Source organism: Allomuricauda sp. NFXS6 (assembly GCF_040148835.1).
Taxonomy (GTDB): domain Bacteria; phylum Bacteroidota; class Bacteroidia; order Flavobacteriales; family Flavobacteriaceae; genus Flagellimonas.
The window spans coordinates 173,015-340,521 of the sequence record NZ_JAGEMG010000004.1 but is presented as its reverse complement, the minus strand read 5'-3'; the positions used below and the strand labels follow the sequence as shown (position 1 = coordinate 340,521).

The 167,507-nt window shown below is 41.0% G+C and carries 143 protein-coding genes and 3 tRNA genes (1 of these 146 cut by a window edge); 96 read left to right on the top strand and 50 right to left on the bottom strand.

Annotated features, from left to right (window positions below):
* Window positions 1–306: 306 nt before the first annotated feature.
* The gene (locus J4E06_RS08670; RefSeq protein WP_349523629.1) at window positions 307–1,062 is read right to left on the bottom strand and encodes a sulfite exporter TauE/SafE family protein; all 756 of its coding nucleotides are present in this window, start codon (window positions 1,060–1,062) and stop codon (window positions 307–309) included.
* A 68-nt stretch (window positions 1,063–1,130) separates the two neighbouring features.
* On the opposite strand from J4E06_RS08670, the gene J4E06_RS08665 reads away from it, so the two are divergent.
* A complete protein-coding gene (locus tag J4E06_RS08665) occupies window positions 1,131–2,933 on the top strand; it encodes a sodium:solute symporter family protein (protein ID WP_349523628.1) in 1,803 nt (600 codons plus the stop codon).
* Window positions 2,934–2,939: 6 nt separating this feature from the next.
* Here the strand turns inward: J4E06_RS08665 and J4E06_RS08660 are convergent, their stop codons facing one another.
* Complete coding sequence (locus J4E06_RS08660; RefSeq protein WP_349523627.1) at window positions 2,940–3,530, bottom strand: riboflavin synthase; 591 nt, start codon at window positions 3,528–3,530, stop codon at window positions 2,940–2,942.
* A gap of 58 nt (window positions 3,531–3,588) precedes the next feature.
* Between J4E06_RS08660 and pdxA the strand changes: the two genes are divergently transcribed.
* The 7 genes from pdxA to J4E06_RS08625 all read left to right on the top strand — a co-directional run bounded on the left by pdxA (window position 3,589) and on the right by J4E06_RS08625 (window position 9,782).
* On the top strand, window positions 3,589–4,641 hold the full coding sequence (pdxA, locus tag J4E06_RS08655; RefSeq protein ID WP_349523626.1) for a 4-hydroxythreonine-4-phosphate dehydrogenase PdxA: 1,053 nt from the start codon (window positions 3,589–3,591) through the stop codon (window positions 4,639–4,641).
* A gap of 110 nt (window positions 4,642–4,751) precedes the next feature.
* A complete protein-coding gene (locus tag J4E06_RS08650; RefSeq protein ID WP_349523625.1) occupies window positions 4,752–5,285 on the top strand; it encodes a YceD family protein in 534 nt (177 codons plus the stop codon).
* An 8-nt stretch (window positions 5,286–5,293) separates the two neighbouring features.
* The gene (gene rpmF, locus J4E06_RS08645; RefSeq protein ID WP_100816683.1) at window positions 5,294–5,494 is read left to right on the top strand and encodes a 50S ribosomal protein L32; all 201 of its coding nucleotides are present in this window, start codon (window positions 5,294–5,296) and stop codon (window positions 5,492–5,494) included.
* 174 nt (window positions 5,495–5,668) lie between these two features.
* Window positions 5,669–6,664 carry a beta-ketoacyl-ACP synthase III gene (locus tag J4E06_RS08640; RefSeq protein WP_349523624.1) on the top strand — a complete coding sequence of 332 codons (996 nt, stop codon included), beginning with the start codon at window positions 5,669–5,671 and terminating at the stop codon, window positions 6,662–6,664.
* 26 nt (window positions 6,665–6,690) lie between these two features.
* The gene (gene accB / locus J4E06_RS08635) at window positions 6,691–7,188 is read left to right on the top strand and encodes an acetyl-CoA carboxylase biotin carboxyl carrier protein (protein WP_349523623.1); all 498 of its coding nucleotides are present in this window, start codon (window positions 6,691–6,693) and stop codon (window positions 7,186–7,188) included.
* Window positions 7,189–7,272: 84 nt separating this feature from the next.
* Entirely contained in the window at window positions 7,273–8,631 is a 1,359-nt protein-coding gene (accC, locus tag J4E06_RS08630) for an acetyl-CoA carboxylase biotin carboxylase subunit (RefSeq protein ID WP_349523622.1), read from the top strand.
* A 32-nt stretch (window positions 8,632–8,663) separates the two neighbouring features.
* On the top strand, window positions 8,664–9,782 hold the full coding sequence (locus J4E06_RS08625; RefSeq protein ID WP_349523621.1) for an NAD(P)/FAD-dependent oxidoreductase: 1,119 nt from the start codon (window positions 8,664–8,666) through the stop codon (window positions 9,780–9,782).
* Window positions 9,783–9,994: 212 nt separating this feature from the next.
* On the opposite strand, the gene J4E06_RS08620 is transcribed toward J4E06_RS08625, so the two are convergent.
* From J4E06_RS08620 to J4E06_RS08580, 9 genes are all read right to left on the bottom strand, one after another.
* Entirely contained in the window at window positions 9,995–10,657 is a 663-nt protein-coding gene (locus J4E06_RS08620) for an ABC transporter ATP-binding protein (protein WP_349523620.1), read from the bottom strand.
* 10 nt (window positions 10,658–10,667) lie between these two features.
* On the bottom strand, window positions 10,668–13,070 hold the full coding sequence (locus J4E06_RS08615; protein WP_349523619.1) for an ABC transporter permease: 2,403 nt from the start codon (window positions 13,068–13,070) through the stop codon (window positions 10,668–10,670).
* Between the two features lie 23 nt (window positions 13,071–13,093).
* Window positions 13,094–15,532: an FtsX-like permease family protein gene (locus J4E06_RS08610; RefSeq protein WP_349523618.1), complete on the bottom strand. Its 2,439-nt coding sequence runs from the start codon at window positions 15,530–15,532 to the stop codon at window positions 13,094–13,096.
* A gap of 22 nt (window positions 15,533–15,554) precedes the next feature.
* A complete protein-coding gene (locus J4E06_RS08605) occupies window positions 15,555–17,990 on the bottom strand; it encodes an ABC transporter permease (RefSeq protein WP_349523617.1) in 2,436 nt (811 codons plus the stop codon).
* A 21-nt stretch (window positions 17,991–18,011) separates the two neighbouring features.
* Entirely contained in the window at window positions 18,012–20,411 is a 2,400-nt protein-coding gene (locus J4E06_RS08600) for an ABC transporter permease (RefSeq protein ID WP_349523616.1), read from the bottom strand.
* A gap of 44 nt (window positions 20,412–20,455) precedes the next feature.
* Window positions 20,456–22,873 carry an ABC transporter permease gene (locus tag J4E06_RS08595; RefSeq protein WP_349523615.1) on the bottom strand — a complete coding sequence of 806 codons (2,418 nt, stop codon included), beginning with the start codon at window positions 22,871–22,873 and terminating at the stop codon, window positions 20,456–20,458.
* A gap of 35 nt (window positions 22,874–22,908) precedes the next feature.
* A complete protein-coding gene (locus J4E06_RS08590; RefSeq protein ID WP_288933964.1) occupies window positions 22,909–23,604 on the bottom strand; it encodes an ABC transporter ATP-binding protein in 696 nt (231 codons plus the stop codon).
* A 69-nt stretch (window positions 23,605–23,673) separates the two neighbouring features.
* A complete protein-coding gene (locus J4E06_RS08585) occupies window positions 23,674–24,924 on the bottom strand; it encodes an efflux RND transporter periplasmic adaptor subunit (protein WP_349523614.1) in 1,251 nt (416 codons plus the stop codon).
* 8 nt (window positions 24,925–24,932) lie between these two features.
* Window positions 24,933–26,267 carry a TolC family protein gene (locus J4E06_RS08580; RefSeq protein WP_349523613.1) on the bottom strand — a complete coding sequence of 445 codons (1,335 nt, stop codon included), beginning with the start codon at window positions 26,265–26,267 and terminating at the stop codon, window positions 24,933–24,935.
* 204 nt (window positions 26,268–26,471) lie between these two features.
* Between J4E06_RS08580 and J4E06_RS08575 the strand changes: the two genes are divergently transcribed.
* Genes J4E06_RS08575 through J4E06_RS08565 form a run of 3 tightly spaced genes read left to right on the top strand, consistent with a single transcriptional unit; the run spans window position 26,472 to window position 29,639 of the window.
* Window positions 26,472–27,836, top strand: a complete 1,365-nt coding sequence (locus J4E06_RS08575) for a sigma-54-dependent transcriptional regulator (RefSeq protein ID WP_349523612.1) — start codon at window positions 26,472–26,474, stop codon at window positions 27,834–27,836.
* Entirely contained in the window at window positions 27,836–29,188 is a 1,353-nt protein-coding gene (locus tag J4E06_RS08570; RefSeq protein ID WP_349523611.1) for a sensor histidine kinase, read from the top strand. Before J4E06_RS08575 ends, J4E06_RS08570 begins: the two co-directional genes overlap by 1 nt.
* Before the next feature lie 7 nt (window positions 29,189–29,195).
* Window positions 29,196–29,639, top strand: a complete 444-nt coding sequence (locus tag J4E06_RS08565; RefSeq protein ID WP_349523610.1) for a 3-oxoacyl-ACP synthase — start codon at window positions 29,196–29,198, stop codon at window positions 29,637–29,639.
* On the opposite strand, the gene J4E06_RS08560 is transcribed toward J4E06_RS08565, so the two are convergent.
* From J4E06_RS08560 to J4E06_RS08530, 7 genes are all read right to left on the bottom strand, one after another.
* The gene (locus tag J4E06_RS08560) at window positions 29,636–30,256 is read right to left on the bottom strand and encodes an MCP four helix bundle domain-containing protein (protein WP_349523609.1); all 621 of its coding nucleotides are present in this window, start codon (window positions 30,254–30,256) and stop codon (window positions 29,636–29,638) included. The genes J4E06_RS08565 and J4E06_RS08560 overlap by 4 nt on opposite strands.
* Before the next feature lie 143 nt (window positions 30,257–30,399).
* A complete protein-coding gene (locus J4E06_RS08555) occupies window positions 30,400–30,759 on the bottom strand; it encodes a hypothetical protein (RefSeq protein ID WP_349523608.1) in 360 nt (119 codons plus the stop codon).
* 33 nt (window positions 30,760–30,792) lie between these two features.
* Window positions 30,793–31,209 (bottom strand): GreA/GreB family elongation factor, encoded by a 417-nt coding sequence (locus J4E06_RS08550; RefSeq protein WP_349523607.1) that lies wholly within the window; start codon window positions 31,207–31,209, stop codon window positions 30,793–30,795.
* Window positions 31,210–31,415: 206 nt separating this feature from the next.
* Window positions 31,416–32,744, bottom strand: coding sequence for a sigma-54-dependent transcriptional regulator (locus tag J4E06_RS08545; RefSeq protein ID WP_349523642.1), 1,329 nt, complete (start codon window positions 32,742–32,744; stop codon window positions 31,416–31,418).
* Window positions 32,745–32,746: 2 nt separating this feature from the next.
* A complete protein-coding gene (locus tag J4E06_RS08540) occupies window positions 32,747–33,838 on the bottom strand; it encodes a sensor histidine kinase (RefSeq protein WP_349523606.1) in 1,092 nt (363 codons plus the stop codon).
* A 157-nt stretch (window positions 33,839–33,995) separates the two neighbouring features.
* Entirely contained in the window at window positions 33,996–35,204 is a 1,209-nt protein-coding gene (locus J4E06_RS08535) for an esterase (RefSeq protein ID WP_349523605.1), read from the bottom strand.
* 245 nt (window positions 35,205–35,449) lie between these two features.
* Window positions 35,450–36,541 carry a Fic family protein gene (locus J4E06_RS08530; RefSeq protein ID WP_349523604.1) on the bottom strand — a complete coding sequence of 364 codons (1,092 nt, stop codon included), beginning with the start codon at window positions 36,539–36,541 and terminating at the stop codon, window positions 35,450–35,452.
* 819 nt (window positions 36,542–37,360) lie between these two features.
* Here J4E06_RS08530 and J4E06_RS08525 point away from each other — a divergent pair.
* The 4 genes from J4E06_RS08525 (at window position 37,361) to J4E06_RS08510 (ending at window position 39,785) form a co-directional block, all read left to right on the top strand.
* Complete coding sequence (locus tag J4E06_RS08525) at window positions 37,361–38,056, top strand: toll/interleukin-1 receptor domain-containing protein (RefSeq protein WP_349523603.1); 696 nt, start codon at window positions 37,361–37,363, stop codon at window positions 38,054–38,056.
* Between the two features lie 67 nt (window positions 38,057–38,123).
* Window positions 38,124–38,363, top strand: coding sequence for a hypothetical protein (locus tag J4E06_RS08520; RefSeq protein ID WP_349523602.1), 240 nt, complete (start codon window positions 38,124–38,126; stop codon window positions 38,361–38,363).
* Window positions 38,364–38,487: 124 nt separating this feature from the next.
* A complete protein-coding gene (locus J4E06_RS08515; protein ID WP_349523601.1) occupies window positions 38,488–39,270 on the top strand; it encodes a hypothetical protein in 783 nt (260 codons plus the stop codon).
* A gap of 77 nt (window positions 39,271–39,347) precedes the next feature.
* Window positions 39,348–39,785 carry an acyl-CoA thioesterase gene (locus tag J4E06_RS08510; protein ID WP_349523600.1) on the top strand — a complete coding sequence of 146 codons (438 nt, stop codon included), beginning with the start codon at window positions 39,348–39,350 and terminating at the stop codon, window positions 39,783–39,785.
* A 175-nt stretch (window positions 39,786–39,960) separates the two neighbouring features.
* Here the strand turns inward: J4E06_RS08510 and J4E06_RS08505 are convergent.
* Together J4E06_RS08505 and mce are read right to left on the bottom strand one after the other, a co-directional pair.
* A tRNA-Ile gene (locus J4E06_RS08505) sits at window positions 39,961–40,034 on the bottom strand.
* A gap of 59 nt (window positions 40,035–40,093) precedes the next feature.
* Window positions 40,094–40,501, bottom strand: a complete 408-nt coding sequence (gene mce, locus J4E06_RS08500) for a methylmalonyl-CoA epimerase (RefSeq protein WP_349523599.1) — start codon at window positions 40,499–40,501, stop codon at window positions 40,094–40,096.
* A 102-nt stretch (window positions 40,502–40,603) separates the two neighbouring features.
* On the opposite strand from mce, the gene rbfA reads away from it, so the two are divergent.
* Window positions 40,604–40,999 carry a 30S ribosome-binding factor RbfA gene (gene rbfA, locus J4E06_RS08495; RefSeq protein WP_349523598.1) on the top strand — a complete coding sequence of 132 codons (396 nt, stop codon included), beginning with the start codon at window positions 40,604–40,606 and terminating at the stop codon, window positions 40,997–40,999.
* Window positions 41,000–41,001: 2 nt separating this feature from the next.
* Window positions 41,002–42,207, top strand: coding sequence for an ABC transporter permease (locus tag J4E06_RS08490; protein WP_349523597.1), 1,206 nt, complete (start codon window positions 41,002–41,004; stop codon window positions 42,205–42,207).
* Here the strand turns inward: J4E06_RS08490 and dusB are convergent.
* On the bottom strand, window positions 42,204–43,196 hold the full coding sequence (gene dusB / locus J4E06_RS08485; protein ID WP_349523596.1) for a tRNA dihydrouridine synthase DusB: 993 nt from the start codon (window positions 43,194–43,196) through the stop codon (window positions 42,204–42,206). The genes J4E06_RS08490 and dusB overlap by 4 nt on opposite strands.
* A gap of 52 nt (window positions 43,197–43,248) precedes the next feature.
* Complete coding sequence (locus tag J4E06_RS08480; RefSeq protein WP_349523595.1) at window positions 43,249–45,669, bottom strand: outer membrane beta-barrel protein; 2,421 nt, start codon at window positions 45,667–45,669, stop codon at window positions 43,249–43,251.
* 151 nt (window positions 45,670–45,820) lie between these two features.
* Between J4E06_RS08480 and lepA the strand changes: the two genes are divergently transcribed.
* Window positions 45,821–47,617, top strand: coding sequence for a translation elongation factor 4 (gene lepA, locus J4E06_RS08475; RefSeq protein ID WP_349523594.1), 1,797 nt, complete (start codon window positions 45,821–45,823; stop codon window positions 47,615–47,617).
* A 2-nt stretch (window positions 47,618–47,619) separates the two neighbouring features.
* Here lepA and J4E06_RS08470 read toward each other — a convergent pair whose 3' ends face one another.
* Window positions 47,620–47,883, bottom strand: a complete 264-nt coding sequence (locus J4E06_RS08470) for a hypothetical protein (RefSeq protein WP_349523593.1) — start codon at window positions 47,881–47,883, stop codon at window positions 47,620–47,622.
* 128 nt (window positions 47,884–48,011) lie between these two features.
* Window positions 48,012–49,859 carry a cation:proton antiporter gene (locus J4E06_RS08465; RefSeq protein ID WP_349523592.1) on the bottom strand — a complete coding sequence of 616 codons (1,848 nt, stop codon included), beginning with the start codon at window positions 49,857–49,859 and terminating at the stop codon, window positions 48,012–48,014.
* Between the two features lie 210 nt (window positions 49,860–50,069).
* Here J4E06_RS08465 and J4E06_RS08460 point away from each other — a divergent pair, with 210 nt between their 5' ends.
* The 8 genes from J4E06_RS08460 to J4E06_RS08425 all read left to right on the top strand — a co-directional run bounded on the left by J4E06_RS08460 (window position 50,070) and on the right by J4E06_RS08425 (window position 59,971).
* Window positions 50,070–50,936 (top strand): MBL fold metallo-hydrolase, encoded by an 867-nt coding sequence (locus J4E06_RS08460; protein WP_349523591.1) that lies wholly within the window; start codon window positions 50,070–50,072, stop codon window positions 50,934–50,936.
* A 25-nt stretch (window positions 50,937–50,961) separates the two neighbouring features.
* The gene (locus J4E06_RS08455) at window positions 50,962–52,611 is read left to right on the top strand and encodes a S8 family peptidase (RefSeq protein WP_349523590.1); all 1,650 of its coding nucleotides are present in this window, start codon (window positions 50,962–50,964) and stop codon (window positions 52,609–52,611) included.
* Window positions 52,612–52,614: 3 nt separating this feature from the next.
* On the top strand, window positions 52,615–54,468 hold the full coding sequence (locus tag J4E06_RS08450) for a M1 family metallopeptidase (RefSeq protein ID WP_349523589.1): 1,854 nt from the start codon (window positions 52,615–52,617) through the stop codon (window positions 54,466–54,468).
* A gap of 143 nt (window positions 54,469–54,611) precedes the next feature.
* Window positions 54,612–55,418, top strand: coding sequence for a ribonuclease P protein component (gene rnpA, locus J4E06_RS08445; RefSeq protein WP_349523588.1), 807 nt, complete (start codon window positions 54,612–54,614; stop codon window positions 55,416–55,418).
* Complete coding sequence (locus J4E06_RS08440) at window positions 55,402–57,027, top strand: S41 family peptidase (RefSeq protein WP_349523587.1); 1,626 nt, start codon at window positions 55,402–55,404, stop codon at window positions 57,025–57,027. Before rnpA ends, J4E06_RS08440 begins: the two co-directional genes overlap by 17 nt.
* Window positions 57,028–57,205: 178 nt before the next feature.
* Window positions 57,206–58,096 (top strand): hypothetical protein, encoded by an 891-nt coding sequence (locus tag J4E06_RS08435; protein WP_349523586.1) that lies wholly within the window; start codon window positions 57,206–57,208, stop codon window positions 58,094–58,096.
* Window positions 58,097–58,137: 41 nt separating this feature from the next.
* Window positions 58,138–59,385 carry a DNA (cytosine-5-)-methyltransferase gene (gene dcm / locus J4E06_RS08430; protein WP_349523585.1) on the top strand — a complete coding sequence of 416 codons (1,248 nt, stop codon included), beginning with the start codon at window positions 58,138–58,140 and terminating at the stop codon, window positions 59,383–59,385.
* Window positions 59,363–59,971, top strand: coding sequence for a hypothetical protein (locus J4E06_RS08425; protein WP_349523584.1), 609 nt, complete (start codon window positions 59,363–59,365; stop codon window positions 59,969–59,971). Before dcm ends, J4E06_RS08425 begins: the two co-directional genes overlap by 23 nt.
* 50 nt (window positions 59,972–60,021) lie before the next feature.
* Here the strand turns inward: J4E06_RS08425 and J4E06_RS08420 are convergent, their stop codons facing one another.
* The 3 genes from J4E06_RS08420 to J4E06_RS08410 are packed head-to-tail and all read right to left on the bottom strand — an operon-like array spanning window position 60,022 to window position 61,816.
* Window positions 60,022–60,462: a GNAT family N-acetyltransferase gene (locus J4E06_RS08420; protein ID WP_349523583.1), complete on the bottom strand. Its 441-nt coding sequence runs from the start codon at window positions 60,460–60,462 to the stop codon at window positions 60,022–60,024.
* Window positions 60,462–61,379, bottom strand: coding sequence for a cation diffusion facilitator family transporter (locus tag J4E06_RS08415; RefSeq protein WP_349523582.1), 918 nt, complete (start codon window positions 61,377–61,379; stop codon window positions 60,462–60,464). The genes J4E06_RS08420 and J4E06_RS08415 overlap by 1 nt, the downstream gene beginning before the upstream one ends.
* A 5-nt stretch (window positions 61,380–61,384) precedes the next feature.
* On the bottom strand, window positions 61,385–61,816 hold the full coding sequence (locus J4E06_RS08410; RefSeq protein ID WP_349523581.1) for an RpiB/LacA/LacB family sugar-phosphate isomerase: 432 nt from the start codon (window positions 61,814–61,816) through the stop codon (window positions 61,385–61,387).
* Window positions 61,817–62,409: 593 nt separating this feature from the next.
* On the opposite strand from J4E06_RS08410, the gene rnr reads away from it, so the two are divergent.
* The 3 genes from rnr to J4E06_RS08395 are packed head-to-tail and all read left to right on the top strand — an operon-like array spanning window position 62,410 to window position 65,991.
* Window positions 62,410–64,593 (top strand): ribonuclease R, encoded by a 2,184-nt coding sequence (gene rnr, locus J4E06_RS08405; RefSeq protein ID WP_349523580.1) that lies wholly within the window; start codon window positions 62,410–62,412, stop codon window positions 64,591–64,593.
* A 52-nt stretch (window positions 64,594–64,645) separates the two neighbouring features.
* Window positions 64,646–65,326: a head GIN domain-containing protein gene (locus J4E06_RS08400; RefSeq protein ID WP_349523579.1), complete on the top strand. Its 681-nt coding sequence runs from the start codon at window positions 64,646–64,648 to the stop codon at window positions 65,324–65,326.
* A 2-nt stretch (window positions 65,327–65,328) separates the two neighbouring features.
* A complete protein-coding gene (locus J4E06_RS08395; RefSeq protein ID WP_349523578.1) occupies window positions 65,329–65,991 on the top strand; it encodes a LysE family translocator in 663 nt (220 codons plus the stop codon).
* Window positions 65,992–66,024: 33 nt separating this feature from the next.
* Here J4E06_RS08395 and J4E06_RS08390 read toward each other — a convergent pair.
* From J4E06_RS08390 to J4E06_RS08360, 7 genes are all read right to left on the bottom strand, one after another.
* A tRNA-Cys gene (locus J4E06_RS08390) sits at window positions 66,025–66,095 on the bottom strand.
* A 76-nt stretch (window positions 66,096–66,171) separates the two neighbouring features.
* Window positions 66,172–66,243 (bottom strand) — tRNA-Cys (locus J4E06_RS08385).
* A 64-nt stretch (window positions 66,244–66,307) separates the two neighbouring features.
* Complete coding sequence (folB, locus tag J4E06_RS08380) at window positions 66,308–66,664, bottom strand: dihydroneopterin aldolase (protein ID WP_349523577.1); 357 nt, start codon at window positions 66,662–66,664, stop codon at window positions 66,308–66,310.
* A 45-nt stretch (window positions 66,665–66,709) separates the two neighbouring features.
* Complete coding sequence (locus J4E06_RS08375) at window positions 66,710–67,669, bottom strand: PorP/SprF family type IX secretion system membrane protein (protein WP_349523576.1); 960 nt, start codon at window positions 67,667–67,669, stop codon at window positions 66,710–66,712.
* 20 nt (window positions 67,670–67,689) lie between these two features.
* Entirely contained in the window at window positions 67,690–81,960 is a 14,271-nt protein-coding gene (locus J4E06_RS08370) for a T9SS type B sorting domain-containing protein (RefSeq protein ID WP_349523575.1), read from the bottom strand.
* A 10-nt stretch (window positions 81,961–81,970) separates the two neighbouring features.
* The gene (locus J4E06_RS08365) at window positions 81,971–84,046 is read right to left on the bottom strand and encodes a PorP/SprF family type IX secretion system membrane protein (RefSeq protein ID WP_349523574.1); all 2,076 of its coding nucleotides are present in this window, start codon (window positions 84,044–84,046) and stop codon (window positions 81,971–81,973) included.
* A gap of 6 nt (window positions 84,047–84,052) precedes the next feature.
* The gene (locus tag J4E06_RS08360) at window positions 84,053–86,311 is read right to left on the bottom strand and encodes a T9SS type B sorting domain-containing protein (protein ID WP_349523573.1); all 2,259 of its coding nucleotides are present in this window, start codon (window positions 86,309–86,311) and stop codon (window positions 84,053–84,055) included.
* Window positions 86,312–86,577: 266 nt separating this feature from the next.
* On the opposite strand from J4E06_RS08360, the gene J4E06_RS08355 reads away from it, so the two are divergent.
* The 4 genes from J4E06_RS08355 (at window position 86,578) to J4E06_RS08340 (ending at window position 89,475) form a co-directional block, all read left to right on the top strand.
* The gene (locus J4E06_RS08355; protein ID WP_349523572.1) at window positions 86,578–88,263 is read left to right on the top strand and encodes a glutamine--tRNA ligase/YqeY domain fusion protein; all 1,686 of its coding nucleotides are present in this window, start codon (window positions 86,578–86,580) and stop codon (window positions 88,261–88,263) included.
* 316 nt (window positions 88,264–88,579) lie between these two features.
* On the top strand, window positions 88,580–88,909 hold the full coding sequence (locus J4E06_RS08350; RefSeq protein WP_349523571.1) for a YtxH domain-containing protein: 330 nt from the start codon (window positions 88,580–88,582) through the stop codon (window positions 88,907–88,909).
* Between the two features lie 3 nt (window positions 88,910–88,912).
* Window positions 88,913–89,263: a hypothetical protein gene (locus J4E06_RS08345; protein ID WP_349523570.1), complete on the top strand. Its 351-nt coding sequence runs from the start codon at window positions 88,913–88,915 to the stop codon at window positions 89,261–89,263.
* A 5-nt stretch (window positions 89,264–89,268) separates the two neighbouring features.
* Entirely contained in the window at window positions 89,269–89,475 is a 207-nt protein-coding gene (locus J4E06_RS08340) for a DUF6327 family protein (protein WP_349523569.1), read from the top strand.
* A gap of 64 nt (window positions 89,476–89,539) precedes the next feature.
* Here the strand turns inward: J4E06_RS08340 and J4E06_RS08335 are convergent, their stop codons facing one another.
* Entirely contained in the window at window positions 89,540–90,475 is a 936-nt protein-coding gene (locus J4E06_RS08335; protein ID WP_349523568.1) for an SPFH domain-containing protein, read from the bottom strand.
* A 92-nt stretch (window positions 90,476–90,567) separates the two neighbouring features.
* Entirely contained in the window at window positions 90,568–92,064 is a 1,497-nt protein-coding gene (gene gltX / locus J4E06_RS08330) for a glutamate--tRNA ligase (protein WP_349523567.1), read from the bottom strand.
* 165 nt (window positions 92,065–92,229) lie between these two features.
* Here gltX and J4E06_RS08325 point away from each other — a divergent pair, with 165 nt between their 5' ends.
* The 6 genes from J4E06_RS08325 (at window position 92,230) to J4E06_RS08300 (ending at window position 100,134) form a co-directional block, all read left to right on the top strand.
* Window positions 92,230–95,667 carry a coiled-coil domain-containing protein gene (locus J4E06_RS08325; protein ID WP_349523566.1) on the top strand — a complete coding sequence of 1,146 codons (3,438 nt, stop codon included), beginning with the start codon at window positions 92,230–92,232 and terminating at the stop codon, window positions 95,665–95,667.
* Window positions 95,648–96,067, top strand: a complete 420-nt coding sequence (ybeY, locus tag J4E06_RS08320) for an rRNA maturation RNase YbeY (RefSeq protein ID WP_349523565.1) — start codon at window positions 95,648–95,650, stop codon at window positions 96,065–96,067. Before J4E06_RS08325 ends, ybeY begins: the two co-directional genes overlap by 20 nt.
* Before the next feature lie 2 nt (window positions 96,068–96,069).
* A complete protein-coding gene (gene mnmG, locus J4E06_RS08315; RefSeq protein ID WP_349523564.1) occupies window positions 96,070–97,938 on the top strand; it encodes a tRNA uridine-5-carboxymethylaminomethyl(34) synthesis enzyme MnmG in 1,869 nt (622 codons plus the stop codon).
* Window positions 97,939–98,032: 94 nt separating this feature from the next.
* A complete protein-coding gene (locus tag J4E06_RS08310; protein ID WP_349523563.1) occupies window positions 98,033–98,578 on the top strand; it encodes a hypothetical protein in 546 nt (181 codons plus the stop codon).
* A gap of 55 nt (window positions 98,579–98,633) precedes the next feature.
* On the top strand, window positions 98,634–99,386 hold the full coding sequence (locus J4E06_RS08305) for a class I SAM-dependent methyltransferase (RefSeq protein ID WP_349523562.1): 753 nt from the start codon (window positions 98,634–98,636) through the stop codon (window positions 99,384–99,386).
* 241 nt (window positions 99,387–99,627) lie between these two features.
* The gene (locus J4E06_RS08300) at window positions 99,628–100,134 is read left to right on the top strand and encodes an OmpH/Skp family outer membrane protein (protein WP_349523561.1); all 507 of its coding nucleotides are present in this window, start codon (window positions 99,628–99,630) and stop codon (window positions 100,132–100,134) included.
* Between the two features lie 54 nt (window positions 100,135–100,188).
* Here the strand turns inward: J4E06_RS08300 and J4E06_RS08295 are convergent, their stop codons facing one another.
* The 5 genes from J4E06_RS08295 to J4E06_RS08275 are packed head-to-tail and all read right to left on the bottom strand — an operon-like array spanning window position 100,189 to window position 102,997.
* Window positions 100,189–100,764, bottom strand: coding sequence for a DUF7010 family protein (locus J4E06_RS08295; protein ID WP_349523560.1), 576 nt, complete (start codon window positions 100,762–100,764; stop codon window positions 100,189–100,191).
* A 19-nt stretch (window positions 100,765–100,783) separates the two neighbouring features.
* Window positions 100,784–100,960, bottom strand: a complete 177-nt coding sequence (locus J4E06_RS08290) for a hypothetical protein (RefSeq protein WP_349523559.1) — start codon at window positions 100,958–100,960, stop codon at window positions 100,784–100,786.
* Window positions 100,961–100,974: 14 nt separating this feature from the next.
* Window positions 100,975–101,424 (bottom strand): hypothetical protein, encoded by a 450-nt coding sequence (locus tag J4E06_RS08285; protein WP_349523558.1) that lies wholly within the window; start codon window positions 101,422–101,424, stop codon window positions 100,975–100,977.
* A gap of 13 nt (window positions 101,425–101,437) precedes the next feature.
* Window positions 101,438–101,833 carry a DoxX family protein gene (locus tag J4E06_RS08280; RefSeq protein ID WP_349523557.1) on the bottom strand — a complete coding sequence of 132 codons (396 nt, stop codon included), beginning with the start codon at window positions 101,831–101,833 and terminating at the stop codon, window positions 101,438–101,440.
* Window positions 101,834–101,845: 12 nt separating this feature from the next.
* Window positions 101,846–102,997: a DNA polymerase III subunit gene (locus J4E06_RS08275; RefSeq protein ID WP_349523641.1), complete on the bottom strand. Its 1,152-nt coding sequence runs from the start codon at window positions 102,995–102,997 to the stop codon at window positions 101,846–101,848.
* 181 nt (window positions 102,998–103,178) lie between these two features.
* Here J4E06_RS08275 and J4E06_RS08270 point away from each other — a divergent pair, with 181 nt between their 5' ends.
* The 3 genes from J4E06_RS08270 (at window position 103,179) to J4E06_RS08260 (ending at window position 107,107) form a co-directional block, all read left to right on the top strand.
* Window positions 103,179–104,369, top strand: a complete 1,191-nt coding sequence (locus tag J4E06_RS08270; RefSeq protein WP_349523556.1) for a phosphoglycerate kinase — start codon at window positions 103,179–103,181, stop codon at window positions 104,367–104,369.
* A 119-nt stretch (window positions 104,370–104,488) separates the two neighbouring features.
* The gene (locus tag J4E06_RS08265; RefSeq protein WP_349523555.1) at window positions 104,489–106,093 is read left to right on the top strand and encodes a LysM peptidoglycan-binding domain-containing protein; all 1,605 of its coding nucleotides are present in this window, start codon (window positions 104,489–104,491) and stop codon (window positions 106,091–106,093) included.
* Window positions 106,094–106,105: 12 nt separating this feature from the next.
* A complete protein-coding gene (locus tag J4E06_RS08260; RefSeq protein WP_349523554.1) occupies window positions 106,106–107,107 on the top strand; it encodes a DUF4837 family protein in 1,002 nt (333 codons plus the stop codon).
* A gap of 75 nt (window positions 107,108–107,182) precedes the next feature.
* Here the strand turns inward: J4E06_RS08260 and J4E06_RS08255 are convergent, their stop codons facing one another.
* The 3 genes from J4E06_RS08255 to tatA form a co-directional block, all read right to left on the bottom strand.
* Complete coding sequence (locus J4E06_RS08255; protein WP_349523553.1) at window positions 107,183–107,353, bottom strand: DUF6747 family protein; 171 nt, start codon at window positions 107,351–107,353, stop codon at window positions 107,183–107,185.
* Between the two features lie 254 nt (window positions 107,354–107,607).
* On the bottom strand, window positions 107,608–109,659 hold the full coding sequence (locus J4E06_RS08250; protein WP_349523552.1) for an OmpA family protein: 2,052 nt from the start codon (window positions 109,657–109,659) through the stop codon (window positions 107,608–107,610).
* A 220-nt stretch (window positions 109,660–109,879) separates the two neighbouring features.
* Window positions 109,880–110,077, bottom strand: coding sequence for a twin-arginine translocase TatA/TatE family subunit (gene tatA / locus J4E06_RS08245; RefSeq protein WP_349523551.1), 198 nt, complete (start codon window positions 110,075–110,077; stop codon window positions 109,880–109,882).
* A gap of 166 nt (window positions 110,078–110,243) precedes the next feature.
* On the opposite strand from tatA, the gene J4E06_RS08240 reads away from it, so the two are divergent.
* The 29 genes from J4E06_RS08240 to purD all read left to right on the top strand — a co-directional run bounded on the left by J4E06_RS08240 (window position 110,244) and on the right by purD (window position 140,710).
* A complete protein-coding gene (locus J4E06_RS08240) occupies window positions 110,244–111,113 on the top strand; it encodes a M23 family metallopeptidase (protein ID WP_349523550.1) in 870 nt (289 codons plus the stop codon).
* Window positions 111,114–112,613, top strand: a complete 1,500-nt coding sequence (locus tag J4E06_RS08235) for a GH3 auxin-responsive promoter family protein (protein ID WP_349523549.1) — start codon at window positions 111,114–111,116, stop codon at window positions 112,611–112,613. It abuts the gene before it with no gap.
* A gap of 49 nt (window positions 112,614–112,662) precedes the next feature.
* Window positions 112,663–114,351, top strand: a complete 1,689-nt coding sequence (locus J4E06_RS08230; RefSeq protein WP_349523640.1) for a DUF6909 family protein — start codon at window positions 112,663–112,665, stop codon at window positions 114,349–114,351.
* Window positions 114,352–114,353: 2 nt separating this feature from the next.
* Window positions 114,354–115,403 carry a hypothetical protein gene (locus J4E06_RS08225; RefSeq protein ID WP_349523548.1) on the top strand — a complete coding sequence of 350 codons (1,050 nt, stop codon included), beginning with the start codon at window positions 114,354–114,356 and terminating at the stop codon, window positions 115,401–115,403.
* Between the two features lie 41 nt (window positions 115,404–115,444).
* Window positions 115,445–116,221: a dTDP-4-dehydrorhamnose reductase gene (rfbD, locus tag J4E06_RS08220; RefSeq protein ID WP_349523547.1), complete on the top strand. Its 777-nt coding sequence runs from the start codon at window positions 115,445–115,447 to the stop codon at window positions 116,219–116,221.
* A gap of 35 nt (window positions 116,222–116,256) precedes the next feature.
* The gene (gene rfbB / locus J4E06_RS08215) at window positions 116,257–117,318 is read left to right on the top strand and encodes a dTDP-glucose 4,6-dehydratase (RefSeq protein WP_349523546.1); all 1,062 of its coding nucleotides are present in this window, start codon (window positions 116,257–116,259) and stop codon (window positions 117,316–117,318) included.
* Window positions 117,319–117,323: 5 nt separating this feature from the next.
* On the top strand, window positions 117,324–118,193 hold the full coding sequence (gene rfbA, locus J4E06_RS08210) for a glucose-1-phosphate thymidylyltransferase RfbA (RefSeq protein WP_349523545.1): 870 nt from the start codon (window positions 117,324–117,326) through the stop codon (window positions 118,191–118,193).
* Window positions 118,193–118,738, top strand: coding sequence for a dTDP-4-dehydrorhamnose 3,5-epimerase (gene rfbC / locus J4E06_RS08205; protein ID WP_349523639.1), 546 nt, complete (start codon window positions 118,193–118,195; stop codon window positions 118,736–118,738). The genes rfbA and rfbC overlap by 1 nt, the downstream gene beginning before the upstream one ends.
* 12 nt (window positions 118,739–118,750) lie before the next feature.
* Complete coding sequence (gene cysQ, locus J4E06_RS08200; RefSeq protein WP_349523544.1) at window positions 118,751–119,560, top strand: 3'(2'),5'-bisphosphate nucleotidase CysQ; 810 nt, start codon at window positions 118,751–118,753, stop codon at window positions 119,558–119,560.
* The gene (locus J4E06_RS08195) at window positions 119,561–119,995 is read left to right on the top strand and encodes a DUF2061 domain-containing protein (protein ID WP_349523543.1); all 435 of its coding nucleotides are present in this window, start codon (window positions 119,561–119,563) and stop codon (window positions 119,993–119,995) included.
* Window positions 119,977–120,567: an adenylyl-sulfate kinase gene (gene cysC, locus J4E06_RS08190; RefSeq protein ID WP_349523542.1), complete on the top strand. Its 591-nt coding sequence runs from the start codon at window positions 119,977–119,979 to the stop codon at window positions 120,565–120,567. The genes J4E06_RS08195 and cysC overlap by 19 nt, the downstream gene beginning before the upstream one ends.
* Window positions 120,567–121,472 carry a sulfate adenylyltransferase subunit CysD gene (gene cysD, locus J4E06_RS08185; protein WP_349523541.1) on the top strand — a complete coding sequence of 302 codons (906 nt, stop codon included), beginning with the start codon at window positions 120,567–120,569 and terminating at the stop codon, window positions 121,470–121,472. Before cysC ends, cysD begins: the two co-directional genes overlap by 1 nt.
* Before the next feature lie 7 nt (window positions 121,473–121,479).
* Entirely contained in the window at window positions 121,480–122,733 is a 1,254-nt protein-coding gene (cysN, locus tag J4E06_RS08180) for a sulfate adenylyltransferase subunit CysN (RefSeq protein ID WP_349523638.1), read from the top strand.
* A gap of 197 nt (window positions 122,734–122,930) precedes the next feature.
* Window positions 122,931–124,208, top strand: coding sequence for a flippase (locus J4E06_RS08175; protein ID WP_349523637.1), 1,278 nt, complete (start codon window positions 122,931–122,933; stop codon window positions 124,206–124,208).
* Window positions 124,205–125,158, top strand: a complete 954-nt coding sequence (locus J4E06_RS08170) for a sulfotransferase family protein (protein WP_349523540.1) — start codon at window positions 124,205–124,207, stop codon at window positions 125,156–125,158. Before J4E06_RS08175 ends, J4E06_RS08170 begins: the two co-directional genes overlap by 4 nt.
* Window positions 125,159–125,198: 40 nt before the next feature.
* The gene (locus tag J4E06_RS08165) at window positions 125,199–126,065 is read left to right on the top strand and encodes a sulfotransferase domain-containing protein (RefSeq protein WP_349523539.1); all 867 of its coding nucleotides are present in this window, start codon (window positions 125,199–125,201) and stop codon (window positions 126,063–126,065) included.
* Window positions 126,065–126,802, top strand: coding sequence for a polysaccharide deacetylase family protein (locus tag J4E06_RS08160; protein ID WP_349523636.1), 738 nt, complete (start codon window positions 126,065–126,067; stop codon window positions 126,800–126,802). Before J4E06_RS08165 ends, J4E06_RS08160 begins: the two co-directional genes overlap by 1 nt.
* The gene (locus J4E06_RS08155) at window positions 126,786–128,033 is read left to right on the top strand and encodes an O-antigen ligase family protein (protein WP_349523538.1); all 1,248 of its coding nucleotides are present in this window, start codon (window positions 126,786–126,788) and stop codon (window positions 128,031–128,033) included. The genes J4E06_RS08160 and J4E06_RS08155 overlap by 17 nt, the downstream gene beginning before the upstream one ends.
* A complete protein-coding gene (locus tag J4E06_RS08150) occupies window positions 128,030–129,061 on the top strand; it encodes a D-glucuronyl C5-epimerase family protein (RefSeq protein ID WP_349523537.1) in 1,032 nt (343 codons plus the stop codon). Before J4E06_RS08155 ends, J4E06_RS08150 begins: the two co-directional genes overlap by 4 nt.
* Entirely contained in the window at window positions 129,058–130,029 is a 972-nt protein-coding gene (locus J4E06_RS08145) for a lipid II:glycine glycyltransferase FemX (protein WP_349523536.1), read from the top strand. Before J4E06_RS08150 ends, J4E06_RS08145 begins: the two co-directional genes overlap by 4 nt.
* Window positions 130,026–130,868: a sulfotransferase domain-containing protein gene (locus J4E06_RS08140; protein ID WP_349523535.1), complete on the top strand. Its 843-nt coding sequence runs from the start codon at window positions 130,026–130,028 to the stop codon at window positions 130,866–130,868. The genes J4E06_RS08145 and J4E06_RS08140 overlap by 4 nt, the downstream gene beginning before the upstream one ends.
* A 29-nt stretch (window positions 130,869–130,897) precedes the next feature.
* Window positions 130,898–131,956 carry a glycosyltransferase family 4 protein gene (locus J4E06_RS08135; RefSeq protein ID WP_349523534.1) on the top strand — a complete coding sequence of 353 codons (1,059 nt, stop codon included), beginning with the start codon at window positions 130,898–130,900 and terminating at the stop codon, window positions 131,954–131,956.
* A complete protein-coding gene (locus tag J4E06_RS08130) occupies window positions 131,946–133,250 on the top strand; it encodes an O-antigen ligase family protein (protein WP_349523533.1) in 1,305 nt (434 codons plus the stop codon). The genes J4E06_RS08135 and J4E06_RS08130 overlap by 11 nt, the downstream gene beginning before the upstream one ends.
* A complete protein-coding gene (gene asnB, locus J4E06_RS08125) occupies window positions 133,250–135,097 on the top strand; it encodes an asparagine synthase (glutamine-hydrolyzing) (RefSeq protein ID WP_349523532.1) in 1,848 nt (615 codons plus the stop codon). Before J4E06_RS08130 ends, asnB begins: the two co-directional genes overlap by 1 nt.
* A gap of 165 nt (window positions 135,098–135,262) precedes the next feature.
* Entirely contained in the window at window positions 135,263–136,093 is an 831-nt protein-coding gene (locus J4E06_RS08120; protein WP_349523531.1) for a polysaccharide deacetylase family protein, read from the top strand.
* A 75-nt stretch (window positions 136,094–136,168) separates the two neighbouring features.
* On the top strand, window positions 136,169–136,867 hold the full coding sequence (locus J4E06_RS08115) for a WecB/TagA/CpsF family glycosyltransferase (RefSeq protein ID WP_349523530.1): 699 nt from the start codon (window positions 136,169–136,171) through the stop codon (window positions 136,865–136,867).
* 14 nt (window positions 136,868–136,881) lie between these two features.
* On the top strand, window positions 136,882–138,033 hold the full coding sequence (locus J4E06_RS08110; RefSeq protein WP_349523529.1) for a glycosyltransferase family 4 protein: 1,152 nt from the start codon (window positions 136,882–136,884) through the stop codon (window positions 138,031–138,033).
* The gene (locus tag J4E06_RS08105; protein WP_349523528.1) at window positions 138,030–139,001 is read left to right on the top strand and encodes a UDP-glucuronic acid decarboxylase family protein; all 972 of its coding nucleotides are present in this window, start codon (window positions 138,030–138,032) and stop codon (window positions 138,999–139,001) included. The genes J4E06_RS08110 and J4E06_RS08105 overlap by 4 nt, the downstream gene beginning before the upstream one ends.
* Window positions 139,002–139,438: 437 nt before the next feature.
* On the top strand, window positions 139,439–140,710 hold the full coding sequence (gene purD / locus J4E06_RS08100) for a phosphoribosylamine--glycine ligase (protein WP_349523527.1): 1,272 nt from the start codon (window positions 139,439–139,441) through the stop codon (window positions 140,708–140,710).
* On the opposite strand, the gene J4E06_RS08095 is transcribed toward purD, so the two are convergent.
* Complete coding sequence (locus J4E06_RS08095) at window positions 140,705–140,926, bottom strand: DUF6341 family protein (protein WP_293166338.1); 222 nt, start codon at window positions 140,924–140,926, stop codon at window positions 140,705–140,707. The genes purD and J4E06_RS08095 overlap by 6 nt on opposite strands.
* A 39-nt stretch (window positions 140,927–140,965) precedes the next feature.
* On the opposite strand from J4E06_RS08095, the gene J4E06_RS08090 reads away from it, so the two are divergent.
* The 4 genes from J4E06_RS08090 to J4E06_RS08075 all read left to right on the top strand — a co-directional run bounded on the left by J4E06_RS08090 (window position 140,966) and on the right by J4E06_RS08075 (window position 144,625).
* A complete protein-coding gene (locus tag J4E06_RS08090; RefSeq protein WP_349523526.1) occupies window positions 140,966–141,895 on the top strand; it encodes a DUF6427 family protein in 930 nt (309 codons plus the stop codon).
* A gap of 40 nt (window positions 141,896–141,935) precedes the next feature.
* Window positions 141,936–142,541: a DUF4254 domain-containing protein gene (locus J4E06_RS08085; protein WP_349523525.1), complete on the top strand. Its 606-nt coding sequence runs from the start codon at window positions 141,936–141,938 to the stop codon at window positions 142,539–142,541.
* Complete coding sequence (locus J4E06_RS08080; protein ID WP_349523524.1) at window positions 142,525–143,586, top strand: glycosyltransferase family 9 protein; 1,062 nt, start codon at window positions 142,525–142,527, stop codon at window positions 143,584–143,586. Before J4E06_RS08085 ends, J4E06_RS08080 begins: the two co-directional genes overlap by 17 nt.
* A 103-nt stretch (window positions 143,587–143,689) precedes the next feature.
* Window positions 143,690–144,625, top strand: a complete 936-nt coding sequence (locus tag J4E06_RS08075) for a hypothetical protein (protein WP_349523523.1) — start codon at window positions 143,690–143,692, stop codon at window positions 144,623–144,625.
* On the opposite strand, the gene arsS is transcribed toward J4E06_RS08075, so the two are convergent.
* The 3 genes from arsS to J4E06_RS08060 form a co-directional block, all read right to left on the bottom strand.
* On the bottom strand, window positions 144,622–145,710 hold the full coding sequence (gene arsS, locus J4E06_RS08070; RefSeq protein ID WP_349523522.1) for an arsenosugar biosynthesis radical SAM (seleno)protein ArsS: 1,089 nt from the start codon (window positions 145,708–145,710) through the stop codon (window positions 144,622–144,624). The two genes, J4E06_RS08075 and arsS, sit on opposite strands and share 4 nt — an antisense overlap.
* A 12-nt stretch (window positions 145,711–145,722) precedes the next feature.
* The gene (locus J4E06_RS08065) at window positions 145,723–146,058 is read right to left on the bottom strand and encodes an arsenosugar biosynthesis-associated peroxidase-like protein (RefSeq protein WP_349523521.1); all 336 of its coding nucleotides are present in this window, start codon (window positions 146,056–146,058) and stop codon (window positions 145,723–145,725) included.
* A gap of 319 nt (window positions 146,059–146,377) precedes the next feature.
* Complete coding sequence (locus tag J4E06_RS08060; protein WP_349523520.1) at window positions 146,378–146,935, bottom strand: fasciclin domain-containing protein; 558 nt, start codon at window positions 146,933–146,935, stop codon at window positions 146,378–146,380.
* Between the two features lie 159 nt (window positions 146,936–147,094).
* Between J4E06_RS08060 and J4E06_RS08055 the strand changes: the two genes are divergently transcribed.
* A complete protein-coding gene (locus J4E06_RS08055) occupies window positions 147,095–147,868 on the top strand; it encodes a patatin-like phospholipase family protein (RefSeq protein WP_349523519.1) in 774 nt (257 codons plus the stop codon).
* Between the two features lie 26 nt (window positions 147,869–147,894).
* On the opposite strand, the gene J4E06_RS08050 is transcribed toward J4E06_RS08055, so the two are convergent.
* Entirely contained in the window at window positions 147,895–148,941 is a 1,047-nt protein-coding gene (locus J4E06_RS08050) for a 2Fe-2S iron-sulfur cluster-binding protein (protein WP_349523518.1), read from the bottom strand.
* Between the two features lie 120 nt (window positions 148,942–149,061).
* Between J4E06_RS08050 and J4E06_RS08045 the strand changes: the two genes are divergently transcribed.
* From J4E06_RS08045 to J4E06_RS07950, 20 genes are all read left to right on the top strand, one after another.
* A complete protein-coding gene (locus J4E06_RS08045; RefSeq protein WP_349523517.1) occupies window positions 149,062–150,531 on the top strand; it encodes a DUF5687 family protein in 1,470 nt (489 codons plus the stop codon).
* A gap of 21 nt (window positions 150,532–150,552) precedes the next feature.
* Window positions 150,553–151,248 (top strand): ABC transporter ATP-binding protein, encoded by a 696-nt coding sequence (locus tag J4E06_RS08040; RefSeq protein ID WP_349523516.1) that lies wholly within the window; start codon window positions 150,553–150,555, stop codon window positions 151,246–151,248.
* A 100-nt stretch (window positions 151,249–151,348) separates the two neighbouring features.
* Entirely contained in the window at window positions 151,349–153,880 is a 2,532-nt protein-coding gene (gene porW, locus J4E06_RS08035; RefSeq protein ID WP_349523515.1) for a type IX secretion system periplasmic lipoprotein PorW/SprE, read from the top strand.
* A gap of 20 nt (window positions 153,881–153,900) precedes the next feature.
* Window positions 153,901–154,326, top strand: coding sequence for a bactofilin family protein (locus J4E06_RS08030; RefSeq protein WP_349523514.1), 426 nt, complete (start codon window positions 153,901–153,903; stop codon window positions 154,324–154,326).
* Window positions 154,304–154,534 carry an AtpZ/AtpI family protein gene (locus J4E06_RS08025; protein ID WP_349523513.1) on the top strand — a complete coding sequence of 77 codons (231 nt, stop codon included), beginning with the start codon at window positions 154,304–154,306 and terminating at the stop codon, window positions 154,532–154,534. The genes J4E06_RS08030 and J4E06_RS08025 overlap by 23 nt, the downstream gene beginning before the upstream one ends.
* On the top strand, window positions 154,531–154,920 hold the full coding sequence (locus J4E06_RS08020; RefSeq protein ID WP_349523512.1) for a DUF6168 family protein: 390 nt from the start codon (window positions 154,531–154,533) through the stop codon (window positions 154,918–154,920). The genes J4E06_RS08025 and J4E06_RS08020 overlap by 4 nt, the downstream gene beginning before the upstream one ends.
* A gap of 118 nt (window positions 154,921–155,038) precedes the next feature.
* Entirely contained in the window at window positions 155,039–156,178 is a 1,140-nt protein-coding gene (gene atpB, locus J4E06_RS08015) for a F0F1 ATP synthase subunit A (RefSeq protein WP_349523511.1), read from the top strand.
* 31 nt (window positions 156,179–156,209) lie between these two features.
* Window positions 156,210–156,401, top strand: coding sequence for an ATP synthase F0 subunit C (gene atpE / locus J4E06_RS08010; RefSeq protein WP_053970734.1), 192 nt, complete (start codon window positions 156,210–156,212; stop codon window positions 156,399–156,401).
* A 93-nt stretch (window positions 156,402–156,494) separates the two neighbouring features.
* Complete coding sequence (locus J4E06_RS08005) at window positions 156,495–156,995, top strand: F0F1 ATP synthase subunit B (protein WP_349523510.1); 501 nt, start codon at window positions 156,495–156,497, stop codon at window positions 156,993–156,995.
* Window positions 156,996–157,001: 6 nt separating this feature from the next.
* Complete coding sequence (gene atpH / locus J4E06_RS08000) at window positions 157,002–157,541, top strand: ATP synthase F1 subunit delta (protein WP_349523509.1); 540 nt, start codon at window positions 157,002–157,004, stop codon at window positions 157,539–157,541.
* Window positions 157,542–157,543: 2 nt separating this feature from the next.
* On the top strand, window positions 157,544–159,124 hold the full coding sequence (gene atpA, locus J4E06_RS07995; RefSeq protein ID WP_349523508.1) for a F0F1 ATP synthase subunit alpha: 1,581 nt from the start codon (window positions 157,544–157,546) through the stop codon (window positions 159,122–159,124).
* 19 nt (window positions 159,125–159,143) lie between these two features.
* A complete protein-coding gene (locus tag J4E06_RS07990; protein WP_349523507.1) occupies window positions 159,144–159,482 on the top strand; it encodes a four helix bundle protein in 339 nt (112 codons plus the stop codon).
* Window positions 159,483–159,512: 30 nt separating this feature from the next.
* Window positions 159,513–160,373, top strand: a complete 861-nt coding sequence (gene atpG / locus J4E06_RS07985) for an ATP synthase F1 subunit gamma (protein WP_349523506.1) — start codon at window positions 159,513–159,515, stop codon at window positions 160,371–160,373.
* A 139-nt stretch (window positions 160,374–160,512) separates the two neighbouring features.
* Window positions 160,513–161,976, top strand: a complete 1,464-nt coding sequence (locus J4E06_RS07980) for a lipopolysaccharide biosynthesis protein (RefSeq protein ID WP_349523505.1) — start codon at window positions 160,513–160,515, stop codon at window positions 161,974–161,976.
* Window positions 161,966–162,400, top strand: coding sequence for a dUTP diphosphatase (gene dut, locus J4E06_RS07975; protein ID WP_349523504.1), 435 nt, complete (start codon window positions 161,966–161,968; stop codon window positions 162,398–162,400). The genes J4E06_RS07980 and dut overlap by 11 nt, the downstream gene beginning before the upstream one ends.
* An 87-nt stretch (window positions 162,401–162,487) precedes the next feature.
* Window positions 162,488–163,504 (top strand): sugar phosphate nucleotidyltransferase, encoded by a 1,017-nt coding sequence (locus J4E06_RS07970; RefSeq protein WP_349523503.1) that lies wholly within the window; start codon window positions 162,488–162,490, stop codon window positions 163,502–163,504.
* 45 nt (window positions 163,505–163,549) lie between these two features.
* Window positions 163,550–164,467 (top strand): tetratricopeptide repeat protein, encoded by a 918-nt coding sequence (locus tag J4E06_RS07965; protein WP_349523502.1) that lies wholly within the window; start codon window positions 163,550–163,552, stop codon window positions 164,465–164,467.
* On the top strand, window positions 164,467–165,246 hold the full coding sequence (gene lolB1, locus J4E06_RS07960) for a lipoprotein insertase outer membrane protein LolB1 (protein WP_502877343.1): 780 nt from the start codon (window positions 164,467–164,469) through the stop codon (window positions 165,244–165,246). Before J4E06_RS07965 ends, lolB1 begins: the two co-directional genes overlap by 1 nt.
* Window position 165,247: 1 nt before the next feature.
* Window positions 165,248–166,474 (top strand): murein hydrolase activator EnvC family protein, encoded by a 1,227-nt coding sequence (locus J4E06_RS07955; protein ID WP_349523500.1) that lies wholly within the window; start codon window positions 165,248–165,250, stop codon window positions 166,472–166,474.
* Between the two features lie 4 nt (window positions 166,475–166,478).
* Entirely contained in the window at window positions 166,479–167,315 is an 837-nt protein-coding gene (locus J4E06_RS07950) for an aldo/keto reductase (protein ID WP_349523499.1), read from the top strand.
* Window positions 167,316–167,369: 54 nt separating this feature from the next.
* Here the strand turns inward: J4E06_RS07950 and J4E06_RS07945 are convergent, their stop codons facing one another.
* Window positions 167,370–167,507, bottom strand: partial view of a type II toxin-antitoxin system RelE/ParE family toxin gene (locus J4E06_RS07945; protein ID WP_349523498.1) — the 3' portion only. The gene runs 165 nt beyond the window's last position; only the last 138 of its 303 coding nucleotides appear in the window; its start codon lies beyond the right edge, outside the window; it ends in the stop codon at window positions 167,370–167,372.

The following is a 167,507-nucleotide window of genomic DNA, read 5'->3' as shown; positions in this document are numbered from 1 at the left end:
TCCACCTGGGATACTACTGCCAATTTAAAGCCTAAGTTGTAATCCTTTTGGGTCCGCTTAACTGTTTTGTTTGTTGATGATTCCATAAATAAGTCGAATTGTTGTCAACTTATTTCAGGACGGGTCAGTCTATAAAGCAAAGCCGCATCAAGTTGATGCGGCTTTTTTATTTTAAAAGAATTGAAATGTGTCATTCTGAATTTATTCCAGAATCTCATTATATTAATGTGTAAGTCACTATGAGAACCTGAATCAAGTTCAGGTTGACAAAAACTGATGTTTCATCCTTACTCGCTTTTAGGGAACTTACCTAAACAAAATCGCCACGGCACCAATCGCCGTCACAATCAAAATAAAGCGTTTGTAGTTTTTTTCGTTGATTTTCTTCACCAAGAAAACTCCCAAAACCAAACCAACAAAAATAGCTGGGAGTAATCGTAGATTAATCAACAGACTTTCCACCGTAATGGTCTTCCAGACAAAAACATGAAAAGGCATTTTAAACAAATTGGTGATAAAAAACAACCAAGCCGCCGTACCCACAAATTCATTTTTGGGCAATCGCATTGCCAAAAAGAAAATATTGGTAAAAGCGCCGGCCAAATTTCCGATCATGGTGCAAACACCAGCGAATATTCCCATGGAACCTGAAAACAACCAATGGGTGGGCACCTTCTTCGACTTTCGGCGGTCCCAAAAAACCAACATGCCCAAACTTATAAATATCACCACCACCATGGCCCATTTAAATTCCTGTTCGGGTAGGTCTTTTCCAATCAAAACACCCAGTAGAATTCCCAAAATCATCCATGGAAGAAATTTTATAATATACTTCCATTGGGTGTGTCGGTTATAATAAATCACGGCAAAAGTATCGCCCACGATCAACAAGGGAATAAAAAGTCCCGTGGAAGCCTTGGAACCAAAAGCCAATGCCATTAAAGTCACATTAAAAATGGACATTCCCTTGAGGCCCGCCTTGGAAACCCCCATTAAAAAAACAGCGGTGGCGGCCATGGTCCATGCGGCTACGGAAATATCTGAGAATGTGGAAAGAAACATGAAGACTTTTTACAGGTTCACAAAAGTAACTCAAAAAACCTATCTTTAGCTCCAGCCAAACTAAACAAATGAAACTAGAACTTTTAGATTACATCATCATTTTTGGATTTTTTGCCATAGTCCTTTTTATCGGAATCTATGTATCCAAAAAATCAGGGAAGAACACAGCAGAATACTTTTTATCTGGCCGTAGTATGCCTTGGTGGCTTTTAGGCTTTTCCATGGTAGCCACTACGTTCTCCACGGATACCCCCAATTTGGTAACGGATTTTGTTCGTACGGATGGGGTTTCTGGAAACTGGGGTTGGTGGGCCTTTTTGCTCACAGGTTTGCTTACGGTATTTGTCTACGCGAAACTTTGGAGGAAATCCAACGTCTCCACTGATATGGAGTTTTATGACCTAAGATATGGCGGAAAGCCTGCACATTTCCTAAGAGGGTTCCGGTCTTTATATTTGGGAGTTGTCTTTAATGTAATGGCCATGTCGGCCGTAACTTTGGCCGCCATCAAAATTGGACAGGTAATGCTGGGTCTGGAACCTGTTGAAACGGTGCTGCTGGGAGGTACAATTACCGTAATATTCAGTGCCGTTGGTGGTTTTAGAGGGGTGGTTTATACCGATTTTCTGCTGTTTTTTGTTGCCATGGGCGGTGCTATCGGAGCGGCTGTCTACTTGGTAAATATGCCCGAGGTTGGTGGTTTGGACAATATTTTGACCAATGCACAAGTGCAGGAAAAAATGTCCATTCTTCCCGATTTTTCAGATACCGAAGCCTTAATTGGTCTGTTGATCATACCCTTGGCAGTGCAATGGTGGAGTGCATGGTATCCCGGTGGTGAACCAGGCGGCGGAGGTTATATTGCCCAACGAATGTTGGCCGCCAAAAATGAAAATCATGCTATTGGAGCAACGTTTTTCTTCAACATATTACATTATGCGCTAAGACCTTGGCCGTGGATTTTGGTGGCATTGGCCTCTATCGTCGTATTCCCAGATTTGGACAGTATTCGTCAAGCCTTCCCAAATGTGCCCGAAAACATCCTTAAAAATGATTTGGCCTATTCCGCCATGCTCACCAAATTGCCCACAGGCTTATTGGGATTGGTAATGGCTTCTTTGGGAGCGGCCTACATGTCAACCATATCAACTCACCTTAACTGGGGTTCCTCTTATATTGTAAATGATTTTTACAAACAACAGATTAACAAGGATGCTTCAGAAAAAGAGTTGGTGAACGTGGGAAGAATTTCCACCGTTGTTCTGATGATCTTGAGCAGTTTATTTGCTTTGGAACTCAACAATGCAACGCAATTGTTTGACATCATTATCATGTTCGGTGCTGGAACTGGTCTTATCTTTTTGTTGCGATGGTTCTGGTGGCGTATCAATGCATGGAGCGAAATTGTGGCGATGTTCTCATCGGGTATCATTTCCATTTTGTTCTGGCAGTATGAAGACGCGCTCTTTTTGTCAGAAGCGGCACCATTTCCAGGCTGGAGCAAATTTCCACTGGTCGTGCTTATAACCACGATACTTTGGTTAGCAACGACCTTTTTAACCAAACCTGAAGAAAACAAGGTATTGTACCGATTCTACAAAATCACAAAACCGGGAGGTCCTGGCTGGAAAAAGATTCATGAAGAAGCCAAAGCCGAAGGGGTTTCTTTGGATGATGGTAATGAAAAATGGACAGTTCCATCTGGTGTTTTGGCCATGATAGTTGGCTGTATTTTGGTGTATGGCTGTCTTTTTGCCACAGGAAACTGGATTTATGGCAATTATCCATTGGCCATGGGGCTCACAGGTTTGGTGTTGGTAGCAACATTTTTCTTAATAAGAATATGGCGCGGAATGCGGAGTGTGCTTTGATGGGTATTAACCCCTCAACTCCAATAACCTGGAAACATACTTCCCGACCACATCAAACTCCAAGTTTACGGTAGTTCCCACTTTGTAGGTATGGAAACCGGTATGTTCGTGAGTGTAGGGAATAATCGCTACGCTGAAACTATTTTTTTGTGAGTCAACCACGGTCAAGCTCACTCCATCCACCGTAATGGAGCCTTTTTCGATAGTAACATTATTGAGTTTGGGGTCATATTCAAAACTGTAGATCCAGCTGCCTTCCTTTTCCTCAACCAGTTTGCAAATCGCTGTTTGGTCCACGTGCCCTTGCACAATGTGCCCATCCAAACGGGCTCCCAGAACCATGGCGCGCTCCAAGTTCACCACATCGCCCAATGTCAAATCTCCTAAATTGGTTTTCTCAAGAGTTTCTTCAATGGCAGTTACTGTATAGTTGTCACCATCAATGGAAACCACTGTAAGGCAAACCCCATTGTGCGAAACACTTTGGTCAATTTTGAGTTCCGAAGCAATATTTGAAGCAACGGTAATGTGCAGATTTCCGCCTTCTTTTTCCAGCTTTTCAACTTTCCCCAAAGTCTCTATGATCCCTGTGAACATGTGTCTTATTAATTGACTAGTTTTGTAATGCAAAAGTAGCCATAACGGCATTCATTTTATGAAGGAAAATCAAAAAATAAAGTTAGGGATCTCCATAGGGGACATTAACGGTATTGGGTGCGAAGTCGCTCTAAAAACATTTGAAGATGCAAGAATGTTGGACTTTTGCACCCCGGTCATCTTTGCATCCAACAAAACCATATCGCAACAAATCAAAGATTTGGGAATGGACCTCAAATTCAACGGTGTTAGGGATGCAGGGCAAGCCTTGGAGGGCAAGGTCAATATTGTGAATGTATGGAAAGAAGTGCCGAAAATTGAATACGGTCAATCCACGAAAGAAGGAGGTGATTTTGCTATTCGTTCGTTGAGAGCTGCCGTTACTGCCCTAAAAGAAGGTAAAATTGATGTGTTGGTCACAGCGCCCATCAACAAAAACAATATACAGTCCGAAGATTTCAAGTTTCCAGGACACACGGATTTTCTTGCGCAAGAGTTAGGGGGCGAAAGCCTTATGTTTATGGTAACCAATTCCTTGCGTGTTGGCTTGCTCACCGACCATATTGCGGTAAAAGATGTGGCCAAGGCCATTACCCCTAAATTGATTCGTGACAAGGTGGCCACAATGGAAAAATCCCTTAAAATGGATTTTGGTATCCGCCGCCCCAAGATTGCGCTTTTGGGAATTAACCCACATAGTGGGGACAGTGGCACCATTGGCGAAGAGGACGATAAAATATTGAAACCGACCATAGCGGAAATGTTCAATAAAGGAACTTTGGTTTATGGGCCCTATTCGGCGGACAGCTTTTTCGGCTCCGATAACCATAAAAATTTCGATGCCGTTTTGGCCGCCTATCACGATCAAGGCTTAATCCCTTTCAAAACCCTTTCCTTTGGAAAAGGTGTCAATTATACCGCAGGTCTGGACAAGGTAAGAACATCCCCGGACCATGGAACCGCTTATGAAATAGCAGGAAAGGGCAAGGCAGACGAGGGTTCTTTTAAAGAGGCCGTATTTACTGCAATTCAAGTATTTAAGAATAGAATAGAATATCGGGAACTGACCAAAAACCCCTTGCAAAAGCAGAAAATTAAGCGAGAAAGGTAAAAAGTTTACATCATTTTGGATATTTGTTGTAGCTAGAATTGCAGTTTTGTAAATTAGTAGTATCTTTGCACCCGCCTTTAAAGGCTGGTACACAAACCTTAAGTGTAGAAATGATGAAGCTGAAAGAGTTTTTTATCCCTTTTTCAGGTCTGAAGTTGGGAAAACATAAATTTGTGTACGAAATTGATGATGCGTTCTTTGAATCTTTTGACTACCAAGAATTTAACGGAGCTTCCGTTCGAATTGATGCTGTTTTGGAAAAAATGAGCACCATGATGGAACTTCAGATTGAAGCGAAGGGTACGGTAAATGTTGATTGTGATCTAACGGGCGAACCTTACGATCAGCCTATCGATTCCGATTTAAAGCTTGTCGTCAAGTTTGGCGAGGAGTTCAATGATGAAGATGATGAAATCTTGATCATTCCACACGGAGAGCACCAATTCAATATAGCACAGTACATTTATGAAATGTTGGTGCTGGCCGTTCCACAAAAAAGGGTTCATCCCGGTGTTGAGGACGGAACCTTGCAATCAGAAATCTTGGACAAACTCGAAGAGTTACAGCCAAAAGAGAACACCAAATCAATAGAAGAAACAGATCCCAGATGGGACGATTTAAAAAAGTTACTAACGGATAAATAGGTTTTATAATGGCACATCCTAAAAGAAAAATATCAAAAACCAGAAGGGACAAAAGAAGAACCCATTACAAAGCAGTTGCGCCAACAATTGCCAAGGACTCTACAACAGGTGAAATGCACTTGTTCCACAGAGCCCACTGGCATGAGGGCAAATTGTACTACAGAGGTCAGGTTTTGATTGACAAAACAGAAGAGGAAACTGCGGCCTAACCGCAAATCCCTTATAATAAAGCAACTCCCGTTCAATTTTTAACGGGAGTTTTTTATGGGCCCACGTTAACACCCAAAAACGGTTAATTTTCCCTGTAAAGTCATATAAAATGACTAATTTTCACCGCTTTTGGGTCAAATTTCAATCTTTTTGACAATAAAGAGAGGCTAAAAATGAAGAAAACAACAGCAGCAATAACAGCTGTAGGAGGATACGTTCCGGATTTTGTGCTTTCCAACAAAGTGTTGGAAACCATGGTGGATACCAACGATGAATGGATCACCACCCGAACAGGAATCAAGGAGCGAAGAATCTTAAAAGAAGAGAACGCGGGAACATCTTATATGGCTATCAAAGCTGCGGAAGACTTGCTTCAAAAAAGAGGCATTGACGCTTCCGAAATAGATTTTGTACTCGTTGCCACTGCAACCCCGGATATGCCCGTTGCCTCCACAGCAGCTTATGTAGCTTCGGAAATTGGTGCGGTAAACGCTTTTGCTTACGACTTACAGGCAGCCTGTTCCAGTTTTTTGTACGGGATGTCCACCGCGGCCAGTTATATAGAATCCGGCAGGTACAAAAAGGTATTGGTCATCGGTGCAGACAAAATGTCTTCCATCATAGACTATACCGATAGAACTACTTGTATTATTTTTGGAGATGGTGCAGGCGCGGTTCTTTTTGAGCCCAATGAAGAAGGTCTAGGTCTACAGGACGAGTACCTTCGTTCGGATGGTATTGGCCGTCAGTTCTTGAAGATTGATGCAGGAGGTTCCATTTTGCCCGCATCTGAGGAAACCGTTAAAAACAAACAACACTACGTTTACCAAGATGGGAAATCGGTCTTTAAATTCGCCGTTTCAAACATGGCCGATGTTTCGGCCTTGATCATGGAGCGGAACAACTTGAACAAAGACGACGTGCATTGGTTGGCACCCCATCAGGCCAATAAGCGTATTATCGACGCCACTGCAAACCGCATGGGGTTAGAAGCAGATAAGGTGATGATCAACATCGACCGTTACGGTAATACCACATCAGCAACACTTCCCCTATTGTTGTACGATTACGAAAAACAATTGAAAAAAGGGGATAATATTATATTCGCCGCCTTTGGTGGTGGTTTTACATGGGGATCCATTTATTTAAAATGGGCCTATAATTCTTAATCACACAACTAACTAAATTATATTCCATGGACATTAAGGAAATTCAAAGTTTAATCAAGTTCGTAGCCAAATCGGGGGCTAGCGAGGTGAAGTTGGAAATGGAGGACATTAAGATCACCATTCGAACGGGAAGTAACGATTCCAACACACCGGAAACCACCATTGTTCAACAAATACCGGTAGCTCAAGCTCCATCTTCTGCACCGGCTGCTCCAGCGCCTGCTGCACCGGAAGCTTCGGCCCCTGCATCATCCGATACGAAAAAAACGGACGATAATTCAAAATATATTACTATCAAATCCCCGATCATAGGAACATTCTACAGGAAACCATCTCCCGACAAACCACCTTTTGTGGAGGTTGGAAGTACCATTAACCAAGGTGATGTCCTTTGTGTGATCGAAGCAATGAAACTTTTCAACGATATTGAATCAGAAGTTTCAGGTAAAATTGTTAAGATATTGGTTGATGATTCCTCTCCAGTAGAGTTTGACCAACCTTTGTTCTTAGTAGACCCATCGTAGTGAATTTTAAATGATATTTTTTGGGCAACATTTATGGCCCAAAACCATTTAAGATTTAGAATTCCGAATTTAAGATTGTGTTCTATGTTTAAAAAAATATTGATTGCAAATAGGGGTGAAATTGCCTTGCGGATTATTAGGACCTGCAAGGAAATGGGCATAAAAACGGTTGCCGTTTACTCCAAGGCCGATGAGGAAAGTCTTCATGTCCGCTTTGCCGACGAAGCCGTTTGTATTGGACCTCCCCCAAGTAGTGAATCTTATTTAAAGATTCCAAATATTATAGCCGCGGCAGAAATTACCAATGCCGATGCCATTCACCCAGGATACGGTTTCCTTTCAGAAAATTCCAAATTTTCAAAAATCTGTGCCGAGCACGATATAAAATTTATCGGCGCCTCTGGCGAGCAGATCGACAAAATGGGAGACAAGGCAACCGCCAAGGAAACCATGAAGAAAGCCGGTGTACCCACCGTGCCTGGCTCCGAAGGCCTGTTAAAGGATGTTGACCATGCCAAAAAGGAAGCCAAAAAAATGGGGTATCCCGTTATGATCAAAGCTACCGCTGGTGGTGGCGGTAAAGGAATGCGAGCCATTTGGTCCGAAGATCAAATGGAGAAAAACTTCAACAGTGCCGTTACGGAAGCTACTGCAGCCTTTGGCAACGGAGGCATGTATATGGAAAAGTTGATCGAGGAACCTCGGCATATCGAAATCCAAGTTGTGGGAGATCAATATGGCAAAGCCTGTCACTTGTCCGAAAGAGACTGTTCCATACAACGTAGACACCAAAAGCTTACCGAGGAAACCCCTTCTCCTTTTATGACGGACAAGCTCCGTGAAGATATGGGGAAAGCGGCTGTAAAAGCGGCAGAATATATTAAATACGAAGGTGCGGGAACCATTGAATTTTTGGTGGACAAACACCGAAATTTCTACTTTATGGAAATGAACACCCGTATCCAAGTGGAACACCCTATCACAGAGCAAGTAGTAGACTACGATTTGATCCGAGAACAAATTTTGGTGGCTGGTGGAGTGCCCATTTCAGGAAAAAACTATTATCCAAAGTTGCATTCCATTGAATGCCGAATCAACGCAGAAGACCCCTATAACGACTTTAGACCGTCGCCCGGGAAGATTACCACCTTGCATACACCGGGTGGACATGGAGTGCGATTGGACACGCACGTGTATAGCGGGTACATGATTCCACCGAATTATGATTCCATGATCGCCAAGTTGATAACCACAGCACAAACCAGGGAAGAGGCCATCAACAAAATGAGGCGAGCTTTGGACGAGTTTGTGATAGAGGGTGTAAAAACAACTATTCCATTCCACCGTCAATTGATGGATCATCCAGATTATTTGGCCGGCAATTATACTACCAAATTCATGGAGGATTTTAAAATGGACCCAAAATACAAAGACGAACATTAAACAAAGCCCCGATTTATCGGGGTTTTTCTTTTATGAAATTAAGTTATTGGGAACATAAGAGCTGGTTTTCCAAGGTCGATTTTACCATTGTTGGCAGTGGTATCGTTGGCATTAACTGTGCTATCAGTCTAAAGAAAAAGTACCCCCACAGCAACATTCTGATTCTGGAAAAAGGCAGTTTACCACAAGGCGCAAGCACCAAAAATGCGGGCTTCGCATGTTTTGGGAGCGTTTCGGAAATATTATCCGACCTAGAGCATCATTCAAAAGAAGAAGTAGGCCGATTGGTTCAAAAACGTTGGGACGGCATTCAACGATTGCGGAGTCTGTTGGGCGATGAAGCCATAGGTTTTCAATTGCACGGCAGTCACGAACTTTTTCCTTTGGAAAAACCTGAATTTTATGAAAAGTGTTTGGCATCCATTCCATACCTAAACGGTTTGATGGCGCCCGTTTTTGGTCAAAACCCATTTGTGACGAATCAAAACCTCTTCAATTTTGAAGGTATTCAAGAAAAATACATCACGCACCAGCTGGAAGGGCAATTGGACACGGGCAAAATGATGCGTTCCTTGATTCAGAAATGTATGTCGATGGACATTCCTATTTTGAACGGTGTACTGGTCAAGGATGTTTTTGAATCGAATAATCAAGCGACCATCGTAACTGATGACTTCGAGTTTTTATCCAAAAAAGTGTTCGTGGCCACTAATGGTTTTGCTTCAAAGTTGATAAAATCTGAGACCGTTAAACCCGCTAGGGCCCAAATTTTGGTTACAGAGCCCGTCAAAAATTTACATGTCAAAGGGACGTTCCATTTTGATGAAGGGTATTATTATTTCCGAAACATTGATAACAGAATCTTGTTTGGAGGTGGCAGAAATCTTGATTTTGATTCCGAGGAAACTACGGAATTTGGAGAAACACAAATTATCCAAAATAAGCTTGAAGCATTGCTCCATAATATGATTTTACCGAATCATCCCGTTAAAATTGAACGAAGATGGAGCGGCATTATGGGTGTGGGCAAACAAAAATCGCCTATTGTAAAACAGGTTTCCGATTCCATATTTTGCGGTGTTCGGTTAGGAGGCATGGGCGTTGCTCTGGGCAGCCTAGTTGGCAAAGAATTGGCCGAATTGGCTGATTGATTTTCAAGTGCAAGCTCAGGGATCAAGTTCAAGAACAAAGAGAAAAGAATCAAGAACCAAGACACAAGACTTCCTGCATCCGGCTTCGGACTTCTGACAAGTTCAAGAAAAAAAGATCCAAGACCGCTTTGCTGTTAGATACAAGAATGAAGACCAATAACTGAATCATCCAGCAACCTGAAACTGATTTTCCCGACTTCGGATATCGTGCATCAAACCATTCTACCATCCAATAAATTGATAGTCCTGGAACCATATTCAGCATTTTTCTCGGAGTGCGTCACCTGAATTATGGTTACCCCTTCATCATTCAATTTTTTAAACAGTTCCATGATTTCCTCTCCCTGCTTGGAGTTTAGGTTTCCTGTGGGTTCATCCGCCAATATCAGTTTAGGATTTGAAATCAATGCTCTAGCCACCCCGACCAATTGTTGCTGCCCCCCACTTAACTGGGCTGGAAAAAGGTCCTTTTTTCCTACAATATTAAAGCGGTCCAGCATATCGGCTACCATCGCCTTTCGTTCCGAACCTTTAATCTTTTTATAGATTAGCGGCATTTCCAGGTTTTCCTTTACCGTAAGCTCATCCAACAAGTGATAGGATTGAAATACAAAGCCAATGTATTGTTTGTACAGATTAGATCGGTGCTTTTCCTTTAGTGAATGAACGGATTCATCCAAAAAATTATATTCCCCTTCATCAAAAGTATCGAGCATCCCGATAACGTTGAGCAAAGTGGATTTTCCCGAGCCCGATGGACCCATTACAGAGATAAACTCTCCTTCTTCTACTTCCAGGTTAATGTCCTTTAGCAAAAAAATGCGTTGGCCGCCCGAGTTGACCCATTTGAATATGTTGTTGAGTTGTAATAGCATTTGATAAATTTTATTCGGTTCTTAAACTTTTAACTGGATTGGCTGTCGCCGCGTGGAACGATTGAAAACTACAAGTAATAATTGCAATGATTAACGTTACGAATCCTCCACTCAAAAACATCCAAACGGATAACTCAATACGATATGCAAACGTTTCTAACCACAAATCACCAAAGTAGTATACAAGAGGTGTCGCTATAAAGAATGCCAACGTTATCAAACCAATGAATTTTTTAGTAAAAAAAGAGAAAACCTCTAAGGTATTGGCCCCTAACACTTTTCGAATTCCAATTTCCCTTTTCTTTCGGGAGGCAATAAAGGACATCAATCCCAAAAGTCCCAAACACCCAATGCTTACCGCAAGAATAGAAAGAATGGTAAAACCCTTAAAAATAAGTTGTTCGAGAATATATTCCTTTTCAATAGAGTCATTCAAAAAACTAAAACTATAGGTTGAACCAGTAAATGTATTCTGCCATATGTCCTTTATCTTATCAATAGTCTCTGCATTATTGCCCCCAATTTTTATAAACGCCTGATTTTGAAAAAATGTCCAGTTCGCGATAATACAAGGTGTTATTTTCCTTTGAAAAGAATTGTTATGATAATCCTTAACGACCCCAATAATGGTTGCTGGCCCCTCATTAATCTGAATTTTCTTACCAATTGCTTCTTGGGGGCTCCAACCAAAGGGTCTCAATAAGGTCTCGTTAACAATAAATTCATCGAAAGCTTCCTTATTTGTGGTGAAGCTTTTACCTGCCAAAAGTTCCATTTCATAGAAATCAACATAGTGTTTATCTCCAATTTTCATTTCGGCTTCCAAAGCTTCTTCAGGAGGTTGTTCGGGCAGACGGAACCTTGTTCCCAATTGAAGACCGTTCACAGCCATGGGAGGCCCGGAAGCAATAGTGACGTTGGAAATATCATTGTTCTCCAGTAGTGACTGTCTATAAACCTCTAATTTTTCAAAATCGGGAGCTGGAGTGACCACAACGGCATCCGACGAAAATCCCATAGGTTCACTCTTAAAATAATCCATTTGCAATGAAACAATGATAGCCGCTATTACGAAAAGTTGAACCACTACGAATTGAAAAGTAACTAAAGACTTGCGTATATTTACTCCATTCTTTCCTGAAAATTGAACTTTGTTCCTAAGCGCCTTGACGGGTTTAAATGCGGAGAGGATTAAGGCCGGATAAAATGCGGCCAAAAAAATGGTTGAAAGGCCTATTATGAGTATTAGACCGATATGATTCAAGCCCAATTCCAGTTGAAGGTCGATTACCGACAAATTTTCATTGAGTTGTGATAATAAAATGTTCAGAAGCACAATGGAAAGAGCTAGCGACCCAAGGATTATCAAGCTATTTTCAAAGATGAACTGGATTATAAGATCTAACCGTTTACTACCAAGAACTTTGCGTATGCCCACTTCTTTGGAGCGTGAAGTTGATTGGGCGGTCAGCAAGTTGATGAAATTTACAATGGCTATTACCAAAATGAACAATGCAACAACAGAAAGGGTATAAAGTATGTTTGATGGCATAATATATCCACCAGGACTACTTCCGTAAAGGGTTTCGTTATGTATGTCGGTAAGAGGTTGGAAAAAATAAGAAATACGCTTATAATCCTCAGGCTTGAGGTACTTTTTCTTCCATGTCACAATCTTGGATTCGAGTGATTTTAAAAAAGTGGTGTTGGGCAAGACCACAAATGTTGTTCCTTGATGATTTGCTGACCAGTTTTGTACTAGACCCGGATTTTTTGTTTTGAAGAACTCATACGGAATTAGTAAATCGAAACGTTGGCTGGAGTTCCCTGGGACATTATTGATTATTCCAGTAATAGTGAGAGGCTCATCATCTTGGTCTACTATTGTCTTACCCAAAATGGACTTAAAATCTCCATCGGTATTTCCAAAGTATTTTTTTGCAATATTTTCAGTAAGCACGACAGAATTAATATCATCCAAGGCCTTATCAGGATTTCCTGATATCCATTCCAAATCGAATATTTTTGGATAAAATTGATCTACAAAAAGAACCTTTGGTTCTTCAAACCTTTTTAAATCCGACCCCTCTGCTATACTAAATTCCTGACTTACCGGACCCTGTGTTTGGGTTACCATTTCAATTTCAGGAAAATCGTTCCTAAGTGCTTCCGCCAAAGGGTAGGGGGTAATGCTCCAATATAAGGTCTGATCAGGCACCCTGTTATGCTGTACCACTCTATATATATTCTCCGATTTCGCGTGATAATCGTCAAAAGTTGATTCATACCAGACAAAAATCAGGATGACCATGCAAGCACTTATTCCAATGGACAGTCCAATAACATTGATAAAAGAACTGAGCGTATTCTTGATCAGGCTTCTCCAAGCGATTTTAAGATAGTTCCTGAACATTTTCTTTGGTTTTGATGATTTATTTATTCTATCCTAAGGCTTTCCACAGGGTTGATATTGGCTGTTTTGTAAGTTCTCGCCCCTATTACGGCCAAAGCAACCAGCACCATTCCCGTTCCACTGGCTATAAACACCCACCAACTGAGCGACGTCTTATAGGCAAAATCCTGGATCCATTCTTGGATCAGGTACCACGAAATGGGCACGGCTATGGCAAAGGCTATTCCTACCAAAATCAAAAACTCCTTGCAGAGCAATAAGTTCAATTGTGCTACATTGGCACCCAAAACTTTACGAACTCCTATCTCTTTTACTCTGCGTTCAGTGGTATAAACAACTAGTCCCATAAGCCCCATGCAACTAATTAAAATTGCCAAGCCTGTGGCCCACTTTAAAAGTTGCACCGTGCTTTTTTCACTTCTATAAAACCCTTGTACTATTTCGTCCATAAACTCGACCTGCACTTCTTCATCTGGGTAAACAGAGGCCCATGCCTGTTCTACCTCATCAATGGTTTTCGTCCATTGTTCGGAATTTTTGCCAAGGTCAAAATGAATTATGCCGAAACCACTTCCATAATGTCCCCTTACCACTAATGGTTTAATCTCGGACCGTAAAGATCTTTGATTAAAATCCCGCATTAGACCCACTATTGGTATTTTAAGCGTGTCCAGCTTAACAAAGGCGCCCACAACTTCCTCTGGGTTTTGGAAACCAATGGCTTTGGCAAAGGTTTCATTAACAACATATTCGTCAATACTATCATTCAATCTTTCTCTACCGGCCAATAAAGGAATGCCGTACGTTTTGAGATAGTTAGTATCTCCAATCAGCATTTGGGTTTCCTGATGCATTTCAGCCCCATCATCAAAATAAGTAAGCATGGTTGAGGACATGTTGTTGGATGCGGGTGGACTACCGCCCCAACTTACTTGTTCCAGTCCTTTGATGTTTTTAATTTGAGTGAACAGTCTTTCCTTTTTCACTTCCGCCCTGTTGTCCCAAGGCAAGGATACATAAGCTGCCGTTTCGGTCTTCATTCCCATATCCTTGTTCATTACAAAATGTAACTGCTTGGCAACCAATAGTGTTGCAATCACAAAAATCTGTGCCACCACAAATTGGAAAACCGTCAACGTTTTTCGAAGACGAACCCCTTTGTCTCCTTTAGTAAATTGACCTTTCAAAACGGATACAGGTCTGAATTTAGACAGCACAAAGGCAGGGTAGAATCCAGAAAATAAACTTACAATAGTTATTAAAATAAGTATTCCGATAATACCTTCCATACTGTATAAAACAGATAGGTCAATCTCACTAGGTAAAAAATCCGCAAATTGACGCAAAAGGAACGGCGCCATCAAAAGGGATAAAATAATGGCAAGGGTTGTTAAAATAAATGTCTCTCCCAAAAATTGCCGTACGACTTGCTTTTTGGAACTTCCCAAGGTTTTGCGAATCCCTATTTCCTTGGCTCGGGTAAGGGCTTGGGCCGAATTTAGATTTATAAAATTAGCACAGCCGAGCAACAATAGAAAAAGTGCGACAAAGCCGAGACTTTTTAAAACCTTAATACTGGCGACATAGTCGGAGTTGTTAAAGGGGTAATCCCCGTGTTCGCCGCCAAAATGAATATTCGAAAGTGCCTGCAATTGAAACAGCCGTTCATCATTAACTGCCCATGGTGCAGGGTTTTTATGTTCTTTGGCCAGAGCATCCAGTCGTGATTGGATTCCAGCAATACTGGACTTATCTTTTACCCTTAAAAATAATTGGTCGCCTGAACTTGTCCCGTTCCATGAGTCATCCGTGGCAATATCTTTTTTATCAAACATTTTTGCCGATTCCATGGACATAAACTCGGAAAACTTAAGGTCGGTGTTCTTCTTAAAGTCTGCAACAACACCGGTTACCTTTACGTTGATAGAGTCATTATATATCAACGTCCTGCCGACGACATCCGCTGTGTTCCTATTTGGGAAGTATCTTTCGGCCTTTTTCTGGGAAAGTACTACCTGTGCTGGTTGCGATAAGGCCGTTTGCCTATCTCCCGCCAACCATTTATAATCAAATAATTGAAAATATGTATCATCTGCTAAAATGGCATCTTCGCCATTTTTAAAAATCAAATCTTGGTTTTTGTTCTCTACTTTGGAAAAATGTGCGTTCATAAAAGGTACTGTGAGTTCCACACCGGGAACACCTTCTTTAAAGGTCTTCATTAAAGGAACAGACACGCCCCTATTGGAAAATTCATTTTCACCGGATTTAAAAAGGGTGGTTACCCTATAAATCTTGTCTTTGTCCTTATGAAAAGTGTCAAAGGAAAAATCAAAATAAACTATGGCACCAATAACCAAGGCTGAACATAGGCCAATGGAAAGTCCTATAACATTTATCAAAGAAAAGAGTTTATTCTTGAGTATGCTTCTCCAAGCTATTTTTAAGTTGTTCAAAAACATGGTTCTTGGTTTTTTGTTGGTTCTATTCTGTTCTAAGACTCTTTACTGGATTTACAATAGCCGCTTTAATACTTTGATAACTCACGGTCAACAGGGCAACTCCCACCGCCAATAATGCCGAGAGGGCAAAAATCCACCAAGGAATGTCTATTCGGTATGAAAAATCTTGCAACCACCGATCCATGGCATACCAACCCAACGGTAAGGCAATAAGCACGGCTAGCCCCACAAGTTTTAAGAAATCAACGGATAGTCGGTAAACAATCTGTCCGACACCTGCTCCCAAAACCTTTCTTACGCCAATTTCCTTTACGCGTTTTTGTGCATTGAATGTGGCAAGTCCTAAAAGTCCGAGGCATGCAATGATTATGGAAAGTATGGTAAAAATCATAAAGATTCTCCCCAAACGTTGCTCTGCTTCATAACTTGTGTTGAAAGAGTCGTCCATAAAATAACTATCGAAGGGTTGGGTAGGCGCCATTTCCCTCCAAATATTTTCAATTTCCGAAACGGTTCTCGACACATCGCCTCCATTGAGTTTTATGGCCAGATTGCTGGCATATTCTGCTCCATGGAACAGGGCCAATGCACCGACCTCATCCCTAAGGGTCTCGTAGTGAAAGTTTTTTACAACACCTATTACGGTAGAATAGCTTTCCTCTTGATCCAAATGCCCTACAAATCGGGTTCCAATAACGCTTTCAGGGGTTTTTCCCAGAATAGCAACGGCCTTTTCATTAAGAATCACCGCTGATGAATCCGTCGCAAACCTGTCCAAGTCAAATGCTCTTCCTGAAATTAATGTAAGGTCTATGGTAGACAAATAATCTTCATCCACTGCCCATTGTTGCATATTGATGGATTTTTCTTGACTACGGTCTTCGGCCAACAAATAAGTTCCGTTGCTACGTGCGGATGGAGTGGGCAAATAACTGCTTAAAGTAGCTTTGCTGACTTGGCTAATTCGCAACACAGCATCTTTAAATGCCTGTTTTTTTCCTTCAAGGGAATTTACTCCGCCGATTACAAGCACTTGGTTTTTGCCATACCCAAGGTCCTTTCCCTGAATGTATCTAAGTTGTTGAAATACGGTCAACGTGCCCATGATCAAGAACACTGATATACTGAATTGAAATATTACCAATGCATTCCTAACCCTTCCCCCACCAATAGCATTGTCTCCTTGACCCTTCAATACTTTTGCCGCGACAAAACGTGACATAAAAAAGGCAGGATAGCTTCCGGAGAACAACCCAAGAATCAATGTTGCCAAAAGCAAAACCAACCAAAATAAAGGGTTTGAAAAAGGGATTGACAAATCTTTTCCTGAAAGATCATTATAAAATGGCATGGCAATAGATGCTATGATCACCGCAAATATCAATGACCCCATAGCTATAAATCCGGATTCCGTCAAAAACTGTCCAATCAATCCACTACGCTGAGAACCAAGTGTTTTCCGAATCCCGACTTCCTTTGATCGTTTGAGGGAGTGGGCCGTGGATAGGTTCATAAAGTTTACACTGGCCAACACCAAAAGAATCATGGCTATCGCCCCAAGAATGTATACGTTTTTAATATCACTCACAGCACTGAATTCAGGACTTCTTCCAGAGTGTAAGTGAATATCCGTTAATGGAATGGTGGAATAGTTCACATAATTGCCCGAATCCAAAAATTGTTGTTCGGTAATACCAGGGAAGAATCTTTGTGCGTACGGAATAAGGTATTTTCCGACCATGCCCTGCATTTCGTCCTGTATGTCCGAACCAGAAGCTCCGGGCACTAATTTTATAAATGTGTAATAATTATGGTTTCCCCACTCGGCGAGTTGAGCATCTTCGTATCCAGACATGGCCAAGAAAATGGGCTTATCTCTAAATATTGAGTTTTTAGGAAGGTCCTCTATTACACCTGAAACAGTATACACATCTTGGTCGTTGATGACGAGCGTTTGCCCTATGGCTTGATCTACTGGAAAATGTTTTTCGGCTGCAGTTCTAGTCATCACCAAAGTATTGGGTTCTACCAATGCGGTGCGCTCATTCCCATAAAGCAATTTAATGCCGAACATTTTGAAAAATGTGGAGTCGGCGTATGACACTTGGGGTTCCCTAACATTGTCTGTCACATCTTGTGGTCTGATTAAAACACTTCCTATGCCCCTAAATCTTGTGGCCATTTTAACCTCTGGAATATCGGTTACCATGGCTTGGGCCATGGGTGCGGACACCTGTGAAGACCTTTCTGCCGCTCCACCAAACTTCATGTCCGTGTTGATTCGGTAGATTCGTTCTGCATCGGTGAACATTTTATCGTGGCTCAGGTCATCATAAATATAAAGACCGAGCAAAAGCCCACCAGCCATTCCAATGGCTAATCCAAATATGTTGAGGAAGGTGAAGAATGGCTGCTTTTTAAGGCTTCTCCATGCTATTTTGATGTTATTCTTAAACATGATTTTCGTTTTTTGATTGATTTATTCCGTTCTCAAACTACGGGCAGGGTTGGATTTTGCCGCCTTAATGGCCTGAAAGCTTACCGTTAAAATGGTAACCGCTAAAGCACCGATCATGGCCAGAGCAAAAATCCACCATTTCAAAATCACACGATATGGATACTCTTGTAACCAACCGTTCATTACATAATAGGCTATAGGGACTGCTATAAAACAGGAGATAATTACCAGTTTTAAAAAATCCCTAGACAACATGTTCCATACATTGAACACCGAGGCGCCCAGTACTTTCCGTACCCCAATTTCCTTGGTTCGTTGCTCCGCCACAAAGGAGGTCAAACCAAATAATCCCAAACAACTGATCAAAATGGCAAGGGCGGTGAAAATTCCGGAAAGACGGCCTATACGTTCTTCGGCGGCAAATTTTTCACCATACTCTTCATCCACAAAATCGTATTGAAATGGGATATTGGGAAAATGCTCTTTAAAAACTCGTTCGATTACCGCTATATTTTGGCTGGCACTTTGGCTAGGGTTCAACCGCATATTATAAAAAGAACCATTTCCATTTTTGTCAAACACATACATCCCTTGTTTTACGGGTTCGTATGGAGATTGGGCGATCATATCCTGGACCACTCCAATAATCTTCATTGGATCGAGAGGGTTTTCTGTGTCAGGATCAGTGATTAATTTGCCTATAGGATCTTGAAGGCCCATGTATTTCACTGCAGTTTCATTAAGTAGAACAGCAGTAGAGTCAGAAGCAAACTCTCGTGAAAAATCCCTTCCTGCTATAATTTTTAAATTAAGGCTCTTGGCATATTCTGGAGATACTTCGGTCCAAGCCAAATCTTCTTGAAAGCCCTCTGGTTTACCCTTCCATTCAAATCCACTCCGGTTGGACCAAATATTTGTGGTTGGAGCACTTGAAGTTGACATTTCGGTAACGGCTCCGGAATTGATGAATTCTTCCCGCATCAATTCAAACTTTCCGGTAAAATCCTCACTCATTGTCGGCACTTGTACCAAACCTTCCTTGTCATAACCAATAGGCCTGTTTTTTGCGTGGTTGATTTGCTGCATCACGATTACAGTGCCTATAATGAAAGCCACGGATACCGTAAACTGAACCACTACCAAGATTTTTCTGGGCAAACCAGAATGTTTACCCGTTTTAAAGGTGCCTTTTAGCACATCAACTGGTTTGAACGAAGACAAATAAAGTGCAGGATAACTGCCTGCCAATAATGCGGTAAACAGAATGAAGACCAAAGACGACGCCCAAAAACCAATGGAGGTCCATGGAAACACCAACTCTTTCCTGGCCAGGTCGTTAAACCCGTTAAGAGAAAGCACTACAATGGCAACAGCAATAACAAATGCAAAAAGCACTACCAAAAACGACTCACCCAAGAATTGATTGATCAATTGACTACGTTGTGACCCAATCGATTTTCTGATGCCCACTTCCTTGGCCCTCTTCTCGGACCTTGCAGTACTAAGGTTCATAAAGTTTATACAAGCCAAAAGCAATACGAAAGCGCCGATGATACCAAATAACCAAACGTACTTAATTCTACCACCGGCTTGTTTTCCATTTTCGAATCGTGAACGCAAATGCCAGTCCTTCATAGGAAGCAAAAACAATTGAGGGTTGAATTCCCTAGAGTTTTCGTTGAGGTCTTTTTTTATATTTTTTATCTTATCTGTGACCGCTTCCATGGAAGTATTGTCCGCAATCTGGACAAACATCTGATAAGAGTTGTTGCCCCAGTGGTCTACAGAATTTTTGATCCATTCATTAACGGAAACGTACTTGTCCCATGGCATCAAAAAATGGGTGTCATTGAAGGAAGTGTTGAACGGAATATCCTCAAAGACTGCCGTTACCATCATATCATACTGACTATTGACTTCTAAAATCTTACCAATGGGATCCTCGGTACCAAAAATTGCATCAGCTGTGGATTCGGAAAGCATGATGGAATTGATTTCCCGAATTCCATCCTTTTCTCCTTTTAAAATATTAAGGTCAAACATTTCAGGAGCCTCTCTTTGTATAAAGTTTCCCTCCCGTGAAATGCTGGTTTCCTTGTATTTAAGATACTGTGGAGTGGTCCAGGATGACATCACTACATGCTTAAAATTATCCATATAGCCTTCCCTAATAGCCATTTCTAAAGGTCGTGGAATGGCAGGCCCAGTTCCTGTTTCTCCATTATTTGTCTGGGATTGATATACCTGCGCTATTTGATCTTTGTTCGAAAAATAACTGTTATGGGAAAGCTCATCCTTGATCCATAACCCTATAATTAAGGCCACAGCCATTCCAAGTGCAAGACCGCCCACATTAATAATGGTATAACCCTTGTTCTTAGTAAGGTTTCTCCAGGCTATTTTTAGATAATTCTTAAACATGATTGATGGTTTTTGATACTGAAACAAGTCCAGCACGGGTTGTTTTATTCTGTTCGTAATCCTTTTGTGGGCTGCAAAAATGCCGCTCCTATCGATTGATAACTAATTGTAAGTATTGCTATGCCAAGCGCTATAAGTGCCGCGGTTGCAAATATTTCCCAACCAATGGTTATGTGATAGGCAAACCCCTCCAACCATCGGTTCATAAAGTACCACCCAATTGGAATTGCAATGCAGATGGAAATAACGATCAGCTTTAAAAAATCGAGCGTGAGCAACTGGTAAATGTTCTTGAACGGAGCCCCCAAAACACGTCGGATGCTTATTTCCTTTCTACGTTGCTCCACCATAAAAGCAGAGAGAGCAAATAATCCCAAGCAAGCCACAAGTAGGGCAAATAGGGCGAAACTGTTGAATATTTTGCCCATTCGATGGACGTCATCGTGCATTTGTGCAAATTCTTGTTCTAAAAAGGTGTAGTTGAGTGCTTGGTTCGGTATATTTCTGTTCCACACTTTTTCTATGGACGATAAAGCTTCTGTTGGATTCCCTTTTTCCAGTTTTACGGAAACTGCACCAATGTCTTTTCCTATTACCAAGGAAAGTGCTGAGATATCCTCTTTCAAAGATTTAAAATGGAAGTTTTCAATTACTCCAATTACCTCAAAGGTTTGACCGCCATTGTCAATTTTTTTGCCAATTGGGTCTTTTAAACCTAAATCAGAGGCCATTTTAGTATTGATGACAATGGAGTTAATGGAATCGAATGCAAACTTCTTGGAGAAATCCCTCCCTTTTGTCAGTTGAATGCCCAAAGTTTTAATATAGTCGTAATCCACTCTCCAAATTTGAGCTGGAATGCCTCTACCGCCATCATCTTGCCCTTCGACCATAAAGGTGTTGCCATTTCTACTTCCCCCATCAACAGGTAAATAATTGGTAGACGTAACGCCTTTTACTTGAGACAATGATGCTAGTTGCTCCTTAAAAGACCCTATTTTGTTCCCAAGAATATTGGTTCCTTCTAGAACCACAACCCGCTCTTTATCATATCCCAACTCCTTACTGATTATAAAGTCCATTTGACGGTAAATAATCAGTGTTCCAATAATCAAGATTACCGAAGTGGTAAACTGAAAAACCACTAAACCACTCCTTAATCTTCCACTTTTACTTCCAACACTCAGCGTGCCTTTTAAAACGTTCACTGGTCTAAATGCGGATAAATAGAATGCTGGGTACAAACCGGCCAAAACCCCAATCAATAGAGCGGCTATCAATAAGGCTGGAAGAAACCACCAATCGGACCATGGCAATTCCATGTTTTTGGAAGCAATCTCATTAAAAGTTGGAAGCAAGACCCATGCAAGTAAAACTCCCAAAACAAAGGAAATGATACTGAAGATCACAGACTCCGTAAGAAACTGGTTCACGAGATTATTCCTAAAAGCACCAATAGTTTTTCTAAGCCCCACCTCTTTTGCCCTATTGGCCGATTTGGCCGTGGAAAGGTTGATAAAATTGATCATGGCCAAGAGCAATACAAAGGCGGCGATTGCAGCAAACAACCAAACAAATTTGATGTCGCCATGCCTTAATCCATCCTGCATTTTCAGATCAGATTTCAAATAAATATCCGTTACGGGTTGGAGCTTGTATTCCGCAGTTCTAAGCACATCGATAAAGTCGGCTGAACGACCCCTTTTTATTTGGGCCGGAATGATATATTTTTCAACAATCAAAGACATTTTATGTTCCAATGCCTTAATATCCGTATTTGGGTTTACCAGCACATAGGTGAAGTAATTCTGGTTGGTCCAATTCTGATTGGTGTCCTCAATGGGCAACAAAAAGTCGAAATCGAGATGCGAATTCTCCGGTACATCTTCCATAATTCCCGTAATCGTGTATGGTTTGGAGGTATCATTGTCCAAGAATAGGGTCTGCTGCAAGGCATCTCCGTTCGGAAAATACTTGTCCGCCTTTGAACGAGACATTACGATACTACTGGGACGTGAAAGTGCCGTTTGGGGATTGCCCTCTTGTAGCTGGATTTCCAAAATATCAAAAGCCTCTTGGTCGGCAAGGATAAAGTTTTCCTCAAAGGTGTTTTCCTTTTGTCCGTTGACCCGCATTCCTCTTTTGCCCGCACCAAAAATTTCGATAGTATTTACCTTTCCTGCTTTGGTAATTTCCGGAAAATCGGATTGGAGCGCATCAGCAAAGGGCAATTGAAAATGCGTGCTCTTCATCACCTCTCCTTGAACCTCTCCCTGAAATACCACTCTATAGATCTGGTCCTTTTTTGCATAGTGCTCGTCGTAGCTGACTTCATTTCGGATAAAAAGAGCAATTAAAAGGCAGGCGGCGATGCCCACAGCAAAGCCCCCAATTTTGATAATAGTGAAGAGCTTGTCCTTTTTAATGGTTCTCCAGGCAATATTTAGGTGGTTCTTGAACATATTGATTTGATTGTTTTTGATTGATGAATAAACTCCTACACCATACTTTTCATGGGCTTGTTTTGACTTTCGGTTACAATTTGACCGTCGAATAGGTTGATGACCCTATGTGCGTAATGCGAATCGCGATCAGAGTGCGTTACCATAACAATGGTAGTTCCCTCTTGGTTTAGCTCTGTCAACAGGTTCATTACCTCGATACCGTTTTTGGAATCCAAGTTACCAGTTGGCTCATCCGCCAAGATCAGTTTTGGATTGGTGACCACGGCCCGCGCTATGGCTACCCTTTGCTGCTGACCTCCGGAAAGCTGTTGCGGAAAGTGTTTTTCCCTATGTGCAATCTTCATGCGCTCCAATACTTTCATAACTTTTTCCTTTCTTTCGGCCTTGTTCATTTTTAGGTAGATCAAGGGAAGTTCCACATTTTCAAAAACGGTAAGCTCATCAATTAGGTTAAAGCTCTGAAAAACAAAGCCCAGGTTACCTTTCCTTAACTGGGTTCGCTGGCTTTCTTTTAATCCACCTACTTCGTGCCCTGCAAAATTGTAGCTGCCCTCAGTAGGATTGTCCAGCATGCCGATGATATTAAGCAAAGTGGATTTTCCGCACCCGGAAGGCCCCATGATGGCCACAAATTCGCCTTCTTCTACTTTTAAATTTACCCCGTTCAACGCCAAGGTCTCTACCTCTTCTGTTCGGAAACTTTTTTTAAGGTCTGTTATCTGTATCATTTTTTTGATGGTTGTTTTATGTTTTATTTAAAGACTACACTTTTTTGATTGATGTTACATTTCTACGAATTATTTCAGCACAATCCGTTCTGCATCACCGAAACTATCGTAGTTGCTGGTAATGACCTGTTCTCCTGGTTGAAGTCCTTCGAGGACCTCGTAATATCTAGAATTTTGTTTTCCCAATCGCACATTACGCTTAATGGCTTCGTTGCCATCGGGGCTTACTACAAATACCCACTGGCCACCCGTACTCTGGAAAAATCCTCCTTTGGGCAACAACAAAGCATCGTTGGACGCTCCCAATTGCAGGCGTATGTTGTAACTCTGACCCGCTCGGATGGTTTCCGGTCTTTCATCCAAAAAAACCAAGTCCACGCGGAACCTGCCGTTCCTTACCTCGGGATATACTTTGCGCAAGCGCAATTTGAATTCGTTGCCATTACGCTCCAAAGTGGCGGAAAGATCTCTTTTTACACGATCAATGTAATGCTCGTCGATATCAGCTTCAATTTTAAAGTCCGTAAGTACGTTTATTTGCCCTATTCGTTGCCCCTGTGAAATATTCTGTCCGATTTCAGCATCCAAAAACCCTAATTGTCCATCAGCAGGGGCCCGCACATTTAAATGATCCAAGCGTTCGTAAACCATGGACAGGGTCTTCTGCATCCGTTCTAAATCGGTATCCAATCCTTTTAGGGAAGTTTCCCTTAATTCATCATCCTGCTCGGTCTGAAGTTTAACAATTTCCAACTGCTTCTCGGCCAGTTGATAGTCCTCTTTGGCCTTTAAAAACGTTTCCTTCGAAACCAATTCTTCTTCGTACAATTCCTGATTCTGCTCATAGGCCCGTTTTAACCGTTGTACATCATATTGTGCCGTGGCCAAGGATTTTCTGCCTTCAACCTGTCTGGAATCAAAAGTTAGTTTGGTAGATCGTAGGTCGTTCTGCTTTAGCGCCAGGTTACTTTCGCTTGCCAAAATCTGCTCGTACAGGGCCATGTTTTCCAATTTCAAGATGATGTCCCCTTTTTCAACCATGGAACCTTCTTCTATCAATTTTTCGGAAACACGTCCTCCTTCATAAGCATCCATATAAATGGTAGCAATTGGTGCAACATTACCGTTAATGGTTATGTAGTCATCAAACTTGCCATCGGTTACCGCAGAAATGGACAAACGCTCCTTTTCTGTTCTAAAAGTGGACATGGAACTGGCAAAAATCAATTTATAGCCAACAAACAAGAGCAATATGCCCAAAGCGATATAGCCGTAATGCTTGAGTTTAAGTCCTTTCTTTTTTTCTAATTGTATATCCATGGTATTCTTTAGTTGATATTAAAAATTGGTAGCCCGTTATAAAAGTCAATGGTGCTTTGGTTGACTTTTAACCTTAGACCTACTTGTAGGTTTTGGTTCTGCGCAACACCGTAAAGGTTCTTTGCCTGAAAAAGTTCCAAGGCATTGATCAGTCCTTTCTCGTATCTTTTTTGAGCTATGTTGAAGGCGATTTGCTGTGACTCCACTTGTTTTTGGCTCTGTTCGTATTCTGCAATTAGGGCCCGATTATCTTGCACCAATTGTTGCAATAACTGAAAAAGTTCCTGCTCTTGAATTTCCAAGTTGTTCTTCGCTTGCATGTATGCTATTTTCTGTTGCTTTACCCTAGAGTGGTTTGCCCAACCATTGGTGATCGGAATGTTTAATTGGGCTCCAAAAAATTTGGAAGAGTTATCGTTGAACTGTGTTTTAAAAGGTATAACATTTCCGTTTTCATCCACATTGGTCTCAAAATAGCTGGTTCCGTAACCCGCAAATAAAGACAAGGAAGGAAACAAGCCTCCCCTAGTGGCGTTCAATTGTTTTTTGGCCGCGGTAACCCTAAACTCTTGCGATTTAACCAAAGGCACAAAACCCCTCGCGGTTTGGTACAGGGAATCCAAGGTAACATCTTCATTTATCAAGGCTTGCTCCAAGGTTTCCTGAATCTCAATGTCTGACACACTGGTCAAATTCATTTCTTGCAAAAGAATCAGTTTGGCATTGGCCAGTTGATTTCTATTTTGAGTCAACAACAACTTATCTCCTAAAAGGTTGGATTCTGCTTCGTACAAATCCGCTCCAGCCATAAGTCCCAATTCTACCTGTTTTTCAACCAAATCGTAGTTGCCTTGGGAAAGCTCCAACTGTTCCAAGGTATTGGCTACTAACCCTTCATAAAATTTGATGTCATAAAAAGCGCTCATTACCCTAAAGGCCAGTAAAAACTTTTGCTGTAAAATATCTTCTTGAGTTGCCTTGTAAATAAACTTGGATGCTCTGATGGTGTTCAATTTTTGAAATCCACGAAACAAGTCCAGATTGGCATTAAGGGAATAATTGTTACTGAAGAACTCCGTATTCACAAAATCGTTGGTCTGTGGATCTGCAGATCTACCGTATCTAATACTGTAATCGGTGGATCCATTTACGGATGGCAATAAGTCTCTGACCGATTGCCTATAAGATTCCTTGCTAGATTCATTGTTATACCTAGTACTCTTCACCTGAAGGTTGTGCTCAATGGCGTAATCCACACATTCATCCAATGTCCAAACCTCTTGCGACATTCCAATGAACGAAGCAAATAATAGTAAAGTTGTAATATGTTTTTTCAGACTCATAATTTTATCCTGTGCCAAATCAATGTCCATTCTTATGCCAAAATAAAATTATACTGATTATCAGATGGTTATGCGAAAAAAAATATAACGACTGGTGGCTGGGTGTAAAAATTTTGTACAAAAAATGTCCAAATATTTTACAGTCTAACAAAACATATCGAAGCAATTACTAGTTTTAGCTATCCAATTGAATCTAAAAGCCCTATGGTTGATGCCAATATTTTAGTGGTTGACGATAATAAAAGCGTATTGAGCGCTTTGGAAATTCTATTGCAGTTTGAGTACAAAAGCGTACAAACTATTTTTAATCCCAACCAGATTTCCTCTTTTCCCAAACTAGAAGATATTGATATCGTACTCTTGGACATGAACTTTTCTGCTGGAGTAAACACAGGTAACGAGGGATTGTATTGGCTCAATGAAATCAAAAAAAGGTCGCCGAATACTTCCGTGATTATGATGACGGCCTATGGTGCTGTAGACCTTGCCGTTAGGGCACTTAAACAAGGAGCCTCCGATTTTGTGCTGAAACCTTGGAACAACGAACGTTTGATGACCACTGTGAAATCGGCCTACGAGCTGCGAAAATCCAAACAGGAAATACACAACCTCAAGAAAAAAGAGAACAACCTAAAGCAGGTCATCAACGAGGGTCGAAACTATATCATTGGTCAATCCAAAGCATTGACCTCGGTACTGAATCTCGTGGCCAAAGTGGCCAAAACCGATGTTAATGTGCTCATCACAGGTGAAAATGGTACTGGAAAAGAGTTGATTGCACGGGAGCTCCATCGGCTGTCAACACGAAAAGAAGAGGTTTTTATTCCAGTGGATATGGGATCCATAGCCGAAAATTTGTTTGAAAGTGAGCTTTTTGGTCATACAAAAGGATCCTTTACCGATGCCAAAGAAGATAGGGCAGGTAAGTTTGAAGCTGCACACCAAGGCAGCCTGTTTCTGGATGAAATCGGAAACCTGTCGCTTCAGATGCAGGCCAAACTATTGTCTTCCATCCAAAACAAATCCGTTGTGAGGGTCGGTTCCAATAAATCCATCGACGTAGATATTCGACTGATCTGCGCCACAAACTGTAATTTGGAGCAAATGGTAGCGGATGGTTTGTTCCGGGAAGATTTGCTATACCGTATCAACACCATACATATTGAAGTACCGCCATTGCGGGAACGCGATGAGGATATTTTGGTGCTTGCCGATTTTTTCCTGAAAAAGTTCGCCCACAAATATGACAAGAGCGGGTTACGAATCAATCAATTGGCGCAAGAAAAGCTTATGGAGTACCCTTGGCCAGGTAATATTCGGGAATTGCAGCACACTATGGAGCGGGCTGTAATCCTGTCTGATGGCACTGTTTTAAAGCCATCAGATTTTCTATTGCATGCCAAGCCCATGCAGTCCCTTGATAATGAGCCCATAACCCTGAACGAAATGGAGCAGCAGATGATTTACAGGGCCTTGGAACAAAATGAGGGAAACTATTCTGCCGCTGCGGAACAATTGGGCATTTCTCGGCAAACGCTGTACAACAAGTTGAAGAAAAAGAATCACTGATGGCCAGTAGAAACTTTTACATTCAGTTAATTTTTAGGGTAATTTTCCTTACCCTTACCGCCATTGCCATGGCCTTTTCTTTATCATACAAATGGTATTTTGCCATGGGGCTTTGCGTGCTAATTTTAATAGGCCAAGTATTTACGTTGATTACTTTTATAAATCGTACCAATCGAAAAATTGCCTATTTCTTCGATGCCATCAAAAATGAGGATTTCACCCTACGTTTTCCCGAAGGAGTAACAATTGATTCTTTTAAAGAGCTTAACAAAAGCTTAAACCGAGTTAATGGGCTTATACAGGAGGTACATTTGCAGCTTCAGTTCAGGGAACAGTATTACCAAGAAATTTTAAAACAGGCCAGTATAGGGATTATGACCTTTAACGATAAAGGACACATTCTTTTTGCCAACCCAACCTTGGAGCATTTATTGGATTACACACCTTTGAACCATATTAAGCAGCTAAAGCAAGTGGACGAAAAGCTGTACCAAATTTTCAAGGATTTTCAGCCCTTTCAACGAAAACTGTTCCAACTGTCCAACGAAAGAGAGCAAACCCAGTTGGCTTTAAAATGTACTCCTTTAAGATTGGATGGACAATCGTTACTATTGGTCGTAGTTCAAGATATTCATAAGGAACTGGATGAAAAAGAAACAGAGTCTTGGGTGCGCCTTATCCGGGTACTTACCCACGAAATCATGAATACCATTACCCCGATTGCCTCCATATCGGATTCCATCATTAAATATTACCGTAAAGGAGACAAGATTGTACCACTGGAAGAGTTGGAGGAAAGCCAGATAAAAAATACCTTGAAAGGGTTGGAGGTCATAAAAGATCAGGGGGGTGACCTTATGGATTTTGTACAGTCGTACCGAAGCCTATTGCACGTACCGGACCCGAACAAAACCCTTGTGAAGGGCAAAGATCTTTTGGAAAAGATCAATGTGTTGATGTCCGCAAGGCTTATTGAGGGCGAAAGCGAATTTAAGACAATATGTGAACCAAAGGATTTAGAGCTTTATATTGATGAAAAGCAAATTTCCCAAATATTGATCAACCTAGCTAAAAATGGCCTGCAATCCGTGGAGTCCACCAAGGGTGGAAGCGTGCAAATAGTTGCGGGAATCGATGAAAACGGTTCTAAATATATTGATATTAAGGACAACGGCCCAGGAATTCCGCCAGAGCTGATGGACGAAATATTTGTGCCCTTTTTCACTACAAAAAGTGAGGGTACGGGTATTGGCCTCAGTCTTTCCAAACGAGTAATGCAGCTGCATGGCGGAGGCATACAAGTGCGTTCGGTGCCGCATTCAGAAACTGTTTTCCGACTTACATTTGCGTAATCAAATTATGAAAAAAGCACTTTTGGAATTTTGCTGGAAGCATGTAAACGAAAGAACCGACCGTCTCAAAAAACATAGCGATGAACTCCAAGAATCTTTGGGTTCCGAAACCAAAAGTTCGGCAGGCGACAAGCACGAAACAGGTAGGGCGATGGTGCAATTGGAACAGGAAAAACTAGGCCAACAAGTACAGGAACTGGATGCCACCCGAAGCATCCTGAATAAAATCAATATTGATTCCCCATCAAACAAAATACGGTTAGGCTCTTTGGTAAAAACGAGTATGGCCGATTATTTTATAGCCATCTCCGCAGGAGCTTTCAAACATAATAATCGTGAGGTCTACTGTATTTCGGCCAATGCTCCGATTGCCCGTTTACTGTTGGGAAAAGAAAAGGGAGCATGTTTTATTTTTAATGGAAAGGAACACTCCATCTTGGGAGTAGATTAGGAACCGTCTTCTACAAGTTCCATATTTGATTTGTCCCGGTGGAAAACGATGACAATGAAAAGAATCCCTATAATAATCAAGAATACAATTTCAATGGTTGATAAGAGCTGATTCATCCCCAAGGACCTCTTGGAACGCTGGGTCAACAGTCTTCCTTCGGAAAGCTGTACCTCAGCGAGTTCGTCCAAATTTCCACTGATGCTGCCTAAAACGGAAACAATCTTTTCTTTGGATGCTCCATCGTTCGTATAGCTGGCTTCCAACGTTTTAAGTTCAGCATAATTTTCCTTTAAACTTGTCAGAAATAGGGATTCCTCTCGAGTCAAATCGGTCTTTTCAAAATCCGCTAGAATGTTATTTATCTCGGGGTATTGTGGAATTGCTTTGTGATTCCGTGTATTGCTGGACAAGTATAATTCTTTTTTATGAAACAGGTTGTTCAGCGTGTATATATATTCCTGGACCACCAAGCGATCTTCAAAAACCGAGTCTACCCCATGCTCTACTGTAGAAAAGTTTCGGTTGTTCAACCGATTGGATGCGAGAACCAATAAAAATGCTGCGGCAAGCACAAAACCTGTGTGAATACGTTGTTTTATTGTTCTTCGTTTTGGCATCCTTTTAGGGTTTACACGAATTAATTTGTAAGCGAATAATATTAAAAAAATTTCATGGAAACAAATCCGCCCAGCTATTAGCTAACCATTCTATTAGAGCAAATCTAATGCTTTAAGCTGAGCGGAAAATCACCATCAATCAACTACAGTACACTTAACTCGCCAGACTCAAGTGCATCTTTCAAATCTGCCTTAACAACAGGGTGGCTGTTAAAAAATCTTTTACCGTCGGTCTTCTTGATTTTTACTACCACGGTACCGTCTCTTTTCTCTTTGATGTCCGTTACCACTACTTTATTTCCAACCACTGTTTTGTAATTGGCAATTCCCCCTTTTTTAATGATGAAGTTGGCTCTTGGAAAATTGATGTGCTTGAACTTTGGTGTATCGGGCTTACCGATTTCCATTACATCACCAACTTTTACTTCTTGGGGATTTACATTTTGTGCGTTGACATTTGTGGCAGCTACCACGAACAAAATTGCTAAAACTATATTTCTCATAACTATTTAATATTTAAGGTTTACAATTAATTTTTATAAATCAAAACTGGATGATACTTGGTGAGACTGTTCAACACCGATGATCCTAAAGGATTTTATATCCGATGGAAAACCCAGTTGAATTTTATCGCTCACTGCGAGCCCGACCAAATTGGCTCCAAGAGTACTCACCACAGAAATCATATTCTCTTTAAGATCCCTACGGGTAGATGGAACCAATTGGAGCGTTTGACGTGCTCCGTGCATAAATTCCACCGTTACCTTGGAGTTTAACCGAACTACATCGTCCGGTATGTCCGTTTCATCCTGCACCAAAGCCTTATCAATTCTATCGCCCAATTGTTCCAAGGCATCTTTGTGCGCATAATCCTCATAATACCTATGAAAGTTCAATATGCGTTTCAGCGTTAGATAATCCTTTTTTTCGATGATAAGGCTTCCGTATTTCATTTCCAGTTCTTATCAAAATCGAGACACTAAAACAGCATCCCAGCATTTTTACCATATAAAGGCAAAGCCTGTGCCAACAGTAAAGGTTTACGTTTAGTAGAATACTTAAATATCTGTTTTTCAGTTTATTAATTAGATTATTAACTTGTAAAAAGAAGAGTGGGATTGGGTAATTTTTACCCATATGGGGTTAAATACCCCAGTGGTTATTTCAGTTTTTCCCGAAGTGTTTTACGGTTGATGCCTAAAATTTCAGCCGCTTTGGTTTTGTTTCCTTGGGTGGAGATGAGCACTTCTTGAATGTATTCCTTTTCTTTTTCCAGAAGTGTTTTAAATCCTTTTGTGGGAAAATCGATTTTATATTTTAATTCCTCAGGAAGGTGTTCCAGCTTAATGGTACCATCACACATAATTACCGCGCGCTGCACCACATTTTCCAGCTCCCGGATATTGCCGGGCCAAGAATATCGTTCCAGAATATCAAGGGCATCATCAGTAATACGAACAAAGCGGTCTTTGTACTCAACACCATACTTCTGCATAAACTTTTCAACCAATAAAGGGATGTCGGAGGAGCGTTCCCTGAGTGGTGGCACATCAATAGCAACTACAGAAAGGCGGTAAAAAAGATCTTCCCTAAAAGTTTTCTTTTGAATCAGTTCTTCCAAATCACTGTTGGTAGCGGCAATAACCCGCACCTCCAATTTTTCAGCCTTTTGCGACCCTATCTTGGTCACTTCTTTCTCCTGAAGCACTCGCAGTAGCCTATTTTGAACGGGCAATGGGGCGTTTCCTATTTCATCCAAAAAAATGGTTCCCTTATCTGCTGCCTGAAAAAATCCGTTGCGATTTTCGTTGGCGCCCGTAAACGCACCTTTTGTGTAGCCGAAAAGCTCTGCTTCCAACAGATTCTCGGGGATGGCCCCACAGTTCACTGCGATAAAGGGCGCTCGAGAAAACTTGCCCGAATAATGGATAGACCTTGCTACCAGTTCTTTTCCCGTTCCACTTTCGCCGCGGACCAAAACCGTGGCGCGATTGTCCTTTACCCGAGCTATTATCTCCGTAACCTTTTGGAATGCTTCGGAGTTTCCGATCATATCGGCATATCCATTATTGGCCACTGATTTTATCGGTGGCGCGTTAAAAACATCTTTCGCTTCCTTACTGGCCAAAGCTTTTTTAACGGCCAAATCCAGCTCTATTTTGGTAAAAGGTTTGGTCAAATAGTCTGTTGCCCCGTGTTTGATTACGTTGGACGCATCTTCCACCGATGGAAAGCCCGTAACTACCAACTTGGGCATATTGGGGTAGTGCTCGGCCACATATTTTACCAGTTCCAGCCCATCTATTTCCGGCATATTGATATCCGTTACCAACAAATCTATCTCCGTATCCTTTAAAATGTATAGCGCCTCTTTGACCGATACAGCTTTGTAAGTATGGTAATCCATCGACTTCAAATGCCGTTGCAGCAGCTCAAGAATGTCGATATCGTCATCGACCAGCAATATGTTTTCCTTTTTCAACAAAATGCTTACTTTTTTGGGAATTTCAATGTAAAGATAGTGCCTGATGGGGTATTTGGCCTAACCGCAATGCTTCCTTGATGGCTCTGAACTATCCCGTGTACCACACTAAGTCCCAATCCCGATCCCTCACCAATGGGTTTGGTCGTAAAAAACGGGTCAAAAATATGCGCTATGGATTCTTCGGGAATGCCAGGGCCTTGGTCGGCAATTTTTAGGATCATATTTTCCTTTTCAATCGCCAGTGAGACTGAAATCGTACTTTTTGGCGGTGCAAAATAGATGGCGTTTACAATCAGGTTGAAGACCACTTGGGTCAGCTGGATTTTATCAATACGAAGTTCGATGGTGTCTTCGGAATGTTCAAAGTCACAAGACACATCATTCTGGCGCAAGGTAGTCCGCAGCATATTGATGGCCTCCTCTATCACCTCAACTACATTGATCACTTCCCGTGTTTCGGGCATTTCGCAGGCAAAGAACATCAGTTTTTTGACCACTTCCCTTGAAAAAATGGTATTGGTGATGATTTTGTCCAAGTCCTTGAGAGCTTGTGGGTCATTACTAAGGTGTTCTTTTAAGAGCTCGGTAAACCCCAGGATGTTGGCAAGAGGTGTGTTGAGCTCGTGGGCGATACCCGCTGTGATTTCTCCCAAGATTCGGAGCCTATCGGATTGCTCCACCTGCCTGCGGATGTGCTCTTCCTTTTCTTTTATTTCCTTGCGCTCCAACAAGTTGCCCACCTTTAGGCACACATTGTCCAACAATTGCTGTTCTTCCTCTAAAAAATCCTTGAGTTGGTATTTGGGGGACGGATACCCAACTTTTATCTCACCTTTTGGTTTGTTGAACACGGTAATGACCGATTCCAAAAACACGTAGTCTTCCCCTTTCTCTTCGGTCTTTATAAAATAATCAGAGTTAGATAAGAGCACGTAAGTATCCTCATTAAACTGCCAAGCGCGCTCTAAACATTGCACAATGCCGAGCAATGCAGTTTCCATATCGTCGTAATCACAATTGACAATCAGTGAAGTCACCTCGTACAGACAGGTAAGTTCCTTGATGCGCTCCTTGAGCTTTTGTTCGGCGGTGAGCATTTTTTCTTCTTTTTAGCAAATTAGTGAATTCTTGGAACAAGTTTGTTATACGAAGCCATCTACAAAAAACCCTTCGAAATCCAAGACTTGAAAGGGTTTAAAAAGTAAAAAGATCTATATTTTGATTTAGTGGGAATACAAGATACCTTTTACCTTATTATTTAAACAACATCGGTGCGAATTCCGATAGATAGATTCTCCAGTTGGACCATGTATGTCCGCCTGTACTTTCGCGATAGGTATAGTCAAAATCGTGCTTATCCAGCTCATTTCGCATATCAACCACACTTTGGTATAAGAAATCGTCCTTGCCGCAAGCAATCCAATAAAGCTCAGGATCGGCAGCTTTTAAGGCTTCTATTTGTTCACCTCTTTTAGAATGGTCAACGTCTATTCCAAAACGACTGAGATCGGCAAAGCCCATGCTCATCACACCTATATAATCGAACAGCTCGGGGTTTTCAAAAGAGGTGTTCATGGTCTGTAAGCCGCCCATGCTCAAGCCGGTCAAAGCACGATTCTCTTTGTTGGCTTTCACTCGAAAGTGTGATTCAATGTAGGGAATCACGTCGTTGACCAAACTCTTTTCGAACAACATATTTGCCATCCCGCCTGCGGGTTGTGTTGAAGGTTCCAGTTTGGGGCTTACCGTTAAAGCGGCGGCTTGACCTGGATTACCGTTGGTCATCACCACCATCATGGGTTTGGCCTTTCCTGAATTGATCAGATTGTCCAAGATATGGTTTGCAACCCCCAAGGTTGGCCAAGCCTCTTCGTCTCCGCCCCCTCCGTGCAATAGGTACAAAACAGGATAGTTTTCATTGCTATCGGCATAGCCCGGTGGGGTGTATACATACATTCTACGGGTTAGGTCCAAGGTCGGGGACTCATACCAAATTTTGTGAACGGTCCCTTTTGGTCCTGTTTTAGCCCAATAGAGTTCGGAAGCTTCGCCAGGAATGTACAGCACACTTTCTATTCTAAATGCTCCGTCGCGAGCAACCAATAAATTGGCGGTGTCCAAGGTGTTGACACCGTCTACAACAAAACTGTACCCGTAAAGTTCTGGTTCCAATGGGCCAACCGTGGTGGACCAAACACTGTTTTCATCTTTGGTCAGTGCTACGGTCTTTCGGCTCATCCCCATTCCCTCACCTACCATGGGCATCCAATTGCCCGACAAGACCACATTCTCCGCCTTTGGTGCTTTGATTCTAAAAGTTACCATGTTGTCATCGGCAACTTCGGGAGACACCAGCCGCTCCATAGAACCCACCTCTTGACCGATGGCCGCCAAGGGCAAGGTCAAGGCCACAAGCATCAATTGAATGCGGAACCTACTTAGTTTATTTACTATTGTTTTCATGCTGATTCTGTTTAGTTGTTTTTTATATATTTATGTCAGTGGGTTGATTTTAAAAAGCGTTGAAACCTTACTTGGTTTACGATTGTCTTTGAAAAAATCAAATTATCCCTTTGGATGATAGCACTAAGATATGATATTTTTCTTTATTGTTACATTTTGTAACAATAAACATTTGGGATTAAAAATGAAGCAATTTCTGAAGCGTGCTGGAATTGTTTTGAAAAGGATTTTGACTGGTCATAAGCTTACTGGTTTACAATTTTTAACAGCCTTCGAAAAGCATATGTGGTAGGTTTTCTCCCTGCCCCTTTCTGAGCAATTGCAATAATTCCGTTATCCACCAAAGTGCTCAATAACCTGGCAACACTCGACCTTGGGATGTTTGAATTTTTTTCAAAATTTCGGGATGAAAAAATTGGTTGTATAAATAAGGAATCCAAACATTGTATTGCAAATTGTGAATGTGTACTATCAACTATTTCACGCTTTACAGTTTCATATAAATTGATGATTTCCCTTGTCTTTTTTATGTTTTTTTCTGCTTGGACAACAATTGCATTTAAAAAAAACCGAATCCAATTGGTCCATTGACCGCTATCGGTTATTTCTTTTAGGGCGTCATAATAATCGGAACGGTGGCTTTCCAAATAGTCACTTAAATAGAACACAGGCTCTTGAATTATCTCTTTGTGGTACAAGAACAATGGTATCAAAATCCTTCCCATCCTTCCATTTCCGTCCAGAAACGGGTGTATAATTTCAAATTGGGCATGAACAATTGCCAATTGGACCAGGACGTCCTTATCCTCAATGTGAATGTATTTTTCCCAATTATCCAAAGCCTCCAGCATCACAGGAACGGAAGGAGGCACAAAACGGGCATTTTCAATTGTTGAGCCGGGCGATCCGATAAAGTTCTGTATTCTACGAAAATTTCCTGGGTCTTTACTGTCTCCACGCACTCCCCACATTAGGACAGCGTGCATTTTCTTAATGGTATTAAGTGTCAATGGACGTTCCTTCATACTATCGCGCCCTTGTTTCAAAGCAATTCGATAATTGAGAACCTCAAAAATATCTCCTTTAATATAATCATCCGCGCGCTCATCTGCCTCATACTCCAAAACTTCTTCCAAAGTGGCCTGTGTCCCTTCAATTTTTGATGACAACACGGCCTCTTGCGTACGAAATGGAGACAGAAGTACATCAGGATTTATAACAGATTGCAGCAAACCATCATAGTGGGCAATATATCGATTGGCTTTACCCATCAAATCGATGAGTTGGTCCCAGTCAATGTTTTTTAAGGGTAGTGCTTTTGGTTGATATGGATTCATTTTTGTGTCTTATGAATGGGCTATAAATCATTTTGTGTCTCAAATATATAAAAATATGAGCCACAAACTTTTTTGTATATAACTTATGGGACACAAAATCTGTAGCCATTGGTTGATGCTATTGATGTCGTTGTTTCTAAGACAGACTATGGAAACATACCAAAAAGAATCATAATCAGGAATGAAAGCTGGTTAAGGGAAAGGTGTCTCGCCTTGGATTCCATTTTTTTGGACAGCGTTCTTTGCTTATGAATCCAAATGGCCAAAATATTGCCCAATTTTTCCATATTCCAAGATAGGGATAAAATGACTTATTTGGAATCTTGATGTAACTATCTCAACTTTTTATTGAACTTCAAAGTTTTGGTTGACAATATTAGGTAAATCTTGATTAACGGTTAACTAATAATTATTCGTTTCAACCAAACCTAAAACAAATATTAATAGAAAATTCCTACATTTATAGAGGTTTCCCCATTAAAATTTATTGATGATTAGTAAAATTATTTAAATAAAAAAGAAAGATAATGGGTATCAAACCAGGTCCTAAAAGGATTGCCAAGTCAACTGGAAAACCAGATAGACGTCAACGAGATAACAAAAACACACCGCGAAACACGCCATCTCTTAAGCCACACAAACATACGAAAGGAGATTAATCTTTTCATTTTAACAATTCCATTGGAAGATGATCAGATACTTCGATTTTATTCCAAACTGTGGGTGTACTGATGTATTACACATCTCTGTAAACAAAAGTTGCATTTAATTTTCAACAACCAAACACATTAAGAATGACGAACATAAAATCAAATAAATATGGCAAGATGTACAGCACCAGTAAGAGGGCATAGAACAGCAAGCGCAAGAGCTGCTTGTCCTGCGTGCGGAAGTCGCTATGGAGGATATAGTTCATACTCGTCTTACACTTCACCTTACTCTTCATATAATAGTAGTTATGGAAGTGGAGGAAGCTCAAGAAGTAGAAAACCAAGATGGTCCAATCCTTCATCGGCCGTCTATTATACCACAGCGGAAATTCGGACTTTGACACCAGTTCGAGAGAATATTGAAAAACGTGCGACTATTCCTGACCTTCGTGATGTTTTTTTGTGCCACGCTTGGGATGATCGAAAAGAAGCTGCAAAGGAATTACATGATTTAATTGAGGATAATGGAGTATCAGTTTGGTTTAGTGAAAAGGATGTTTTATTAGGCTCATCATTACTTCGAGAGATTGACAAAGGATTAGCGAACTCAAGAGTTGGAATAGTTTTGGTAACGCCCTCTTTTATTGGGCGAGTTAGAAATGAAGGGATTGCTGAAAAAGAACTTTCTGCTCTTTTGGCACGTGATTTACTTGTTCCGGTTGTGCACAACACAACATTTGAAAAACTACGTGAAGTAAGCCCTTTACTCGGATCAAGGAGCGGGCTTGATACGAATGAAGAATCAATGCACAAAGTTGTATTGAAATTAGCAGAGTTAGTTGAGGTTGAGGAAGAATCTATTTAATCAAACTTATATTAGTTATGGTGCATTACCGCAAAAGAATAAAACGTAATTGAAATAAAAGATTAGCATGAGTTTTTCATTTAGGAATGATGAGTTTGACCAGCTTTTTAAAAAGGTTCAAAATGAAGTAAAATCCTTTATCGAAGAAAAAGGAATAGAGTTAAAGGGAGAGTTACTGCCAGAAAACCTTGTAATGTGGCAAATGAACAATGCAGGCACATATTTAGTACACCCTTCCGATAGTTGTCCAGAAGACTTAAAAGATTCCGTCATGGAAATAATTATAAAACACAATCCGACAATCTAGTTGTCCAAATAAGCGATAAAGACAAAATAATTTCGCTTTTGAATGCTTTAGAAAAGAGATAAGATGTAGTTGGAAGTTTACTATAAAATCCTAATAAAACAACTTAATTAATCTGCTCAATATTATGAATTTCAAATTTTCTTGTTTTTTGTTTGTTTGTGCCATTTCATTTCTAAATGCGCAGAAAAACCCTATCAATACTGATAAAAAAGAGAGGGTCATTACGATGGATCAAAGTCTATATTTCCAAGATCAAGATGAGTCAAAGCCTTTTCTGGGCAAAGTAACAAAGGTTGATAACACAAAGCAGCAATTATTGCTCTATGGTTTTGCCCCAGAAAATAATGCCCCATATGATTCATCTTTCACCAAAGAATTTAATAAAATGGGAGCCGACTTTTATCTTATTAAGCTAAACAGAACCAAAAACAACGTGTTTATAATCAGCGATTGGAAATCACCGTCCAAATTTTTCAGTTCCATTTCATTGACAACAATTCCATTTAAAATAAGGCCTGGAAATGATGAGCTTGAAAGAATTACAACTTCGGGATTAAAAAATCTTGTTTTAAATTTTGATTTTTTCAGTTATAACAGGCAGTATTATTATCATAGCGGGAAAAATTTAAGATTACGTATTGCTCTCGGTACATTCATCTCTCCAGCTGTAGAAGAAATTGATAACCTACAAGATGATCCGGGGCTAGAAGCGACAACCAGTAAAGAGCTTTTTATCTCTGGAGGTATTGCCATCAATATAGGGATTAACGATATTGGTTTTTCATTTATCCCATTTGGTTGGGATCAAGCCACAACAAGTAATGGTCGAAACTGGGATTATAATGGTAGAAGGTGGTGGGGATTTGGTATAGGGCTATCACCAAAATTTTTAAATCCTAAAGATTGAGTTTTGATTTCTCATAGTGCCTTGGTTGCTAGTTTTTCATTAACTATTAATATGCAAAAGTTCAAAAAAACGATTATATGAAAGATAATAATTCCAAAGCATATGTGGCTCTTGAACTTCCAGTTCAGTGGGGAGATATGGACGCAGCGAAGCACGTGAACAATACAATTTATTTACGGTGGATAGAATCAGCCCGTATCGAGATGTTTCAAAAAATGAAAAAAGGTCGTTTTGAGTTCGAGGAAATAGTGCCAATTCTAGCTTGGCAAGATTGTAAGTATGTCTTTCCTGTCACCTTCCCAGATAATATTATCATTAACTTGGATATTATCGAAGTATTAGATGATAGGGTGCTTTGTGAAGGAAAAATCTACAGTAAAAAGCATGAGCGAATTGTGGCCATATCGAAATCTTTGCTAATGGCCTACAATATAAAAGAATTGAAAAAACACCCATTCCCTCAAGCTTGGAGAAAATCTTTCACAGATTTTTATGGTGAATCGATTGTAAAATAATTTAAATGCCTCCTTTAAGCTAAAAAACAATCCGTTTTTATAGTTATCAAGTACTTAACAAATAATAACTGTTTAAGAGGAATAAATTGAATGTTTTTGAAATGTTGTACCTATGTTGTACCCACATAAAAAAGAAAAACCTCCCAATTGCTTGAAAGGTTTATCTTTGTTGAGGTGGTCCCACCTGGGCTCGAACCAGGGACCCCCTGATTATGAGTCAGGTGCTCTAACCAGCTGAGCTATAGGACCCGCATTTTGCGGATGCAATATTAGTGTTTATTTTTCTTCAGCGCAAGGTTTTAACGGCTCTACTCTTCTTTTATTTCTTGGCAAAGCTCTACCAATACACCATTGGTGCCCTTTGGATGCAAAAATGCCACCAGTTTGTTGTCCGCTCCTTTTTTGGGTGTTTCGTTCAAAACTACAAAGCCTTCGCCTTTCAATCGTTCAATTTCCGAAACAATGTCCTCTACCGCAAAAGCGATATGATGGATGCCCTCGCCCTTTTTTTCGAGAAATTTGGCAATAGGGCTATCGGACTTGGTCGCCTCCAGCAATTCAATTTTATTGGGGCCCGATTTAAAGAAAGAGGTCTTTACCCCTTCCGAGGCCACTTCCTCAACTTTATAGTGCAGCACGCCCAACAGCTTTTCAAACAAAGCATTGGACGCCTCCAAATCTTTTACCGCAATACCGATGTGTTCAATTTTATCCATAGTAGCTATAATAAGCATTAAAATATTCGCCTTTTCCCAAAATTAAGGACTGTAAATGTTTAATAACGTGAGGTTAGTCATTAATTCGCTTATTTTTGCAGTATGGAGGAAACACAAAGACAGAAAAAAATAGCAGGAATCATTCAACAAGACCTGGCCGATATCTTACAACGTGCCGCTACCGATGGTGGCCTAAAGGGAACTTTGATCTCTGTGTCCAAGGTTTCCGTGACCGTAGATTTATCCTTGGCCAAGGTGTATGTGAGCATTTTTCCGAACAAAGGCGCCAAAGAACTTTTGGAAGGCATCAAAGAGAACCAAGTGGCCATCCGCTACGAATTGGCCCAACGTACCAAACACCAACTAAGGCGAGTGCCGGAGCTTAATTTTTATCTGGATGATTCCTTGGAATACATCGAAGGGATTGAAAAATCATTGAAAGGAGAAGAAAACCCTATCGAGAATAGGGATCTGCTCGACAAACGTAAGAAATCCTGATTTTGAACTTTCCGCTTTATATCGCAAAACGTTACTTACGGTCCAAAAGCAGCCAAAACGCGGTAAATATCATCAATTTCATTACTTTTTTGGTGATTGTGATAGGTTCCGCAGCCCTGTTTATCGTACTTTCCGCTTTTGCCGGTCTAAAGACGTTCAGCCTTTCTTTTTCCAATACGTTTGACCCCGATTTGAAGGCTTCGCCCACTATTGGGAAGCATTTTACCTTCTCTCCGGATGAAGAATCTGAGCTTGGTCAAATTGAAGGGCTGGCCAACTATTCCAAGGAACTGGAAGAAAGGGCCTACCTTACCTATAAAGAAAAAAGCACCATTGCCTACATTAAAGGGGTGGACGAAAACTACCGTGCCGTTACAGGGGTGGACAGTACCTTGATTTTCGGAAACTGGGGCTCCGATGTCTACAACGGAGTCATTGGAATTGGTATCTATAACCTGCTCGGCGTGCCGATGAACAACAGGACCGCGATGGAGGTATTGGTGCCCAAGCCTGGCGAGGGTTCATTTTCGCAGCAAGGCTTTAATTCCAAACCTTATGATGACCTTGCTTTGGTGGTAAGCGGTGTTTACGCTGTTGAGGAAAGTTTGGATAAAAAATACGTCTTTGCCCGACTTCCTTTGGTGCAAGAATTGTTGCAGAAAGATAGTACCGAAGTCTCCGGCATCAATTTTAAATTGACCGAAAACGCCTCTCCGGATGTGGTTCGGAACTCCATTTCGGAGGTTTTGGGCGACAAAGCCTCAATTTTGACGCGTAGGGAACAAAATACTTCACTCTACCGTATGTTGAACACCGAAAATTTGGCGACCTATCTGATTTTTACCCTCGTGTTGATCATCGCCTTATTTAATGTTGTCGGTGCGATTATTATGATGATTTTGGACAAACAAAAGAATTCCAAAACGCTGTTCAGCCTTGGAACAACCATTAAAGAACTGCGTCGCATCTATTTTATTCAAGGCTTATTGGTCACCTCTTTTGGTGGATTGATCGGCGTGTTGATAGGTTCTTTATTAATTGGTTCCCAATTGGCGTTTGGGTGGTTAAAAATTACACCATCATTGGCCTACCCCGTGGAGTTTAATGTGATAAACTTGCTTATCGTAATAGGGACCATTGTTGTTTTGGGCTTTATTTCTTCAAAAATCGCGAGCAGCCGAATCAACGAAAAATTGATTTCTGCTTAAGCGAACTGGAAATCGCCGAATTTCTCCTGTACCTCATCAAAAGCGGCAAAAACATCCGCAGCATCATCGCTCGTCACCATTTTCATTCGGTATTCCTTAAAGTGTGGAATGCCTTTAAAATAGTTGGTGTAATGCCTTCGGGTTTCAAAAACACCCAATTTTTCACCTTTCCAATCAATGGCCATTTGCAAATGCCTACGGGCGGCCTCCACTCGTTCTTGCATTGTTGGTGGCGCCAAATGTTCCCCTGTTTTAAAGTAGTGTTTCACCTCTTTAAAAAACCAAGGGTAACCAATACTTGCCCTACCGATCATGGCTCCATCCAATCCGTATTCGTCACGCATTTTTACGGCAGCTTCGGGCGTGTCCACATCACCGTTTCCGAACACAGGAATATGCATCCGCTGGTTGTTCTTCACCTCTGCAATGGGTTTCCAATCGGCCTCGCCTTTGTACATCTGCACACGGGTACGTCCGTGAATAGAAATGGCTTCAATCCCAACATCCTGTAATCGCTCGGCCACCTCAACTATCTTAATGGAATTGTTGTCCCAGCCCAAACGCGTTTTAACGGTAACGGGCAATTTGGTGCGTTTAACGATTTCTTCGGTAAGCTTTACCATCAAAGGAATATCTCGCAAAATACCTGCTCCAGCGTTTTTACAGACCACCTTTTTTACGGGACAGCCAAAATTGATATCGATGATGTCCGGGTTGGATTTTTCAACGATGTCCACTGCCTGAAGCATAGAGTCCAATTCGGCACCAAAAATCTGGATACCTACGGGACGCTCTTTTTCGTAAATGTCCAGTTTGATGACACTTTTGGCGGCATCCCTGATCAATCCTTCGGAAGAAATAAACTCGGTATACACCACATCGGCGCCCTCCTCCTTGCACAATTTACGGAAAGGAGGGTCGCTCACATCTTCCATTGGAGCTAAAAGAAGCGGAAAATCAGGGAGTTCTATGTTTCCAATTTTTGGCAAATCCTAAAGTTTTTTGGACTGCAAAAGTACAAAATAGACAATAACCTAAAAGCTAGTTTTCCGATTCAAGTCTATCCCGCTCATTTTTATCGATTCCGCGCTGGTTGTCCTCCAATCGGAAATTTCCAAAATTATAGGTAAACCCAAAGCGGATGAACTGTGTTTCGGGACGTCTGCGATAAAAGTTGTCTTGATTGAGGTACTGCGAACGGTAGGTAGGTACATATTTTTCCAAAATATCTTCTGCCGCTAGCGAAAGGGTTATTTTATTATCGAACAAGGTTTTTCGCAAGCCAATCGTCAAATTAAACTGCTCATCCGATACGTAAGAACCAAAAAGAAACTGCGAAATGTACGTTGCGGCCACCTCTCCTGTAAACGTTCCATCACTTGATAGCGTTAAATAATTGCCCACATAGGCATACACCCCATTTACCTCGTTGGTAAAAGGTACATTGCCGCTTTGTTCTGCCAAAAAAGTCTCTTCTTCGTGGAAAATAGAGGTGTAGGCATACATATACCAAGGAGACAAAATAGTTTTGCTCAGTGTAAAGTCCAACCCATAGGATGTACTCTCCAGCACATTTTGTTTTAGCTCCACCAAGGTTTGATTTTGGTTATCCTGAAACACCAAATAGGCAATGTTGGGCCCATTGTCACGATAGTACACATCGAAGAAATATTCGCTGTTGAGTGTGTAATTAAAGTTAAAATTATTGCTAAAGCTAGGTCTCAAACTTGGGTTTCCCTCTTCGTAATCATTTTCGTTGTAGAAAAAGCGAAAGGGATTCAAGTCGTTGTACTTGGGGCGATTGATATTTCTACCATAATCAAAGGAAAAGCTATGCTTGTCCGATGGTGAATAGAGCACGTACAACGAGGGGAAAGGTTCAAAAAAGTCCTGGGTATTGACCTGATCCAACGTCAAAGAACGCCCTTCGGCCTTGGTCAACTCTCCTCGCACACCGAGCTTCATCGACCACTTGTCCCAGTTCTTCACAAAACTCATATAGGCTGCATACACATCTTCATCGTAGGTGTACAAATCCGACTGCGAAGCATCCACTGTGTTGCTAGACCCAATAAAATTGAAAAAACGCTGATTGTTTTCTGACGTTACAGAGGAAATTTTCGCTCCCGTTTCAAAAGAGGCGTTGCCAATCGGGGTGGAGTAATCCAGCTGCCCGGTAAAAATTTTAATTTCTTGGTCAGTGTCCGAATCAAAGCCAAAATCCCTCAAAAATTCGCCATTTGCATCAAAATAATTGGACCCAAGGCGCTGAAATGTTTCTCCGTTATAATGGGTATAGTGCCCATTTGCTCTTAACTGTGCCCCTTCCTTTTTAAATTTGTGGACGTAAGTAAGATCAAAGGCCAAATTAGTGTTGTCCATCTCGGCATCATTGCGGGTGGTAAAAGTGGAATCCAATTGTGCCTGGGCGTTCCTCATTTCATTGTCCAGAAGGGTTTCTTGCTCTTGATCTAAGTTGAAAAGTAAGTTGGAGGTAAGGTTCAAGCTGTTTCGATCATCAAAATCATAGTCTAAAATAAAGCTTGCATTTTGGGATTGTGATCTATCCGTTTGATTGTAATCCGTATCCCAAACGGAAAAAACTTCGTTCGCATCATCGATAAAATTGATGCCTTTCTTGGTTTTGGTCAATTCCTTTTTTGGGTTGATGGTGTAATTGGCAAATACGTTGAGCTTATCTGTTTTGTAGTAATGACTGGTACCAATACTGTATTTGGGAAAAACGGCTTGGGTGAATGTTCCGTTAACACTGCCCTTGTATCCCGGAATAATGTTTTTACTGGTAACAATATTCAAAATGGGGCCTCCTTCGGCATCGTACCTTGCGGGAGGATTGGCTATCACTTCCACCGATTTAATATTGGTGCCTGAAAGTCCTTGCAACAAATCCTGGACTTCTTGACCGGACAATTGTACCTTTCTATCATTGAGGTAAACCGTTGCATTTTGGCCACGAATCAATAAATCATCCTGGTTGACGATGACCCCTGGGGTATTTTTAAGGATATCCCACGAAGTTCCCTGGGAAACCACGGTGTTTTCTACTGTAAAGACCAGTCTGTCCGGAAGTCGTTGAAGTTTAGGTCGCTGCGCGGTAACCACCACCTCGTCCAATTCGTTGTTTTCCATTGGAATGATCAATGCGCCAAGGGATACATCTTTTTTAATGTCCAATGCCCTTGGTTCCGAACCTCTGCCCACATAGCTCGCCTGGAGCAAATACAGGTCTGCTACCACTTCGGATAGCTCAAAATAACCTTCCTCATTTGCGGAACTTCCTTGAACAAAGGTGGAATCGGCAGCCTGAAGCAGTAAGATATTCGCATATGGAATTACTTGATTCTGTTCGTCCACCACCTTTCCGGTAATCGTAAAGGTTTGGCCGTACATGCCGCCTATTGTAAAAAACACCAATAAAACAATAGTGGTGAGGTTCTTCATTTGAGGTTTGGGTTGAACATCAAATCTAATAAATTATTTTTGAGCGTTATGGGCCTTAATTTTCTTATTGGGAAAAAAACATTTATAGGCATTTAAAACATTTATATTTGCAGTTGATTATATCCCTATTTTAGGGTATGTTATTGTTGATATGGAGAAGATCAGGAATTTTTGCATTATTGCACATATAGACCACGGTAAAAGTACCTTGGCAGACCGTTTGTTGGATTTTACTGGCTCGGTGACCGAACGTGAAAAACAGGACCAGTTGTTGGACAACATGGACTTGGAGCGTGAACGGGGCATTACCATTAAGAGTCATGCCATCCAAATGGACTATGTTCACAATGGCGAAAAATATGTGCTCAACTTGATTGATACTCCTGGACACGTTGATTTTTCATATGAGGTTTCTCGATCTATAGCGGCCTGTGAGGGGGCTCTTTTAGTCGTTGATGCTGCACAGAGTATTCAGGCTCAGACCATTTCCAACCTATATCTGGCCCTGGAGAACGACTTGGAAATAATTCCCGTACTCAACAAGGTTGATTTGCCCAGTGCCAACCCTGAAGAGGTTACTGATGACATTGTGGACCTGTTGGGCTGCAAACCCGAAGAAGTAATACAGGCAAGTGCTAAAACAGGTGTCGGAATCGAGAACATTCTTACCGCGATCATTGAGCGTGTGCCTGCCCCAAAAGGCAAAACCGATGAGTCGCTCCAGGCCCTTGTGTTTGATTCTGTTTATAATCCTTTTAGGGGTGTAGAGACTTATTTCAGAGTGATGAACGGAGAAATCACCAAAGGACAAAAGATAAAGTTTGTGGCCACGGGAAAATCTTACTATGCCGATGAAATTGGCACCTTAAAATTGACCCAACACCCGAAAAACAAAATTTCCACGGGCGATGTAGGTTATTTGATAACAGGAATTAAAGATGCCCGTGAAGTAAAGGTCGGGGACACCATTACCGATTCGGCAAACCCCACCAAAAACCCCATCGGAGGTTTTGAAGATGTGAAACCGATGGTTTTTGCCGGGATTTATCCCGTGGATACTGAAGATTTTGAAGATTTGCGTTCGTCCATGGAAAAGTTGCAGTTGAATGATGCTTCTTTAGTGTTTACCCCTGAAAGTAGTGCCGCGTTGGGCTTTGGTTTTCGATGTGGTTTCTTGGGAATGCTCCATATGGAGATTATTCAGGAGCGTTTGGAGCGTGAGTTCGATATGACAGTTATCACTACGGTGCCTAACGTGAGCTACCACGCCTATACAACCAAAGGTGATCCAGAACCCATCATTGTAAACAACCCAACGGATTTACCGGACCCATCCACCATTGACAGGGTCGAGGAACCATACATTAAAGCTACCATTATCACAAAAGCTGATTTTGTTGGTAACGTAATGTCACTTTGTATAGAAAAGAGAGGTCAAATTGTTAACCAGACATATCTGACGACAGAACGTGTAGAGCTGGTTTTTGATATGCCTTTGGCAGAAATTGTCTTTGATTTCTATGATCGATTAAAAACGGTGTCCAAGGGTTATGCTTCTTTTGATTATTCTCCAATTGGGATGCGCACCTCCAAATTGGTGCGTGTTGATATTTTGTTGAACGCCCAACCCGTTGATGCACTTTCGGCCTTGGTACACTTTGACAATGCTTACCACATTGGAAAAAAGATGTGTGAAAAACTAAAAGAACTTATCCCTAGACAGCAGTTTGATATTCCTATCCAGGCCGCAATAGGTTCCAAGATTATTTCCAGGGAAACCATAAAGGCCTTAAGAAAGGATGTTACCGCCAAATGTTACGGCGGTGATATTTCTCGTAAGCGTAAGTTGCTGGAAAAGCAGAAAAAGGGTAAAAAGCGAATGCGCCAAGTGGGAAATGTGGAAATCCCACAACAAGCCTTTATGGCCGTGCTTAAATTGAATGATTAATTTTAAAATTCTAGCTCACTATCATACTCACATGCTAGTTCCACCACTTGTTTGGGTGTGAATCCTTCTAGTTCTCCCTTAGTTATTGTTTCCACTGGGTCACCATTTTCGGAAACGTCATATGTTCCGTTCCCATTATCACAAATTTCAAATTTATTGCCAAGGTCAGAGGTGCAAGAATCACACTTTTTAGATAGTTCATCATCTTTTGAGCAGGCGGCCATTAAAGTGGCTGCAACTATTGCTGAAAATACAAGCTTTTTCATCTTTTTAAAGATTTATATGGTTAATAATGCACCAAAATACTTGTACTAAATCGTTTATTCACCCCTCAATTGATGGATGCCCCCTATCAATTGATGTATCGGGCATATGCCTTAACTTAAGGTTTTGGCTATTCTTCTTCTTGGGTGTTTTTCTCGACTTCAAGGATTTTTCCTAGGTAAACCAACTTATAGCCTTCTCCTTTTGGTGTAAAGTCCTTGCTGTTGGCCGGAATAATCTCAATACTGCCACTGGGGTCTTTGGTGAACAACGGAACCACATCACGTTGCTCATAGGTGATGTCGATGAGTTTGTCGTAATGCTCTTTGTCCTCCAAGTCAATTTCGTGGATGGTCGGATGTTTACGAACGGTATCCATCAACTGAATAAAATCATCGGTATGGGAAAATAGGCCTTCCTTTGGGTTGTTCTCGGGGTCATTTACCTCATCCGTATTAACCAACCTAAATGCTCCGTTTTCCCCAAACTGTCTTTGAAATTTGTTGATTGCAAATTTGTTAATATCCGAGTTTCCGGTAAGGGCCATTAAATATCCCATGTCGTTAAGCTCGATATTGTCTGTCAAGGTATCGGAAAAAATATTGGCCGAAATGGCCTCAAGTCCTAATTTTTTGGCTTTTTCAACATTGTTCTGATTGTTGTCGATCAAAACAACATGCCTGTTGTTCTTTCTCAGATAGTTGCCAATAAGCCTAGATAATTTAGAAGCTCCAATAATCAAAATACCCTCAGACTTCATCAAAAATACGCCTACAAGTTTGGCAAACAAACGTGCCGTGGTGGCGTTTAGCAATACCGTGCCCAGCACAATCATGAAAACCAGAGGGGTAATGTATTCTGCCCCTGGTTCCCCTCGCAACATCAATTTTGATCCAAAAAGCGAAGCAATACCTGCCGCTACAATACCACGGGGGCCCACCCAACCAATAAAAAGTTTTTCATTGAGTTTTAAGTTGGACCCCTGAGAACTCAGAAAGACACCGACCGGACGGATTACAAAAACAATCACGGCAAAAAGCACCAACGTTCTCCAGTTGTAGATTAACTCCATATCGCTAATATTGATGTTGGCCGCCAAGAGGATAAAGAGTATGGAAATCAAAAGTACGCTTAGGGACTCCTTAAAATAAAGCAGCTCTTTGATGTTCGGCAACTTCATATTGCCCAACACCATTCCCATGACCACAACGGCCAAAAGTCCCGATTCGTGGGCAAAAAGATCGGACTCTACATAAACCAAAAGCACCGTGCTCAAGGAAACTACGTTCAACAAATAGTGTGGTATAAAGTCTCTTTTAATGGCAAAGGCCAATGCATGTGCGAACGTAAAACCAAAAGTGGTGCCGAACAGAATAATTTTGCCGAATTCAACCAACGCCGTTTGGGTAAAGGCCTGCCCTTCGCCTACACTGATAAACTCAAACACCAATACGGCGACCAAAGCACCTATCGGGTCGATAAGAATTCCTTCCCATTTCAAAACCGCGGACACATCTTTTTTAAGGGGAATGTTTCTCAAAATGGGTGTAATCACCGTAGGTCCCGTAACAATGATCAAACCAGAGAACAAAAAGGAAATTTGCCACGAAAGCCCAAAAATATAGTGTGCGGCCACACCCGCACCAAAGAAGGTGACAATGGTACCAATGGTAATCAATTTGGTGATTACAGGGCCTACATTGGATATTTCGGCCCTTTTTAGCGTAAGTCCGCCCTCAAAAAGAATAACACTAATGGCCAAGGACACAAAATAATAAAGTCCCTCCCCAGGAAACAGTCCTTTTTCTCCGTTCCAAATAGGCTCTATAAGTTTTGATCCGTCTTCTGTATATAATGTTGCTATGGGGCCTACCAACAATCCTATCAATATCAAAGGCAAAATTGCGGGCAATTTAAACCGCCAAGCCACCCATTGAGCAATAATGCCTAGAATTATAATTCCAGCGAGTTCGACCATGGTCCAAGTTTTGTGGAAATTTACTGTTTTTCTTTTAGATAATCGATCTTCGTCTTGCTTACCAAACAAATTGAAGCCGCCTTATTGGTCGAAACATTGCGATATTAAACGATACTCAACCAGTTTTTGTTAAAATACGGCCAATATGTCCTTAATTTTTCGGCAATTGGACTGTGCTTTTATTATTTTGCACCCCATTTTATTTTCTAAATGACAATTTATCCCATAGAGACCGGTAATTTTAAGTTGGATGGAGGCGCCATGTTCGGTGTAGTCCCTAAATCTATTTGGAACAGGACCAATCCTGCAGATGGCAATAATATGATTGACCTTGCCGCCCGTTGTCTTCTGATTGAAGATGGTGACAGGCTTGTTTTGATCGATAACGGATTGGGCAATAAACAATCCGATAAATTCTTTAGTTATTATTATCTCTGGGGCGACCATTCTTTGGACAAATCCTTAAAAAATATAGGGTTTCATCGTGATGATATTACCGATGTGTTTTTGACCCATCTGCATTTTGATCATTGTGGGGGCAGCATACAATGGAACAAGGACCGAACAGGATATGAGCCTGCATTTAAAAATGCCCGCTTTTGGACCAATAAAGACCATTGGGAATGGGCCACTCAACCCAATGCCCGGGAAAAAGCCTCGTTTTTAAAGGAAAACCTTTTGCCCATGCAAGAAAGCGGTCAGTTGCATTTTGTGGACAGAAAAGAAAGTTCATTTGTTGAAAATTCCGAACTCGGTTTTGGCATCCACTTTGTGGATGGGCACACGGATAAGCAAATGCTTCCGCACCTAAGGTATAAAGGAAAAACCTTGGTTTTTGTGGCGGACCTTATTCCCACCGTGGGCCACATACCCTTGCCATATGTAATGGGGTATGATACCCGTCCTTTGCTGACCTTACAAGAAAAACAATCATTTTTAAATAAAGCCGTGGAAAACGATTGGCTGCTCTTGTTCGAGCACGATGCCCACAATCAAATCTGCTCCCTTAAGCAGACCGAAAAAGGGGCTCGTTTGAATCAGCTGTTTACCTACGACGAACTATTTAAAGTACAATAAGCTCATTCTTTTACAAACACATGCTATGAATCGCACATATATTAAACTACAACTTCTATCCATTGCCGCCACCCTCTTTTTGTTGGGTTGTGGCTCCACCGCATTAGTTTCAACCCCTGTAGGGAACATTGATGCCGTTCCCTTAAAAATCTCTGAGCTTACCGATGCCGAGAAAAAACATTGGGGCCACCTCGACCTTATTGCCGATACCATTCCAGGTATGAGCGTGGACAAGGCCTACAACGAAATCATAAAAAACAAAAAAGGGAAAACCGTTGTGGTGGCCGTTTTGGATTCAGGTATGGATTTGGATCACGAAGACCTAAAAGGTGTGCTTTGGACAAACACCGATGAAGTCCCCAACAACGGCAAAGATGATGATGGAAATGGTTATGTGGACGATGTTCATGGGTATAACTTTTTGGGCGATTCTTACAACGAGCAATTGGAATACGTTCGAATGCTACGTTTGAACATTGGCGATGCATCCGAAAGAGCTGAGGCGAGGCTTTTATTGGACAAGGAATATCCCGAAGCGGTTCAGAACAAACAACAGTACGAACAAATTTTTCAGGTGGTGAAAGGTGCTGACGAACTTGTAAGAAGCGAACTTGGGAAAGAAACCTACACGAAGAAAGATTTGCTTTCCATAGAGCCAAAAACTGCGCAAATGGAGCAAAGTGTTGCCGTGCTGACCCAAATGTTCACCTATGGTGACAGTATTCCCAAAGTGTTGGAAGAGCTAGAAGAAGGAATCAAGTACTTTACGGAACAAGCCAATTATAACCTCAACAAAGACTTTAACGGAAGAACTCCCGTGGGTGATGATCCCTACGACATTACCGATGTCCCGTATGGAAACGGAAACCCAAAAAACATGGTGGAAACGGAAAGCCACGGCACCCACGTAGCGGGTATTATCGCTGCCAAACGAAACAACGGAATTGGTGTCGACGGAGTAGCCCAGAATGTGGAGATTATGAGTATTAGGGCCGTTCCCAATGGTGATGAATACGATAAAGATATCGCTCTAGGCATTCGCTATGCTGTCGACAATGGTGCGTCCATCATCAACTGTAGCTTTGGAAAATCTTTCTCTCCAAAAGCAGAATGGGTTTACGATGCCATAAAATATGCAGCTTCCAAAGATGTGCTTATCGTTCATGCTGCAGGTAACGACGGTGAAGACCTGGAAATCCCTGAAAACAGGAACTATCCAAACGATGATATGGAAAGCGATCAAGAGTTTGTGGACAATCTGATTACCGTAGGTGCCCTTTCCAGTAGCTACGGATCGGAAATGGTAGCCTCTTTCTCGAACTATGGCAGCCAACGTGTAGATGTATTTGCCCCTGGAGCGGAGATTTACTCTACCATGCCCAACAGCGAATATGAGTTTCAAGGGGGAACATCAATGGCCGCCCCGGCAGTTGCCGGTGTTGCCGCACTGATTCGTTCTTTTCATCCAGATTTATCCGCATCCCAGGTAAAAAATATCATCATGCAGTCCGGTCTTAGAACAAAAAGGTCTGTGATCATGGCGGGCGATGAAACTAAGTCCGCGACTTTTGATAAGATTTCCAAGTCGGGGAAAATGGTAAATGCCTATAATGCCTTAATTTTAGCAAGCAACATCTCAAACGGAAAAATGACCTTAGAAAGTAATTCAAAATAATATATGAAACGTTTACAATCCCTTCTTTTATCAGCCTTTTTTGGAGCTACCCTTTTCTTAAATGCACAAACATCCGATGACTGGCAACAGCATGTGGATTATACCATGGATGTGAAAATGGATGTGAAAACCTTCCAGTACACGGGTACCCAAAAATTGGTCTATACCAACAATTCTCCTGATGAATTGAGCCGTGTTTTTTATCATTTGTACTACAATGCTTTTCAGCCTGGCAGTGAAATGGATATTAGGCTCCAGAACATCAAAGACCCTGACAAAAGGATGATGGAAGACGGAAAAAGTAGGATTGCCTCTCTTTCTGATGATGAAATGGGATATTTGCATGCCAAATCCCTAACCCAAGATGGCCAGCCCGTTACTTTTACTGAAGAAGGAACTATCCTTGTGGTAGATTTGGCGAAACCTATTCCATCCGGAGGAAAAACTACTTTGGAAATGTCCTTTGAAGGGCAGGTACCTCTGCAAATAAGACGTTCCGGTAGAAATAGTAGGGAAGGTGTGGCCCTTTCCATGAGCCAATGGTATCCAAAACTTTCGGAATATGATTTTGAAGGATGGCATCCCAACCCATATATTGCTCGTGAATTCCATGGGGTATGGGGCGATTTTGATGTAAAAATAACATTGGATAAAGATTACACCGTCGGGGGCTCTGGTTATCTTCAAAACCCGCAAGAAATTGGACACGGGTACGAAACACCCGGAACCAAAGTAAAAACAAAGGGAAAAACGTTGACATGGCACTTTAAAGCGCCGCAAGTACACGATTTTATGTGGGCGGCCGATCCGGAATATATCCACGACACTTATGAAATGGAGGACGGACCAACGCTTCATTTCCTTTATAAAGACAACCCGGAATTCAATGAAAACTGGAAAAAACTTCAGCCCAAAACAGCGGAAGCAATGACCTTTTTCAGTAAAAATGTGGGTAAATATCCTTACGAACAATATTCCGTGATACAAGGTGGTGACGGTGGAATGGAGTATGCGATGAGCACCTTGATCACTGGCGAACGAGAATTTGGCAGTTTAGTCGGTGTAATGGTGCACGAAATGGCCCACTCATGGTTTCAGCATGTATTGGCTAACAATGAGTCCAAACACGAATGGATGGACGAGGGCTTCACTTCCTTTATCAGTAGTCTGTGCATGAACCAGATTATGGAACAGAACAAGCAAAACCCTTTTGAAGGATCTTACAGGGGCTACTATGCCCTGGTAAACTCAGGTCTGGAGATGCCACAATCCACTCATGCTGATAGATACACCACAAACTTTGCATATGGTGTTGCAGCCTACAGTAAAGGGTCTATATTCCTTTCGCAACTTGGATATGTAATCGGACAGGATAAATTAATGGAAACCATTCAAAAATATTTCGAAGACTTTAAATTCAAGCACCCCGTACCGAACGATATCAAAAGAACAGCAGAAAAAGTATCGGGAATGGAGCTTAATTGGTACCTAACGGATTGGACGCAGACCACCAACACTATCGATTATGGTATAAAAAGTGTTGAGGCCGATGGCGAAAACACCAAAGTAACTATGGAGCGCATTGGTGAAATGCCCATGCCCTTGGATATTTTGGTCGTGGGCAAAGACGGAACCCAAGAAACGTACTATGTGCCATTGCGCATGATGTTTGGAGAAAAAGACAACCCATACCCCAACCTAGAACGCACTGTTTTAGAAGATTGGCCTTGGGCTTTCCCAACATACGAGTTTACATTGGATATGCCTTTGGAAAACGTTCAAGCCATTATGATAGACCCATCGCAATTGATGGCCGATGTTGATGGAGAAAACAACGTTTATCAGGCAAAGGAATAAGGCTCTCGATATGACAAAACATTTGAAGGGCGGCCGATAGTGCCGCCCTTTTTATTAAGAAAATGCCTTTTGTTGTCCCCTTGAGGGGACCTCAGGGGTGTTCGTTGACCAATTATTCTTAATATATTTAGCTTTTTTGACAATTGAAAAACAAGATTATTCCATACAATCCAAGGTTAAAAGAGTTCGCTAGGCAACTACGTAAAAACAGTACGCTTTCTGAAGTCCTTCTATGGGAAAAAATAAAACAGCGTGCTTTAGGGGTTCAATTTCATCGACAAGTGCCTTTGCTTGAGTATATTGTTGACTTTTATTGTCATGAATTGCAGCTCGCTATTGAAATTGATGGTGTATCCCATGAGTTTAAATATGATAAGGATGCAGAAAGAGACCGTCAATTAGAAAAAGTGGGCGTACATATAATCAGGTTACAAGATATTGAGGTTAAAAAAAATATGTTCAGTGTTTTGATGACCTTAAAAGAAGTCATAAATGAAATGCAAAGTAAAAAGCCTGGTTTTGAAATAGAAAATACGCCCCTAAGGTCCCCTCAAGGGGACAATTTTGATATTTCTTTTCCCAAAAAAGAAAAGCTTACCAACAAAAAACTGTTCGAAGCGCTTTTTACCGAAGGAAAAAACCTGCGGGAGTTTCCCATCAAACTCATATACCTTCCTACACATTTTGATGATGGGGTTCCTGTAAAAGTAGCCGTGGTCGCACCCAAGAAAAAATTTAAAACTGCCGTTGAGCGTAACCGCATCAAGCGTCTTTTGAGAGAGTCGTATCGGCTGAACAAACCCCTCATTTTTAACAACATTGAGGGAAATTATGCGTTCATATTTTTATACCTTGGCAAGAAGGCCCCAAGTTTTGATGAGGTTGACACGGCCATGAAAAAACTCTTAGAGGCCTTTGTAAAAATAGAATTCCATGAAAAGATTGATTAAAAAACAGGTTTTGATTCCCGTTTTGGCAATTGCCATTTTGGTCGGGGCCAGTAGTTTTAAAAGCGACTTTTTTGAGATTGCCAAGCAAATAGAAATCTTCACCACCTTATTTAAGGAACTCAACATGAACTACGTGGATGAAACCAATCCAGCAGAGCTGATGGATTCCGCCATAAAAAATATGTTGGGAGAGCTTGACCCCTATACCCAGTTCTTGAACGAACAAGATGTTGAATCATACAAAATCAACAATTCGGGAGAATATTCGGGCATTGGAGCCCTAGTGCGCTCTTACAAAAACAAATTAGTCGTCGTAGAGCCCTATCAAGGATATGCCGCGGACAAAGCAGGCCTAAAGGCGGGAGATGAGATTATCAAGATCGGAGAAACATTGGTTGCCGATTTTGACGATAATGCCGGCGAGCTCCTAAAAGGAGCCAACAACTCTTCGGTCGAAGTTTCTTTTCTGAGGCAAGGCGAAACCAAAACAGCCACTATAACCCGAGAAGGCGTAGAAGTGGATGCAGTTCCTTTTTATGACATGATCGATGATAAAACAGGATATATTGTGTTGTCCCGATTTAATCAAAAAGCATCCAAGCAGACCCAATCGGCCATGCAAGACCTCAAAGGTCAAGGTGCCGAAAGGTTAGTGTTGGATTTGAGGGGGAACCCAGGGGGGCTACTCTCCGAAGCCATCAATGTAACCAACCTCTTTGTGCCCAAGGGGGAGTTGATCGTAACCACAAAATCCAAGGTCAAAAAATTCAATCAAGAATACAGAACCAAAAACAAAGCAGAAGACGAAGAGATTCCGCTTGTGGTTCTGATCAATGGAAAAAGTGCCTCAGCGAGCGAGATAGTCTCGGGCGGTTTGCAAGATTTGGACCGTGCTGTAATTATCGGCGCAAGAAGTTTTGGGAAAGGCCTAGTACAACGTCCGCTCAAACTCACATACGGAACTCAATTAAAAGTAACTATTTCCAGATATTATACCCCATCGGGAAGGTGTATCCAATCGTTGGATTACTGGAACCGTGATGAAGAGGGAAATGCCGTTCGGAACACTAAATTTAATGAGTTTACCACCCGAAATGGCAGAAAAGTATGGGATGGTGGTGGTGTGATGCCCGATGTGACCATTGAATCCTTAAAGACCAATTCACTTATCGGGGCGCTCGAGGACAACAATATTGTTTTTGACTTTGCCACGGAGTATTTCTACGACCACAATTTTGATTCGGTAGAGAACTTTAGTTTTTCCGATGGTGATTATAATGCGTTTAAATCCTACGCGGAAGAACAAAACTTTTCTTACCAGACCAAAACAGAAAAGTTGCTAGAGGAATCCATTAACAGTGATGATACCTTATTGGGCTCAGAGGTGCAAGAAAAGTATAAAGACCTTCTTTTTGCCGTAAATAGAGGTAAAATTGACGCTTTGGACACCTTCAAAAAAGAAATACAAAAAAATCTGGAAGACGAAATAATTACACGATACTTTTACCGCGAAGGTCTTTACAAATACTATTTAAATCACGATGATGCCATTCTAGCCGCTAAAGAATTATTGGCCGATAGTAACAAATATACCAGTATTTTGAATTAAGAAAAGACACTGAACAACTCATATGGGGTTTTCGTCAACTCAGATACGGTAACCGTCAAGTTTCACAGAAAAGTTATGCAGCAAGGTGCTAACTTGACTGAAAAACTTGCAAATGACCTACACAATTCTAACGCTCACTTTGCTAGCTGCTGTTCTTCTATTTTGGCTTAACAACCTTATGAAGAATTGTTTTTCCAGAACTTTTTGTGTTCTTAAAAACCGAAACAATGGCTCCATTACATCCAAAGAGGCTTCCATAATCTCCGTGGAAACCATTAAAAAAGGCAAAAAGCCCTTGCTGGAACTTTTATTGCTGTTCGAGAACTTTTCTGGTCATCACATTCATAGAAAAATTAGAGTTTGGGACACCAAACCCCATTTAAATCGCTTTCAAACCGATAAGACCATCCAAATTGGGCTCAATATTGCCCGAAAACCAAAAGACCCTATCTTTCTTTCTCAAAAACCTTGTAGATTCTCCTTTGTTTTTGTCATTATCTGTAGTTTAAAAATGGTGCTTTACATTATTGGCAGTTATATCTTAGTTGGAGAGGCCTTGGAAAAAATATTTGCATCCCCGCAACAGTATGAGCTCATTTTTAAAGCCTCTAAAACCTGGCAAATTGGATTGATCTTAATTGGCATGAGTGCTTTTATATATTCAATCTTACGTAAAATTGGCATTTTGGTAAATGGTAAGACATTGGCCCATAATTGGAACTTGCTTTTTTACGGTCTAGGCACCACCGCAGATGTATCGGACTTTAAAAATACGGGGGCGGTGATCAAGCATGACCCTGTTTTTGATTTTTCCTATTTATTTAGGTCACACACTGGTGAAAAAATCGAGGGAAATGATAAAAAAATAACCGACAACACGCAGTTACCTCAAGAAATAGAACAATTGGATGTGATGTATTTACCAAGTGATCCATCCATATCGCGCATTACGGAAAACTTGGAGAATCAAGAATTTTCAAGTTTTTTAAATACCTTGTTTATGATTGTGGTTTTCATTTTTTCTGCCGTTTTTGTGTTTTCTTTTTATCAAACTGTATTTGGAGCTTAAATTTAATGCAACAAAAAAACTAATAAATCCTATTTTTGGGCATGCAACAACTCAAAGTGTGTGAACTTTTTGCCGGTGTGGGCGGTTTTCGTCTGGGATTGGAAAACACAGGACACTATAAAGTAGTTTGGAGCAATCAGTGGGAGCCCTCTACAAAAATGCAGCATGCCTCCCTAGTTTACGAAGCGCGGTTCGGAATCGAAAACCATTCCAATGTCAATATTGAGACTGTGGAAACCAAAAATATCCCGGACCACGACATACTCGTAGGTGGGTTTCCTTGTCAGGATTATTCCGTGGCCACTTCCTTGAAAAACTCCAAAGGGCTTATCGGTAAAAAAGGAGTGCTTTGGTGGTCCATCCATCGAATTTTGACCGAGAAAAAGAACAAGCCGAAATATCTTTTTTTAGAAAATGTGGACCGTCTTTTAAAGTCTCCTTCGACACAACGGGGAAGGGATTTTGCAATAATGTTACGTAGTTTGTCGGATTTGGGCTATGCGGTGGAATGGCGGGTAATCAATGCGGCCGAGTACGGAATGCCTCAGCGCCGAAGGCGCGTTTTTTTTCTGGCATATTTAAGCGATACGGACATTTACCTAAAGCTCCAAAAAACGGAACCAATGGACTGGATGTTGAATAAAAGCACTTTCAATGATGGCTTTCCCGTTGCTCAAACAACACAGAGCTTGATTTCTTTTGATTTGGAAAAGGATTTGTTATCCATTTCCAACAACTTCAACAAGGAAAAAGGACTTTCTCCTTTTTTAAACACAGGTATTTGTGTGGATGGAAAAGTTTCTACGCTAAAAACCTCGCCTTCCTATGGAGGCAAAAGAACCTTGCTCTCCGATATTCTTGAAAAAGGGCCTATTCCTTCTGAATATTATATTAATGCATCGGATTTGCCCAAATGGGAATATTTAAAGGGCTCCAAAAAAGAAATACGCAAGACCAAAGCTGGTTTTGAGTACAATTATAGCGAGGGAAGCATGGTTTTTCCCGATGCTCTTGATCAACCTTCCAGAACAATAATAACCGGCGAGGGCGGAAAATCCCCATCCCGGTTTAAGCACGTGGTCCAAACCTCCAAGGGACTGCGAAGACTTTTACCTGTTGAATTGGAACGGTTGAACATGTTTCCGGACTATCACACCAAATTGGAGGGCATTTCTGATGCCAAGCGTGCCTTTTTTATGGGCAATGCACTTGTGGTGGGCATTGTGGAGAAACTGGGTGCTTCGCTGTTCCGGAAAATATCCGAATTTGAAAAGCAAGTTCAAAGCTGACCTATCCAAAGAAAAACAATTAACCCCTTTGCTGGATTCCTATTACCAAAAACACTTAAAGCAATATTGCTTTGAGCGGATTTCTAATCTTAAAAAACAACTACAGGGCATAGATCTTATCCTAAAGGATAACATTTCGGGAAAGCGATTTTTTGTGGATGAAAAAGCACAGCTGGACTACGTAAATGAAAACTTGCCCACATTTGCTTTTGAGCTTATGTATCTGAAAAATACTGTTCAAAAACAGGGGTGGCTGTTCGATGTTTCCAAAAAAACACAGTTTTATGCCTTAATCACTAGTATTTATTCGGATGAAGATGATGTTTTTACCTCTTGCAACATCACATTTGTGAATCGGGAAAAATTGATTCAACATTTAGATGGTGTAGGATTATCGCAAAAGGGACTTGAGCAAATCATTTCTAAAAAGCAGAACAAACATGGCAAACTGACTTTAGAACCACTGAACCCGAAAAGCGAAGGATATCTCTTCTTTTCCACGAAAAACAAAGCAGAAAAGCCTGTAAACCTTATTCTAAAACTTGATTTTTTGATTAAGATTGGAGTGGCGAAAAAACTAGTTTAATCCTGTCATTCCTGCTCTTCGCCTTTGCTCAGCATCCCTGTAGCATAACCTTACGCTTTCAACATCCTCCTGTGCGGAATACCATCTTCCAAATATTCTTCGCCAATAGCATTAAAACCTAGTTCCGTATAAAATTTTAATAAATAGGATTGCGCGGAAATTTCTATCGGTTTATCTGGAAACCTTTGGTTTATGGCAGCCAATGAGGCTTGCATAATCTGCTTGCCCAAACCGTATTTACGTTGGCTTTGACTTACTACTACCCTGCCAATGCTTACATTATCAAAATAATCGCCTGGTTCAAAAACCCTAGTATAAGCTACCACTTCACCATCTTTAATGCCCATAATATGAAGTGCTTTTTGGTCTTTGTTGTCCACATCTTGGTACACACAGTCCTGCTCCACCACAAAAACCTCGCTGCGAAGGCGTAAAATTTGGTAGAGTTCTTCGGTAGTTAGCTCGTTAAATGTTTTTACGGATACTTCCATTAATCTTGCACTATTACACTTTTTGAATCGCATTTATCAAACTCCGGCTGAATGTTCACATGGTTAATGCCATGCTTGTGGTAGACGTGTTCCTCTATTTCGTCCAGAATTTTATCGAACTCGGAAAGGCGAATATCATTTTTAAAATCGATGTGGGCTTCCATGTGTACTTCTTCTTCATTGAGTTGCCAAATATGCACGTGGTGGACGTTCTTAACTTGGTCTATGGTACAAATGGATTCCACAATCTCTTGAATCACTACCGATTTTGGTGTAAAAAGCATCAACACTTTGGTGGATTCCTTCAATAGGTCGTACCCCATATAGATAAGGTAAATGCTTATGATCATTGTGAGTATGGCATCGACCCAGTAAACCTGAAAATATTTCATTAAAATACCCCCGATCAATACCGCTACGGACGCCATCATATCGGTTAGCAAATGCAAATAGGCAGATTTCATGTTCATGTTATGGTCAGCGTCCTTTTTTAACAATAACACACTAAAACCATTACCTACAATAGCTATCAATGCGAGCCAAATGACGAGGTTGGATTCTATTTCCTGCGGATTCATCAACCTTTCAACAGCTTCTTTCATCAAAATTATGGCCACTACCATTAGGGTAGCCGCATTAATGAATGCAGCCAATATTTCAGCCCTTTTATAACCAAACGTTTTTAAGCTGGACGCTTTTCGCTGTCCCAATCGGCTTGCACCATAACTGATGACCAAGGAGAGTACATCGCTAAAATTATGGAGTGCATCGGACAATAAGGCCAAACTTCCCGAAAGCAAGCCCCCAATAATCTGCGCCAAGGTAATTCCGATGTTAAGAATTATGGATATGAGCAGATTTCTCCCTCTTAAATCAGGATGTGCGTGCGAATGTCCATGATTGTGGTGGTGACCCATTGGGCTTATCTACAAGGTATTTTTTCAATTCTTCGCTCGTGCCTGCCGCCTTGAAACTCGGTATTGAGAAAAGTTTCTACCATATCCAATGCCTGTGGTAATGAAATGAAACGGGCGGGCAAACTCAATATATTGGCATCGTTGTGCTCCCTGGCCAGTTGAGTGATTTCTTTGTTCCAACACAGGGCCCCTCTAACACTTTGGTGTTTATTTATCGTCATAGTGGCACCATTGCCGCTACCACAAATAACGATGCCCAGGTCTACATTTCCTTCGGATACATCATTCGCCACCGGATGCGTAAAGTCAGGATAATCTACACTATCGGCCCCGTCCGTGCCGTAATTGATAACTTCTATTCCTTTGGATTTTAACAGACCTATAATAGCAAGTTTATAATCTGTTCCTGCATGGTCGTTTCCTATGGCAATTTTCATGACTTTGTATTAAAATAGGTATAAAACAAAGGTACAATATCTTTTAAAGTTATACTGTTTATAAAAACGAGCCAATTTTTGCATTTAATTAAAATACAACCTATTAACTATATCTCCGTTTTGTTAACTATTTATATAAAACTATTGGTAACGAAATTTTGTAATTCAATAAAATCGATCATTAGAAATAATAATTTAATGTTGGGGTAATATTCCATTAAAAATTAATCAACCTATGTACACTATTTTTTGTGGGTAATTAACATTAAAAACACATTAACTTTTCAATAAATTGATGTTGACAACGGTTATTAATAATCGTGGATAAAAATGATAACTTCCTGATTTTTAAATTTCTTATGTTCTGACAGTTTGTTCACAAATTCTTTTTTGTGTTCAAAGCAACTTTTTCTTCAAAATCTTATTCCACATTTCAACAATACATCATCATCATCATTTTAATTAAATTTAAAAAAGAAGAAAAAATATAATATTGATAATTGTTGATAAAGTTGACTTTGTTTGTGATTCCTCTTTCATTCCTTGTTGGTCAAGGATTATAATTCGTATTTTTCAAAAAAATAAGGACGTTAATGTCAAAGAAAAAAAAGAGAGCTGGTAGTCAGCGAAAGAATGAAATTACGAAGGGCATTTTCACCGTACTTGAAAAAGAACCATCTAAAGCATTCAATTACAAGCAAATAGCTTCAAAATTAGATATTACTGATACGCAAGATAGAAACCTATTGATTAAAAGATTAGGCCAATTAAAGGCCAGTGAACGTATTATTGAGCCCGAAAGGGGGAAGTATCAAAAGAAACCATCGCTACATACTTATTTTACGGGAAGAGTAGATCTTACCACCAGTGGTAACGCTTATATTGTGGTGGATGAGCTGGAGGATGACATCTTTGTTCAGAACAACAATTTGAACAGGGCCTTCCACGGGGATACGGTTGAAGTGTTTCTAAAACCTAGACGGAAGAGCAAAAAGATGGAAGGTGAAGTTTCCAAAGTGCTTGAACGAAAAAAACCTTCGTACGTGGGAATTGTGGACAAGCAGGAACGCTTTGCTTTTGTTCGACCCACGGATTCCAGAATGTACACCGATATTTTTGTTCCCTTGGAAAAGCTTAAAAAAGCAAACGATGGGGACAAGGTTTTGGTAAGTCTTGGAGATTGGCCAGCTGATACCGATTCGCCCTATGGTGAAGTGATTGAAGTTTTGGGAAAACCTGGTGAGCACAATACAGAAATTCATGCCATTTTAGCGGAATATGGTCTCCCAAATGAGTTTCCCTATGAAGTAGAGGAGTTCGCCAAAACATTGGATACCAGTATAAAAGAATCCGAAATCGCGAAGCGAAGGGATATGCGCGATGTACTTACCTTTACTATAGATCCCAAGGATGCCAAGGATTTTGATGATGCACTTTCCTTTCAAAAATTGGAGAATGGAAATTACGAAATAGGCATCCATATTGCGGATGTATCCCATTATGTGCAACCCGATACCATTTTGGAAGATGAAGCTTATAATCGTGCCACTTCGGTTTATTTGGTAGATCGTGTGGTTCCTATGTTGCCCGAAGTACTTTCCAATAAAGCGTGTTCGCTAAGGCCGAATGAAGAAAAATATACGTTTTCAGCCGTTTTTGAAATGGATGACAACGCCAAGTTGGTAAAACAATGGTTTGGTAGAACCGCCATTAATTCCAATGAGCGATTTGCTTATGAAGAAGCGCAGCATATCATTGAGACGGAACAAAACCAGATTCCGAAAGAAATATCCATCAGGGAAAAGGCCTATGCCGTTTCCGACGAAGTTGTCGAAGCCGTGCTTACTTTTGATAGATTGGCCAAAATTATGCGCCAAGCCCGGATGGATGCAGGTGCGATTTCTTTTGATAAAATTGAAGTTAAATTCCATTTGTCCGAAGATAACGAACCGGTAGGAGTCTATTTTAAAGAAGCCAAGGATGCCAACAAATTGATAGAAGAGTTTATGCTCTTGGCCAATAGAAAGGTGGCGGAGTTTATCGGTAAGCAGAAGAAAACATTTATATACCGAATACACGACAAGCCCGATGAGGACAAATTGATGGCTCTGAACGGGGTTATTTCCAGATTTGGTCACAGTATCAATTTAAAGGACCCTAAGACCATCAACAAGTCCCTAAATCAGTTATTGGAGGATGTAAAAGGTAAAAAAGAACAGAATCTTGTAGATACCTTGGCCATACGAAGTATGAGCAAGGCCATTTATACCACGGAAAATATTGGGCACTATGGTCTGGGGTTTGAATATTACACCCATTTTACCTCGCCAATTCGACGTTATCCTGATGTAATGGTGCACCGATTGCTACAGCACTATCTGGATAAAGAGAAAACACCAAAAGCCACTTTGTACGAAGAAAAATGCAAACATTCTTCCGATATGGAACTATTGGCAGCCAATGCAGAACGGGATTCTATCAAATACATGCAGATCAAATTTATGGAAGATCACAAGGATCAAGAATTCTTGGGTGTAATTTCTGGGGTTACCGAATGGGGCATTTATGTGGAGATTGTGGAGAACAAATGTGAAGGTATGGTTCGTATTCGCGATATAAAAGATGATTACTATGTGTTTGATGAACGCCAATATGCCATTATAGGGGAACGTACCAAACGAATGTACCAACTGGGAGACGAGGTTTATGTGATGGTGAAGAGCACCGATTTGATCAAAAGGCATTTGGACTTTTCGTTGATCGGTAAAAAGAAGTGATACTATTTTGGAATAAAATTTGTTATCCTATTGAGAACCAAATTTTTATAACATGAGACCAATTACGATTGTTATATTGTTCCTATCGCTTCAATATATTGAAGCACAGGACGCTACCATTACCCAAAATCTACAAAACTTTACCGAAGTAAAGGGGTTCGATGGTATTTCCATCAATTTAATACGTTCCAACGAAAACAAAGCAATCATTACCGGTGCCAATACCAATAATGTTGCCATTGTAAATAATGATGGTATATTGAAGATTCGAATGGAAATCGTTAAAATATTCAGTGGATATAGAACCTATGTAGATCTTTATCATACTGAAGAACTGGTGGTGATCGATGTTAATGAAGATGCAAGAATATCATCCGATGATACTTATGTGCAGGAAATTTTGGAACTTAAGGCACAAGAAGGAGGTGAATTGGAGATAAATTGCGAAGTAGATCAATTATTGATCAAAGCCGTTTCTGGCGGTGAAATCTTTGCAGGGGGATTTTCCAACACCCAAGACGTGATTATCAACACGGGCGGGACATATAACGGAAGAACATTTAAAACTAAATTTACTACCATAAGCGTAAATGCGGGAGGAAATGCAGAAATCCATGCAACGGACTATGTTAAGGCCAATGTTAAGGCCGGTGGCGAAGTACTGGTATATGGTGATCCAAAAAAAATGGATGAGCATACCCTTTTCGGCGGAAAAATAAAAAGAGTGCACTAATAATGATTGACGACATCCAAGCTGCAATACCGTTGGGGTTTTTGTTGAGCTTTATGATTGGTCCTGTTTTCTTTGTTTTATTGGAAACAAGTGCCACCAAAGGCTTCAGGGCTGGGGTAAGTTTGGATATTGGCGTTATTTTTGCCGATATTGTTTTTTTGTTGATAGCCTATTTTAGTAGTTTTCAGTTATTAGAAAACTTGAGCAACGAACCTGGTCTTTTTGTGTTCGGAGGTATGATTCTGTTGGTTTACGGAATTTTTTTGTTCGTGAAAAAAGCAAAGAAAAAATCAAATGTTAAGGTCTCGAAGGGTACTTATTTAAGTTTGATTGTCAAAGGTTTTTTGTTGAACTTCATCAATATTGGTGTACTTGCTTTTTGGTTGGGTTTGATCATTGTGGTGGGACCCAGTTTGGAAAATAACCCCAATCGGATGATGGTATTCTTCAGTACCGTGTTGATTGTTTACTTTGCTACGGATCTTATAAAGATAATTTTGGCCAAACAATTGAAACGCTATTTGACACAAGAGCGCATTGTGCTCATCAAAAAAGGGTTGGGAATTGTTCTTATAATCTGTGGAGTGGTATTGATTACCAAAGGTTTTTTGCCCAAGGATAAGTTTGATATTCAAGAAAAAATAGAGAAACTTGAAGACCTGTAACAAAAAAACCCAGCACTAAGTACTGGGTTTTTGAGGCATCGAGCGGATTCGAACCGCTGTACAAGCTTTTGCAGAGCTCTGCCTAGCCACTCGGCCACGATGCCAATTGGATCGCAAAGCTAAAAATATTTTGTGAATATTCAGTTTTTATGATAATCTAAATATCTAGCAAAATTATAGAGGCATCGGGTGGACTCGAACCACCATAAAAATCCTTGCGGGACTTTGTCTAACCAATTCGACCACAATGCCGTTTGTAATGGTATTTTCAAAATTATTAAAAGATTAACAGTTTCAACGGTTAAGATATTGTCATTCAACGAGTAATTGCGAGTTTTACCGAAACGCTTTCCACATCGCCACCAATAGGCGGATTTATTTTGGAAACTTCGACTTCAACCTGGGTTACTTCTATGATTTCCTCGAATATACGATCAATGATTCTTTTGGCTACATGTTCCAATAAATTGGAACGTACCGTCATTTCTTCTTTTATAATGTTATTGAGATGGACATAGTCCACGGTTTCGCTCAGTTGGTCGGAGGCGGCAGGTTGAGAAAGGTCAGCGGTAATTTCCAGGTCCACCCTGTAATCGCTGCCAATGAGCATTTCCTCCTTTAAACACCCGTGGTTGGAATGTATCCTAATATTTTTTAACCTGATTTTTCCCAAAGCTCTTAGTTACGAAAGGGCAAAAATAGGGTAAAACGCATTAAATCAATACATACATCTACAGTTACTTATTCCTTGGAAAAGATCCATTCCCACGGTTAGTACGTGGGTACCGGTACTATACCCTAATATTTCGTTGGTGATAACTTGATAGGAATAGCCAAAATAGAAGTTGCTCTTTTTAAAACCGGCTATCGGAGCAATGTAAAGCGGTTTTCCCAATTGATCGTTCAAGAAACGGTAGGTAACACCTAAATAGTAGTAATCTTCAAAGTCACGAATACGGAATTTTGTGTTCAAATCAGTAACCGAACGTCCATCGCTTTCAAACCATTGAAAGAACACCGAAGGTTCAATTTCCAATTTACTGTTCTTGCTCTTGGAAAAGCTGTAGCCTGTGTAAGCGTAGTAATTTCTAAGTTTATTGGGTTCAATACGGATAATATCAGTATTAAAATTAGATAGGTCCTTGTTAAGTATGTTGCCAGCATTCAAGCTAAAAAAGAACTTATCGTACCGGTAAAGGACTCCCAAATCAAAGTTATGATTGGTTGTGGCCTTATCATCTGCCGGCAATTGACCGTTGTTCTCTTCAAACTGTTCTACATCTATTCGAAATTGGTTAAAGTTGTAAGAGATACCGAAAGACATGAAAATATCATCATACCTGTCCAATGTTAAATGGTGGGCAAATGATACTCTGGCTCCCCGTTGTCTGGTAAAACCATTACTATCATTGTACAATAGCATTCCTACTCCAGACCTGTTTCCAATCCGCGCATCCGCGGCCAAGGTTTGGGTATCCGGTGCATCTTCGATGCCCACCCATTGGGTAAGACCGTTTAGGCGCACCTTGATATGATCACCAATACCAGCATAAGTCGGGGACATTAAAAAGGGGTTGTCCGCAATATACTGGGATAGTTGGGGTACGGTCAACTCTTGTCCCCTGGCACAAAGTGCCAAGGAAACAAATAGGATAGTTGAATATACTTTTTTTAACATGGGGTCAAGTAGGTTAAGCGTTAATTTCGGTATAATGTAAAGTGTCCCACAAACTCTCTGTCGTCTTGTTCACCTTTAAGCTGAACAACGTACCAATAGTCTCCGGTAGGCAATGGTTTTCCATCGTAATTACCGTCCCATCCTTGCACGTTCCGGGCCATCTCTTCCACTACTCTACCATAACGATCATAAACCTTAATTAGTACGTCAGGGAACCCTTCAATGTTGTCAGGTATCCATATATCGTTGAGACCATCGCCATCTGGTGTAAAGAAATTAGGGAACTCAACATCTATGAACTCCATAAATATTTCAGCTGTGGCCTCACATCCGTTTTGATCTACCACGGTAACGGTATACGTATCGGTTCTATTGATGTAGAAAGTGTTGTCACTTCCGTTATCCACGTCATTGAAGTAGAAGGTATAATCTTCCACGCCTCCTTCAGCTATAGCTGTAATCTGGTTGATATTATTGTTCTCCAATGTTAAAACCAGAGGTTCATAAGCTTCAATGGTAAAGTCATAAGTAGTCATACATCCATTGGCGTGTGCAATGGTGATGTAGTGGTCACCTGGCGCCATGTTCCTATAATCGGCCGTCAATTGCATGTCTGCTGGATCGGTTGAATCCAGAGCATACATTAAATCACCGATAATAGATTCGTCTTCGAAAACAATATCCAAATAGTTATCGGGCATATTTCCGGTACACTCGTAAACAGGTGTTACCGTTGCCGCAAGGTTAACTCCCGGCTCTATTTCCACGATTACGTTGGTTTCACAACCTTGGGCATCCCGCACAAATACGACGTGGGTACCTGCGGTTAGGTCTTGGAACGAGAACTGACCTTGAACAAAGTTTGCATCTGCACTGGAGTTTAAGCTTGTTTCGTAAGGTGCCGTTCCTCCAGAGATTTGCACTTCGAACGAACCATCACCGCTTTCAAAACATACCTCGTCCATAATGTTGATGGCTTCGGCGACAACAGGTTCTGGTTGGTTGATCTCAAATTGGAAGGTGATGAAACATCCATTCACATCTTGAGCGATCACATCATAGATGCCGGGTTCTAGATCAGTAAATGTGTTCGTCGTATCAAACTGATCTAGATTGGGTGAAATTGCGTAAAGGATTTCACCTGTACCACCCGACACTTCAACAGTAATAGTACCGTCGTTCATTCCTGAACAAGTAATATCTGTAAATTCTTCTCTTTCCACTACCAATGGTTCTGGATCAACTATGGTAACTACAGGAGAGACCTCAACACAGTCTTCACTGGTTACTCGTACATAGTAATTACCAGCCAATAGACCACTGAATGTTCCATTGGTTTGCGGACCATCAACTAGGTTGGTCAAGGCCGCATCGCTGAACAATTCATAGTTGTAGTTGCCAAGACCACCTGTTGCTTGTGCAATTATGGTTGCAGATGCTTCGCCCATACAGTTTATTATGGCCGCTGAATCATCTATTTCCAACATCAATTCTGGCACTTCATCTACGGTAACTTGGTTGGATATCAAAGCATCACAACCATTGGCATCTCGCACGTAATACTGGTATGCTCCTGGTCCTACATTAAAGGTATGAGTATCTCCATCGCTCATTGCAGTAAAGTTGATCCCATCGGTACTATAGAAATATGGTGCTGTACCACCCGCTGCGCTCAACATAATTTCTGCATCGTTGTTACACGTCATGGCACTTACTTGAACAAGACTTGCCATTACCTCTGTTGGTTCTGTAATGGTTATCCTTGGGGTTTCCATACCACAGTTCCAACCATCGGAAACCGTGATGCTATAAATCCCCGCACCAAGTCCATTGAAGGTATTGTTGCTCTGCTCACCTGTGGTGAACACGATGTTGTTACCTGATGGGTCGTAGTAGTTTAACTGGTAGACATAAGAACCACTTCCTCCAGCAACATTATCTGCCCAAACGGAAGCGCTTTCGGCTCCGTAGCATAATAGGTCAATTGGAGCAGCATCAATATCTGCAGTAATTGGGTCTGGTTCTATTAATGTCAATGCTCTATCAGCAAAACAACCACCGTTGTCGGTTACCCTTACGGTATAATCACCAGCAGATAGTCCTGTGAACACATAGCTAGATACATTGTTCATCGTGTAAACTTCCGATGTGGTCGTATTGGTCAATACAATATCGTAAGGGGCATAACCTCCTGTTGGATTGATCAATATCTCACCTTGATCATTGGTACAGGTTACATTAGCCACTTCTTGTGGGGTATAATCCAAAGCTGAACTAGGAGAAACAATGGTTACTGTGCCAGATACAGCTGGACAGAACGGTGCACTGGTTCCCACAATTTCCACATAGTAGTTTCCACCGATCAAAGCGGATGAAGGATCTGGAATTTCGAATGGATTGGCACTTGTGTTGCCGCTTCCTGTTACTCCAGTGGTTGTTCCGTTTGCGTTGAACACTTCGTAATCATAAGGACCAACATATCCGGTTACATCAATTTCTATGGTTCCTGCATCACCAAAGCAGACTGCTGGCGCTGTTGCAGTGGCCACCACATCAATGGTATCGTAAGGCGCAATGGTATGTGTTGTTTCTACGTAACAACCTGTTGTATCATTGGTTGCCCTGAAGGTATAGCTGCCTGGTTGTGTCAAATCAAAAGTTGCCGTAGTCGCTGTTGAAGCCGTCATAGCTCCAAAAGGATTTCCTGCTGGCAACAATTCGAAGGTATAGGTATCACCTCCAAAGGTTTCCGTTACATTCAATGTTACTGTTTCAGGGTTGTTACAGGTAATCGCGACATCTTGATTGACATCCAGCGTAAAGGTATTCAACGGTTGCACCGTAATACTATCTGGGTATTCACATCCATTGGCATCTCTAACCACATAGTTGATGGTTTGTGCACTTCCATTGTCAACGATATCGAAGGTAGCATCGGAAGTGAAGCTGTTCCCTTCAAAACTGTACAGATAAGGATCAGGACCTGCAAAAGGAGTTCCTCCACTAGGGGTTACTGCAATGGTCGATTCATTTACAGTGTTGCTTGGAGAACACACAAAGGCCGTAGCCGTGGCCGTGGCACCCAACGGATTAGGTTGATCAACGGATTCAGTTTTGATGTCCTCACACTCCCTATCAGAAACCACACGCACTTGGTAATCTCCTGCTGGTAGATTTTCGAACAATGGCTCATCTTGAAGCGGTCTGCTCGGAGCACCTAGACTTACTCCAATCAATTCATATTGATATTCGGGGTTAGTAGCGGTTGCTGGATTAAGGTTTGCGGAGATGCTACCATCACTTCCTCCAAAACAACTTACATCGATAACAGTTGCATTCAATAATTCAGGATCCACCTTATCATCCAACTCTTGTGTAACCACATAAGTACAAGGTTCCGTGGTGTCCAAGTCTGTAATGGTAAATACATATGTTCCTGGTTCGGTCAGGTTAGTGAAAATACCATCATTGTTGGTAATCACGGTTGCCAAAATTGGAGAAATAGTACTGTATTCAAGATTAGCCGAACCCCCAGAAACATTAATGGTGATTTGCCCTCCTGGATCCATTGTACAATCAATAGGCTTAACCACAGTAGCATTGGCTGTCATAGCATCCGTAAGCACTACTGGACCAACTGTTGTGTCACAGCCCCATTGGTCTATAATATAAACCTCATAGGTTCCAGCTCCGAGACCGGAGAATATGGTACTTGTTTGTGGAGAACCTACATTAGATCCATTTCTGATCAATTGATATGTATAGTTGCTTCCTTGTCCACCACTTACAGGGTCGGTTGCAGGGATGCCCACAACTTCAATTTCTCCTTGCAGGTTGGTACAATTAGCTTGATTGATTTGCAAATCAGCAAGAATAGGATCAGGAATGGTCAGGTCAACGTCTGGTAACTGCGTGGCACATTCTTCTTGATCCATGATCCAAACCTCATAAGTACCTGCCGTAAGGTTTTCGAACCTTGGGCTGGACACATAGTTGGATGGATCGTTGGGATCAGGGTTTGGTGTGGTGCTCACATAGTAGGAGTATCCACCCCATCCACCTTGCACATCAACAACTTCAATGATACCATCGTTTCCTGGGTTACAGGTTATGGGGGTAACTTCAGTATTTCCTGTAATGGCCGCTGAAGGTCCTGCGATGTTGAAGGCTTCTATGTTTGTACATTCTGGGAATGCGTCTTGTGATATTTCAACAATATAACTTCCGGCTGGCAACGAAATTGGAGCCGTAGGACCGGTTGTACTGGAATTTCCATTGGTAACTGAAATATCGTCAAGTCTATCGTTAGGGGTTCCATTGGTATCATAAATGGTCCAATCGAATCCATCGGAATATGTGGCATCCAAAAGTTCAAAAGTAACTTCACCAGTGGCGGTACCATAACAGATGACATCACTTACCACGTTTACATCTATGGTAAAGGTGTTTGGGTCTTCAATGGTTTCCGAGGTAGTCACGGTACAACCCGTATCCAGGTGTCGAACCAAGAAATTGTGTGTTCCTGCGCTCAATCCACTGAATATGTTGGATGCTTGCCAAGAAGTTCCATTGTCAATACTGTACTCAAAACGAGTTGGGTCTCCTGCTGTTGAGGTTACGGAAATGGTTATTTCTCCATCGTTTCCTGGACTACAGCTGATAGGATTGGTTATCGAAGCAGTAGCATTGGTTATTTCATCAAAAGGAGCAATAGTTGCAGTAGTTGTTCCCAAACAGCCATTGTCATCATATACATTGATGGTGTAGTTGCCACCAGCAGTATTTGTTTCGGTATAAACGGGATTACCTCCATTTTGAACCACTATGGAACCAGCATCGTTGATAAACTCATAACGGATATAGTTTCCACTTCCACCCGTTATGGATGCTGTATCTACGGTAATGGTTGCATTGTTGGTATTGTTGCCTGCGGTACAGGCGAATTCGACTACATCAAGAACAATGTTGTCAATTGGCTCGGGTTCGATAATGGTTACCGTTTCAATATCGGTACAACCATTTGCCGCAGTTATCTGAATATCGTAGTCAATGCCCAAAGTGGAACCTTCTAGATTTGTAAATGTAGCCGCATTAGACGTTGTAGTTGAGGGAGCAATTGGTGTACTGATTGAGATATCGGATGCACCAATAATTTCGAAGGTATATGGGCCTATGCCATTATCCACAGCTTGTACGGAAATAGTTCCATCATCAGCACCATTACATATTACATCTGTATAGGTTGTAGTAAAAGAAGGTTGAGGAGCATCAGGCACATCCACCGAAATTGTTTTGTAACATTCTGGAGGAGCAGTTCCCATATCATAAACGATTACGTCATAACTTCCTGCGACCGCTGCGCCCGTCCAAACAAATTTGTTATCGGCATCCAGGACAAGTGCCCCCGAATCGTTAAATGATGCTACTGGAGCAATGATTTCGTAATTATATGGTCCAGCTCCTGTTATCACTTCGATTTCTAACTCCGCATTTGCAGCTGCTCCAGGCTCGCAATCCAGCTCAACAGTCTGAATTACGTTGAACTCTAAAGGAGGATAAATATCAAAAGTATCCGTATCGGCACAACCATTCAAATCTCTAACAGCTATAGTCTGGCCCGAGCCCGAACTTAAGCCTGAAACTGTGTATTGGTTGCTGCCATCAAAAGCAAAGTTTTGATATGCTGATCCATTCACACTGATTTGGAATGGGGACATGGCTACGGCAGGATTGTCCAAAGTAACCAATACCTCGAACACACCTTCGTCTACACACTCATCGATAACTGTTAAGGTTATTTCGGGTGTTGGGTCTTCGTCAACCGTAATAGGTCTTTGGAAGATACACCCATAATCATCCATTACATAAACCATGTAATCACCAGCTTCCACATTGGCAGAAGTACTGCTTGTCCAACCAGCCGTAGCTGCGGTAGGAGCAGGAGCGGAATCCAACAAATATTGATAGGTATATGGGGCTGTACCAAACCTTCCTGTTGCTGTGATTACACCCGCATTTGGGTTACAGTTATCATTTTGTGGGCTTGCCACATCCAAATCCAAAGCATTGGCAGATTCACGGATAGTAAATTCACCACCGTTTACGGAACACCCGTTGTTTGGTCCACCTACTTCAGAAAGCAATAGGTAATATTCTCCTGGAGGGAGTGTTGCAAAATTGTCAACAGTCACCGAAGTAGGAGTATTAACCGTTGCAGTTCCACTATGTCCTGTTGAAACATTGGATTGTCTGTTGAAAATTTCGTAGTCCACTGCGGTTGCTACTGCGTCGAATCCTGTGAACGTAAATGAAATGTTTCCATCAGCAGAACCAGTACAACTCACGTTGTTCACGGCATCCAAATTCGCTGTCATGTTAGATGGCGTATTGATGGGTGCCGCCGCTTCTTCAAAATAGTAGCAATTGGTGGTAAGGTCATAAACCACAAAGGTATACGTGATACCAGGGGTAAGGCCGGTAAAGGTAGCTGTATCTCCTCCAACAGTATCAGGGGTCTGATAGGTAGTTGAATAAGGTGCGGTATAGTTTTCCAAAATCGCAAATTCATAGTTTCCGCTTCCTACGGCAGAACCTACCGTAACAATTGCTGTACCCCCAGAAACGCAATCTGAAGTGGCGGTGCTTACATCAATATCAAGGTCATTTGGCGGGGAAGCGATGATTTCCGTCGTAAACGAGGCACAACCATTGGCATCAACTACATCAACCTGATAAATACCAAACTCCAATACAGTGAATGTATGATCTCTTGCACCGGAAGTAGTAGTGTAGGTTTGTGGAGCAATACCATTATTGGCCGTTAATATGTATGTGTATTCAGCTGTTCCGCCAGAAACACCAGAAACCGTAATGGAACCAGGATTGGTAACACCAGTACCGGTATCACAGGTAATAGGAACATCTGTTGTAGTATAGGTAATCGGGTTGGGTTCGGAGATTACAACAGGGAATGGCACAGATACGCAACCTTTATCATCGGTTATAGTAACTTCATAAGAGCCGGCAGGTAAACCTGTGGTTTGACTTCCATAGTTGGTTGGACCACTAGTTTCAACAACATTGATGGTATAAGGAGGCACTCCTACGGAAGTATCGATTACCACATCCAAGGCACCTGTACTTTCCCCATGACATAAAATGTCGGTCGGTGTAACGTTACTGATTACCGGCGGTACAGCAGGAGTTATTACAATGCTGCTGGTTACCACGCTACAGGTTGGTGTGGATGTATCGGTTACACGGAAAATGTAGGAGCCATCCGTATTTGTATTGAATACGTTACCAGTAAATCCAGTGTTATTATAGGTAGTTCCACCATCGTTGGACCATTCGTAGGTGTATGATCCCGAACCTCCATTTGCATTTATGGTAATGGTTGCATCAGCCAAACAGGTTAAATCATTGTCCAAGAATGCAGAAGCTGTCAGTGCTGGGTTTATAGTGGCGGTATCCGTAGCAGTACAACCATAGTCATCACGAACATCGATAGTGTAAGTTCCTGCCACCAAGTTTTCAAATGTATATGTTGTATCAGTTGATGGAGAAGGCGTAATCCATGCACCACCGTTCAAACGGAACTGATAATTTCCGTTTCCGTCGGTTACGTCCACTTGGATACTTCCATCATTGTTGCCACTATAACATGCTGTTGGAGTCAAGTCAAAGGCAATAGTTGCTGGCGGGTCAACGGTTATAACTGTAGTGGTATCCTCACAAGCATTGCTATCTCTTGCTCGTATCACGTAATCACCATCGGTTAAACCATTGAACACATTGGATGATTGGTAAGCCGCAAGAACGGTTCCTGCTGTATTTTCCAACTGATATTCGTAGGCAGGCGTTCCTCCCGTTGCTGTTGCCGTTACGGTTGCACCACCGTTGGTACAGGTGAGCTGTGTGGTAACCGAAGCAGAAACATCAACCACATCAGGTTGTGCCAAGGTTTGGTTGAGCACCACTGAACACGAAGGGTCTCTTAAATCAACAATTTCAATGGTATGGGCACCTGCTGCTAAACCATTAACGGTAATCGGACTTGCAAATTGAGCAGCGGAAACAGCCCCACCATCAACTTGAAAGGTAAATCCGATTGCTGGGTCAAAGTTTTCGGCCTCAAAAGTGATGGTTCCATCGGTATCTCCGTTACAAGTAATATCGGTATAAGCGGTAATGGCTCCATCAAAAGCATGGCCATCCTCAACATTCACGTCCAGCGTGATGAATCCACCACAAACTTCTGGAATTTGAAAAGCTTCAATATCATCTATGGCAATATCATTACCATTGATTACGGCCGAATTTGTTCTGATGACGATATCCAGGTTTGTATTTGCCCCTGGGTTAAGGTCAACAGAATAACTATGCCAGTCATTGGTACCTGTATTTTTAGGAACGCTACCGGTAGTTGTACTTGCAATAATGTTTCCTCCTGCATCCACCAACTGGATTTCAATGGATGGATCACCTCCACTAGTTCCGCTTCTTAACAAGTTGAAAGCTTCAAGAGATACTGTAATATCTCGGTTTGGAATCACTTCTACCCCTGTTTTTTGGTAAACAATACCGCCAACGCCGGCAACACCTCCCACATTGATGGCGAGGAATCTTCCGCTGGCCAAACCAGTATGATCATTAGGGCTTAGCCAAGAACCATAGGGATTTACAATATTTTGTGTTACGGAATACTCCCCATCTTGAATATGAGTGTCCGTACCAAAACCGCATAGGCTTGCGCTACCATCTTGTGGTTCGTAACAATAGGCAGGATCAATTTCTGAAATACTTGTATTTGGTCCTACTCCAAAATTTTCGGAAAGCAAAATACTTGGGCTTGGCGCCGAATTGCTTACGTAGTTTACGGTGATGGTGTGGCTTCCCACAGGTACATCTCCGAACACGTTTGAAGTGTTTGGCGTATTTGGATTACCGTCAATCTCGTAAGTGTAATCAAAATCTGTACTATTAGGTGTAACGGTAATAGTTCCCTCACCATCACACTCATAATCAATAGCAGCTGTTGCGCTTGGAGGTGTTGGTTCTGGGTCTATCGTCACGTTCATTGGATACGTACATAAGTTGGCATCCCTTATGTAAAGCGTGTGTGTACCCGGAAGCAAATAACCAATTGAAGTAGTATCGTAAGTAGAACCTCCATCAAAACTATATTCGTATGGTGCTGTTCCACCAATGGCATTGGTAATACGCACCTCAGCACCCATTCCTGGATAGCATTCCGCCAAAGCGGTAACTGCTGCGGAAGCTGAAAGCGTCAATGGCTCGTTAATAGCGTAAATTTCGGTTACTTCACAATTATTCGCATCCCTTACACGAATATTGTAGCTGCCTGCGGGAAGGTTTGCAAAAGTATTTGATGTTTGATAAGTAGCACCGTTGTTGATACTATAGGAATATGGCGCTTCACCGCCTGTTGGTGTTATGGTAATTTGTGCCTGTGATTCACCGCTACAAAGGATATCGGTATTGGTGACAGAAATTGCCAATGGATCATCTTGAACAATAGTAATGTCGTAGGTGGCCTCACAATAATCGGTGCCACCAGCATTATCCCTTACATAAACATCGTAATCTCCGACACTTGTTACCGTAATTGGATTGGTTGGTGAAAAATCTCCTGCAGTTGGCGTCGCTCCATCTGCGACAACGGCATATACATAGTTTCCATCTCCACCGGCGGCTGAAACAGTTATATCGGTGTCTGTTCCACAAGCTGTAATGTTCGGGGCCGAAGCGACCAAACTTAATTCAGGGTCGATAGTTATGGATGCTGAATCGGTACAATCATTTCCGTCTCTAACATTAATGGTGTACGTTCCAGAACCCAAACCAGTAAATACATTGCTGGATTGGAAAGGCCCTCCATTCAAATTGTATTCATAGTTTCCGTCTCCACCAGAAGTAATGTTCGCTGTCAGGGTCAAGCCTGTGGCATCATCATAACAAATATTGTTGGGGACAATATCGAGCACTGGTGCAATGGCTTCGTTAATTACAAAATCATCCGTGAATACACATCCATTGGCGTCGGTTACGGTGAACTGATAGGTTCCGCCAATGTCCAGTCCGCTGAACAAACCACTTGTCTGCGGAGCAGGCAGAGTGTAACCCCCTGGACCGGAAATAATTTCGTACGTATAGCTTCCCCATCCACCAGAGGCAGCAATGTTAACCGAACCATCGGCCAAACAAGTTGGTTGGGTAAGGGTTATTGGTGCTGTTATAGCTGCAGGAGGAGCGGCGATTGTAACATCGGCCGTATCCGTACAGTTGGTAAAATTGTCAGTTACTGTTATGGAGTAGGTTCCTTCGGCCAATCCGGTAAGTGATATGGTTCCGTTGGTTTCCGCAGTTCCCGAAAAGTTTGCAGGACCTGTTACGGAATAATCATAATCTGTATTGAAGTTGTTTACGGTGTATTCGATTTCACCGTCGTTATCACCAATACAAGTAATATTGCCCACCAATTGACCAGATACTGAAATTTCTGTTACCGGGGCAATAGTGAAACTTTCATCATAAAAACAACCATCATTATCAGTAACCCGGAACATATAAGTTCCAGGTGCCAATCCGGCAAAGGTGTTGTTGTTTCCATTGTTTACAGCGCTTCCTGCAGGGGATATAAGCTCATAAACCAAGTTGGGCTCACCTCCTGTTACGGACAAGGTCACATCTGAAACAAATGTTGGACAAAGCGGGTTGGTCGCTGTAAAATCGATATCCGTTGGAGGGTCCAAAGGATCTATGGTGATGGCATTGGTTGTGAATATACATCCTAAATCATCTCTAACGGTAACCGTGTAGGTTCCGTCAGTAAGGTTGTTGAACGTCGATGCACTACCAAAGTTCACACCATCGATACTGTATTCATAAGGTGCTGTTCCGCCCGTTACATTTTGAGCTTCTATAATACCGTCTTGCAAACAAGTGTAATCTTGTGTCAATACGGCATCAGCATCCAAAGCGAAGGATGGTGCAGAGATACTGGCATATTCAAAGTAATCACAGTCTGCGCTGCCTTTTCGTTGGTTGATGACTACGGCATAATCACCATCAGTCAAACCTGGAAAATAGCCTGATGTGTTGGTAGCCAAGGCAGTGGTTAGATCGTAGTTGTTCTCGTCGAAAGTTGTTGCATCAAACAAATAGTAAGTGAGTTGGAAGCCATTGTCGTCGACCAAATTAAAGGTAATCGCCCCAGAAGCATCACCATAACAAACCACATCGGTAACAGTAGTCGCGTTATACTCTGCTGCCGGCCTAAATTCAATAGAAACTGTGTTTGATATATCGTAACAGTTATTTCTGTCCACAACCACAAAAGTGTAATCTCCTGGATCATAGATATCAAAAATTTGACTGGTTTGATATTCCGAAGCAGGGATATCGTTTACTGATGGATAAGATAGTTGGGTAACGCCGTTCTCATCAACATAAGACCAAATGGCATAGACGTGAGGGGTTTGACCTCCTGAAGATTCCATTTGAATGTTACCTTCCCTGCAGGTGATATGCTGGGATATTCTTGCATTAAGTTCAAGGTCGGTCAAGTCGTTAATGGTAACTTGTTCGGTGTAAGCACAACCATCGTCCGTGGAAACGGCAATATCGTATACGCCGTCGCTAAGGTTTTCAAAGGTATAGTTGTTGTCGTTGGACGGTCCAAAAGTATCAACTACAGTACCACCAGAAGAGATTTCATAATAGTATTGTGCTTCTACGTTGAGCACAGAAATGGCAATTTCGCCCAATCCGTTACAGTCGGTATCTTGAGGGACTACATCAACTTGAAAATCCCTGTCCAAAATGCCAATATTATCCAACACAAATACACAACCATCGGCAACGCCCTGCTGTCTCATTTCAACCATATAGGCACCGTTGTTGGCGATGTCGAAACTTGGATTTGAGCCATAAGGAACAACAACATTCCCAGTGGATTGATCTACAAGTTGAAATTCGTAGGTCAACGGCATATTGGTTACGGTAATGTTTCCGTCCGTGTCGCAAATAATATCTCTAGAGGTATATTGCGGGTCAAGCGGGTTTTTGTAAATATCGAAGTAAAACCTACTAAAACATCCATTTTGATAGTTGATCACCAAACGGTATTGACCGTCATTTTCGGCTAAAAAGTCGTTTCCTGTATCAACTGTGTTCCATGTACAGCCAGCGTTGGTGTTGGCACAGCCATCAACAGATGCGCCACAACTTGTTTCATCCAATTGTTCCCAAACAATACTTGTGGCATCCGGGATGTTTATTTGAATGAGCTCTGTATCGTTAAGTCCGCACAAGAATATTTCCGGAAGCTCGCTTCCATCGTTAGGGCATATTTCAATATCACCATCAATGGTATTGGAGGTATCGTTTATCAATGCGGTAATCGGATTGGATTGCACCGAACCGAACAACTCCACCGTAATAATTTCCTGAAAATCTTTACAAGGGTCGGCTACTTGTTTGTCTACAATGTAGGTGCCGATTTCAGTAACCACTATGGTACTTGGGTCGTTGTCGGAATCTGCATCGGTAATTACCGTATCCGTGCCAACATCAATGGTATTGTTTCCGTTCTCATCGCGGTACCAAACGTAGTTATCAAAATTGTCTCCGGCATCCAATAGCACGTTGTCCCCACATAGTTGAACGTTTCTACTAAAACTACAAGCACTTAGGTCATCTAAAAGAAAGTTTGTTGCTCCGGGTGTACCAAATCCACAACCATTAAATTCAGAAACTGATGGGTCATCTGTAATCTGGGCCGAATTTATTGCTCCTTCATAGGTTGAGTAAGCTAAATTTTGAATGATATCGGTACATGCATCTACAAAGTCGAAACAGTTTTCGGCAACCTGCACGCGCATACGAATGGTTCCTGCTGGATCTCCTTCTTCAACAATGTTTTCTGGAATAGTGAACAATACTGTTCGCGTGGCAGGATCATAAGTATAAGTTACACCGGCTGGCATGGTTATACTGGACTCGTCTAGCGTTACATTGATGGGAAGTACATCTCGAATGGTATAATTAATCGCATCGTCGTTTCCTACATTTTGAAATGTAAGAACATAATCTAGATATTGTCCCAAATTAACACCTTGTCCGGTGATGTCATTTCCCCCAATATCTTCTACGGTCTTCGCTAGGTTCATTAAAGGCTCAATGATCTCAACATCCAACGAGGTGAAGAAAATATCGTACTTATCCTGGGATGATGAAGCTCTTAAGGTGGCACCAGTTTCACTATTTGGGATTACGGATTGACTTGGGTTTGGGATGGTGAAAAGGTCAACGTCCCAACCTAATGTGTTAACACTGTTCGGGTTACGATTAGTTTGAATAACCCCTTCATCCGTGATATTACTGTTAAAAAAGTTGTTTGAAGGGTTGGCCGTGTTCGATAAAGTGGTAAATGATGCGTTGCTGTCCGCTCTAATGGCCAATTGATCTCCACCGATTCTATTATCCCCCTCAAGAGCAGCAACACCAAGTTTTGCATTTACTGGGAAAGGGGCTGGCAAGGTGGTGAATCCACTAAATGGAATATCCACAGTTTCCCCGGATTTTATCCCGGCATATCCATCAAAAGTTGTAATGTATTTACCTGGCAGGGTTGGGTTCTCATATACTACTACTAAAGACCAACCACCAGAAACACCACCTTGGACATTGTCTCCAGAACTGGCCCTAACATTTGCCACGAAATATTCCCCATCTGGGTTGGCAAGCCCCGCAACTATTGAAGTTACATCTTTATAACATGCATATGGCGCATAGCTTCCAAAATCAGAATCACCATCTCCATCAAACAAAATTTCATCCGCCGTAAGGTCTACATAAGAACCTCCGGGTGCTCTGAACTTTACTTGATTGAAATCACTACTTCTATTATTGTCTCTGTAAACAGCTGACCAGTATAATCCCGCATAACGAATTAAAGAACAGTCCGAGTCTGGTACTGCCAAGGTTGCACTACTTGAGCTAAAGGTAGAAGGGTCGCCATCAATATCAATATATTGCATGTTGAGCCTGTCGTTATATTCTGAACGCCATCCTGTTGAATTATATGGGTCCTCAGGGTCGTTACCGCCCTCATCCCTATTTACTATGTTGTTTGCAATAAAGGTTAGATCACCCCTTAGCTCATTTTCGTAACGAACATCAAAGTCATTTTTAACCTGTGATATACCTGTATACATAAACAATAGCATACAAATAGATGTGCCCCATCTGAGTAGTGTTAATTTCATATGTTTGGGGTTAAATGGTTGTGTTTGGTTTTATTCGCATGATCCACATATCGTCGTCGTACGAAGCGTTTAGTTTGGTGTAATAAGAGGTCAAGGCGTTGTTCCAGGTTTCGTGTTTTTTCAAATACACGTACCTGTTTTTGTCTGCCGGGCTGACGAAATAGCTTGCGTGCAAGCCCCTTGCGTTCAGCTCTTTAACAAATTGTTTTGCGCTTGCTGAGTTTTCAAAAACGTTGGCAATGATGTAGTATCCTTCAGGCAATCCATCTCCGGATTGTGTTCTGAGCACTACATGCTTACCGCCTTTTCCAACAGTGTTATTGGTCACATTTTTGGAAAGGACATTGTTATTGTATTTTGAGTTTGATGCTGTTGCGCTTCTGTTGTAACCGGCAATAGGGGAATTACCACCGTTCACGTTCATGACCCAGGCATCGCCTTGGTATTTGCCATTCATTTTGCTGTGATAAGCTTCCAAAGCATCGTTTTTGTTGCCAAAGTCCCCAATGTAAACGTAGTTAAGTCCATTTTTTGGGTTTTGGAAGTAGTCTGCATCTATCCCTTGGGCCCTTAGTTTTTCAATGAATGCATCTACGTTGTCGGGATTTCTAAAAACGTTGGCAATCAAGTAATGACCGCTTTCCACGTTGGGGACTGCGTGTGATTTGAAACCTGCTTTTTTGCTTTTTGAAGGCCTGTAGGTATTGTCCTTTTTTGCACTTGAATTTGATGCGTAAGCTGAGCGGGTATCACCTTTTGTTTCGTTGATCTTGATTACCTTTTTAGTAGAGGTATTGTTGGACAGTCCGTGGTTGGCCAATGGTTGTTTCCTCGGGGTCACGATATCGGTACTGTCCATATTGGCAAAGTATACCTCTTTGGCTTTTTGTTCCAAGGCAGGGTTTTGACCTCGAGTTTCACGTTGAACCATTTTCATTACGGTCTCAAAACGTCTTTCCAAGTCTTGTTTGCGAGTCGATTCTATGGAATCTTGACGCATCAACAATTCATCCAAAATGGCATCGTTTTCGGCCAGTTTTTCTTGTAATTGAGCAATTTCAAGGTCTTTATCGGTAATGTTTAAACTGTCTTGTGGAACATTTTCATCATTGGAAACCATTTCTTCCCCCTCGGCTTCGAGCATTACGCGATCTTCGGTAAGGTTTGGCGTAAAGGAGTAAGCCAAAGAAATTTCGTGGGTAACGCCAAAGTTTTCAAATTCGTTGGACAATCCCTTTTCTACCGTATATCCAAGCGAAATATTTTTGGTCAAGTTGAAACCTAGACCAGCCGATGCTCCGTAGAAATCATCATAACCTGCTTGCACCCAACCTAATTTAGGTAGGTCAAGAATCAGATTTCCTCCCAGTGTTAGGTTTTCCTCACCTACTTTTCGCACCCGTGCCAAAGGCATTAAACGGGCTTTTTCCATAATACCTCTTCCGTTTTCGAACTGATGGGTATATTGTAGGTGTCCAGAGTATGTTTTTTCATTAAAATCGGTGATTGATTCGCTTGTTTTTAGGTTGTAGTCAAAAAGGTTTTCCGCATAACCACCAATGTCAAAACGGCCGACGGAAAAGTTAAAACCTGGCTGAAAGCTCACCAATGAACTACTTTCCAAAGTGTTCAAAAAAGGATCTACTTCAACAGAGTTTACCCTGTCTTGGTTAAAGGCACTTTGGTAATAGCTTATGTTGGCCCCAAAGGTGAAAGTGCTTTTTGGGCTTAAGCGCACACCGTAAGCATAGTTGGCGTGTACACCAAAGTTGTTGAACAGGCCTTCGCGGTTAGTAAATAAACTTACACCGACTCCACTCCGGTCACTAACCCTACCACTATAACTTAAGAAATATACTTGGTTGTTGTCATCAAAAGATACCGACTGGTTTCTATGAAAAAGATTGATGTACGACTTGTCTTCCCTTACCGTTGAAAAGGTAGGGTTAAGCAAGAACCTGTTAAACTTTAAAAGGTTTTGGGAAGGTACGTTATAGGGTATATAGTTACCTTCTTCCTGCCCCCTCATTCCAGAGAAGGCAAGTAGCAAGATAGCAAGTAAAAGTAGAGGTTTTTTAATTTGCATTGCTGCTTATTTAATGACAGTGATAGTTCCTTGTTTCAGGCTTTTGCCACCACGAGTGATCTTGTAATAGAAAATCATGCTTTGTTTGTTAAAGGAAGTGGTGGATTGTGGCCAGTTGTTTTCATAGCCTGCTTGGCTAAATACCTGTTCTCCTCGCTCATTAAATATGGTGACAAGAACATTGGGGTCTCTGGAATAGGAGTTGGGCAATACCCATAGATCGTTAATACCATCGCCATTGGTGGTAATAACATTGGGTATGGCAAACATATCCCTGTAGGTCACAGTAATCACTTTGCTTACAGTACATGTCCCGAAGGAGGCAATCAACAGGTACTCCCCTTCTTCGGTAAAGTCGTAAAAACTGCTCGAAGAAATTAGGTTGTTACCGGCATCATACCATTCATAGGAATCTGCACCGCTAGCGGTAAGAGTTTGGGTCTCTCCCTCAATAATGATGAGGTCTTTGGGTTTGTCGAGCACCAATAGCGATTCATCGAATTCACTAATGGTAATCTCGTTGGACATCAATGCACATTCGTTGGAAGTGATAACAAGCTGATACACACCTGTTTCGCTAACGGTGAAACTTTCGGATGATGTATCAACCACGGTTCCATCTTTCTTCCATTCAAAAGATTCATTGGTTAAGTCTGTTGTACTTTCAAGAACGATGGCCTCGCCTCCTTCACACAACACGGTACCATTGGCGGTAATCTGCAAGGTTTCGTTTGATGCGAGCTTTATCTGTAGGCTATTGGATGATGCCTCAAAAGCATCAATAGAACCAAACAAATCATATTGGCCATTGTCCTCCTGATCGGATATTGTGATGGTTTTTGAAGTTTCGCCTGAAACATCGGTCCCATTCAATTTCCACTGATAATCAAAAGCGTTTTGTAAATCTTGGGTAACATCGGTTTTGGCACCACTATCACTCACGGCATTTATTGTGGCAAGGCTCAGGGTGGCATCAACACTTTCGCAAGAAGTGTATGTTCCCACGTAGTCCACAACAAACTCAAAAGAATCTGGGGTCACAACGGTGGTCGTGGCCGATGCTACCGGAGCTGGGGTACAAGGGCCGCCATTATTGGTTACTTCGACATAATATTCTCCTGTTTCACCAATAACCAAGGTGTTGCTGGTTGCATCGGTAATTGCTGCACCATCTTTATACCATTGGTAGGCTGCACTTGATGCCGTGGTACTAACGGACAATGTTTTTGTTTGTGAAGGAAGAAGCACGATGTTCTCTTCGTTGTTCAGCGTAATTTCAAAAGAACCTGAACTTGAGACCGTCACAGGGTCCGACAACTCGGTACAAACCCCAGAACCAGAGATTTCAACCTCATAAGAGCCTTCGAATCCGTTTATTCCTGCATTAACAGTATAGGTGCTGGCCTCGACAGTTGGACCGCTGACGATGCTTCCGTCTTTGTACCACGTATAGGTATATCCTTGTCCGCTTATGCTGGCCTCCAACAATTGCGTTTCTCCTGGGCAAACCTCTATGTTGCTAGCACCATTAATGGCCAATCCAGAACTGGTTCCGGTGGATATTTCAATAGTGTTGGATAAGGTATTGGCAGAACCGGAGCAATTTCCATAATCCAGTTCCACATAGTACATGCCCGACTCAGAAACGGTGATGCTTTCTGATTTTTCGGCAAGCAATGTACCACTGCGGTACCAATTATATATATAAGTATCTGCATTAGGGATGTTGTGTGGTTTCAAGGTTACAGAACCTCCGCCACAAATTTGTATTTGACCTCCAGAAGGAATGTCTCCACTTCCGTCCTCGCTAATCAATAAGGGAGCGTTATAGTCTATGAAGTACATGGAGAATGCATCAGAAGCTGGACTCGTCTTGGCCGGACTGGTGCTTCGAACCCTCATTTTAAAGCTTTCTCCCCTCATTTCCGCGGGAAGAGCAAACTGGAATTCAAAGTCAAAAGTTGTATTCTTGTCGCTTGCACGTGCAAGTTCGGTAGGGTTGGAAAAGTAACCGTCAGCATCGGATAATTCAAGGATAAATTCGTTATTGCTGTCCACCATGGGAGGATCCCAGGTAAAGTTTACAAAATATTCGTTGAAGCCACCGGATGCACAAACTGCTGTCCAAGCAGAGTTACCGGCAAGGTTGGGGTTGTCCGCCGGTACGGGTTTGTTCAGTACTTGAGCTTGGGATACCAAGGTACCAAGCAGCACAAAGGCAAAGGCCAATACCAGAATGCTATACGTTGAATTACTTTTTTTCATCACCGTTAGATTTTAAGAGGTTACGGGCTTACATAGCCCTGTTAGTTTGTGCCCCTTAATTGTAATTCTTTCTGAAGACGGTGTTCAAGCGTCTTTTTAACATATAGTATTCGAATAACAAATATGTCTCTAATTTGGACGAAAGGAAAGATATTGTTGTAGGCTATACCAAAACTGTTGTGAAATCGCCTACTTTGTATACACGTAAGCACGAAAAATAGCTATCAACAAGGGATTTTACTACATTTGCCCATCAAATAATTGGTATGTCAGAAGAAGCTAGATCGCTCAATTTTATAGAACACATTGTTGAGGAGGACCTTACAAAAGGTTACACAAGGAATGACTTAAGATTCCGTTTTCCTCCGGAGCCAAATGGGTATTTGCACATAGGCCACGCAAGCTCCATTTGCCTCAATTTTGGCTTGGGGCTGCGTTACAATGCTCCGGTTAATCTACGTTTTGATGATACCAACCCTGCAAAGGAAGAGAAAGAGTATGTGGAGGCCATTAAAAAGGATGTGTCCTGGCTTGGTTTTGAATGGGATACGGAGTGTTATGCTTCGGATTACTTTCAACAACTTTATGACTGGGCAGTGAAATTGATTCAGGAGAGCAAAGCCTATGTGGACAGCCAATCTTCTGAAGATATTGCGAGTCAAAAAGGGACCCCTACCGAACCGGGAAAGGAAAGTCCGTTTAGAAATCGCTCCGTTGAAGAGAATTTAAAGCTCTTCAAGAGGATGAAGGACGGTGAATTCAAGGACGGCGAACACGTGTTGCGCGCCAAAATTGATATGGCCTCCTCCAATATGTTGATGCGGGACCCAGTGATGTACCGTGTTTTGCACAAAGCGCATCATCGCACTAATACCGATTGGTGTATTTACCCAATGTACGACTGGACCCATGGCGAAAGTGATTATATAGAACAGGTTTCCCACTCCTTGTGTACCTTGGAGTTTTTACCGCACAGAGAACTTTATGACTGGTTTTTAGACCAAGTGGTATCTTCCGGTAAATTACGACCAAAACAACGAGAGTTTGCTCGCAGGAACCTGAGTCATACGGTTGTGAGCAAACGTAAATTGCTTCAATTAGTAGAAAAAGGCATTGTAACAGGATGGGACGACCCTCGAATGCCCACCATATCAGGATTACGAAGAAGAGGTTTTACACCCGAGTCCATAAGAAATTTTGCGGACACTATTGGGATAGCCAAACGTGAAAATGTTGTGGATGTATCCTTGCTCGATTTTCACGTCAGGGAACATTTGAACAAAATTTCGCCTCGTGTTATGGGAGTTCTTAATCCATTAAAGTTGGTTATTACCAATTATGAAGAAGGACAAGAGGAATGGTTGGAAGCGGAAAATAATCCAGAGGATGAATCTGCAGGAAGCAGAAAGGTGCCATTTTCTCGCGAGCTTTATATAGAGCAAGAAGACTTTAGGGAAGAGGCCAATCGGAAGTTTTTCAGATTAAAGCTAGGGGGCGAAGTCCGTTTGAAGAACGGGTATATCATAAAAGCTGAAAGCTGTACCAAAGATGATGAGGGAAAAATCACAGAAGTACAATGTGTCTACGATCCAAAAAGCAAAAGTGGTTCCGGTACCGAGGAAAGCTTGCGCAAAGTGAAGGGAACATTGCATTGGGTTTCCATACCTCATGCCATTACCGCAGAGGTTAGGTTGTACGATCGTTTATTCACCGATGCTACACCAGATAGCCATAAGGATAAAGATTTTTTGGAGTTTATAAATCCTGATTCACTTCAAAAGGTTACTGGATATTTGGAACCGAGCTTGAAGGATGCCGAAGTTGGACATAGAGTTCAGTTTCAACGGTTGGGTTACTTTAATGTGGATAAAGATTCAACTCCAGGAAATTTGGTGTTCAACCGAACGGTTACCTTAAGGGATACTTGGGCCAAATTGGAACAAAAAGAGTAGCATAACATTTCTTTATTTTATCGGCTGAGTTTATTGGGAATTCTTATTAGAAAGGAGTCTGCAGGATTTCTTTTGCGGTGGTTTTTCAATTTTCAGTGCCGAATCTGTGCGAAGCGGCAAAACCTCTCGTTAAAGGGGCTTATTTGCAATATTTAATTAAATTTTAGCTAAAGCGTCAAGGTTTAGAGCGATTGAATCGATCATTGGACGGACCCCTTTTTATATTTGAGTAAATCGATTGGGAAGGGGGAACAAATTACTCCTAAGATTATTGCCAATTGATTTTCACTGAAGTTTAATTAAAATCAAAAACATTATGTCAAATAACACTGGAAACGTATTAACCGCATTATTGACCGGAGCAGTAGTAGGAGCTGGAATAGGAATCTTGTATGCACCGGATAAAGGAAAAAAGACAAGAAAGAAAATCAAAAAAAGTGCTGTTAAGGCTAAAGATGATATTTCCACGAGCTTAAGCAATGCCAAGGAAGAATTCAGTAGAACGGCCGATGCCAAAAAAGAGGAGTTTGAAGAAAAATTGGAAGATACGCTATCCAATATGAGCTACAAGGCCGATGATATATTGGTAGCCTTGGAGAAGAAACTGGAAGACCTTAGAGAAAAGAACGCCCAACTACAGAAATAATATATGGCATTCGAAGACATAAAAGAGCAGATAGACCATGTGGAAGAAGGGGTAAGGTCCTATGTAAAGAACAGCTTGGACTTTTATAGACTTCAGAGTTTTAGGTCTATGATGATGGGCATAACAATGGCCACCAAAGTCCTGCTTATCGGGGGAGTGGGATTCATTGCCCTACTGTTTCTTTCATTGAGTGCAGCTTTTTGGCTCGGGACAACGCTTGGCAACACCGCCAAAGGCTTTTTACTTGTCGGTGGATTCTATATACTGGCTGGTATAATAATTTTTCTCTTAAGAAGTAAAATCGAAAAGCCGTTATTGAAAAAGTTTTCTAAATTTTATTTTGATGAATTATGATTCAAATGCAATACACATCATTCGAGGACATTGATCGCGACCTAAAAGTTTTAAAATTACAACGACAGATTGAAGAGGAAAAAGTGAAGTTGGCGATTCAGAATACAAAAAAGGAATTGTATCCCACAAACATTCTTGGTGGATTGGCACCTTTGCTTCAAAAAATAGCGATTTCCTTGATAGCGAAAAAACTACTAAAGAAATTAGATTAGGTTAAAACCAACATAAGAACAAAAAGGCTCCTGCCAAGGAGCCTTTTTTCTCTTAAATAGTAGTCTAAGAGTCAGCAGAACCTTTTTCGTTCTGTTTGCGTTTCATGGCCTCACCAATTTGGTTGCTGGCCGTAAAGGAGGCTACCATATTGTTCAGCATATCGCTACCGGCTTGGGGAGAGTTCGGCAACAAAATCAGATTTGTATCGGTTTCTTCGCCAATGGCCTGTAGAGTATCATAGTGTTGTGTTACCACGATCAATGCTGATGCTTCCTGTGAATTGATGCCCACTTTGTTCAATACCTCAACGGATTCTTCGAGGCCTCGGGCAATTTCTCTACGCTGATCGGCAATACCTTGTCCTTGCAATCTTTTGCTCTCAGCTTCAGCCTTGGCTTTTTCAACTATCAAAATACGTTGTGCATCACCTTCAAACTGGGCTGCTATTTTTTCACGCTCCGATGCGTTGATTCGGTTCATCGCCGACTTCACCTGTGCATCCGGGTCAATATCCGTCACCAGGGTTTTTATGATGTCAAAACCATAATCCAACATCGCATCTTGCAATTCTGATTTAACAGCGATGGCGATGTCATCTTTTTTGACGAAGACGTCATCCAACTTCATTTTAGGAACTTCGGCACGAACTACATCAAACACATAAGAGGTAATTTGATCGTGTGGATATTCCAATTGATAGAATGCTTCGTATACTTTTTCCTTGATGACAACGTATTGCACAGACACTTTGAGCTTCACGAATACATCGTCTAAAGTTTTGGTCTCAACGATTACATCCAATTGCTGTATTTTAAGGCTCAACCTGCCCGCGATACGGTCCACAATCGGTATTTTCATTTGAAGACCGGAACTTCGGATACTGTGAAATTTTCCAAAACGTTCCACAGCAACAGCCGTTTGTTGCTTAACAATAAAGAAAAATTTGAATAGAATGATCAGCGCTACAAACGCAATAGGTATAAAAAGATAGTTGCCCATAGTGTTTAGATTTTATGTTAGAAATGGAAATTACAAAACTTGGCCATAGTATTAGTAGCCATTCGTCAAATAATGTTACACATCTGTCAATTCTAAAGCAGGGCGATGGCTGTTTTAATGCGGTTAATACTTTCCTCTTTACCAATTAACTCCATAATATCAAAAAGGTGAGGCCCTTTCATATCGCCAACAATAACCAAACGTAGTGGTGGCATAACTTTCCCGAAAGAAAGTTCGCTTTCGGAAATCCAGGCTTTCACTTTTTCCTCTATTGTTGCTGATTCGAATTCCTTGATATGATCTAAGACCGTGGAGACACCTTGCATAATTTCAGGGGTATCTTCTTTCCATTGTTTTTTGGCAGCTTTTTCGTTGTAAGACGTGGGGGCTTGGAAAAAGTAGTCGGATAGACCCCAGAAATCTTTGACAAACACAGCACGTTCCTTAATGGCCGACACTACTTTTTTAATATATACTGGTTCTGCTGAAATTCCTTTTTGAGTAAGTACTTCAGTGAACATTTCTGCAAGTTCTTCATCACTTTTTAGCTGTAACCACTGCTGATTATACCAGTTGTTTTTTTCTGGGTCAAAGCGTGCTCCGGACCTGTTAACACGTTCCAAGGTAAAGGCATCCACTAATTCATTCAGACTGAAAATCTCCTGCTCCGTTCCTGGGTTCCATCCCAACAACGCCAAGAAGTTAACGACGGCTTCCGGGAAAAAACCTGCTTCGCGATACCCTTCGGATTGGTTCCACGTGAGCGGAAATATAGGAAAACCTCCTTTTTCACCATCACGTTTGCTCAATTTTCCTTTACCAACGGGCTTCATGATCAGGGGTAAATGGGCAAATTCGGGAGCATCCCATCCAAAGGCATCATATAGTAGGGTGTGTAAAGCTAAGGAAGGTAGCCATTCCTCGCCACGGATAACATGGGTAATCTGCATTTGATTGTCATCCACAATATTGGCCAAATGATAGGTGGGCATGCCGTCACTTTTAAACAAAACTTTGTCGTCAAGAATGTTGGTGTCTATTTTTATTTCTCCGCGGATGATGTCGTTCAGCGCTAATTCTTCATTCTCGGGAGATTTGAATCGGATAACATAATCTTCACCTGCAGCTATTTTTTCTTTCACCTCTTCATTGGAGAGTGATAACGAGTTAGTCAACTTTAGGCGGTTATGCCAATTATAGATAAAAGTTTTTCCTTTGGCTTCGTGTTCTTTTCGATGTTGATCTAAAGTTTCAGCCGTGTCAAAAGCGTAATAGGCCTTGTCTTTTTCAATTAGTTTTAGCGCATAGGATTTGTACAATTGTTTGCGCTCACTTTGTCGGTACGGTCCAAAATCACCCTCTTTGCCAGGACCTTCATCAAACGGAATTCCACACCAGTTCAAGGCTTCAATGATATATTCTTCGGCACCTTCCACAAAACGGTTTTGATCGGTATCTTCAATTCGAAGTACAAAATCCCCGCCCTTTTTCTTGGCAAATAAATAATTGAACAAGGCGGTACGAAGGCCTCCAATATGTAAGGGCCCCGTGGGGCTGGGTGCAAATCGAACACGGACTTTTTGACTCATAATAGGGTTTGATTATGTCGCAAAGATACATTGCCGCCAATGAACAGGAAAGCATTTATAAGTTGTCTTTTGTTTGGACTGGAAAGGTTGATAGATCAAGGTTTAACAAAATTTTTCTATTGATTTCCTACGGATCAGGTAATTTGGTAATAATTATACTCCATTTTGAAGGCATACAACAACATAATAGCAAAGCTAGAACAGTTTATCAAACGGTTTTACACGAAACAATTGATAAAGGGAATCTTTCTGTTTTTGACTTTGGGTACGTTGTTTTGGATGGCTGTTACGTATTTTGAATATGTGTTGTGGTTGAATGAGTCGAGGAGGCTTACCCTTTTTATCCTGTTTCTTGTGGTGGAACTTTATCTTTTGTATCGGTTCATCTTTGTTCCTCTACTGTACCTTTTTAAGATTCGGGCTGGCATCGACAATAGAGCAGCTTCACAATTAATTGGGAAACATTTCCCCAATGTTGATGACAAACTCCTCAATTTATTGGAGTTGTCCGAGAACCAAGAAAAGTCAGATTTGTTGATCGCCAGTATAGAGCAACGTGCTTCTAATTTAGGGCCCGTTCCTTTTGCCGAGGCCATCAATTTTAAAGACAGTTATAGGTATGCGAAGTATATTTTGATTCCTGTGGTCTTGTTTGCCTTTATTTGGATTACTGGAGATATCGTTTCTTTCTTCAATTCGCATCAAAGAGTGATGCATTACGATATGGCCTACGAACGGCCAGCCCCGTTTTCTTTCCAAGTGATGAATGCCAGTTTGGAGGTAATGGACAATGAACCATTGACGATTCAGGTTAAAACCGTTGGAGAGCTGCGACCCGACAATGTACAAATGATGGTTAACGGAGAGGCACTGCTAATGAAGCAAAGAGGAGAGTTTTTTGAGTATACTTTTGAAGCGCCTGTTTCAGAAACCAGTTTTTATCTAACAGCTAATGGTTGGGATTCGAGAATCTATTCCGTTAATAGTTACCGAACACCAACTGTGGTTGATTTTGCTTTGGAACTTGAATACCCTAAGTATCTTGATTTGATTCCAGAGGTGATTACCGGAACTGGAAATGCTGAGGTTCCAGAGGGGACAAAAGTGACTTGGAAAATACAAGGAGATTATGTGGATGAGATTAAAATGATTGCTGCTGATTCGACACTTTTTTTTAATAAAAAAGACAACGTGTTTAGTAATTCCAAACGTCTGTTCAATGACTTCGATTATGAACTTAGCACATCAAACGAGCGGGTTCAGGATTTTGAAAAATTGGCATATCGATTGAATGTTATTAAGGATGCGAAGGCAACCGTTCAGGTAGATCAGGTACTCGATTCATTAAATCCCAATCAGTCATATTTTACGGGCCAAGCGGCAGATGATCATGGTTTGAAAGAAATACGTTTGGTTAGTTATCCTAAGGATGATGTGAACAATGTTCAAAGAATTTCACTGGAGGCACCAAACACGAATGTGTATCAGTTTTATTATACGTTTCCATCGGGATTAAACCTTCAGCCAGGCAAAAAGTATAAACTTTATTTCGAAGTTGTGGATAATGACGGTATTAGAGGGGGTAAAGTTACCAAAAGTGCGGTTTTCAATGCATCCTTGTATGATGATAATGAATTGAATAACAAGGAATTAGAGTTTCAAAACTCCACTTTAAACAAAATGGGGGAATCCCTGAAGAATTTTAAACGCCAAGAAGAAACACTGTCCAAAATAAATAATATTCAGAAGGAAGAGCAGTCGCTTAGTTTTGAAGAAAAGAGTCAGATTAAAAACTTTTTGCAAAAGCAGAAGATGCAAGAAGAGCAGATGCAGAAATTTAGTAAGGACTTGAATAAAAGCATAGATAAAAATGCTCAAGACTCAGAGATGAAGAAGATGCTTCAAGAACGTTTGGAACGACAGGAGGCCGAGGCAAAAAAGAATGCGAAGTTGTTGGAAGAACTAAACGAGATTGCAGAAAAAATTGATAAAGAAGATTTACAAAAACGACTTGAGGAACTTGGAAAAAACCAAGGGAAGAACACACGGAACCTTGAACAGATTTTAGAGTTAACCAAACGTTATTATGTTACCGAAAAAGCTTCGCAAATATCCAAGGAGTTGGATGAACTTGCAGAAAGACAAGAAATATTATCTGACTTAAAGTTAGGTCAAGACTTTAGCGATAAGGAGCAGGAAAAATTGAACGAGGAATTTAAGGAGTTGGAAAAGGAAATTCGGGAATTAGAAAAGGACAATGAAGAGCTCCAAAAACCTTTAGACTTGGATACCGATAAAAAGAAAACTGACAGTGTAAAGGAAGACCAAAAAGACGCTTTGGATGAAATCAATAAACATCAGGGAATGGAGGAATCTTCACAATCTAAAGAGAAGCTAGAGGCTGGAAGCAATGCTTCCAAGAAACAAAAATCTGCCGCCCAGAAAATGCGAGAGATGAGCCAATCTATGAAATCCAGTTCAATGGGTGGGGGTGAAACGGACGCGGAAGATGCCGAGATGTTACGTCAAATCCTGGATAATCTGGTTACTTTTTCATTTAAACAAGAGAATCTTTTTGATAATCTTCAAAGTGCTGATGTAGACATCTCCCAGTTTTCACGAACCGTTAAAAATCAACAAAACCTGAGAAGGTTATTCGAGCACGTTGATGATAGTTTGTTTTCACTGTCATTGCGTAGGGTTGAACTTTCAGAATTTGTTAATGAACAGATTACGGAGGTTTATTACAATATTGATAAATCTTTGGAAAGTATTGCCGAGAATCAAATTTATCAAGGGGCTTCGTACCAACAATATGTTATCAATGCCACCAACACTTTGGCAGATTTCTTGGCTAATATTCTGGATAATATGCAGCAGAATATGAGCCCGGGTCAAGGACAAGGCAAGGGTCAGGACTTTCAATTGCCCGATATCATTAAAGGACAGCAGGGCATACAAGAGAAGATGAATGGTTCCGGTCAAAAGGGTAAACCGTCTCAGGGTGAAGGCGAAGAACAAGGCAAGAATGAGGGCGGTCAACAAGAAGGTGATAAAGGAAGTGGGGGACAAGGGGAGAATGGCGAAAAGGGAAATGAAGGAAATGGACAAGGTGGCCAGGAAGGTTCTCAAAGAGAAAATGGTTCACAGTCTGTTGGAAACGGATTAGGAGAGATGGAGCTTGATGAGGTATATCAAATCTATAAAAAGCAACAGTTCTTAAGGGAGAATCTTGAAAAGCAGCTAGGGGATATGATGCGTGAATCCGACAAAAATTTAGCACAGAAATTGATTCGTCAAATGGAAGACTTTGAGAATGATTTGTTGGAGAATGGCATTACAGAGCGTACCAGGAATAAAGCAAATAACATTCAGCACCAACTGATGAAATTGGAAAATGCCTCAATGGAGCAAGGTGAGAAAAAGGAGCGCGAAAGCAATACAAACCTAAATCAGTTTAGTAACCCTATTACCACCAAACCCGAACTGCTTCAAAATTACCAGAATAGCATTGAAATATTAAACAGACAAGCTTTACCTTTGCGGCAAAATTTCGAGGATAAAGTAAAGGTGTATTTCGATAATGATAGCGTTCCATTTTAAAAGTGAATTGGTAATCCAAAAGAAAACCGATTATGCCGATTGGATAAATAGAGTTGTTAATTCGGAGGGATTTTCGGTGGGACAAATTGATTACATTTTTTGTACCGATGATTACTTATTGAAACTTAATAAAGATTATTTAAACCACGACACCTTTACGGATATCATCACTTTTGATTATACAGAGGGCAAAATAATTTCTGGGGATATTTTTATATCTACAGATAGGGTTCAAGATAATGCCAAGAAGTTTGATGTTGAATTTTCAAATGAATTGAAAAGAGTGATGAGTCATGGAATTCTTCACTTGGCTGGATTCGGAGACAAGTCCAAAGAAGAGAAGGATATAATGAGGCTAAAGGAAGATGAAAAAATAAAAATGTTCCACGTGGAACCATAGGTATGTTTGAAAAGGAATATGATGTAATTGTTGTAGGAGGAGGACACGCAGGCGCTGAGGCAACCGCCGCAGCTGCCAACATGGGCTCGCGAACTTTGTTGGTTACAATGAACCTTCAGACTATTGGACAAATGTCTTGTAATCCTGCTATGGGCGGAATCGCCAAAGGACAAATTGTTAGAGAGATTGATGCCCTGGGAGGGTATAGCGGGATTGTAACCGACAAGTCCGCTATACAGTTTAAAATGCTTAATAAGTCCAAAGGGCCAGCGATGTGGAGTCCGCGGGCACAGAACGATAGAATGCGTTTTGCTGAAGAGTGGAGAATGGCTTTGGAGAACACCCCGAATGCCGATTTCTATCAGGAAATGGTTAATGGTTTATTGATTGAGGGGGATAAAGTTGTTGGTGTAAAGACAAGTCTTGGTTTAGAGATTCGTGGTAAATCTGTAGTACTTACCAACGGTACTTTTTTAAACGGTCTAATCCATATTGGAGAGAAGCAATTGGGTGGAGGTAGAGCCGGTGAAAAAGCCGCTACAGGAATCACTGAGCAGCTAGTGGATTTGGGTTTTGATAGTGGTCGAATGAAAACAGGAACACCTCCGAGAGTAGATGGTAGATCTTTGGATTATTCCAAAATGATTGTGCAGCCGGGAGATGATGTTCCTGAAAAGTTCTCTTATCTAAACACACCAATTTTAAAAATCCAACGGGATTGTCATATGACTCATACCAGCAAATTGGTTCATGATTTACTCCGTGAAGGATTCGAAAGGTCTCCAATGTTCAATGGCAGAATCAAAAGTATTGGACCAAGATATTGTCCTTCTATCGAAGATAAAATCAATCGGTTTACAGATAAAGATTCACACCAAATTTTTGTGGAGCCGGAGGGGTGGGATACGGTAGAAATGTATGTGAATGGTTTCTCAACTTCCCTACCAGAGGATGTTCAATATAGAGCTTTGAAATCCGTAAAAGGATTTGAGCATGTCAAGTTCTTTAGACCTGGTTATGCGATCGAATATGATTATTTTCCGCCTACCCAGTTAAAGCACACCCTTGAAACTAAGTTGGTGAACAATCTTTATTTTGCAGGTCAAATTAATGGCACTACAGGATACGAGGAAGCTGCTTCTCAAGGTTTGATGGCAGGTATTAATGCCCATCTCAAAATCAATGAAAAGGAACCCTTTATTTTGAAAAGGGATGAAGCTTATATAGGTGTTTTGGTGGATGATTTGATTACAAAGGGTACAGAAGAACCTTATCGAATGTTTACTTCAAGAGCCGAGTACCGAACATTATTGCGCCAAGATAATGCTGATTTACGTCTAACACCGAAGGGTTATGAAATAGGTTTGGCCAAAGAAGAACGCCTTAAAAGGATGGAAGAAAAGATGAGCAAATCTGACAGTTTTGTGCACTTCTTTAAAAAGACGAGTTTCACTACGGATGAAATCAATCCAATTTTGGAGTCCTTGGATTCATCTTTGGTTAAGCAATCCGATAAACTTTTTAAGGTCTTTTCTAGACCAAAAGTAACCATGGACCATATGCTTCAATTGGATGCGGTTTCCGAATTTGTAAAGGAAAATGACTTGGATTCAGAGGTCTTGGAACAGGCAGAAATCCAAGTAAAATATTCAGGATATATTGCGAAGGAAAAAACGAATGCGGACAAGCTTCAGCGATTGGAGAATGTTCGCATCCCGGATAACTTTGATTATTCCAAACTAAAATCCTTGTCCTACGAGGCGCGGGAAAAGTTGGAATCCATACAACCAGTTACCATATCCCAGGCCTCAAGAATTAGCGGTGTTTCGCCCGCAGACATTAGTGTGCTTTTAGTTTATTTAGGAAGATAATTTTTTAATTTGTTCCACGTGGAACACAGTTTTTATTCCGTCATAAACTAAATGGTGTGGTTTTTCATTTCATTTTGGCCTAACACCAGACCAAATGAAAAGAGCACTGCTAACCATTTTTGTTTTTGTCTTTTTGAGTTCTTGTATCCCAATTCGGATTGCACCGAACATTAAAGACTATAAAGTGACGAAGGGAAAAAGATTCAAAAAAGGACTGCCAAAAAAGAATGTATTTGTTTTTGAAGACCCAAAAGAAACCAACGAGTTTTATGACTACATCAATACAAAATTTCACCTCAACGATTATTATGTAGATGTGCAGGTTCCCTTTTTGGTCGAGGGCAGAACCTTTTATTTTTCTTTTTATGAAATTGAAATTCCAACCAAGACCATAAATTTGATTCCATTGGCTTTGGACGCTGCTTTGAACCAAGCGACGGATATGGAACCGGTTTTTGAAGAGGCACATACCTCACGTGTTGGAAATCGGTATATTGCTATGGAAGTTTTTAGCGATACCGAAGAAGATTGTTTGTTGGAAGGTTCCGTTTCAAGGGAATTGGTTTTATCCTATCTTCGGGAATTGAAAAACGAATATTTGGCTACTGATAATTACAATGAAGTTGTTTTTAAAAACTAAAGATTACGCTATTTCTGGTGAACAGTTCGAATTGCATTGGGACCAAAAATTGGATATGCTGGTTACAAAGCCACAGCCTCAAGATCTGGCACCCTATTATGAAAGTGAGGACTACATTTCCCATACGGACTCCAAAAGCTCCTTCACGGACCGATTATACCAACTAGTAAAGTCAAAAAATCTTAAAAAAAAGATTCAATTAGTTGAAAATCAAGTAGATAAAGTTAAAAATTTACTGGATTTAGGTGCTGGGACCGGAGATTTTTTGATTTGTGCCCAGAATTCGGGATTTAAAACAACTGGAGTAGAACCAAATGACAATGCTCGGCTGCTGGCCCATCAAAAGGGTGTTGAACTTCAGGCAAGTTTAAAAGATGTATCAGGTCAAAAGTTTCAAGCCATCACACTTTGGCATGTTTTGGAACATTTGCCCAATTTGGAACAACAGGTAAAAGCATTGGTCGATCTTTTAGAGGATGATGGAGTTTTGGTCGTAGCCGTTCCCAACTTCAAATCCTTTGATGCAAAATATTACAAAGCCCACTGGGCAGCTTTCGATGTTCCCAGACACCTTTGGCATTTTTCAAAAGCGTCCATTTCAAAACTTTTTGCACCTCATAAATTGGAAGTGGTAAAAATAAAACCCATGTGGTTCGATGCTTTTTATGTATCCTTGCTTTCCGAAAAATACAAAGGCAACAAGTTGTACTTGATCAGCGCATTTTTTGTGGGATTGTGGTCCAATCTTACCGCTATCTTCACAAAAGAACAATCCTCACTGATTTACATCCTCAAAAAGAAGAAATAAGCCGTTTTTAAGCCCGCTCTTGGCCTAAGTGAGCAAAAGGAGCACAATTATATTAAGCAAAAAAGATCTGCCCATATCGCCCTGTTTCTGCGAGCCATTAAAATAAGCGCGTTCAATCAAAGTGATAGTTTTTCATAAGAATTATTTATGGGTTGTTGTGCCCAAGATTTCATATCAGAAAAACTTAATGCCAGCTTTCCAAAAAGCTTTGCTATTTTTGCGCATCGATAAAAATCAAATGATGAAAAAATTAGTAGTGCTTGCGATTGCCATCACCGCCATGGCATGTCAGCAAAACAAAATTGGATATGTGGATAGTGTAAAGATCATGGATGACTATCAAGAAAAAGTTGATGTCGATGCCAGGTTCCAAACCAAAGCACAGGCCATGACCAGAAAAAGGGACAGTATTTCACAAGCCTTTCAAATGGAATTGCAACAATTTCAAAGCAAGGCCCAGAGCATGTCGCAGCAAAATGCACAAGAGCAGTATTCCCAAATACAGCAAAGAGGGCAACAAATAGGTCAACAGTTGCAACAAGAGGAGCAACAACTGCAGCAAAAAAGCCAGGCCGAAATGGACACTTTGGTAAGAAAGGTAAAAAAGGAGATCAGGGCTTACGGTAAGGCCAACGGTTACACCTATATTTTGGGTGGTGGTGATGGCGGTTCTGTAATTTATGGAGACGATGCCAAAGACTTAACCGACGAGATCCTTAAGATCTTGAACGATAAGTACGAGAACTAAACGCAATAAAACATAAGTTAAGAAGGCCCACTCTTTAGAGTGGGTTTTTTGTTGTTATGATTTTGTTTTCCGGTAAGAAAGAAACATAAAAATTCCAAACCCAAGCTCTAGTAAGGAACCCGATAGTGCGGATATGGCCGGATTAGCTTTAAAAAAGAACAAAGCAAACGCCGCAGCGCCCAACATACCGCCCAAGACCCAATACGTTTTGATGCCATAAAGCGAACTAAACGTTAAATACCTTCCACCAATGACCAACAGCATACCCTGAAAAAACCAAGCATGTTCCTGTAATGAAAGGAGTAGGGCCAAGGGAATGCACATCAACATAAAAAAGGTCCCTTCCATAATCAATTTTCCCAATGGGTTTTGTTTGGAATGACTGCCTTTAACGCCTATCAATTTAGCCATTAACAGGCCTAAAGGATGAATGAGCATACCACCAAAAAACAAGGTCCATATTGCGGTTTGTGAAGAAACCAAAAAAGCTGCCAAAGCGGCTACCATCCAAACAGTTCCTGAAGCTAAAACCCCCAACGCGCCATCAGCATAGCCTTCACGTAAATCGGCTTGTGCAATTGAAATGGAATCAATAGAAGTTTCCTCTATATTTTGTGTTTGTTTGTTCATTTTTGATGATGAGTTGTAATTACCTTTTTGACTTTTTCTCTCGAATCACGGCAACCATTGCCACAATCAGTAAAATGTTGGAGATGATTCCCCATAGTGCACTATTGCCTTTTTTCAATTCTATCAGGTTGATAACCAAAAGCGCTAAACTAATCACAATAAGAAGTACTGGGGCAATCCCTTTTTTTACAAACATGATTACAGTTACATTTAAAGTTCAATATCAAGTTGTCTTCCCTCTTCCTTGGCCTTGTTGTCCATACGTGAACCCATGGCAAGTCCGATGGACATTCCAACTGGCAGGCCGATGCCCAAATAGGCCATATTGTTTAGGCTGAGCCCTAATGCTGCACCAATGGGAATTCCAAAAACCGTCATGCCCAAGACAAACCAGGTTTTTCTGAAATAATTTATGGGAACAATTTTTAGCTTCTGGGCCAACATACCAACAATTTTGGATTGCTCTTTTCGAATCTCGTTCCGCAATGTTTTGTCGGTATCCGTTATGGAATTAAGTTGCGTTATGTGCTTATTTATCACCAATTCAATCTCTTCGGGCAGCTTCTTTTTTTTGATTTCCAGAATCAACCGTTCAAATTGTTCGTAGGCACTTTTGGTTTTATCAGTGAGTTCAGGGCGTTGGATAGGTTCTAGAATCATATTCGGAAAGGTCTTATTGCATCAAATACACTAAAAAAACAGTCGGAATTAAATAGACCACAATGGTTTGTGCTCCAATATAGTCCTTGGCAACCCGCTGGCCCAGCAACAGCATCAATAAGGTTAGGGCTGAAAGCAAGGCTCCGTAGAACCCAAAAACACTTTCTCCATCAATGGCATATTGAAAAACACCAACGCCACAAAGTATTCCCGAAAGCATTTCGAGCACCAAAACTACGCCAAGCAATAACGGAACGGTCCCATTGAAAATCGATTTTGAAAAATGGTCTGTCAACCACCCAAGATTGCCCTTCCAGTCCAAAAGCTTATCGATTCCGCTCTGTAAAAAAGTTATGGTCAAAAACAACAACAACAAAATTTCTGTGGCATTGGAAATTAAATGGTTCATGGTCAGTTTTATTTAAGCGGCCTTAGCGTGCAAGAGCCGTGTAAGTTTAATGGACAGGTCTGTGAAAATCAATTTGGAGTTTCCGTTGCGTTCCACGTGAAAAATCGCTTCTTCCAACTCCTCTACAATATCCAAAATATTGTTTTCATGTACAAAAGGGGCAAACTTGTTCAAGTCAAAACCCTCCATGTGCACTTTGACGTGTACAAGTTCGTTGGCTTTGTAATTGAGCAAAAGCGCCTGACGCATCATGGTTAGGCAATAGTTGAGGAACTTTTTTTGGACCTCGCGACCTGTTTTCGCCACTTCTTCGCTCCACAAAATCAACTCTTGGATTGCGCCTTTGTTGCCCTTGGCCTTAAAAGCGCTTCGCACCCATTGTACAAACCAGCGTTCGAACACCAAGTCTTCCGAATCCTTGTTCAATAAATCAAGCGCCTTGTTAAAATTACCGTTTGCTTCCAAGGCAATCGTGAGTGCCTCTGTCTGTGAAACTCCCCTGAGCAAAAGCGTATCGGTAATAACTTGCTCCGTCAATGGCGGGAAATTCAAGATTTGGCAACGTGACCGAATCGTGTTGATGATCTGCTCTTCATCTTCTGCCAAAAGAAGTAAAATAGTTTTGTTGGGCGGTTCCTCGATCAACTTTAACAACTTGTTGGCGGCAGAGGTGTTCATCTTTTCGGCCATCCAAACAATCAAGATCTTGTATCCTCCTTCGTAAGATTTCAAGGATAGTTTTTTAACCATATCCTGGGCTTCATCCACCCCGATTTGGCCCTGCTTTTTTTCAATGCCTATGTGTCGGTACCAATCAAACAGGTTTCCATAGGGCTGTTCTTTTACAAATTGACGCCATTCTTCCAAATAATGATCGCTCACCGCATGCGACTTTACCTTATCAGAATTGGAAACCGGAAAGGCAAAATGAAGGTCAGGGTGTGTTAATGAATTGCATTTGGTGTTGCAAACCGTATTTCCCCCATCATTTTCACCACCAGTATTGCCACAGAGCAAATACTGCGCATAAGCAATGGCCATGGGAAGTACGCCGGAACCTTCGGGTCCCACGAACAATTGAGCATGCGCCACTCGACCTGTTTCCGCCGTGGTCAGCAAATGGTTCTTGATGTGCTCAAGCCCTAAAACATTTTTAAAAAGCATGTTCCAAAGATACATTTTTAAGTGGTGAAGTTTTGTTATGAACGGACCATGTAGCATGGAATGCATTAACAGATTATACATAAAAGGTTAAAAACCGTGAAACTTTGAAATATTAGGCCCGTCCGACCCTTGAAAAAGCAGGAAATCTTTACATTTGAAATTCTCAAAAAAGACACACTACATGAAGACGATAGACGATTTTAATTTCGAAGGAAAGAAAGCATTGATCAGGGTTGATTTCAACGTGCCGTTGGATGGCGATTTTAATGTGACCGACACCAGCCGTATTGATGCCGCAAAACCTAGTATCCTTAAAGTTTTGGAAGATGGGGGATCCGCCATATTGATGAGCCATATGGGAAGACCAAAAGGAAAGGTAAATCCAGCAATGTCCCTTTCCCACATCACGGAAACGGTATCAAATATTATTGGGGTACAGGTAAAATTTGTAGAAGATTGTGTTGGCACCAAAGCTGAGGAAGCGGTTGCTGGATTACAAAGCGGGGAGGTGCTTTTGTTGGAAAATCTACGTTTTCATGCCGCAGAGGAAGCTGGTGATGAAGCTTTTGCTGAACAATTGTCCAAACACGGCGATGTTTATGTGAACGATGCTTTCGGTACTGCTCACCGCGCGCACGCCTCAACAACCATTGTTGCCAAATTTTTTCCCGAAAACAAATGTTTCGGATATCTGTTGGCCAAAGAAATCAAAGCGATAGATAAGGTTATGGAAACAGGAGAAAAACCTGTTACCGCTATTTTGGGAGGAGCCAAGGTTTCTTCCAAAATCACCATCATAGAAAACATATTGGACAAAGTGGACAACCTGATCATTGGCGGAGGAATGACCTACACTTTTGTGAAAGCAAAAGGTGGTAAAGTAGGGGACTCCATCTGCGAAGATGATAAAATGGAGTTGGCTTTGGAGATTCTTAAACAAGCAGAGGCCAAAAATGTAAAGGTGTATTTGCCAGTCGATGTTTTGGCCGCCGATGATTTTGACAATGGTGCCAACACACAATTTGTAGATGTGGACAAAATTCCTGATGGATGGCAAGGATTGGATGCTGGTCCAAAAACTCTGGAAATTTTCAAGCAAGTGATTTTGGCTTCCAAGACTATTTTGTGGAACGGGCCAGTAGGTGTTTTTGAAATGGAAAACTTTGCCAAGGGCACCATTGCCGTAGGCAATTATATTGATGAAGCTACGCAAAGTGGGGCATTTTCCCTTGTTGGTGGCGGAGATTCCGTTGCAGCCGTGAAGCAATTCGGGTTCGAGGAGAAAGTAAGCTATGTATCGACAGGTGGTGGGGCCATGTTGGAAAGCCTGGAAGGAAAGACCTTGCCGGGCATTGCCGCAATATTAAGCTAAGTCTCACGTTGTGAGTTATTGGGGAAAACGTTAAAAGAGGGGAAATTTTCTCTCTGGGCTTTACTATTTCGGAAAAAAAAGCCATTTTAGTTTATCCCAACAAATCAAACCTTGTCCAAATGAACCAAAAATTGAAAACAGCTGTTCTGGCGGCCATACTGTTCGCAGCTCCATTTTTAAGCGCTCAACAACAAGATAGCCAACCAACCTCCGAGAAGGATTCCACTTTGCTCCAAGAAGAGGAAAAGGGGACCATAGCGGTATCCACGATTGAAATCGACGGTCAACTGATGGCCTTGGAAACAAAAGAGGACGGAAAGTTCAGACTGCGCGATTTGGAAGAAGCTTGGCGATATGACAGTCTTTGGTTGAACGAGTTGCACAGCAATGCAGAGTTGTTCAGCGATATGTTGTTGGAGATCCAGAATGGTCCAGAGCACGATTCCATTGTGGTGGTGGATTTGCCAACGGATACCTTAAAGGCTCGATTGGCTCGCTTGGATGCAAAAACGCCGTTCAAGATTACCTATAATTCATCCTTGGAAAGTGTGATAAAATCGTTTTTGACACGAAGGAGGGATTTGATGCAGCGCATGATGACCGCCAGCCAGTTTTACTTTCCGCTGTTCGAACAGGAACTGGACAACCAAAACATTCCTTTGGAAATTAAATATTTGGCCATTGTGGAATCTGCCCTTAATCCTAAGGCACGATCACGAGTGGGCGCCAAAGGGCTTTGGCAATTTATGTACAGCACGGGCAAAATGTACGGACTTGACGTGAGCAGTTATGTAGACGAAAGACACGACCCTATTATGGCCACCAAGGCCGCGAGCAAATACCTTTCCAGACTCTATGGTATTTTTGGGGACTGGGATTTGGCTTTGGCAGCATATAATTCAGGGCCAGGAAATGTAAATAAGGCCATTCGTCGTTCTGGCGGATATGAGAACTATTGGAACATTAGGCCATTTCTTCCACGTGAAACGGCAGGATATCTCCCAGCTTTCTTGGCCACAATGTATATTTTTGAATATGCCGAAGAACACGGACTGCAATACAAGAAAGCAGAACGCCCGTATTTTGAAACGGACACCGTCCACGTGAAAAATATGATTACGTTCAATCAAATTTCCAAGTTGGTGGACATTAGCACGGAGGAATTGGAAATGTTGAACCCAGCGTACAAGTTGAACATCATACCCAAAGTAGAAGGCAAAAATTATACGTTGCGATTGCCTACAGCCAAAATTGGCAAGTTCGTATCCAATGAAGAGGAAATTTATGCTTTTGTAAAGAAGGAACTCGATTCCCTGGAAAAGCCATTACCCAATATGGTAACGGCGCAAGACCAGATTCGTTATCGGGTGAAGAGCGGGGATTATTTGGGAAAAATTGCGGAGCGATACGGGGTTGGTGTCAGCCAGATCAAAAGATGGAACGGATTGCGAAGCAACAACCTTCGAATAGGTCAACGCCTGACCATTTACCCCAGAAAACCCTATATAGCCAAAAACACAAACAAAAGCGCTAGTTCAAAACCCTCTGGAACTGCGGTTGCGGGAGGTTCCAAAATCCATACGGTAAGATCCGGCGATTCGCTTTGGACGATATCCAAACAATACCCTGGAGTTTCCATTGAAAATTTGCGAGAATGGAACGGTATTAGCGGTAATAACCTAAAACCGGGCACAAAACTTAAATTGTGCGATTGTTCTTCGTAAATTTAACACAAGATGAAAAAATTAGGAACACTTTTAGTCGCCACAGCTTTGTTGGCGTTTGGAGCCTGTAAGGACTCGGGATCAAAGAAAAAATTTTTACCACCTTCAACTGGGGGAATCAACTCCTTGATGGTTATTATGGACACCGAACTTTGGAGAGGTCCCGTTGGTGAGAAAATCAGGGATGAATTTGCAGCGCAGATTGTTGGTTTGCCGCAAATAGAGCCCAAGTTTTCCATTACACAAATACCACCAAAGGTTTTTAAGGGCACAACTACCCATTCCAGATCCATTCTTTATGTGGAACAAGATTCAACGTCTTTGGCGCATATTAAGGACAATGCGTATTCCAAGCCACAAAAGGTAGCTGTAGTTACAGGCCCAACGGAAGAAATAATGATCAAAAACCTGGATTCTTTGGCGGATAGAGCCATACAGGAATTTAAAGCGAACGAAATAGCCGAAGCACAAAGAAGGTTCGAACGTTCTTTGAGCAAGGACAAGGCTTTGGAAGAACAATTTGGAATTCAACTGAACGTCCCATCACTCTATAAGGTGGGCAGAAGAGAAGAGAACTTTGTTTGGATGGACATTCAGATTCCGAAGGGAACCATGAACATCATTGCCTATGAAATGCCTTGGGACTACTTTAGCAACGATTCCACATTTGTGCAGGACATTGTAAGAATGCGGGACTCGGTTGGCCAAAAGTATATCCCCGGCCCCTATGAAAACACTTATATGATTACGGAAAAGGCGTTTGCTCCCTACGTTTTTCCTGCGGAAATAGGCGGGAAAAAGGCAGCTGAGGTCAAAGGGGTTTGGGAAATCCATGGATACCCGATGGCAGGCCCATTTTTAACATACATCATCAACGATAAACCCAACAACAGAAAATTGATTCTAGAAGGCTTCACTTTTGCTCCCTCTGAGGCAAAAAGGGATTATATGTTTGAGCTGGAAGCGATATTAAAAACCGTGGATTTTACACCTTCAGATGCCGCATCGGACTAGAGCAGTACAATTTATCAAAAACAAAGAGGCCCGGATGTAACATCCGGGCCTCTTTGTTCTTTAAAGCTTAGGGGGTTAATCAAACGCAAAGCCCGTAGCTATTCTGTACACAAATGCGTAAAGCACTATAAAGAACATGATAAAGCTGAACCAAGCGAATATTTTAAAATATTTTTCTAGAATGATGTGTCCCAAATTGCGGAACCCTTCCAAATAAATTTCTTTAACGAGTAGTAATTTTTTCATAAGTATGCTTTTTAAGATTTAAAGACAGGTCAAAGATTTGAATTCGCCAAGGAGAACCGAAAATATGGGGATGAAAAACAAGAATACTCGGGTGAAAGACTTTGGTACATGGCAATAATCTTCAAGACCATTGGTTTGATCGATAAAATACATATTGCCCCAAACAGGTCAACGAACAAAAACATCGTTGAAATACGATAATCCACTCAAAAAAAGACTAAAATCTTCCGAAAAAGGAATGATAAGAATACTTTTTATTCGGAAACAAGGATAAATTCGGACCTTCTGTTCAATCGATGGTCATCTGGGGCGCAAGGGTGCCCATTGGAACAATTGTTCAACAAACGCTCTTCGCCAAAGCCTTTGGCACTGATAATTCTTGAAGGGTCCACACCTTGCGAAATCATATAATCACGAGTTGATTTGGCACGTTTATCGGATAAATATTTGTTGTAGGCTTCCGGACCAATGGCATCGGTATGGGATTCAATTTTCAAGGACAGATTTTCGTTTTCTTTTAGCACCGTTATCAGTTTGTCCAATTCTTGTGCAGCTTTTGGGGTAACTTGGTAGCTATCAAAACCGAAATATACATTGCTGGGCTCAAAAACCTCGGCAACAGGCTTTTCCTCAACGATTTGTTTGAGGTATTGGGATACTTGAATGTTTTCGTTGGTCTTGGTTTTAACGGATAGACTATCTTTTGAAAAACCTTTTTTAGTGGCTACGAGCGTGTAATCCGTTGTTGGGTTCAGGTATTTAAAAGTGTAGCTTCCCGTTGTATCCGCAATGGTTTTGTTGATCAAATCCCCATCTGTACCGTACAGGGCAATATTTGCGCTGCCTATGGGCTCCCCAGTGGACAAGTTTTGGACAGCACCGGAAATACCATTCAAATTAAGGGTGTATACAAAGGAATAAATATCATCATCGCCCTTGCCTCCTTTGCGATTGGATGCGAAATACCCCTTTTCTCCGGTTGCATCAACAATATAGGAGAAATCGTCTCTGTTACTGTTGATGGGCGCACCCAAGTTAATGCCGACACTGAATTGCCCGTCCCAGCCATCAGATTTATATACATCCAAACCACCAAGTCCCATCGGCCGGTTGGAAGAGAAATAAAGAGCGTTTTCGGTGACGTAAGGGAACATTTCCTTGGCATTGGTGTTGATGGTCCTTCCAAGGTTTTTTGGCTCGGAGAACGCGCCGTTTTCGTAAATGTCCACAACATAAATGTCCGTGCCACCAAAACCCCCAGGTCTATCGGAAACAAAATACATTTTTTTGCCATTCGGACTGATGGATGGGTGGCCCGTGGAGTAGTCTTCGCTATTGAAAGGAAGTTCTTCGGCCTTGGACCACGCATCGTTAACGAATCGGGAACGGTAAATTTTTAAATGGTTGATGCCGTTCTTGCCCCTTTTAAGTCGCTTGCCATAGTTGTTTCGGGTAAAATAAATGGTCTTTTGGTCGGGGGAGAAAGCCAAAGAAGCTTCGTGGTATTTGGTATTGATGTTTTTGGAAAATTTCTTTGGGGGTGATAAATCTCCTTCCTCGTTCTTGCTTTTTGCTATATAAAGATCCAAAAATGGCTGATTGGTCCAACGATACTTTCTTGTGGTCAAAACGGAGGAATCCTTTGCCGACGAATAAACAATATCGGAACCATTATGAAACATCGGCGAAAAGTCGGAATAAGGGGAGTTGACGCCCAAATTCTTGATAGTTACCGAGTATGCCCCTTTCCAAGTATTGTTTTTGATTTTTTCAAGCTCGTTTAAGGGTTCTCCTCTTTTTTCTCTTAAGATTTTGGTCAGGGCTGCAGCCCTTCTGTACTTGCCGGTTCCCTTAAGGGTTTGGGTATACTTAAAAAAAGTATCGTCCTGCATCTCATTTTGGTACAATTGATACAGCTCGTTGTACCACTTGTAGGACTTTTCTAAATTACCGATGTAATAATGAGAATCCCCGGCTTTGGACAATAGTGGCAAAGTATGCTCAGCTTCGGTTTTTTCCAGCACAATGTCGAACATACGAGCTGCCTCGGCATACCACATTTTATCAAAGTACGCGTTAGCTTTTTCAATAAGTTTATCGGCAATCCCTTCTTTTTGAAGGTGTTTGCTAAGGTCTGTTTCGCTTAAACCATCTAAATTATCGACTAAACGGGCATTATCGGAAACCGTTACATTGGCTTTTTTATGAGGCGTGGAAGGTGTCCCGTCATATTGGGATAGCGCAAGCTCTTGGGAAAATATCCCAAGGGAACAAAACAATAAAATGAGCAAGATCAGTCTTTTCATTACCACTCCATCTGCGCAAACGAACAATTGGTGTTCATTTGGAGGTTAAGCATATAGAGGCCTAACAGTTTAGTTTGAACCGCTAAAATAGGATAAGGTAAGTGGGGTGATAATTTTTTGTTGTGAAAGGGCGAATTTGCGACGTTGAATACCAAAAAAATGTTGTTGTTGGTCGAAAACCATTTAAGAACACAGTGTGTTTCAGGCCACAAGAATCAATTTAGGATTTTGACTCGTTTGCTTCACCTTCCAATTTGTCGTCTTCTTTGGTAGCGTTCTTAAATTCTTTAATTCCGCTTCCAAGCCCCTTCATAAGTTCTGGAATCTTTCTGCCTCCAAAAAGCAAAACTACCACGGCAACGATCAAAACAATCTGCCAAGGACCTAGCATACCAAGAAATATAGTTTGAGCAATCATATCTACAAAACCTTTAATTAGAAATGTAAAAGTACTAAAAAGAAGTGGAAGAGTATGTTCGATTAACGAAAATTAGCATTTCAAAATGAATTTTAAGAACTTATCGGCTTCAGCTTTTTAAAAAGCTTAACATGCATATTAAAATCTAAGACTATCTTTGTTATCCATGGCAAAGGACAAAAAGAAAAGAAAGGAGATAAAACGCAAGCTACTGCACAAGTACCGCTTGGTGATTCTGAACGAAAGCACCTTTGAGGAAAAGATATCCTTTAAGCTGAACAGGCTCAATGTTTTTGTCACGGGGACTTTGTTCATCATCGTGCTGATAGGGGTTACCACCTTGATCATTGCATTTACACCCTTGAGGGAATATATCCCGGGATATTCGTCAACCAGATTAAAAAGACAGGCCACGGAGCTTACCTATAAAACGGATTCCTTGGTTACCGTCCTCAATTATACCAACCGGTATTTGGACAATGTGAGAAAAGTGTTGCGCGGCGATATAGAGAACAACCAAATGAATCGCGACTCCCTATTTGAGCAATACAAGTTGGACCCGGCTTCCGTGGACCTTACCCCTATTCGGCAAGACCTGCTTTTAAGGGAAGAGGTGGAACTTGAAGATAAGTACAATCTTTTTGAAAGGGATGTGGAGAATCTGGGAACGTTGTTTTTTTCGCCTGTAAACGGTACCGTATCCCAAGAATTTGACCAAAAAACAAAACATTATGCGGTAGATTTAGTGGCCCCACGAGAAACACCGGTAAAATCAATCGCCGATGGCACCGTGCTTTTTGCCGAATGGACTACCGAAACAGGGTATGTCATCATCATAGAGCATCAAGAGGGCATTACCTCTGTTTACAAGCACAACGGTTCCTTGAGCAAAACTCAAGGCGATTTGGTAAAGGCGGGCGAAGTAATAGCCTCCATCGGAAATACGGGAGAGCTCACAACAGGGCCACACCTCCATTTTGAACTTTGGAGAAAAGGAAAACCCGTGAATCCTCAGAACTACATTGATTTCAACTAAATGTCCCTAAAAGCATTTGCAGCAAAAATATTTGCCAATCGGATAGCCAAAAAGACCAAAAAATGGGTGGACCAGCCGGTGAAAACCCAACAAAAGGTGTTTAATCAGCTGGTGGCTCAAGCAACGAACACTGTTTTTGGCAAGGAGCATCAGTTCCAAACAATTAAGTCTCATCAGGATTTTGTAGAACGGGTTCCGATTCGTGATTATGAAGAATTAAAAGGCTACGTGCAGCAAATCATAGATGGGGAAGAAGATGTACTTTGGCCAGGAAAGCCCATTTACTTTGCTAAAACATCGGGCACTACTTCGGGAGCGAAATATATCCCTATTACCAAACCATCCATTAAGAATCAAGTAGAGGCTTCACGCAATGCCATTCTCAACTATATCCACGAAACAGGGAATGCCGATTTTGTGGATGGCAGAATGATTTTTTTACAGGGAAGCCCAATTTTGGAAGAAAAGAACGGCATTAAGTTGGGGAGACTCTCTGGAATATCGGCACACTACGTGCCCAACTACCTTCAAAAAAACCGATTGCCCAGCTGGGAAACCAATTGTATTGAAGATTGGGAGACCAAGGTCGAAAAAATTGTTGAGGAAACCGAAAAGGAAAATATGACTGTTATTGCAGGGATTCCTTCTTGGGTACAGATGTATTTTGAAAAACTCAACGCCAAGACGGGAAAAAAAGTGGGCGATCTTTTCAAGGAGTTCCAATTGTTCATTTACGGTGGTGTGAATTACGAGCCCTACCGTGCCAAGTTTGAAAACCTGATAGGAAGAAAAGTGGACAGCATTGAGCTATTTCCCGCAAGTGAAGGCTTTTTTGCCTATCAAAACTCGCAAAAGGAAAAGGGCATGCTTTTGCTTTTGGATGCCGGTATTTTTTATGAGTTTGTAAAAGCAGATCAGTTTTTTGACGAAAGTCCCAAAAGGTTGACCCTTGCGGAAGTGGAACTGGATGTGGACTATGCCATGGTAATTTCCACCAATGCGGGGCTGTGGGGCTACAACCTAGGGGATACCGTTCGGTTTACTTCTAAAGATCCTTATAAAATAGTGGTTTCGGGAAGAATCAAACATTTTATATCCGCTTTTGGAGAGCACGTAATAGCCAAGGAAGTGGAGGAAGCCTTAAGATTGGCCATGGAACAGACGGATGCCGTAGTCAACGAGTTTACCGTGGCGCCGCAAACGAATCCAGATGAAGGGGAGCTTCCCTATCACGAATGGTTTATCGAGTTTCAACAGGAACCAACGGACTGGGATAAATTTTCCGAAATCATTGAGGAAAGTATGAAAAAGCAAAACAGCTATTATTTTGATTTGATCGAAGGGAACATCCTTCAACCATTAAAAATCAGTAGCATCAAACCCAATGGTTTTCAAGATTATATGAAATCCATTGGAAAACTGGGAGGGCAAAACAAGGTACAGCGCCTTGCCAACGACCGTAAAGTGGCAGATGGATTGCAACCCTTTAAAATAAGTTGACCTAGAACAGCTCTATTTTTATAGGAAATCACTTATTTTGCCAGAAGATATGACGGCAACAGAAGTAAAACAGACTACCAGGGCACAGGAGTCCACCAATGCAATTGAGCGTTTGTACATTACTATGCGCCATTTGCTCAATCGTGGATTCTACAAACCATCGGGCGTTTCTGGCAATGCTCTTCGGAACGCACTTTTATTGTTAAGGCCCGAAATTTATGGTACTATTGCGGAGGACAAGGCCGAACTCAATGGGTTGATCTATGTATTGGAGCGTTTGCCCGAAGGCATAGAAGAGTGTCGATTCATCAACCTAACATCGGATGAAGGCTTTGCAAAATCTCACCTAATAGCAATAGTCCCCCCAAAAAGAAGAAGAAACTGCTACCGAATCGATGATGAACAGATGAACATCGAGATTACTCGGGGCAGAAGCGATATCTATGATATTTTGACCCACCTTACCTTTTTGTTCGTAGAGTCCGGTAAAATCTCAAGAAGGGTATTGGTCGACGATGGCAATGCCACCATTCGCGATTGGGACAAGCTTACCGAGTTTGTCCTCAGCGAGGAAAAAGACAACGATGAAAGGGAAGTCGCCATGATACATTGTGCCAATATTTTAGGGAGAACCTTTGATGAGGTCGTTGATATTCAAAATAAATTGAAAACTCCCGAGGATCCCGACCGCTTTTTAAATGTAATCTATTGGTTGGGCAAATTGGCGATTGAGGAAGAAACCACGGGGAATAAAAGGACGATTACTTTCAGTCCCTTGTTGCGGGAGCGCTTGGGACACCACTTGCACGGAGAAAAATGGGCGGACAAAATCAAGAAGACTTTAAAGGAGAACAACTTAATCCATAGGCCTCTTCATATTATCAGTGCCAATATGCACAGTGTGATGAACTCGTTGTTCGCAAAAAAGGCCTTGGCAAAAGAATTCCCCGACAACGAGTCATTGGATATCTATGAAGCGTTGGGTTCGGCAAAACATAGGAGCTTGAACCAAAAGGTGCAAAATCTAGCGGAAAAGAACGGTATGATTTTTTTGGATGACGAATCCGGTGCCAATATTGATGTGCAGATTTTTGACACGGCCAAGTTCGGAAAACAAAGTTGTTGCTATACCCTGCCCGACAATGTTCTGCAGGAAGAAAAACCCGTTATATTTGTGATGGATTACGCCTTTGGGGAACAGGCCTATGAAACCATAGATGAACTATTGAAACCGATGGAAGAAGGAGATGAAAAGATTTTTCTGAATGTAGATTCAGTTTCCATAATGGGAAAGGCAGGAATTCTGGAAGGAGGCAAGGGTGATTTGATGATTCCATCCGCCCATATTTTTGAAGGGACAGCGGACAACTACCCTTTTAAGAATGAATTGAACGGCTCGGATTTTGAAGGCCACGGCTTAAAGGTAATGGAAGGAACTATGGTCACCGTATTGGGAACATCGCTTCAAAACCGGGATATTCTCCAGTTTTTCCATGAATCCACTTGGAATGTGATAGGTTTGGAAATGGAAGGCGTGCATTATCAAAAGGCAATACAATCGGCATCCCAAATACGAAAAAGCATAAAAAAAGATGTTAAGGTACGATATGCTTACTATGCATCGGACAATCCTTTGGAAACAGGAAGCACATTGGCTTCGGGAGGATTGGGAACAACAGGGGTAAAGCCCACATATTTAATTACGGACAGGATTTTAAAACAAATATTCAACTCATAGGTATGGCAGACCAACCAGTAAATCAGAATAATTCGGATGAAATAGATTTGGGGCAATTGTTCCAAATGATAGGAAGGGGCTTTCAAAAGTTCTTCAACTTCATCGGTAGCATTTTTAAAGGAATTTTCCATGTGATCATGCTATTTCTTCTTTTTGTTCAAAAGAATATTATTGTTATTGGAGCTGCAGTAATTATCGGAGGTGTTGGAGGTTTTATTTTAGATAGGGTGCTGCCGGAAAAGTATATTTCCAGAATGGTGGTGGAACCTAACTTTAATAGTGTTCAGCAGCTGTACAACAACATAGCCTTTTATAATGATTTGGCTAAAGCACAGGACTCTGTGGCTTTGGCCACGGCATTGAACATTACAGAGCACGAAGCGGCCAGTATTAAAGAAATTTTCACCGACTCATATTCCGATGAAAACCAGAAGATAAAGCTCTTTGACCAATTTATCCGTGGATTGGACACTACTACGGTAAAGGCAATAGATTATGAGAACTACCTTCGAAACTTTAATTCTATGGATGCGAGGTTTCACCAGATATCAGTGATCAGCACCGATAATAGAGTGGCCAAGAAAACACAACCAGCAATTATCAACTCTATTTCCGTCAATGAATACTTCAAGTTACAGAAGAGAATCAATGATGAGAACCTGGAACTTCAAGAAGATATTTACAAAAATCAATTGGTGGAAATAGACTCCCTCCAAAGCCTATACAGGACTGTTTTGGTCAAAGAAGCGGACAAACCAATGCAGGGCACTAGCATCAATATGGCCGAGGGAGGAGACTCTAAAGGAAGAGAACTTGCCCTTATACAAGAAAAGGATGTGTTAAAAGAACGATTGGTCGAATTGAATGAAGAAAGGGCCAATAAGTCAACGATTATAAACGTGATCAGTGATTTCCCCACAAGAGGTGTAGAGCAGAAGGGAATCTGGAGCAGCTATAAGTTTAAACTCCCTATTTTACTATTGATATTGGTGTTCGGTATCTTGGCATTGTTGGAGCTTAACAGGTATTTGAAATCCTACAATCAAAAATAATCTAGGTTTTTAGTTTGAGGGAAAATCAAAAAGGGAGTACAATGAGACGAATCTTGGTAACCGGTTCGGGCGGTCAACTAGGACTAACGCTACAGGAACAGGCCCATGATTTTACAGAAGCTTCTTTTGATTTCAGAACATCCAAGGAACTTGATATTACCCGACGCGCCCAAGTAACCCAAGTTTTTCAACATGGGGAGTATGATTTCTGCATCAATTGTGCTGCATATACGAATGTGGAGGAAGCAGAGAAAAATCCCAACAAGGCATTTGCCGTCAATGCAGAAGGGGTAAAAAACCTTGCTGAGGCCTGTAGAATAAAAGGAACCACCTTAATACATCTGTCTACGGACTATGTTTTTGATGGGGAAAAGAAGGGAGGCTATACCAGTGATGACACTACCAATCCAATCAACGTATATGGAAAGTCCAAGTTGGCCGGGGAAAAATTTATTCAACAGATATTACCCAACCATTTCATAATTCGCGCATCTTGGTTGTATAGCAAAAAGTACGGTCATAATTTCTATCGTACAATTGTTAAAAAGGCTAAATTGGGAGAGGAGCTTCACATTACCGATGCCCAAAAAGGATGTCCGACCAATACAGAGGCATTGGCGATATTTATTTTGAAAGAAATCGTAATGGGGAACAAACCTTTTGGCATTTATCATTTTACGGATGGCAAACCCATGACATGGTTTGACTTTGCAAAACAAATAGTGGATGAGAATGGGCTGACAGGCAAGGTAAAGCTTGTTTTGGATTCGAATTATCGTACTTTCGCAAAGAGGCCAAAAAACAGTGTTCTTTCCTAACATTTTGGGGATACTAAGATTTTAAGGGAGCTTATATGGAAAAGAATACCCGTAAAAATATTTTGATTACTGGAGGAGTCGGTTTTATTGGCTCTCATGTAGTTCGACAGTTTGTCACCAAGTACGGCGATTATCACATCTTCAATCTGGATGCCTTGACCTATGCCGGGAATTTGGAAAATCTTAAAGATATAGAAAAAGCTCCAAATTATACATTTGTAAAAGGGGATATCACCGATGCAGATTTTATAAATCATCTTTTCTTTCAAAATAGCTTTGACGGTGTAATTCATTTAGCAGCTGAGTCCCATGTGGATCGTTCCATTACCAATCCATTGTCTTTTGTGCGGACCAATGTTTTGGGTACCGTCAATTTATTGAATGCCTCTTTGGAACTGGCCAAGGACAATCCAAACTTTTTGTTTTATCATATCAGTACCGATGAGGTGTTTGGAAGCTTGGGCAAAGATGGATTTTTCACGGAAAACACATCCTATGACCCAAACTCTCCCTATTCTGCATCCAAGGCAAGTTCAGATCACTTTGTCCGCGCGTATGGGGAAACCTATAAATTACCATTTGTTATTTCCAATTGCTCCAACAATTATGGTCCCAACCAATTCCCCGAGAAATTGATTCCATTGTTCATTAACAATATCATACAAAATAAGCCGTTGCCTGTATATGGCGATGGAAATTATACTCGAGACTGGCTGTTTGTAAAAGATCATGCCAAGGCAATTGATTTAATATTTCACGAGGGAAATAGGGGCGAAACCTATAATGTTGGCGGTTTTAATGAATGGAAGAACATTGATTTGACCCAATTGTTGTGCCGATTGATGGACAAAAAACTCAACAGACAGGAAGGAGCTTCAGAAAAGCTGATAACCTTTGTCAAAGATCGTCCCGGACACGATTTAAGATATGCGATCGATGCTACCAAAATCAATCAAGAATTGGGCTGGAAGCCATCCGTAACATTTGAGGAAGGACTGGAGAAAACCATAGATTGGTATTTTGACAATCAGGAGTGGTTAGATCATGTTACCTCGGGAGATTATTTGGAATATTATAAAAAGCAATATCAAGCATAAATAAAATGAAGGGAATCATTTTGGCAGGCGGTACCGGCAGTAGATTGCACCCACTTACCCTTTCGGTGAGCAAACAGTTGATGCCCATTTATGATAAGCCGATGATCTATTATCCCTTGTCCACCCTAATGTATGCTGGAATCAGGGAAATACTTATTATTTCCACACCAAAGGACCTCCCGTTGTTCCAAGAACTGTTGGGCGATGGACAAAAGTACGGTTGTGCCTTTTCCTACGCAGTACAAGAGGCCCCCAACGGATTGGCGGAAGCCTTTATTATTGGGGAAGATTTTATTGGTAAGGACAAGGTAGCCCTCATTTTGGGGGACAATATTTTTTACGGCGCAGGTTTGTCCAAATTGTTGCAAGCAAACAATGACCCTGATGGAGGAATTATTTATGCTTACCGAGTCAACGACCCACAGCGATATGGTGTTGTCGAGTTTGATGAAAATGGAAAAGCCATCAGTATTGAAGAGAAGCCAAAGAAGCCTAAATCCAATTATGTAGTGCCAGGGATTTATTTTTATGACAATGAAGTTATCTCCATAGCCAAAAGCAGTAACCCCAGTATCAGGGGCGAATTGGAGATTACGGATGTGAACAAAGAATATTTAAAAAGGGGTAAGCTCAACGTAAGCATATTGGACAGGGGCACGGCTTGGCTGGATACCGGCACGTTCCAGGCCTTGATGCAAGCATCACAATTTGTGGAAGTCATTGAAGAGCGTCAAGGCTTGATTACAGGATCTATTGAGGTGGCCGCCTATGAAATGGGATATATCACTGAAAAGCAACTGAAAGATTTGGCCGAGCCCCTGATGAAGAGCGGTTATGGAGAAAGATTGTTGGCCATATTGAACAAAGAAGCATGATAAAAGCGACAGAGACAAAGCTGAAGGGGTGCTTTATTTTGGAACCCGAGATTTTTGAAGATGAGCGGGGCTATTTTTTTGAGAGCTATAACCACAGGGATTTTTGTGAAGCTATTGGCAGGGAAGTAAATTTTGTGCAGGATAACCAATCTTTTTCCAAAAAAGGAGTGTTGAGAGGTTTGCATTTCCAAAAAGGAGAGCATGCCCAAGCTAAGCTGGTTTCGGTGTTGCAAGGAATAATTCAGGATGTAGTGGTAGATTTGCGTAAAAATTCCCCTACTTTTGGCGAGCATTTATCAATTGAACTGAACAGCGAAAACAAAAAACAATTGTTTGTACCTAGAGGGTTTGCGCATGGATTTTTAACTTTGAGTGAATCGGCTAGAGTTTTGTATAAATGTGATAATTATTATAATAAAGAGGCTGAGGGGGGGATTAGATTTGATTGCCAAGAACTGAATTTAAAATGGTTAATCGGTCCTGACAATTTGCTCCTTTCTAAAAAAGATAACAACTTGCCAAATTATTTAAGTACATTAACATAAAAAGACTATAAATTGAACCTCACAGCAATAAAAGAGCAACTTGCCCTTGCAATCAAGGCGTCAATCGAAGCTGGCAACGTCATTATGGAAATATACGACTCAGCTGATTTTGAAACCGAATTCAAAAAAGACGACTCACCACTCACTCTTGCCGATCTTGAGTCAAACAAAGTCATTATGTCTTATTTGACCAAAACAGACATTCCCATAATCAGTGAGGAAAAAAAGAATCTAGACTATACCGAAAGGAAAGACTGGGACATCTGCTGGATGGTGGACCCCCTAGATGGAACAAAGGAGTTCATCAAAAGAAATGGAGAGTTTACAGTGAACATAGCCCTGATAAAAAACGGAACCCCAATTTTGGGGGTTATCTATGTTCCCGTAACCCAAGAGCTCTATTATGCCAATGTTGAAGAGGCGAAATCCTTTAAAATTGCGGTTGGTGATGTAAAGGAACTTCCAGACAATCTTTTTGATGAAGGAAACCAAATGCTAGCCAAAGGAAACGGTGATGGAAAAACCAAGGTAGTGGGAAGTCGTTCGCATATGAACGAACAGACCGAACAGTTCATAGAAGAGCTTAAAAGTGACGGGAATGAAGTGGAAATTGTTTCCAAAGGGAGCTCTTTAAAGTTTTGTATCGTTGCCGAAGGAAAGGCGGACATCTATCCAAGGGTGGCTCCAACAATGGAATGGGATACAGCTGCGGGCCATGCCATTTGCACCGCTATGGGTTTAAAGGTCACTAATTGGGAGACAGGCGAGGATTTGGTGTACAATAAGGAAAATTTGTTAAACCCATTTTTCTTGGTTAGGTAAATGACGCAAAAGGTTTCCTATAAAAGACATTTGGCCAAGACCATTACCTGGAGAATCGTAGGTACATTGGATACCATTCTTCTCTCGTGGGTCATTACAGGAAACCCTTTTACTGGCTTGAAGATAGGTTTGGCAGAAGTAGTCACCAAAATGGCCCTTTATTACTTCCATGAAAGGATATGGGTGAAAGTTGGTATTGGTGACAGTAGAAAAAGACACATCATTAAAACCATAACATGGAGGGCCTTGGGCACTTTGGACACCATTCTGCTATCGTGGATTATTTCCGGCAACCCATATACGGGCCTTAAAATTGGTTTTGCAGAGGTCATCACAAAAATGATATTGTATTATTTTCATGAAAGAGGATGGTATAAAATCAATTATGGACTTGATAAAAGAAAGCGAGCAAAAAAATGGAGGAGAACATCATAAAGCACAACTATAAAATTGGAATGAACGAAAGAAGGAAGGCCAATGGCCATAGTTCATTTCTCATATTTTTTACAGGTCTTTCTGGGTCGGGTAAATCCACTATTGCCAATGCCCTGGAACAAAAGTTGGTTCAAGAAAACATAAAAACCTATACCCTTGACGGTGATAATGTTCGAAAGGGAATCAATAAGGACTTAACATTTTCGGACGAAGATCGCTCCGAGAACAACCGTAGGATTGGCGAAGTAGCCAATCTTTTTGTAGATGCAGGAATAGTGGTTTTAGCGGCTTTTGTGGCTCCTTTTGAAAAGGACCGAGACTTCATCAAAGAAACGGTGGGCAAAGAAAACTATGTTGAGGTTTTTGTCGACACCAGTTTAGAAGAATGTGAAAAAAGAGATGTTAAAGGACTGTACAAAAAAGCAAGAAAAGGTGAAATAAAGGATATGACGGGTATTTCCAGCCCGTATGAAGTACCTTTGCGCCCAGATATTAGATTAACGGAAAAAGAGTCCGTAGAAGAAGCGATTAATAGAATATATGAATTGATTCGACCCAAATTACAATTGTAATGAGCAAGTACTATTTAAATTATTTAGACGAGTTGGAGTCTGAGGCCATCTTTGTGATGAGAGAAGTTTGGGCCCAGTTCCAAAACCCGGTGATTTTGTTCTCCGGGGGCAAGGATTCCATAGTGGTGACCCATTTGGCAAGAAAAGCGTTTTACCCGAGCAAAATACCATTTGCTTTGATGCACGTGGATACAGGGCATAATTTCCCGGAAACCATCAAGTTTAGGGATGATTTAATCGATATCTTGGGCGTAAGGCTTATCGTGGGATCGGTCCAGGAATCAATTGACCAAGGAAGAGTGGCAGAGGAAAAGGGAAAGAACGCCACTAGAAACGCTCTTCAGATTACCACACTGCTAGATGCCATTGAATCCAATAAAGTGGACTGTGCCATTGGTGGAGGACGAAGAGACGAGGAAAAAGCACGTGCCAAGGAACGTTTTTTCTCCCACAGGGACGATTTTGGCCAATGGGACCCCAAAAATCAGCGACCAGAGCTATGGAACCTGTTTAATGGACAACAATTCGAAGGAGAACACTTCCGCGTGTTCCCAATCAGTAATTGGACCGAAATGGACGTTTGGAACTATATTAAACGGGAAAATATACAAATCCCATCCCTTTATTTTGCCCACGAACGCGAAGTGGTTTGGAGAAGTAATTCCTGGATTCCAAACTCGGAATTTTTAAAGCTGGATGAAGGTGAAGAGGTTGTGACCAAAAAAATACGTTTTAGGACTTTAGGGGACATCACCATTACCGGCGGAATCGAATCCGATGCAGATACCGTTGAGAAAATAGCTCTAGAAGTATCGGCAATGAGACAAACCGAAAGAGGGAACCGCAGTGATGATAAACGTTCGGAAACCGCAATGGAAGACAGAAAAAAACAAGGATATTTTTAGAAAGGATATGGTGGATAACAATCAACTTTTACGATTTACAACGGCAGGAAGTGTGGATGATGGGAAAAGCACGCTCATTGGAAGACTGCTGTTTGATTCCAAATCAATTTTTGAGGATCAATTGGAAGCTATTGAAAGTACAAGCAAAAAGAAGGGGCACGAAGGCGTGGATTTGGCACTTTTCACCGATGGTCTTCGCGATGAGCGAGAGCAAGGTATTACCATTGATGTGGCCTATCGTTACTTTACAACACCAAAGCGAAAGTTCATCATCGCGGATACCCCTGGGCATATTCAATACACTAGAAACATGGTCACGGGTGCATCAACGGCCAATGCAGCAATTATTTTGGTGGATGCACGCCATGGGGTCATAGAACAGACCAAAAGGCACGCGTTTATTGCTTCCTTGTTGCAAATACCTCACGTAATTGTTTGCATCAACAAAATGGATTTGGTGGATTATTCCGAAGAAGCCTATAACAAAGTTATTTCCCAGTTCGAGGAGTTTTCATCCAAATTACTGGTAAAGGATGTTCGATTTATCCCCATAAGTGCCTTGTTAGGTGACAATGTGGTGAATAGGTCAAAAAATATGGACTGGTACCAAGGAGCACCTCTACTTCATACCTTGGAGACGATGCACATCAGCAGTGACATCAACAAAGTGGACGCTAGATTCCCGGTACAGACCGTTTTAAGGCCGCAAAGTGATGAATTTAGAGACTATCGCGGTTATGCGGGCCGAATGGCAAGCGGCGTGTTGAGAAAAGGGGACGAGGTTACTGTAATGCCTTCGGGTTTCACATCCAAAATAAAATCCATAGACACCTTTCCGGGTGAAGTTGAAGAAGCTTTTGCGCCGATGTCGGTATCCATTACTTTGGAAGATGATATTGATATCAGTAGAGGGGATATGATCGTTCGTTCCAACAATAAACCTGAGGCACAACAAGATTTGGAGGTTATGCTTTGCTGGCTGAACAATTCTCCAGCAAAACCTAGGGCAAAATATACCATCAAGCATACGTCTAACGAGCAGAAAGCGATGATTAAGGAGGTTTTGTATAAAATTGATATAAATACATTGAACCGTAGTTCCGATGATACAGAAATGTCCATGAACGATATCTGTAAGGTGAAAATAAGAACTACCAAACCTTTGATGATAGATCCTTATCGTGAGAACAGGACAACAGGAAGTATTATTTTGATTGATGATGCGACCAATGAGACCGTGGCTGCGGGGATGGTGGTATAATTTCCCCAAGGTTAGAAACAAATTGTTCAGCTAAAGAACACACAGCAAAAATAACAAAAAATATAGGCCATTGTTAAATAAAAATAATGGTCTGATTTGAGAAAACCATGATTATTCTGATGACATAGAATGATTTAACATTCATACTTTGGGAAGCTAATACTGTGAAGAAAAAAATACAAAATATCATTAGCGACATGGACATTCAAGAAATCCTTACAAAAGGATTTTCTTTTTTGTCTATAAGAATAGGTGGACTATTAATGGCATATGTGTTCACTTATTTTGTTACTAAGGAGTATGGAGCTTCAGTTTTTGGCCTAATATCTCTTTGCTTTGCATTATTTCTTTTTTCAAGTATTTTGGGACGGTTAGGTCTTGATATCAATCTAGTAAGGTACTACGCTTCTGATAACAAGTGGGAGGACAGGGGGTTGTTTTATAGGGTATGGTTAAAATCTGTTGTATTCTCCATATTCCTGGCGATTTTACTTTATGCCCTAAAGGACATTGTGGTTCAGGAAATCTTTAAAAAACCCCAGTTGGAGCCTTATATTCTCTGGACAGTACTAGCAATACCTTTTTGGACATCGTCGTTGCTTTGTGCAAGTTTGTTAAGGGCAAAGAAGAGCAATAACTGGTTCGCTTTTTTGAACAATCCTGGAAGGTTCAGTTTTGCCGTTTTGAGTTTTCTGATTTTGGTTAATTTGACAGATTCTCCATTAAATGCGATTAAGGCCCATTTTTATGGCATTTTAGCGTTGTCTTTTTTGTCTTTCTATTTTGCGACCAGAACTTTAAGAAAAGTTTCTTTTCGAACAAGGCACAACACGTGGTTATTTTTGAGGAATTCGTTTCCAATGATGTTATCTTCTACAATTCTAATTGTACTGGGCTGGTCGGACACTTTTATCCTGGGCATTTATGAGACTGATGAAAATGTTGGGATTTATAACGTGGCTTTAAGAATAGCAGCATTTACAAGTTTTACACTTCAGGCCATAAATTCAATATTGGCACCCAAACTGGCAAAATACCATCAAGAAGAAAAGCTGTTGATGTTCAAAAAACTAATTCGAACTACAACGGCATTAAATTTTTACATAACATTGGGAGTGGCATTTTCTATAATTGTGCTCCATAGGTATCTTTTAAGCATTTTTGGCCACGAATTTGTCCAAGGAAGCCGGATTCTTATCATATTATGCTTGGGGCAAATAATCAATTCCGTGTCGGGTTCTGTGGGAATCATATTGCAAATGATTGGCAAACAAAAAATATATCAAAACATTGTTTTGCTTGCGCTATGTCTAAACATTGTTTTAAACATATTGCTTATTCCTCTCTATGGCGGATTTGGAGCAGCAATTTCCACAGTAGTTAGCTTGGCAAGTTGGAACATAGCGGGGGCAATTTATTTAAAAACAAAACTGGGAATCCAATCATATTATTCACCAATCAATTTTAAAGGATGAACAATATTAAGAAATCTAAAGTTTCGTTGCTTCTTGTTTGGTTGTACGAAACGGTTGTTGTTCTTATAAGTTTTTTTTCAGTAAGAAAAAAAATCACTACGAGGCATCAATTTAAAGAACCATTTTTCATAATTGGGTGCGGCAGGTCTGGCAATACCTTGCTAAGATCAATGTTGGTGACCGGAAAAGAAGTGGTAATTCCCCCTGAATCTTATGTGTGGCCGAGGTTGATTAGGCGTTTTTGGCCTATGTCCTTTCTCCGATGGGAAATATTATGTTCATGGGTTATAGGTGAGTTTGAGGCTCACAAATTTGATACATGGGAAGTAAACTTGTACAAGGCACATGAAAAAGCCAGGGGATTGCCAAAAAATAGACGAACACTATCAAATATTTTACATGTAATTTACTCCACTTATGCCGAGGAAAAGAATCAAAAGGATATAAGATGGGGAGACAAAACCCCAATCAATACAATTTACATTGACAAGTTGTATAAAATTTTTCCAAATGCTCAATTTATACATATTGTCAGAGATCCTAGGGATGTGGTCTGCTCCTATGTCAAAGCCGGGCTTTATGACAATATTTGGGATGCATTGGATTTTTGGATTGAGTCTAATAAAAAGGCGGTCAAGTTGGAGACTCTCTTAGGGAAGGACCAGTATTTCCAAGTCAAATATGAAAAATTAGTGGAATTTCCCGAGGATGAACTAAAAAAGATTTGCACATTTTTAAACATCAACTACTCAACAAAACTTCTTGATTTCTGGAAGTATAGTGATAATCTTGGTGATGTTAAAAGGCGTAAGCATCACGTTAACATTGGAAACCCATTGAACACAGATTCTATTGGTAAATGGAAAACGGTTTTAAATCAAGAGGAAAAAGAAATTATAGAGACTAAGGCAGCCAGTGAAATGAGGTTGTTTGGATATTTGGATAAATAAAAACCCTTGTCGGCCACAAAACAATAACAAGATATAAATAATGATAAACTTTTTGACCATAGGTGCGGCTAAATCTGGCACTACTACATTACATGATATCTTGATACAACATCCTGATATCTGCTTGCCAGATGAAAAGGACTTTCATTTTTTTGATGATGATGAAAACTATAAAAAAGGAATAAAATGGTATGAAAAAAAATTCTCAGGTTCAAGTAATGAAAAAATAACTGGTGAAATATCAGCCACCTATCTATATTCAGAGAAAGCAGCACAGCGTATAGTCGATGATTTTGGGTCCTCTATAAAGATTGCTGTAATACTCCGTAATCCGGCCAATAGGGCTTTTTCTGAATATTTGCATCAAAAAAGGACATATGGGCATAAAGTACCTAACATTAATGAATATTTTGGGACAAAAGGTAAAATAGGGAAAGACATGCCGTTTTATTCCACAATAATTGAGAGAGGTTTCTATTTTAAGCATTTAAAAAGATATATTGATTTTGTTGGGAAGGAGAATATCAAAATCTTGTTTTTGGAAAGGCTTAGCAAAGACCCTGCAAATGAGATTCAAAATATCCTTTCTTTTTTGGGAGCAGACATCAATTCGAGTCTGTCCGTTAACAAAGTTTCAAATCCCAAATTTTTGCCAAAGAGCAGAACATTTCACAAGCTCTTCTTTTCTGAGCATAACAACCCAATAAGAAAGGCCTTAAAGTTTATTGTTCCATCTTTTAAATATAGGAAGAATATTAGAAAGTTTTTTAAGAGGATAAATAGAAAAAAGGTTGTGGAAGAAAGAATAAACAAAGAGTTGTACCTTTATCTTTTAGATGAGGTTTACAGATCGGATATTACAAGTCTGGAGACTTTTCTAGGAAATGAAATAGACTATTGGAAATAATGAAAAATACTGCGTTTAAGATATTTTATTTCTTAAGATTACATAACTTGTTTAAGCATTTGTTTCAAAAAGACAAGGTTACTATTCTTTTGTTTCATGAACTTCCGCTTGTCAATGCTGAAAAAATAATCACTTTTCTAAATAAGAGCTACTCTGTAATCACTTTGGATGATTATATAAATTATAGGATAAACCATTCGCCCAAATTACCAAACTTTCCATTGGTGATAACCTTCGATGATGGTAGAAGAAGCAATTTGGAACTCATGGGCCTTTTTCAAAAGTTTAAAAACAGACCCACCATATATGTGTGTTCAAACAAGGACAGATTAGATGGCTTTGACCTTTTTAACAATGGGGAACTTAAACGGGCCAGAGGTGTTTTTGACATACAAGCACATACCATTTCGCACCCCAATCTGAAAGAAGTTACCGAGAAAACTGCTATTACAGAAATTGGAAAGTGTAAAAAAGATCTTGAAAACAAACTCGGAGATGCAATAACCTCTTTCGCATATCCTTACGGAAAATATAACGATAGAGATGTACGAATAGTTCGGGCTGAGGGTTACACCAATGCAGTAACTGTAGATTTTGGATTTAATGATTTGCAGACGAATATCTTTAGACTTAATAGAATATGTATTTCTGACACACCAACACTTTATGAAACGGCAATAAAAGCCTGTGGTTTTTGGGGCTTTTTAAAGAAGCGCATAGATGCTTTATCAGTTTAAAGTCAATAGGGAAAAATTACATGCAAGATTATTGTATGCCATAATCTTCATACCTCTTTTTGTCGATGCCCTTAATGGGATGTTCGAACTCGTTCAATTTGATTTTTCCATTGGCAGATTGTTCAGAGGCTTGCTATGGTTTTTTGGACTTTTGTTCTTACTGGCAAAAAAAGGATTAAGCTTTGTTGAAATATTTATCCCTTTGTGGTTGATTCATGTGATTGTTTGGTACTTTTCGGATGAAAAATTCGATTTTTTGATGGAGCTTTCTTTCTTGTTGAAGGCCACTTATTTCTTTGTCATCTATGGGGTTTTGGCAAAAATTTGGCAAGAGAACAAGAAAAAATATATAATTAAATATCTGAAACTTTACTTTAAAGCAGCATCAGGGCTAATATGCTTTTCCTTTTTTACGAATATAGGGACGTCCGCCTACAACGGGTGGGGATTCGGAACCAAATCATTTTTTCTTGCTGCGAATGATATTGGAATCACCATTTTACTGCTGTTCACTTTTTTTTTATTCAACAGAAAAAGTTACAAAATCCATTGGGCATGGATTTTCATTGGCTATTTGTCTTTGATTCTCTTGGGCACTACAACCGGAATGATAGCTTCAACAGTGGTTGTCATTTTTTATGCGTTAGTTGAATTCTTCTTAAAAAAAATGGGAGTGCTCAAAAGGCTGGTAATTGTTTTTATTTCGATTATTGTAGTGTTGGTCTCATCAATATCAATTTACAGGCTTGTGGAGAGCACTCCATATTTTGTAAATAAGTATGAAAAAATCCTTTCAAAAGGTATTCGTTCAGATGTTACAAAGTGGTCCAACCAATATTTTGAGGAGAGGTCTACTATAAAAGCGATGTTTGGAGAGGGAATGAGTTCGTTCAGCAAAAATTTTGTCTCTTATGCAAAAGGAGAAAAAGGAAAGAAAACTGAAGAGGGAGCATATGTAGAAAGAGACTTCCATGATTTTAAGGGTGCTTATGGCCTCTTGCTCTTATTGATACTGATTTTTGCATATGGTTTTTTGTTTTTGCGCATTATTGTTAATCTTTGCAATGAACAAACTATCTTTTATTTTTCAGTTGTACTAATAGTTTTATTGGTTTTTTTGCACGGTTATTTTGCTGGGCATGTATTTTACAGTCCTACCGTAGCTGGAATTTTAGCCTCTATTTTTGTTCTAGGTGTCACCAATAACCCCAACCGGATCAGTAGTGAATGAAAAGATTTAAGCAAAAAAAAATAGTCCTTGGCGTTGCCTTGCTTTATGTATTGTCTGTGGCAATAAGGGCCGTTGGCATACACAATAAGTGGCGGGTGGAAGAACAGACAACGGACCAGGGGATTTATTCTACAAACTACCCCATTAGGTTTTTGTCATATAAAGACCAAAAAGCCATTGTAAAGGATGAAAACGGAGTGTACATGATCGATCAATCAAAGAAAACGAACTTTACCAAAGGAGAAGAGGTTTTTTATAGTCCGGTGGCAATAGGACTTGGCAGTTTAAGGGACTTACAACAAGCGAACAAGTATTCTGATAGTATCGCATTGAAATCTTTTTTAATAAATGCGAAATGGCTTATGTCAAATCAAGATAGTCTTGGGCGGATACCATTTAACACTCCTGTTTCAAGTTTGGACAAAAAAATAGAACCCCCATGGTATTCCGCTCTTGCCCAAGGACTTGCTTTATCTGTTTTTTCTAGGGCCTATGAAATATCTGGGGACACTGTTTTTTGCAGGGCAGCGAATATGGGCTTAGAATCTTTTGAAATAAAAATAGCTGAAGGGGGTATTATGAGCTCCGAGAGAGATTTTGAGGCATTTTTGGAAGAATATCCAACTAATCCACCTATGCATGTCCTAAACGGTTTCAACTATTCCATTTTAGGACTTTACGATGCGGCAAGTATTCTAAAAAACCAAAAAGCACAACTATTGTTCGAAAAATATAGTAATGTACTGGCCGATAAGATTAGCGAGTTTGACCTAGGTCATTGGAGTGCGTATTCCAAAGATGTCCCATCCCTTAGAAATCACTATACGTATTGTAATCCATGGTATCATAAACTCCACATTGTGCAGTTGCAAGTACTCTATAAACAAACAAGAAAAGAGGAGCTTAGACAGTATGCAGATGAATTTAGAAAGGATTTAAAAGGTCCAGTCCCTATTATCTTATACCCAAGCTACATTGTCTATTCTGATGCTGTTTGGATTATGAACTTCATTAAAAGGGCAATATGATTGAGATACTAAACAAATTTGATGATACACAACTACCTGTTTTTGCCAAAAAGGCCTTTTTAGAAAGTAGGTCTGAGAGATATGGCTGGATATGCTCCAAAAAATTTACTCTGCCGTTTATCATTGACAAGAGATACATTTTTTCTAGGCTTATTTTTACTACTGAGATTGTATCAAAAGATATGAAGCCCACTAATCAGGAAGAACGTGAATTTTTAAATAAAACATTAAAGCTCATAAAGCGAGAATTAAATGTGGATATGGTGGCCAAAGCCCAATCCAATGCTGTATTCAAAGTTGTTCCGGATGGTTCTATATCTGTTCCATGGGGGACTTATACCAAGGATATTCAGCTTTCTGATGAAGAATTGATGAATTCTATCAAAAGTAAAACTAGGAACATGGTTAGAAAGGCAATAAAAGGAGATGTGAAGGTTGTCGAGGCCAGTTACGAGGAGCTTTGGCGGATCATGAAAGACACTTTTGAAAGACAGGGAGAAAATTTATTGGCCCCTTCACTTGATTATATTAAGAATTTGAAAACCAGATTGAAGGATAATTTACTAATTCTTAAAGCGGTACAGAATGGGAAGATTCAAGGTGTGGTTGGAATCCCATATGACAAGGATACGGGGTATTATCTATTTGGAGGTAGTACACCCAAACCTTATACAGGATCATTAAACTTTCTACACTTTGAAGCTATGAGAATCCTTCGCGACCGGGGTGTAGAAATGTATGACTTCGTTGGAGCGAGAATAAATCCTCCTGAAAATTCCAAATATCATAATATTCAAAGGTTCAAAACATCTTTTGCCCCTGAATTAAAACAGGGATATGCCTTTAAAGTAGTTCATAGACCTTTTAAATATATGTTGATGAATTATGGATTAAGACTTAGCTACCTTTTAAAGGGAAGAAGATACCACGGTGACCCCATTGACCAAATCTTAAGACAACATAAATGAAATATTGCATTATCATAGGAACCAAAAAAGGAGGGACTTCAAGTCTTTATGAATATTTAAGACAACACCCCTCCATTGTGGGAGGATTTAAAAAAGAGCCGAATTTTTTTGGAAACATCAAGAATTGGGAAAAGGGCATAGAATGGTATGATGAACAATTTGTCGGCTACAATGAAAAAGTTCATAAATATAAAATCGATGCAACGACAGACTATACCCAAGATGGATTCTGGAATGTTACAGGAAACATGAAAGAATCTGGTTTGGGATTTAAGTTCATCTATATTCTTAGAGACCCCTTTCAAAAAATTGAATCACAAACCCATCAATTTTTAGCCGATCGAGATACAATTAGGCCCATCTACGAATGTTTGGATACAAGAATCATTGAATCTACCAAATACCACAAACAACTTATGAAGTATTTGGAATTCTTTCCAAAAGATCAGTTTCTACTTGTTGATTTTTCAAGAATGAAAAACGATATTGAAGAAGTTATGAGAGAGGTGACAGAATTTCTTGAGCTTGAAAGGTTCCAGTATGATACGTCTTACCTACATAATGAAAAAAAATCTGCAATAGGTCAAAGCTTTAGGATATATCGCTTTATAAGGGAGATTCTGCGCAAGTTTCGAATAACACCTTTGATTCCACAAGTAGCAAAAGACAAACTTCGTCTATTGTTTGGCAAATATGGCGGGAAAAGGATTCAGAAAGAAGATTATCAATTGACTTTGGAACAAAAAAAATATTTAAAGGAGGAACTTTTGCCCGATGTTGTAGCTTTGGAAAAGAAATTCGGCTTCAATACCTCAGATTGGGAAATCCATAGTGTTTAGATATGCTCAATGTTTTTCTAATATCAAACATGTACCCGTCAAGCAAAACCCCTTACTACGGCATTTTTGTGAAGAACTCGGAATTGTATCTGGCAGAACTCGGGGTAAATTTCGTTGCCAAAAGCTTAATCAGGGGCTTGGAAAGGAACAAACTTTTAAAAGGGTACAAGTATTTAAAATTTGTCTGCTCCATTTGTTTCAATTTACTTAAGGCCAAAAAGTTTGGTATCGTTTATTTGCACTTTGTGCCTGTTGCTGTTTGGCCACTCTATTTATTTAAAAAGATTAGGCCTGAAATTCCACTTATTGTTAATTTCCATGGAGGATATATTGTGGATTTTTCCGGAAATGCAAGAAGTTTGTCTCCCAAAGTCTTTGCAATTTCGGATTTAGTGATCGCACCTTCGGATTATCTGAAGAAGTTCATGGTCCAAAACTTTCCCGTGAAAAAAAGCAAGATCATTGTTTCTCCATCTGGAGGAATTGACACAAAAAGGTTCAGCCCTGGAGAAAAGGAAGATAGAACCAAGACCGAAAAACTGGTCATAGGGTTTTTTTCTAGAATTTCAGAAGGCAAGGGGTGGGAAGTATTTGTGGACGCTCTTTTTTATCTAAAACAAAATGGGATTCCATTCAACGCCATCATGATAGGAGGAGGAACCGACCACGGAATATTGGTGAGAAGACTTAATGAACTAAACATTGATCAATATGTTACGATAGTAGGGGCCCTATCCCACAAAGAACTGCCATACCATTTAAGCAAGTTTGACATAAATGTATTCCCCACCAAACTATTTGAAAGCTTAGGGCTTGTTGGTTTAGAAGCCATGGCATGCGGTGTCCCCGTAATCGGCAGCAACATAGGAGGTCTTCAATCCTATATAAAAGATGGGTACAATGGATATCTTTTTGAAGCAGGGAATGGATTGGAGCTATATAGGAAAATCTCATGCTATCTCTCTTTGCCCCATGAAAAGAAAACAGAAATGTCTTATAATGCTCGACGTACGGCCTTGGAGTATGATTCTAAAAAGGTTGCACGAGACCTTTATAAGGAAATAAAATCTTTTGCCAATGCTGAATAGTATAAAACAAGCCAATATAAATTTCTTTGAGTATGGCCTGGGTATAGTTCTATTTTCATTGGTTCTAAAACCATCTTACAATAGTATAGCCATTATATTGTTTCTGATGCTATCGCTTTTAACTTTCATCAAAGACAAGATTAGGCCGAAACTGAAAAAAGACGACCTTATAGGTGCTCTACTATTGTCCCTGCCTTTTATATACCTTTTTACAAGCTCTTTTTTTCCGGGAATTTTGATGGAAAAAAAATTTGTGATAAGAAACCTTCCTTTGATTGTGTTCCCTTTTCTTTTTTTATTGCTAAAGGGTAATGTTGTGATTTCAAGAAATAAAGTTTTGGCAGTACTTGTCAGGATGCTTTTCGTTTATAACATCAGTATTTTTACAGTTGCTATGGCGAGACAGATTTCGAAATATCCTGATTTTTCGAAGATTAATTGGTATTTTTTTAGTTACCGAGGACTACTCAAGTATTTTGACGTACATGCAACGTATTTGGGCCTTTTGAACAATCTGGCCATCTTGTTCTTGTTGTTCTTGGTTCAAAAACAAAAGCCAGGGGAACGGATTTTTTCGTATGCAATGATGATTTCATCCCTATTGATAACTGTTCTTTCTGGTAGTAGGATACAAATTGTTGTAACAATTACCTTGCTGCTGCTGTTCCTTTTCAGTAAATTATCAAGAAAGCGACTATTTGTATTTTTGGGGATAGTTCTATTTTCGGGTTTGTTCTTAACCTATGTTCCCATAGTTAGGGAACGTGTTATAGATACTGTTTTTAACCCCACTAAAACATTTCGATATGCCAAGTATGGAAATAATCCAGGGGAAAAAGCATCCTTAAAAAAAAGACTTCAAATGAATATGTGTGGTGTTAATATGATAAATAAAAAAATATGGTTAGGCTATGGAAGTGCTTATGAGAAGGAGCCCGAGCTATTGAAGTGCTATGAAGAGAAAGGTCTATTGAAGGCTTACGAAAATCAATTCAATGTTCATAACCAATATGTCGGATTATTGTTGACAGGAGGTACTGTTTTCTTTTTAACCTTTATGCTTGTTTTCTTTTTGTCATTGTTTAAAAGTGTATCAAGTTCAGACTTCATGTATATTGGTTTTTTGTTTATAGTATCAATTACTGGGTTTACTGAGAATATACTTGAAAGACACTTTGGTATAATCTATTTTTCATTATTAAATTCTTTTTTTTATTTCTATCGATATGGGGATGAGAAATTGTGGTCGAAAATAAGAACGAATCGAACGTATAATTTAAACAAGGACTTTTAATGTGTGGTATATTAGGATCTATAAACATTGGCTTTGGTAGCGAAGAACTACAGCTAATAAAACACAGAGGGCCAGACGATGAGGGACTGGAATCGATTCCCATAGGCCCACACATGGTTACTTTGGGCCATAAAAGACTTTCCATACAAGATTTGTCAGCCAGGGGGCATCAGCCTATGTCCGATGCTGCAGATACAAGCAGAATAATTTTCAATGGCGAAATATACAATCACCATCAACTAAGACAAAATGTTAACGTAACATTTGAGGGGATGTCTGATACTGAGACAATTGTAAATCTTTTTTCCCAAGATGGTATGGATAAGTTGAGGGTGTTAAATGGCATATTTGCTTTTGCATATTTGGACATCAAGGAAAGGAAACTTTATTTGGTTCGGGATCCTCATGGAGTTAAACCTCTTTACTATTATTTTAAAAACAATAGGCTGGTCTTTTCATCAGAGCTTAGGCCATTGGTGAAAATCACGGGATCCAGAGAGGTTAATAAACAAGCGCTTTCATGTTTGTTGAGGTTGCGTTATACGCCTTCCCCACTTACACTTATAAATGATATAAACAAGGTAAGGCCTGGAGAAATAATTGAATTTGACCTTTCTACTGAAAACATTCGAATGACCAAACGGACATTTTTAGAAAAGTATAAAGAAACAGAGGATATTTCTTTTAATGAAGCCATAGAGAGATATGAGTTTTATCTGGAAAAAGCCATTAAAAGACAACTTCTCTCTGATGTGGATGTTGGAATAATGTTGAGCGGGGGAATAGATTCTGCACTTGTGGGCCATTACGCTCGGAAACACTCAAAAAAGATTTTGAAGTCTTTTACAATTGGCTTTAAAGGAGATCAAATTGAAAACGAAATAAAAGAAGCAAAGGAAACCGCAGATATTATAGGATTGGAGCATTATAGTAAAAAGATAGACTTTAATGACTTCCAAAATGCTCTGAATAAAATCATAAATATCGTCGAAGAACCCGCAGCTACAGGGTCTATTCTTCCAATGTATTTTTTGTCAGAATTTATATCAGACCATGTGTCGGTCGTACTTACAGGTCAAGGTGCTGATGAGCCTTTAGCGGGGTACGGCAAATATAAAGGTGAATTGATATACAGTAAAATGCCAAGGTTTTTTGACAAAGGATTGGTTGGAATGGAAAAATACCTGAGCTCCTCTAAAATTAAAAGAGGGGCTAAAATTTTTCAAGAACCGGAATCATACAATAGATTTATTTTGAGCGCAGAAGTTTTTAACCCGAACGATATAGATGCTTTGACTGGGCTAAACTATTCCCATATCCCACATAACCTTTTATCATCTATGGGAGATTTCATTCTTCCAGAAAAATCAAACAATGTTCATAAAATGATGTTTTTAGATCAACATATGAACTTATCTGATGATTTACTTATGTATACAGATAAAATGACCATGCATTTTAGTATAGAAGCCCGTGTCCCAATGTTGGATTTGGAGCTAGTTAATTTTATAAACAGCCTGCCTTTAGATTATAAACTAAACCTGAGGTCTTCAAAACTGATTCATAAAAAGCTAGCTAAAAAAGTACTTCCTAAAAAAGTGGTCAATCGCCCCAAAAAAGGATTTATGACACCCATTGATACATGGTTCAGAAATGAAAAAAACCATTTCAAAGATGTCCTTTTAGAAAAAAACACGCCTTTTTCCACACACTTTGATTTAAAAGTAGTGGAAAGGTTACTGGACAATTATACAGAATCCAACGGAGAATACGACAAAAGACATATTTTCTTGCTAACTTCTATTTCTGCATGGCTTAATGACTTTTTAAATGCGAAACTGAGATAGGAGAAGATGGATATCTATATAACCCTCGACTATGAACTTTTTTTTGGCCCAAAAAGCGGTTCGGTAGAAAAATGCATCATAGAACCAACAGAGGCTCTTCTCAAAATATTGGACCCGCACGGCATTAAAGCCAATTTTTTTGTCGATGCGGGTTATTTAATAGCCTTGGAAAAACAAAAGGCAGAGTATCAAAAATTACGGGAAGATTATATAAAAGTTACCACTCAGATTAAAGATTTAGCTTACAACGGTCATGGAATTGAACTGCATGTGCACCCGCACTGGGAAGATTCTTATTATAATGGGGAGAAATGGGTTTTTGACACTTCTAGGTACAAGCTTTCGGATTTTGAAGAAGATGAAGTGCTCGATATAGTCACCAATTATACAAATGTTTTAAAAAGAATTGCAGGCAAATCTCCGGTCGCTTATCGAGCAGGTGGTTGGTCTGCACAACCTTTTAGCAATATAGGAAGGGCACTTAAAGCAAATGGGGTGTTGATTGATAGCTCGGTATATCCCCAAGGATATTATTCCTCAAGCAATCAGAGTTTTGATTTTAGAAATGTAGAACCATACCAAACAGACTATAAGTTTTCCTCTACTCTAACAGAGCCTGATTCGAAAGGGGACTTCCAAGAGATTCCCATAAGTTCAATTAAAGTAGGTCCCTTGTTTTTTTGGAATTTTGCTTTTAAAAAATTAAAAGGAAGCACTGAGCATAATTCAATAGGGGATGGTGCCGCTGTGCCCATGAGTAAAAAAGAAGCCCTTCGGCTAATGTCATCTTCTTCATATTCTGTAGTTTCAATCGATGGCTTTAAAATTTCCCTCATTCAAAAGGCACTCAAAAATTATATCAAAAAAACAGCTAATGAAGGTAGTTTTGTGCTAATTGGACATCCCAAAGCGTTTACACCTTACTCATTAAAAAAGCTCAAAAATTTTGTTGATGTAATGGCACAACAACACAGTTTTGTTGTTTACTCCAGGTAATTGCATCAGATGACTTGAGATAAGTACCTTAAATAATGATACCTTTGACCCATAAAATCCAGTTAATTATTGAGTATGGACATTAAGAGCCAGCTAGTCAACGGAAAGCGAATTTATGCATTTGGCTCCAAGGATGATTTTTTGAGTTATATAAGTGACAAGAAAAAAATTCTCATAGCAATTAATGCAGAAAAACTCAACAAAACAGATGCTACGCTAGACGCAATAATCAATGATAATATTGGATATGCAGATGGAATTGGAGCTGTTTTTGCCTTACGTCTTAAAGGAGTAACCGCCATTAAGATTGCTGGAGCCGAGTTTTGGCTGGATATTATATCAAAGTACTATAAATCAAAGTCGTTCTACTTTATTGGAACAACTCCACGGGTAATTCAACAAACAGTGGACAAGCTAAGGAAAGACTTCCCTGACATCCAAATTAAAGGATATCGGGATGGCTTTTTTAAGCAAGGGGATAAAGAGAAACTGATAAAAGAATTATTGAACAAAAAACCGGATGTTGTATTTGTTGCCCAAGGAAGCCCAAGGCAGGAGATGTTAATGTCTGGCCTTATCAAAGAACATCCTGCTCTGTATATGGGCTTAGGCGGTAGCTTTGATGTATATACCGGCTTAAAAAAGAGGGCCCCAAAATTTTTTCAAAAACTCGGGCTGGAATGGTTTTACCGTTTGGTAAAGGAACCTACTCGATTTTCTAGACAAACATCACTACTGAAATTCCTTATTAAGATTATCTTTGGTAGGGTATAAAAAGAGCATGACCAATGTATTTTCTTGAAACTGCCATTTTACTTTTTATCGGGTCATTTTTATTGACCTATTTGACGATTCCGAGAATAATCGGTGTTGTGGAATATAAAAGATTAATGGATGATCCAGATCATCGAAGCTCACACAAGTCAAAAACCCCCACCTTGGGGGGAATTGCTTTCTTTTATTGTTTGATCTTCACCTTGTTTTTTATTAAAGACCGAGCTGAGCATTTAGAATATATTTACATTATTCCAGGACTTACAATTTTGTTTATAGTAGGTCTCAAAGATGATTTGGTTGTTCTATCGCCAGTTTCTAAGTTAATAGCTCAAATGTTGGCTATCAGCTTTGTTCTGGTTAATGATAGTTTTGGTATTGAGTCTCTTAATGGTTTTTTGAACATATATGAGATACCTTATTACCTCTATTTAGTGATTGGAGGTTTTTTAATGCTTACCATCATTAATTCATATAACCTTATTGATGGAATCGACGGACTCGCATCAATAGTGGGTATTGTAATAATGGTAATCTACACAACTATTTTTTATTTGTCCCAGGAGTATTTTTTTGCACTGATCGCCATTACCATGAATGCATGTTTGATGGCCTTTTTTGGCTTTAATATATCTTCAAACAAAAAAATATTTATGGGGGACACGGGTTCTTTGATTATCGGGTTTGTTATAAGTATTTTAACCTTAAAGTTTCTAGCCCTCGAGCCTACAGCATATGGGGAGCTACCATTTTTGTTGGAAAACGCCCCATTAATTGCTATAAGTATTTTGATAGTGCCTTTGTTTGATACCGCTCGTGTGTTTACTATTAGAATCGCCAATAAAAAAGGGCCGTTTTCACCTGACCGTAATCACATTCATCATATTTTAATCGATTTTTGGGGCCTTTCCCATAAACAGGCTAGTTTCATCATAGGTTGCTTCAATATCATCTTTGTAGTGCTTTTTATTATTCTGGGAAGTAAAGCAAAAAATACAGGAATGGTGATTATGTTGGTAAGTGTAGTGATTTTTTTAGCATATATATTCTTTAAGTATAATTACAACTTTACGACCCTCAAGCAAAAAATCTTGTTAAAGCGAAAAATTGAGGCGATTAAGGGAAAAAAAGAAAACGCTCCTAAAAAGAAGAAAGATAAAGAATGAAAAAAATACTAATCACCGGAGCAGCAGGTTTTTTAGGTTCACACCTTTGCGATAGATTTATAGCCGAAGGCCATCATGTGATTGGCATGGACAATCTAATAACCGGTGATTTAAAGAACATTGAACATTTGTTTCACCTTAAAAGGTTCGAGTTCTTCCACCACGATGTTACCAAATTTGTCCATGTTCCGGGAAAAATGGATTATATCCTGCACTTTGCCTCACCTGCAAGCCCCATAGATTATTTAAAAATTCCCATTGATACGCTAAAGGTGGGTTCTTTGGGAACACTCAACTTGTTGGGATTGGCCAGGGACCATGGGGCACGTATCTTGGTGGCATCAACTTCGGAGGTTTATGGAGACCCCTTGTTACATCCCCAAAGCGAGGATTATTTTGGCAATGTTAGCCCAATTGGCCCACGAGGGGTGTACGATGAAGCCAAACGTTTTATGGAGTCCATTACCATGGCCTATCACCGGCACCATGGATTGGATACACGCATTGTTCGGATTTTCAACACTTACGGTTCCCGTATGCGGTTAAACGATGGTCGTGTCGTCCCGGCTTTTATGGGCCAGGCACTTCGTGGCGAGGATTTGACCGTTTTTGGAGACGGTTCGCAATCACGCTCGTTTACCTATATCGACGACCAGATTGAAGGAATTTATCGCCTATTGATGAGCGATTATGTAGAACCCATCAACATTGGTAATCCGGATGAGACTACTATTTTGGAATTTGCCGAAGAAATCATCAAGCTCACAGGAACCGACCAAAAAATTATATTCAAGCCATTGCCACAAGATGATCCCATGCAACGACAGCCGGATATTTCCCGAGCAAAGGAAATCTTGGATTGGGAACCCAAAGTGCACCGTTCCGAAGGCCTTAAAAAAGTATTCGAATACTTTAAGTCACTTTCACACGACCAGTTGTGGGAATCTCATAGGGAATTTTTGCCGTAATTTTTTGTCACTTTAAAATGAGGAGTGTAAGGACGACGGAGAAATCTGTTTGTTCTTGAGATTTCTCACACTCTCCCGATAGTTATTGGGATTCGGTTCGAAATGACGAAGAGTATTCGTGGTGATTTGTGGCATTCGTGTCTGCAAGCAGGCAAACTCCAAATCAGAACACGACTTCCAACATCAAGCACAAGTTCAAGCGTCAAGCGCAAGAGAAATTGTACCTAGAGGTGACCATAGGGGATGTAGGACACAAATTTCACGAACGGATGCTTTCTGACCCCTAACAGGTTCAAACTTCCTACTTTTACCAATAACCCAATAACCCAATAACCTAATAACAGCAGGCAGGCGTACCAAGCAGAGAGTTTTAGATCATTTTAAAATAACAGCCAAATTAAATTTGAATTGCGTTATTTTTGCCAAAACGTTGAATCATGAATATCCTGGTTTTGGGTTCTGGTGGTCGCGAACATGCCATTTCCCTTAAAGTTTCACAAAGTCCGAAAACATCCAAACTATTTGTAGCGCCCGGTAATGCCGGCACTTCACAAATCGCCACAAATGTTGAGGTGGGTGTCAACGATTTTAAAGCCATTAAACAATTGGTGTTGAAAGAAAGCATCGAGTTGGTTGTGGTGGGGCCAGAAGACCCCTTGGTAAATGGAGTACACGACTTTTTCTTGAATGATGACATGCTGAAGACGGTTCCTGTTATAGGGCCAGAGAAAGTAGCAGCGGAACTCGAAGGCAGCAAGGAGTTCGCCAAAGAGTTTATGATGCGACACAACATTCCAACGGCAGCCTATCAAAGTTTTACCAGTGAAACATTGCAAGAAGGTTATAGCTTTTTGGAAACCTTAAAACCACCCTATGTGCTCAAAGCCGATGGTTTGGCGGCAGGTAAAGGCGTTTTGATTCTTCAGGATTTACAAGAAGCCAAAGGTGAGCTCAAATCCATGTTGCTAGACTCCAAGTTCGGCAACGCAAGTGCCACGGTGGTCATCGAGGAATTCTTGGACGGCATTGAACTGAGCTGTTTTGTGCTTACTGATGGCACCAACTACAAAATTCTTCCTACCGCCAAAGATTACAAAAGAATAGGCGAGGGAGACACCGGACTCAATACGGGAGGCATGGGAGCTATTTCCCCTGTGCCCTTTGCCGATTCGGCCTTCATGGATAAGATTGAGCGTCAAATCGTAAAACCTACTGTAGACGGCCTTAAAAAGGACAATCTGCCCTATGTTGGTTTTATCTTTATTGGTTTGATAAAAGTCGGAGACGAACCCAAGGTAATCGAGTACAACGTTCGTTTGGGCGACCCTGAGACCGAAGTCGTCATTCCACGGCTTAAAACTGATTTGGTCGAAGTGCTTCTCGCAATGGCGAATGGAACTTTGGACCAAGTAAATCTTCAAATTGACGAAAGGGCGGCGACAACCGTGATGGCGGTGTCCGGAGGCTATCCTGAAGCGTATAAAAAGGGCAAGGAAATATCAGGAACCGAAAACATCAAAGATTCCATAGTGTTCCACGCGGGAACAAAATTATCCAATGGAAAAGTAGTCACTAACGGGGGTCGGGTAATAGCGATAACTTCCTTTGGAAAAGATTTTAGGGAAGCGTTAAAAACATCTTATCAAAATATGGAAAAGCTCCATTTTGATGGAATGTATTACCGAAAGGATCTAGGGTTCGATTTATAGGTAAGAGTGAGAACTGATACTCTTATCTTCTTCACCACTTTCATTGAAAATTTTCAATTGGCCCATCCAATAAACCATGGCTACAAAGCCAATGATCATAAAAATCCAGTTAATGGAGTTGGCACCCCACCAGCTGTCCATAAAACGGAAAAAATCCAGTGGTGCGAAAAGGTAGTTTACAAATAAGTCCTCTATACCGTAAAAAAACTTGCTCATGTTGGCTATATTTACTTTACAAAAGTAGCAAAAGATAGGATGATTTCAAGCTTTTTCGGAAAAACTAAACCCATAAATTACATTGTTCTTGCCATTCTCTTGTTCCTTTTTTACTTCACCGATGTTTTTTTTCAAATAGGGGAACAAAGAATCAACCAGGTTATTGCATTGGAACTGTTGCTGTTCACGGTATTATTGTTCTCCGTATTTACCATCAACCAAATTGTAAGGGCCGAGAAGGCTACGGAATCCAACTCCTACGCTATGCTCTTTTTTTTGCTTTTGATCGTGACATTCTCCGATGAACTGGTGCTTCAATATGTGATTTTCGCCAACTTTTTCCTGCTACTGGCTTTTTGGAGGATATTATCCGTCAAATCTATTAGAAACGTAAAGCACAAAATTTTTGATGCTTCACTTTTGATCACCATTGCAAGTTTATTTTACGATTGGGCCCTGGCCTTTATGTTCCTTGTTTTTTTTGTAATCGGTGTCTACGATCGTAGGACATTTAAAAACTGGCTCGTACCATTTTTGGGTATGGCCACGATATTCTTTCTTACGTTCACTTTCTTGAAATTAAAAGGGTCTTTGAATTTTTTTGAGGAGCATTATCAGTTCTCTTTGGGACTTTTTACCACCAAATCATTTTTTCAGGTCTTGAACATTAAGACTTTGATCTACCTTATTTTGACCATTATCGTTTCTGTTCTGGTGTTTGTTCGACTGCGAAATACCAGCGGAGGCAAACTGCTGTTGCTAAGAATAGTGTTCTTGATCTTTGTTTTGGGGACAGGCATCATCCTGTTCACCCCTGCGGATGCTTCTCCAGTAATCATAACATTTTTTCCAGCAGCCGTTTTTTTTACCAATTATTTCGAAGCCATTGCAAAGCGTAAACTCCAAGAGGTAGTACTGATCGGTTGCATGGCTTTGGCCTGTTCGCTTTTTGCCATTCATCTTAACTAAGTATGGCATAAAGCAATATCTTTGAACAAATTTTATAGTTATGTTCAGCGATTTTGCCTTCAAAATATTCCAAAAAAGTATTGATACCTATCACATCAATGATGATGTACAACAAGAATTTTCCAATCCTTATCCAAAGGATAAAATAGAGCATTTACTTTACAGAAAAAACTGGATAGATACCGTACAATGGCATTACGAGGACATTATCCGCGACCCGGAAATTGAACCTGTAGCAGCCTTGGAGCTCAAAAGAAAAATAGATGCCAGCAATCAAGACCGTACGGATTTGGTGGAGTATATCGATAGCTATTTTTTGAATAAATACCAATCGGTTCAGGTAAAGGGTGGTGCTACTATCAATACCGAAAGTCCTGCGTGGGCCATCGATCGGCTTTCCATTTTGGCACTGAAGATCTATCACATGCAAGAGGAAGTGAACCGTACTGATGCGTCTCAAGAACACGTCGATAAATGTAGGGCGAAGTTGGATGTTCTTTTGGAGCAGAAGAAAGATCTTTCCACCGCCATTGATCAATTGTTGGCAGATATAGAATCCGGAGATAAGTACATGAAGGTTTACAAGCAGATGAAAATGTATAACGACGATGAACTAAACCCTGTGCTTCGTGGACAAAAAGGGTAAACATACCCATATCTTGGTCATTCGTTTGTCGGCCATGGGCGATGTGGCGATGACCGTCCCCGTTATCTGTGCACTCACGGATCAATATCCCGAAATACAACTTACGGTGCTTACCAAAAAACCGTTTAGGCCCATTTTTGATGGATTGGAGAACGTGGAAGTAAAAGAAGCAGACGTTAAAAATAGGCATAAAGGCTTAATGGGGCTTTGGCGCCTGTACAAAGAACTTAAACCTTTACGGTTCGATGCTGTTGCAGACCTACACAATGTGCTGCGCAGCCGCATTCTAAAAAAGTATTTTGCGTTGGAGAGCATACCATTTGCCCAAATTGATAAAGGGAGAAAGGACAAAAAAGCACTTACCCGCACCAAGAACAAAGTCTTTGAACAATTAAAGAGCACACACGAAAGGTATGCCGATGTTTTTACTAAACTGGGTTTTCCGATTGACTTGTCCAATACCAAACCCTTGGAACGAGTTCAGCTTTCCGAAAAAGTGCTTGGTTTGGTGCAGCAGGACACCAAAAAATGGGTCGGAATTGCACCTTTTGCCGCACACGAAGGCAAAATGTATCCATTGGAATCGACCAAAGAGGTCATTAAAGCGCTTAATAATACCGATAAGTATAAAATTTTGTTGTTCGGTGGAGGGGCTAAAGAAGTGGAAGTATTGGAAGGACTTGCCAAAGATTACCAAAATGCAGAGTGCATGGCAGGTAAACTTAGCCTATCCGAAGAACTACAGCTCATTTCCAATTTGGATGTGATGCTGTCCATGGACAGCGGCAATGCGCACATGGCCGCCAATTATGGTATTCCCGTATTGACACTTTGGGGCGTTACGCATCCTTACGCTGGTTTTTATCCGTTTGGCCAGCCGATGGAAAATGCACTTTTGGCCGACCGTGAAGAATATCCTTTGATCCCAACATCGGTTTACGGCAATAAAGTGCCCCAAGGCTATGAGAATGCCATGAACACCATCAAACCAAAGGATATTTTGGAGAAGTTGTTGGGGGTGTTGGAACCAAACACCAAATCATAATTACTATTTATCAACTCACCGTAAATTTTATAGTTAAATCAATTATCTTAACTTTCCATGTCCATTTATGACGTTCAACCCAAATCACATTAAAAAACAGACTATGAAAAAAACAAGCTTGATTTTCTCCGCATTGATAGGAATTACTATGCTTTCCTGTTCCACCGATGAACCCATCGAAAACCCCAATGCTGGCCCAAGACTTAATATTACTTTTATAATGGATGCTGATGCCGAACGATTGGATAATTTGGGAAACCCAGTTTCGGTGCCGGAAGGCAATGCTGCGCAAGATCCCGATTTTGATGTTTTGGGATTGCATTTTATTGGTTTGTACCCCGATAAATTTACCCCGTACGATGAGGGGGTTACCGTTGTATCTACAGCCACTACGGGAAGTGGAGGGGCAACTGCGATCGATTTTGACAGCGAAGTATTTTTTAATGATGAATTAAATACGCTTAGTGTGCCCTTAAGTTTTGTTAGTACTGGCACCTACGAATATTTTAGGGCCTCTATCGGCTATCAGAAATACAGAATCGTATATAATTTAGAGGGCGCTGAAACGGAAATTCCCGACTGGCCCGCCAACGTGGACGACAATATTGATGTGGATGGTGTTGTGGCTTCTTTTTTAGGTTACAACACTTATATCGGGAGCTATGTAATCGATAAGCAGACTGTTTCGGTCAATGGCAACAAGGCCCAGGGCTATTTTGGTTTGGAAACTACCGGAGAAATCGAAGGATTTGTTCTTACCCAGTTAACCCAAGGAGAGGCCCCTCAAACTACTGTGCCCAACCCCATTGACGATACGTCTCCAGTGCCCGAAGGTTCTTGCGTGGTTACGGGGCAATTCCCATCAGCTTTGGTGATACCTCAAAATGCAACGGATGACATTAATGTAGAAGTGGTCATATCCATTAACCAAAGTTTTGAATGGGAAGACGGCAACGGCAACGGCAAATATGAACCTTTGTTGGGCGAAACTGTTGTGGACATGGGCACACGAGGGGTTTTTCCTTCGGTAGTGGATTAAGCCACTGTCCCCTGGCAACTGCTTCCAGCTCCAGCGGTACAACCATAGCAATGTTGTGAGATAATAATGTCCCGATTGTTCAGCACTTCATCATTGAAATCCTTAATGTGTTTTATGGAACTCGCCACTTTTAGGTCCAGCATTTGATTAAAATCGCAGTCGTACAGCCAACCGTCCCAACTTACGGAGATGGTATTGGTACACATCACATTTTCCACTGCGGCAGGGTTATAGGCCTCTACCAAGGAGTACATATAATCTTCATAATTGTCCGAAGCAATCAGGTAGTCCAAGAAACGTGAAATCGGCAAATTGGTAATGGCAAAAAGGTTGTGAAAGTCAATATCAAAATCTTCTTTCAATGCCTTTTTAAAATCATGCTCCATAGCGGCCTGGTCGGCAGGCAAAAAAGCCCCCGAAGGATTGTACACCAAATCCAAGCGCAAAGGGCTATCGGGCATACCGTAACCTACTTCGTTTAGCATTTGCAGCGCCTTTATGGATTTATCAAAAACACCATCACCACGTTGTTTGTCCGTTTTGCCACGAGTGTAGTGGGGCATGGAAGATACCACGTGCACATTGTGCTTTTTAAAGAATTCGGGCAAATCGTGGTATTTTTTATTGGCCAAAATAATGGTAAGGTTGGAACGCACGATAAAATCTTTGATACCTGCTTTGGAAGCCTCTTCCACAAACCATCTAAAATCCGGGTTCATTTCAGGCGCGCCACCGGTAAGGTCTAGGGTATGGGCACCCGTATTTCGAATAACCTCCAAACACTCCTCCATAGTTTCCCTCGTCATGATCTCCTTTCGGTCCGGTCCGGCATCTACATGGCAGTGCCCACAGACTTGATTGCACATATAACCCACATTGATTTGTAGCACTTCCAATGTTTTGGGCTTTAACGGAAATTGGCCGGTTTCTGCAATTTTATTCTTAAAGTAGGGAAGTACACCATCCGAAAAAAGTTCCCCGTTTAGGATTTCTAACTGCGCTTGGGAGTTGGCAAGTGTGTCTTTCTGTGCCTTTAAGGATTTCTTAGCTGCTTTTTTTAAGTCTGTAAGTATGCTTTGCGTCATTCATCAAAAGGTTTACATGGAAAGTTTGTCGTATTTGTTCATCATTTGTACACCATGTACCAAGGTGGCTCCACTTTCTATGGCGGCTCCCGCGTGTACGGCTTCCATCATTTCTTCTTTGGTGATTCCTCGCTGAAGGCCATCTTTGGTGTAGGCATCAATACAATACGGACATTTTACAACGTGCGAAACCGCCAGTGCGATCAAAGATTTTTCTCGTGCACTCAGCGCCCCCTCCTCAAAAACTTTACTGTAGTAGTCAAAAAATTTATTGCCCAGCTCTTCGCTCCATTCGGTAATCTTACCAAATTTTCTCAAGTCTGCTGGATCGTAATATGATTTGGCCATTTTTCTTTATTTAATGTTACACCTAAACATACAACAATTATCACTATTCATTTTGGTCGAAACCATTTGGGATAGATTACATGTTTTGATTGATAAATTGTTGGTTTTGTCAAAATAAACGAGCTTACATCTGATTATGAGACTTTTAAAACGAAAAAAGGTGTCTAAAAAGCAACAAAATTTTGAATTTGTCAGGTTGAGCGCAGTCGAAACCGATATTGATTATCAATAAGTTGAAAATATTTCGACAAGCTCAATATGACATCGCTTTACTTTTAGACACCCTCTCTGGTAATCAAAAATCAACTAAACAAAAAGACTATTTTGAAGGAAGTACAACCGTGTCCACTACATGGATCACCCCATTGGATTGATTCACATCCGCAATGGTTACGGTGGATATATTTCCGGTGCCATCTTTGATCATAAGCATACCATTGTCCATCATCGCGGTCAACGTACCTCCGTTTACTGTGGTAAGTTCGGTCATGCCATTGCCTTTTTTGATCCATTTCATCAAATCATCTGCACTGTATTTTCCGGCCACTATGTGATAGGTAAGTACAGCTTGCAATTTTGTTTTGTTTTCAGGTTTTAGCAATGTGTCCACAGTTCCATCTGGCAATTTTCCAAAAGCACTGTTGGTAGGGGCAAATACGGTAAATGGTCCTTCTCCTTGTAAGGTCTCTACCAATCCAGCGGCTTTTACTGCAGCAACCAAGGTAGTGTGGTCCTTGGAGTTCACAGCGTTGGATACAATGTCCTTACTTGGGTACATGGCTGCGCCTCCTACCATTTTGGTTTGAGAAAACCCGTTTGCGATGGTCAAGAATCCTATACAGGATAATATCAGTGTCAATTTTCTAAAAGATTTCATGTGATTTAATTTTTAGTTTATATAATCACATACGGAGTTTTGGGCAGGTGGGTTTGGTTTTTGATGGGATTTGATGAAATTTAATCGAAATGCAATACAGAAGCAGCTTTGATAACCCATCATTGTATTAACTTTACCCTTATACATTTAAAAAGTGAGATGCTCGAAGATAAATCCATAGGTCTGGCACTTTCCGGTGGAGGTGTTAGGGGAATGGCCCATATTGGACTGATCAAAGCCATGCGCGAACACCAAATTGAAGCCAAGGTAGTTTCCGGGACCAGTGTTGGTGCCTTGGTAGGCGCTCTATACGCCAACGGCAACACGGTGGAGGATATGCTAAAGTTCTTTAAGGAGACCCCTTTGTTCCAGTACAGTTTTTTCACCATCATTAAACCAGGCTTTATTGATACGGAACGATACAGTGATATTTTTAAGAATTTTTTCCCTAACAATTCTTTTGAGAGTTTGGACAAACCATTGTATGTGGTGACAACCGACCTATTGAGCGGAAAGGAGAAAGTATTCGATAAGGGAGAGCTTATAAAACCTTTGTTGGCATCTGCTGCTTTGCCTCCCGTTTTTAGTCCAGTGGAAATAAACAATGTACTTTATGCCGACGGAGGCATTATGAACAATTTCCCGATCGAATATGTAAAGGATAAATCAGATTTTATTATTGGAAGTAATGTATCCGTAACAGTCCCCGTACAAAAAAAAGATCTGAGAAATTCGTTCCAACTTACAGGCAGGGTCACCAGTCTGATGATTCATGCTTCAAACGATGAAAAACTACACCAATGCGACCTTTTTATAGAGCCGAGGGAATTGGAATCCATTGGTGTGCTGGATAAAAAAGGCATCGAGAACGCCTTTAATATTGGATATGAGCACGCCAGTAAGGTCTTGGAAAAAATGTTGTCCAAGAGCTAAACCTTCAATTAAAACAAATTGAAAGATTATACGTCGTCGTAGTCTATTTTGATTTTTGCAGTGATCGGGTGCGATTGACAGGTCAATATAAATCCTTCTTCAATCTCGCCATCGGTGAGAATTTGATTTTTTACCATTTCCACCTTTCCTTCGACAAGGCGCGCAATACAAGTGCTGCAGACACCGCCCTGGCAAGAATAAGGAGCGTCTATGTCTTGTTTTAGAACGGCATCAAGCACCAATTCTTTTTTATCCATGATCAAGGTGAAGGTCTCATCATCCAAAAGAACCTCTACCTCGGTTTTGCCTTCCAATGCTTCGGCAAGCTCGTCCTCGGTGTCGTCACTGGTAAACAGTTCAAAATGGATTTTTTCTTTGGAAACACCATTGTCCTTTAAGGTGTCGGTGACCTGCTCTATCATTTCTTCAGGCCCACAAAGGTAAAAAGCATCAAATTCGACTCCTTTGAACTTGTTCTTCAGCACAAAGTTGACGGTGGAGCGCTCAATCCTTCCAAAAAGGGCACCTTCCTCATTGGACCTACTGTACACATATTGTACAAAAAAACGTTCTCCGTATCGTTCTTTAAGAGACTGTATGGTTTTAAAATACATAGTCTCCTCCGGTGATTGGTTCCCGAACACCAGTACAAAAGTGTTTTCAGGATTGCTCTCCAAAACGGTTTGGGCAATGCTCATTATCGGGGTAATGCCACTACCAGCCGCAAAGGCAGCAATTTTTTTAGGGGCGGTTCCCTCAAAAACAAATCTTCCTTCAGGTGCCATAACATCGATGGTGTCTCCAGCTTTCAAACTTTCGTTGGCGTACACAGAAAACGTCCCGTCCTCCATTTTTTTGATGCCCACCGTTAATTTTCCTGAAGATGGTGGAGAAGAAATGGAATAGGCCCTGCGAAGTTCCTTTCCGTTCAATTGATGCTTGAGGGTAATGTATTGCCCTGCCTTGAAACTAAATTTGTCTTTAAGATTTTCTGGAATATCAAAGGTGAGTGCTACGGAATTTGGTGTTAATTTATCTACCGCAGCTATTTTTAAAGCATGGAATTGGCTCATGTAATTCAATTTTGCTGCAAAATTAAGCATTACACTCCTTTTGAGCACCTATTTTTATAAAAAGCACATCTTTGTGTAACAAATCCAATAAATTGGATACCAACTACAAAAATACCGACCATGCTCAAACATTTTACACGACTCCAATGGATGTCATTTTTTAGGTCAGCCACTTTTAAAACGGAGATTTGGTTTAAAATTCTAATGGCCTTGGGAGCTCTTTATTTCATACTTGTATTTTTAAGTATGGGTGTAGGAGCCTATTTTATTATCGAGGATTCAGATTTAGGAGACCCCCTGCGCGTAATAAATCGATTTTTGATCTATTACTTCGCTTTTGATTTGGTATTTAGGTATATGCTGCAAAAAATGCCGGTCACCAATATAAAACCACTGTTGTATTTGCCCATTAACAAGAGCAAGGTGGTCAACTTTTCGTTGGGAAAAACGGTAATATCGTTTTTTAATATTGCCCACGCTTTCTTTTTTATCCCCTTTAGCATAGTGCTGCTCGTGGAAGGGTATCCTCCACTGCAGGTTATCGGTTGGCACTTGGCTTTGATGGCATTGTTCTACTGTAACAACTTTATCAATGTTATGGTAAACAATCAGAATGTGGTTTTCTATGGGCTTGCCGCACTGTTTATTTTGGCCGGGGCATCACAATATTATCAATGGTTTGATATTACCACCTACACCCAGCCCATTTTCGACTTTTTCTATGATATGCCCTGGACGGCGATAATTCCTTGGTTGATTTTGGTGGGATTGTACTATGGTGCCTTCGCATACTTTAAAAAGCATATGTACCTGGATGGTGGTTTGGCCAAAAAACAGACCGAGGCCAAAACAGAGAACTTGGAATGGCTGGATCGCTTCGGAAATTTGGGCACTTTCTTGAAGAACGACATCAAACTTATCAAACGAAACAAAAGATCCCGTTCTGCTGTGATCGCTGGAGCCTTTTTTATTTTTTACGGACTCCTCTTTTTTACAGGTGCCCTAGAAGTCTACGACGGGCCTTTTTGGAAGATTTTTGCAGGGATTTTTGTCACAGGCGGGTTCCTCTTCAGTTTTGGACAGTACGTGCCCAGTTGGGACAGTAGTTATTACCCCTTGATGATGAGCCAGAACATCAAATACCGTGAGTATCTCTCATCAAAATGGTATCTGGTGATCATTGCGACCATCATTTCAACCATTTTGGCCACTTTTTACATTTATTTTGGCTGGGAGGCCTATGCCGCTGTTTTGGTGGGGGCCATTTACAATATTGGCATCAACAGTTATTTGGTGCTTTGGGGCGGCGCTTACGTAAAAACACCGATAGACCTTACCTCCAACAAAAAAGCATTTGGCGACAAACAGGCCTTTAACGCCAAGACCCTCTTGCTCACCTTGCCCAAGCTGGCATTGCCCATTGGAATTTACGCCATTGGTCACTTTTTGATCAACCCCATGGCGGGATATATCTTTGTGGCCGTTTTCGGCATACTCGGATTTGCCTTCAAAAACAAGGTGTTCACCATGATCGAGGGCATTTATAAAAAGGAGAAATACAAAACGCTGCAAGCATACAAACAGAAATAATCACCATTAACAGAAAAGTACATGATCACAGTTCATAATTTAACCAAGACCTACGGAGAGAACACCGTTTTGAACATTGACCACTTGGAGATTCCCAAAGGACAGAGCTTTGGCCTGGTAGGAAACAACGGAGCAGGGAAAACAACCCTTTTTAGCCTGTTTTTGGATTTGATACAACCCTCGTCAGGGCACATTATCAACAAGGACGTGCAAGTGGACCAGAGCGAAGAGTGGAAGCCATTTACCTCGGCATTTATTGATGAAACCTTTTTGATAGGGTACCTCACCCCTGAAGAATACTTTTACTTTATCGGGGAACTGCGCGGCAGGAACAAGGCCGATGTGGATGCACTGCTGTCCGGGTTTGATGATTTCTTCCACGGAGAAATATTGGGTCAGAAAAAGTATTTACGAGATCTTTCCAAAGGAAACCAGAAGAAAGTGGGCATTGTGGCCAGTTTTATCGGTAACCCCGAAGTGGTGATCTTGGACGAGCCCTTTGCCAATTTGGACCCGACCACGCAAATTCGATTGAAAGGAATTATTAAAGATTTAGCGGCAAAAGAGGGGGTAACGGTGCTTGTTTCCAGTCACGATTTGATACATGTCACCGAAGTCTGCGAGCGTATCGTAGTGCTCAACAAAGGTGAAATTGTGAAGGATTTGCACACCTCGGCAGAGACCATGAAGGAACTTGAAGCTTTCTTTGCAGGTTGAGGTTTTAAATAAGCCTGGAGAAATTCTTGCATTTTATCGATAAGCCTTATAATAATCCGCTCTTTTTTGAGTTTAAGGTTACACAAGATTATCGATAATTTTGAAGCTTCATCATACATTTTTAGGTGCCTTGGTTTTGGGAGGACTTGCGTTTACCGCTTGTTCCACCAAAAAGGATAAGTTTATCAACAGAAATTGGCACGCCCTCAACACCGAGTACAACACTTTGTACAACGGTAACCTAGCCTTTCAAAAAGGCTTGGAGGAAATCAATGCCAACTATCGTGATGATTACTGGGAAATTCTTCCCGTAGAGCGCCTAAAGGTGACGGATGAAATAAAGCTCGACTCCGAGGACAACAACCCCAACTTTATCATTGCTGAGGAAAAGGCTACCAAAGCCATCCAAAAGCACAGCATGGACATCAAGGATGAGGAACGCAATCCTCAAATAGATGAAGCATTCCTGTTGTTGGGGAAATCCCGTTATTTTGACCAACGCTACATTCCGGCTTTGGAATCCTTCAACTATATCCTGAGGAAATATGTGGAAAGCGATAAGCTGAACGAGGCCACCATTTGGAGAGAAAAGACCAACATGCGTTTGGACAACCCCGAAGTGGCCATTAAAAACTTGAAGCGCCTCTTCAAGTATGAAAAATTGAAAGATCAGGAATACGCCGATGCCAATGCCGTTTTGGCGCAATGCTACATCAACCTGAATGCACCCGACACGGCCATCCAAAAATTGAAACTATCCCAGGCCTACACCAAAAAGAACCCAGAGAAGGGAAGGTACCTTTTTATAATCGGACAGTTGTACGATCAATTGGGCCATAAGGATAGTGCCAATTACGCCTACAACGAGGTGATTGAGCTCAACCGTAAATCGCCAAGGGTGTACATGATCAATGCTCACCTTAAGAAAATCCAGAACATCGAACTTACGGAGGGCAACCGGGAAGAAATGCTGGAATACTTGACCGATTTGGAAGAAAACCGGGAAAACCGACCTTTCTTGGACAAGATCTATCGTCAAGTCGCCCAGTTTCATATGGCCTATGAATCGGATAGTTTGGCCTTGGCCTACTACAATAAATCAATTCAAGCGACCCAAGGAGAGCGTAAACTGAATGCCCTAAATTATCAAAGTTTGGCCGATTACCATTTTGATGAGGATGCATATAGATTGGCAGGTTCCTACTACGACAGTACCCTGACCAACCTGAATGAAAACACACGAAAGTACCGAGACATCAAAAAGAGACTGGACAACCTCGAAGATGTTATCAAATACGAAGATATTGTACAGCATGCCGATAGCGTAATTACGTTATACCAGATGCCCGTAGCGGAACGCAAGGCCTATTTTGAGGATTATATCGCTGAGATGAAGCGCAAGGAAGAGGCCGAAGCAGAGAAACAACAAGAACGTGCCAATGCTGGGTTTGCTACGTTTGCTGATAGCAAGGGAGGCAAAGAGAACCAAGGCAAGTTCTATTTTTATAACATTACAAGTCTGGGACAAGGCCGAAACGGATTTAGAACCCGTTGGGGCACAAGGTCTCTTGAAGATGATTGGCGATGGAGCAATAGGTCAAAGACCTTGGTTTCCGAGGCAACGGGCGAGGAGGTCGCAAGCAATGACGAGGTGTTGACAGAGGACCAAAAGTATTCGGCGGATTACTATTTGGAACAGTTGCCGACTGATGTTGCCGTAATTGACAGCTTAAAGGGCGAACGCAATTTTGCCAACTATCAATTAGGATTGATATATAAGGAGAAGTTCAAGGATAATATGCTTGCTGCTGCCAAGTTGGAGCGCGTGCTTTCCTCCAATCCCGAGGAACGCTTGATTCTCCCATCAAAATACAACCTCTACAAGATTTACGAGGAATCCGGAAGCCCATTGGCGATGGATATGAAACAGAACATCATCAACAATCATCCCGATACACGCTATGCCGAAATTTTATTGAACCCACAAGCGGTATTGGATGGAAACTCGGACAGCCCCGATGCCAGGTATGCGGCATTGTTCAAACAATTCCAAAAGCAAGAATTTTTAAGGGTGATTACCCAGTCCGAAGAATACATCAACAAGTTTACAGGCGACCCCATTGTACCCAAGTTTGAAATGCTGAAAGCGAATGCCATTGGCCGTTTGCAAGGGTTTGAGCCTTTTAAAGAGGCCTTGAACTATGTGGCGCTCACCTATCCGAACAATCCCGAAGGGAAGAAAGCGGAACAAATGGTGGAAGAGCAACTGCCCAAACTGGAGAACAAAGAATTCTCACCGGAAACAGGTTCCACCGGAGCTGGAAATTGGAAAGTGGTATTCCCATTTAAGATCAGGAATGATGAAAAGGCGACCAAACTCAAAGAGCGTTTGGCGGAGGTAATCGATGAACTAAACTACAAAAACATTGTTTCCAAGGACATTTATAACCTCGAAGATGAATTTGTGGTGGTGCACGGCTTTCCTTCCCAAGACTTTGCCCTAGGCTTTGCCGAGCTTATAAAAAACAATAGGGACTACCTTATTAAAGATGAGAATTTTGTAGTTTTATCCGATAATTACAAAATCATACAAGTCCACAAGAACTTAGAATCATACAAAGCACAATTTTAACCCCAAAATCCTAGAACACAATGTTTTCTGACAACAAAAAACCCCGACCTATGAATGAATTTGGCGGACAGCCCAACAGAATTGAAAAGAACACTAAAATTAAGGGCGACATCACCTCCGAAGCCGATTTTAGGATAGATGGTAAGTTGGAGGGAAATGTAACTACTTCCGGTAAGGTGGTCATTGGAAAAGATGGCTATATTAACGGAAAGGTGGAATGTGTGAATGCAGATATCGAAGGCAGGTTCAATGGGGAGCTTATGGTGAAGGATTTACTTTCCCTAAAATCCTCTGCAACCATTGAAGGCACCGTAAGCGTGGCCAAATTGGCCGTGGAGCCCGGGGCAACCTTTAATGCCGCCTGTACCATGGGCAAAGCAGCTGCATCGGCATCCGCACCAAAAATGCAGTCGACAAAGAAAGATGAGCCAGCAAAAGCCTCCTAATAAATATAAAAAAACGATTAATACAGCCGCCCGTTTGTCTGGTTCTGCCATTCAAATGGGTGTTGTTATTTATTTGGGTGTGTGGGGTGGAAAGTGGCTCGACGGCCATTTTGAGACCGAAAAAGTGTTCTTGCCCCTCTGTACAATAGCGGCCGTTGCGATTTCCATATATTTGGTGATTCAACAACTGAAAAAAATTAACGATTGAAAATCAGGTATTACCCGATTCTTTTTATTTTAATCCTATTTGTAGGATTATTTGTGTTTTTCTTTTCCCAATCGTGGTTTTTGAAAAACAATGGTCATGACCCTTCTTCTTTACAACTTGCAAAGAGCTATTTGCTCAACGCGATAATGGCCTTGATCGTTTTTTTTGCCATATACATCTTTAGGAACAAATACCGGGATTTGCTAGGTTTCTTTTTTTTGGGAGGCAGTCTTTTAAAATTTACGCTTTTCTTCATTTTTCTATACCCTGCCTTTAATCAAGACGGTGCATTGGAACGTTTAGAGTTCCTTGCGTTTTTTGTGCCGTACGGATTTGCACTTGTCCTGGAAACCTTCTTTTTGGTGAAACTGCTTAATACTGTGTAACAAAGCGGTGAAATCAACCCGAAAAAGCAAAGAATAAAATAATACCTAAAAAAGCTTTTTTCTTTTGAAGGAGGAATGTATTTTTGCACCAATTTTTGAGGACCCATAGTTGGATCATATGCGATATTCTTTTTTAAGTAAAAAATTAGTTGCCGTAATTTTTTTGATTGCGGGATTTGTATCGGCCCAAAACCATGAGGGAGAAGAAGTTGAAACCGGTGCCCACGATTTAAAGACCCAGATTAAGGAATACATCGACCACCACCTTCTGGATTCTCATGACTTCAACCTTTATTCTTATACAACAGATGACGGAGAGCATAAATATATTGGATTTCCACTTCCTGTTATTCTTTGGGACAATGGACTAAAGGTATTTTTATCTTCAGAATTTGAACATGGGGAATCGGTGGCCGAAGTAGATGGGAATTACTACACACTTTATCACAACAAAATATACAAGACGGATGCCGAAGGAACCATCAATTTTGGCGGACATCATGGCGAAGAAACCCATACTGAAGATGCTTTTGGGGAGAATTTGGTGGTGGATGACGCACATCCAACCAACGAAAAGCCTTTGGATTTTTCCATTACGAAGAATGTGGTCTTCATCATGGCTGTGGCCCTTTTGATGTTCTTGGTATTTCGTTCCATGGCCAAGAGGTACCAAAAAAGTACCATGCCACGAGGTTTGGGGAGGTTCTTGGAGCCTTTGGTGCTTTTTGTTCGTGACGAAATCGCCATTCCTAACATCGGTGAGCATAAATATAAAAAGTACATGAGCTATTTGCTTACGGTGTTCTTCTTTGTGTGGGTCATTAACCTTTTGGGATTAACACCACTTGGTGTGAATGTGACCAACAACATTGCCGTTACCTTTGCCTTGGCCATGATTACCTATTTAATTACAACATTTACAGGGAACAAAAACTACTGGAAGCACATCTTTTGGATGCCAGGCGTACCTGTCCCCATGAAAATTATATTGGCACCCATCGAATTGTTGGGAACATTCATCAAGCCATTTTCATTGATGATTCGTTTGTACGCCAACATTACTGCGGGTCACGTAGTATTAATGAGTATTATCGGGTTGATGTTCATATTTAAGAACTGGATAGGAAGCCCATTGTCCTTTTTGTTGGCCTTTGCACTTTCTTTATTGGAATTGTTGGTGGCCGCATTACAGGCATATATTTTTACCATGCTGTCTGCCCTGTATTTTGGAATGGCGGTAGAGGAAGATCATCATTAAGTAGAACGTTTAATATTTAAATTCATATATCATGACAATTCCAAACATCGTAGGTGCTGGTTTGATCGTAATCGGAGCAGGATTGGGTATCGGTAGAATCGGTGGTCAGGCAATGGAAGCCATTGCTCGTCAACCAGAAGCTTCTGGTAAGATCCAAACTGCTATGCTTATTGCAGCAGCCCTTATTGAAGGTATCGGTTTCGCCGCTCTTTTTGCAGCGTAGTCGTAACAGTATTGATGAAGGCCATAGCGGTTGGCTATGGCCCTTCATTGATTTAAAATGATATAGTTTAAAAGAATTAATATTTTAAGATAAATGGAAAAGTTAATCGAACAGTTTTCCTTCGGGTTGTTTTTCTGGCAATTGTTGCTCTTTGTGGCCCTTTTGTTCTTGTTGAGAAAATACGCATGGAAGCCAATTCTTGGTGCTGTTGAAAAGCGAGAAGAGGGTATTAAGGATGCCCTTGATGCCGCTGAAGCCGCAAAAAAGGAGATGCAGAACGTTACGGCGGACAGTGAAAGACTCTTAAAAGAGGCCAGGACCGAGAGAGACGCCTTGTTGAAAGAAGCCAGGGAAATCAAAGAAAGCATTATTTCCGAAGCCAAAGAGCAAGCTCAGGTAGAAGGGGACAAGATAATCAAGCAAGCCCAAGCCGCCATTGAGGGTGAAAGGAAAGCCGCTGTTGCCGATATCAAGGCACAAGTAGCCAATCTATCCATTGAAATTGCTGAAAAGGTAATCAAAGAAGAATTGTCCCAAAAAGGAAAGCAACAAAAGTTGGTCGAGGACATGTTGGAAGATATTAAACTGAACTAATAGACCATGAACCAAAACAGGGCGGCCATACGCTACGCAAAAGCAACCTTGGATTTCGCAGTCGAAAAGAAAGCGGCAGAGGCCGTTGAAAAAGATATGCGGGAGATTGCTGCTACTATTTCTGGGAGTGAGGAGCTTCAGCATCTTTTGGAAAGCCCCATCATCAAATCAGAAGTGAAAAAGAACAGTTTGTTGGAAATCTTTAAAGATGCCAGCGAAATCACAAAAGGTCTTCTTCAAACATTGCTAAGCAACAAGAGAATAGCTATGTTACAGGAAGTGGCTTTCAAATACATTATTCTTCACGAAAAATTGAAAGGCGAAGAGGTAGCTTACGTGACCACTGCCGTTCCATTGACTTCCGATTTGGAGAAGAAAATTTTGGATACGGTGACCAAGGCAACCGGAAACAAGGTTACCCTGGAGAATAAAATCGATGAGAACATCATTGGAGGATTTGTGCTAAGGGTAGGAGACACCCGATACGATGCAAGCATCGCAAACAAATTGAACGGATTAAAAAGAGAATTTACAAATAGTCTATAAAAATGGCAGGAGTAAAAGCCGCTGAGGTATCAGCAATTTTGAAAAAACAGTTATCAGGTTACGAAGCATCCGCTTCTTTGGATGAAGTAGGTACCGTATTACAAGTAGGTGATGGTATTGCCCGTGTATATGGACTTGCCAATGCCCAATACGGGGAGTTGGTGGAGTTCGATGGTGGTATGCAAGGTATCGTTCTTAACTTGGAAGAAGACAACGTAGGAGTTGTATTGTTGGGCCAGTCCAGAGAGATTGTGGAAGGTACCACTGTTAAAAGAACCGAGCGTATTGCTTCCATCAACGTTGGTGAAGGAATTGTTGGCCGTGTGGTGGACACCCTGGGAAAACCTATCGACGGTAAAGGACCTATTTCCGGGGAAACCTACGAAATGCCTTTGGAACGTAAAGCTCCTGGTGTAATTTTTAGACAACCTGTAGATGAACCTATGCAAACAGGAATCAAGGCGATTGATGCCATGATTCCAGTAGGTCGTGGACAAAGGGAGTTGGTAATCGGTGATAAGCAAACCGGTAAGACCACCGTTTGTATCGATACCATCCTTAACCAAAAAGAATTTTACGATGCCGGTGAACCTGTATATTGTATTTATGTTGCCATAGGTCAAAAAGCATCTACGGTAGCCGCCATCGCCAATACGTTGGAAGAAAAAGGTGCATTGGCCTATACGACCATTGTGGCCGCCAACGCATCCGACCCTGCCCCTATGCAGGTATATGCTCCGTTTGCCGGTGCAGCTATCGGAGAATATTTCAGGGATACAGGGCGTCCAGCCTTGATTATCTACGATGATTTATCAAAACAAGCCGTAGCCTACCGTGAGGTATCCTTGTTGTTGAGAAGACCTCCAGGACGTGAAGCATACCCTGGTGACGTTTTCTTCTTGCACTCAAGATTGTTGGAGCGTGCCGCTAAGGTAATTGCAGATGATGATATTGCCAAGACCATGAACGACCTTCCAGAGGTATTGAAACCAATGGTAAAAGGTGGAGGTTCGTTGACGGCTCTACCGATTATCGAGACACAGGCGGGTGACGTTTCCGCTTATATCCCGACCAACGTAATTTCCATTACCGATGGTCAGATATTTTTGGAGCAAGACTTGTTCAACCAAGGGGTTCGTCCTGCGATCAACGTAGGTATATCCGTATCACGTGTGGGGGGTAATGCCCAGATCAAGTCCATGAAAAAAGTGGCAGGTACCTTGAAATTGGACCAGGCCCAGTTCCGTGAATTGGAAGCCTTTGCCAAGTTCGGTTCCGATTTGGATGCCGCCACCTTGAACGTTATTGAAAAAGGACGTAGAAACGTGGAGATCTTGAAACAAGGTCAGAACGATCCATTTACCGTGGAAGATCAGGTGGCCATCATTTTTGCAGGTTCCAAGAACTTGTTGCGAAATGTTCCTGTGGACAAGGTAAAAGAGTTTGAAAAAGATTACTTGGAGTTCTTGAACGCCAAGCACAGAGATGTTTTGGACACTCTTAAAGCCGGTAAATTGACCGATGAAGTTATCGACACATTGACTGCTGTTTGTAAAGATCTTTCAAGTAAATATAAAGGTTAGGAGTTCAGAGTGATGAGTTATGGGAAAGCTTGAAACTAGTCCTGTAAGAATTAAAAGTTTCGAGTTTGCTTGTAGGATTGTTCATTACTGTGATGAATTAAAGCATAAAAAAGATTTTGAGATAGCCTCTCAATTGTTGAAAAGTGGCACCAGTATCGGTGCAAACACTAGGGAAGCACAAAGAGGGGTTAGCACAAAGGATTTTAAAAATAAATTTGGGATAGCCCTAAAAGAAGCTGATGAAACAAAGTATTGGCTTGAGATTTTAGAAGTGACGGGCAGAGAAGTTCCCAAAGATTTGATGGATAGGTGTGAAGAGTTAATAAGAATCATTGTGGCAATAGTCAAAAACTCTTAACTCAACACTCATAACCCATAATTTAAAACAATGGCGAATCTAAAGGAAATACGTAACAGGATATCATCCATCTCATCAACGATGCAGATTACCAGTGCCATGAAAATGGTTTCTGCTGCAAAGTTGAAAAAGGCACAGGATGCTATTACGGCTATGCGTCCCTATTCGGACAAGCTTACCGAGCTTTTGCAAGGGCTTAGTGCCAGTTTGGAGGGAGACGGAGGAAGCGAGTACGCTGACAAAAGACCCGTGAACAAAGTTTTGGTTGTTGCCATCACTTCTAATAGAGGTCTTTGTGGCGGGTTCAACTCCAATATCATCAAGCAGAGCAACAATTTGGTGACCAACAAGTATCCTGGTAAACAAGTTGATTTCTATACCATTGGTAAAAAAGGAAACGACATTCTTCGTAAAAAGCATACGATTTTAGGTGATCAAAGCAGGGTTTACGATGACTTGACCTTTGACAATGTTGCCGAAATCGCGGAACTTTTGATGCGATTGTTCACCAAAGGGGATTACGACAAAATCGAGTTGGTGTACAACAAGTTCAAGAATGCCGCTACGCAAATTGTGATGACCGAACAGTTTTTGCCCATCGTTGGCGCAGAAGGAGAGGAAGCCATTGCAGCGGATTATATTTTTGAGCCGTCCAAAGAGGAAATCGTTAAGGAATTGATTCCTAAATCCTTGAAAACACAATTGTTCAAAGCCCTTAGGGATTCCTTTGCCAGTGAGCACGGTGCGCGTATGACGGCGATGCACAAAGCAACCGATAATGCCGCCGAACTTAGAGATGAGTTGAAATTGACCTATAACAAAGCACGTCAAGCTGCAATTACCAACGAAATCTTGGAAATTGTTGGTGGAGCGGAAGCGTTGAACAATTAAGGTTACATACTTTCATAAGATTAAATGGCCACCACATCGGTGGCCTTTTTGTTTTTCTTAGGATAATAAGGTTTAGGTAATAATGGCTTTTGCGTAACTTGTAGCCACCTAATCAAGGTTTTTAAAGAAGCAACACCTATTGAATCCACTAAAAAGGCTTTTTAAACAAACATTTATCTATGGTTTGGCCACGGTATTACCGCGGGTGCTCTCTTTTCTATTGGTGCCCTTGTACACATCGGTAATGAACCCCGAAACCTATGGTGAGATATCAGTAATCTTCTCCTGGTTTGCCATTTTTAATGTGGTGCTTGCATACGGTATGGAAACGGCTTTTTTCCGTTTTTTCAATAAGTATTCGGATAAAGAGAACGTGATTTCAACTTCGTTGATTTCATTACTGGTATCCTCCTTAATCTTTTTTGTAGTATCACTGATTTTCAAAGAAACTTTTGCTTCGCTAATAGATGTTCAGGAGTCCCTGATGCTCTACATCATAATGATTCTGGTTTTGGACGCATTGGCCATTGTACCATTTGCTTGGTTGAGAGCAATGGAAAGACCGCTTCGATATTCCATTGTAAAGGTGACGAGTGTGGCAATGAATTTACTATTGAACATCTTTTTCTTGACCGTATTACCGGAATTGGCTGACAAGGGGCCGTCGTTTTGGGCAGAAATCTACAAAGAAAATTTTCAGATTGAATATGTCTTTATTGCCAATGTGATTTCCAGTGGAATTGCCTTATTGTGGGTGTGTGGAATCTATTTTGATAGTAAATATAGTTTTGACGAGCGATTGTTGAAGCAAATGCTCAAATATTCCCTACCTATAATGGTAGCCGGACTTGCATTTACAGTAAACGAGGTTTTTGACCGTATTCTCTTAGATCGGTTGTTGCCAGAAGATATTGCCAAGGCAGAAATCGGAAAATATTCCGCCTGCTACAAGTTGGCGGTATTTATGACGCTGTTCGGCACCGCCTTTCGATTGGGGGTTGAACCTTTCTTTTTTAGTCACGCAAACACCGATAACCCAAAGAAAGCCTACGCCCAGATTACCAACTATTTTGTGATTATGGGAAGTCTAATCTTTTTGGGCGTGATGGTGTTTATTGATCCTTTGAAAAAATTATTGGTTCGGGATGCCGCTTTTTGGGAAGCTTTGGACGTAGTTCCCATCATACTTTTGGCAAGCTTCTGTTTGGGCATCTACCACAACCTGTCCGTATGGTACAAGGTAACGGACCGAACCAGGTTCGGGGCTTATATTTCATCTGTAGGAGCCATCATTACCTTGGCCATCAACATAAGCCTAATTCCAAAAATTGGTTATATGGCATCGGCCTGGGCCACTTTAGCAGCTTATGGTAGTATGATGATCTTGTCCTACTACTTTGGAAAGAAATACTACCCCATACCCTACAATATGCGAAAGATAGTCTTCTACCTATCCGTATCCCTGGTATTTTCAATACTTTCGTTCTATGTTTTTAATAGAAATTTAATAGCCGGTAGCATACTGTTTTTGTTATTTTTGGGGTTAATATATAAGATGGAAGGAGATAAATTACGAAGCATATTAATAAGACGTGAAGATTAAGATCATTAACAAATCGGGCCATAAGTTGCCGCATTACGAAACCCTTGCCTCGGCAGGCATGGATTTAAGGGCAAATCTAGAATCGCCTATCACTTTAAAACCTTTGGAAAGGGCCATTGTGCCAACAGGACTTTTTATGGAACTACCTGTAGGTTACGAAGCGCAAGTAAGACCACGCAGTGGATTGGCGGCCAAAAAGGGCATAACCGTTTTAAATGCTCCAGGGACTATTGATGCCGATTACCGCGGGAATGTAGGGGTCATTTTGGCGAACCTGTCCAATGAGGATTTTACGGTGGAAAACGGGGAGCGCATCGCCCAAATGGTAATCGCCAAGCATGAGCGTGCCGAGTGGGAAGAAGTCGAAACCCTTTCGGATACCATTAGGGGTGCAGGCGGATTTGGAAGTACCGGAACTAATTGAAAGAAGGAATGTCAGGTCGAGCGTAGTCGAGACCTTTTTTAAATAGAGTATAACCTTAAAAAGATACCCGCCTCCGCGGGCATTTATATGAAAATAATAGTTCCAATGGCGGGAAGAGGATCCCGTTTAAGACCACACACATTAACAGTTCCAAAACCATTGATTCCCGTTGCCGGCAAACCTATTGTGCACCGTTTGGTAAGCGATATTGCCAAGGTATTGGGAGAACCTATTGACGAAGTTGCCTTTATTTTGGGCGACCCCGCCTTTTTTGGTGATGATATAGTGGAAAGCTTAATGGAATTGGCCGATGAACTAGGAGCCAAAGCTTCCATTTACAGACAGGACAAACCGCTTGGCACGGGACATGCCATCATGAGCGCCAAAGAATCCTTGAGCGGCCCCGCGGTAATTGCTTATGCCGATACCTTGATTCGTGCCGACTTTGATTTGGACAAATCTGCAGATAGCGTTATATGGGTGAAACAAGTGGAGCGCCCAGAGGCCTACGGAGTGGTAAAGCTAAATGGAAACAAGGAAATCGTTGAGTTGGTTGAAAAACCACAAGAATTCGTTTCTGACTTAGCTGTAATCGGGATTTACTATTTCAAAGATGTTGGAGTCCTTAAAAATGAACTACAGCATGTACTGGACAATGATATAACCCATGGTGGCGAATATCAAATCAATGATGGCATTAAACGAATGATGCAAAAGGGCATGAAATTTGTACCAGGTAAAGTGGATGAGTGGATGGATTGTGGCAATAAAAATGTTACAGTGGAAACCAATCAGCGCATGTTGGGATTTTTGGAAAAAGAGGGTGAAAATATGATGGCCGACTCTGTACAACAGGAAAATGCGAATATTGTGGAACCCTGTTTCATCGGAGAGAACGTGGTACTCAAAAACACTACTGTTGGACCTTTTGTTTCGGTTGGTGCAAACACCGTAATAGAAAACTCAACTATAAAAAATAGCCTCATCCAGAGCGACAGTAAAATAAGCAATGCGAATTTGGACAATGCAATGATTGGCAACCACGTTGTTTATAATGGTAATTTTGAGACCATTAGTATTGGAGATTATTCCGTTTTGGAATAACTTTAGAAGAGATTTTTGGTTTGATGGGGGCTTAGGGATGTTAATATGAAAAGGAAACTTCTTGTTTGGACGGTTTTGGGAGCATCAATGGTGATGCATTACAGTACCTATGCCCAAGAAGAACAGGAAAGTGCCGAGGTCTACCTCGAAGAATATACCGATGAGTTTCAAGAAAATTTCTTTGAAGCCTTAAAACAAAAAGGTATCCAGAATTACGATAGGGCGGTGGATTTGCTGCTTAAATGCAAGCAATTGGAACCTGAGAATAGTGTGGTGGACTACGAACTGGCCAAAGCCTATATGCTCGATAAAAAATATGTGCAGGCACAAGATTATGCTATTGACGCACTACTATCGGAACCAACCGATTATTGGTATTTGGATAATTTACTTACCATATTGCATAAGCAAGGAAGTCCGGTTGAAACCGTAAAGCAACGCATACCATACGAGAACAAAAAGCTTCAGCAGAATATGGCCGTCTCTTTGTTCAAAATGAAGAAATATGACGAAGCCTCAAAAGTGCTGGATGATTTGGAAAATTCCCAACTAAAATCGGAATTGAACAGAAAAATAAATGATTCGCTACAAAAGGATAAGAAACCTGAAATAGCCCCTGTGGTTCAAAAAGAGGAGAGCCAGAATGACCCATTTGCCCAATTAAAGGCGCAAATGGAGGGATTCATAGCAGCAGCTGACTACAAATCACTGTTGGATGGATCTCGGGAAGCGCTGGATTCCTATCCATTACAACCTTTTTTTTATTACGCTTACGGAACAGCTTTGAACAACACAGGAAATCCGAACAAGGGCATAGCGGTTTTAGAAAGCGGACTCGATTATCTACTGGATAATGAAAATTTGAAGAATAAAATATACAAGCAGCTTTACGAAGGGTATTCCAAGATTGGGAACCCCCAAAAGGCAAATGAATATTTGAACAAGATCAATTCAGGATTATAATGCACTTACATAAAAATATTAATACAATTACCGTGATGATCGCGTTGCTTCTCACCCTTGGGGCTTGCAAGAGTACCAAGTCCGTTACAGGGGGGGAGGTGGACTCTAAATTATCAGCAAAGAATATAATCAATGCCCATTACTCCAATCAGCCTAAATTTAAAACCCTAAGGGGCAGGGTCAAAATCGATTATGCCAATGGCGACGATTCCCAGGGCGTAAACGTAAGCCTCCGTATGGAAAAGGACAAGGTGATTTGGATGAGTGCACCCTTAGGTGTGGTCAAAGCCCATATTACCCCCAATAAGGTTTCCTTTTATAACAAACTTCAAAACGAATATTTTGATGGCGACTTCAGTTACTTGAGCGAATTGCTCGGGACCGAACTTGATTTTGAAAAAGTACAAAACCTGATTCTTGGAAACGCCGTTTTGGATTTACGAAAAGAAAAGTTCAATACGGAAGTGTATAATGGTAATTATCAATTAAAGCCAAAAAATGCGCAGGAGTTCTTTAAAATTCTGTTCCAACTGGAACCGAAAAACTTTAAAATAGCGTCTCAGGAAATATCCCAACCAGAAAAAGCAAGACAGCTCCAGGCTAGATATACCTATCAGGATATTTCTGGAAATGTGTTGCCTGAAGATGTAAAGATTACAGCCGAGGAAGCAGGAGGTTTGACTACCATAGATTTGAATTTTCGTAATTTGGAACTCAACAAACCTATTAGTTTTCCTTATGAAGTACCCAGAGGATACAATAAAATTACATTAAAGTAATATGGACGGTAAAGTTGCATATTATGCTTATTTTCTGATGGTTATATTGTTCACTTCAGTTGAATCCCATGCTCAAACAAGTGAACAGAAAGTGTTGGAGGCCAAACGGGAACGGTTACAACAAGAAATCAAGGAAATCAACAGATTGCTCTTTGCTGAACGGAAGGAAAAGGGTTCTGTTTTGGACCAAATGGAAGCCTTGGACAATAAAATCAATGTCCGACAAGAGCTGATACGAGTCACCAACCAGCAGTCCAATTTGCTAAACAGACAGATTAATGTCAACATCCGAAACATTAGTAAGCTTCGGGAGGATTTAAAAATATTAAAGGAGGATTATGCCGAATTAATTCAAAAAACCTATCAAAATAAATCCCAAAACAGCCGATTGATGTTTCTGTTGTCTGCGGAAAATTTCTTTCAGGCGTTTAAAAGGCTTCAGTATATGCAGCAATATGCGAAGCATCGGAAAAAGCAGGGTGAGGGCATCGTCAAAAAAACCGAAGAACTAAAAACTTTGAATCAAGACTTGGTTCGCCAGCGTAAAGAAAAGGATCAATTGATTGCAGAGAATCAAAGGGCAAAGGAGGAACTTTCCAAAGAAATCGAATCGCAACGAAGCCTTCTAACGAGCATCAAACAAAATGAGGCGAAATACACCGCGGCTATCGCAGAAAAGCAGAAAGAGGCCCGTAAAATTGATCGTGAGATAGAAAGAATGATCAAAAGTGCCATAGCCAGCTCCAACAAAAGCTCGGGCAAGTCCATGAGCAGTGCAACTTTTTCGTTGACTCCCGAGGCCAAATTATTGGCCGACAATTTCTCTTCCAACAAAGGAAGACTTATTTGGCCCGTGGAAAAAGGGGTGAAAAGCCAAGGATATGGGGTGTACGCGGACAAATTATATCCTGGCATAAAACACCGAAACAACGGAGTTACCATAACTACGGATGCTGGGAGCAAAGCTAGGGCCATTTTCGAAGGGGAAGTCATAGCCATTTTATCCGTTCCGGGCGGAAATAAAGGGGTGCAAATAAAACACGGTAATTACATCAGTACGTACTATAATTTGTCCAATCTGTACGTAAAAAAAGGGGACAGGGTCGCGGTCAAAGATGTTTTGGGCGAGATTAATACCAATCGGTTGGACGGCACCACCAAATTGAAGTTTTATCTTTATAAGGACTCCAATCGCCTGAACCCCGAAGATTGGATATATCAACTCTAACATTATGAAGAAAATAACAGATTTACAAGGCTCCTTTGCATTGCACAATGGGGTCCAGATGCCCTATTTTGGATTGGGTGTTTATCAATCCGAAGATGGAAGCGAAGTGATCAACGCGGTAAAAGCGGCATTGAACCACGGCTACAGACATATTGATACCGCTGCAATTTATGATAACGAAGAAGGAGTTGGCACGGGAATTCGTGAAAGCGACGTGGACCGAAAGGATGTTTTTTTAACCAGTAAGGTTTGGAACTCCGACCAGGGATACGATGCCACGCTAAAAGCCTTTGATGCCAGTTTGAAACGCTTGGAAACCGATTATCTGGACTTGTATCTGGTGCATTGGCCCAAAGGAGAACTATCCAAAGAAACCTGGAAGGCTCTCGAAAAGTTGTACAAGGAGAAAAGAGTGCGAGCTATAGGCGTGAGCAATTTTTTACAACATCATTTAGAAGACTTATTGACTTCGGCGGAGATTGTACCTATGGTGAACCAAATGGAGTTTCATCCTTATTTGGTGCAGCAGGATTTGATTGATTTCTGCAATAGCAAAGGAATCCAATACGAGGCGTGGTCCCCGCTGATGCAGGGCAATATCTTTGATTTGGACATTATGAAGGATATGGCATCAAAATACAATAAGACCATCGCCCAGATTGTTTTGCGATGGGACCTTCAAAAAGGAGTGGTCACCATACCAAAATCATCCAAAAAAGAACGCATCGTTGCGAATTCCGACCTTTTCGATTTTGAATTATCGGAAGAAGATGTTGAATTGCTCGATGGATTGGAAAAGGGCAAGCGGTTTGGGCCGGACCCAGACAATTTTGGCTTTTAATTTCTTACAATTGGCAGTCTCTTAGGATGGTTTTTGCCACGGGATTTTTCCAAATTAGAATGCCAAAGGCTCTTTTCTGGCATACCTGACCCTCAAAATATAGACTGTATTTTCCTCAATAAGATAGGAGATTCGATATCGGTGTTTCTCATACGCCCTGACATTTCCAGTATTGTTGTGCTTTAGCGTATC

Coding starts and splice junctions, on each gene's coding strand:
- J4E06_RS08670 (WP_349523629.1), bottom strand. CDS start 1,062: ATGTTTCTTTCCACATTCTCAGATATTTCCGTAGCCGCATGGACCATG.
- J4E06_RS08665 (WP_349523628.1), top strand. CDS start 1,131: ATGAAACTAGAACTTTTAGATTACATCATCATTTTTGGATTTTTTGCC.
- J4E06_RS08660 (WP_349523627.1), bottom strand. CDS start 3,530: ATGTTCACAGGGATCATAGAGACTTTGGGGAAAGTTGAAAAGCTGGAA.
- pdxA (WP_349523626.1), top strand. CDS start 3,589: ATGAAGGAAAATCAAAAAATAAAGTTAGGGATCTCCATAGGGGACATT.
- J4E06_RS08650 (WP_349523625.1), top strand. CDS start 4,752: ATGATGAAGCTGAAAGAGTTTTTTATCCCTTTTTCAGGTCTGAAGTTG.
- rpmF (WP_100816683.1), top strand. CDS start 5,294: ATGGCACATCCTAAAAGAAAAATATCAAAAACCAGAAGGGACAAAAGA.
- J4E06_RS08640 (WP_349523624.1), top strand. CDS start 5,669: ATGAAGAAAACAACAGCAGCAATAACAGCTGTAGGAGGATACGTTCCG.
- accB (WP_349523623.1), top strand. CDS start 6,691: ATGGACATTAAGGAAATTCAAAGTTTAATCAAGTTCGTAGCCAAATCG.
- accC (WP_349523622.1), top strand. CDS start 7,273: ATGTTTAAAAAAATATTGATTGCAAATAGGGGTGAAATTGCCTTGCGG.
- J4E06_RS08625 (WP_349523621.1), top strand. CDS start 8,664: ATGAAATTAAGTTATTGGGAACATAAGAGCTGGTTTTCCAAGGTCGAT.
- J4E06_RS08620 (WP_349523620.1), bottom strand. CDS start 10,657: ATGCTATTACAACTCAACAACATATTCAAATGGGTCAACTCGGGCGGC.
- J4E06_RS08615 (WP_349523619.1), bottom strand. CDS start 13,070: ATGTTCAGGAACTATCTTAAAATCGCTTGGAGAAGCCTGATCAAGAAT.
- J4E06_RS08610 (WP_349523618.1), bottom strand. CDS start 15,532: ATGTTTTTGAACAACTTAAAAATAGCTTGGAGAAGCATACTCAAGAAT.
- J4E06_RS08605 (WP_349523617.1), bottom strand. CDS start 17,990: ATGTTTAAGAATAACATCAAAATAGCATGGAGAAGCCTTAAAAAGCAG.
- J4E06_RS08600 (WP_349523616.1), bottom strand. CDS start 20,411: ATGTTTAAGAATTATCTAAAAATAGCCTGGAGAAACCTTACTAAGAAC.
- J4E06_RS08595 (WP_349523615.1), bottom strand. CDS start 22,873: ATGTTCAAGAACCACCTAAATATTGCCTGGAGAACCATTAAAAAGGAC.
- J4E06_RS08590 (WP_288933964.1), bottom strand. CDS start 23,604: ATGATACAGATAACAGACCTTAAAAAAAGTTTCCGAACAGAAGAGGTA.
- J4E06_RS08585 (WP_349523614.1), bottom strand. CDS start 24,924: ATGGATATACAATTAGAAAAAAAGAAAGGACTTAAACTCAAGCATTAC.
- J4E06_RS08580 (WP_349523613.1), bottom strand. CDS start 26,267: ATGAGTCTGAAAAAACATATTACAACTTTACTATTATTTGCTTCGTTC.
- J4E06_RS08575 (WP_349523612.1), top strand. CDS start 26,472: ATGGTTGATGCCAATATTTTAGTGGTTGACGATAATAAAAGCGTATTG.
- J4E06_RS08570 (WP_349523611.1), top strand. CDS start 27,836: ATGGCCAGTAGAAACTTTTACATTCAGTTAATTTTTAGGGTAATTTTC.
- J4E06_RS08565 (WP_349523610.1), top strand. CDS start 29,196: ATGAAAAAAGCACTTTTGGAATTTTGCTGGAAGCATGTAAACGAAAGA.
- J4E06_RS08560 (WP_349523609.1), bottom strand. CDS start 30,256: ATGCCAAAACGAAGAACAATAAAACAACGTATTCACACAGGTTTTGTG.
- J4E06_RS08555 (WP_349523608.1), bottom strand. CDS start 30,759: ATGAGAAATATAGTTTTAGCAATTTTGTTCGTGGTAGCTGCCACAAAT.
- J4E06_RS08550 (WP_349523607.1), bottom strand. CDS start 31,209: ATGAAATACGGAAGCCTTATCATCGAAAAAAAGGATTATCTAACGCTG.
- J4E06_RS08540 (WP_349523606.1), bottom strand. CDS start 33,838: ATGCTCACCGCCGAACAAAAGCTCAAGGAGCGCATCAAGGAACTTACC.
- J4E06_RS08535 (WP_349523605.1), bottom strand. CDS start 35,204: ATGAAAACAATAGTAAATAAACTAAGTAGGTTCCGCATTCAATTGATG.
- J4E06_RS08530 (WP_349523604.1), bottom strand. CDS start 36,541: ATGAATCCATATCAACCAAAAGCACTACCCTTAAAAAACATTGACTGG.
- J4E06_RS08525 (WP_349523603.1), top strand. CDS start 37,361: ATGGCAAGATGTACAGCACCAGTAAGAGGGCATAGAACAGCAAGCGCA.
- J4E06_RS08520 (WP_349523602.1), top strand. CDS start 38,124: ATGAGTTTTTCATTTAGGAATGATGAGTTTGACCAGCTTTTTAAAAAG.
- J4E06_RS08515 (WP_349523601.1), top strand. CDS start 38,488: ATGAATTTCAAATTTTCTTGTTTTTTGTTTGTTTGTGCCATTTCATTT.
- J4E06_RS08510 (WP_349523600.1), top strand. CDS start 39,348: ATGAAAGATAATAATTCCAAAGCATATGTGGCTCTTGAACTTCCAGTT.
- mce (WP_349523599.1), bottom strand. CDS start 40,501: ATGGATAAAATTGAACACATCGGTATTGCGGTAAAAGATTTGGAGGCG.
- rbfA (WP_349523598.1), top strand. CDS start 40,604: ATGGAGGAAACACAAAGACAGAAAAAAATAGCAGGAATCATTCAACAA.
- J4E06_RS08480 (WP_349523595.1), bottom strand. CDS start 45,669: ATGAAGAACCTCACCACTATTGTTTTATTGGTGTTTTTTACAATAGGC.
- lepA (WP_349523594.1), top strand. CDS start 45,821: ATGGAGAAGATCAGGAATTTTTGCATTATTGCACATATAGACCACGGT.
- J4E06_RS08470 (WP_349523593.1), bottom strand. CDS start 47,883: ATGAAAAAGCTTGTATTTTCAGCAATAGTTGCAGCCACTTTAATGGCC.
- J4E06_RS08465 (WP_349523592.1), bottom strand. CDS start 49,859: ATGGTCGAACTCGCTGGAATTATAATTCTAGGCATTATTGCTCAATGG.
- J4E06_RS08460 (WP_349523591.1), top strand. CDS start 50,070: ATGACAATTTATCCCATAGAGACCGGTAATTTTAAGTTGGATGGAGGC.
- J4E06_RS08455 (WP_349523590.1), top strand. CDS start 50,962: ATGAATCGCACATATATTAAACTACAACTTCTATCCATTGCCGCCACC.
- J4E06_RS08450 (WP_349523589.1), top strand. CDS start 52,615: ATGAAACGTTTACAATCCCTTCTTTTATCAGCCTTTTTTGGAGCTACC.
- J4E06_RS08440 (WP_349523587.1), top strand. CDS start 55,402: ATGAAAAGATTGATTAAAAAACAGGTTTTGATTCCCGTTTTGGCAATT.
- J4E06_RS08435 (WP_349523586.1), top strand. CDS start 57,206: ATGAAGAATTGTTTTTCCAGAACTTTTTGTGTTCTTAAAAACCGAAAC.
- dcm (WP_349523585.1), top strand. CDS start 58,138: ATGCAACAACTCAAAGTGTGTGAACTTTTTGCCGGTGTGGGCGGTTTT.
- J4E06_RS08420 (WP_349523583.1), bottom strand. CDS start 60,462: ATGGAAGTATCCGTAAAAACATTTAACGAGCTAACTACCGAAGAACTC.
- J4E06_RS08415 (WP_349523582.1), bottom strand. CDS start 61,379: ATGGGTCACCACCACAATCATGGACATTCGCACGCACATCCTGATTTA.
- J4E06_RS08410 (WP_349523581.1), bottom strand. CDS start 61,816: ATGAAAATTGCCATAGGAAACGACCATGCAGGAACAGATTATAAACTT.
- rnr (WP_349523580.1), top strand. CDS start 62,410: ATGTCAAAGAAAAAAAAGAGAGCTGGTAGTCAGCGAAAGAATGAAATT.
- J4E06_RS08400 (WP_349523579.1), top strand. CDS start 64,646: ATGAGACCAATTACGATTGTTATATTGTTCCTATCGCTTCAATATATT.
- J4E06_RS08395 (WP_349523578.1), top strand. CDS start 65,329: ATGATTGACGACATCCAAGCTGCAATACCGTTGGGGTTTTTGTTGAGC.
- J4E06_RS08375 (WP_349523576.1), bottom strand. CDS start 67,669: ATGTTAAAAAAAGTATATTCAACTATCCTATTTGTTTCCTTGGCACTT.
- J4E06_RS08370 (WP_349523575.1), bottom strand. CDS start 81,960: ATGAAATTAACACTACTCAGATGGGGCACATCTATTTGTATGCTATTG.
- J4E06_RS08365 (WP_349523574.1), bottom strand. CDS start 84,046: ATGCAAATTAAAAAACCTCTACTTTTACTTGCTATCTTGCTACTTGCC.
- J4E06_RS08360 (WP_349523573.1), bottom strand. CDS start 86,311: ATGAAAAAAAGTAATTCAACGTATAGCATTCTGGTATTGGCCTTTGCC.
- J4E06_RS08355 (WP_349523572.1), top strand. CDS start 86,578: ATGTCAGAAGAAGCTAGATCGCTCAATTTTATAGAACACATTGTTGAG.
- J4E06_RS08350 (WP_349523571.1), top strand. CDS start 88,580: ATGTCAAATAACACTGGAAACGTATTAACCGCATTATTGACCGGAGCA.
- J4E06_RS08345 (WP_349523570.1), top strand. CDS start 88,913: ATGGCATTCGAAGACATAAAAGAGCAGATAGACCATGTGGAAGAAGGG.
- J4E06_RS08340 (WP_349523569.1), top strand. CDS start 89,269: ATGCAATACACATCATTCGAGGACATTGATCGCGACCTAAAAGTTTTA.
- J4E06_RS08335 (WP_349523568.1), bottom strand. CDS start 90,475: ATGGGCAACTATCTTTTTATACCTATTGCGTTTGTAGCGCTGATCATT.
- gltX (WP_349523567.1), bottom strand. CDS start 92,064: ATGAGTCAAAAAGTCCGTGTTCGATTTGCACCCAGCCCCACGGGGCCC.
- ybeY (WP_349523565.1), top strand. CDS start 95,648: ATGATAGCGTTCCATTTTAAAAGTGAATTGGTAATCCAAAAGAAAACC.
- mnmG (WP_349523564.1), top strand. CDS start 96,070: ATGTTTGAAAAGGAATATGATGTAATTGTTGTAGGAGGAGGACACGCA.
- J4E06_RS08310 (WP_349523563.1), top strand. CDS start 98,033: ATGAAAAGAGCACTGCTAACCATTTTTGTTTTTGTCTTTTTGAGTTCT.
- J4E06_RS08305 (WP_349523562.1), top strand. CDS start 98,634: ATGCTGGTTACAAAGCCACAGCCTCAAGATCTGGCACCCTATTATGAA.
- J4E06_RS08300 (WP_349523561.1), top strand. CDS start 99,628: ATGAAAAAATTAGTAGTGCTTGCGATTGCCATCACCGCCATGGCATGT.
- J4E06_RS08295 (WP_349523560.1), bottom strand. CDS start 100,764: ATGAACAAACAAACACAAAATATAGAGGAAACTTCTATTGATTCCATT.
- J4E06_RS08290 (WP_349523559.1), bottom strand. CDS start 100,960: ATGTTTGTAAAAAAAGGGATTGCCCCAGTACTTCTTATTGTGATTAGT.
- J4E06_RS08285 (WP_349523558.1), bottom strand. CDS start 101,424: ATGATTCTAGAACCTATCCAACGCCCTGAACTCACTGATAAAACCAAA.
- J4E06_RS08280 (WP_349523557.1), bottom strand. CDS start 101,833: ATGAACCATTTAATTTCCAATGCCACAGAAATTTTGTTGTTGTTGTTT.
- J4E06_RS08275 (WP_349523641.1), bottom strand. CDS start 102,997: ATGCTTTTTAAAAATGTTTTAGGGCTTGAGCACATCAAGAACCATTTG.
- J4E06_RS08270 (WP_349523556.1), top strand. CDS start 103,179: ATGAAGACGATAGACGATTTTAATTTCGAAGGAAAGAAAGCATTGATC.
- J4E06_RS08265 (WP_349523555.1), top strand. CDS start 104,489: ATGAACCAAAAATTGAAAACAGCTGTTCTGGCGGCCATACTGTTCGCA.
- J4E06_RS08260 (WP_349523554.1), top strand. CDS start 106,106: ATGAAAAAATTAGGAACACTTTTAGTCGCCACAGCTTTGTTGGCGTTT.
- J4E06_RS08255 (WP_349523553.1), bottom strand. CDS start 107,353: ATGAAAAAATTACTACTCGTTAAAGAAATTTATTTGGAAGGGTTCCGC.
- J4E06_RS08250 (WP_349523552.1), bottom strand. CDS start 109,659: ATGAAAAGACTGATCTTGCTCATTTTATTGTTTTGTTCCCTTGGGATA.
- tatA (WP_349523551.1), bottom strand. CDS start 110,077: ATGATTGCTCAAACTATATTTCTTGGTATGCTAGGTCCTTGGCAGATT.
- J4E06_RS08240 (WP_349523550.1), top strand. CDS start 110,244: ATGGCAAAGGACAAAAAGAAAAGAAAGGAGATAAAACGCAAGCTACTG.
- J4E06_RS08235 (WP_349523549.1), top strand. CDS start 111,114: ATGTCCCTAAAAGCATTTGCAGCAAAAATATTTGCCAATCGGATAGCC.
- J4E06_RS08230 (WP_349523640.1), top strand. CDS start 112,663: ATGACGGCAACAGAAGTAAAACAGACTACCAGGGCACAGGAGTCCACC.
- J4E06_RS08225 (WP_349523548.1), top strand. CDS start 114,354: ATGGCAGACCAACCAGTAAATCAGAATAATTCGGATGAAATAGATTTG.
- rfbD (WP_349523547.1), top strand. CDS start 115,445: ATGAGACGAATCTTGGTAACCGGTTCGGGCGGTCAACTAGGACTAACG.
- rfbB (WP_349523546.1), top strand. CDS start 116,257: ATGGAAAAGAATACCCGTAAAAATATTTTGATTACTGGAGGAGTCGGT.
- rfbA (WP_349523545.1), top strand. CDS start 117,324: ATGAAGGGAATCATTTTGGCAGGCGGTACCGGCAGTAGATTGCACCCA.
- J4E06_RS08195 (WP_349523543.1), top strand. CDS start 119,561: ATGACGCAAAAGGTTTCCTATAAAAGACATTTGGCCAAGACCATTACC.
- cysC (WP_349523542.1), top strand. CDS start 119,977: ATGGAGGAGAACATCATAAAGCACAACTATAAAATTGGAATGAACGAA.
- cysD (WP_349523541.1), top strand. CDS start 120,567: ATGAGCAAGTACTATTTAAATTATTTAGACGAGTTGGAGTCTGAGGCC.
- cysN (WP_349523638.1), top strand. CDS start 121,480: ATGGTGGATAACAATCAACTTTTACGATTTACAACGGCAGGAAGTGTG.
- J4E06_RS08175 (WP_349523637.1), top strand. CDS start 122,931: ATGGACATTCAAGAAATCCTTACAAAAGGATTTTCTTTTTTGTCTATA.
- J4E06_RS08170 (WP_349523540.1), top strand. CDS start 124,205: ATGAACAATATTAAGAAATCTAAAGTTTCGTTGCTTCTTGTTTGGTTG.
- J4E06_RS08165 (WP_349523539.1), top strand. CDS start 125,199: ATGATAAACTTTTTGACCATAGGTGCGGCTAAATCTGGCACTACTACA.
- J4E06_RS08160 (WP_349523636.1), top strand. CDS start 126,065: ATGAAAAATACTGCGTTTAAGATATTTTATTTCTTAAGATTACATAAC.
- J4E06_RS08155 (WP_349523538.1), top strand. CDS start 126,786: ATGCTTTATCAGTTTAAAGTCAATAGGGAAAAATTACATGCAAGATTA.
- J4E06_RS08150 (WP_349523537.1), top strand. CDS start 128,030: ATGAAAAGATTTAAGCAAAAAAAAATAGTCCTTGGCGTTGCCTTGCTT.
- J4E06_RS08145 (WP_349523536.1), top strand. CDS start 129,058: ATGATTGAGATACTAAACAAATTTGATGATACACAACTACCTGTTTTT.
- J4E06_RS08140 (WP_349523535.1), top strand. CDS start 130,026: ATGAAATATTGCATTATCATAGGAACCAAAAAAGGAGGGACTTCAAGT.
- J4E06_RS08135 (WP_349523534.1), top strand. CDS start 130,898: ATGTACCCGTCAAGCAAAACCCCTTACTACGGCATTTTTGTGAAGAAC.
- J4E06_RS08130 (WP_349523533.1), top strand. CDS start 131,946: ATGCTGAATAGTATAAAACAAGCCAATATAAATTTCTTTGAGTATGGC.
- asnB (WP_349523532.1), top strand. CDS start 133,250: ATGTGTGGTATATTAGGATCTATAAACATTGGCTTTGGTAGCGAAGAA.
- J4E06_RS08115 (WP_349523530.1), top strand. CDS start 136,169: ATGGACATTAAGAGCCAGCTAGTCAACGGAAAGCGAATTTATGCATTT.
- J4E06_RS08110 (WP_349523529.1), top strand. CDS start 136,882: ATGTATTTTCTTGAAACTGCCATTTTACTTTTTATCGGGTCATTTTTA.
- J4E06_RS08105 (WP_349523528.1), top strand. CDS start 138,030: ATGAAAAAAATACTAATCACCGGAGCAGCAGGTTTTTTAGGTTCACAC.
- purD (WP_349523527.1), top strand. CDS start 139,439: ATGAATATCCTGGTTTTGGGTTCTGGTGGTCGCGAACATGCCATTTCC.
- J4E06_RS08095 (WP_293166338.1), bottom strand. CDS start 140,926: ATGAGCAAGTTTTTTTACGGTATAGAGGACTTATTTGTAAACTACCTT.
- J4E06_RS08090 (WP_349523526.1), top strand. CDS start 140,966: ATGATTTCAAGCTTTTTCGGAAAAACTAAACCCATAAATTACATTGTT.
- J4E06_RS08085 (WP_349523525.1), top strand. CDS start 141,936: ATGTTCAGCGATTTTGCCTTCAAAATATTCCAAAAAAGTATTGATACC.
- J4E06_RS08075 (WP_349523523.1), top strand. CDS start 143,690: ATGAAAAAAACAAGCTTGATTTTCTCCGCATTGATAGGAATTACTATG.
- arsS (WP_349523522.1), bottom strand. CDS start 145,710: ATGACGCAAAGCATACTTACAGACTTAAAAAAAGCAGCTAAGAAATCC.
- J4E06_RS08065 (WP_349523521.1), bottom strand. CDS start 146,058: ATGGCCAAATCATATTACGATCCAGCAGACTTGAGAAAATTTGGTAAG.
- J4E06_RS08060 (WP_349523520.1), bottom strand. CDS start 146,935: ATGAAATCTTTTAGAAAATTGACACTGATATTATCCTGTATAGGATTC.
- J4E06_RS08055 (WP_349523519.1), top strand. CDS start 147,095: ATGCTCGAAGATAAATCCATAGGTCTGGCACTTTCCGGTGGAGGTGTT.
- J4E06_RS08050 (WP_349523518.1), bottom strand. CDS start 148,941: ATGAGCCAATTCCATGCTTTAAAAATAGCTGCGGTAGATAAATTAACA.
- J4E06_RS08045 (WP_349523517.1), top strand. CDS start 149,062: ATGCTCAAACATTTTACACGACTCCAATGGATGTCATTTTTTAGGTCA.
- J4E06_RS08040 (WP_349523516.1), top strand. CDS start 150,553: ATGATCACAGTTCATAATTTAACCAAGACCTACGGAGAGAACACCGTT.
- J4E06_RS08030 (WP_349523514.1), top strand. CDS start 153,901: ATGTTTTCTGACAACAAAAAACCCCGACCTATGAATGAATTTGGCGGA.
- J4E06_RS08025 (WP_349523513.1), top strand. CDS start 154,304: ATGAGCCAGCAAAAGCCTCCTAATAAATATAAAAAAACGATTAATACA.
- atpB (WP_349523511.1), top strand. CDS start 155,039: ATGCGATATTCTTTTTTAAGTAAAAAATTAGTTGCCGTAATTTTTTTG.
- atpE (WP_053970734.1), top strand. CDS start 156,210: ATGACAATTCCAAACATCGTAGGTGCTGGTTTGATCGTAATCGGAGCA.
- J4E06_RS08005 (WP_349523510.1), top strand. CDS start 156,495: ATGGAAAAGTTAATCGAACAGTTTTCCTTCGGGTTGTTTTTCTGGCAA.
- atpH (WP_349523509.1), top strand. CDS start 157,002: ATGAACCAAAACAGGGCGGCCATACGCTACGCAAAAGCAACCTTGGAT.
- atpA (WP_349523508.1), top strand. CDS start 157,544: ATGGCAGGAGTAAAAGCCGCTGAGGTATCAGCAATTTTGAAAAAACAG.
- J4E06_RS07990 (WP_349523507.1), top strand. CDS start 159,144: ATGGGAAAGCTTGAAACTAGTCCTGTAAGAATTAAAAGTTTCGAGTTT.
- atpG (WP_349523506.1), top strand. CDS start 159,513: ATGGCGAATCTAAAGGAAATACGTAACAGGATATCATCCATCTCATCA.
- J4E06_RS07970 (WP_349523503.1), top strand. CDS start 162,488: ATGAAAATAATAGTTCCAATGGCGGGAAGAGGATCCCGTTTAAGACCA.
- J4E06_RS07965 (WP_349523502.1), top strand. CDS start 163,550: ATGAAAAGGAAACTTCTTGTTTGGACGGTTTTGGGAGCATCAATGGTG.
- lolB1 (WP_502877343.1), top strand. CDS start 164,467: ATGCACTTACATAAAAATATTAATACAATTACCGTGATGATCGCGTTG.
- J4E06_RS07955 (WP_349523500.1), top strand. CDS start 165,248: ATGGACGGTAAAGTTGCATATTATGCTTATTTTCTGATGGTTATATTG.
- J4E06_RS07950 (WP_349523499.1), top strand. CDS start 166,479: ATGAAGAAAATAACAGATTTACAAGGCTCCTTTGCATTGCACAATGGG.